Source organism: Sorangiineae bacterium MSr11367 (genome assembly GCA_037157805.1).
GTDB classification, from domain to species: Bacteria; Myxococcota_A; Polyangia; order Polyangiales; family Polyangiaceae; genus Pendulispora; species Pendulispora rubella.
This window is the reverse complement of record CP089983.1, coordinates 2017583-2248268: the sequence shown is the minus strand read 5'-3', so window position 1 is coordinate 2248268 and position 230686 is coordinate 2017583. Positions and strand designations below refer to the sequence as shown.

The 230686-nt window shown below is 65.6% G+C and carries 184 protein-coding genes, 1 tRNA gene and 1 pseudogene (2 of these 186 cut by a window edge); 92 read left to right on the top strand and 94 right to left on the bottom strand.

Going from position 1 to position 230686, the window contains the following annotated elements:
• Positions 1 to 1167: the 5' portion of a 2,3-epoxybenzoyl-CoA dihydrolase gene (gene boxC, locus LVJ94_08830; GenBank protein ID WXB07338.1), read on the bottom strand. 495 nt of this gene lie to the left of the window's left edge; 1167 of the gene's 1662 nt are visible here — the first part of the coding sequence; it begins with the start codon at positions 1165 to 1167; the stop codon falls past the left edge of the window.
• Positions 1168 to 1238: 71 nt separating this feature from the next.
• On the opposite strand from boxC, the gene LVJ94_08825 reads away from it, so the two are divergent.
• From LVJ94_08825 to LVJ94_08785, 9 genes are all read left to right on the top strand, one after another.
• Positions 1239 to 2801 (top strand): 3,4-dehydroadipyl-CoA semialdehyde dehydrogenase, encoded by a 1563-nt coding sequence (locus tag LVJ94_08825; protein WXB07337.1) that lies wholly within the window; start codon positions 1239 to 1241, stop codon positions 2799 to 2801.
• Between the two features lie 75 nt (positions 2802 to 2876).
• A complete protein-coding gene (locus tag LVJ94_08820) occupies positions 2877 to 3326 on the top strand; it encodes a response regulator (GenBank protein WXB07336.1) in 450 nt (149 codons plus the stop codon).
• A gap of 130 nt (positions 3327 to 3456) precedes the next feature.
• A complete protein-coding gene (locus LVJ94_08815; GenBank protein WXB07335.1) occupies positions 3457 to 4011 on the top strand; it encodes a hypothetical protein in 555 nt (184 codons plus the stop codon).
• Positions 4012 to 4110: 99 nt separating this feature from the next.
• A tRNA-Ala gene (locus LVJ94_08810) sits at positions 4111 to 4183 on the top strand.
• A 418-nt stretch (positions 4184 to 4601) separates the two neighbouring features.
• Positions 4602 to 15455: an SDR family NAD(P)-dependent oxidoreductase gene (locus LVJ94_08805; protein ID WXB07334.1), complete on the top strand. Its 10854-nt coding sequence runs from the start codon at positions 4602 to 4604 to the stop codon at positions 15453 to 15455.
• Positions 15452 to 18484, top strand: coding sequence for an acyltransferase domain-containing protein (locus LVJ94_08800; GenBank protein ID WXB07333.1), 3033 nt, complete (start codon positions 15452 to 15454; stop codon positions 18482 to 18484). Before LVJ94_08805 ends, LVJ94_08800 begins: the two co-directional genes overlap by 4 nt.
• A complete protein-coding gene (locus LVJ94_08795) occupies positions 18484 to 19152 on the top strand; it encodes a glutathione S-transferase N-terminal domain-containing protein (protein WXB10694.1) in 669 nt (222 codons plus the stop codon). The genes LVJ94_08800 and LVJ94_08795 overlap by 1 nt, the downstream gene beginning before the upstream one ends.
• Positions 19152 to 20351 carry a cytochrome P450 gene (locus LVJ94_08790; protein ID WXB07332.1) on the top strand — a complete coding sequence of 400 codons (1200 nt, stop codon included), beginning with the start codon at positions 19152 to 19154 and terminating at the stop codon, positions 20349 to 20351. The genes LVJ94_08795 and LVJ94_08790 overlap by 1 nt, the downstream gene beginning before the upstream one ends.
• 20 nt (positions 20352 to 20371) lie before the next feature.
• Positions 20372 to 21001, top strand: a complete 630-nt coding sequence (locus tag LVJ94_08785; GenBank protein WXB07331.1) for a hypothetical protein — start codon at positions 20372 to 20374, stop codon at positions 20999 to 21001.
• A gap of 18 nt (positions 21002 to 21019) precedes the next feature.
• Here LVJ94_08785 and LVJ94_08780 read toward each other — a convergent pair whose 3' ends face one another.
• Positions 21020 to 22240, bottom strand: coding sequence for a sigma 54-interacting transcriptional regulator (locus tag LVJ94_08780; GenBank protein WXB07330.1), 1221 nt, complete (start codon positions 22238 to 22240; stop codon positions 21020 to 21022).
• 377 nt (positions 22241 to 22617) lie between these two features.
• On the opposite strand from LVJ94_08780, the gene LVJ94_08775 reads away from it, so the two are divergent.
• Both LVJ94_08775 and LVJ94_08770 read left to right on the top strand, forming a co-directional pair.
• The gene (locus LVJ94_08775; protein ID WXB07329.1) at positions 22618 to 23013 is read left to right on the top strand and encodes a hypothetical protein; all 396 of its coding nucleotides are present in this window, start codon (positions 22618 to 22620) and stop codon (positions 23011 to 23013) included.
• The gene (locus LVJ94_08770) at positions 23010 to 23516 is read left to right on the top strand and encodes a hypothetical protein (GenBank protein WXB07328.1); all 507 of its coding nucleotides are present in this window, start codon (positions 23010 to 23012) and stop codon (positions 23514 to 23516) included. Before LVJ94_08775 ends, LVJ94_08770 begins: the two co-directional genes overlap by 4 nt.
• A 1-nt stretch (position 23517) precedes the next feature.
• On the opposite strand, the gene LVJ94_08765 is transcribed toward LVJ94_08770, so the two are convergent.
• The 5 genes from LVJ94_08765 to LVJ94_08745 all read right to left on the bottom strand — a co-directional run bounded on the left by LVJ94_08765 (position 23518) and on the right by LVJ94_08745 (position 32074).
• Positions 23518 to 24450: a hypothetical protein gene (locus tag LVJ94_08765; GenBank protein ID WXB07327.1), complete on the bottom strand. Its 933-nt coding sequence runs from the start codon at positions 24448 to 24450 to the stop codon at positions 23518 to 23520.
• Positions 24451 to 24551: 101 nt separating this feature from the next.
• A complete protein-coding gene (locus LVJ94_08760) occupies positions 24552 to 26981 on the bottom strand; it encodes a condensation domain-containing protein (protein ID WXB07326.1) in 2430 nt (809 codons plus the stop codon).
• A 662-nt stretch (positions 26982 to 27643) separates the two neighbouring features.
• Positions 27644 to 28276 carry a hypothetical protein gene (locus LVJ94_08755; GenBank protein WXB07325.1) on the bottom strand — a complete coding sequence of 211 codons (633 nt, stop codon included), beginning with the start codon at positions 28274 to 28276 and terminating at the stop codon, positions 27644 to 27646.
• A 409-nt stretch (positions 28277 to 28685) separates the two neighbouring features.
• Entirely contained in the window at positions 28686 to 29375 is a 690-nt protein-coding gene (locus LVJ94_08750; protein ID WXB10693.1) for a response regulator, read from the bottom strand.
• 8 nt (positions 29376 to 29383) lie between these two features.
• Positions 29384 to 32074 carry a sensor histidine kinase KdpD gene (locus tag LVJ94_08745; protein WXB07324.1) on the bottom strand — a complete coding sequence of 897 codons (2691 nt, stop codon included), beginning with the start codon at positions 32072 to 32074 and terminating at the stop codon, positions 29384 to 29386.
• Positions 32075 to 32145: 71 nt separating this feature from the next.
• Here LVJ94_08745 and LVJ94_08740 point away from each other — a divergent pair, with 71 nt between their 5' ends.
• Both LVJ94_08740 and LVJ94_08735 read left to right on the top strand, forming a co-directional pair.
• Positions 32146 to 34113: an APC family permease gene (locus LVJ94_08740; GenBank protein WXB07323.1), complete on the top strand. Its 1968-nt coding sequence runs from the start codon at positions 32146 to 32148 to the stop codon at positions 34111 to 34113.
• A gap of 10 nt (positions 34114 to 34123) precedes the next feature.
• Positions 34124 to 34630 (top strand): HAMP domain-containing histidine kinase, encoded by a 507-nt coding sequence (locus LVJ94_08735; protein ID WXB07322.1) that lies wholly within the window; start codon positions 34124 to 34126, stop codon positions 34628 to 34630.
• Here LVJ94_08735 and LVJ94_08730 read toward each other — a convergent pair.
• On the bottom strand, positions 34627 to 35979 hold the full coding sequence (locus LVJ94_08730; protein ID WXB07321.1) for an HINT domain-containing protein: 1353 nt from the start codon (positions 35977 to 35979) through the stop codon (positions 34627 to 34629). The genes LVJ94_08735 and LVJ94_08730 overlap by 4 nt on opposite strands.
• Before the next feature lie 413 nt (positions 35980 to 36392).
• On the opposite strand from LVJ94_08730, the gene kdpF reads away from it, so the two are divergent.
• Genes kdpF through kdpC form a run of 4 tightly spaced genes read left to right on the top strand, consistent with a single transcriptional unit; the run spans position 36393 to position 41057 of the window.
• Positions 36393 to 36482 (top strand): K(+)-transporting ATPase subunit F, encoded by a 90-nt coding sequence (gene kdpF / locus LVJ94_08725; GenBank protein WXB07320.1) that lies wholly within the window; start codon positions 36393 to 36395, stop codon positions 36480 to 36482.
• Positions 36482 to 38227 (top strand): potassium-transporting ATPase subunit KdpA, encoded by a 1746-nt coding sequence (kdpA, locus tag LVJ94_08720; protein WXB07319.1) that lies wholly within the window; start codon positions 36482 to 36484, stop codon positions 38225 to 38227. Before kdpF ends, kdpA begins: the two co-directional genes overlap by 1 nt.
• A gap of 2 nt (positions 38228 to 38229) precedes the next feature.
• Entirely contained in the window at positions 38230 to 40425 is a 2196-nt protein-coding gene (gene kdpB, locus LVJ94_08715) for a potassium-transporting ATPase subunit KdpB (GenBank protein WXB07318.1), read from the top strand.
• A gap of 8 nt (positions 40426 to 40433) precedes the next feature.
• Positions 40434 to 41057, top strand: a complete 624-nt coding sequence (gene kdpC, locus LVJ94_08710) for a potassium-transporting ATPase subunit KdpC (GenBank protein ID WXB07317.1) — start codon at positions 40434 to 40436, stop codon at positions 41055 to 41057.
• Here kdpC and LVJ94_08705 read toward each other — a convergent pair.
• From LVJ94_08705 to LVJ94_08680, 6 genes are all read right to left on the bottom strand, one after another.
• Positions 41017 to 44163 (bottom strand): CusA/CzcA family heavy metal efflux RND transporter, encoded by a 3147-nt coding sequence (locus LVJ94_08705; protein ID WXB07316.1) that lies wholly within the window; start codon positions 44161 to 44163, stop codon positions 41017 to 41019. The genes kdpC and LVJ94_08705 overlap by 41 nt on opposite strands.
• A complete protein-coding gene (locus LVJ94_08700; protein WXB07315.1) occupies positions 44160 to 45383 on the bottom strand; it encodes an efflux RND transporter periplasmic adaptor subunit in 1224 nt (407 codons plus the stop codon). Before LVJ94_08700 ends, LVJ94_08705 begins: the two co-directional genes overlap by 4 nt.
• Positions 45380 to 46645, bottom strand: a complete 1266-nt coding sequence (locus tag LVJ94_08695; GenBank protein WXB07314.1) for a TolC family protein — start codon at positions 46643 to 46645, stop codon at positions 45380 to 45382. The genes LVJ94_08700 and LVJ94_08695 overlap by 4 nt, the downstream gene beginning before the upstream one ends.
• Before the next feature lie 81 nt (positions 46646 to 46726).
• Positions 46727 to 47155 carry a hypothetical protein gene (locus LVJ94_08690; GenBank protein WXB07313.1) on the bottom strand — a complete coding sequence of 143 codons (429 nt, stop codon included), beginning with the start codon at positions 47153 to 47155 and terminating at the stop codon, positions 46727 to 46729.
• Between the two features lie 104 nt (positions 47156 to 47259).
• Complete coding sequence (locus LVJ94_08685; GenBank protein ID WXB07312.1) at positions 47260 to 50250, bottom strand: ATP-binding protein; 2991 nt, start codon at positions 50248 to 50250, stop codon at positions 47260 to 47262.
• 315 nt (positions 50251 to 50565) lie between these two features.
• The gene (locus LVJ94_08680) at positions 50566 to 51417 is read right to left on the bottom strand and encodes a nucleotidyltransferase family protein (GenBank protein WXB07311.1); all 852 of its coding nucleotides are present in this window, start codon (positions 51415 to 51417) and stop codon (positions 50566 to 50568) included.
• A gap of 144 nt (positions 51418 to 51561) precedes the next feature.
• Between LVJ94_08680 and LVJ94_08675 the strand changes: the two genes are divergently transcribed.
• Complete coding sequence (locus tag LVJ94_08675; protein ID WXB07310.1) at positions 51562 to 52299, top strand: metallophosphoesterase; 738 nt, start codon at positions 51562 to 51564, stop codon at positions 52297 to 52299.
• A 53-nt stretch (positions 52300 to 52352) separates the two neighbouring features.
• On the opposite strand, the gene LVJ94_08670 is transcribed toward LVJ94_08675, so the two are convergent.
• The gene (locus LVJ94_08670; protein ID WXB07309.1) at positions 52353 to 53042 is read right to left on the bottom strand and encodes a hypothetical protein; all 690 of its coding nucleotides are present in this window, start codon (positions 53040 to 53042) and stop codon (positions 52353 to 52355) included.
• Positions 53043 to 53562: 520 nt separating this feature from the next.
• Between LVJ94_08670 and LVJ94_08665 the strand changes: the two genes are divergently transcribed.
• Positions 53563 to 54366: a formylglycine-generating enzyme family protein gene (locus tag LVJ94_08665; GenBank protein WXB07308.1), complete on the top strand. Its 804-nt coding sequence runs from the start codon at positions 53563 to 53565 to the stop codon at positions 54364 to 54366.
• 1 nt (position 54367) lies between these two features.
• Here the strand turns inward: LVJ94_08665 and LVJ94_08660 are convergent, their stop codons facing one another.
• The gene (locus LVJ94_08660) at positions 54368 to 56119 is read right to left on the bottom strand and encodes an LTA synthase family protein (GenBank protein ID WXB07307.1); all 1752 of its coding nucleotides are present in this window, start codon (positions 56117 to 56119) and stop codon (positions 54368 to 54370) included.
• Positions 56120 to 56200: 81 nt separating this feature from the next.
• Between LVJ94_08660 and LVJ94_08655 the strand changes: the two genes are divergently transcribed.
• Positions 56201 to 56914: a DUF882 domain-containing protein gene (locus LVJ94_08655; protein WXB07306.1), complete on the top strand. Its 714-nt coding sequence runs from the start codon at positions 56201 to 56203 to the stop codon at positions 56912 to 56914.
• Between the two features lie 113 nt (positions 56915 to 57027).
• On the opposite strand, the gene LVJ94_08650 is transcribed toward LVJ94_08655, so the two are convergent.
• Both LVJ94_08650 and LVJ94_08645 read right to left on the bottom strand, forming a co-directional pair.
• A complete protein-coding gene (locus tag LVJ94_08650; protein WXB07305.1) occupies positions 57028 to 58116 on the bottom strand; it encodes a serine/threonine protein kinase in 1089 nt (362 codons plus the stop codon).
• Positions 58117 to 58166: 50 nt separating this feature from the next.
• Entirely contained in the window at positions 58167 to 58799 is a 633-nt protein-coding gene (locus tag LVJ94_08645; GenBank protein WXB07304.1) for a hypothetical protein, read from the bottom strand.
• A gap of 84 nt (positions 58800 to 58883) precedes the next feature.
• Here LVJ94_08645 and LVJ94_08640 point away from each other — a divergent pair, with 84 nt between their 5' ends.
• Positions 58884 to 60362 carry a trehalose-6-phosphate synthase gene (locus LVJ94_08640; GenBank protein ID WXB07303.1) on the top strand — a complete coding sequence of 493 codons (1479 nt, stop codon included), beginning with the start codon at positions 58884 to 58886 and terminating at the stop codon, positions 60360 to 60362.
• A 184-nt stretch (positions 60363 to 60546) separates the two neighbouring features.
• Here the strand turns inward: LVJ94_08640 and LVJ94_08635 are convergent, their stop codons facing one another.
• Entirely contained in the window at positions 60547 to 61185 is a 639-nt protein-coding gene (locus LVJ94_08635) for a YceI family protein (protein WXB07302.1), read from the bottom strand.
• 28 nt (positions 61186 to 61213) lie between these two features.
• Positions 61214 to 61978: a dioxygenase gene (locus LVJ94_08630; GenBank protein ID WXB07301.1), complete on the bottom strand. Its 765-nt coding sequence runs from the start codon at positions 61976 to 61978 to the stop codon at positions 61214 to 61216.
• 80 nt (positions 61979 to 62058) lie between these two features.
• Here LVJ94_08630 and LVJ94_08625 point away from each other — a divergent pair, with 80 nt between their 5' ends.
• Together LVJ94_08625 and htpG are read left to right on the top strand one after the other, a co-directional pair.
• The gene (locus LVJ94_08625; GenBank protein ID WXB07300.1) at positions 62059 to 63000 is read left to right on the top strand and encodes a LysR family transcriptional regulator; all 942 of its coding nucleotides are present in this window, start codon (positions 62059 to 62061) and stop codon (positions 62998 to 63000) included.
• 90 nt (positions 63001 to 63090) lie between these two features.
• Positions 63091 to 65043 carry a molecular chaperone HtpG gene (gene htpG / locus LVJ94_08620; protein ID WXB07299.1) on the top strand — a complete coding sequence of 651 codons (1953 nt, stop codon included), beginning with the start codon at positions 63091 to 63093 and terminating at the stop codon, positions 65041 to 65043.
• Here htpG and LVJ94_08615 read toward each other — a convergent pair.
• On the bottom strand, positions 65009 to 65647 hold the full coding sequence (locus LVJ94_08615) for a TetR/AcrR family transcriptional regulator (protein WXB07298.1): 639 nt from the start codon (positions 65645 to 65647) through the stop codon (positions 65009 to 65011). The genes htpG and LVJ94_08615 overlap by 35 nt on opposite strands.
• A gap of 17 nt (positions 65648 to 65664) precedes the next feature.
• Here LVJ94_08615 and LVJ94_08610 point away from each other — a divergent pair, with 17 nt between their 5' ends.
• Positions 65665 to 66090, top strand: coding sequence for a VOC family protein (locus LVJ94_08610; protein ID WXB07297.1), 426 nt, complete (start codon positions 65665 to 65667; stop codon positions 66088 to 66090).
• A 20-nt stretch (positions 66091 to 66110) separates the two neighbouring features.
• Positions 66111 to 66629 carry a GFA family protein gene (locus LVJ94_08605; protein WXB07296.1) on the top strand — a complete coding sequence of 173 codons (519 nt, stop codon included), beginning with the start codon at positions 66111 to 66113 and terminating at the stop codon, positions 66627 to 66629.
• 49 nt (positions 66630 to 66678) lie between these two features.
• Here the strand turns inward: LVJ94_08605 and LVJ94_08600 are convergent, their stop codons facing one another.
• Positions 66679 to 68286, bottom strand: coding sequence for a metallophosphoesterase (locus LVJ94_08600; protein WXB07295.1), 1608 nt, complete (start codon positions 68284 to 68286; stop codon positions 66679 to 66681).
• A gap of 308 nt (positions 68287 to 68594) precedes the next feature.
• Here LVJ94_08600 and LVJ94_08595 point away from each other — a divergent pair, with 308 nt between their 5' ends.
• Positions 68595 to 69800, top strand: coding sequence for a hypothetical protein (locus LVJ94_08595; GenBank protein ID WXB07294.1), 1206 nt, complete (start codon positions 68595 to 68597; stop codon positions 69798 to 69800).
• Positions 69801 to 69886: 86 nt separating this feature from the next.
• Positions 69887 to 70306 (top strand): hypothetical protein, encoded by a 420-nt coding sequence (locus LVJ94_08590; protein WXB07293.1) that lies wholly within the window; start codon positions 69887 to 69889, stop codon positions 70304 to 70306.
• A 502-nt stretch (positions 70307 to 70808) separates the two neighbouring features.
• On the opposite strand, the gene LVJ94_08585 is transcribed toward LVJ94_08590, so the two are convergent.
• A complete protein-coding gene (locus tag LVJ94_08585; protein ID WXB07292.1) occupies positions 70809 to 71528 on the bottom strand; it encodes a hypothetical protein in 720 nt (239 codons plus the stop codon).
• 277 nt (positions 71529 to 71805) lie between these two features.
• Complete coding sequence (locus LVJ94_08580; protein WXB07291.1) at positions 71806 to 72099, bottom strand: hypothetical protein; 294 nt, start codon at positions 72097 to 72099, stop codon at positions 71806 to 71808.
• 86 nt (positions 72100 to 72185) lie between these two features.
• On the opposite strand from LVJ94_08580, the gene LVJ94_08575 reads away from it, so the two are divergent.
• Positions 72186 to 72515 (top strand): hypothetical protein, encoded by a 330-nt coding sequence (locus LVJ94_08575; protein WXB07290.1) that lies wholly within the window; start codon positions 72186 to 72188, stop codon positions 72513 to 72515.
• A 42-nt stretch (positions 72516 to 72557) separates the two neighbouring features.
• On the top strand, positions 72558 to 73766 hold the full coding sequence (locus LVJ94_08570; GenBank protein ID WXB07289.1) for a hypothetical protein: 1209 nt from the start codon (positions 72558 to 72560) through the stop codon (positions 73764 to 73766).
• Here LVJ94_08570 and LVJ94_08565 read toward each other — a convergent pair.
• The 4 genes from LVJ94_08565 to LVJ94_08550 all read right to left on the bottom strand — a co-directional run bounded on the left by LVJ94_08565 (position 73709) and on the right by LVJ94_08550 (position 76936).
• Positions 73709 to 74638, bottom strand: a complete 930-nt coding sequence (locus tag LVJ94_08565; GenBank protein WXB07288.1) for a hypothetical protein — start codon at positions 74636 to 74638, stop codon at positions 73709 to 73711. The two genes, LVJ94_08570 and LVJ94_08565, sit on opposite strands and share 58 nt — an antisense overlap.
• A 281-nt stretch (positions 74639 to 74919) precedes the next feature.
• Positions 74920 to 75534: a glutathione S-transferase family protein gene (locus LVJ94_08560; GenBank protein WXB07287.1), complete on the bottom strand. Its 615-nt coding sequence runs from the start codon at positions 75532 to 75534 to the stop codon at positions 74920 to 74922.
• Between the two features lie 71 nt (positions 75535 to 75605).
• Positions 75606 to 76358: a hypothetical protein gene (locus tag LVJ94_08555; GenBank protein ID WXB07286.1), complete on the bottom strand. Its 753-nt coding sequence runs from the start codon at positions 76356 to 76358 to the stop codon at positions 75606 to 75608.
• 119 nt (positions 76359 to 76477) lie between these two features.
• Complete coding sequence (locus LVJ94_08550; GenBank protein ID WXB07285.1) at positions 76478 to 76936, bottom strand: YXWGXW repeat-containing protein; 459 nt, start codon at positions 76934 to 76936, stop codon at positions 76478 to 76480.
• Between the two features lie 65 nt (positions 76937 to 77001).
• Between LVJ94_08550 and LVJ94_08545 the strand changes: the two genes are divergently transcribed.
• The 4 genes from LVJ94_08545 (at position 77002) to LVJ94_08530 (ending at position 84877) form a co-directional block, all read left to right on the top strand.
• Positions 77002 to 79113: a BamA/TamA family outer membrane protein gene (locus tag LVJ94_08545; protein ID WXB07284.1), complete on the top strand. Its 2112-nt coding sequence runs from the start codon at positions 77002 to 77004 to the stop codon at positions 79111 to 79113.
• Positions 79113 to 83747 (top strand): translocation/assembly module TamB, encoded by a 4635-nt coding sequence (locus LVJ94_08540; protein WXB07283.1) that lies wholly within the window; start codon positions 79113 to 79115, stop codon positions 83745 to 83747. The genes LVJ94_08545 and LVJ94_08540 overlap by 1 nt, the downstream gene beginning before the upstream one ends.
• A 287-nt stretch (positions 83748 to 84034) precedes the next feature.
• Positions 84035 to 84295, top strand: coding sequence for a hypothetical protein (locus LVJ94_08535; protein WXB07282.1), 261 nt, complete (start codon positions 84035 to 84037; stop codon positions 84293 to 84295).
• 24 nt (positions 84296 to 84319) lie between these two features.
• Positions 84320 to 84877, top strand: coding sequence for a YaeQ family protein (locus tag LVJ94_08530; protein WXB07281.1), 558 nt, complete (start codon positions 84320 to 84322; stop codon positions 84875 to 84877).
• Here LVJ94_08530 and LVJ94_08525 read toward each other — a convergent pair.
• The gene (locus LVJ94_08525) at positions 84874 to 85560 is read right to left on the bottom strand and encodes an oxidoreductase (GenBank protein WXB07280.1); all 687 of its coding nucleotides are present in this window, start codon (positions 85558 to 85560) and stop codon (positions 84874 to 84876) included. The two genes, LVJ94_08530 and LVJ94_08525, sit on opposite strands and share 4 nt — an antisense overlap.
• Before the next feature lie 152 nt (positions 85561 to 85712).
• Between LVJ94_08525 and LVJ94_08520 the strand changes: the two genes are divergently transcribed.
• Positions 85713 to 86102 (top strand): hypothetical protein, encoded by a 390-nt coding sequence (locus LVJ94_08520; protein WXB07279.1) that lies wholly within the window; start codon positions 85713 to 85715, stop codon positions 86100 to 86102.
• Between the two features lie 7 nt (positions 86103 to 86109).
• Here LVJ94_08520 and LVJ94_08515 read toward each other — a convergent pair whose 3' ends face one another.
• The 6 genes from LVJ94_08515 to LVJ94_08490 are packed head-to-tail and all read right to left on the bottom strand — an operon-like array spanning position 86110 to position 94606.
• Positions 86110 to 87462, bottom strand: coding sequence for a hypothetical protein (locus tag LVJ94_08515; protein WXB07278.1), 1353 nt, complete (start codon positions 87460 to 87462; stop codon positions 86110 to 86112).
• A complete protein-coding gene (locus LVJ94_08510; protein ID WXB07277.1) occupies positions 87459 to 87917 on the bottom strand; it encodes a hypothetical protein in 459 nt (152 codons plus the stop codon). Before LVJ94_08510 ends, LVJ94_08515 begins: the two co-directional genes overlap by 4 nt.
• Positions 87914 to 89215 carry a radical SAM protein gene (locus LVJ94_08505; protein WXB07276.1) on the bottom strand — a complete coding sequence of 434 codons (1302 nt, stop codon included), beginning with the start codon at positions 89213 to 89215 and terminating at the stop codon, positions 87914 to 87916. Before LVJ94_08505 ends, LVJ94_08510 begins: the two co-directional genes overlap by 4 nt.
• Entirely contained in the window at positions 89212 to 92916 is a 3705-nt protein-coding gene (locus tag LVJ94_08500; protein WXB07275.1) for a glycosyltransferase, read from the bottom strand. Before LVJ94_08500 ends, LVJ94_08505 begins: the two co-directional genes overlap by 4 nt.
• On the bottom strand, positions 92913 to 93986 hold the full coding sequence (locus tag LVJ94_08495; protein WXB07274.1) for a hypothetical protein: 1074 nt from the start codon (positions 93984 to 93986) through the stop codon (positions 92913 to 92915). Before LVJ94_08495 ends, LVJ94_08500 begins: the two co-directional genes overlap by 4 nt.
• Complete coding sequence (locus LVJ94_08490; GenBank protein WXB07273.1) at positions 93983 to 94606, bottom strand: hypothetical protein; 624 nt, start codon at positions 94604 to 94606, stop codon at positions 93983 to 93985. Before LVJ94_08490 ends, LVJ94_08495 begins: the two co-directional genes overlap by 4 nt.
• Positions 94607 to 94753: 147 nt before the next feature.
• Here LVJ94_08490 and LVJ94_08485 point away from each other — a divergent pair, with 147 nt between their 5' ends.
• Positions 94754 to 95179 (top strand): hypothetical protein, encoded by a 426-nt coding sequence (locus LVJ94_08485; GenBank protein ID WXB07272.1) that lies wholly within the window; start codon positions 94754 to 94756, stop codon positions 95177 to 95179.
• A gap of 16 nt (positions 95180 to 95195) precedes the next feature.
• Here LVJ94_08485 and LVJ94_08480 read toward each other — a convergent pair whose 3' ends face one another.
• From LVJ94_08480 to LVJ94_08470, 3 genes are all read right to left on the bottom strand, one after another.
• The gene (locus tag LVJ94_08480) at positions 95196 to 96425 is read right to left on the bottom strand and encodes a pyridoxal phosphate-dependent aminotransferase (protein WXB07271.1); all 1230 of its coding nucleotides are present in this window, start codon (positions 96423 to 96425) and stop codon (positions 95196 to 95198) included.
• A 98-nt stretch (positions 96426 to 96523) separates the two neighbouring features.
• Complete coding sequence (locus tag LVJ94_08475; GenBank protein ID WXB07270.1) at positions 96524 to 96700, bottom strand: twin-arginine translocase TatA/TatE family subunit; 177 nt, start codon at positions 96698 to 96700, stop codon at positions 96524 to 96526.
• Between the two features lie 98 nt (positions 96701 to 96798).
• Positions 96799 to 97776 (bottom strand): hypothetical protein, encoded by a 978-nt coding sequence (locus LVJ94_08470; protein WXB07269.1) that lies wholly within the window; start codon positions 97774 to 97776, stop codon positions 96799 to 96801.
• A gap of 319 nt (positions 97777 to 98095) precedes the next feature.
• Here LVJ94_08470 and LVJ94_08465 point away from each other — a divergent pair, with 319 nt between their 5' ends.
• Positions 98096 to 98812: a hypothetical protein gene (locus LVJ94_08465; GenBank protein WXB07268.1), complete on the top strand. Its 717-nt coding sequence runs from the start codon at positions 98096 to 98098 to the stop codon at positions 98810 to 98812.
• 225 nt (positions 98813 to 99037) lie between these two features.
• On the top strand, positions 99038 to 100714 hold the full coding sequence (locus LVJ94_08460; GenBank protein WXB07267.1) for a protein kinase: 1677 nt from the start codon (positions 99038 to 99040) through the stop codon (positions 100712 to 100714).
• A 166-nt stretch (positions 100715 to 100880) separates the two neighbouring features.
• On the opposite strand, the gene LVJ94_08455 is transcribed toward LVJ94_08460, so the two are convergent.
• The 6 genes from LVJ94_08455 to rpmI all read right to left on the bottom strand — a co-directional run bounded on the left by LVJ94_08455 (position 100881) and on the right by rpmI (position 107138).
• Complete coding sequence (locus LVJ94_08455; protein WXB07266.1) at positions 100881 to 101417, bottom strand: DUF1232 domain-containing protein; 537 nt, start codon at positions 101415 to 101417, stop codon at positions 100881 to 100883.
• Between the two features lie 22 nt (positions 101418 to 101439).
• The gene (locus tag LVJ94_08450) at positions 101440 to 102777 is read right to left on the bottom strand and encodes a serine/threonine protein kinase (GenBank protein ID WXB07265.1); all 1338 of its coding nucleotides are present in this window, start codon (positions 102775 to 102777) and stop codon (positions 101440 to 101442) included.
• A 105-nt stretch (positions 102778 to 102882) separates the two neighbouring features.
• The gene (gene pheT / locus LVJ94_08445; protein WXB07264.1) at positions 102883 to 105324 is read right to left on the bottom strand and encodes a phenylalanine--tRNA ligase subunit beta; all 2442 of its coding nucleotides are present in this window, start codon (positions 105322 to 105324) and stop codon (positions 102883 to 102885) included.
• A gap of 19 nt (positions 105325 to 105343) precedes the next feature.
• Complete coding sequence (gene pheS / locus LVJ94_08440; GenBank protein WXB07263.1) at positions 105344 to 106414, bottom strand: phenylalanine--tRNA ligase subunit alpha; 1071 nt, start codon at positions 106412 to 106414, stop codon at positions 105344 to 105346.
• 103 nt (positions 106415 to 106517) lie between these two features.
• On the bottom strand, positions 106518 to 106883 hold the full coding sequence (gene rplT / locus LVJ94_08435) for a 50S ribosomal protein L20 (protein WXB07262.1): 366 nt from the start codon (positions 106881 to 106883) through the stop codon (positions 106518 to 106520).
• Positions 106884 to 106940: 57 nt separating this feature from the next.
• Complete coding sequence (rpmI, locus tag LVJ94_08430; GenBank protein ID WXB07261.1) at positions 106941 to 107138, bottom strand: 50S ribosomal protein L35; 198 nt, start codon at positions 107136 to 107138, stop codon at positions 106941 to 106943.
• Between the two features lie 176 nt (positions 107139 to 107314).
• On the opposite strand from rpmI, the gene LVJ94_08425 reads away from it, so the two are divergent.
• A complete protein-coding gene (locus LVJ94_08425) occupies positions 107315 to 109093 on the top strand; it encodes a long-chain fatty acid--CoA ligase (protein ID WXB07260.1) in 1779 nt (592 codons plus the stop codon).
• A 45-nt stretch (positions 109094 to 109138) separates the two neighbouring features.
• Positions 109139 to 109759 (top strand): Uma2 family endonuclease, encoded by a 621-nt coding sequence (locus LVJ94_08420; GenBank protein WXB07259.1) that lies wholly within the window; start codon positions 109139 to 109141, stop codon positions 109757 to 109759.
• On the opposite strand, the gene LVJ94_08415 is transcribed toward LVJ94_08420, so the two are convergent.
• Positions 109737 to 111515 (bottom strand): phospho-sugar mutase, encoded by a 1779-nt coding sequence (locus LVJ94_08415; GenBank protein WXB07258.1) that lies wholly within the window; start codon positions 111513 to 111515, stop codon positions 109737 to 109739. The genes LVJ94_08420 and LVJ94_08415 overlap by 23 nt on opposite strands.
• 54 nt (positions 111516 to 111569) lie before the next feature.
• Here LVJ94_08415 and LVJ94_08410 point away from each other — a divergent pair, with 54 nt between their 5' ends.
• From LVJ94_08410 to LVJ94_08385, 6 genes are all read left to right on the top strand, one after another.
• Complete coding sequence (locus LVJ94_08410; protein WXB07257.1) at positions 111570 to 113126, top strand: ABC transporter permease; 1557 nt, start codon at positions 111570 to 111572, stop codon at positions 113124 to 113126.
• Positions 113123 to 114172, top strand: a complete 1050-nt coding sequence (locus LVJ94_08405) for an ABC transporter permease (protein ID WXB07256.1) — start codon at positions 113123 to 113125, stop codon at positions 114170 to 114172. The genes LVJ94_08410 and LVJ94_08405 overlap by 4 nt, the downstream gene beginning before the upstream one ends.
• Before the next feature lie 41 nt (positions 114173 to 114213).
• The gene (locus tag LVJ94_08400; GenBank protein WXB07255.1) at positions 114214 to 114963 is read left to right on the top strand and encodes a thioredoxin domain-containing protein; all 750 of its coding nucleotides are present in this window, start codon (positions 114214 to 114216) and stop codon (positions 114961 to 114963) included.
• A 99-nt stretch (positions 114964 to 115062) separates the two neighbouring features.
• A complete protein-coding gene (locus LVJ94_08395; GenBank protein ID WXB07254.1) occupies positions 115063 to 115557 on the top strand; it encodes a transcriptional repressor in 495 nt (164 codons plus the stop codon).
• Positions 115530 to 117122: a hypothetical protein gene (locus LVJ94_08390; GenBank protein ID WXB07253.1), complete on the top strand. Its 1593-nt coding sequence runs from the start codon at positions 115530 to 115532 to the stop codon at positions 117120 to 117122. The genes LVJ94_08395 and LVJ94_08390 overlap by 28 nt, the downstream gene beginning before the upstream one ends.
• A 9-nt stretch (positions 117123 to 117131) precedes the next feature.
• On the top strand, positions 117132 to 118310 hold the full coding sequence (locus LVJ94_08385) for a nuclear transport factor 2 family protein (GenBank protein ID WXB07252.1): 1179 nt from the start codon (positions 117132 to 117134) through the stop codon (positions 118308 to 118310).
• Positions 118311 to 118322: 12 nt separating this feature from the next.
• Here the strand turns inward: LVJ94_08385 and rny are convergent, their stop codons facing one another.
• Together rny and LVJ94_08375 are read right to left on the bottom strand one after the other, a co-directional pair.
• Positions 118323 to 120011, bottom strand: a complete 1689-nt coding sequence (gene rny, locus LVJ94_08380; GenBank protein WXB07251.1) for a ribonuclease Y — start codon at positions 120009 to 120011, stop codon at positions 118323 to 118325.
• Positions 120012 to 120650: a 5-formyltetrahydrofolate cyclo-ligase gene (locus LVJ94_08375; protein WXB07250.1), complete on the bottom strand. Its 639-nt coding sequence runs from the start codon at positions 120648 to 120650 to the stop codon at positions 120012 to 120014.
• A gap of 109 nt (positions 120651 to 120759) precedes the next feature.
• Here LVJ94_08375 and LVJ94_08370 point away from each other — a divergent pair, with 109 nt between their 5' ends.
• Complete coding sequence (locus LVJ94_08370; protein ID WXB07249.1) at positions 120760 to 121557, top strand: Dam family site-specific DNA-(adenine-N6)-methyltransferase; 798 nt, start codon at positions 120760 to 120762, stop codon at positions 121555 to 121557.
• Here LVJ94_08370 and LVJ94_08365 read toward each other — a convergent pair whose 3' ends face one another.
• From LVJ94_08365 to LVJ94_08350, 4 genes are read right to left on the bottom strand one after another with little or no spacing between them, the layout of a single operon-like run.
• Positions 121558 to 123687, bottom strand: a complete 2130-nt coding sequence (locus tag LVJ94_08365; protein ID WXB07248.1) for a DUF4340 domain-containing protein — start codon at positions 123685 to 123687, stop codon at positions 121558 to 121560.
• The gene (locus tag LVJ94_08360) at positions 123684 to 125243 is read right to left on the bottom strand and encodes a GldG family protein (protein WXB07247.1); all 1560 of its coding nucleotides are present in this window, start codon (positions 125241 to 125243) and stop codon (positions 123684 to 123686) included. The genes LVJ94_08365 and LVJ94_08360 overlap by 4 nt, the downstream gene beginning before the upstream one ends.
• The gene (locus tag LVJ94_08355; protein ID WXB07246.1) at positions 125240 to 125989 is read right to left on the bottom strand and encodes an ABC transporter permease; all 750 of its coding nucleotides are present in this window, start codon (positions 125987 to 125989) and stop codon (positions 125240 to 125242) included. Before LVJ94_08355 ends, LVJ94_08360 begins: the two co-directional genes overlap by 4 nt.
• Positions 125986 to 126954: an ABC transporter ATP-binding protein gene (locus LVJ94_08350; GenBank protein WXB07245.1), complete on the bottom strand. Its 969-nt coding sequence runs from the start codon at positions 126952 to 126954 to the stop codon at positions 125986 to 125988. Before LVJ94_08350 ends, LVJ94_08355 begins: the two co-directional genes overlap by 4 nt.
• 53 nt (positions 126955 to 127007) lie before the next feature.
• On the opposite strand from LVJ94_08350, the gene LVJ94_08345 reads away from it, so the two are divergent.
• Entirely contained in the window at positions 127008 to 127886 is an 879-nt protein-coding gene (locus tag LVJ94_08345) for a formylglycine-generating enzyme family protein (protein WXB07244.1), read from the top strand.
• Positions 127887 to 128526: 640 nt separating this feature from the next.
• Here the strand turns inward: LVJ94_08345 and LVJ94_08340 are convergent.
• From LVJ94_08340 to xseA, 5 genes are read right to left on the bottom strand one after another with little or no spacing between them, the layout of a single operon-like run.
• Positions 128527 to 128994: a DUF3293 domain-containing protein gene (locus LVJ94_08340; GenBank protein ID WXB07243.1), complete on the bottom strand. Its 468-nt coding sequence runs from the start codon at positions 128992 to 128994 to the stop codon at positions 128527 to 128529.
• Between the two features lie 37 nt (positions 128995 to 129031).
• The gene (locus tag LVJ94_08335) at positions 129032 to 129736 is read right to left on the bottom strand and encodes a response regulator transcription factor (protein ID WXB07242.1); all 705 of its coding nucleotides are present in this window, start codon (positions 129734 to 129736) and stop codon (positions 129032 to 129034) included.
• Positions 129736 to 130704 (bottom strand): ATP-binding protein, encoded by a 969-nt coding sequence (locus LVJ94_08330; protein ID WXB07241.1) that lies wholly within the window; start codon positions 130702 to 130704, stop codon positions 129736 to 129738. Before LVJ94_08330 ends, LVJ94_08335 begins: the two co-directional genes overlap by 1 nt.
• Before the next feature lie 24 nt (positions 130705 to 130728).
• Positions 130729 to 131586 carry a shikimate dehydrogenase gene (aroE, locus tag LVJ94_08325; GenBank protein WXB07240.1) on the bottom strand — a complete coding sequence of 286 codons (858 nt, stop codon included), beginning with the start codon at positions 131584 to 131586 and terminating at the stop codon, positions 130729 to 130731.
• Positions 131583 to 133031: an exodeoxyribonuclease VII large subunit gene (xseA, locus tag LVJ94_08320; GenBank protein WXB07239.1), complete on the bottom strand. Its 1449-nt coding sequence runs from the start codon at positions 133029 to 133031 to the stop codon at positions 131583 to 131585. Before xseA ends, aroE begins: the two co-directional genes overlap by 4 nt.
• 100 nt (positions 133032 to 133131) lie before the next feature.
• On the opposite strand from xseA, the gene LVJ94_08315 reads away from it, so the two are divergent.
• From LVJ94_08315 to metG, 4 genes are all read left to right on the top strand, one after another.
• Entirely contained in the window at positions 133132 to 134019 is an 888-nt protein-coding gene (locus LVJ94_08315; protein WXB07238.1) for a hypothetical protein, read from the top strand.
• Positions 134020 to 134069: 50 nt separating this feature from the next.
• The gene (locus LVJ94_08310; GenBank protein ID WXB07237.1) at positions 134070 to 135587 is read left to right on the top strand and encodes an acetyl-CoA carboxylase biotin carboxylase subunit; all 1518 of its coding nucleotides are present in this window, start codon (positions 134070 to 134072) and stop codon (positions 135585 to 135587) included.
• Between the two features lie 487 nt (positions 135588 to 136074).
• Positions 136075 to 137100 carry a hypothetical protein gene (locus tag LVJ94_08305; protein ID WXB07236.1) on the top strand — a complete coding sequence of 342 codons (1026 nt, stop codon included), beginning with the start codon at positions 136075 to 136077 and terminating at the stop codon, positions 137098 to 137100.
• A gap of 44 nt (positions 137101 to 137144) precedes the next feature.
• Complete coding sequence (gene metG / locus LVJ94_08300) at positions 137145 to 139130, top strand: methionine--tRNA ligase (protein WXB07235.1); 1986 nt, start codon at positions 137145 to 137147, stop codon at positions 139128 to 139130.
• Here the strand turns inward: metG and LVJ94_08295 are convergent.
• Complete coding sequence (locus tag LVJ94_08295; GenBank protein ID WXB07234.1) at positions 139123 to 140433, bottom strand: thymidine phosphorylase; 1311 nt, start codon at positions 140431 to 140433, stop codon at positions 139123 to 139125. The genes metG and LVJ94_08295 overlap by 8 nt on opposite strands.
• On the opposite strand from LVJ94_08295, the gene LVJ94_08290 reads away from it, so the two are divergent.
• The 16 genes from LVJ94_08290 (at position 140432) to LVJ94_08215 (ending at position 156515) form a co-directional block, all read left to right on the top strand.
• Positions 140432 to 140830: a hypothetical protein gene (locus LVJ94_08290; protein ID WXB07233.1), complete on the top strand. Its 399-nt coding sequence runs from the start codon at positions 140432 to 140434 to the stop codon at positions 140828 to 140830. The genes LVJ94_08295 and LVJ94_08290 overlap by 2 nt on opposite strands.
• 147 nt (positions 140831 to 140977) lie before the next feature.
• Positions 140978 to 142021 carry a WYL domain-containing protein gene (locus LVJ94_08285; protein WXB07232.1) on the top strand — a complete coding sequence of 348 codons (1044 nt, stop codon included), beginning with the start codon at positions 140978 to 140980 and terminating at the stop codon, positions 142019 to 142021.
• Between the two features lie 62 nt (positions 142022 to 142083).
• Entirely contained in the window at positions 142084 to 143472 is a 1389-nt protein-coding gene (locus LVJ94_08280; protein ID WXB07231.1) for a KamA family radical SAM protein, read from the top strand.
• Positions 143473 to 143559: 87 nt separating this feature from the next.
• On the top strand, positions 143560 to 144240 hold the full coding sequence (locus tag LVJ94_08275; GenBank protein WXB07230.1) for a hypothetical protein: 681 nt from the start codon (positions 143560 to 143562) through the stop codon (positions 144238 to 144240).
• Between the two features lie 117 nt (positions 144241 to 144357).
• Positions 144358 to 145044: a hypothetical protein gene (locus tag LVJ94_08270; GenBank protein ID WXB07229.1), complete on the top strand. Its 687-nt coding sequence runs from the start codon at positions 144358 to 144360 to the stop codon at positions 145042 to 145044.
• A 489-nt stretch (positions 145045 to 145533) separates the two neighbouring features.
• A complete protein-coding gene (locus LVJ94_08265) occupies positions 145534 to 145695 on the top strand; it encodes a Flp family type IVb pilin (protein ID WXB07228.1) in 162 nt (53 codons plus the stop codon).
• 98 nt (positions 145696 to 145793) lie between these two features.
• Positions 145794 to 146333, top strand: coding sequence for an A24 family peptidase (locus LVJ94_08260; protein ID WXB07227.1), 540 nt, complete (start codon positions 145794 to 145796; stop codon positions 146331 to 146333).
• A 223-nt stretch (positions 146334 to 146556) separates the two neighbouring features.
• Positions 146557 to 147375: a Flp pilus assembly protein CpaB gene (cpaB, locus tag LVJ94_08255; protein WXB07226.1), complete on the top strand. Its 819-nt coding sequence runs from the start codon at positions 146557 to 146559 to the stop codon at positions 147373 to 147375.
• The gene (locus LVJ94_08250; GenBank protein WXB07225.1) at positions 147372 to 148715 is read left to right on the top strand and encodes a type II and III secretion system protein; all 1344 of its coding nucleotides are present in this window, start codon (positions 147372 to 147374) and stop codon (positions 148713 to 148715) included. The genes cpaB and LVJ94_08250 overlap by 4 nt, the downstream gene beginning before the upstream one ends.
• Positions 148716 to 148737: 22 nt before the next feature.
• A complete protein-coding gene (gene tadA / locus LVJ94_08245; protein WXB07224.1) occupies positions 148738 to 150594 on the top strand; it encodes a Flp pilus assembly complex ATPase component TadA in 1857 nt (618 codons plus the stop codon).
• Positions 150591 to 151478, top strand: coding sequence for a type II secretion system F family protein (locus tag LVJ94_08240; protein ID WXB07223.1), 888 nt, complete (start codon positions 150591 to 150593; stop codon positions 151476 to 151478). Before tadA ends, LVJ94_08240 begins: the two co-directional genes overlap by 4 nt.
• 11 nt (positions 151479 to 151489) lie before the next feature.
• Positions 151490 to 152425: a type II secretion system F family protein gene (locus LVJ94_08235; GenBank protein WXB07222.1), complete on the top strand. Its 936-nt coding sequence runs from the start codon at positions 151490 to 151492 to the stop codon at positions 152423 to 152425.
• A 16-nt stretch (positions 152426 to 152441) separates the two neighbouring features.
• Positions 152442 to 153326 (top strand): hypothetical protein, encoded by an 885-nt coding sequence (locus tag LVJ94_08230; protein ID WXB07221.1) that lies wholly within the window; start codon positions 152442 to 152444, stop codon positions 153324 to 153326.
• A 9-nt stretch (positions 153327 to 153335) separates the two neighbouring features.
• Positions 153336 to 153923, top strand: coding sequence for a tetratricopeptide repeat protein (locus tag LVJ94_08225; protein ID WXB07220.1), 588 nt, complete (start codon positions 153336 to 153338; stop codon positions 153921 to 153923).
• Positions 153920 to 155068, top strand: coding sequence for a CpaF family protein (locus LVJ94_08220; protein ID WXB07219.1), 1149 nt, complete (start codon positions 153920 to 153922; stop codon positions 155066 to 155068). The genes LVJ94_08225 and LVJ94_08220 overlap by 4 nt, the downstream gene beginning before the upstream one ends.
• Positions 155061 to 156515 (top strand): hypothetical protein, encoded by a 1455-nt coding sequence (locus tag LVJ94_08215; protein WXB07218.1) that lies wholly within the window; start codon positions 155061 to 155063, stop codon positions 156513 to 156515. The genes LVJ94_08220 and LVJ94_08215 overlap by 8 nt, the downstream gene beginning before the upstream one ends.
• Before the next feature lie 18 nt (positions 156516 to 156533).
• Here LVJ94_08215 and LVJ94_08210 read toward each other — a convergent pair whose 3' ends face one another.
• The 4 genes from LVJ94_08210 to LVJ94_08195 are packed head-to-tail and all read right to left on the bottom strand — an operon-like array spanning position 156534 to position 161353.
• Complete coding sequence (locus tag LVJ94_08210) at positions 156534 to 157937, bottom strand: sigma 54-interacting transcriptional regulator (GenBank protein WXB07217.1); 1404 nt, start codon at positions 157935 to 157937, stop codon at positions 156534 to 156536.
• Positions 157938 to 157984: 47 nt separating this feature from the next.
• Positions 157985 to 158584, bottom strand: a complete 600-nt coding sequence (locus tag LVJ94_08205) for a hypothetical protein (GenBank protein WXB07216.1) — start codon at positions 158582 to 158584, stop codon at positions 157985 to 157987.
• Positions 158585 to 158591: 7 nt separating this feature from the next.
• Positions 158592 to 159140 (bottom strand): hypothetical protein, encoded by a 549-nt coding sequence (locus LVJ94_08200; GenBank protein WXB07215.1) that lies wholly within the window; start codon positions 159138 to 159140, stop codon positions 158592 to 158594.
• Complete coding sequence (locus LVJ94_08195) at positions 159137 to 161353, bottom strand: DUF3570 domain-containing protein (GenBank protein ID WXB07214.1); 2217 nt, start codon at positions 161351 to 161353, stop codon at positions 159137 to 159139. The genes LVJ94_08200 and LVJ94_08195 overlap by 4 nt, the downstream gene beginning before the upstream one ends.
• 453 nt (positions 161354 to 161806) lie before the next feature.
• On the opposite strand from LVJ94_08195, the gene LVJ94_08190 reads away from it, so the two are divergent.
• On the top strand, positions 161807 to 162391 hold the full coding sequence (locus tag LVJ94_08190) for a hypothetical protein (GenBank protein WXB07213.1): 585 nt from the start codon (positions 161807 to 161809) through the stop codon (positions 162389 to 162391).
• A gap of 74 nt (positions 162392 to 162465) precedes the next feature.
• Positions 162466 to 163257 (top strand): rhomboid family intramembrane serine protease, encoded by a 792-nt coding sequence (locus LVJ94_08185; GenBank protein ID WXB07212.1) that lies wholly within the window; start codon positions 162466 to 162468, stop codon positions 163255 to 163257.
• Positions 163258 to 163408: 151 nt separating this feature from the next.
• On the opposite strand, the gene LVJ94_08180 is transcribed toward LVJ94_08185, so the two are convergent.
• Genes LVJ94_08180 through LVJ94_08170 form a run of 3 tightly spaced genes read right to left on the bottom strand, consistent with a single transcriptional unit; the run spans position 163409 to position 166160 of the window.
• Positions 163409 to 164389 (bottom strand): NAD(P)H-quinone oxidoreductase, encoded by a 981-nt coding sequence (locus LVJ94_08180; protein WXB07211.1) that lies wholly within the window; start codon positions 164387 to 164389, stop codon positions 163409 to 163411.
• Between the two features lie 33 nt (positions 164390 to 164422).
• A complete protein-coding gene (locus LVJ94_08175) occupies positions 164423 to 165337 on the bottom strand; it encodes a hypothetical protein (protein ID WXB07210.1) in 915 nt (304 codons plus the stop codon).
• A 13-nt stretch (positions 165338 to 165350) separates the two neighbouring features.
• Entirely contained in the window at positions 165351 to 166160 is an 810-nt protein-coding gene (locus LVJ94_08170) for a UDP-3-O-acyl-N-acetylglucosamine deacetylase (protein ID WXB07209.1), read from the bottom strand.
• Between the two features lie 86 nt (positions 166161 to 166246).
• On the opposite strand from LVJ94_08170, the gene LVJ94_08165 reads away from it, so the two are divergent.
• Together LVJ94_08165 and LVJ94_08160 are read left to right on the top strand one after the other, a co-directional pair.
• Complete coding sequence (locus LVJ94_08165; protein ID WXB07208.1) at positions 166247 to 166525, top strand: acylphosphatase; 279 nt, start codon at positions 166247 to 166249, stop codon at positions 166523 to 166525.
• Between the two features lie 110 nt (positions 166526 to 166635).
• Positions 166636 to 167577, top strand: coding sequence for a hypothetical protein (locus LVJ94_08160; protein WXB07207.1), 942 nt, complete (start codon positions 166636 to 166638; stop codon positions 167575 to 167577).
• 188 nt (positions 167578 to 167765) lie between these two features.
• On the opposite strand, the pseudogene metK reads toward LVJ94_08160, so the two are convergent.
• The 7 genes and pseudogenes from metK to LVJ94_08125 form a co-directional block, all read right to left on the bottom strand.
• Positions 167766 to 168893 (bottom strand): annotated as a pseudogene (gene metK / locus LVJ94_08155) (methionine adenosyltransferase).
• A 135-nt stretch (positions 168894 to 169028) separates the two neighbouring features.
• Entirely contained in the window at positions 169029 to 170159 is a 1131-nt protein-coding gene (locus tag LVJ94_08150; protein ID WXB07206.1) for a hypothetical protein, read from the bottom strand.
• On the bottom strand, positions 170156 to 170698 hold the full coding sequence (locus LVJ94_08145; GenBank protein ID WXB07205.1) for an RNA polymerase sigma factor: 543 nt from the start codon (positions 170696 to 170698) through the stop codon (positions 170156 to 170158). Before LVJ94_08145 ends, LVJ94_08150 begins: the two co-directional genes overlap by 4 nt.
• On the bottom strand, positions 170695 to 171687 hold the full coding sequence (locus tag LVJ94_08140; protein ID WXB07204.1) for a hypothetical protein: 993 nt from the start codon (positions 171685 to 171687) through the stop codon (positions 170695 to 170697). The genes LVJ94_08145 and LVJ94_08140 overlap by 4 nt, the downstream gene beginning before the upstream one ends.
• Entirely contained in the window at positions 171674 to 172150 is a 477-nt protein-coding gene (locus LVJ94_08135; GenBank protein ID WXB07203.1) for a hypothetical protein, read from the bottom strand. The genes LVJ94_08140 and LVJ94_08135 overlap by 14 nt, the downstream gene beginning before the upstream one ends.
• Positions 172151 to 172192: 42 nt before the next feature.
• Positions 172193 to 172783, bottom strand: a complete 591-nt coding sequence (locus LVJ94_08130) for a hypothetical protein (protein WXB07202.1) — start codon at positions 172781 to 172783, stop codon at positions 172193 to 172195.
• A 114-nt stretch (positions 172784 to 172897) separates the two neighbouring features.
• Positions 172898 to 173758, bottom strand: a complete 861-nt coding sequence (locus LVJ94_08125; GenBank protein ID WXB07201.1) for a methyltransferase domain-containing protein — start codon at positions 173756 to 173758, stop codon at positions 172898 to 172900.
• Between the two features lie 56 nt (positions 173759 to 173814).
• Here LVJ94_08125 and gcvT point away from each other — a divergent pair, with 56 nt between their 5' ends.
• Both gcvT and gcvH read left to right on the top strand, forming a co-directional pair.
• Positions 173815 to 174975, top strand: a complete 1161-nt coding sequence (gcvT, locus tag LVJ94_08120; protein ID WXB07200.1) for a glycine cleavage system aminomethyltransferase GcvT — start codon at positions 173815 to 173817, stop codon at positions 174973 to 174975.
• Complete coding sequence (gene gcvH, locus LVJ94_08115; GenBank protein WXB07199.1) at positions 174972 to 175361, top strand: glycine cleavage system protein GcvH; 390 nt, start codon at positions 174972 to 174974, stop codon at positions 175359 to 175361. The genes gcvT and gcvH overlap by 4 nt, the downstream gene beginning before the upstream one ends.
• 27 nt (positions 175362 to 175388) lie before the next feature.
• Here gcvH and LVJ94_08110 read toward each other — a convergent pair whose 3' ends face one another.
• Complete coding sequence (locus tag LVJ94_08110) at positions 175389 to 176807, bottom strand: pyridoxal-dependent decarboxylase (GenBank protein WXB07198.1); 1419 nt, start codon at positions 176805 to 176807, stop codon at positions 175389 to 175391.
• Between the two features lie 471 nt (positions 176808 to 177278).
• Between LVJ94_08110 and LVJ94_08105 the strand changes: the two genes are divergently transcribed.
• The 5 genes from LVJ94_08105 to LVJ94_08085 are packed head-to-tail and all read left to right on the top strand — an operon-like array spanning position 177279 to position 180991.
• Positions 177279 to 178226 carry a 2-isopropylmalate synthase gene (locus LVJ94_08105; GenBank protein ID WXB07197.1) on the top strand — a complete coding sequence of 316 codons (948 nt, stop codon included), beginning with the start codon at positions 177279 to 177281 and terminating at the stop codon, positions 178224 to 178226.
• Between the two features lie 30 nt (positions 178227 to 178256).
• A complete protein-coding gene (locus LVJ94_08100) occupies positions 178257 to 178991 on the top strand; it encodes a class I SAM-dependent methyltransferase (GenBank protein WXB07196.1) in 735 nt (244 codons plus the stop codon).
• A 57-nt stretch (positions 178992 to 179048) separates the two neighbouring features.
• Positions 179049 to 179360 carry a type II toxin-antitoxin system Phd/YefM family antitoxin gene (locus LVJ94_08095; GenBank protein ID WXB07195.1) on the top strand — a complete coding sequence of 104 codons (312 nt, stop codon included), beginning with the start codon at positions 179049 to 179051 and terminating at the stop codon, positions 179358 to 179360.
• A complete protein-coding gene (locus tag LVJ94_08090; protein ID WXB07194.1) occupies positions 179357 to 179761 on the top strand; it encodes a PIN domain-containing protein in 405 nt (134 codons plus the stop codon). The genes LVJ94_08095 and LVJ94_08090 overlap by 4 nt, the downstream gene beginning before the upstream one ends.
• Positions 179762 to 179809: 48 nt before the next feature.
• Positions 179810 to 180991: a hypothetical protein gene (locus LVJ94_08085; GenBank protein WXB07193.1), complete on the top strand. Its 1182-nt coding sequence runs from the start codon at positions 179810 to 179812 to the stop codon at positions 180989 to 180991.
• Between the two features lie 28 nt (positions 180992 to 181019).
• Here the strand turns inward: LVJ94_08085 and gcvP are convergent, their stop codons facing one another.
• On the bottom strand, positions 181020 to 183887 hold the full coding sequence (gcvP, locus tag LVJ94_08080; GenBank protein ID WXB07192.1) for an aminomethyl-transferring glycine dehydrogenase: 2868 nt from the start codon (positions 183885 to 183887) through the stop codon (positions 181020 to 181022).
• Positions 183888 to 183926: 39 nt separating this feature from the next.
• Between gcvP and LVJ94_08075 the strand changes: the two genes are divergently transcribed.
• Both LVJ94_08075 and LVJ94_08070 read left to right on the top strand, forming a co-directional pair.
• Positions 183927 to 185429 (top strand): serine/threonine-protein kinase, encoded by a 1503-nt coding sequence (locus LVJ94_08075; protein WXB07191.1) that lies wholly within the window; start codon positions 183927 to 183929, stop codon positions 185427 to 185429.
• A 34-nt stretch (positions 185430 to 185463) separates the two neighbouring features.
• Positions 185464 to 186021, top strand: coding sequence for a DNA-3-methyladenine glycosylase I (locus LVJ94_08070; GenBank protein WXB10692.1), 558 nt, complete (start codon positions 185464 to 185466; stop codon positions 186019 to 186021).
• A 146-nt stretch (positions 186022 to 186167) separates the two neighbouring features.
• On the opposite strand, the gene LVJ94_08065 is transcribed toward LVJ94_08070, so the two are convergent.
• The 5 genes from LVJ94_08065 to LVJ94_08045 form a co-directional block, all read right to left on the bottom strand.
• Positions 186168 to 187988 (bottom strand): phospholipase C, phosphocholine-specific, encoded by a 1821-nt coding sequence (locus LVJ94_08065; protein ID WXB07190.1) that lies wholly within the window; start codon positions 187986 to 187988, stop codon positions 186168 to 186170.
• 63 nt (positions 187989 to 188051) lie between these two features.
• The gene (gene mutS, locus LVJ94_08060) at positions 188052 to 190706 is read right to left on the bottom strand and encodes a DNA mismatch repair protein MutS (GenBank protein ID WXB07189.1); all 2655 of its coding nucleotides are present in this window, start codon (positions 190704 to 190706) and stop codon (positions 188052 to 188054) included.
• Positions 190707 to 190748: 42 nt separating this feature from the next.
• Positions 190749 to 194009 (bottom strand): hypothetical protein, encoded by a 3261-nt coding sequence (locus tag LVJ94_08055; GenBank protein WXB07188.1) that lies wholly within the window; start codon positions 194007 to 194009, stop codon positions 190749 to 190751.
• A 32-nt stretch (positions 194010 to 194041) separates the two neighbouring features.
• A complete protein-coding gene (locus LVJ94_08050) occupies positions 194042 to 195856 on the bottom strand; it encodes a hypothetical protein (GenBank protein WXB07187.1) in 1815 nt (604 codons plus the stop codon).
• A gap of 140 nt (positions 195857 to 195996) precedes the next feature.
• A complete protein-coding gene (locus LVJ94_08045) occupies positions 195997 to 196164 on the bottom strand; it encodes a hypothetical protein (protein ID WXB07186.1) in 168 nt (55 codons plus the stop codon).
• Between the two features lie 114 nt (positions 196165 to 196278).
• On the opposite strand from LVJ94_08045, the gene LVJ94_08040 reads away from it, so the two are divergent.
• The 6 genes from LVJ94_08040 (at position 196279) to LVJ94_08015 (ending at position 204013) form a co-directional block, all read left to right on the top strand.
• A complete protein-coding gene (locus tag LVJ94_08040; protein ID WXB07185.1) occupies positions 196279 to 197718 on the top strand; it encodes a DUF4350 domain-containing protein in 1440 nt (479 codons plus the stop codon).
• Positions 197715 to 198695 (top strand): MoxR family ATPase, encoded by a 981-nt coding sequence (locus tag LVJ94_08035; protein WXB07184.1) that lies wholly within the window; start codon positions 197715 to 197717, stop codon positions 198693 to 198695. The genes LVJ94_08040 and LVJ94_08035 overlap by 4 nt, the downstream gene beginning before the upstream one ends.
• A gap of 200 nt (positions 198696 to 198895) precedes the next feature.
• Positions 198896 to 200092: a M28 family peptidase gene (locus tag LVJ94_08030; protein ID WXB07183.1), complete on the top strand. Its 1197-nt coding sequence runs from the start codon at positions 198896 to 198898 to the stop codon at positions 200090 to 200092.
• A gap of 103 nt (positions 200093 to 200195) precedes the next feature.
• Entirely contained in the window at positions 200196 to 201302 is a 1107-nt protein-coding gene (locus LVJ94_08025) for a hypothetical protein (protein WXB07182.1), read from the top strand.
• Between the two features lie 59 nt (positions 201303 to 201361).
• Positions 201362 to 203404 carry an alpha-galactosidase gene (locus LVJ94_08020; GenBank protein ID WXB07181.1) on the top strand — a complete coding sequence of 681 codons (2043 nt, stop codon included), beginning with the start codon at positions 201362 to 201364 and terminating at the stop codon, positions 203402 to 203404.
• 27 nt (positions 203405 to 203431) lie between these two features.
• Positions 203432 to 204013, top strand: a complete 582-nt coding sequence (locus LVJ94_08015; GenBank protein WXB07180.1) for a Uma2 family endonuclease — start codon at positions 203432 to 203434, stop codon at positions 204011 to 204013.
• Here LVJ94_08015 and LVJ94_08010 read toward each other — a convergent pair whose 3' ends face one another.
• Positions 204014 to 205918, bottom strand: a complete 1905-nt coding sequence (locus tag LVJ94_08010) for a Xaa-Pro dipeptidyl-peptidase (protein ID WXB07179.1) — start codon at positions 205916 to 205918, stop codon at positions 204014 to 204016. It lies immediately after the preceding gene.
• A gap of 389 nt (positions 205919 to 206307) precedes the next feature.
• Between LVJ94_08010 and LVJ94_08005 the strand changes: the two genes are divergently transcribed.
• The gene (locus LVJ94_08005; GenBank protein ID WXB07178.1) at positions 206308 to 206862 is read left to right on the top strand and encodes a GNAT family N-acetyltransferase; all 555 of its coding nucleotides are present in this window, start codon (positions 206308 to 206310) and stop codon (positions 206860 to 206862) included.
• Positions 206863 to 206898: 36 nt separating this feature from the next.
• On the opposite strand, the gene LVJ94_08000 is transcribed toward LVJ94_08005, so the two are convergent.
• Positions 206899 to 208191 (bottom strand): PQQ-dependent sugar dehydrogenase, encoded by a 1293-nt coding sequence (locus LVJ94_08000; protein WXB07177.1) that lies wholly within the window; start codon positions 208189 to 208191, stop codon positions 206899 to 206901.
• A gap of 173 nt (positions 208192 to 208364) precedes the next feature.
• Positions 208365 to 208772 carry a nuclear transport factor 2 family protein gene (locus LVJ94_07995; protein WXB07176.1) on the bottom strand — a complete coding sequence of 136 codons (408 nt, stop codon included), beginning with the start codon at positions 208770 to 208772 and terminating at the stop codon, positions 208365 to 208367.
• Between the two features lie 80 nt (positions 208773 to 208852).
• Here LVJ94_07995 and LVJ94_07990 point away from each other — a divergent pair, with 80 nt between their 5' ends.
• Complete coding sequence (locus tag LVJ94_07990; protein WXB07175.1) at positions 208853 to 209443, top strand: TetR/AcrR family transcriptional regulator; 591 nt, start codon at positions 208853 to 208855, stop codon at positions 209441 to 209443.
• Here LVJ94_07990 and LVJ94_07985 read toward each other — a convergent pair.
• From LVJ94_07985 to LVJ94_07970, 4 genes are all read right to left on the bottom strand, one after another.
• Positions 209440 to 210354: a hypothetical protein gene (locus LVJ94_07985; GenBank protein WXB07174.1), complete on the bottom strand. Its 915-nt coding sequence runs from the start codon at positions 210352 to 210354 to the stop codon at positions 209440 to 209442. The genes LVJ94_07990 and LVJ94_07985 overlap by 4 nt on opposite strands.
• Before the next feature lie 14 nt (positions 210355 to 210368).
• Positions 210369 to 211814 (bottom strand): serine/threonine protein kinase, encoded by a 1446-nt coding sequence (locus LVJ94_07980; protein ID WXB07173.1) that lies wholly within the window; start codon positions 211812 to 211814, stop codon positions 210369 to 210371.
• Between the two features lie 183 nt (positions 211815 to 211997).
• The gene (locus LVJ94_07975; protein ID WXB07172.1) at positions 211998 to 212540 is read right to left on the bottom strand and encodes a hypothetical protein; all 543 of its coding nucleotides are present in this window, start codon (positions 212538 to 212540) and stop codon (positions 211998 to 212000) included.
• 711 nt (positions 212541 to 213251) lie between these two features.
• On the bottom strand, positions 213252 to 214199 hold the full coding sequence (locus LVJ94_07970; protein WXB07171.1) for an aminoglycoside phosphotransferase family protein: 948 nt from the start codon (positions 214197 to 214199) through the stop codon (positions 213252 to 213254).
• An 81-nt stretch (positions 214200 to 214280) separates the two neighbouring features.
• Here LVJ94_07970 and LVJ94_07965 point away from each other — a divergent pair, with 81 nt between their 5' ends.
• Positions 214281 to 214916, top strand: coding sequence for a LysE family translocator (locus LVJ94_07965; GenBank protein WXB07170.1), 636 nt, complete (start codon positions 214281 to 214283; stop codon positions 214914 to 214916).
• 5 nt (positions 214917 to 214921) lie between these two features.
• Here LVJ94_07965 and LVJ94_07960 read toward each other — a convergent pair whose 3' ends face one another.
• The 8 genes from LVJ94_07960 to LVJ94_07925 form a co-directional block, all read right to left on the bottom strand.
• Positions 214922 to 216286 carry a hypothetical protein gene (locus LVJ94_07960; protein ID WXB07169.1) on the bottom strand — a complete coding sequence of 455 codons (1365 nt, stop codon included), beginning with the start codon at positions 216284 to 216286 and terminating at the stop codon, positions 214922 to 214924.
• Between the two features lie 185 nt (positions 216287 to 216471).
• Complete coding sequence (locus LVJ94_07955) at positions 216472 to 218631, bottom strand: acylase (GenBank protein WXB07168.1); 2160 nt, start codon at positions 218629 to 218631, stop codon at positions 216472 to 216474.
• A gap of 253 nt (positions 218632 to 218884) precedes the next feature.
• Positions 218885 to 219064 carry a hypothetical protein gene (locus LVJ94_07950; protein WXB07167.1) on the bottom strand — a complete coding sequence of 60 codons (180 nt, stop codon included), beginning with the start codon at positions 219062 to 219064 and terminating at the stop codon, positions 218885 to 218887.
• A gap of 63 nt (positions 219065 to 219127) precedes the next feature.
• Positions 219128 to 219295, bottom strand: a complete 168-nt coding sequence (locus tag LVJ94_07945) for a hypothetical protein (protein WXB07166.1) — start codon at positions 219293 to 219295, stop codon at positions 219128 to 219130.
• 2105 nt (positions 219296 to 221400) lie between these two features.
• Positions 221401 to 223005: a hypothetical protein gene (locus tag LVJ94_07940; GenBank protein WXB07165.1), complete on the bottom strand. Its 1605-nt coding sequence runs from the start codon at positions 223003 to 223005 to the stop codon at positions 221401 to 221403.
• Positions 223006 to 223132: 127 nt separating this feature from the next.
• Positions 223133 to 223855 (bottom strand): translation initiation factor IF-3, encoded by a 723-nt coding sequence (gene infC, locus LVJ94_07935; GenBank protein ID WXB07164.1) that lies wholly within the window; start codon positions 223853 to 223855, stop codon positions 223133 to 223135.
• 237 nt (positions 223856 to 224092) lie between these two features.
• Complete coding sequence (gene thrS, locus LVJ94_07930) at positions 224093 to 226042, bottom strand: threonine--tRNA ligase (protein ID WXB07163.1); 1950 nt, start codon at positions 226040 to 226042, stop codon at positions 224093 to 224095.
• 32 nt (positions 226043 to 226074) lie between these two features.
• Positions 226075 to 226629 carry a Uma2 family endonuclease gene (locus LVJ94_07925; protein WXB07162.1) on the bottom strand — a complete coding sequence of 185 codons (555 nt, stop codon included), beginning with the start codon at positions 226627 to 226629 and terminating at the stop codon, positions 226075 to 226077.
• 45 nt (positions 226630 to 226674) lie between these two features.
• Between LVJ94_07925 and LVJ94_07920 the strand changes: the two genes are divergently transcribed.
• The gene (locus tag LVJ94_07920; GenBank protein WXB07161.1) at positions 226675 to 227328 is read left to right on the top strand and encodes a 2-hydroxychromene-2-carboxylate isomerase; all 654 of its coding nucleotides are present in this window, start codon (positions 226675 to 226677) and stop codon (positions 227326 to 227328) included.
• Positions 227329 to 227463: 135 nt separating this feature from the next.
• On the opposite strand, the gene LVJ94_07915 is transcribed toward LVJ94_07920, so the two are convergent.
• Positions 227464 to 229104, bottom strand: coding sequence for an isovaleryl-CoA dehydrogenase (locus LVJ94_07915; GenBank protein ID WXB07160.1), 1641 nt, complete (start codon positions 229102 to 229104; stop codon positions 227464 to 227466).
• A gap of 78 nt (positions 229105 to 229182) precedes the next feature.
• Here LVJ94_07915 and LVJ94_07910 point away from each other — a divergent pair, with 78 nt between their 5' ends.
• Positions 229183 to 230307, top strand: coding sequence for an efflux RND transporter periplasmic adaptor subunit (locus LVJ94_07910; GenBank protein ID WXB07159.1), 1125 nt, complete (start codon positions 229183 to 229185; stop codon positions 230305 to 230307).
• A protein-coding gene (locus tag LVJ94_07905; GenBank protein ID WXB07158.1) for a CusA/CzcA family heavy metal efflux RND transporter crosses the window boundary here: on the top strand, positions 230304 to 230686 show its start. 2689 nt of this gene lie beyond the right edge of the window; 383 of the gene's 3072 nt are visible here — the first part of the coding sequence; it begins with the start codon at positions 230304 to 230306; the stop codon falls past the right edge of the window. The genes LVJ94_07910 and LVJ94_07905 overlap by 4 nt, the downstream gene beginning before the upstream one ends.

Genomic DNA, 230686 nt, shown 5'->3' with positions numbered 1-230686 from the left:
CGACCCGGGTTCCACCAAGGCGAAGAACGTCTTCGCCGACAGATCGAGCCGCTTGAGAACGCGGCGCACGAGCAAGGTGACCTCGCGCACCAAGGGATCTTCCCGGTGCGCGTGCAAGAACGCATCGACGGCGAGCACCGCGGCGGGATCGCCCTCGGTCTTCAGGGCAATGACGCCAATGTCGGGCTGGTTGAAGCGCAGGTCGAGCAACGCATCGTCAAGCTCGCGGAAGGCGCGAAGGATCCACGCGTCGGCGCCGGCCTTGGCGAGTTCGTCCGGCGTGCCCGGTTGCACACCGGCCGGCCCGCGCACGATCAACGTCGCCGTGCGCGCGGCGCGATCGAGGGCGAGCGAGACATACTTGTAGTCTACACCGTTGTCGGTGCGGTTCGCCTCGAGCGGCGTGAGCGCGATGGGCGGGTGCGCCTTGCGCTTCGAGGCCGCGATGAAGGCATCCGTACGCGTCTTCACCGCCGCATCGAACTGCGAACGCGAGGGCGATTCATCGACGAGGTTCCACGCGACGGCGCGCTTGCCGCGAATGCCCTCGGCCAACGTGGAGAAGACGTCCGCCAGATCGCGCCGGACCTTGCGCTTGTCGACGAGGCGCGTCAGCCCGCCCGTGCCCGGAAGCACCGCGAGCAACGGCGCCTCGGGCAGGCTCACGGCCGACGAGCCGTCGTCCTGTAGGACGATGGAGTCACACGCCAGCGCCAGCTCGTAACCTCCCCCGGAGGCGGTGCCATTGACCGCGGCGACGCTGGAGACGCCGGTCTCGGCGCTCATCTCCTCGAGGTAGAGCCTCGTCTCGTTGGTGAACTTGCAGAAGTTCACTTTGAAGGCGTGGGTGGAGCTTCCCAACATGTAAATGTTCGCGCCGGACGAGAAAATACGGTCCTTCGTGCTGGTGATGACCAGCGCTTTGACGGCCGGATGTTCGAAGCGAATGCGCTGCAGGGCATCGGCCAGCTCAATGTCGACCCCCAGGTCGTACGAGTTGAGCTTCAAGACGTAGTCGCCGCCGCCGTCCTCTTTGACATTCATGGCGAGCCGCGCGACGGCACCGCCGTGCTCCGCCGGAAAGCTGAGTTGCCAATGACGGTAGCGATCGGGATGGGTTTCGAATCGGACCGGACTCGTGACGGCTGCGTGAAGGGCGTCGGCCATAGCCCCCAAACCGTACCCGATGCCGCGATGAGAGTCTTGCTCTGAAGCGAAAGACGGCGGACAGTCCGCTTATGATCGAGCTCGAAAGCTATCTGCAAGGCGCCTGGGTACGAGGAAGCGGACGTGCGACCACGCTCGTCAATCCGTCGACGGAAGCCCCCATCGCGACGTCCAATACCGAGGGTCTCGATTTTGGAGCCGCCCTCGCGCACGCACGCGATGTGGGCGGGCCCGCGTTGCGAGCCATGAGCTTTGCGGCGCGGGGTGAGATGCTGCGCGCTTTGTCGCGGTGCATCCACGCCCACCGGGACGAGCTCATCGGACTGGCCATCGAGAACGGCGGCAACACGCGCGGGGATGCGAAGTTCGACATCGACGGGGCGTCGCTCACCTTGGCGGCCTACGCCGACGTGGCCGCGGAGCTTGCGAAGGAGGCACCGAACGGCACCGTGCTGCTCGACGGGGTCGCCCTTCCACTCGGCCGAAGCCCGCGCTTGGTCGGTGCGCACATCTCCGTGCCGCGCGAGGGCGTGGCCGTGCACATCAATGCCTTCAACTTCCCCGCGTGGGGCCTCGCCGAAAAAGCCGCCGTGGCGCTCTGTGCGGGGGTGCCGGTCGTGAGCAAGCCCGCCTCGAGCACTGCGCTGGTGTCGCACCGCATCGTGCGGCTCTGGGTCGAGGAAAAGCTGCTACCCGCGGGGGCGCTTTCCTTCATTGCCGGCAGCCCGGGCGATCTCTTGAAGCACCTGCGTGGGCAAGACGTCCTCGCCTTCACGGGCGCGGGAACGACCGGTTCGCACCTGCGGGCCGAGCACGCGGTGCGCGAGCACTCCGTGCGGATCAACGTGGAGGCCGACAGCCTCAATGCCGCGGTGCTCGGCCCCGACGTGGGCGACGACTCGGAGGTGATGAACCTCTTCGTCGGCGACGTCGTGCGCGACATGACCCAAAAGACGGGGCAAAAATGCACGGCCATCCGGCGCGTGTACGTGCCCGCGGACAAGGTGGCCACGGTGCTCGAGCGGCTGCGTGAACGGCTCGCGGACATCAAGGTGGGCGACCCTTCCCGCGAGGACGTGGGCATGGGCCCCCTTGCGACGGCGCAACAATTGGCGGACGTCCGCGCCGGCGTCGCCAAGCTCGCGGGCCATGGTAAAGCCGTGTTCGGAAGCGCGGATCCTTTGCATGAGAAGGGCTACTTCATCAGCCCCGTGTTGCTTCACGCCGAGCGGCCCGATCCGGGTGATGCAGTGCACAACCACGAGGTCTTCGGGCCCGTCGCCACGGTGATGCCGTATTCGGACGCGGCCGATGCCGTGAAGTGGGTGGCGGCCGGTGGGGGTGGTCTGGTGTCGAGCGTCTATTCGGACGACAAGGCCTTCGTGCGTTCCGCGGTGCTCGGCATTGCGCCGTACCATGGCCGTGTCACCGTCGGTTCGTCGAAAATCGCGGCGCAGGCCGTGCCGCCGGGCACCGTACTGGCTCCGCTCGTTCACGGTGGACCGGGGCGCGCGGGCAGCGGTGAAGAGCTTGGCGGTCGTCGCGGATTGGCCTTCTACATGCAACGCGTCGCCTTGCAGGGTGACCGAGCGTTGCTCGAGATGATCTCAGGACAGCGTGAAGAGAAAGCGTAAAGCTCGCGCGGAGGAGCTTGCGATCGAGCTTCGAGGGTTCAAGGTTCTCCCCTGGGGCCTGTAGGAGATCCCTATATGAACGATGCGACGCCCATTCCACGCCGTCCGGAGCCTCGGACGCAACGCCGGCCTCTCATCCTTTGCGTCGAGGACAACGAGGACAGCCGCGCGCTGTACGCCGCGTTCCTGACACGTGCGGGCTTTCGCGTGACCGAGGCCAGCAACGGCGCCGAGGGGCTCGAGCGCGCGCTGGCGCTCCGACCGGATCTCATCGTGCTCGATATTTCACTGCCGGTGATGGATGGGCGGGAGATGTTGCGACGTCTCCGCGATGCCGACCCAAGCCAAACCGTTCCGGTCATCGTGGTCACCGGCCAAGCTTATCCGGAGCACTGGCGTGACGCGATCGACCGTGGCTGCGACGCCTATCTGACGAAACCGTGTCCATTGGGCGATCTGCTGGCCGCCGTGCTGAAGGTGATTAGCCTCAAGCGCGCCAAAGACGCAGAAGACAAGTCGAGTTAGTACTTTTATAAGGACAGCGGATTCGAGCAAATTCCGAGACAGAATTTCGCTTTATTTGAATTACGCAAAATTGTGTTTCAGAATTTGCTCTATGCGGCAGACATATTTGTGGATCACGCTGTGTCTTGGGGTGGGCACCGCAGCGTGCGGGGGATCGTCGAAACCGGCGACGGATCCTTCCTCGGGTTCGAGTGCCTCGACGTCGTCGGCCTCGTCGGAGCCCGCCCCCAAATGGGATGATTCGTCGGAATCCGCGGACAGCGCGCGGCATCCGCAGTTCTCGTCGTCGGCACCGCCCCCCGTGGCCGCGGCCGATGGCACGAAGCCCGCGGCCGCTCCTGCGGCGCCCGCAGCGGGTCCTTCGCAGCGGCGGACGGACTCGTACGACAAGGAGGCGACGGAGGTCGTCTTGCGGCGTGCGGCCCGCCAGGTGAAAGACAACTGCGGTTCGGCAAAGGACGAAAACGGCAAGGCCGCGGGACCGTGGGGCAAGACCTCGGTGACCGTGAACCTCGGCCACAACGGCCGCTCCAAGGGGGCCACCATCGGCGCCCCGTTCGAGGGAAAGCCAACCGGGCGCTGCGCTACGCAGGCGTTCGCCAACTTAATCTACCCGCCGTGGGCCGGCGGCGACGCCACCGTGACCTGGGAGGTCGACATCGCGGCCCCGAAGGACGCGAAGTAAACTGCGGGAAAAATGGGGGGTCAGCGGCCTTTTTGTGAGCTTCCTTCAGGAGGGAGTAGACAAGAAGCCCGCATCGCAGTAGATGACGCCTCCACCTAAGGGGCCGTAGCTCAGCTGGGAGAGCGCATCCATGGCATGGATGAGGTCAGGGGTTCGATCCCCCTCGGCTCCACAACCGTAACCGCGTCGCGCAACGCGATGCTGTGGGATCGTTGAAACACGTGCACCCGTTCGAGCAACGCAGCTCGATGCGTGGAACGTGAGCCGTAGCTCGGAGAGGTCCGCGCGAACCCGTGCGATTCCTCACTGGGGTTGCGCAGGAGCAGAGCCGCACTGGGAACTGCGAATTCCCAGGACGCCGTGCGTGGCGCGTCGAAATGGAAAATTGCCGCGGCACGCGCCAATTTGGCTCCATAAGTCGCCTCTCGATTGCCAAATCACCCTCCGAGCGACTACTCGGCGCGTGTTCTCGGAACTAAGCATTGCCGATGTCGCTCCCACACGGCACGCCGTTTCGAGGGCAGCGGCCACCGGTCGACGGTGTGATCTCCCGCTTCCATCCACGCAAACCGAAACAAGAAGTCCCTCACATGCGGCTCTGGACACCCCGCGAGATCCAGGACTGGCTCGTCGCACGCCTCGCAGCGCTCTGCCATCTTTCCCTCGATTCGATCGGCAGCCACGACCCATTCACACGTTACGGCATCGATTCACGCGGGCTGACCGCGTTGGCCGACGAGTTGGCCCAGCTACTGGGAAGACCCATTTCTCCTACGCTGATATGGAAATACCCGACGGCGCGCGCGCTGGCCGAGCATCTCGGTGGAGCGCCCGCTCCCCACACCGCGGATCCCGTGCACGCCGGCGAGCGCACGGGGCGCGAACCCATCGCGATCATCGGCCTCGCGTGCCGCTTTCCGGGAGCCGATGGCCCCGAGGCGTTCTGGCGGCTGCTCCGAGATGGACGGGATGCCATCACCGACGTGCCCGCCGATCGATGGGACCGTGACGCCGTCTACGATCCGGATCCCGCCGCGCCCGGACGCGCGAGCGCGTGCAAGGGCGGGTTTCTCGATCGGATCGATGGATTCGATGCGGAGTTTTTCGATATTTCACCGCGCGAGGCCGCGCATGTCGATCCGCAGCAGCGACTGATGTTGGAGCTTGCATGGGAGGCGCTGGAGGACGCAGGGATCCCTCCGCGCGGACTTCGCGGCAGCCGCACCGGCGTGTTCGTGGGGGCGATGTGGAGCGAGTACGGCGCTGGAGTTCGCGGCGCGCCGGAGCAGATTGCCCAGCACACCCTCGCCGGTGGCGATCCGGGAATCATCCCTGCGCGCGTGTCCTATGCGCTCGGTTTGCGCGGGCCGAGCCTGCACGTGAACACGGCCTGCTCGTCGTCGCTCGTCGCGGTGCATCTGGCGACCCAGAGCCTGCGAGACGGCGAATGTGAATTGGCCATCGTCGGCGGCGTGAGTCTGATGCTCGCGCCCGACACGATGATCGCCTTGTCGAAACTGGGCGCGCTCGCGCCGGATGGGCACTCGAAACCGTTCGATGCACGCGCCGATGGCTATGGCCGTGGCGAGGGCGGCGGAGTCGTCGTGCTGAAGCCCTTGCGGCTCGCCCTGGCCGACGGCGATTCGATTCTAGGCATCCTCCGCGGCAGCGCGGTGAACAACGATGGCGCGAGCAACGGTCTCACCGCCCCCAACCCGCAAGCACAAGAAGACGTGCTGCGCAGCGCGTATGCCCGTGCGGACGTGCTCCCGGGCCGCGTTCAATACGTCGAGGCACATGGCACGGGCACGCGGCTCGGCGATCCGATTGAAGCGGGCGCACTGAGCGCGGTGTTGGGTGCCGGACGACCCGCCGAGCAACCGCTGCGATTGGGCTCGGTCAAGGCCAACATCGGGCATCTCGAGGCGGCGGCGGGGATCGCGGGGTTGATCAAGGTCGTGCTGGCCATGCGGCATCGCGCACTCCCGCCGAGTCCGTGGTTCGAGCAGCCCAATCCGTACATCCCCTTCGCCGACTGGGGCCTTCAGGTCCAACGCGCGCTGGAGGATTGGCCGGGCGATGCCGAGGGCCGACGGCTTGCGGGGGTGAGTGCGTTCGGCTTCGGGGGGACGAACTGCCACGTCGTGCTCGAAGGAGGCGAAGAGCCGCTTTCCGTTCGCGACCGCGAGGAGCTGGCTCGCACGGTGCCAAGGGTGGACCGCGCGAGTGGGCGGGGCGCGCGGCCACGGATCGCGTTCGTGTTCGGCGGGCAAGGCTCGCAATGGCCGGCCATGGCCGCCGATCTGCTGCGCGAAGAGCCGGTGTTCCGGGCGGCGCTCGTGCGTTGCGATGCCATCATGGCGCCGCACCTCGGGCGCTCGTTGGTGAAGCTGCTCGCCGGGCCGGACGAGGCATGGCTGGAGTCCACCGAGGTGGCCCAACCGGCCATCTTTGCGATGCAGGTGGCACTGACCGAACTGTGGCGATCCTGGGGAATCGAGCCGGATGCGGTGGCCGGGACGAGCATGGGCGAGGTCACCGCGGCCCATGTCGCCGGCGCGCTGGATCTCGAGAGCGCTGCCACCCTCATGTGCGTGCGCAGCCGCATCGCGAGCCGGCTCGCGGGCAAGGGCGCGATGGCCGTGCTCGACGTGTCGGCGGAGGATGCGCGCGGGATGCTGCGCGATTTCGCGGACCGAGTCTGGATCGCCGGCATCGCCGGTCCACGCTCGACGGTGCTCTCGGGCGACCGAACCGCGCTGCAGCACATGATGGACCGGGCCGCGGAGCGGCGCGTCCGATGCGGGCTCATTCGCGTCAACTATGCCTCGCACAGCCCTTACACCAACGACGTGCTGGCCGATTTGCGGGAGGCGCTCACCGGCTTGCACCCGCGAGCAGGGCGAATCCCATTCTATTCCTCGGTCACCGGGGGACGAAGAAACGGCGCGGAGCTGGACGCGGAGCATTGGCTTCGAACCGAGCGCGCGCCATGGGATTTGTCGGCCGCGGTGGAGACGCTGCTCGCCGACGGATACCAGCTTTTCCTCGATGTGAACCCGCACCCGGTCCTCACGGAGGCCATGCAGCAGAGCCTCGTGCGCGCCGGTGCGATCGATGCCACGACGCTGGCATCACTCCGGCGCGGCGAACGCGGACGCGCCGCGCTGCTCGACTCGTTGGGATCGCTGTATGCCCGCGGCGTACCGGTATCGCCGGAGAGGGACTCCGCGCCGGTCTTGCTGGTGCTCTCCGCGCGGTCCGAGTCGGCGGCCATGGAGGCGGCGCGCTCGCTGGCCGATTGGTTGCCCGAGCAACATGGTATCCCCCTTCGCGATATCGCTCATATGGCCGGAGCTCGGCGCAGCCACCACGAGCATCGCATCGCGGTGACCGGAAGCTCCCACGACGCCATGGCCGACGCGCTCCGCGCCCTGGCCAACGGCGATCGCCGGGCCAACGTCACCGTGGGGTTTGCCCCACCGGCGGCCGATACGAAGGTGCTCTTCGTTTTCTCGGGTCAGGGATCCCAATGGGCCGGCATGGGGCGCGCTCTGTTGGATTCGGAGCCGGTTTTCCGCGCGGCCGTGCAGGCGTGCGACGATCTGTTCGAACCGCTGGCGGGGTGGTCGCTGTTGGCCGAGCTGACGACGACGCGGGAAGGCTCGCGCCTGGCCGATACGGCGGTGGCGCAGCCCACGCTGTTCGCGATCCAGATCGGGCTCGCCGCGTTGTGGCGCTCGTGGGGCATCGCGCCATCTTCCGTGATCGGGCATAGCGTCGGCGAGGTTGCGGCCGCGCACGTCGCCGGAGCCCTGAGCCTCGCGGAGGCCATCCGCATCGTGCACCTCCGCGGTGCGTGCATGCACCGTGCGGCTGGCCGCGGCGGCATGGCGGCCGTCGAGCTTCCCGAAGAGGCCATGAGGGCACGGCTCGACGTCGATGGAGACCGACTGGCCATTGCAGCGATCAACGATCGCGAATCCGTGGTGCTCTCCGGCGAGCGAGAGGCATTGGCCGAGCTGCTGGAAAAGCTACGCGGCGACGGCATCCACTGCCGCGAGCTGCGGGTCGACTATGCCTTCCATAGCGACCAGATGGCGCCGTATCAGGACGAGCTGGCGCGCGCGCTGGGCGTGGTTGCGAGCCGCGCGTCGGACGTGCCGATCTACAGCACGGTCACGGGCGCCGAGATCGCGGGCGAGCGGCTCGACACCGGGTATTGGGCGGCGAACATCCGCCGTGCGGTGCGCTTCGCCGACGCGACCGACGCGGCCATTTCGGCGGGACACCGGCTTTTCCTGGAGATCGGCCCGCACCCCGTGCTGTCCGAGAACGTGGAGCAGTGCCTCGCAGGGCGTGGAGAAACCGGACGCGCGGTGCCGTCGCTGCGGCGCGGTCAGGACGATCGCGCGTCGCTGTTGCAGTCGCTGGGTACCTTGTACACGCAAGGACTCGAGGTGCGGTTCGGCGGCGTGTTCCGCGAGGCCGGACGGCGCGTGGCCTTGCCAAGGTATCCGTGGCAACGCGAACGGCACTGGCTCGAGGCGCCGGGACGGCCGCCGCAGGTGCCCGAGCCGGATCCACTCGCGGGCTGGCTGTACACGCTCGACTGGCGCCGGCAGGAGCATCTTCCGCCCGCCGCCCCTTCCCGCTCGCGCTCGTGGCTGCTGTTCCTCGATCGAGGCGGGACGGGCGAAGCGCTGGCCGCCGAGTTGCGAGCGCAGGGCGACCGGTGCGTGCTGGTGCATGCCGGCGAGACGCAAGCGCCGATGGACGCGGTGCTGCGCGAGTCCTTCGGTTCCGGACCGCCTCCGGCCGGCGTCGTGCATCTTTGGGGCTTGGACGCGACCGGCGTCGAGCAAACCGTAGGGACGGCGCAGGACCTGGCGCAGGCCTTGTCGCGGCAGGGGTGGCGGGATGCACCGCGCCTCTGGCTGATCACCCGAGGCGCGCAGGCCGTGGGGACGAGCATTCTCCCGCCGGTGTCGCCGGTGCAAGCCTCGCTCTGGGGCGCCGGTCGCACGATCGCGCTCGAGCATCCTCGATTGGGCTGCACCCGAATCGATCTTCCCGCCGCCTCCACCGAGGAGGAAACCGCGATTCGGCTCCTTCGCGAGCTGACCGGCGCGGATCGGGAGACCGACATCGCCCTGCGCGCGGACGGCCGATACGTCGCCCGCATGGTGCAGACTCCGCCGAACCGCGTGCTGCGCGCCCAACGTGCGATTCCATTTCGGGACGACGGCACGTACGTCATCGCCGGCGATGACACCGCCACGACCGCGTCGCTGAGCGCGTGGATGCGGGATCGCGGCGCGCGGCACATCGTCGCCATGAACGCCCCGTCCCGCGAAACCGAGGTGGCGCAGATGTTCGCCGACATCGCCCGGAGCATGCCCGCAGTGCGGGGCGTGGTGCACGCCTCGAGCTCGGACCCTTGGGTGGATCGATGCACGGGCGCATGGCAGCTGCATGCCCACACGCGAAGCATGGAGCTGGACTTCTTCGTCGTCTACTCGAGCGGCGCCGCGCTGCTGGGCGATCCACGGCACGCCGACGATGCCGCGGCGGGGGCATTCCTGGACGCCCTCGCTCACCACCGGCACGCGCTGGGTCTGCCCGCGCTCAGCATCGGTTGGGGCTCGGTCCCCGAAACCGAGCCTGTGTTGGAGCGGCTTCTTTCCACACCCGTGGCCCACGTGGCGGTGCTCGCGCTCCATGCGAGGCACTGGTTCGAGTCCCACCCCAGCGCGGCTGGAATACCGATGCTGTCCGAGCTGGCCTCCACGGCTCCGCACGATGGCCGTGCGCGTGACGCGATCCGTGCCGCACGGCCCGAGGAACGGGGCGCCTTGCTGGAGGAGCATCTGCGGCGGCAGCTTTCGCTCACGCTCCAGCAAGATTCCGCCCGGCTGCACCGCGCAACGCCCTTTCGAAACATGGGGCTCGAGTCGCTGATGGCCGTCGAGCTGCGCAACCGGCTGGAGTCGAGCCTCGGGGTCCGACTCTCCGTGGCGCTGCTCTTCACGTATTCGACGATCGCCGAGCTTGCGCAATACCTGCTCGCTCGATTGGGGCTGGAGAGCGGCCCGGTGCATGCCGAAAACCGCCCCGCATCCGAACCGGCGCGCCCGGCGAATGCGCCGGCCGAGCCGATCGCCATCGTGGGCATGGGTTGCCGACTTCCCGGTGGCGTCACCGATCCGGAGGCGTTCTGGCAGCTCTTGGAGGACCGCGTGGATGCGGTCACCGAAGTGCCCGCCGAGCGATGGGCCGCCCCCGCGCACGACGCGGCCCGATGGGGCGCCTTTCTATCCGGCGTCGACGGGTTCGACGCCGAGTTCTTCGGGATCTCGCCGCGCGAAGCCAAGGCCATGGACCCGCAGCAGCGCTTGTTGCTCGAGGTTACCTGGGAAGCGCTCGAACGGGCGGGGCAGCCGCCGGACGGGCTCACCGGCTCACGCACGGGCGTGTTCGTCGGCGTCGTCGTCACCGATTACGACAAGGTTTCCCGGGCCGACCGCGATATCTACACGGTCACCGGCAACGGACACGCCTTTCCCGCCGGCCGGCTCTCGTACCAACTCGGACTGCAAGGGCCGAGCATGACCGTGGACACCGCCTGCTCGTCCTCGCTCGTGGCCATCCACCTCGCCTGCCAGAGCCTGCGAAACGGCGAGAGCACGCTGGCCGTGGCGGGCGGGGTGAACCTCATGCTCTCGCCCGACATGAGCAACATGCTGGCCGGATCCCGGGCGCTTTCGCCCGACGGGCGATGCCGAACCTTCGACGCCATGGCCAATGGCTACGTGCGCGGCGAGGGATGCGGGGTGCTCGTGCTCGAGCGCCTCTCCGATGCACTCGCGAAGGGCGATCCGGTGCTGGCGATCCTCCGAGGTTCGGCGGTCAACTCGGATGGACGGTCCGCGGGATTGACCGCCCCCAATGCGAGCGCGCAAAAATCGTTGCTCCGGCAAGCATTGAGCGCTGCCCAGGTCGAAGCACGAGACATCGCGTACGTGGAAACCCATGGCACGGGCACACCGCTCGGCGATCCGATCGAGGTCGAAGCGCTGACCGAGGTACTCGGCGAGCCTCGGGCCGACGGTTCGCACTGCGTGCTCGGTGCGGTGAAGACGAACATCGGGCACTTGGAAGCCGCCGCGGGCGTGGCCGGCGTGATCAAGGCGGTGCTGGCGATGCAGAAGGAATGCATCCCGGCGAACCTGCATTTGCAAACGCTGAATCCGAGGATCGCGCTCGCGCGGACGGCGTTCCTGGTCCCCGCCGCTCCTATTCCATGGCCGAAACGGGACGGCCGGCCGCGGGTCGCCGGGGTGAGCTCCTTCGGCATCAGCGGCACCAACGCGCACGTGATCGTGGCCGAGGCACCGGAGCGGGTTGCCGCGCACGATGAGCCCAACGAGGGGCCCGTCGTGGTGCCCATCTCGGCGCGCACGGACACCGCACTGCGGGAACTCGCGGGCGTCTATCCATCATGGCTGGCCCGGCATCCGTCGGGGCTCGTGGACATCGCTGCCACGGCGACCCTCCGCCGCACGCACCACGAGCATCGGGTGGCGTTCGTGGTGAACTCGCGCGACGAGCTCCGCGAGCGAACCGAGGCGCTGTCGCGCGGTGAGGTGCCCGCCGGGGTGGTCACCGGCCATGCGACCGAAACGCGGCCGCGGGTGGTGTTCGTCTTCCCCGGTCAGGGCTCGCAATGGATCGGCATGGGCCGTGAGCTGTACGCGCACGAGCCGGCGTTCCGCGCCGCGCTTCGAGAGGGCGATGCGGCGCTCCGGATCGAGACGGGATGGTCGGTGATCGACGAGCTGCACGCGGAACCAGGCCGCTCGCGGCTCGACCATGTCGAGGTGGTGCAGCCCGTGTTGTTCGCGGTGGAGATCGCCCTCGCGGCGCTATGGCGATCCGCGGGGGTCGAACCGGACGCGGTGATCGGGCACAGCATGGGCGAGGTGGCCGCCGCACACGTGGCGGGAACCCTCTCGTTGGAGGACGCGGCACGCGTCATCGCGCGCCGGAGTCGGTTGCTCGGCCGAATCAGCGGACGCGGCGCCATGGCCCTCGTGGAGCTGCCGCTCGCCGAAACCGAGCGTGTGCTGTCAGGCGTCGCGGATCGGGTTTCCGTCGCGGCCAGCAACAGCCCGCGCTCCACCGTGATCTCCGGGGAGGCGGGCGCGCTGGACGAGGTGCTGGCCAAGCTGACGGAGGCGGGCGTGTTCGGCCGACGTATCAAGGTGTCGGTCGCATCGCACAGCCCGCAGGTCGATCCGCTGACCGACGATTTGTTCGATGCGCTGTCCGAGATCGTGCCGGTCGCCGCCACGATCCCGATGCACTCCACGGTAACGGGGCAGCCCTGCGGAGGTGCCGAGCTCGATGCCGGCTACTGGGTGCGCAACCTGCGCGCGCCGGTGCTCTTCGCTCGAGCGGTGCAGCAGCAACTCGAGGGCGGCCCCACCGCGTTCATCGAACTGAGTCCGCATCCGATTCTGCTGCCGGCCATCCACGAGGTGATGGCCGAGCCCAACGTCGTGGGGACGACCTACCCTTCCCTTCGCCGCGACCACGGCGAGCGGCAGGTCTTCCTGGAGTCGCTCGCCGGGCTGCACGTCCGCGGCGTACCGATCGACTGGCGCGCGCGCCATCCCCAAGGAGGCCCATGCGCAACCTTGCCGACTTATCCTTGGCAGCGGCAACGGCACTGGGTCGAGACGGCCCCTCCGCCCGCCCGCCGTGGACACGCGCTGCTCGGCGAGTCCTTCGCGGTGGCCAGTCAGCCGGGTCTGCGAATCTGGGAGGGCGAGGTCGACGAACGGTCGCCGTCCTACTTGGCCGATCACCGCGTGAACGGCGCGCCCGTGCTACCCGCCACCGCGTGCGTGGAGATGGTGCTGCATGCGGCGCTGAAAGCCCTCGGATCGGGCCCACACGTGCTGGAGGAGATCGATTTCGAGCGAATGGTGGCATTGACCACCACGCAGGCCGTTCAACTCGAGCTGGAGCCACCCCGCCAAGGGCAGATCCCGTTCCAGCTGTTTCACCGCGCCGGCGCGGAGTCCGACTGGGTACGCTACGCGACGGGCTCTCTGCGCGCCCAGGACCGTGTGGGTGCGCCCCCTTCGTTCGAGCCCAGCGAACAGGTGCGGGCCCGATGCCCGATCGAGGTGCCGGCGGCCGAGCACTACGACCGCCATCGCGCGCGCTCGATCGACTACGGCCCTGCGTTCCAAGGCATGCAGCAAATGTGGGTCGGCGACGACGAGGCCATCGGTCGCGTGGTGCTCTCGGTGGAGCCGGGCTCGCACGCGTTTCACCCGGCGCTGCTCGATGCGTGTTTCCAAGTCTTCGGTGGGTTGGTGCTGCAATGCCGCCCCGATCCGAGTGCCTCGGCGCGGGTACCGGTGGCCATTGGCCGCCTCCAGGTGCACCGCCGCCCGGGCGACCGTCTCTGGGTCCACGCCAAACTGCGCCCTGGATCCGACGACATGGGCGATCTCATGGTGCTCGACGAAGAAGGCCGCGCGATCGCCGAAGTCGAGGGGCTAAGGGTGCGAAAGCTCGCCGAGCGCGACCCCACCGAAGACTGGTTCTACGAACTCGTATGGCGCGCGGCCGACCCGCCACGGCCGACGGTGAACGATGCGGGCACATGGCTCGTGCTGACCGACCGCGGCGGCACGGGCGAAGCATTGGCCGCACGCCTGATCGCGCGCGGCGGCGCGGTCGTGTCCATCGCCGAGCCCGCGGACGACGACGGATGGAACCGTGTGCTGGACTCCTTTGTCAACGGGCGCGCCTGCGCGGGAATCGTGCATCTGTGGAGCCTCGACCGCGCATCGCTCGAGGAGACCACGGCGGAGACACTGGCCATCGACGCGCGACGGGTCGCGCTGGGGACCTTGGGGCTCGTGCGCGCCATCACGCGTCGCGGCTGGCGAGACACGCCCCGACTCTGGCTGGTCACGCAAGGAGCCCACGATCCCGCGCGGCCATCGGTGGCCCAGGCCCCGTTGTGGGGGTTTGCTCGAACGTTGGCCATGGAGCATCCCGAATTCGGCTGCGCGCGCGTGGATCTCGCCGCCGCATGGAGCGAGTCGGAGGCGGCGGATCGGCTGCTGCCGGAGTTGCTCGGGCCGGACGGCGCCGATGAAATCGCCCTGCGCCCGGACGGACGTCACGTCGCGCGATGGGTGAGGCCCGCTCCCTTGCGAGAAGCCAACGCGATCGAGCTGCGCGCCGACGCGACCTACCTGATCACGGGCGGACTCGGTGGACTTGGCCTGGGGTTGGCCGCGTGGATGGCGGAGCGCGGCGCGCGGCACATCGTGCTCCTCGGCCGCCGGGACGCTTCGCCCGAAGCATCCGCCGCCATCGAAGCGATCCGCCACGCGGGTGTCGAGGTGCGCGTGGAGCGCGCGGACGTGACACGCCATGAGGACGTGGCCAGGGTCCTCGATGCGATCGCCGCGCGCATGCCGCCGCTGCGGGGCGTGGTGCACGCGGCCATGGTGCTCGACGATCGCACGGTGCTGGAGCTCGACCCGAATCGGTTCGATCGCGTGCTTGCCCCCAAGGTGCAGGGCGCGTGGAATCTGCACGCGCAAACACTCGGCAAGGGCTTGGACTTCTTCGTTTTGTACTCGTCGGCGGCCGCCGTGCTGGGCTCCCCCGGCCAAGCGAACTACGCCGCCGCCAATGCGTTCCTCGGCGCCCTCGCCCGCTACCGAAAGAGCATCGGCGAGCGCGCGCTGTGCATCGACTGGGGCCTCTTCGCCGAGGCGGGCATCATGGCCGATCGCGAGGCCGAGGGAAGCCGACTCGCCTCACGAGGGATCGGAACGATCGCGCCCGCGCAGGGGAGCGCCATCCTCGGCCGACTTCTGCGCACCGAGGCGACGCACGTGGCGGTGCTGAACCTGAATCTTCGTCAATGGCTCGAGTTCTACCCCGCGGCCGCGGCAACCCCGCTGTTCGAGGAACTGAAGCGCGCCGACCACGTCGTGGCCGAACCCGAACGCGCGCAGCATCAGGCCTTCGCGGAACGGCTCGCGGCCGCCGATCCCGGAGCGCATTCGGCGTTGGTCGAGTCGCTCGTCACCGAGCACCTCGGCCGAATTCTGCAGCTCGATGCCGCCCGAATCGATCGATCCATGGCGTTCACCCGCATGGGCGTGGACTCGCTGATGGCCCTGGAGCTGCGCAACCGGCTCGAAGCCTCGCTGGGCATTCGGCTCTCGGTCACGCTGCTGTTCGCCTCCCCCACGGTCTCCGCCCTCACCGGACAGCTGCTGGAGAAACTCGGACGGCATCCACCGCCGACGCCGAGCGAGGACGTTGGCCACGTGGACATGGACGAGCTGCTGGCGCGGCTCGACAGCTCACTCGACCGCATCGAAGGAGGAACCGAAGAGTGAACACGCTCGAGGACATCGAGGCCAAGTACCGTTCCCGGCTGGTCCGGGCGGCCGCCGCACTGCAGGAGCTGGAAGCGCGCCTGGAACGAATGCGCAAAGAGCGAACGGAGCCCATCGCGGTGATCGGCATGGGGTGCCGGTTCCCCGGCGACGCCCGCGATCCCGAAGCGTTCTGGCGGCTGATTCGCGACGGCGTCGACGCCGTGTCGGAAGTGCCCGCCCACCGGCGCCATGCGGGAAGCGCCGTGTCGGCGGCCGGAAGGTGGGGCGCGTTTCTGTCCGACGTCGAAGGGTTCGACGCCGCGTTCTTCGGGATCTCGCCGCGCGAGGCCTGCCAGCTCGATCCGCAGCACCGGCTGCTGCTCGAGGTGGCATGGGAGGCGTTGGAGCACGCCGGCCTCATTCCGCAGCGATTGGCCGGCACCACCACGGGCGTGTTCCTGGGCATGAGCACGAACGACTACCTGCTCCTCGGCGCGTCAGCGGGTGCCAAAGCGCGCGACGCGCACGCGGGAACGGGCACTGCGCATGCCTTCGGGCCCGGACGGCTGTCGTATTTCCTCGGCCTGCGAGGGCCGAGCATGACGGTGGATACCGCCTGCTCGTCGTCGTTGGTCGCCGTGCACCTGGCCATGCAAAGCCTGCGCAACGGCGAGAGCTCGCTGGCCCTTGCCGGCGGGGTCAACCTGATCCTGGACCCATCGACGACCGAGATGGTCGCCGATCTCCAGGCATTGTCGCCAGACGGCCGATGCCGCAGCTTCGAGGCGCGGGCCAATGGATTCGTGCGCGGTGAAGGCTGTGGCCTGGTGGTGCTCAAGCGGCTGTCCGACGCGCAGGCCAACGGCGATCGGGTGCTCGCGCTCTTGCGCGGCTCGGCGGTGAACGCCGACGGCCACTCGGCAGGACTCACCGCGCCGAGCGTCATCGCCCAGCAGGAGATGCTGCGGCAAGCCCTCACCAACGCGCGCGTGGCCGCGACCGACATCGACTACGTGGAAACCCACGGCACGGGCACCGCCCTCGGCGATCCCATCGAGGCCGAGGCCCTCATCGAGGTGCTCGGCGCCCCGCGTCCCGGCGATGCCCCGTGCGTGTTGGGCGCGCTGAAGACGAACATCGGCCACCTGGAGGCCGCCGCCGGAATCGCCGGCCTCCTCAAAGTGGTGCAGGCGCTGCGCCACGAGAGCATCCCCGGCAATCTGCACTTCACCACGCTCAACCCGCGGATCTCCTTGCAAGGCACCCCCTTCGTCCTTCCGACCAAGCCCGTGCCATGGCCCGTGCGAAGCGACGCGCGTCCGCGGCTCGCCGGGGTGAGCTCGTTCGGGATGAGCGGCACGAACGCCCACGTCATCGTCGAAGAGGCTCCGCGCGAGGACGCGACACCCGAGGAACCTGCGGTGGTCCTCGTGCCGATTTCGGCGCGAACCGCCCCTGGGCTGCGTGAATTGGCCGGCGCGTACCCGGCCTTTCTCGAGCCGAAGGGGCCCGGGCTTCGAGCGATGGCATACACCGCCGCGATTCGCCGCCAGCACCACGAACACCGGGCCGCGTTCGTGGTGAGCTCGTGCGAACAATTCGCGCGATGGGCCGACGCGTTCGCGCGCGGGGAGACGCCACCCGGTGTGGTGGCGGGGCAGGCCACGGACGCCGGCGCGCTGACCTTCGTGTTCTCCGGACAGGGTGCGCAGTGGATCGGTATGGGGCGTGAACTCCTCGCAAGCCAGCCGGTGTTTGCCGCGGCCTTGGCGGAATGCGATGCGCATGCGCCCTTTTCATTGACGCGCGAGCTGCAAGAACCAACGAACGAACGCGACGCTCGAACCGAGATCGTGCAACCCGTCCTGTTTGGCGTCCAGATCGCGTTGGTCGCGCTGCTGTCATCGTGGGGAATCGAACCCGGTGCGGTCATCGGCCACAGCGCCGGCGAAGTCGCCGCGGCCTGCGTGGCCGGTGCATTGAGCCTTCCGGACGCCATGCGGCTCGCCGTCGTGCGCGGTCGAATCATGCAGCGCGCCGCCGGATCGGGGCGGATGGTCTCCATCGCCACGAGCCCCGAACAGGCGATGCGGGCGCTCGGCGATCTTCCCGAAAAGGTCTCCATCGCCGCGATCAACGACGGCGGTTCGATCGTGCTATCCGGCCCCGAGCGGGAACTGGACGCCATCGTGGAGCGGCTCGGCGCACGCGCGAAAAAGCTGGATGGGCACTACGCCTTCCATTCGCCGATCATGGATCCGCTGGCCGACGAGCTCGGGCGCGAGCTCGCCGGTCTCGTGCCAAAGGCCCCGACGCGAGCGATGTACAGCACGGTGACCGGCGCGCGCCTGACCGGCACGGAGCTCACGGCCGCGTATTGGGCCGACAACGTGCGGCGGCCCGTGCGCTTCGCCCACGCGGTCCACGCGGCCATCGACGCGGGCGCGCGCGATTTCCTCGAGCTGGGGCCCCATCCCGTGCTGTCGGGCAACCTCCGGCAATGCCTGGCCGACAAATCGGCCCAAGGGCACGTCGTCCCCACCCTGCGCCGCAACGAACCGGAGCTCCCGCAGATGCTCCGCGCGCTGGCCGCGCTGTACACGCGCGGCCACGCGGTGGATTTCCGCAAGCTGCACCCGACGCCGCAGCCCGTGGTGACGCTCCCGACCTACCCCTGGCAGCGCAAACCTTATTGGTTCGACCGCGCACCGGACGTCGACCCCATGCGCGCGAACGACGGGCGCTGGGTGGACCGACTCCGGGCGCTGCCCGCGCACGAGCGCGAGGCCGAAATCGAGAGGGCCGTGCGCATCGACATCGCCACCGTGCTGCAACTCGCCTCCCCGGACGAGATTCCCACGGATCGGCCGCTGATGGACTTGGGCGTCGACTCGCTGATGGCCGTGCAGGTTCGGCACGAACTCTCCGCACGCACCGGCGAGGCGCTCCCTGCGACGGTGGCCTTCGACCACCCCACGCCCAAGGCACTTGCACGGTATCTGCTCGAGCGGCTCACGCCGGAGGAAGAAAGGACAACGATGCGATGATGAAGGTCTACGGAACGGACACGAGCGCTTGCTCGCACAAAGTGCTGACGGTGCTGGCGGAGAAAGGCCACGAGGCGGAGCTGGTCGTGGTGAGCGTCATCCGAGGCGAGGACAAATCGCCCGAGCACCTGAAACGGCAGCCGTTCGGCGAGGTGCCGGTTCTCGAGGACGACGGCTTCTTGATCTACGAATCGCGCGCCATCATGCGCTATCTGGATCGGCGTCTTCCGGGGCCTTCCCTCACGCCGTCGGACATCCGCGCCTACGGCCTCATGGAGCAATGGATCAGCGTGGAGCAATCCTACGTGAGCGGCCCGGTATGGACGTTGGTTCGCGGCGGACCGGTCTACGAGATCATCCGGCGCAGTCCGGCCGTGGACATCTTGCCGCCCCCACCGAACGAAGCCGAGGCCGCCCAAGCCCGCGGTGAGCTGGCCCGGGCGTTCGACATCGTCGAGCGCACGCTCGCCACACAAGAGTACCTGGCCGGCAACGCCTTCAGCCTGGCCGAGGTGAGTTGGCTGCCGTACCTGCAGTACCTCTTCGCATCGAACGGCGGCGATCTGGTCACCGAGCGCCCGCACATGGCCGCCTGGTGGCAGCGGATCAGCACGCGCCCTTCCTGGGCCAAGGTCGGCAAGGTTCTCGACAGCGTGGAGAACAGCTGATGAATCGCTTCGATCTGTGGGGCGAACGAGCGCACGACGATCCGTTGCCGATTCTCGCGCAGATGCGCGCGGAAGCCCCGATCGTGCGCCTGTTCGACCCGCATCAGCAGGCCCCGGAGTGGGTCGTGACCCGCTACGCCGACGTCGTGGAATTGCTACGAGATCCGCGATTCAGCAAGGACAAGCGCAAATTGTCCGCGCGCTCGCGCGAGATGTACTTCCGCGTATCCGAGCTGGACGCGCTGGACAAACACATGCTCTTCGCCGACCCGCCCGAGCATACGCGTTTGCGCTCGTTGGTGGCCAAAGCGTTCACGCCGCGCCGGATGCGGGACATGCAGCCGCGCATCGCCGAGAGCGCCCGTCGGCTGCTCGCCGAGGCCGACGAAGCGCGCGGCTCGGGGAGCGTGAACCTGCTCGAGGTGCTCGCCTTCGCCCTGCCCATCACGGTACTGGCGGAGTTGATCGGCGTTCCCCTGGAGGACCAAGCCCAGTTCAAAGCGTGGACGAACATCCTTGCCGCACCACCCGACTTCGCGTCCTTGCGACGGATGGCCGTGGAGTTCCAGGAATACCTGGCCGAGTTCATTCAACGCCGCCGCGCCGAGCCCTGCGAGGATCTCACGAGTGCGCTCATCGCAGCCGAGGAGCAGGGCGATCGCCTGTCCGCGGTCGAGCTCATGAGCATGCTCTTTCTGCTGATTGCCGCGGGGTACGAGACCACGGGCAACCTCATTGGAAACAGCGTTTGGGCGCTGTTGAAGCACCCTGCTGAACTCGCACGGCTCCGCGCCGAGCCGGCGCTGCTCGACTCGGCCATCGAGGAGGTCCTGCGGTATTGCCCGCCGGTGAAGAACACCATCGGCGCGTACCCGCTCGTGGATACCGAATTGCGCGGGCATGTCATCCCCGAGGGGGAAAAGGTCGTCGCGTCGTTGCTCTCGGCGAACCACGATCCCGAGCAGTTCGACGCGCCGGAGCGCTTCGATATCGCCCGCTCGCCGAACAAGCATCTGGCCTTCGGGCTCGGAGCCCACTTCTGCCTCGGGGCACCGCTGGCGCGGCTGGAAGCCTCGGTGGCCGTGGACGTGCTCGTGCGGGAGTACCCCGGGCTGGCATTCGCGGAGGATCCCTCGACCTTGCGATGGCGCGAAGCCGTCTTCATTCACGGTTTGAACCGGTTGCCGGTGACCTGGTGACCTACGAAAGAGCAGCGGCCATGGTGCGAGCACGACAAGCCACGGAGACGGATATCGACGAGATCATGCTCGTCGAACGAGACTGGGAGGCGTCGCAACGGGCCAGCCGTGAGCGCATGCTGACGCGCTTGCGAAAATTCCCCGCAGGCTTTCTCATTTTCGAACGGGACGGCGCCGTGATCGGCACGCTGATGAGTTTTCCCATGCACTACGATCCGGCGCACGTCACCGCGATGCGCAGCTGGGGCGAAGTGACCAACCATGGCGATTACCCGGACGTCCTCGATGGTTGCACGGCAAACGCCCTCTACCTCGCGGCGGGCTCCCTGAAAAAAACGGCGCGAGGAGGCACAGTCTACGAAGCCATGATGGAGACGTCGGCCGATCTCGCTCGGAACTTGGGCCTCTCGTACGTGGTCGCCGGGGCGAAGATCCCCGGCTACGACGCATACTGCCGCCGATTCGGCGATATCGATGCACGGAAGTACGCTTTCACCTGGTTGAACGGCTGTCTGGTGGACCCATTCCTGGAGATGTATCGGGCCCACCATTTCGTGGTGCCGGACGAAGATCACGTCATCGAGAACTACTATCCCGATGCGCCAAGCCGCGACTACGCGGCCATCGTCGTACGCCGCATTACGGCGTGAAGGATCTTGGGGAGCGATTCAGCTCGCCGCGAGTCGCTTCATCTTGCGCCAAAGCGTGGTGCGGTGAATACCGAGTTCGTCCGCGAGCTTTTGCCGCTTTACGCCACCACGGGCCACACGCGCGTGAATCACTTCTTGCTCCTGCATCGCGAGTGCTTGCCGCGTGGTCATTTTATCGAGGGTGTCATCGGAGCTGCCAGCATGGAGCTCCGGTGCCAGATCCAAAAGGATGGCCTCGGTGAGCTCGCCGCGGGGGGCGAGCGCCAATACGCGCTCCATCACGTTGCGGAGCTCGCGCACGTTGCCGGGCCATGGGTAGCTGGCCAGCCGCAATCGTGCGCCCGCGGAGATGCGTACCTGGGCTGCGCGATCGTGCTGCCGGTGAAAGCAGTCGACCAACGCTTCGAAATCGCCCGGCCTTTCACGCAGGGCAGGCACCTCGACGACGAAGGTCGCCAGACGGAAATACAAGTCGGCCCGGAAGCGGCCGGCCGCAACCTCGCCCCGCAAGTCGCGGTTCGTCGCCGCGACGATGCGCACGTCCACCGCGGTCGCCTTCGAGGCGCCGACGGCACGAATCGAGCCCTCTTCCAGGGCGCGAAGCAGTTTCGCCTGCACGGCGAGTTCGAGCTCCCCGATTTCGTCGAGGAACAACGTCCCTCGGTGGGCTTCGACGAAGGCACCGGGCACGTTCGACACGGCCCCCGTGAAGGCCCCGCGCACATGGCCGAAGAGCGTACTCTCCGCGAGGCTCTCGTTGAATGCGGCACAATTCACTGGGACGAAGGCGCCCGCACGCCCCGAGCGCATGTGAAGGTGCGTGGCGAGAAGCTCCTTTCCGACCCCCGTCGGTCCCGTGACGAGAACACCCTGTTTGCGTTTGGCCACCTGCTCCAGCACACACAGCGCCGTCTGGAGCGGCGGGTCGACGGCCACGAGCCCGCCGACGGTGCGAGGCGACCTCTTCGCCGCTTTCAACGCGGCCTTGCGCAACGCCGCCTCCGTGAATGGCTTTTCGATATCGCGTCCGACGACCAACATCGGAACGCCGTAGCTCGCGTGGAGCCTTTCCCGCTGGCTCTCGGTCATCGCCTCGTCGACGACGATGAGATCCGTCGGCGGTGCGTAAGCAAGCTCACCTGGCCTAAGGCGCTGAACGCAAAAGGGCGGAACCGCTCCCTCCAGCGTCGTCGCCACGTGGTGGCCCAGAGGACCGTCGACGACGACAAGAGCCTTCATTCGTCCACTCCACTCGTTGTTGGTATTGAGAATCCCTTGTTGGCGTTCACGTTGTCAGCCCTCGCAGGTTAAGGAGCCGCACACTCGCCCAGCTGATGCGGTGTGCCCGGGAGGAGGCCTGTTCCCTAGAGCCTCCGTCTCATCCATCGGCCGTCGGCAGAAAATTGTGTCGAACTTGCAGGTAGACAGCACATCGTCCATGGATCTTCCCGCGCATCACGGCTGAGGTTCGATGAAGCGAACACCCCGGGTGCCGCTGTCGTCGAATTGCCACTGTGAGGACCGCGGATCACGCCGGCCGCGGGAGGGAAGATCGATTTCACGCCGTTTCGCCATGGTCGATATCGGGCGCAGGCATTGCAGTCGGGTGCGCTTCGATGAAGAAACGGGGCTTGGCTTTTCGCGGTGGCTACGTGGCAGCCGCCGTGATCGTGGTGCTCTTTGCCTGCGACAACCGACATGACCACGACAACTTTCGCGGCGACGTCGTCTCGTGCGAGGAGGCGCTGGCCCACCTCGCCGATTGCTGTCCACGGTTCGACCCCGAGCGGGTGCGCTGCCAATACAACTACGACGAGGGTTGCTCGGGCGACGCCACGCAAGTGGAGCACCCGACGCTCGATTCCAACGAGAGCCAGTGCATTCGCAATTTGGAGTGCTCCGATTTGATCGAGCGGGACGTGTGCACGCGTACCCAGAACGATCTTCCTTATACGGGTGAAAAGCCGTCGTCGCCCGACGCCGGCACGAGCCGGGGTCCGGTGTGTCCATGAAACGAGCTGGCATCGCGATGGTGGCGTTCGGCGCCTTCCTTTGGACTTCGGCAGCCGCCGCCGACGGTGGCCCGGGTGCCAAGTTGGCCGTCAATGGCGGCTATGGTCATATCTTTTCCGTCCCGTTCTACGGCGTGGGCTTCGGCGCCGAAGTGGGCGGCGATATCGGCAAATCCTTGGGCATCTACGGCGGCATCCATTACGAGCGGGCCCGCACGGAATACGGACTGCCGATCCATTTCGGGCAGCTCGGCGTCACAGTGGAGGGGATTCTCGACCGCTTCCGCGTGGGCGGGGGCATCCACTTTCCGTACTTTTCCCTGGAGCGAAAGAGCACGAGCGACAATCTGGACAAGTTCGGAATCGGGCTGCACGTCTCCGCGACCTTCGACCTGGTGCATACCCGTGAGTTCAATTTATTCCTCGGCGTTCGTCCGCAAATCGACCTTCTGGGCAAAGACCGCACGCTCAACGCACACGCCGACTTCGGGGTGCGATTCTAGATCAGTTGGTCGGAGGCTTTCGCTCGGCAACCCAGATGTCCACGATGCCCGGGGTTGTCTGGGTCTCGGAAGACTGGAAATAGAGGCGGCAGTTGTCCGGGGAAAGCCAATTGGGTGCTCGGCCGACGGCAAGGAGTCCCTCCGCGGCCTCCACGTCGTGGAATTGACGCTCTCCGGGGTTGCGCCATGCTCTGAAGATCTTCCCACTTCGTCCGAAAAAGATCTCGAGACCATCCGAGCTCACCACTGGGGTATATTCGTTTTCTAGCCTGGTGTTGATCTCCGTGAGCGCTTCCGCGTCACTGAACGCGTCCGTCGATCCGAGATTCGGGTTTCGGATGGAAACGCGAAAGAGATCTCGGCTTCCTTGATCGGTGCTGTCGGAGTCGCAATTGTCGACCGAGCCGTTGGTGCATTGGGCGAAATACAGCTCCCCCGTCCCATTCGTCCGCATGCGCAAGAAAGGATTGAGCTCGAATTGTCCTCCATCGAGGTTCAACGCGAGCGGTTTCGGTGCACCTGAATTGGACGAGAAAAACAGATGCGGGTAGCCGCCGTTCTCCGTGATGCCTGCGAATACGACCGTTTTCCCGTCGTCGCTGAATCGCGGAAAATCTTGGCCGGCCAACCGATTGACGTCCCACTCCTCGGAGTTCACGAAAAGCTCACTGCGCCTCGGGCGGATCGCCGTGTGAATGCGCGAGGGATAAAGGATCCCACTCGAGGTCGTGGAATTTCCGAAATAGATCGTCAGCTCGTCGTGCGAAAGCGATGCGCCGCGGCGATCGACCCCCAGGGGCATGCTGAAAACACGATGCGGCGCCTCGAATGCCGAGGGGAATGCCACCCCGGTCGCGCACAGGCCGGCATCCGCGTCCGATGGCCCATCGACAACGGCGGGTTGATCGGGCAAGCACGCGAACCATCCCGTCATGGCGACAGCCGTTACGATGAGCGATGCAAAGAGAGCGCGGAGCATGACGGAGGCGAAAGGCCGCGATTGTCGTACGGCCTCACGCCTTCGTCAATGACGAGCTACCCGCGCGGCGGGCGGTCGAGGCCATGGGATAGGAACACCAAAACGCGTTCCAGATCGCGCAGCATCTTCTCGGCGACGGTGTCGCTGAAATGAGCGCGGTGGTGCTGAAGGATGAGCAGCAGCCGTGGGCCGGGCCATGCTTCCACCCGCAAGGGAAAGTCGAGTTGAACCAACGAGAACGGTGTCGCGGGATCCAAGGACTCGGCCGTGTTCTCGTCGATGGGTCGATTTTCGACGACGACGTAGCTCTCGAAGAGGCGCGCATGCTCGGGCAGCTCGCTCCAGCGTTTCACGTCGGCGAGCGAGGCGTGACCATGACGCGGCAGCTTCGCCAAGCCGTCCCGCAACGCCGCGAGCCATGTCCGCAGCGAAAGGAAGCGCGAAGGCGACGGTGGCCGCACCGGCAACACGTCGTCCAGGGCCCCCACCATGCCCTCGCACGCCAGGCGGTTCGGCTCGTACGCGGCACGCGAAATCATGGTGCCAAAAAGAACGTCTTGCCGTTCCGTGTACTCCGTCAAGAGCAGCGCCCACGCTCCGTGCACCAGCGTATTGAGGGTGAGTCCCTCGGCACGCGAAAGTGAGGCGAGCCGCTCACTTACCTCTTTATCCAAATAGGTATGCCGTTTGGCATAGGAGCGCTCGCCTCGCGGCTCGTCTCCCGTCGCACGATGCCGCCGCATATTTTCGGTGAGGGTCATCGGATCGCGGAAACCTTGCAGTTCCTTTCGCCAGAACGCCTCCGTCGAGGCAACGTCGGAGGGCGGCCGCACGAGGGGAGCGCTCCCCACCAGCGACACATTCCCTCCTTTGGAATGAGCCTTGTAGAGCTCGAGCCATTGCTCTCGCAGAAGCATCGTGCTCGCGCCATCGAGGGCGAGATGGTTGAAGCCGAGAAAGACCCAGCTCCGTGCTCGTGTTCGAAAGAGGGCCAGCCGCACCGGCGGATACTCGTCGAGCTCGAACGGGCGCGCACGGAACGCGTCGATGTACGCCTCGAGCTCGCGGTCGACCTCGAGGGGTGGAAGGTGACGCCAATCGCGTTCGTCGAGCGCCGCCTTCCCGTGCGCGTGCACCACTTGGCGGTAGCGCCCGGAAAGCGTTTTCACGAAGGAGGTGCGAAGTGCCGCGTGCCGGTCGACCAGCGCCTGCCACGCGCGCTCGAGGGCCGCCGAGTCCACCGACGCCGGCATGGGCACCACGTCGAACGACGTGTAAAGCCCTGGCTCCGGCCTGGCCTCGATGCGCTCGAGCATGTACGACTGCATGGCCGACACCGCTTGCACTTCGCGGTGCGGCTTCGTCGCGTAGTGCTGAATCGGCCGTTCGACCGTGGCGGGCGGCGGGGCAAAGCTCGCGCGCTCCGAGAGAGTTGGCGCTTCGGCGGGCGCAGGCGCCGAGCGGCGGAGAAATCGCACATCGAAGTAGCCCGGAGCATCTCCACTCGCGAGAACGTCGACGTCGTACCCGAACTCGTTCCCGATGAGAAAGAGGTCGTCCGGCTCGAGTGCCGAGGTCGACGGTTGGTCCTTTTCGGTAAGCGCTTTCCTCAAATCGCCGACGGTGCAGTTCTCTTCCGCTTCGTTCGAGAGCTCGAAGGCGCGAAGCTCGGAGGCGAGGCGCGCATCCCGTGCGTGGGTGAGCGTCATCATCGGCCACCGTTGCTCGTCGAGCTGCTGGCGAACGCCGTGGAGGATCTCGGCCGCTGGCACCGGCGGCGCACGCCACTCGAAGGCAGCATCATCCATGGCCGGCGGCAAGGCCTCGATGGCACGGTGCCGCAAGACGACGTCGTAGCGGAACCGGCTCGCCTCGTCGCGCGAGCGGGTGCGCTGGCAGAGGACGCGCTCGCACACGAGCGACGCGAGGCGCGGGAGCAACCGTCCCAGCTCCCAGAAGAAGGCGGGATCGACGACCAGCTCGTTCTCGGCGGCCACGGCATGGCGAACGCGCCGTTTGAGCTGCGCGACGGTGCGCGAGGCAGGTGCCTTGGCGAGTTCCGCGGAGGTGTGAAAGAGCTCGAGAAGCGGCAAGCTGCGCACATTGCCCACGAACAGCGAGCCACCGGGGCGGAGCGCGCGCGAAGCCTTCTCGAGAACGTCGACCAGGTAGTCGATGCTGGGGAAGTACTGCACGACGGAGTTGAGGACGATGACGTCGTACGCGCTCATACCCAGCTTCTTGAAGTCGTTCGCTTCGCGTTGTGCGAGCGTGACGTGCGAGAAACCCATGGTGTTGCATTCGCGCGAGAGCGTCTCGACGGCAGCACTCGACATATCGGTCGCGTGGTACGTCTCGGCGTGGGCGGCAAGCCGAAACAAGAGTGGACCAGAGCTGCAACCGAGCTCCAACATGCGCGGACGCCGGCCCGGCACTTTCCACAACGAGCGAATACGGGCTGTCGTCGTGTCGACCCAGTCGCGCATGGTATCGTCGAAGATTCCACGGCCGAAACACGCACGAAGCCTTTGTGGGACGGAGGAAAGCTTACGATCACTCATCGTTGTTGATTTCTCCGGCGAGCACCGGCGCCTGCGTGGCCGGTGGCGCTCGTATCCAATGCGAACCGCTCGGGCGTGACTGCAATTCACGGCCCAGAAGCTTGGCTACCTGGGGTACCTCGCCATCTCGCACTCCGAGCGCCGAAACATCCGACGCTGAACGTGCAAACCAGCGGGCATGTGAGATTAATAGCACGATAATGTCCACACTCACAAGCGTCAACGTCGGACCAATTTACATCTGGGATGGTTTCGCTCCTATTCGCCCGAATTGTCGCAAAGCGAATAGGAATCTCGCCCAATGCGCGCCCTCGTCCGCAGATCTAAACTTTGGGTAAGTCCTATTTCCCGACGAATCCACATGATGACGCATGTCATCATACGGTCGAGCACGCATTGAACGTTGCAACCGTAGATATCCAATTAGCAGCCTAATGATTTTATCGTTTCACGTCCGTTATCTTGGATTTGCATCGTTTCAATGCCACGCCAATCGGACGGGAGTGCCGTGCAAACATCGAGCATTTGCGCGCGCAAATGCTCGGGGGCACGACGAGCGGACGCTTGCAGAAGCGACGAAACGACTTCTACTGCGAAACGGCGGTTTTCCGCTCACTCCAAATTACGTCGTATGTGCATCGGTTGTCGCCCGCCACGACGGGCCGTAACCACACATCGCCGCGAACTTCACAGAACTCCAAAGCGGCCGCGAAGGCCCCCGACATCGTAATGAGATGACCGTGGGCCTCGATCATGGCGCGCGGAATATTGTTCAGAACGATGGTCACCGCGCCTTCTGCGCGGGGAACGCAGACGAGCTCGCCGCTATGGCTGTAGACCGCGTCCCAGAAGCGTGGCGCGAATCGATATAGCCCTTTTGGGGTTAATCCGAAGAGGCGCACTGCGGTGTCGCGCAGGTGACGAATCCATGGCTTTTCTGTGACACGCAACATGGTGGCGCGTCCCCATAGAAAGGTGTCCTTCTCACCGAGGACTTCGTGGTAGGCGACCGCCATCTCCACGCCGTACTCGATGGGAATCCACGTGAGGCGCGTCGCCTGCTCGATTTCCTGGAGGTACTTGGCGTTGTACTTCGCGCGAATGGCACGCGCGACGGGCGGCGGCAGCTCGTCGATGAGAGCGAGCGCTTCGTGCAATTGCCCTGCGCGCATCCGGGGAACCTCCTCGGTGGGGCGGGCTGGAAACTTCGCAATGCTCATCGATGGCCCCCAAAGCTTCGTCGAGTCGAAAGGAACTCGACGAGTTTAGCGGCTCTTCAGCGTCATGTCCGAATATCCGGCAACGCGGCCCTCATCCCGCTCGCGGGCCGTGCTGCTCAGGAGCGTTGCCGTGACGAGCGGAATCGGGCGATCAGGGACGGTACGAGAACGCGGGACATGAGGAGGAGCATCACCAGCGCGAGCGTAGATTCGGCACCGAAGGGCTCGTGGTACACAAATGTACCTACGACGCGCACCGCACTCGCGGCCCAGACGAGAAGCGCCACCCCGAGTACGGCTGCGCTTTGCGCGATAGGCTCGACAGGCGGGACGCCTGGTTCGATGTCAGCGGCGGCGGGCTCCATGAGGTTCGACTATGACCGGGGCCCGATCAAGATGGGATCAAGATTCAATCTTCCGTCTTGAGTCGATACCCCACGCCGGGCTCGGTGACGAGGTAGCGGGGGCGAGCGGGCTCCTTCTCGAGCTTGTGCCGCAGTTGAACCATGTACACGCGGAGGTACTGCGTTTGGCTCGCGTAGGCGGGGCCCCAAACGTCTTTGAGAAGCTGCCGGTGGGTGAGGACCTTGCCGGCGTTTTTCATCAGCACGGTCAGCAATTTGTATTCGATGGGCGTGAGGTGGACTTCGTCGGTGTCCACGAAGACCTGGCGGCGGTCGAGATCCATCTTGAGGCCGCCGACGGTGAGCACGGGTTCGGGCTTCTCCAGCCCGGCGCGCATTGCATGGCGCAGGGCCACGCGGATTCGGGCCATGAGTTCGCCCGTGTTGAACGGCTTGGTCAGATAGTCGTCGGCACCTTCATCGAGCGCGCGAATCTTGTCTTCCTCCTGACCGCGGGCGCTGATGACGATGATCGGCGTGGTCGTCCAGGCGCGCAGGCCCTTGGTGACCTCGAGGCCATCCATGTCCGGAAGGCCGAGGTCCAAGAGCACGAGATCGGGATTGTGTGCCTGCGCTTGCACGAGGCCATCGCTGCCGGTGGAGGATTCGACGACGCGGTAGCCGTGGCTCGTGAGGGATGCTCGCAGGAATTTTTGCATCTGGGGCTCGTCCTCGACGACCAGGATGCGGGGGATGACTTCGGTCATGGTTGAAGCTCCAGATTCGGCGGCTCGCCCTCGATCGGCAATGTGAAATGGAACATGGCGCCCGTGCCGCCGTCGCCGGAACGGTTTTCGGCCCAAATGCGGCCGCCGTGTGCGGAGACGATGCCGCGGCAGATGGTGAGCCCGAGGCCCGCGCCGCCGCGTCCTTCCTGTGCGCGGTAGAACTTCTCGAAGATGCGATCTTCTTCCCCCGGTGCGATGCCCGGGCCGCGATCGGCGACGGTCACTTGCACGTGGTTCTCTGCCTTCTCGTGCGCACGGGCTGCGATGGATATCGATGCATGGGCTGGGGTGTACTTTGCAGCATTTTCGAGAAGATTCACCAGCACTTGCTCGATGAGCACGGAGTCGAGCGGGACCAGCGGCAGATCGTGCGGCAAATCGGTGATGATTTCCCTGCCCTGCAAGGTGGCGTCGAGCCGGTGGAGCGCGGCACCGACGACCTCTTCCAGCGGCTGCCATTCCTTTTTGACGCGCAGTGCGCCAGCCTCGACCCGGGTGACGTCGAGCAGGTTGCGCACCAGTCGATTGAGCCGATCGGACTCGTGCAAGATCGTCTCGGTCAGCTCGCGCCGCGTCCCGTCGGCGAGGTTTCCTTCGAGCAAGGTGCTCGCCGCGCCGGTCACCACCGCGAGCGGCGTGCGGAGGTCGTGCGAAACGGAGCTGAGGAGCGCATTGCGAAGTTGCTCCGACTCGACTTGCAGGCGCGCATGCTGAGCCTCCTCGGCGAGCTGGGCGCGCTCCATGGCTCCCGCGAGCTGGCTGGCGAAGGCCTCCAGGTGCTGGCGCCGCTGCGGATCGGTCAGCGACTCGGGCGTGGCGGCGTGTGCGCCGAGCACCCCCAGCTTTCCGCGTGAGGCGCGCAAAGGCAAATAGAACCCGCGGGCGGACGGAAGGGTGTCGGTGCCCGCACCGGCCATTTGCCCATTTTGCCATACCCAACTTGCAACGCCTTTTTCCTTGTCGTCCAGTTCCAGCGAGGCGCCTTCGCGCACGATGGGCGCAAGCGAGCCGGCTCGAAGGACGACGACGCGCGCACCGAAGACGTCGCCGATGTGCCTTTGGCCAATGGATACGACGTGCTCCAGCGTCTTCGCGGTGGCAAGCTCGCGGCTCATGGCATAAAGGCTCGCGGTGCGCCGTTCGCGCTCGCCCGCGCCCTGCGCCTGTTCGCGCACGCGCGTGGTCAATCGGCTGATGATGCCCGCGACGAGGAACATGACCGCGAAGGTCACCAGGTGGCTCAAGTCGCCGACGGCGAAGGTCAGATACGGAGGAATGAAGAAAAAGTCGAAACAGACGACGCTGGCCACCGCCCCGAGGAGCGAGGGCCCGTAGCCGTATCGCATCGATACGAGCACGATGCCGAGCAAATAGACCATCACCGTATCGGGCAATTGGTCCCTTCGGAAAAAGGCCCACGAGATGAGCGTGGCGGCGATGGCCACCCCGGTCCCCATCACGTAGCCGGCGGGATCGCGCGGGGCACCGACCGGCTCCGACGCCTCTTCCCGCGCACGGCGCGCGCTTTCGTCGCCCGACATGACGTAGACGTCGACATCGCCGCTGTGGCGCACGATTTCGTCGAGGAAGGAGGCCTTGAGGCGATCGCGCCAGCGCGCATGCGTCGGCTTGCCGATGACCACGCGGGTGACGTTGCGCTGATGGGCATAGTGCATCGCCGCCTCGGCCGCGTTGGAGCCGCTGATGGTGACGGCTTCGGCGCCGAGTTGCTGCGCGAGCTGGAGGTTTGCCGCCACGCGGCGGTTGTCTTCGGTGCTCTGGCGCAGCGACGCGGGCGTTTCGACGTACACGGCAATCCAATCCGCGTGGAGCGAGCTCGCGAGGCGGCGCGCCCCGCGCACGAGGCGCGCGGAGGTGGGGCTCGGGCTCACGCACACGAGCACGCGCTCGCCCACGGGCCACACGCGCTCGATGCCGTGCTCGCGCTTGTAGTGCTGCATCTGCGCATCGACGCGCTCGGCCGTGCGGCGCAGCGCGAGCTCGCGCAGCGCGATGAGGTTTCCCTTGCGGAAAAAGTTGGACACCGCGCGGCGTGCCTGGTCGGGCACGTACACCTTGCCCTCGCGCATGCGCTCGAGCAGCTCGTCCGCCGGCAGATCGATGACCCGGATGTCGTCGGCGCGGTCCAGGATGGAGTCGGGCACCGTTTCCTTCACGAGAACGTGGGTGATCTGCGCCACCACGTCCTTGAGGCTCTCGACGTGCTGCACGTTGAGCGTGGTGTAGACGTCGATGCCGGCGTCCAAGAGCTCGACCACGTCCTGCCACCGCTTCATGTGGCGGCTACCCTCCGCGTTGGTGTGCGCGAGCTCGTCGACGAGAAGCAGGCCTGGACGGCGCGATAGGGCGAGGTCGAGATCGAACTCGTCGAGGGTCACCGAGCGGTGGGTGATCTTCCGGCGCGGTAGGATCTCGAGCCCCAGCAAGAGTGCGGCAGTGTCGTAGCGACCGTGCGTCTCGACGATGCCAAGCACGACGTCGCGCCCCTGGCCGTGCTCGGCCCGGGCCGCCTCGAGCATGGCGTAGGTCTTCCCCACGCCGGGTGCAGCGCCGAAAAAAATGGTGAGCTTCCCGCTGCGAGCGCGAACTTCCTCGTCGCGCACGCGCTGGAGAAGCACATCGGGATCGGGCCGGCCATCGCTCATTGGGCGCGCACCCTGGGATTCTTAATCATCTCTTTATCAGCTCCATGTCCACAATAACGGCTGATTTCGAAATGCGTTCCTCAGCCCACGCCGTCATCTCCCGCGAGAGTAGTCCCAAGATCGTTACGATCGCCGAAAAGGTTCCTCCAGGACCAAGTAAGAGCACCCTGGCCGATGTCATCTTCGGCCGGCGGCTCGCCACGGCGGAAGAAGACGAACAGAAGATAGGCCCCGTCGCCGGTGTGCCGGTGCTCGGGCTGGATGCGCTGTCGTCGGCGGCGTACGGCCCCGAGGCCGCGCTGACGTTGCTGTTGCCGCTCGGCGCGCTCGGGCTTTCGTACATCGTGCCCTTGAGCGGCATCATCGTGGCCGTCCTCCTGGTGGTCTATTTTTCGTATCGGCAGACCATTGCCGCCTATCCGAATGGTGGCGGCTCGTACACGGTGGCCAAGGAAAACCTCGGGCAAGGTGCGGCGCTGGTGGCGGGGGCGGCGCTGGCGCTCGACTACGTGCTCAACGTCGCCGTGGGCATTTCGGCCGGCGTGGGCGCACTCGTTTCCGCGGTGCCGGCGCTGCTGCCGCATACGCTGCTTTTGTGCCTCGCCATCTTGGTGCTGCTCACCCTGGTGAACCTGCGGGGCACACGGGAATCGGGGCTGACCTTTTTGTTGCCCACGTACCTTTTCGTGGCCTCGCTCGCCGGCATCCTCGTCTATGGCGGCCTTCGAGTCTTCGCGGCAGGAGGCCATCCGGTCCCCGTCGAGGCGTCGCCGGTGCTCCCCGTTTCGACGGAAACCGTGAGCCTCTGGCTGGTCGTGCGCGCGTTCGCCAGTGGCTGCACGGCGATGACCGGTGTCGAAGCGGTGAGCAACGGCGTGCCCCTCTTCCGCCGTCCCACCATCCCGAATGCGCAGCGCACGCTGACCGTCATCATCGCCATTCTCGTGGGTCTGCTCGGAGGCATTGCGCTCTTGGCGCGGGCGTACGGCATCGGCGCCACACCGCCGGGCGAACACGGATACCAGAGCGTCCTCTCGCAGCTCGCGTGCGCCGTCATCGGTCGCGGCCCGCTGTATTACATCACCATGGGCTCCGTGGTGGCGGTGCTCGCGCTGTCGGCGAATACCAGCTTTGCGGACTTTCCGCGCCTTTGCCGGGTGCTCGCCCTCGATCGGTTCCTGCCCGACACCTTTGCCACGCGCGGACGCCGCCTGGTCTTCTCCTATGGCGTGGTGGTGCTCGCCGTGGTGTCGGGCTTCCTGCTCGTGGCCTTCGGAGGCGTGACCGATCGGCTCATTCCGCTGTTTGCCATCGGCGCGTTCCTGGCGTTCACCATCTCGCAGGCGGGCATGGTTGCCCACTGGCGCCGCGCCGGCGGCACGGGCGCGCGCCGCTCACTCTGGATCAATGCGCTCGGCGCCACGGCCACCGGCATCACGCTCGTCGTGGTGATCGTCTCCAAGTTCGCCGACGGCGCGTGGATCGCCGTGGTCGTCGTTCCGCTTGCGGTCTTCGCCTTTGCGCGCATCCACCGGCACTACCGCTACGTGGGAAACGAAGTGAAGGAGAGCCGTCCGCTCGATCTTTCCCGTGCGGCCTCGCCGCTGGTGGTCGTGCCCGTTCAGGCATGGAACAAGCTCACCAGCCGGGGTTTGCGCTTCGCCATCGAGCTCTCGCCCGACGTGCGTGCCCTCCACATCGTCACCCAGGAGACCGAGGACGGCGCGCCGTGCGAGCTCGCACGAACGTGGGAGACGCTGGTCGTCGATCCCGCGCGTGCAGCAGGGCTCAAGGCGCCTCGCCTGGTGGTGCGCAAATCGACCTTCCGGCAATTCTTTGCGCCGCTCATCGAATACATCGAACAGTTGCGCGACGAGCACCCGGACCGGGACGTGGTGGTCATCGTGCCGGACCTGGTGGTGCGGCGCTGGTACCATGCCCTGCTTCACAACAACCGCGGAATCATCCTCAAGGGTCTGCTTCGGCTTCGCGGCGGGCCCCGGGTGGTCGTCGTCAATACGCCCTTTTATCTGACATGATATAGGCACCGTGGAAGCCATCCCCCTACGCCGCGCACCGACCGATCTGCACGAGCTCCTCACCTCGAGCCTCGAAGTCTTGCAGCGCCAGGCGTCGAACCTCGATGTGGCCTTCACCATCGAGGCATCGAGCGCTCTTCCCAAGGACACGTGCATCGATCCCGAGAAGATCGCTTGGGCGGTGGCCACGTTGGTGGGCAATGCGCTGCGCTACGTGCGACCGGGAACGAGGCTCATGCCGGGCGGCTCGGTGAGCGTGCAACTGAGCTACGTGCCGGAAAAGGACCATGTCGTCGTTCGCGTTCAAGACGACGGACCGGGCATCCCCGCCGACAAGCTGCCATGGCTCTTTCAACGCGCGCACGGCAAGACGCACGCTGCGGGCCTCGGACTCATGCTGATCCACGACGTCGTCACCGCCCACGGCGGAAGCATCGACGTGAAGAGCCGCACCTCGGGATTCGAGCACGGGACGTCCATCACGCTGCAAATCCCCGCGCACGGATTGCGAAGCTAATACAGCGTGGTTCCCACGGGGATCGTCGTGTGCTGGTAACCCCCGTTGTTTGGCAGCGCGTTCACTTTGAGCAACCACCACTGACGGTGGCCCGTGTCGTCTTTGACGCCATAGAGGAACGCTTGCGCGTTGTGCGGCTGGTTCAGCCCCGGCCCGTAGTCGCCACCGCCAATGACCCAGCCGTAATCGTCGGCCTTCACGACCAACGGCGGGGGAATGCCGTGCGAGGGATTGCCGTCGTTATCCATGCCCTGCGAGTACATATAAGGCACGAGGGTCGCGTTGTACGTTGTGGGATCCGCGCCCAGGAGCGGCGCCTCGATGTGTAGCAATTGCGGTTGAGCGGTCTGCGAAACGATGACCGCACATCCGGTGAGGTTGTCCGTAAAGATCACCTGCGCGTTGGTATCGAGGTTGTGAGGCACACTCCCATCTGGCTTCGTCAGCAAACCAACGTATTGACCCGTAAACGTCGGTGGGCCGAACCACGAAGGCTGCTGCAGGGTGATTGCACCGTTCGAGGGATTGACCGCGAAAGTCCCCGTCCCGTCCGGGGGCAGCGCACCCGACGCGATGTAGTTCATGAATGTCTGCGGCGAAAGATGTACGGAGCCCCCGCCCGTGAGCCCGTCGAACACCGGCTTGACGGGATCGCATGCATTATGCACCCATGTTGCGGTGTGCCCGACGAAGTACGTGTGCGTCTCTTCGACTTCGAAGTTGTAGACCACGGCCTCTTCGTCGAGCGGCACCACCGAAACCACACGGACGACGTCGCCTGCGAGATCCACGAGCGGCTCGCCCGTCGCAAGGAAAGCTGCCTCGACCCACCCGCGATCTCCCGTCCAGAAGCGATGCTCGGCGGTGACGCGCAATGTGTCGCGCTTTTGCGCGCTCGCCATCGTCACGGCCACCAGGCCCAGCGTGCGTCGCGTGAACGTCCGCAGTACGCGGCGTGGTTTGATCGCGGCCGACGCTTCGTCGCGCGAAAACACGATATCGCCTTCGACGAGGCTCTCGATGGGACGCTCGCCGCTCGGGGTCCATACGGGCGTGCCCGCCACGAAGCAATTGCCCCCGGGGGCGCCGCACGAACGGCCGTCACAAACGACCCCGCCGGGTCCTCCACCGACATTTCCGGTTCCACCGCCTCCCGACGCACCGGGCCCCGTGCCTGCGATGTACCCCGTTCCGCCTTTCAACTCGTCGGTCGATGCATTCGTCGGTTTGACATTTTTCCTACCGAGCGCGTGATAGCCCCCGGCGAAGACAAGGAGAAGAGCGGCGAGCAGGAGTGCGTACTCCACCGCAGACACTCCGCGTCGGTCATCCAAGAGACGTCGGATCATGGCGCCGCGCTTAGCACTTCGCGTACCTCCAAATCCACTGGTCCGGAGCGCTTCCGGTTATCGGGCATTTTCGCACTGCTTACAGCGACGCCGACTGAACGAAATACCGTTCATTGAACCGGCGGAAGAGTGAGGAATCGATGGCAGATGAGGCCTACGAAGGCCGCCGAGGCCTGAGTGAACAGGTCGGGCGCTCGTTAATGAAATCTTAATGCGGTGTAGGCCCCTCTTTATGAGTCCTTGATTTCGGCCGACCTAAGTTGCGCACGCTGTTGTCCCGGCCACCACGCGCCGGAGAAAGAGGAGCTCGGTCCCCCATGGACATCATTTTCATAGGCCTAACGGTGGTGCTCTTCGGCACCACACTCGCGCTCATGCACCTCTGCGAACGGGTCTGAGAGAAGGAGCTCGCCATGACTGCTTTCCAACTCGTGGGGGCCGTGTTGTCGGCCGGCCTCCTCGTTTACCTCGCGTTCGCGATGCTTAAGCCGGAGAAGTTCTGATGACCACCAATGGCATCTTTCAGCTCCTTTTGTATTTGGTTTTGCTTGCGGTCCTCTCGAAGCCGCTCGGCGACTACATGGCCCGCGTGTACACGGGCGAGGCCACGGTGGCGCAGAAGGTCCTCGGGCCCGTGGAGAGGCTCATTTACCGCGTACTCGGGATCGATCCCACGAAGGAGATGACCTGGAAGACCTACGCGGTCGCGTCGATGCTCTTCAACCTCGTCGGCATCTTCGTCGTCTACCTGCTCCAGCGCATCCAGGGAGTGCTGCCCGCCAACCCGCAGGGCTTCGGCGCCGTGACCCCCGACTCGTCGTTCAACACCGCCATTAGCTTCGGCACCAATACGAATTGGCAGGGCTACGGCGGCGAAAGCACGATGAGCTACCTCACGCAGATGCTCGGCCTCAACGTGCAGAACTTCGTTTCGGCCGCCGTGGGTATGGCCGTGCTGGTCGCGCTCATCCGCGGCTTCACGCGCAAGTCGGCCTCGACCATCGGCAATTTCTGGACGGATCTCACGCGCAGCACGCTGTACGTATTGCTACCGCTTTCCCTCCTTCTCGCGGTGCTCCTCGTTTCGCAGGGCGTGGTGCAGACCTTCAGCAGCTACGCGTCCGCAACCCTGGCCGAAGCCACCAAGGATGCCGACGGCAAGAGCGTCGTCGATCAAGTCATCGCATTGGGGCCGGCCGCTTCGCAAATTGCGATCAAGCAACTCGGGACCAATGGCGGCGGCTTCTTCAATGCCAACTCCGCCCACCCGTTCGAGAATCCCACCGGGCTGTCGAACTTTCTCGAGGTCTTCTCCATTCTGATTCTCTCCGCCGCGCTCTGCCACACCTTCGGCAAGATGGTGAAGGATCCGCGGCAGGGTTGGGCGCTGCTCGCGGCGATGTACGTCATCTTCGTTCCGCTGCTCTTCTTCTGCATCTATCAAGAGCAGAGCGGAAACCCGGCGCTGGCGCACCTGCCCATCGATCAGGCCGCGAGCGCGCTGTCCTCCGGCGGAAACATGGAGGGCAAAGAGATTCGCTTCGGCATCACCAACTCCGGACTCTGGGCAGCGGCCACCACTGCGGCCTCGAACGGATCGGTCAATGCGGCGCACGATTCGCTGACGCCACTGGGCGGTCTCGTCCCGATGTGGCTCATGCAGCTCGGCGAAATCATCTTCGGCGGCGTCGGCTGCGGGCTTTACGGCATGGTCATGTTCGCCATCGTGGCGGTCTTCGTCGCGGGGCTCATGGTGGGCCGCACCCCCGAGTACTTGGGCAAGAAGATCGAGGCTTACGAGATGAAGATGGCCTCCATTGCCATCCTCGTTCCCTGCGCGCTCGTCCTCGTCGGGACCGCCATCGCATGCACCACCGAGGCAGGCCAGAAAGGGCCACTCAATCCATCCGCGCACGGCTTCAGTGAAATACTTTATGCGCTGTCGTCGGCGTCCAACAACAACGGCAGCGCATTCGGCGGCCTTTCCGCCAATACCCCGTTTTACAACACGCTGCTCGGGATATGCATGTTCCTCTCGCGCTTCTGGCTGATGATTCCCGTATTGGCCGCCGCGGGCGCCCTCGCGAAAAAGAAAATCGTCCCCCAGACCAGCGGGACGTTGCCCACGCACACGCCCCTCTTCGTCGCCATGCTCGTGGGTACGATCGTCATCGTTGGCGCGCTCACCTTCATTCCGGCGTTGGCCCTCGGGCCGATCGTCGAGCATCTCCTCGCATTGGGATCTTGACCATGAGCACCAATTCACCTTCGTTGCCATCCATTCCGGAGCCGGCACCGTCCGGCCGCATCTCGCAGATTGCCGCGCAGGGTAAAAAAGAAGCCCACCAAGCGGCCCGCGCGGGGATCTCCCCCGCCCGCGGTGGTTCGGCCCCGCGCAAGCTGTTCGAGGTGGACATCGTCAAGCGCGCCATCGTCGAATCGTTCGTGAAGCTCGACCCGCGGCACCAGGTCAAGAACCCGGTGATGTTCGTGGTCGAGGTCGGGAGCGCGCTCACCACCTTGCTCTTCGTCCAGGCCCTGGTGGGCCACGGCGAAGCCCCCGCGGGCTTCATCGCCGCGGTCTCGGCGTGGCTTTGGTTCACCGTGCTCTTTGCCAACTTCGCCGAAGCGATGGCCGAGGGGCGCGGCAAAGCCCAAGCCGATGCTCTTCGCAATGCCCGCAAAGACACCCAGGCCAAAAAGCTGGCCGATGCGCGCCGCGAAGCCAAATACAGCATCGTTTCGTCGGCCACCTTGCGCAAAGGCGATGTGGTCCTCATCGAGGCGGGCGATGACATCCCCTGCGACGGCGACATCATCGAGGGTGTGGCCTCGGTCAACGAGGCCGCCATCACCGGCGAGAGCGCACCGGTCATCCGCGAGAGCGGTGGTGATCGCAGTGCGGTCGTCGCCGGCACGCAGGTGCTCTCGGACTGGATCGTCGTGCGCGTGGCGGCCAACCCGGGCGAGACCTTCCTCGACCGCATGATCTCGATGGTCGAAGGCGCCAAACGCCAGAAGACCCCCAACGAGATCGCGCTGAACATTCTGCTGGCCAAATTGACGATCATCTTTTTGCTCGCCACCGTGACGTTGCTGCCGTTCTCGGCATACAGCGTAAAAGCGGCGGGCGCGGGCCAGGTCGTCAGTGTGACGGTGCTCGTCGCGCTGCTCGTGTGCCTCATTCCGACGACCATCGGCGGATTGCTCTCGGCGATTGGCATCGCCGGCATGGATCGGATGATTCAGGCCAACGTCATCGCCACCTCGGGTCGCGCGGTGGAGGCCGCCGGCGACGTGGACGTGCTCTTGCTCGACAAGACCGGCACCATCACGCTCGGCAACCGCCAGGCGACGAAGTTCCACCCGGCCCCCGGCGTGTCGGAGGCGGAACTCGCCGATGCCGCGCAGCTCTCGTCGCTTGCCGACGAGACGCCCGAGGGGCGCAGCATCGTCGTTCTCGCCAAGGAGAAATACGGCCTTCGCGAGCGCAACCTGCACGATCTCGGCGCGACGTTCGTGCCCTTTACGGCGCAGACCCGCATGAGCGGCGTCGACGCCGACGGACGGCAGCTTCGCAAGGGTGCCTCGGAGGCCATCGAGGCCTACGTCAAGGCCAAGGGCACCATCTTCCCCGAGGCCGTGCAGACCACGGTGAAGGACATCGCGAAGAAAGGCGGCACCCCGCTGGTCGTCGCGGATGGTGCGAAGGTCGTCGGTGTCATCGAGTTGAAGGACATCGTCAAAGGCGGCATCAAGGAGCGCTTCGCCGAGTTGCGCCGCATGGGCATCAAGACGGTGATGATCACCGGCGACAACCCGCTCACCGCGGCCGCCATTGCCGCCGAATCGGGGGTCGATGACTTCCTGGCGGAAGCCACCCCCGAGGCCAAGCTCAAATTGATCCGAGAGCACCAAGCGGGCGGGCGCCTGGTCGCGATGACCGGCGACGGAACCAACGACGCGCCCGCGCTGGCCCAGGCCGACGTGGCCGTGGCGATGAACTCCGGAACGCAGGCCGCGAAAGAGGCCGGCAACATGGTCGACCTCGACTCGAACCCGACGAAGCTCATCGAGATCGTCGAAATTGGCAAACAGATGCTCATGACGCGCGGTGCGCTCACCACGTTCAGCATCGCAAACGACATTGCGAAGTACTTCGCCATCATCCCGGCGGCCTTCGCGGTGACGTATCCGCAGTTGGACAAGCTCAATGTCATGCATCTGGCCACGCCGGCGAGCGCCATCATGAGCGCGGTCATCTTCAACGCGCTGGTCATCATCTTCCTCATCCCGCTGGCACTGCGCGGGATCCCCTACAAGCCGATGGGGGCGGGTGCGCTTTTGCAGCGCAACCTCCTCATCTACGGGCTCGGTGGCATCGTCATTCCGTTCATCGGAATCAAGGCCATCGATTTGATCCTCGTCGTTCTCCACCTCACGTGAGTGCTGCCATGACTGCCTCTGCGAATACCGCTCTCGAAGACAAACCGGACGCACAACCGTCCTTCGCGCGCCAACTCGTGCAGGCGACGGGCATGCTCGTCATCCTGACCGTGATCACCGGCGTCATCTATCCGCTGTTCGTGACGGGGATCGCGCAAACGTTCTTCAAGGACAAGGCCGAGGGAAGCCTCATCGTGAAGGACGGCAAGGTCGTGGGGTCCCATCTGATCGGCCAGTCGTTCGAGGATCCGAAGCACTTCTGGGGTCGGATTTCGGCCACGTCCCCCGCGGCGTACAACGCGGGGGCATCGTCCCCGGCGAACCTCGGCCCCACGAACGAGGCCGAGACCAAGGCCGCGCAGGCCCGCATCGATGCGCTGCGCGAGGCCGATCCCGGGAACGACGCGCCCGTCCCGGTCGATCTCGTCACCGGCTCGGGCAGCGGGCTCGATCCGCACATCAGCCCCGCGGCGGCCGAATACCAGGTACGCCGCGTGGCCCGTGCACGCGGCATTCCGGAGGCCAGGGTGCGCGAGTTGGTGGCCGCGCACACGCAGGGTCGCGATCTGGGCATTCTAGGCGAGCCCGCCGTCAATGTGCTGGAGTTGAACTTGGCATTGGATTCTCTTTAGCGATCAAGCCTCTCCGTTTCCAAATCGCAAAAATAGCGGGGTATACGGTGAGCTCGAGCAAGAACGAGGTCACCAGCCCGCCGACCATCGGTGCCGCAATGCGCTTCATGACGTCGGCCCCCGTGCCGGTGCTCCAGAGCACGGGCACGAGGCCGATGATCATGGTCGCCACCGTCATGAGCTTCGGCCGCAAGCGCTTGGCCGCGCCCTCGACGATGGCCTCGGTGAGATCCTCGTGCGTGCGCAGACGTCCCTCGCGCTCGGAGCGATCGTGCGCGAGGGTCAGATAGAGCAGCATGACCACCCCCGTTTCCGCATCGAGGCCGGCCAGCGCGATGATGCCAACCCATACGGCCACGCTGACGTTGTAGTGGAGGAAGTACAATAGCCAAATAGCGCCGATCAACGAGAACGGGACGGCGAGCATGACGATGAACGTCTCGGTGACGGACTTCGTATTGAAATAGAGAAGCATGCACACGATTCCGAGCGTGAGCGGGATGACCCATTGGAGGCGCTCCTTGGCCCGCTCGAAATATTTGAATTGCCCCACCCATGAAAGGCGCGTCCCCGGAGGAAGTTGGGCATCGCGTGCGACGACCTGTTTGGCCTCGGCCACGTAATCGGCAATCGGTCGATCGGTGTCCACGAAGACGAAGCCGACGAGTTTTCCTCCCTCGCTTCGAATCATCGGGGGCCCGAGGCGGCTGTGGATCTTGGCCACCTGCGACAGCGGGATCTGCGCGCCGTCGGGGGTCCCGATGAGGGTGCGGCCGAGGATCTCGGGATCGTCGCGGAACTCGCGCGCGTAGCGGACGTTGATGGGAAAGCGCTGGCGGCCTTCGACGGTCTCGGAGACGTTCTCGCCGCCGATGGACTGGGCGACGACCATGTTGACGTCCTGTACGGAGAGACCGTGCCGGCCGGCTTCTTCGCGGTCCACTTCGAAGTCGATGTAGAAGCCGCCCGTCGAGCGCTCGGCGAAGGCGCTGCGCGTGCCGGGCACCTTGGCCACCGCGCGCTCGACGGAGATGGCGGCTTTCTCGATGGCGTCGAGATCGTCGCCGAACACCTCGATGCCGAGGGGGCTTCGCACGCCGGTGGCGAGCATCTCGGTGCGCGTTTGGATGGGCATCCACCAGACATTGGGCATGCCGGGCAAGCGCAGCTTTTCGTCCATTTCTTTCAAGAGGCCATCCCAGGTGAGGCCCTTTCGCCATTGCGCGCGAGGTTTCAGCACGACGGTGACCTCCGCCATCCCGAGCGGCGCGGGATCGGTGGGGCTTTCGGCGCGCCCTTCCTTGCCGAAGACGCTCACCACCTCGGGAAACTTCTTCAGCTCGCGGTCCATGGCCTGCAGCAGCACACTGGCCTCGTTCTCGGACATGCCGGGCGGCGCGGTGGGCATGTAGAGGAGCACTCCTTCGTTGAGCGGCGGCATGAACTCGTTGCTCAGGCGAAACAGCGCGGGGACCGTACCAAGCATCGCGAGAATCGCCAGGGTGATGACCTTCCAGCGATGCGCGACCACGAAGCGCACCACCGGCGCATACGCTGCCGTGAGCCAGCGGTTCAGAGGATTCTTCATTTCGTCGTGGATCTTGCCTCGAATGAAGAGCACGGCGAGCGCCGGGGTCAGCGTGACCGCCAGCACCGCTGCAAAGCCAATGGAATACGTTTTGGTGAACGCGAGCGGTTTGAATAGCCGCCCCTCCGTGGCCTCCAAGGTAAAGACGGGCAAGAACGATATGGTGATGACCAGGAGCGAAAAGAAGATCGACGGCCCCACCTCCTGCATCGCGCGGATGATGGCGTCGGTGCGCGTGCCATAGCGACCGCCCTCGTCCCACTCGTGAACCTTCTTGTGAATGTTCTCGATGATGATGATCGATGCGTCCACCATGGCGCCGATGGCCACGGCGATGCCGCCCAAGGACATGATGTTTGCCGTCAGGTGCTGTTCGCGCATGGGAATGAATGCGAGCAGCACGCCCAGTGGCAAGGTCAAAATGGGAATGAGCGCGCTGCGCACGTGCAGCAGAAAGACGAAAATCACGATACTGACGACAATCATTTCCTCGACGAGCGTGCGGCGGAGCGTTTTCACCGATTCTTCGATGAGCTCCGAGCGGTCGTAGGTGACCACGACCTTGACCCCCTCGGGCAGGCCTTTTTCGATTTCGCGCAATCGTTCTTTGACGCCCTCGATGACGGAAAGTGCATTTTCGCCGTAGCGCATGATGACGACGCCGCCGGGGGCTTCGCCTTCGCCATTGAGCTCGGTCAGGCCGCGCCGGATGTCTGGACCGATGCTGACGCGGGCCACGTCTTTCACGCGGATGGGCGTTCCCTCGACGACTTTGATCGGGCTCTGGCCGATGTCGTCGGGCTTCTTCACGTACCCGCGCCCGCGGACGATCTGCTCGTGACCCGCGATTTCGAGCACGCGACCGCCCACCTCCTGGTTCGAGGCGCGGACGGCGCGAACGACTTCGTCCATGGAAATGCCGTAGCCGAGCAGCTTGTTGGGGTCGACGTTCACCTGATACTGCTTCACGTGCCCGCCCACGCTCGCCACCTCGGCGACGCCAGGTACGCTGGCGAGGGAATAGCGCAGATTCCAATCTTGCAGCGCGCGCAGTTCCTGCAAATCGTGTTTGCCGCTTTTGTCGACGAGCGCATATTCGAAGACCCAGCCCACCCCGGTGGCGTCGGGGCCGAGGGTCGGGTTCACGCCCTGTGGCAGTTTCGCGCGCGCGGAGCTCATGTACTCGAGCACGCGGCTTCGCGCCCAATAGATGTCCGTTCCGTCCTCGAAGATGACATTGACGAACGACATGCCAAACATCGACGTTCCACGCACCGCTTGCACTTTGGGCGCCGAAAGGAGCGCCGCCGTGATGGGATAGGTCACTTGGTCTTCGACCAAATCGGGACTTTGGCCCATCCACTCCGTGAAGACGATGACTTGGACATCGGAAAGATCGGGAATCGCGTCGAGCGGAGCTTGGCGCAGCGCCGCCACGCCCCATGCGGAGAAGGCGACGACGAGGAGAATGGTCAGGAAAGGGCGGCGCGCGCAGGCAGCAATGAGGCGCGCGATCATGGCGTGTTCTCCCAGTACTTGGCGGCCGTGCGGATGCGGGCTTCGGCGGCAATGAGAAAGACGCCCGAGGTGGCCACGACGTCGCCGGGCTTCAACCCATCGAGCACTTCGTACATGCCGTCGGCTTCGGTGCCGACGTGGATCTCCTGCGGGCGAAACCGCCCCTGGCCCTCGTCGACGAACACGAGGCGCCGCGGGCCGGTGTACACGACGGCGGCCGAGGGAATTTGCACCTTCGACCCGACGTCGGCGGCGAGGGAGACGCTCGCGTACATGCCCGGCCGGAGCTCGAGGCCTCGGTTGGTGAGCACCACACGAACGCGCCCGGTGCGCGACTTCGACTCGAGGTACGGGTAGACGTAGCCGACCTTGGCGTCGTACGAGCGGCCTGGAAGGTAATCGAGGGTGACCTTGGCCGATTGTCCGACGCGCACGTGCGGCAGATCGGCCTCGTAGACGTCGGCCTCGATCCATACTTTGTCGAGCGCCGCGATGCGAAACAGGCGCATCCCGGGATCGACCGAGGCGCCTTCGACGACGTTCTTTTCGATGACGAAGCCGCCCGCGGGGGAAGGCACGGTCACGCTTTCCATCGGTGTGCCCTTCTTGGCGACCGTGTCGATCTGCGCGTCCGTCATGCCGAGGAGCCGCAGGCGCTGGCGCGCCGCCACACGCAGCGATTCGGCCTGCGAGGCCTGCACGGCGAGAAGGAAGTCCTGCTGCGCGTTGTACAGCTCCGGGCTGTACATGGTGAAGAGTGTCTGCCCCGCGGCCACACGCTGCCCGGTTTGATTGACCTGGAGCTGCGTGATCCAGCCGCGCACCTTGAGGTTGACATCGGCGAGCGACGCTTCGTCGTAGGTGACCCGGCCGACGGCGCGAAACGCATCGCGCATCGGGCCCGAGACGACGGGCTCCGTGCGCACGCCAATGAGTTGGCGGCGCGCGTCGTCGATGGTCACGAGTCCCTGCTGCGGCTCGCCCTTCAGGACGGGAATGAGATCCATGCCGCAGATCGGGCACTTGCCGGGCCCGTGCTGGTGCACCGACGGATGCATGGAGCACGTGTAGTGATCGATGTCCGCGGCGGAGGCCTCGGGCTCGGCGGCGTGTTCCGGACCTGCGCCAGAAAACCACGCCACGAGAGGCCGGTGAAAGACCGCGCCGAGAAACGCGAGGACCGCGACGAAGACGATGGATGCGATGCGACGACGGCTCATGGCGTCACCTCCTTGCCCAGCGCGCGATCCAGCTCCGCGCGGCGGCGATCGCAGTTGGCGCGGGCCATTTGGTACTCGAGCTCCACGCTGCGGAGGTTCTTCTCGGCGGCGATGACCGCCACGAACTCGTTGCGCGATGCAATGAACCCCGCGCGTGCGGCGTCAATCTGGTCGCGAGCTACCGGAAGCAGGCGCTCCTCGAAGAGGTGCAGCACGTGGTAGGACTCCTCGAGGCGCTTTCGCGCGACGGCCACCTCGGTGCGGGCCTTGTCCGAAAGGGACGCGGCATCGTTTTCGAAGCGTGCGCGCGCGGCGTTGGCCTCCTCCACGGCACCGGCGCGCTTGCCGAACTGCAGCGGCAGATTGAAGCCGAGCCCCACCATCCAGCGGTGCTCGGGCATGTCCCACATCGAATTGTACGAGGTCGACACGGTCACATCGGGGTACGACTCGCGCCGGGCACGTGCGGCGCGGGCTTCCTCGGCGTGCGCGCGCTGAAGCGCGGCTCGGATTTCCGGCCGCTGCGCGACAGCTTGCTCGCCGAGTCGCTTCGCATCGCCGCCGGCCGTGTCGCGCGCATTCGGCAAGGCGAGATCCCGCACCGGCGGGGGCAACGGGCTCTCGGGCGCGCGGTGGAGGAGCTCGTTCATCTGCGCTACGACGACATCGCGCTCGGAGGCGAGAATGACCGCGTCGTGCTCCAGGTGGGTGAGCTCCGCCTCGGCTTGCAAAGGATCCTGCGCCGAGCCGCGCCCGCTGGCCAGTTGCGCCAGCGCGCCCGCCTTCAGGGTGCGCATCAGGGCAATGTGCTGCTCGTTCACCTCGAGCGAGCGCACGCTGACGAAGTACTGGTCGTACAGGACGGCTGCCGAAAACGCGACTTCACGGCGCACGGCTTGGACATCATTTCGCGCGGCCTCGGCCTCGGCTTTGGCCACTGCCTCTTCGAAACCGAGTTTCCCCGGCCATGGCAGGCGCTGGCTGATGGCCGCTTCGTACCCGAAGGGCGCATGCGAGGCGCCAATCGACAGCGGTGCCATGCGAAGGTCCACCATCGGGTCGTCGAACACGCCCGATTGGCGCACGCGCGCCGATGCCGCACGCCAACCTTGCTGCGCCGACGCAATCGATGGATTGTGCTCCAACACCGCGCGCACGTAGGCGGCGCGTTCCAAAACCGGACTACCCTCTTGCGCGAAGGCGGTATTCGCCAACGCGCACACATATCCCGCGATCAACGTCGCGGCCAAACCCGTTTGCATGGCTTCCTCACCGTGAAAAATTCACAGAGACACACGAGATGACGCACGCACGCGAAGCCCTCGAGGGCCCCGCGGGTCATCTCATGTCAGGAAGACCATCAACTGCGCACGGCGCTCGTTCGGTGGCCTTGGTGGCACGTGCACGCGCCAACGCGCGCGCACCGAGGCATCGATGTTGGGCGCGGAAACCTCGACTCCATGCGGCGCCACCGGCACGACGGCCACGATGCTGGCCGCGGGGATTTCCGGCACCTCGCCCCGAGCGCCGTCGGGCACCTGGGGCAAGGTCATCGTCTCGCAGCAATCCATGTGCTGCACGGTTACGCGCTCGGCCTCGGAGTCCGGTACCGCCTGCACGCGGCACGGATTCGAGGTCATCAGCCCCATCGCCGCGCAAAAGAAATAGCGCTGCCCCGCTTGCACGGTGCCCGAAAGGACCGTCAGCACGAGCAGCGCGCAGGCCAGTGCGCCTGCGATTTCTCGCCATCGACGCTTCGTTCTGGCTCGCATCCGCTGCACGCTTACCTCGTTAGGACTTAGGCCTATTTCGCGAGGAAGACCAGTCCATTGGGCTTTTGCCCCGGGGCGGAAAGCGAACCGAACCGGCTCGAATCTCAGGTCGTGCCGGTCTCTTTCAATGGCTCCTCCGCCGCGGGAGGCGTCGCCCAGCGCGCAATGGCTTCGACCAAGGCCGACGGTTCGACCGGCTTGGGCACATGCACCTGGTAGCCCGCTTCCAAGGCCATGCGGCGATCGGCTTCGCGCGCGTAGGCCGTGAGCGCCATGGCCGGGATCGGCGGCGACTGGCGCTCGGCCTCGATGGCACGGAGCCGCCGAATCAACGTGTACCCATCGTCGACCGGCATCCCAATGTCCGACAGGATCACGTCCGGACGGAACTCGTCCACCAGCGCGAGCGCCTCCGCCACACTGCGCGCACCGCGCGACTCGGCGCCGTTTTCCTTGAGAACCTCCATCAGAAGGTCCCGCGCGTCCTCTTCGTCGTCGACCACCAAGATGCGCTTTCCGTCGAGGCGGCGCGCGACCGCGGCCGTCGGGTGCGTGCCCGAATCCCGCTCCGCGAAGCGCGCGGTCGACATCAAGGTGCGCACCGGCAGGTTCACGGCGAAGCTGGCGCCCTTGCCGGAGCCCTCGCTGTCCGCCTCCACGGTGCCGCCGTGGAGTTCCACGATGTGCCGCACGATGGCCAGCCCCAAACCGAGACCACCTTGCGAGCGCGTGGTCGTGCCGTCGGCCTGGCGGAATCGCTCGAACACGTGCGGCAGGAAGGCCGGGTTGATGCCCTCGCCGGTGTCCGTCACCCGCACCTCGACCCGGCCTCGGTTGACCGTGGCGATGATGCCAACCTTGCCGCCCGCCGGCGTGAACTTCACCGCGTTCGACAAGAGGTTCCACACCACCTGCTGCAGCCGGTCCGCGTCGCCCACGACGCCGCCGAGCGCCGGCCCCAGGGTCGCGACGATCTCGATTTGCTTCTTCTGCGCGGCGGGCCGCACGGTGTCGATGGCCCCGTTCACCACGGAGACCATGTCGACAGGCTTCAGATCCAGCCGAATCTTGCCGGCTATGATGCGCGACACGTCGAGGATGTCCTCGATCAACTGCGCCTGCGCCCGCGCGTTGCGCTCGATGACGTCGATGGCCTTGGCCACGCGTTCGGGCTTCACCTGGCCATCGCTCAGGAGCTTCACCCAACCGAGGATGGCCTGCAGCGGCGTGCGCAGCTCGTGCGAGACCGTGGCCAAGAACTCGTCCTTCATCCGATTGAGCCGCTCGGCGTGCGTGCGCGCCGTCTCTTGCTCCATCTCGGATTGCCGCCGCACGTTGGAAAGCTCCAGGTGCGTGCGCACCCGCGCCACCAACTCCCGCGCGGAGAACGGCTTGAGCACGTAGTCGTCGGCGCCGGCGGCAAAGCCCTCGACGGTGGACTCCTGCCCGGCCCGCGCCGTGAGCAGGATGACCGGCGTGGTCTTCAACCGCGAATCCTCACGGATGGCGCGGATCAACCCGAAGCCATCGAGGCGCGGCATCATGACGTCGCTCAGGATCAAATCGGGACGGTTCGCGCGGGCGGCTTCCAGAGCGGCTTGGCCATCGGCCACCGCGGTCACGTCCCAGTGCTTGCCGAGCAGACGCGACATGTACGAGCGAATGTCGGCATTGTCATCGGCCAACAAGATCCGTGCGCGGGCTGGAGCAGCAGCGGCGGCGACCGCCCCCGCGACGGAGACGGGCGGCAGGGTGGACGGCGTTTTCTCGTCCGAAGCCGGAAGCCATCGCAGCGCCTCCTCCACGTAGGTGGCCACGCCCGCCGATGCGCGCGCCGACGTCTGCTGGCGGTTCACACGGCTTTGGGGAAGGTGCAACGAGCCCGTGGGGATCGTCACCGTGAACGTGGTGCCCACGCCCAATTGGCTGGCGACGCCGATGTCGCCGCCGTGGATCTTCACCAGGTCTTTGACCAGCGCGAGGCCGATGCCCGTTCCCTCTTGCGTGCGACCGCGCACGCCGCTCACCTGATGGAAGCGCTCGAACACGCGGCCGATCTCCGCCTCGGGGATGCCGTTGCCGGTGTCCTTCACGCACAACTCGATGTGGCCACTGCGCTCACGCAAGGAGAGGCAGATCTCGCCCTCGAAGGTGAACTTGAGCGCGTTCGACAGCAAATTGAGGACGATCTTCTCCCACATGTCGTGGTCGACGAACGTGGCCTCGCGCATGGGCGACAGGTCCACGGCGAGGCGCAGCCCCGCCTTCTCGATGGCCGAGCGAAAGGCGCTCGCCAGATCCGCGGTGAGCGCGGGCAGATCGACCTCGTGAAAGACGGCGTCCACGCGCCCCGTCTCCACACGGGAGAAGTCCAGCAGCGTGTCGGCCAGCTTGGCCAAGCGCTGCGCGTTGCGCCGCACCAGCCCGAGGCGCGCGCGGTGCTCTTTGGGCAAGGTCTCGTCGTCGATGGCGTCGTCGATGGGGCCGAGCACCAAGGTGAGCGGCGTGCGAAACTCGTGGCTCACGGTGCCGACGAAGTCGGTCTTCGCGCGGTCGCGCGTGGCGAAGGCTAGCGAGCGCGCGCGCTGTTGCTCTTCGGCGTACAGGCGCCCGATGCGGCTGCCCAGCTGCGTCCCCACCAAGTCGAGGTACGCGTGCATGTCGCCCTCGAGCGACGAGGCGGGGTCGGTGAGGCCCACCACGACGATCGCACGCGGAGTGTCCCCGCGCGGCTCCTTCGCCGGCACGCTCAGACCAATGCGGGGCACCTCGTTGAGTGCGGTGCGCTCGCGCACCACGAAGTACCGATCCAGATCGCCAATGACTTCCAGCGCACCACGCATTGCCGTATGGCGCAGCACGATCGTGGCATCGTGCACCCATGCGGGGCCGGAGCGCGCCACCAGGCGGCTGCGGTCTCCCTCTCGCTCCACCAGATAGGCGAACGCGCATGTCACGTCGCGTCCGCCAGCGACGAGGGCTTCTACCGTCAGGGCGCAGGCGTCTTCGGGGCTCTCGGCCGATTCGAGGCTCTCCATCAATTCGCGCACGTCGGTCAGAAAGCGAAGCTGGCGTCGGCCGTGAACGCCGGACACGCCAGCGCTGCCGCGATCTTCGAAGTCAGTCGTCCGCTCTGCCGCGCTTCCAATGCGCGATGCGCTGAGGTCTTGTCCCCCGATGGTCGCCACTCCTCGAAATTGGCCCGTAGGCACCTTGTTCATCATCTCCCCCGACGGGAGAACGAAGTTCGCGAGCTTCCACCCACGAGTCCACGTTCCCCCTTCCCTTTGACGCAAGTACAAGGGTAAGCGGCTTCAGCGCCGCCGGGAAGTGGCAGAAGCACTGTCCAGCCGGATATTTGCGACTTTGCGGGTAATACGGGGGGTGAAGCCTCGAGAAAGAAATCAAACTCAACGATTCTTTCTTATGGCCTCCGTCCAGATGGCGATGGTGTGTGCACTCATAGTTCCATAGGGAGGCAGGCGCGCATCGAGGAATCCGCGCCCCAGATCGGGCAAATATTGCTCGCGCGACAACAAGGTGCCACGGCACATCCGCCTCTGCGTGCGCACGGCATGGCGGAGCGCCACATCTTCCCGTGCACGACGGAAAAGCTCCTCCATGACCCACTCGGGGACGGTGGGTTCGTCTGGATAAATGAAGCCATAGAAAATCAGGTGTCCCAATAGCACCGGCCAGCGCGATGCAAATCGCCTCAGGAGTCTCTCCCAATCCAGCCGGTGCCCCTGCGCCACGATCAAGTGCGCGATATCGGCGCCGTCGAAGCGCTCGCGCTCCATCACGAAGGACTTGGACCAAATCGTCTCTTCCATGGGGCAAAGCAGTACGTCCACGCCGAACAGGGTCGTGCTGGTGGCGTGCTCGAACCAATCGTCGTCGACCGCGGTGAGGCCATTGCCCGAGTTGAAGATGATGTCGACGAACTGCCCATCCTGATGGGCCTTGGCCAGCCAATGCGGAAAGGGCACCTCCGTCCAACAGCCGGAGCCCCGAAGCACGCCCAGAACGGCCTCCAAGTCGCGACGGCGCACGAACAGATCGAGATCCTTCGTTTTGCGAAAGAGGTGGCAATACTGCATCAGCGCGTACGAGCCGCCGGCCAGGAAGGGCACGTTGGCGTGGGTGAGGTCACCGAGGACGCGCGCATAAAAGGCTTCGCTCACCAGAACATGCGAGGCATGCGGTGGCGCACTGCAAGCACGCTCGGCGTAGCGCGGGATGTGTAGCGGCGAGGAGCTCATGAGGGGGAGGCTTGCGGCGTCCGTGCCGCGCGGCAGGTTCCAGCAAGGCACGAGCCAGCGGGGCTCCGACGACGGTACCGCTTCGGCGAGGATCTTGCTCCGTCCTGCCCCACTGCAGTGCCTCCAACCCCGGGAAATTTGGCCATGAGCGACATCAAAACCGGCCCGCGCGTGCGCATCGCCGCGGTGGGCGATCTGCACTGCCGAAAGACGTCGACGCACACGATTTCGCCGTTGCTCGAGGCCGTCAACGAGCGCGCCGACGTCCTCGTTCTCTGCGGTGATTTAACCGATCACGGTACCGCCGAGGAGGCGCACATCCTGGCCAAGGAGCTGGGCGTGGTGCGCATTCCCAAGGTGGGCGTGCTTGGAAATCACGATTTCGAGTCGGGCCATCCCGAGGAGGTTTCCAGCATTTTGGAGCAAGCCGGTGTGGAGATGCTCGACGGCGAGGCCGTGGAGATCTGCGGCGTCGGCTTTGCTGGGACTAAGGGATTCATCGGCGGCTTCGGCCGTGGCACATTGGGAGGCTGGGGCGAAGCTGCCATCAAGCGCATCGTGCAAGAGGCGATCGACGAGGCGCTCAAGCTCGAGTCCGCCCTAAGCCGTTTGCGCACGGAACGGCGCATTGCCGTTTTGCACTACGCCCCCATTCGCGAAACGGTCGAGGGCGAGCCTCTGGAGATTTTCCCGTACCTCGGCTGCGGGCGTTTGGCCGAACCGCTGAATCGGTATCCCGTCGATGCGCTCTTTCACGGCCACGCGCACCATGGCAGCCCCGAGGGCCGCACGAACGCGGGCATTCCAATTTACAACGTGGCCATGCCGTTGCTCCGGACGGTCACGCCCGAGAGCCCGAACTTCCGTGTGCTCGAGCTGTGAGGGCTGCGCAATCGCCCCACGTGTGGCGGGTCCGCCCGTGCCCGCCAATGAAATTACGGGGTACCGCCAAAGCCGCGCGGGGGTAGTGCCCGCAGGTAGGTGACGAGGCCTGCGAGCTGGTCGGCGTTCGGGGTCCAGCGATGGCCCTGCTCCACATCCTTGATGGGGAAGCCGTCGAGGATACCCGTGGTGATGATGAGGCGGACCTGGTTGTCGGGAATCGGGGCCAGCTTGTAGGGCGAATGGTCTGGCCCATCCTGCTTGGCATGGCAATCGGCGCAGGCGGGCTGGCTGCCGTCGGCGGTGGTGTAGCGCGCCTTGCCCGCTTGGAAGCGGCTTTGGTCGTAGCCGACGATGGTGACGCTCACCTCTTTGATCTTCCCGCCCGAGGTCACCGTCACCTTGGTGGTGCCGACCTTCTTGGCGGTCAGCATGTACCACCTGCCGGTGTCCGAAGAGTCACCCTGAAAGGTGGTCGGCTCCAAGCTCACGACGCTGGTGTCGGCCACGGTGGCCTTGAGATCGGCCCCCGCGCCATAGGCGGCAAAGGGGATATGAAACGTGTTCGTCCCGTCGAATCCCGAGTACACGTCCGTCGGCTGGACTTGAAAATCTGGCGTAGAACCGGACGTATCCGGCTCGGTCCCGGCATCACGCTGTTCTCCGCCGGCGTCGCTCGCGGAACATGCACACGCAAGCATCGCCGCCCCAACCAAGAGCACCGCCGACGTCACCGCTTTCATGCCCCGCGCCGCTGCAACGCATGTGCCTCGCCTAAACCATTGAAATTCCTCGCATCATCGCATCAAGAGGATCACGCGCCCCCCGCCCAACATGGACGAACGACGTCCCACCCTTGGGCCTAGGAGAGAGATTGACAGGAAGACGGGAAGACGGGAAGACGATCCGGCTTGAGGCGGCACGGAACGCTTCTTTTTGGTTTGCAATTGCCTCTCGGGGCAGATTGAAAACCTCAAAACCTTCCCGTCTTCCCGTCTTCCTGTGAATTTCTCCTGAGCTTATTGGGGATATCGGCTCATCCTGGCCATTGGTATTCTCATGCGGCGTCGATCACGATACGACACGCGAAATTGCTCAGGCGGCACGCAGCATCGCACATGTACGACGATGAGAGTCATGTGCCGGCTGTTAGGAATGTGCGCATTCGGTGTGCTGTTTTTATCGACACCCGCGCGCGCTCAAATTGACGAAGCCGCGCGGGAAATACCGCCTGTGCGGCATTGTCCTTCGGATATGGCCCTGGTGGGTGAAACCTGCGTGGACAAATACGAAGCATCGTTGGTCGAGGTACTCGACGACGGAAGCGAAATTCCATTTAGCCCTTACGAGATTCCAAAGAAGCATCAGGTGCGCGCCGTATCCCGACCGGGCGTCGTGCCACAAGCCTATACATCGATGTTGGAGGCGCGGCGTGCGTGCCACGCTTCGGGCAAAAGACTCTGCCGATCGCACGAATGGAAGGCGGCCTGCCGCGGGCCTGACAATACGCGTTATCCGTATGGCCCCAACCGCGTGCCGGGCGCATGCGTCGACACGAAACGGGTCTCCCCCGTGATGAAAATCTTCCACGGAGGCCACACGGCGGAGCATATGAACGATCCGCGCCTCAACCAACTCGAGGGTACCGTGGCCCCCACCGGAACGGCCACCGCCTGCACCAATAGCTACGGTGTGCACGATATGGTCGGCAATCTCCACGAATGGACCGACGACGGCATTTTCCGCGGCGGCTATTACCTCGATACCGAAATCAATGGCGAGGGCTGCGAATACGTCACCGCCGCGCACGCAACCTATTACCACGACTACTCCACGGGATTCCGCTGCTGCGCCGACGCGGACTCGTTGCCCTTGGACGACGACGAGGACACCAACACCAGCGATGGCTCGTCCGAAGGGATGGGCGCCGAGAATGCCAAGCACAATGGTGTCCCCGTCGCCGATACGGAATGGGATGACGACACCACGGTGCCGGTATGGGATCTCGCCAAGAGCACCACCCGCGCCCTGGCGCCCAAACCCCGTCGGGGTCGCCGGCGCCGATGATTCATCGATTCGGCGCGTGATTCGGTAGCTCCGGGAAGTACGCCTTCGACGCCCAGACCAAGGCAGTGCAAGCCTCGTCGCCCGCGTTCTCCACCGCGGAACCATCGCGCACGTGCATGCAGTGAAATGCATTGTCCCACGGTTGCGCGACCAGGAGCCGTTGGTCGCTCAACATGCCCCACGTGTTGACGGGACAGGGAAACATCTCCGTGCAATTGGTGATGGGAATCGGTGCGCGCGGCCCGTCGTCCCGGCGGAGCAGGCTGCGGCCGCCGAATTTCACGCGGTACGGCGCCACCGGCGTGGCCTCCAGCACGCCGTACATGTCGAGGAGCGTGGGCAGGAGATCGAGGTGCGTCACCACGTCGTTTGCGTGGCCGCGCAGGGCGCGTTCTTCGTCGACATCGAGCGCGCCGTTGCCAAAGGCAATCCACCCCGGCACCTTGGTCTGCTCGTCGTACAAATTTTGGCCGTGGTGAATGGCCCCGCGTTCACCGAAGGACTCCCCGTGGTCGCTGGTAAGCACGATGATCCACGGGGAATCGCCCTGGGCCTCGAGAAAGCCCGCAAGGCATGCGGCCACGCTCTTGTCCTGCTCGAAGATGGCATTCCGATACGCATTGTGCAAAAGCGGCATTTTGGACCACGTCACCGTGCGCTCCCATGGCGCGAAGGGCGCGTCGTCTTTGTCGACGAAATAGGGTGCATGCGTGCCGCCGAAGTGCAGTGTGATGAAATAGGGCGCATGCAGCGCGGGCAGATTGGCCACCGTGTGCGCGGCGAGCAGGCGGTCCACCCCGCGGTCGATCATTTCATCCTCGTCCTCGACGTCGTGCCCCAGCAGGGTCTCCATCGTTACGAAGGAGTCCATCACCGTGCGCAGCTCCGTGCGCTCGAACAGATGCTCCGATTGCGCGGACCAATAGATGACGCGCGGCCGCTCGCCCTTCCCATCGCGCACGGATTTCATCCAATCGAACCAGGTTGGCGCCGCCAGAATGTCCGCACGGTGCCCGAGTTGCGACAACCCCGTGGTGAGCGCCGACACGGAGACGGCCGTGTAACTCGCCACGGAGCGCATGCCTCGAAGGGTCACGCGCGACGGCACGAGGGCTTCGACCCTCGGCCCGGCATAATCCTCGGCGCGCACGCTCTCGGTGAGCACGAAAAGCACGTTGGGCAGGCGTTTTCGGCGCGAAGAAAGCGCGGGAACCCGCACCTGCGTGCCCGCCGCCGCCGCATCGCGCGAAGGCCCCCACGCAAGCGACGCAGCATGCGCGAGGCGCACGTCGAGCGTGCCATCGCGCAGCTTGCCCCCGGCGAGCAGCAGCATCGCCCCCGACACCGTCACGAGCGCACGCGTTCGGCGTTGCTGGAAGCACGACGCGCGCGCACCGAGGGTGAGCAATGCATACTCGAACGCGCCGACCACGCTCACGATGAGCGCCGTACCGGGTAGCATGGCCACCACCACCGGCTTCACATCGGACCAAGCGAACATGGCGGTCTCGAGGACCTGCTCGTCCAGCGGTACGCCGTAGTGCCGATAGACGAATACGTCGATCACCACCAGCGATGCCACGAGCAGCGAAATCAGTGCACGGGAAAGACGTCGCCAGAAAATATTCCCGAGAATGAAACTGAGAAGAACACTTGCCGCAACGGTGAATAGCAGGCGCGGCTCACGGCGATATGGCTCGATACCGCGCAACGCGAGATCGAGCAGTGCCCACTGAGTGGCAAATGCCGTCAATGCAATAAGAGGAGAGACCCTCCTACCTGTGCGCGCAACTCGAGTGTAGATGCCAATCATTTTATGCTATGCGTGGATGTCATGTTGCATCGTGCGCGATTCCCGCGGCTCGTCATCGCGCCCATTGCGCTTCTCCTGACCACCTGCGGGCACGCTCCCGCGGAAAAATTCCAGAGTCAAGCCTCCGCAGCACCCGCCTCTCCGCCCGTGGATGTGGCAGCTTCGAATCCGCCGCCCGCGCCCAAGCGCGTGGCCGAGTGGACGGAGCGGCTCGATGCCATTCGCGTGTATTATGCAAACACCGAAGAAGAGGTGCCGATTCGTCTCTACGCCTCCGATGGAAGCGTCGATCCCGACGAATTGCAGGCCTTTCGTCGCATCGTCGCGGCCAAAGACGCGGGGCCTGCGCCCATGGATTCGCGCTTGGTCCAGCTCGTGATGAAGGTGGCGTATCACTTCAAATCGCATTCGGTGGTGGTGGTTTCCGCGTACCGCCCCTCGAAGAAGCGCTCGGCCGGCAAGCACGCCACCGGAGAGGCCATCGATTTCAAGCTGCGCGGGGTCGATTCCAAGAAGCTCGCTTCGTACGTACGCACGTTACCGAAGGTGGGAGTGGGTATTTACACGCATCCCGACACTCAATACATGCACCTCGACGTGCGCGAGGAGAGCTACCACTGGCTCGACGCGTCGCCGCCGGGCAAGTCGTGGCACGAGAAAAAGCTGAACGATCCCGGGCGTGAAGAGCGCGATGCCGCCTACACCCTGGAGAGCGATCTGCCCGAAAAGCCCTGAGGTTTGAACCGCCAAGACGCCAAGGACGCCAAGATTGATTGTGCGGGAGCGTCGCGGAACGCCTTGTTTCACCACCAAAAACCCTTGGCGCTCTTGGCGTCTTGGCGGTTCGACTAAGTCTGTTTGCGCTTCGAGCGCTTCTCGGCGACCGGGGGAGGCGGTGGGGTCATGCGGCGCCGCAGCCAGCCCAGTTGGCGGGCGCGATCGCCGGGGAAAAGCCGGTCGAGCATCGCCGGCGTGAGGTTCGACATATTGGTGCCCTTGGCGGTGCGGCGCACGAAGGCGTCCAGATCGCGACCGAACTCCACCGCGGTGGCGTAGCGCTGATCGCGCTCGCGCTCCACGGCGCGCATCACGATGTCCGCGAGGGCGTCGGGGTAGCCTTTGACGAGGGTGCGCGGGTCGGGAATGGGCGCGTTGCGCACGGCCTTCACCGTGGCGATGTCGTTGTCGCGACGGAACAGCCGGCGCATCGTGGTCATCTCCCAGAGCGTCGTGCCCAGGGTGAAGATGTCGCTGCGCCGATCGATGGGCACCTGCAAGATTTGCTCGGGCGAAAGATAGGGCAGCTTGCCCTTCACGATGCCCGCCTGGCTCTTCGACGCGCGCCCTACCGACTTGGCCAGGCCGAAGTCGAACAGCTTGATCTCGCCGTCGTACGTCAGAAAAATATTACTGGGGTTCACATCGCGGTGGATGATCCCGAGCTCCGCGCCCTCGGGATCTTGCAGCCCGTGCGCGTACTCGAGTCCGTCGGCCACCCGCGCCGCGATCCATGCGCTCACGTCGAGGCGCATCGCAACCTTGAGGCCCGCGCAGGTGTCCCACACATCCATGAGCGTGCGGCCCACGAGGAGCTCCATCGCGATGAAGTGGTACTCGCCCGAGGTGCCGTACCCAACGGTGCGAATCAGGTTGGGATGCGACAGACGAGACAAGATCTTTGCCTCGTCCATGAACATCTTGATGCCCTGCTCGTCTTGCGCCAACTCGTGCAGCGGCACCTTGATGGCCACCACATGATCGGCGCCGTCGGCGCCGTCCGAGTTCTTCGCCCCGGACTTGGCTTGGGGCTCCTTTGCTCGGGCGTCCTGGGCCGCTCCTGCGAATCGCCCCAAGTAAACATTGGCCATACCGCCCGAAGCAATTTTCGCGATGACATCGTAATCGCCAAGCTTCGTCGGCCTGGAAGGGGGCGGCACCTTCGGGACCTTATCATTGTCCCGCGACGAATTCTTGGACAGTCCGTCGCTCAAGCTGCCTCTTCCTCGCGATCCTCGAGCACTTCAAGCAGGTGGTCGAGCGTCGTTGACACTTCGGATGCTAGCTTGCGGGGGACGGTGCGCGTCTCGGCCAGAAGTTGTCGAAGGCGCGTGGCGACATTGCGCAAGCCAGCCACCTCGCGTTGGTGGAGCGTGTCCTCGTCGACGGGAAAAACCTGATCGCGGAACTCGCGGTTGAGCGCAGGCAGCGGGGCGCCTTCGTCGAGCACCCGCCGGCGCAAGGACTCGAGCGTGTCCGACGGCACGTTTTCCTCCTCGGCGCGGCGCAAGAAGTCGACCGCCTGATAGTTCGGGATCGGCGTGGATACACCATCGCGCGCCAGCACCTCCGGCCGGGATTTCGCCAAAAACGCAAAGGAGCCGGTCAACTTGTCCACGGTCTCCGGCTTCAGATGCAGCTCGCGGCGCGCGTAGTTCTCGAAACTGTCATACCCCCACGCCTTCCACTGGCCCGTGCGCCGGGCGCGGGTCAGCGACTCCGCAAGCTCGACCCAACTCGACTTGAAACGCCGGGCGCGCCGCAGAAGTTCCACGCGTTCTGGATCATCGGCATGGTTTGCCTCTGCGGCAGCAAGTTGAGCCACGACCTTCGTCTCGCGCATGGCACTTCGATAGATGGGCCCCGCCGAGAGCGCAAGCCCTCGTTTTTACGGCATCTTAACGCGAGCCTCGCCAGCTTGAACGGCGTGAAAACCACGCAAACGAGGCAAACCAGAGAACCGAAGCAGGACAAGATCGTCGTTCTGTCGAACCGCGGCCCGAACGACTTCGTGTGGCGCGGCGGGAGCTGGGTCGTCGAACGCGCGGCGGGAGGCTTGGTGAGCATGCTCGCGCCGCTGGCGCAGCGGCCGGACACCACGTGGTTCTGTTGCGTGTCCGAGCCGCCGGATGCCCAAGGAGAACGCGACGGCTTGTTCACCACGGCGGCCGATCAATGCGCGGAGTTCGACGTGGTACCGCTGCCGTTGCCGCCCGAGGTGTACCAAGCGTACTACGGGCGCATCTCGAACGAGGTGCTCTGGATGTTGCAGCATCACATGCTGGGACCGGGCGGTTACGAGCTCGTCGACCATGCGCGCTACCGCGCCTGGTCCAGCGGATACTTCGAGGCGAACCGTCGCCTGGCGGCCGCGGTGAAGGAGACGTGCGTCGCGCCGCGGGCGTTCCTCGTGCAGGACTACCATCTGTATCCGCTGCCCGCTCTCCTGCGGCGGTATTTTCCGCATGTGCGGAGCCTGCACTTCACGCACATCCCGTTTCCGGAGCCGACGGTGCTGCGTCTTCTGCCGAAGCCGTGGCGGGAGGCGATCTTGCACGGGATGCTCGGCGCCGATCGGGTCGGCTTCCAGACGGAGGAAGACCGCGAGGCGTTCCTTGCATGCTGCAAGTATCAGGCGGAGCGCGAGGTGGACTTCGAGACGAAGACGGTGCGCGCCGTCGATGGGCGCCAGGTCTACGTGGGCGTCTACCCCGCGAGCGTGGATCCGGAGGCGCTCCTCGCCTTGCGCGAGAGTCCGCGCGTGGCGGAGGCGCGTGCGCGCTTCGCGGACACGCGGTCCGAGTTCTCCATCGTGCGCGTAGACCGGCTCGATCCGAGCAAGAACCAGCTGGTGGGCTTCAAGGCATTCGCGCAACTCTTGGAGACGCGGCCCGATCTGCACGGGCGGGTGATCTTTCGCGCCTTCCTGGTGCCATCCCGCACGGACCACACGGTGTACCGCGACTACAAGACCGCGATTTACCGCGAAATCGACCGCATCAACGAGGCGTACGGCCCGAGCTGCGGGCGGCCACCCATCGAGGTGTACTACACGAACGACCGCGAGCAGGCGCTGGCCGCGCTCGAACGGTGCGACGTTCTTCTCGTCAACTCGAAGGAGGACGGGATGAACCTCGTCGCAAAAGAATGGGCCATCGTGGCCGACACGGAGCACCCCGGCGTGCTCGTGGTGTCCGAGACCGCGGGCGTCGCCGAAGAAGCCGCGGGCAGCGCCCTCACGGTATCCCCGCTCGACGTGGAGGAGACGACGCAAGCCATGGTCCGCGCCTTGGAGATGCCGCGCACCGAACGCGAAGGCCGCCTCCAACGCTTCCGCGCGCGCGTCCGCAGTTGGACCGCAAGCCACTGGCTCACCGCCCAACTGACGGATCTCGGCGTGGAGTAACCTCCCCCACCCCAACCCTCCCCCTCCGGGGGAGGGAGCCGTAACGGCACTCGAGGCTGCGGCCCTCGGCGTTACGGCCCCTCCCCCTCCGGGGGAGGGAGCCGTAACGGCACTCGAGGCTGCGGCCCTCGGCGTTACGGCCCCTCCCCCTCCGGGGGAGGCTGGGAGGGGGAGCTCAAACGAACTACGACGCCTTCTTGGCGCGGATCGCGAGCTTGATAAGGACTTCGTCCTTGATCAAGTCGTCCGGCTTGCCGGGGTAGACGATGCCGAAGTCTTTGCGGTTGATCGCGAACTCGGCATCGGTGTCGAGCTGATCGCCGTTGACCTTGATGGTCGCGGGGAACGTGATCGACTTGGTCACGCCGTGGAGCTCCAGGTTGCCCGTGATGGTGTGCGATGCGCCCTTCTCGCCGCCGGCGCGGATGGAGGTCGACGTGAACTTCGCCGTGGGAAACTTCGCCACGTCGAAGAAGTCCGGCGTCTTCAGGTGGCCGGTGAGCTTCTCTTCGTCGGTGGAGAGGGATCCCACGTCGACCTCGGCGGTCACCTTGCTCTTCTCGGGGTTGCTGTCGACCAAGTCGACGGTCCCCGAGAATTTGCCGAAGCCGCCATCGTGCTTGCGCGTCACCTTGGCCCCGACGAACGAGAACTTCGACCCATCGGCGCTGGAGAACGCGAGCTTCGTCGCGCCGGTGACCACCGGTTGCGCCGCCGCCGGCGCGGATACCTGCGCCTTCGCCTTGTCCTTGCCCGGATCGTTGTCGCACCCGGCCGCAAACGCGACCGCGACGAAAGCTACAGCGGCATATCGAAGCATCATCTTTCTTCCTCTCCTTCACGAACGGGGACTACCCGAATTCCACCGAACGGCGGCTCAGACTACCGAACTCGAATCCTACGATTGGGAAACGAACCTTTGTAACATCGTCCCCGGCCGCACCCGCAGCGACCAGGAGCGGCCGGTAATGATCCGGTGTCGGGTGCGCCAGAGCCCAACCGGGTGCTCGTTTGGGATCGACCAGAGCGTCCAGGTCACCGGACGAGAGGGCTTGCGCCGTCCATGCGTCGAATTCCGCAGCCCATGCCACAGGCGCACCCGCACCATGGCGATCAAGACGCCGGAGGTTGTGCGTAATATTCCCGCTCCCCAGAATCCACACGTCCTCGTCACGCAACGGCGAAAGAGCGCGGCCTAGGGCCAAGAGCTGCGGCAAACTCGCCGAGTGGGGCATCGAGAGCTGCAACGTCGGCAGCTCCGCCCCCCGATCCAGATGCGTCAGCACGGTCCACGCGCCATGGTCGAGCCCGCGATCGCTCGTTCGTGGCTCCCAGGCCGCGAGGCGCTTCGTCACCTCGCTGGCGAGCTCGGGCGCCGCCGGCGCATCGTGCCGCACTTGGTACAGTGCCTCGGGGAACCCGTAAAAATCGTACACGAGCGGCGTTCCGTTCCGCGTCGACGACAAGGTCACCGGGGCGTCCTCCCAGTGGGCCGACACCACGAGCACCGCACGAGGGCGACGCGGCAACTGCATGGCCCACGCGGAAAGCTCCGCGCCCTTCTCGGCGTCGAGTGCGAGCGACGGCGCACCGTGACCCACGAATGCGACTGGCATGCGATGGCTTCGTTCCATTTGACCCTGGGCCAATCTGGGTGATTGCACCTGCAGGAACAAGGCGGTAGCACTGCATCTCTATGTTGCATGGGGCGCAACAATTCTTTCCGCAGATCGAAGAGCTCGAGGCCTTCGTGCGCATCGCCGAATTGGGCAGCCTCACCGCGGCTGCGCAGCGCCTTCGCGTGCCCAAGTCCACCCTGAGCCGGCGTCTCAGTCGCCTCGAAGATGGACTCGGCGCGCAGCTGCTCACGCGCACCACGCGCAAGCTGCATCTCACCGAAGTGGGCGCGGCGTACCTGGAACGAATTGCGCCGGCCCTGGCGCACATCGACGAGGCCAATCGCGAGGCGCAGGGCGATCGTGACACGCCCCGCGGTCATTTGCGCATCACGGCGCCGAATGATTTGGCCACCACCTGGCTGCCGCCGCTGATCGCCAACTTCTGCGCACGCCATCCGGCGGTGAGCATCGAGGTGCTCGTCGAAGCGCGCTTCATGGACCTCGTGGGCGAGGGCGTCGACCTCGCCGTGCGCCCCGCCGCGGAGCTGGCCGATTCGGGCCTCGTGGCGCGCCGCATTTCCACGACGGATCTCGCGCTATGGGCGAGCGCGCGTTACCTACGCCGCCGCGGCACGCCGCGCGTACCTGCGGATCTCGAGCGGCAGATCATGGGCATCCTCGGCCCGCCCATCGCACGCCTCACGCTGCGCGGACCGGAGGGCGTGCGCCACACCGATGTGAAAACGGCCATCGCGAGCAACGACCCCATCTTCCTGCGCGAGCTGGCGCTGAAGGACGGCGGCATCGTCATCCTGCCGTCGATGTTCGCGCGGGCCGACCTCGGGCTGGTGCGCGTGCTCCCGGATTGGGCCATGCGGCAGGTGGGCCTGTACCTCGTTCACCCGGCGGCCCGGGTGGTACCCGCCAAGGTGCGGGTGTTCCGGGACTACCTCACGAAGCACGCCCCCGACTCGACCGCCTACCGCGCGCTTCTGCGTCGTTGGCAAATGCAGCGGTAGCCCCTTTTCAGGCGGTTTCCCGGTGATTATTGCCAGAGCGTCGCGTAGAAAGACGCTGCGCAAATTGCGACAGACCTGACAGGTGCCGCCATGACCGATACGAACCCGACCCCCCAATCCACCGCCTCCACCGCGAGTGAGGGCAAGAAGAGTCTCCCGTTCCAAGCGGAGGTGGCTCAGGTCCTCAAGCTCGTCATCCACTCGCTGTACAGCCACAAAGAGATCTTCTTGCGTGAGCTCGTTTCGAACGCGTCCGACGCGCTCGACAAGCTCCGTTTCCGCAATTTGACCGAGCCCGAATTGATGGGCAACGACCCCCGGCTCGAGATCACCATCGCGCCGGACAAAGAAAAGGGCGTGCTCGTCATCCGCGACACCGGCATCGGCATGTCCGAGTCGGAGCTCATCGAGAACCTGGGCACCGTCGCCCACTCGGGCTCGCGGGCCTTCATCGAGCAGCTTTCCAAAGCGGGCACCGCGAAAGACGTCAATCTCATCGGCCAGTTCGGTGTCGGCTTCTACAGCGCGTACCTGGTGGCGGACCGTGTCGAGGTCATCACCCGCGCCGCCGGGCCCGGCCAGCGCGCCCTCCTCTGGTCGTCGGATGCGCAGAGCACCTTCACCATCGAGCCGACCACCCGCGCCGAGCGCGGCACGGAAATCATCCTTCACCTGCGCCCCGAGCACAAAGACTTCCTCGACGAGTGGCGCATTCGTGACTTGGTGGGCCGCTATTCCGATTACGTCGCCTACCCCATCAAGCTGGAAAAGAAGGCCGAGAAGGACGAAAAGCCAGAAGAGCCCGAGCAGATCAACCGCGCCAACGCACTGTGGCAGCGCCCCAAGTCCGAAATCACAGATGCGCAGTACGACGAGCTCTACAAGCATCTGACGCACGACTTCGAGACGCCCATCGCGCGCACGCACTTCAAGGTGGAGGGCACGCAGGAGTTCGCGGGCCTCTTGTTCATCCCGCGCCGCCCGCCGTTCGATATGTACGACGGCCGCAAACCCCGCGGCGTGCGCCTCTTCGTGAAGCGCGTCTTCATCATGGACGACGTGGAGGAGGTGCTTCCGCCGTGGCTCCGCTTCATGCGCGGCGTCATCGATTCGGACGACCTGCCCCTCAACGTCTCGCGCGAGCTGCTGCAAGACTCGACCATCCTTCACGCGATCAAAAAGCAGATCACCAAGAAGACGCTCGATCTGCTCGAGGAAATGGCCAAAGAAAAGAAAGACGATTACGAGACCGTCTGGAAGAACTTCGGCCAAGTTCTCAAAGAGGGACTGGCGCTGGACAGCGAATACAAAGAGCGCATCGCGCCGCTTCTGCGCTACGGGAGCTCCAACGGCGACGGCCTGGTGTCGCTCGCCGACTACGTGGGCCGCATGAAGGAGGGCCAGGAGGGCATTTATTACCTCTTTGGAGAGTCCACGGCGTCGCTGCAGAATTCGCCGTACTTGGAGACGTTGACCTCGCGCGGGTACGAGGTGCTCTTGATGAGCGATCCCGTCGACGAGTGGGCGGCCGAGGGGCTTCGCGAGTTCCAGGGCAAGCCGCTGGTGTCGGCGATGCGGACGGATTTGAAGCTGCCGCTGGACGAAGAGCAGAAGAAGACCAAGGAAGAGGCCTCGGAGCGACTGCAGCCACTCATCTTGCGCATGGTCAAGGTGCTGCACGACCGGGTGCGCGAGGTGAAGGTGTCGGACCGCCTCACGAACACGCCGTCGTGCCTGGTCCTGCCCGACGGGGGCACCCCCGCCTTCATGGAGCGCCTGCTCAAGGAGCGCGGACGGGGGATCCAGCACGCGAAGCGCATTTTCGAGATCAATGCGACGCACCCCATCATCGAGTCGCTCGCCTCGCTGGTGCAGAAAGACGCCGAGTCGCCGAAGATCGACGAGTGGATCGACATCCTCTACGACCAGGCGCTGCTCACCGAGGGCGCCACCATCGACGATCCGAACCGGCTGGCGCGGCGCATCGCATCGCTGCTCACCGAGCTTGCTACCGGAGGGGGGCTCGCGACGAAGCAGGGCTGACGCGGATGCTGCGAAGTACGTGATCGACCAGGGCCTGGGCCACCTTTTTGGTGGCCGGGCCGTGCTGGAAGAGCACGCGGTAGTAAAGGGGCGCGGCAAGTAGGTCGAGCACGAGTTCGATGTCGACGTGGGGGTCGATGTCGCCGCGCTGGATGCCGCGCTCCAGCGCTTTCACCATGGAGGCGCGGCGCACGTCGAAGACGCGGCGGCGGAAGAGCGCGAGGAGCTCGCGATCGCGTGCCAGATCGGCGACGAGTGCGCCCAGGGCGCGACCGAATGGGCCCGAGAAGGCGTGGCTCAAGGTGGAGACGCCTTCGACGAGATCGCGGCGGGTGTCGCCGGTGTCCGGTGCGGGGGCGAGGCCGAGGCCGCGCGCGAAGGTGTCGATGATCAGGTGCTGCTTGGTGGGCCAGCGGCGGTAGATGGCCGGACGGTGCACGCCGGCGCGGGCGGCCACGGCGTCGAGGGTGACGCGGCTGTATTCGGTCTCATCGAGCAGGGCGAGAGCGGCATCGAGGATGTGCTCGTCGATTTGCTCGTCGCGCGGACGTCCGCGGGGGCGTGCGGGCACGTCGGGCGCGGCACCTTGTTTTCGGTACACCATGTACCATAATTCATAGCATGCACGACATCGGCTGGACACACGTGGCGCTCACCACGCGCGATCTGCGCAAGAGCGTGGCATTCTACGAGCAATACGCAGACATGCACGCGGTGCACGAGCGCAAGGACGACGGGGAGAAGGGCACACGGGTCGCATGGCTCACGGACGCGCGGCGCGCCTTCGTGCTCGTTCTCATCGAGGAGCCGGCCGATCCAGGCCGGCTGAGCGGTCTTACGCACCTGGGCATCGGGTGCGCGAGCCGCGAGCTCGTCGACCAGCGCCTGGCACGCGCGAGGGAGGAAGGCCTGCACACCGAGGGCCCGCACGACAGCGGCTACCCCGTCGGCTACTGGGCCTTCATCCGCGATCCCGACGGGCACAACCTGGAGCTTTCCTATGGCCAGGAGATCGGCCTGACCCTCGCGCGCGCCGGCGGCGAATGATCCGTGCCAAACTGCACGGCATGAAACTCGAAGGCTCGTGCCAGTGTGGCAAGGTCACCTACCGCATCGATTCGGATACGCCGTATCCGTTCATGTATTGCTTCTGTTCCATCTGCCGCAAGACCTCGGGCGCGCTCACCTGCAACATCATGGGCAAGCGCGACACGCTGAAGATCCGCGGCGAGCGCCATTTGAAGAAGTACCGCGCGGTGATGCGCGAAAAAGGCCAAAAGCCGCACCGCAGTGAGGGCGAACGCTGGTTCTGCGGCAAATGCGGCACGCACCTCTGGGTCGCCGACAAGCGCTGGCCCGAAGGCATCTGGCCCAACGCGGCCGCCGTCGACACCGAGCTCCCCGAGCCCCCCGAGAACGTGCGCATGATGCTCGCCTTCAAGCCGAAGTGGGTCCCCGCCCCCGGCGAGGGCCCCACGTTCAAACGCTACCCCAAGGTATCCATCGCCGATTGGCACGCGCAGCACGGCCTCTCGGGCGAACCGAGCAAACCACGCAAACCACGCAAGTCCCCAAAAGCCCCCTAGGGCCCCTCCCCCCCGGGGGAGGCCGGGAGGGGGAGCTCTTTACGAAGAGTCAAAAAGTCGGCTTCTTGATCCAAAGGATCACATTTCGATCCTTCGCGGACCCCTGCCCGGCCCCGACGCCGTGGGTCGTATAATCGAGAATCCCCAACGTGCGGCCCATTTCGGCCACGGGATCGTTCTCGGTCGAATAATCCACCGCGACGGAGCGAATCGACAAATAGCCATTGTCCTCGTCCCATATTTCGATGGTCCGGAATTGGTGCGGATAGTCGGCAATCGCCGACGTCCGCACTTCCCAATAGCCATTGGTCGCCGGAGCTGCCGCCGCCACGTGCCGCACCTTGTGAATGTGCGAATGCCCCGCAATGTGCCCGATGACGTGCGGATTCGCCGTCAGCAGTGCCTCCCACTCCGGCGCCAAAACCGCGTCCGGCTGCTGCGTCCCGCCGAGACTGCCCCCGTCCGTGAGACTCCCCGCCGCATGGTGCGAGGCAAAGAGCACCCATTTCTTGTCCTTCTTCGCCCGCTCGAGCGCCGGCTTCACGAACGCCTCGATATCGCCCTTGCGCAGCAACCCTTCGGCGCCTCCGGTCTCCGCCGCCGAATCGATGGTGATGAGCCGTATTCCCGACTGCCCGAGATCTTGCTCGTAATACGCTTTTTTCGAGGTCTTCGCGTATTCCCCGAGCCCATGGGCCAGTGGCCCCGACTTCCCCTGGTGTGCCAGCACCCGCTCGATCAAGTCCGCCCGGGGCATGGCCGCGCGTTTCGGATCGGCGGGCAGCTCACCGTCGGTGACGATCGGACTGCCCGGCAATCGGTAATCGCGTGTGCCGTACACCCCCGGCTTGGAGCCCTTCGACTGCGCGATCGAAGCATCATTGACCACCAAGGTCCCCTGAATCAATACATCGTGGTTGCCCGACACCCAGTACCAGGGCATATCGAGCCCCTCGGGCGCAAACGGATCTTTGCCATCGTTGTTCGACCCGGCCACCGGATCGTTGGCGTCGCCCGAGTCACAGGCCAGCTTGTCCGATCCACCTAGCAGTGCAAGTACCCAATCGACTTCGTTTTGCTGAGCGCTATCCGCATTGTCGCCACCGAGCACCACGAAGTCGAACGGCGCATCCTTGTGAATCCGGTTTACCGTTCGGACCACGGCGTTGACCACGCGGCACTCGTGACCTTCCTGCGGACGCCAGGCGGCGCTGAGATCCGGTGTGAGACCATCGACGTTGGCCACACGCGTCGGCGACTCGTCGTCCGCAAGTTGAAAATCCGCCAAGTGGGCAAACCGGGTGAGCTTTCGCGGATTCCCCCCGGGCACCGGCGCCGCCGCCCCATCCGGAGTTTCCACCTGAATCGCTTCCCCCGGCCCTGTCGTAAATGCGCCAAAGCCGTCGGCAAGCTGCTGTTGCAACACCGCCGGATCGATCGATGTGGGCTTGCTCTGCTGCGCCTCCACCGCGTGCTTGGGCACGAGGGTTTGCGCATCGGTGAGCTTCACCGGCCCCGAAAGCGGCGCGAATTTGGCGACCTCGCGTTCGGTCGGCTTATTGTCATCCGGCGGCGGCTTCGACGGACCACTGTCGTCACTGCTGGAACATGCGGCGGCAATGAGGGACAAGACGAAAAGGGGCGCGTAAGACTTCATTTGAAGTCAAGAGTAACTGAAGTGGGTCTCAAAGGAAGAGTGTGAGTGCCCACTGGCACATCCAGTGACCATGACGCGACGGGCATGGGTCAGAGTTGGGTCGAACGCGGTCGGCGAGCTGCCGCTTGAGGAGGAGTCACCGCGAAACCGCATGTTCGCCTCGACGCGTAAATTCCCGCTCGAGAGCCCTGCCTTGATGTAATGTCGCGACACATTCGCGTTCCGACCTCCTGAACTGGGCAGCCGCAGAACCCTCTTCGTGAGGGTCAGGAATGGTTGGGTCCCCACGCATTCAAGGAGATCTTCCAATGAAGAATCGCTTCATGCCCGGAGTCATCGTCGCAGTCCTCGGCCTTCCCCTCTTCGCCAACGGTTGCAGCGACGACGCGAACAACCCGCTTTGCTGCAACGAATTCGAGGTGGGTGCAACGGTCGACGTCAACGTCTCGGGTACGGCGCAAGGGCGCGTGGCTGCCCAAGCGGTCGCCGACGTCGCCGGTATCGCCGCAGCGGCCGTGGACGATTTGACAACGGCTTGCCGAGGCATTGCGCAAGATCTCGACGCCCCGGCGGCCAAGCAGGATGAGGCCGACGCGAAGACGGACAAGAACGAGCAGATGAAGGCGTGGTGCAAACTTGCCGTCGAACAAATTACCTCGTTCAAGTCCGGCGCGACGTTGACGGTGCAAGCCACCCCGCCCGTCTGCGAAGCGTCCATCAGCGCCAAGGCGGATTGCCAAGCAAAATGCTCGGTCGACGGGAAGTGTGACATCAAGGTGAACCCGCCGAAATGTACCGGCGGGAAGTTGGAAGTCGCGTGCAAGGGCGAGTGCACCGCCAAAGCAGGAGCGACGCTATCGTGCGAGGGTCAGTGCACGGGCAGCTGCTCCGGGTCATGCACGGCGAGCGGCGGCGTCGAGTGCACGGGCAAATGCGACGGTACGTGCACGGCAAGTGCGGGCGGCAATGGTCCGCAAGCAGATGGAACATGCAAGGGCAAGTGCTCCGGCACCTGCTCCGTGACGGCGCCCAACGTCCAATGCAACGGCAGCTGCAGCGGCTCGTGCTCGGCGAGCTGCAAAGGCACCGCCGACGTCTCGGTCAAGTGCGATGGCGAGTGCAAGGCCGACTACGAGCCCATCTCGTGCAAGGGCGGCAAGCTCGAAGGCGGCTGCCAGGTGGACGCCAAGTGCGATGCCAACTGCAGCGCCAGCGTGCAGGCCAAGGCCGCGTGCACGCCGCCGTCGATCGATATCAAGTTCAACGTGGACTCCGACAAGATCGGCAAGCTCGTGGCCACGCTGAAGGCGAACCTCCCGATCATCTTCTCCTTGAAGACGCGTCTGGAGGCCATGGTCGACATCACGGGGCAAGTCTCGGCCAACATCAACGCCGTCGCCGACGTGAAGCCGGCGTGCATCCCGGCCCTGGTGAGCGCCGCGGCCCAGGCGCTGGGCAACGTCAAGGATTCCGCTACCGCGTCCGCAAGCATCACGGCCAGCATCGGCAAGTGATCGGCATCGTTTGATCCATGGCACGGCGGCACGCTCGTCCAGGGCGCGCCGCCGGTGTCCGGTTCTCGCACTCGATGAGCACGAGCATGAATACGACTTACCTTCGCGCCTTCTTAGCTTGCATCACGGTTTTTCTCGCGGCCTGCAGCTCCTCCTCGGAGGACACTGGCTCGACGACGAATGGCGTCAACGACGTCTCCAAGGCCTGCGCCACCCGCGCAACGTGGACCCGCGCGGCCTCGCCCAAGTGCATCGAATGCATCGCATTCGCCAAAGTACCCCGCTGCGAATGCCAGGACGAGGAGTACGCCGGCACGTGCAGCGCGCAGCAGTCCGCCAAAAATAGCGACCCCGCCTGCGAAGGCGTCGACAGCTGCGTCAATCGATGCGCCGCCTCCGACTGCTCCTGCGTCGACGCGTGCTACGCCGGCAAAGACACTTGCCGCACACTCGGCGCCGCCACCGACGGCTGCTTGACGGCAACGTGCGACGCTTATTGTCGCTAAGGAACAAAGCGTCGCTCCCCCCTACGCCGGATGACCATCGAGGACCCTTTTATTTACGTATCGAATGACCTGCGGACTCAGGCGGAATCCGCGCATTCGGAGCGGCTTGTTGCCCACGTGCCACCAGGAATCGTTGACGTCCAAGTGCTATTCAATGCCTTGGTCGAGCAAGTAGGGTTTCCGGGTTACTTCGGCTTCAACTGGAACGCTCTTTCGGACTGCCTGCGGGATCTACACTGGCTTCGGGAACGAGAGCTCGTTCTCATTCATAGGGATGTCCCCGGACTACCTCCGTCGGAAATACATCAGTATGTTACCGTACTCGCCGAATGCGTTCTGGATTGGAGACCTGGAGAGCCTCACGAACTGAAGGTCATTTTCCCTGATTCCGGGAAAGAAGTAATCGGACAAATATTGCGTCGAATTTGACCTATCGCGTCCGCACGACCGTCACCGACGAAGATTCGCTCGACGTCCCGACGTCCCGTAGTGCATGGATGCGCTACTGCGCGCTCTGAGACACGCGAGTCGCCAGGTACGCTTCGAAGAGCTGCGGGATGTATTCGAAGAATAGTGCCGGCATGCCGGTGAGGCCGGCGATGGGGTGGAGTTCGGCGAGTTCGTAGGCGATGGTTGCGCCGATGTAGGTGGGCTTCCATTCGCGGACGTCGGTGAACCAGTCGTAGAAGGGGACGCGGAGGCGCGCGAGGTCCGGGTGGATCAGGGGGCCGTAAATGGCCAGGAGATCGAGCACCATGGGGCGGTTGCGGAGGGCCCAGCGGTAGACTTCGGAGAAGGCGAAGAAGCGTTGCTCGACCGTGGAAGCATATTGACCATGGTTCTCCGCGACGTCGACGCCATGGTCGGTCGAGGCTTGCTCGGCCTCGCCCCATGCCCGGTCGTGCGGGCCGCGAATCTCCAATTCGCCCCGGGAGAGACGGGTCACGTAGGTCGCCCAGCGTTGGGAACCTGGGTTGCCGAATGGGTCGGTCGCGCGTCCGAGGGCAATGGCTAGACCGCGTTCAACGCCTTCCAGGATGCCGGCATCCACGTAGGATACCCAAGTGCCGGAAGCGCCCCATTGGCGGTCGCGGAAGAACATGACGATGCCTTCGATGTTGTGCCATCGATCCGAGGCTCCGAACTCGGCGGCCGGTCCGCTCTCCATCGCTTGAAGGAACTGCAGGCGCTCGGGCATCGACATCGCATCGATGTCCGACATCGTGCAATCCAACGCGGCCGCACACTCGGCCGGGGTCCTCTTGTCGGCCGCCGCGGCGTCGCTCGAGGCGAAAAATGAGAAAGATCCGCAGAAGGCATAGGCCAGGATCATAAGTGGCATTCTATTTTTTCGAGAGCCAAGCAACATTTCGTGAGCGTATTCGCGAAGGCGGTACGACGAGAAGCGCGTTCTCGTTGATGAGGTACGGAGTTGGCGCGTCACGCCAGGATCGAAAAGGCAAAAAGTCCCCACACCGCGGCCGTGCGCTTCGTGCTCCCTACACGTCATGGGCAATATGAGGAATGATCCCGTGATGCCTTACCTTCTCGACAACAATGCCTCGCGCGAGTTGGAACGGCTCGAAGCGCTGCAGGAGATAGCCGACCCCTTCACCATTCGGCGGCTCGAAGCCATCGGCGTGCGTCCGGGATGGCGCTGCCTCGAGGTCGGTGGCGGAGGGGGCTCCATCGCACAATGGCTCGGCAAGCGAGTCGGCCCAACGGGACACGTCGTGGCGACCGACATCGACACGAGGTTTCTCGATGCGGCCCATCTCGAGGTGCGGCGGCATGACATCACCGTGGACGCGCTCGAGGAAAGGCATTCGACCTCGTTCATGAACGCTCGCTGCTCGAACATCTCCGCGAGCCGGAGCCGGTGCTGCGCAAAATGGTGGCCGCGCTCAGGCCTGGTGGGTGGGTGCTCGTCGAGGATTCGGATTATGGAACCTTCTCCCAACTGCGCGGCGGCGACGAAGCGCTCTTCAACAAAGTGAGGGAGGCCTTTTTGAGCCTTCTTGCATCGGGAGGGCACGATCGCCTGCGCGGGAGAAAACTCGGCTGCTTGCTGCGCGAGCAAGGACTCGAGGACGTTCGGTTCGAGTGCCAGGCGGTGGAATGGGATGGGTTTCTCGCGTTGATACGGAGCCCCGGATTCGTCGGGCTCACGTCGTGCGGGTGCGCGGCATGGGGAAGAGAACCGGCCTGACACACTGTTGCCCCTCCCGCTTTGGACCTACGTCGCTGCGCGATGCCTCCGTCGATTCGCTGGATCCCATTGGCCCTCGTTCTCGGCTGCACGCCCGCCGCCGCCCCCACGCCGACCCAGCCTCGCCCAGCCCCCGCCCCACCGCTTACCCACATCGACGAAGCGCAGGCCGAGGCCTATTTCGCCGAGGCAGCCCAATTGTTCGCGCGCGATGGCGGGCAGCTCTGGGGCGTCCGCCTCGACGGTCCCATCTTGATTCTCGACCCCGAAACGCGGCAGGTGGCCGCCAATCAAAAAGATGCCCAGGGAAAGCTGGCCGCGCGAGACCATATCTTCACCGGCCATGTCGGTGATGAGGTGTCGCCGGCCAACTCGGCACTGGACTGGGCGGGCGTCCGCTGGACCGAGGTGATGTGGCCCCTGCCGGAAGACGCCCCCGCACGAAAGCGGCTGTTGGCCCACGAGGCATTTCATCGGCAGCAGCCTGCCCTGCACCTTCCCATGGAGGGCAACGACGGCAATGCGCATCTCGATGCACTCGAGGGGCGCATCCTTCTGCAGCTCGAATGGCGCGCGCTCAAAAAGGCCGTGCTCGAGCAGGGCGCGCGGCGGCAAGAAGCCATCGAGGACGCGCTGGTCTTTCGCGCGCGTCGTCGGGAGATCTTTCCACTGGCGGCGCAAGAAGAGCGCGCCCTCGAGATGAACGAGGGGCTCGCGGAGTACACGGGCAACACGCTCGCATCGGACTCGCCGGCCGAGCGCCGTGTCGTGGCGACGCAGCTGCTGGACAACGGTACCGCGAAGCCCTCGTTCGTGCGCTCGTTCGCCTACGCATCGGGCCCGGCCTATGGGCTCTTGCTCGATGAAGCCGGCGCCCGCTGGCGACGCTCGCTAGCCCCCGGGAGCGACCTTGGCGCGTTGCTCGCGCAGGCCACGGGCGCGCGGCTGCCGCCCAAGCTCGAGGCGGGGCACCGTGTACCGCCAGCTGCGCGTGACCGACGAATGGGGCGTATTGACCGCGTCGACGGGTGCCCTTCTCTCCGAAGACTGGACGACCGTCACGGTATCCGCCCCCGCCGATCCAGCCGCCCACCCTTTGCAAGGCGACGGCTGGACACTGCAGCTCGGTCCCGGATGGACACTCGAGCCGGGCGCGCGCAAAGGCGATTTCACCCTCGCCGGCCCGCGCTAACCTATTTGCAGGCGTCGTCGTCGCCCGTGTTCCACTGGCAACCGTTGGCGCAAACCTGAATGACGCTGATCGATACGCCATCGGAGCCACACCGGTAGAGCGTATTGGCGTCGCCGTCGACCACATCGCCGCCGCAGTAGGCGCTGCCGGCCACGCAGCGGCAACGGTCGTCCTGCCCCGCGGGCGCGACGTAGCAGCCGTGCGAGCACGCGCGAATCTGCGTGGCAGATTTGCCGTCCGAATTGCAGCGGTAAAGCGTATTGGCGTCGCCCACCACCCTGTCCCCGCCACAATAAGCGCCTCCCGCGACACAGTCGGTCGTGCCACCACCGCCATTTTGTACATTTCTCACCGCGGTAATTTCCGCATCGGTGATGGGACAGATGGTGTCGATCGCGTTGTTCGCGAGCCCATTTCGCTTTTGATAGAAGGAACTAATCTGATTCTTCAGCGACTGCTTCAAGACCGGCGTGCCCGCGTAAACCGCGTGAATGTGCGCTGAAAACGTCGGCGGAACGCGCGACCACGCGGCGAAGCCCTCCATGCGGAGCCGGTGCACACGGGTGCATGGCGCCGAGGTCGACGTCACGTCCGTGGCGGCCGAATAGCTCGTCCCCGGCTCGGGGCAGTGCGTTCCCACGGAGGCTTCGGCGTCGCCATAGGTCTGCGTCAGCTGAGAATCGGTCACGCCGGCTCGTTTGATCGCCGCGTAGGCGGCCGGATACATATAAGACGGCGACGTCGAATGCCCGCACGTATAGGGCGCTGCGCAATAACACGTGGCAAGGGCGCTTTCGCCCGTAGCCACGGCCCCCTCTTCTCCTATCTCTTCCTCGCCGGGAACATTCGCCTCCTCGCGGGCGGAAGAACAGCCGGCAGCAATCGGAAAAACGAACAGCAAGGCAGCAGCAACGGTCGTGATCGTCCTCATGGCGCGTACCCCTTTCCGTCTGCGGATTTCCGAATTTCGCTGGGGCGCATGCCGCGACGACCCAAGCCAAGAAATCCTTCTGCCACCAGTGGTAGCAACGGAGGGGATTGAAGACAATGCCCGTTACGGGGGGTGATTAACTCGATCATCCCCGTGAATACAGCGTTCTCGAATGGATCAGCCATTCATCGAATGAGGCGATACCATCGCTCAATACGCACGCGCTGGGCGCATCGAGATACCGCCGAATGCGCCCTATCCTCGTGACTCAGTGGGTCAATTCACCCTGCGCTTCGCTTCCACGCATCGAGCGCTTGCACGCGCGCGAACCATGCTTCGATGTTCGGAAACTCCGCCACCGGCACCTCGGCCCGAGCCGCGACCATCAGCGGACAGGCAATCGCGATATCCGAAAGGGACAAGGCATTCCCACTTATCCATTCTCGGTTGGCGAGATGCGCATCGAGCACCTTGGCGAAGTCGCGAAACAGCATTTCGCCACGGGCAATCTGCGCGGGATCCGGGTCGCCTGCCGCAATGAGCTTTTTGACCACCTTTTCCCAATTGATCATCGATATCGCCACGCCCCAATGATTCGAACTCCAGAACAACCACCGATTCACGTCCGCGCGAGCGCGGAGGTCCGTCGGATAGAGTGTTTGGCCCGGCGTCCTGTCGGCCAGATAGGCCATGATGGCGTGCGACTCGTTCAAGACGAAATCGTCCTCGACCAACACCGGCACCTTGCCATTCGGGTTCAGCCCGAGCAGCTCGGGTTGGCGCTGCTCCAATTTCATGAGATCCACGTGGCGGACCTCGGGCGAGAGTCCGAGCTGCAACGCGGTCATGAGGGCCTTCCGGGCGTTGTACGAGTACGGAGAAAAATAGAGTTTCACGCTTCGCCTCCTGTTCGAGACGAGAATCTGGCACCGCCCGTTGACAGGGTAGTGTCAGTTATTCGCGCGTGTCAGTTCGCAGCCAGCTCCGTGTACGTGCCCGGGCAGGTACCGCCGACGGCGAGCAAAATCGACTGCAGGAACGCAGGGGACTTGGGCTCGTCGAAGTGCGACACGTCGGGCAGCTCGACGAAGCATGCTCCGCCGTCGAGCCGCGTGATACCCGGCGTGTCCTTGGTGCTTCGGTACGCGAAATAGGCCACGTCCCCCGGCGTGTCGTCGCCGGCGTTGAGGTCCGTCAGGAAGGCGCTCGACGGGCACATTTGGCCCCCGTTGGCTTCGGCCAGAATGCACGCGACCGAAAAGCCATACTGAGGCGTACCGAAGGCCACGTACGAGCGCACGCTCGCTGCCCCGCCCAAGCGCTTGATGTAGTAACGCATCGACAGCCCGGCCATGCTGTGACCGACCAGATGGACCTTTTCGGCCTTGGTCTCCCGTTTGGCAACGTCGACGATGTCGGCAATGGCCCGCGCGTTGGCGATGTTGTCCTCACCCCCGAACGCACCCACGTAGGTGGGATATCCCGCCTGCGCGAAACCACCCCGCATCGTGGCCATATCTTTCCGCGACGCCGCCCAACCGTGCAAAAGGATGATGGGCTCGCGCGCGCTTTTTTCCCCTGCTTTTATCGGGCCTGCGCGCTCGATGGTTTCCGCATCGTGTCGTCGGCGTGCGTTGGCCGTCGACACCAGTGTGCTGACACCGAGGGTCACGAAGGTGACCGTCGCCAAACCGAATGCGAGTTTGCGAACGATGGACATGAGGCCTCGTGCTCCAGGGTTGGGAGCCGCACCGACGCGGATCATTCACCACGACGCGACGAGTTTCAATCATCGATGCAGTGAGGCTGGCTCTTTCCTGCGTGCGATGTGCACGCGCCCTATTCGAGGTCTTGACCCGTCGCCGTCGGATCGCCCTCCGGATCGACCACGTCGCCGGGGCTCGCCTTTCCAACGGCCAGCTCCGAGGGCGCCGCGACCTCGCGTCCCGTGCGCACGTCGCGCCATCGTCCCTCGGCGGCGAACAATGTCCCCGCATCGTTTCGAACCAAGGCGCGTGGCGAGAATGCCGTGCCCGATGCAGGAATGACCCATCGACCGCGTTTCCATGCCCAACGCCGGCCGTGCCACGTCCATTCGCCATCGACCCAGACCGCTTCATCGCGCGGCTTCGCGGGTACGAACTCGACGCGCGCGGGCGGTGGAGGATACGGAACCTCGACCAACTCCGTTGAGGTTTGCCGAATGTACGTGGGATGCGGAAGCCGCGCGTAGCCGCAGCCGGCGACACACGTGCACCATGCAAGCACGACGAATACGAAGCCGCGACGCCGCATCATCGTGACGCGTGAGCACGTGGCATGCCCGGCCCCGACGCGAACGGCCTTGCTGTTGCTTTGTACCCATGGTCGCGGCCTTCCGCTTGAGATACGGAGCCCTTCTCGGACTTCTCGGATTTTTCGTGCTGCTGGTGAGTCTGACCGGCTGCGCGTCGGTGCCAAAAGGTCGCGCGGCCGTCGATGCGGTGAACATCCGCGGCGCGCGCGGCGTCGACGAGTCCGACATCGCCGAAAAGCTCGCGACCAGCCCCAGCCCGAAATTTTTATCGCTCTTTCGTGGCGTCGTCTTCGATTACGAACTTCTCGATCGCTTCGTTTTGCAGCGCGATCTCGCGCGCGTGGAGCGCTTTTATCGCGCACGAGGCTACTACGAGGCCCGCGCCACGGCGGGTCAGATCATCGAGACCGGCAGAGGTCACATTCGTGTCGAGGTCATCGTCGACGAGGGCCTGCCCGTGCGCATCGAGCACGTCACCGTGGAGGGCATCGAGGCGCTCCCGCCACCGGTGCGCGATGCCGCGTTGAAGGCTGCCGCCAAGCGTTTGCCGCACGACCAGCCGTTTGCCGAAGACGATCTCACGACCGCCGAAGGCGATGTTCGTCGCGCGCTCAGCGATCGCGGATATGCTTACGCCAAGGTGACCCGCGCGGCGGCGGTGGACATGGTTCGCCATGCCGCCAAAATCGTCCTCAGCGCGACCCCGGAGAAGCCCGCACGTTTCGGCCGAATGACCATCGAGGGCCTGGGCGAGCTGCCCGAAGCCCCGGTGCGCCGCGCGATGGATATCCAGGAAGGAGAACCGTATTCCGAGGCCGATCTCGACAGCGCGCAGCAGGCTATTTTGGAATTGGGCGTTTTTGCCTCGGTGGAAATGAAACCGGATTTGCGCACGCCACCGCCGGCCGACCACGTGGTGCCGGTGACGGTCCGTGTCGAACCGGCCCGACTTCGCACCGTGCGGCTGGGCGGCGGCGTCGAATTCGACCAATTGCGGGCCGATGTCCACGGGCTCGTGGGCTGGGAGAGCAAGAACTTCCTCGGCGGGTTTCGAAGCTTCCAAGTGAGCTTGAAACCCGGCTTGGTCTTCTATCCGACCCGCATCAACAACCTGGTGGCCCCCGAGCGCTTCTTCCCCGAGGAAAAGCTGCGCGCCGAGCTGCGCCAACCCGGATTCCTCGAGGCGCGCACCACGGGGTTCGTTCGCCCCGAGTTCAATGTCTTTCCGGTGCTTCTGAATCCCGATGCCAAAACGCCCGATCCGGTATTGGGCTATGCCGAATTCCGCGGTGCGGTTGGCGTCGATCGCACGCTCTGGAAGCTTTATGCCGCGCTATCTCACAATGTGCAAATCGATGTACCGTTCATGTACCAAGGCTCGAAAGACCCGACCCTTTCCAACGTGGTGGTCAGCTACCCCGAGCTTTTGACCCAACTCGACTTTCGCGACGATGCCGTGCACCCGCGAAAAGGCATTTTCCTCGGAAACGATTTGCAGGTGGCCGGCCTCGGCGGCAACGTTCGCGATATCCGCGTGCAGCCCGAGATCCGCACGTACATTCCTGTGGCCTCGAAAGGCTCGTTCGTGACCCGACTCTCCGTAGGGTTCCTTTTCCCATCGAACTACGGAGACGCCGTGCGCGATCCTGCTCGCGCCCAATTGCCACAGGATGCCGATCGCACGCGCGATCTCCAGGTGATGTTCTTTCGAGGATTCTTCTCCGGCGGTTCCACCTCGAACCGCGGTTACCCGTTCCGTGGGGTGAGCCCGCATGCGTTCGTGCCCTTTTTGAACCCGGAGACCGCGGCGGCCCAAGTGCAGAGCGCATGCGTACCGGGATCCACAGACCCGAATTGCACCATTCCCATCGGTGGCTTCACGCTCTGGGAATTTCAGAACGAGCTGCGTTTCGTCATCCATGGCCCGCTGGCTGGGGCCGTCTTCTGTGACATGAGTGACGTCTCTCCTCAAACTGTGGACATTCGCCTCACGCACTTGCACCTCTCGTGCGGACTGGGCGCGCGTTACGACACACCGGTCGGCCCCATTCGATTGGACGTCGGCTATCGGATCCCCGGGCTTCAGGTGCTCGGCGGGCGAACGCGCGACGAAAAGACACCGCAGGACCTCTTCGGCATTCCAATTGCCATTGCTTTCGGCCTTGGAGAGGCGTTCTGATGCGATTGCGACGCGTTTTGGGCATCATCGGTGCGGTCGTGGGCACCACGGTCACGTTCGTCACGGCGACGGTGGGCGGTGTGCTGCTGCACCTGGATCTGCCGGCGACGCGGCGTGTCGCGGCGAATCAGATTCATGCGCTGTTGGCGCAATCGCTGAAGGGGCGCATTTCCATCGAGAGCGTGGCGCACCTCGGGCTCGATGGCGTGCGCGGGGTGCGTGCCGAGGTGGCCGATCCCCGCGGACAACGCGTGCTGCTCGCGGATGGCGTGGACGCCCGGCTGTCTGCCATGGCTGTGCTGAAATCCGCGCTGCTTGGAAAAGGGGATATCGAGGTCACCGTTGGACGAATCGATATCGCGTACCTGGAAGCGAACCTCGACGACGATCAGAGCCCCGAGCACGTGATGCGCCTGCTTCGTGCGTTCGAGCCCATCGAGACGGCCCCCGCACCACCACCGGATCCCACCGCGCGCGGGCTGCGATTGTCCTTTCCGCGCGCGACGCTCGCGCACGGCTGGGTGCACGGAACCATGGCCGGTGCCCCGCCGTTGGACGTCGATGCCGATGGGCTCTCGCTGCGCGTGCTCGTGGCCCCGAAGGAGACGCGCGTCGATCTGGATCGCGCACGACTCGCCGCGCGGGGAATGCCCCATCGGGCCAATCCGCAGGGGGCGGCCGAGTTCCACTTGGCCATGCCCTCGGCCAGCGGTGAATCGATGGAGCTCACCGGGCGCTTCGACGGTGATGCCGGCGGCGTTCCGGCGCGGGCGCATGCGCGCATGAACGGCGATCGCCTGGACGCGGTGCTCGATGTGCCGCGGGCCGACCCGGAGCGGCTTCGCGGCATGTTCGACCCGCCGCCCGTGCGCGATCCGTTCGAGGCGCATGCGGAGGTGCACGGCGAAATGTCACGCCTCGCGGCCAAGGCGCACCTCAGCGCGGGCACGGGCGTGGTCGACGTCACGGGCACTGTCGGGCTCGGGGCCGAGCGCACCCACGTGCTCGCACGCGTCGTGGCGCGCGATGTCGACGTTCGCTCCTTCTCGGAGACGGCGCCGGCCTCGAAGCTCGCGGCCACCAGCGAAATCGAGCTGGCCATTGGGCCGCAGGGCGCGCTGTCCGGGGTTTACAACTTCGACGTGCTCCCCGGCTCGGTGGGGCCGAACGCCGTGCCACCGGCGCATGTGCGCGGACGCTTCACCGAGGACAGCGCCCGCGCCGAGGGCACCATCGACGAACGAGGCGCCCCCGTTGCCTTCGAGGCCAACTTGCGGCCCGCCGGCGAGCACCATCGGGTCGACTTCGCCGTCTCCAGCCGCGTGCCCGCGGTGGAGCGCATCCCGCGACTCGAGCGCCTCACGCAAGGCCTCGCCGGTGCGCTCGATCTGAAGGCCACGGGGAGCGTCGACGTCGAGGGTCAAACGCTGGATGCGCGGCTCGAGGCCCAGGTGCGCGACTTCGCGTACGCCGATGCTGCGCAAATCGCCCACGCGACCGTCGACGCGCGCGCCAGAGGCACCTTCTCTGCACCGCGCATCGATGCAAGCGTCTACGCAAGCGACGTCGTCGCGGGCGGCTACGACGTTCGCACCCTCGGCGTGCGCGCCTCCGTCGATCCCGTGCACCAAGTCGTTCGCAACGCGCGCGTGACGCTCGATCGCAACGGCGAGAGCGTGGCGCTGAACGTCGACCGCATCGCGGTGGCCAATTCCTTGAGGGTCGACGGTCTCGTCCTCTCGGGCCTGGGCGCACCCGCGCACGCGTCGCTGGCCAAGAGCACGCACGGGCTGACGGTGCACGCCAAGGCCGATGGGCTCGATCTCGAGCGCATGGCCCGCCTGCTCGACGTTCAGGACAACGTGTCCGGCGGGACCTTGGCCTTCGCCATCGACGCGAGCCTCGCGGAGCGCACCTCGAAGGGCCGCGTGGACGTGTCCGTGGAGGATGCCACGGTCTCCGAGTTGGAACATGGCAACGTGGAGCTTGCGGCGGTTCTGAACGACGACGATCTCGACATCGGCCTGAAAGCCGACTTCGCGAAGGCCGGCCATGTCTCGCTCCGCAGCACCCGGGCGAAGTTGTACGGCGCGAAGGGCCCGCTCGATGCCGCGGCGTGGAAAGGCGCCATCGGCCGTGCCGCCTTGGAGGGCGAGCTCGATCTGGAGCGCATCGCGGCGCTCGTGCCACCAGGGTCGCTTCCCTTCGGCGAGATGAAGGGCAAGATCGACGTCACGGGAACCTTGCGCCGCGACTCGCCCAAGGTGGCGCCCGAGATCAGCCTCACCACGCAAACGCGCGGGTTGGTGCTCGCGGGCACGCAGCCCGAGGATCCACCGCCCGTGGGCCGAACGCGGGTCGTCGCGCCGCCGGCCTGGCGAAGCAGCGACATCGATGCAGCCCTCAACGTGCGCGTGGACGCCACCAGCGGGCATGCGGAGGTGTCGGCGCGCCTGGTCGATGCGCACGGGCCGTTGATGAACTTCGATGCCAAGGCGGACCTGCCGTACAACGACCTTTGGCGCGATCCCGATCCGGCCCACGCGATGGAGGAGCTCGAAAAGGTTCCCTTCGAGGCGCGCTTTCAGGTGCCCCGCCGCAAGGTCGCCGATCTACCGCCACTGTTTCGCACCAAAGGGATGCCGGGGCACGTCGAGGTGGATCTCGCGGCATCGGGCAGCGCGCAGGAGCCACGCCTCGCCGTCAACGCGCGCCTTTCCGACTTCAAGGTCGAGCCCGCGACCCGCACGCCGGCCACGGACACGCGCGTGAACGCGACCTACGATGGGAAACGCTTCGAGACCACCGTGCGCGTGAACACGCTTCCGGGCGCGGAGGTTCTCACGGCCAAGGCGCAGGCCAACGTGAACGTCGAGGATCTGATCCATCCCGTGGCCGGGCGCGAGCTGCCATGGGACGCGGATCTGCAGGCCAAGCTGGCCAACTTTCCGCTGCAGAGCGTTTCGCAGTTCTCCGACATGCAGCTGCGCGGAACGATGCACGGCGACCTGACCGTCCAAGGCATTCACAAGGATGCGCGGGCACACGCGCGCCTCGACCTCGAGAAGCTGGCGGTGGGCGAAGCGCGCTACAAAGGCGGCTTCATCGAGGCCCACGCCGGCGGCCCGGAGCCGGCGGAGGCCGTGGTTCGGTTCGACCAGGACGACGGCTTCTTCGAAGCGCGGGCCCGCGCCGCCATGAGATGGGGCGCGGCCGTGGCGCCCGCGCTCGACGAGAGCAAACCGCTCGAGGGCTCCGTTGCCGCGAAGCACTTCCGCGTCGCCGCGCTGGAGCCGTTTCTCGCCGGCGCCGTGAGCGATCTGGACGGATACCTCGATGCCAAGGCGCAGGGTCGGTTGGATCCGCGCACCAAGGACGCGAAAATGAGCGGCGAGCTCGCCTTCCGCGAAGGCGTGGTCAATCTGCCCGCCCTCGGCGACGAGCTGCACGGCGTGCGCGCTACCGTGAAGCTCACCGAGGACGGCCGTGTGCGCGTGGACGACGTGGTGGCGCACGGCACCGAGGGCAAGCTCTCCGCGAGTGCCGAGGCCAAGTTGAGCGGCACCAAGCTGGAGCACGCATCCGGCAAGGTGCACATCCGCGAACGCGAAGCGCTGCCGCTCGCCCTGCAAGGCGAACCGATCGGCGCCATCTACGGCGATGTGCGCCTCGACGTTCGCAACAGCCCCGATGGCCGCACGACCACGATGAACGTGAACATCCCCAGCTTCCACACGAAGCTCCCGCCCACCGGCGGCAACAGCGTGCAAGATCTCCAGCCGCGCGATGACATCCAGGTGGGCGTCGAGCGCAAACGCGACGAGCTGACCAAGCTGCCGCTCGATCAAGAGGACTACGAAGGCGGCGATCCGAAGATCGACGACGCCCCGCCGACGGCCACCATCGTCAACGTTCACCTGGGCGACGATGTCGAGATTCGTCGCTCCACCGACGTGAAGGTCGGTGTGACCGGCGATCCTCGAATCCAAATCAACGGCGAAAAGACGACCATGTCCGGACGGCTCCGCCTCACCGGTGGCTTCATCGAGCTGCAAGGCAAGAAGCTCGAAATCGAGCGAGGCACCGTATCGTTCACGGGCGAACCGAACAATCCGGAGATTGTGGTGACCGCTCGCTGGAATGCCCCTGATGGGACGCTGGTGTATGCGGATTTCGTTGGCCCGCTGAAAACGGGCAAAGTCCATTTGCGGTCCGAACCGCCGCGGCCGAACAACGAGATCGTGGCGCTGCTGATGTTCGGCACCGCGGAAGGCTCGCAATCGACACCGTACCCACAGCGGCAGCCCGATGGCACCGTTCGCGCGGTGGGGATGGGCGGCGCTTATGCAGCACAAGGGCTCAACAAAGGCATCGAGGATCTGGCGGGCACCGATCGCATCACGGCCCACATCGACACGACCCAATCCGCCAATCCGCGCCCGGAGCTGGAGTTCCAATTGTCGCGCAGCCTCGCGGTCAAGTTGGGCCACGCGTTGGGCGTCCCCCCGCTCGACCGACCCGATCGCAATTTCTTGATCGTCAGCTGGCGCGTGAAACGCAATTGGACGCTGGAAACCACGTTCGGCGATCGCGGCACCTCCATTGTCGACGGAGTCTGGCAACGACGCTATTGACGCTGCGCGCTATTGGGTATTGTATTGGAGACGACGAAAGCCGAAACGAAGCGGAGCGCTGGAGCATCGAAACGCTGCTTCGACAAATCTGCCCCGCTGTGCTGGTTAGGAGTTGGCGGGGTGTTGGAGCCGCGCACCTTTCTAATTTTTCTCTGGAAATCGGTCCGCGCGAACGCCGGCTATGCAATGATGCGATGTCCGTCATCTTGCATCGAGGATTGCGATCCCGGCAGTGCGCGGATTACGACGAATCGCCGACGGGGTTCTCGTCGGGGGAGGAGCCCGTCATGCACCAGACCAAGATGTCCGAGCTCGAAGAGAACCTCTCGCGCATGCACTCGCTTCGGCATGAAGTGCGCGTGCGCATCCACCGCGCGGGCCGTGAAGAGCTCGTCGAATGGCAAACGCTGGAGCCCGAGACCATCGAGATCGATCGCGGGCATCGGCGTCCCGCGGAGCTCCGCGTGAGCCTCGAGCGCATCCTCGAACGGCTGTCGAAACTGCGCTCGTCTTTGTCCGAGCGAAACTCGCACGCCGAGAGCGCCTAGACAATCGGCTAAGATGGGCCAGCCATGGCCCTTACTGCGACGGTTCATCGTGTCGAGGTCGCGCTTTCGGATGTCGACCGCAGCGTTTACGAATCTTTGGATCTGCGCATGGCGCGGCATCCGTCGGAAAGCATGCGCTACATGCTGACGCGGCTCTTTGCGTACGCGCTCTCGTACGAGGAAGGCATTGCATTCAGCAAAGGCGGCCTCTCGTCCACCGACGAGCCGCCCGTGGCGGTGCACGATCCCACGGGGATTCTCTTGGCCTGGATCGATGTCGGTGCGCCGTCGGCGGAGCGATTGCACAAGGCTTCGAAGGCGGCCAAGCGGGTGGCGCTCTATACGCACACCGAGCTGAACCTGCTCCGGCGTGACGTGGCGAAGAAGGAAATCCACCGCGCCGCGGACATCGAAGTATGGCGGCTCGAGCCGTCGTTTCTCGACGGCCTCGAGGCGAGCATCGAGCGGCACACCCAATGGGAGCTGGTGCGAAACGAGGGGCAGCTCTACGTGACGGCGGGCAAGCGGACGGCGGAGGGGACGATCACGCGCCACCCGCTGGTGCCGCCGGCCGAGCGCTAGACGCTGGCATCGCGAGGGACGAGGGACTGGATGCCGTCGAACGTGTGAACGTGATGGCCGGGCTCTCCCTGCCCGGGCTGCACGAGGGAGCGCACCATCGCCGCGGCCACCGTGGAGGCCTCGATGGGGCGGTATTTGCGCAAGGGGCCGACGAGTGCACCGGCCACGCCGCGGGAGACGACGCCGGCCACCGCTTCGCCGGGGCGGCGCACATGGCGCTCCCCGACGAGGAAGCTGGGACGGAAGATCTGCAGGACCTGGAAGCCGAGCGCCTCGACGTCCCGCTCGGTCTCACCCTTCACGCGCAGGTAGAAGTTGCGCGAGCGCACGTCGGCCCCCACGCTCGAAACGAGGGCGAAACGTCGTGCGCCGCCGGCCTTGGCCAGGCGCGCAACGTCGACGACGTAGTCGTGATCGACCTTGCGGAATGCTTCATTGGAGCCGGCAACCTTTCGCGTGGTACCGAGGCAACAATAGACGTCGTCGCAGCGAAAGGTGTCGGGGTGTTCGTCGAGGCGGTCGAAGTCGACGAGTTCTTCGCCCAACTTGCCGTCGGCAACACCGAGCGTTCGCCGTGTGAGCACCACCACGCGACGATAGTGCGTTTCGGAACGCAGGAGCTCCAGGCAGTGACTGCCCACCAGCCCGGTGGCACCTACGATGAGCGCAGTGCGTGAGGTCATCCGGCCCAGGGTTATGCTCCGCCGCCCGGCAAAACGCACCCCTAAAACGAACGAGCGCCACTTCGGCTCAAGCGTGGCCAATTTGGAATGATTCCAGAGCCTCCAATTCGCGAGTAGCATTCGCGATCACGATGACCCGATTTGGACTTCCCATGTTGTTCTTTGTCTTGGCTTTCTGCATGGCATGCAGCCGCCCGCGCGGCGAAGACCAAGAGGGCAAGCAAGAGAAGCGCGAAACTCAAACGACCGGTGCGACGGCCAGCTGGGTACCGCCCGATGGGAAATACGAGCGGGTCCAAATCAATGGAATCACCGTTCCGATGATCGAAGTGATGGAGAAGGGCACGGTCGTGCTCGTCGACACCGACGGCGTGAAACCCCGCACCTGGGAAGAGCAGTTCAAGCGAAAGGGCAATATCGCGCCGGGCACGTTCGACCTTCACAAGTCGAACACGAACAAGAACGACACGTTCAGCGACGATGAGGTCGACCGCCAGGGGCTCTGGGTGATCGATTCCAAAGGAAACATCACGCAGAAGTAGCCGCGCTTCAATAAGCGAAGCGTTTGGCGAAAGCGACCGCCATGGCGGTGGCGTCGCGCGGATCGGTGACTTGCGCGCGCTCCTCGGTGATGCGGCGGGCGAGGCTTCGCACGAGGGAGACGACTTCCTCCGGCGTTCCGGGGCATACGACGCACTCGAGCGCATAGTCCACCGCCATGGCGGGCTGGTTGCCGGCGTCGTGGGCCAGCAGCTGCCGCACCTGGAAGAAGCGCTCGACGAAACCGGGGAGCACGTCCTCCGCTTGAACCATCGACGCCAGCGCCACGGCCACCTTGGCCTGGTCGGGAACGAGGTTGCCGCGCGGGAGCAGGAGCTGGACGGCGATGGAAACGCGCCGCACGATCTCGGGAACGGTGCCCGTGGAAGGCATCAGCCGGGCGGCATATTTGTAGACGAGGAACGCGCTGTTCGGGAACAGCTGCCCCACGCCACGCACGAGCTCGAGAAAGCGCCCCACGCCGGATTCGGGCGGCTCGTAGGCGAGCAGCGCCTTGGCCGCCGAGGCGAGCTCCTGGCTGTCGCGCAGGCCAGCCTGCACGAGCGCGCGGTGCACGCGCTGAAGCGCGCCCATGGTGTTGGCCATGTTGCCGAACTTCCCGGCGTTGCGCGCGCACAGAACCGCGACGTCGGGCGGCTGATTGTGGCGCAGCACCTCGCGGTAGGTGCCCGTCGCCTGCTGCGCCGGCAATCCGGACTTGATCAGGCCGACGAGGATCTGCGCGCGGTGTTTGCGCACCGGCGGGACGTCCTGGGAGACCGCGGCGAGGTTCTTCACGAACGCGTCCATCTTGGCGTACGTCTTGTCGAACACCTTGAGGAAGACGGAGAACGCCACCGGCTCGAAACGGGCCAGGCGGATCTCGAGCTCGTGCCGCATGCTGCGACCGCGATGCGTGATGGCGTACAGTTCGCAACCGAGCGCTGGGCAAGGCACGTACATCGCGCCATCCGGGATCAGCGCGCGCTGCTGGTTCAGCGCGAGCAGCTTCTCCCCCTCGACCCGATCGGAGAGCCGGCCGAGGGCATAGCGGATCGCGACGCGGGCTTGCTCCTGGGCGCGAAGCTCCTCTTTGCCCGTTCGGATGCGGTACCACTCGTCTTTGAGCTTCGCCTCGATGTCCTTGAGCGCCATGCCGAGCGAAAACGTCGACGTCGGATCGTCCAGCTCCGGCACCATGGATTTCAGCTGATGAATGCGCGTAAGCACGTGGAAATGCTCGGGATCGGCCTCGATGACAGCGCCGGCCTTGATCAATTCGTCGATCTCCTTGGCCTGCACCGTGAGACTGTTGTTCTCGAGGCCGCGCAAGATCGCGATGGCCCGCCCGCATGTCATCATGGCGAGGTCCCTTTCATCGAAATCGAGAGAAGCAGCGCCTGCGCCGGAACGGCACGCGCCGAGAGCATCACGGGGGCCTCGCGCAAGGTCGCGCGGGCCATTTCGAGGACGCGAAAGATGCGCGACGCCACCCGCTCCGGCGCGGGATCGCGTCCATTCCATACGAGCTGAACGCCGGCCACCCCGGCCCGCCGCACCTCGGTGACCCAGGCTTCGAGGTGGCGTGCATTGGCCGAGGTCACACGAACCACGGCCAGGGCACCGGCCAGCGCCTCCGGCGCCGTGAGCAGCCGGGCGAGCTTTTTTCGCGTGCGAAAGCGGACGACGGGAGGGGCCGGCGCCGGCAGCTCGGACGGCAGGGCCGCACGGATCGCATCGGCGATGGCCTGGGTCATCGCACGGGCAAGCTCGGGATCGGCGACGTTCACGCGCACGCGCTCGACCAGCGGAATCACGAGGCGGCCTCCTTGCGAAAGAAGCAATTGTTCATGCACGTGAGCGGACAGCTCTCGACCAGGGCGCGCGTTCGCGCGTACGCTTCGCTGTTCCAAAGTGGACGCAGGCGCTGAAAGCGCGCATCCCCGTAGGACCATGGCAGGCGGTAACATGGTTTGATCTGGCCGCGGTGATCGACGGCGAGGAACGACTCGCCCACGCGGCAGGTCACACCGAGCGCGTCGCGGGAGGGGTCGTCGAAGTAGCGGCGGAGCAGCGCGAGCCGCTCCAGGGAGGCATGCAGGAACCGGCCGCATTCGGGCTTCAGGGTCGAGAGCTCTTCGAAAACGCGATCGAGCTCGGCGCGGTCCACGGGCCAGAGGCGCGACATCGCACCGATGTCGTCGCGGCGGACGATGGCCCCGGCCTTGAGAAAGCCGTGCTGCAGGTTGACCGGCTGAAGGTTGATGCCATTGCACCCCTCTTCGCGGGCGCGCCGAACCAGTGCAGGGATTTCGCCGAGGTTGTCGCGCTGGATGACGCTGGAGACGTTCACACGGAGCTTCGAGTCCGGCCGGCCATCGCGCGCACGCACGAGGCGCCGCACCGCGCGCCACGCATGCTCGGCGGCCGTGGGCACGCCCACGATGGCGTCGTGCGTGGCCTCCGTCGCGCCGTGGATGGACATGGAGATGGAGACATTGCGCTGGGCGAGGTCGGCGGCCATCTTCTCGGAGATGGGGAAGCCGTTCGAGGTGATGGTCACCAGGTGCCCGCGCGCGTTGGCGTAGGCCACGTGCTCCAGCATCGCGGGATCGCGAAAGGGCTCACCCGCACCCGTAAGGGCCACGCGGCGGATGCCCCACGCCGCAGCTTCGTCGACGAGCGCGCGCACGTCGTCGACCGAGATGGTGTGCGGATCGCGGCGCGAGGCACGGTTGCCGCACATGATGCATTTCAAGCCGCAAAGGTCGTTGGTCGAGATGTCCAGCGCCGGCGGCGGCAATACGTAAGGCCGCCCGTTCGTCATGGTGAAGGCGAGCCCTTCCGGCCGCTGCTCGCGAAGGCGCCGCAAGGTGGGAACGAGCATACCCTCGTCGGCCACCACGGTGCGATCCGGCGCTTCGTCGTGCGCGGGGAGCACCACCTCGAGCGCGGTCGTCGCATCGAGCTCGCGCACCGCGCGGGACAAGAGGCCGATGTTCGCCGCGTCGACGCACCACCGAAGGGCGGCATTCGGTTCGCCAAGCGCGCGCTCGTAGAGGGCCCGCGCCGCCCCCGGTTCGTTCGGCGTGCCGCCTTCGAAGAGCGCCATCATGACGCGCTGACCTCCTCGACGGCGGCGACCAAGTCGTGCGTGCCGCCGCGGCAGGTGCCGCACACCGGCATGGCGGCGCGCCCGTCGAGCATGGCCGCGCGGAAGGCCCGGTACTTCTCGCCGCGCCAGATCTCGGCAAAGGACGTCTCGAAGACGTTGCCCATGACGAACTCGGCCCCCATATCGGGCCGGAGGTAGCAACACGGCGTCACGGAGCCGTCCACGTTCACCACGGTGTGGTCCCACGCCATCGTGCAGAACGGATGCAGCCGATTGTGCGAGCGGCCGTCGGCGCGGTAGCGCGAAAGGAGCAGCTCCTTGGGAACGAGGTGCCGGCTTTCATCGTCCTCGGCGTTCACCGTCTTGATGCGCAGCCGATCGACGCCCAACTCGTGCGCGAGGCGTCGCATCTCGGGCAGCTCGTGCTCGTTGTGCCGCATGGCGATGAACTGCAGCTCGATGCGTGGCTTGGCCAGATTGCGCCGTTTCTTCTCGGCGCAGAGCCAGGCGACGTTCGCCTTCACCTTGGCAAAATCGCCGCCCTTTCGAAAGGTGGCATAGGTTTCCTGGCTCGCGCCGTCCACGCTCAGAATGAGCACGTCGAGCCCGGAGCCGAGGAGCGCCTGCCCGCGCGTTTCGTTCAAGAAGTGCACGTTGGACGAGACTTTCACCACGCGCACGCCGGCGCTTTTGGCGCGCGCGATCATCGCGGGGAGTTCGCGGTGCAAGAGCGGCTCGCCGTAGTTCCACAGGGCGACGTTCTTCATGCGCGGGGCGAGCGCGCCGATGACGTCGTCGAATTGGCGCAAGGTCATCGGCGGACGCGGCGCGATTTTGCCCTTGCCCGTGGGGCACGTGGGGCACTCGAGGTTGCAGAGATTCGTCGGCTCGATCATGCCGGTCTCGGGGCCACCCGCGGGCACCTCGGACATGTAGCGCATCAACTCGGGCGGCGGCACGACCAGGACACCGCGCTCGCGCAGCGCCTTGCGCATGGCGTGCGCCTCGGTGACCGCCGAGAGCGCGAGTTCGCTGCGCTCGCGCGCCTCGGTGGTCAAGAAGATGCGCACCGAGCGCACCTTGGCCAGCGCCGCATCGGGCAGCCGGCGCACCTTTTCCAAAAGCGCCGGCCCGAGCGCGTGCGGCACACCGTGCACGAGCTCCACCGATTCGAGGCTCGGAAGCGCGTAGGCCGCGAAATCCGCATCGAGAAACCGCCGCAGCTTCATTTCGACACGCGGCGCGTGGCCCAAGGTTGCGCAATCCGCGAGCGCATCGGGCAAGAGCCTCGCCCCGGTGCCCATCGCCCGCAGCCGCACGATCTTCCCGCGGGCGATGTGCCCCTTCATGACGTCGAGGCGCCGGGTCCGCTCCCGTCGCCTCTTGCCCGCCTGCTCCCGGGCCGCGTGCACGAGGCTCGGGCCGGGACGCGTCGGCCTCGCCCCCTGCAACCGTGCTTCCCACACCCCCACCACGCGCTCGACGGCCTGCACTTGCGAAAAGCGCGACGTCACCCGCGCACGCGCACGCGCGCCGACGGCCTTGGCGAGCTCGCGATCCTCGAGAAACCGAAGGGCCGCCCGCGCCAACGCGGCATCGTCGCCCTTGGGCACGAGCACGCCGCTCACGCCGTCCTCCAGCGCCTCGGGGACGCCGCCCACCGAGGTGGCAATGGCCGGAATGCCACTGGCGGCCGCCTCGAGCAATGCGACCCCAAAGCCCTCGACGTCCGTGCGCTCGTCACCGTCCGGCACCAAGATGAACACGTCCGCGAGGCGGAAGAGCGCCGGAAGCTCCTCCTCCGCCACGAACCCCGCCGCCACCACGCGCGCACCGAGGCCCAACGACGCGGCGTACGCGAGCAGCTCCGCGCGCCGCTCGTCGCTCTCGCCGGTGAAGACGTATTTCAAGCGCGGACGCTGCGACGCCACCGCCGCGAGGGCTCGCAACACGGTGCGATGCCCCTTTCGAGGGGCGAGGCGCGACACGGTGAGCCACACCTCGTCGTCCGCTTGCACGCCGAGCCGGCGCGCCAGTGCCTCGTCCCGCGGGCCCGGCGCGAACCGGTCGGCGTCGACGTGGTTTTCCACCACCTGGAGGCGCTCCGGCGATACGCCAACGTCACGCGCCGCCTGCGCAGAGAAGTGGGACACGCAGAGCACCGCATCGGCCCCGGAGAGCCCCTCGATCAGCGCGGCGCGGTACGCGTCGGGCTCGCGGCCATGGTGCACCCACGGTGCGAGCAGATCGTTGCCGTGCACGTGGGCGGTGACCACGCTGGGAAACACCGCACGGAGCTCCGGTACCCATGGGCCCAGGCCCGCGTGGCACAGGTGAATGACATCGGGCGCGTCCTCCAGGGCGGCATCGATGGTCGTCAGCAGGTCCGCCTCCAAGTCGATACCGCGGCCGCCCGCAGGCGGTGCATACAGCGGGCGCACGACGCCCGCCGGGAGGCCGCTCGCCGTCGCCGCACCGAGCCGATTCATGGTGTAAACCCGCACCTCGACCCCACGCGCGAGCAACCCTTCGGCGAGCGCGCGCGCCACCGTCTCCATGCCGCCAACCCGCGGTGCAAAATCGTGTGCGACCAGCACGGCACGACGGAGTGGCCCCGCCCCGCGCCACACGGGTCGAAGCACCGCCTCCGCCGCGTCGCGGTTGCGCGGCACCAGGGGATACGCTTCATGGGCGCGCCGCATGGCCTCGAGCGCGCCCGGTGTCGACAGCAGGGCCTCGATCCGATCCGCGATGGACCGTGCCTCCGGCCGCGCCATGACCGCGGCACCGGTCCGCACGAGGCGTCTCGCCCGCGCGCGCTGATCTTCGGCCTTGCGAAATCCCGGGATCACGATGGCCGGCCGGGCGAGCGCGCGGATCTCCGCGATGGCGTTGTACCCCGCCTGCGAAATCACGAGCTGGGCCCGCGCCAGGAGCCCCGGCAAATCGGCCACGGCGCGTCGAATGGAGAGGCCCGGGACATCTTCGACGTGCGCGGGGATCTCCCCGTACGGACCGAGCACGAGCACCGTTTCCAGCGCCGGGACACGCGCCCGCGCGAGGAGGTGCGCATCGGCCACGGCGCGCGTGTACCGCGCGGCATCGAGCGGCTGCCCTCCACCGCCGGCCATGGCCACGACGAGCGTGCCCGGCCCCGGCGCCCCAGCGTGCACGTTGAGCGCGACCAGCGCGTTCGCGCTCACCACGTGCCCCACGATGGAGACGGGCACACCTTCGAGCGGCATGTCCACGTCCTCCGGATCGTGCGGCACCACGATGCGATCGAACCATGCCGGCGCCCCGCTCGCGACGAACGCGCGCAGCGCCTCGGGGCGCAATTCGCGAAGCACGAGGACCGTGCGCGGGCCGCGGAGCTGCCGAACCACGGACATCGGCGCGTGCGTGTCGAAGACCACCAGGTCCGGCGCGAACGTCTCGAACACGGCCAAAAGGGCCGCCTCCTCCAGCGCGGGCGGCAGCGCCGAATCGACCCGCCCCGGGTCGGCGTGCGGCTCGTGCAGCCGCGGAGGAAACGCCACGAAGTCGATGCGCGCGCGGGTGAGTGCCGACGTGTCACGCGCATTGGTCACCACCAGAAGCTTTACCCCGGGCACGAGGCCGCGCACTTCGTTGGCCAGGGCCAAGACGCGCACGAGGTGCCCGAGTCCTACGCCGTTGATCGCATGAAATGCGATCTTCACGTCGCCCCCACCAGCTCCAGCAAAGCTCGCGCCGCCTCATCGGCACCGCCCGACGGCAGCCCCACCCGGGGTGCGCCATCGATCCAGGCCATCGCCTCGCGCAGAGACTCCTCGTCGAACCGCTCCAACGGGAACGCCAACGACGCCCGCGCAAAGCGCTGAACGCGCGCCGCTTGGTCGTCGAACGGCCGCGGCATCGCGAAGAGCGCGGAGGGAATGCCGGCCTTCACCAACTCGTGCGAGGTGTTGTAGCCCGCCGCCGAGAATGCCCCGTCGAACGCGGCCAGCCACGGGGCCATCGGCGCAACGCGGACGCCGCCTGGCCCCGATGCGAGCGGGCCCGTCACGGAAATGGGAAACACGTCCGTGCCCGCCTTCTTGACGAGCTTGACGATGCGCGCCGCGTACTGCTCCGCCTCCTGATCGGCCCCGCCTCCCGCCGCCACCAACACCGCGCGCATGCCACGGGGCACCTCGAACCGCGCCCGAGCAAGGTCCCGGCTCTCCGCGTCGGCCGGCTCCGTCAGCGTGATCGGCGGCACGTGCACCGTGCGCAACGGCAAGCGCAACGTCTCATCGCGGTACGGATCGTCCGCCACGATGGCCAGATCGTACCGATCCAAGCCGCGCGCCACGGTGGGATGATCCGCAACCTCCAGCGGCAAGCTTCGCCGCACGATCGCGCGCTTGGCGCGGGAGGGCATGCGCCCCGTCGACAGGAGCCCGGCCAGCTCGCCGTGCGGTCCCGATGGAAAGGTATCGACCACGAGAAGATCCGGCCCGAAGGCATCGGCCACACTTTCGAGGGCCGCACCGGTGATGCGTCGCCGCTCGACATCGGTCAATCCGGCGCGGCGGCCCGCAACCGGGGCAGGCAAGCGGACCACGGCCACCTGCTCGCTTCCAAGCTGGTGCGCTTCCGACGTGGTCGCGAGAAGCAGAGCCGGTGTGAACCCGCGCTGCTCCGCCTGCCGCGAAAGCCCGCGTGCGACCGCCAACACGCGCATCACATGCCCTGCGCTCGCGCCGTCATTGGCCACGAGCAATATGCGCAATGTTCGAGTGCTCAAGATATGTCGTAATCGCCGTGATCTGGCGCGTGGTGGCCGATGTGATCGGCTTCGTTGTCGAGATCGACCAATGCCACCGGCATCGGGTCGTCCCCCTCGTACAACGGATCGTCCTCGAGGTCGTCCCTATCTTCGTCGACGGAATGCCCGAGGTACTGCGGCCTCGCCATCAGCCGTTGATGGCGGGTACGCCGCGGCGGCCGCTGATCTTCCCAGACATACGTGTAATACGACGCCCCGAGCTCGGTGAACGTGCTCCAGTGCGTCCACGGATCGTGCAGCAGTGGCCACAAAAACGGGTCGAGCCCGCGCGAGGCGATGTACGCCCGCCGATCGGCCGGGTTCAAGCCGCGCTGGCGAAGCTCGTTGTAGAAATCGCCCGCGCCGTTGGGGCGATAGACCGCCTCGATCGCTGCAATGCCGCGCTCCGTGAGGCGGTAGCGATCATGAAGGGGCCAGACGCGGTCCCACCGCGCAATGAATCCTTGCTCCTCCAGATCTTCGAAAACGGGACGCTGCGGATGATCGTCGGGGATGGGCCATTCGATGATGTCGCCATCGTAGAGATGACGAAGAATCAGGTACCCTACCGCGCGCGACGCGGGATCCGTTAGCGCCATGCTCGCCTCCAGCAAGTGCTTCGACCGTCGCTTGCCTCGGGTTTCCCGTCAACGCGATCTTTTGGCTGCGTCAGAGCGCAACCGTAGAGATTTCTCCGACGCGCCGCACTCGCTTGCGCGCGACGCACGTGGGGTCAAGCTTTGCTCATGGCCCCTTTTCGCAACGAGCTCGAAGCGTCGCACGCCCGCATCGCGCAACTCGAAGCGGAAAAAGCGGAACTCGAACGGCGCAACGCGCGTCTCGAGACCCAACTCGAGCAAAAGCTGATCGCCATTCCGCGCCCGCCCCTCGCGTGGGTTGGCCTCATTCCCATGGCCACTGCGGTGCTCATCGCCGCCATGGCGGTCCTCATCAGTGTGCGCCAGCGAGCCTGCCCGCACTACAACCGACTCTCCCCCGCCATCACGGTCCCATCCCACCGCGATCTCGCACAGCCCCTACCCGGCGCCCACGAACAGCTGACCCCCTACCATCGCTACCAAAACGAAAGGACCGCCCCATGCAACTGCATCACGGGCGATCCTTCCTGTACCTGCTTCCACTTACCCGCCGACCAAATGCCGGGCTACTGAAGCGCGATGCGCGCGGCTAACCCGCCGAGGCGGATTGGCCTTCTTGGCGCGCGGCTTCGACGGCCGCGCGCATCGAGGCAATGCCCTTGGCGATACGGTCTTCGCTCGTGGCGTAGCTGAAACGGAGGTAGCCCGGGGCGCCGAAGGCTCCGCCGGGGACGGCGGCGACGTGGGCCTTCTCGAGGAGGAAGAACGCGAGGTCTTCGTCGTTCGAGATGGGCTTGCCCTTGTAGTGGATGCCGTACAGACCGCGGCAGTCGGGGAAGGCGTAGAAGGCGCCCTCGGGGGTGCGGCAGCGCACGCCCGGAATGGCATTGAGCGCCGAGACGATGAGATCGCGACGCTTCTGGAACACGCCGCGCATCGCTTCCACTTCTTCCTGCGGGCCGGTGAGCGCGGCCACGGCGGCATGCTGCGCAACCGCGGTGGGGTTCGTCGTGCTCTGGCCTTGCACCACGTCGCACGCCTTCGCGAGCGGCTTCGGGGCGATGGACCAGCCGATGCGCCAGCCCGTCATCGCGTACGACTTCGACACGCCGTCGATGATGATGAGGCGCGAAAGCAAGTCGGGCGCGATCTTCGCGGCGGAGACGTGACGGAAGCCGTCGTACACCAAGTCGCCGTAAATCTCGTCCACCACGATGTAGCAGTCGTGCTTGCGCAGCACCTCGAGCAGCGCGCTGAGTTGCTCTTCGGTGTACGCGGAGCCCGTGGGGTTCGACGGCGTGCACAGAATGACCGCCTTCGTGCGCGGGGTGAGCGCGCGCGCGAGATCGTCCGGCGTGAGACGCCAGCCGTTTTCTTGGCTGGTGGGCACGAGCACCGGCTCGGCGCCGAACATGCGCACCTGCTCGGGGTAGCTCACCCAGCAGGGCGTCGGGATGAGGATCTCGTCGCCTTCTTCGTAACAGGCGAGGGCCACGTTGAAGAGCGAGTGCTTCGCGCCCACGCTCACCGTGATCTGATCGGGCGTCGGCAAGAAGCCGCGCTTCTTCTCCGTCGCCGCGCAAATGGCCTGCTTGAGTGCTGCGATGCCGGTCACCGCCGTGTACTTCGACGTCTGCCCCGCGTCGATGGCCTTCTTGGCCGCATCGAGAATGAAGGCGGGGGGCTCGAAGTCGGGCTCACCCACTCCGAAGTTCACGACGTCGATCCCACGCGAGCGCAGATCATTCGCCCTCGCGCTCACTTGCAGCGTGATGCTCGGAACAATCACGCTGAGGCGTTTCGCTAGACCTTGAGGCACGGCACGCACTCCTTTCCATCGAGCCGCCCCACGCGACCTCCTTAAATGAAGGTCACGGCGGCTCGCGAAATGCGTTTAGCACCGGCTGGCGCGGCGCGTCAGGCTTCTTTCTTCTCGGGCAACTTTTTCGGCGCGACTTCCTCGTCGTCTTTGCCGACCTCTTCAGCTTCTTTGAGGCCCTTCTTGAAGTGCTTGATGCCCTGACCGAGACCTTTGCCAATATCGGCAAGACGGCCGGCACCGAACAGCACGACGGCGATCAACGCGATGATCAAGAGCTCCGGCCAACCCATTGACCCCATGGTAGTCCTCGTTTGCTTCTGGTTCCGAAATCGAATCACACTCCCACGGCAAAGTGCCGGGAGAATCTGTGTCATGTGCTAGCAGTGACGCCGTTTCTCGGCAAGCACGCGGCGAGCCATGTGCTGCATAGCACCGCGACCACGGCCGCGAGCGGCAAAAGGAAAAAAGGCAGGAAGCCCGCACCACTCTGACGCTCGAGCGCGCGAAGCATGCCCAGCGCGGCCAGCGGCCCCGACGCTGCGACCGCCAACCCGGCGGCACGCCCGCGCAGCCGCTCGGACAGCAGCAAAAAGACGACGAGCGCCGACGCTGCAAAGGCACTCGCGACCATGAGCAGCGCGCGCCCCAAGGGCGGAAGCTTCGACGATTGCGCCCATGGCGGCAGCCCGCGGATTTCCATCGCGCCGGCGCGCACGTGGGCCATGCTCTTGTCGGAGCCCAATGTGAAGCGCGCGTCCTCGAGCTCGATGCGGCGCAGATCTTCGGCAATCCGCGCATCGGCGGCGTTCACCACGAGGTTGCCCAGCGGCGAGGGTGCAAGCAGCCGCGGTTCACGATCCGGTGCACAGAGCCAGCTCGCACGAAGGAACGGAATGGTGATCGCGCGCGGTGGTGCCGCAGGATCGGCCACGCACGACGCGCGCCCTTCGGCCACGAGCTCCCCGAGCACGCGCCCCGGTGCGCGGGCATCGCGCCCGCCCATGAAGGAGAGCAACGCCAGCACACAGGCGAAGGCCGCACCGCTGGGCAGAAGACGAACCATCGTGCGCACCGGCGTCTCGCCGAGCAGCGCAAAGACGCGCGCCTCGCCCGCCGCCACGAAACGGTGCGTGGCCAGCGCCCATCCGAGCGGCCACCCGAGAAGCACCGCCGCCTCTAGCGCGAGCATCGCCACGCTTCGTGCAAAAGGTAGTGCCACGGCCCAGGGCACGGTTGAGTCGAGCGCCCAAGGCAGGACACGCACCGCCCCCGCACCGAGGGCAAGCACCGCAATGCCCAGGCAAAACGCGACGGCATCCCGCGCTGCAGGCCGAATCAAAGGGACCACGTGCCTACCCTAACGTAAAAGGCGAAAGGTCGTGGCAGACTCGCCAATTCTTTGCAGCCGAGCAGCGGCAGCGAAACTTCCCCGGCGAGGCCGGCGCCTTAGCCCGTCCCCAGCACGACGATCGCCAGAACTCGACGCGATCCTGACTTTCTGAACCACACATCGCGCCGGTCCCGCCGGTTTCTTCTCGCTGCCGCCGTCCGAACACCACGTCGTTGCCGACCTTACGGGGCCGGGCCAACTGTCACCTCGGCAACAAAGCCTGAAAACCCATGAACGTCGTGGTAGGTTCGCGAAACTCATGACCGGAGGATCTGGGATGACGACTTTGGGTGAGCTGTTTTCCGTAGCATCCGCGCGTCGAGTTTTGGCGGCCGTCACGGCCACGGCACTCGCAACGGCAACGCTCACGGTGAGCCCCGGCGTGGCACGCGCCGATGAAGTTTCGCCCGACGGCAAAGGCATTGCAGGCGGCGCGCTGCTCGGCGCAGAGGTCGTGACCATTCCAATGTCGCTCTTCAAGGTGAAGAGCCCCTGGGCCTACGTCATCGGCGGCGGCCTCGGCGCAGTCGGCGGTGGCTTCGCCGGCTACGCGATCGAGCAGGCTTCCTTCTCCGACGACGGACGCGTGCCCACGTACATGCTCGCGGGCGGCCTTGCGCTGGTCATCCCGGCGGTCGTTCTCGTCCTCAACGCCACGCGCTACCAGCCGAGCGACGCCGCCAGCGAAGATCGCGCACCGACGAATGCACCGCCGGCCGATCCGGGTCGCCCGGGTGGGGGCGTGGTGCTCGAAGGGGGAGGATCGGCCACCACGCCGCCGCCCTCGCCTCCGCCGTCCACACCGCCCGCGACGAGCCCGGCGAAGCCGCCCGCGGTGCCGATGTCGTTGCTCGACCTGCACCGCGATGCAGGGTTCCGCATGGGCATCCCGCTCCCGCAAGTGCGCGAAAGCTATTCGCTTCAGGAGCGGAAGCAGCTCGGCGTGCAGCAAGTGACGGAGCTTCGGCTGCCCATCTTCAAGGCGACGTTCTAAGAGAGCGCCGGCCCGGCTTTTTCACTCACGTATCGACCGCCCCCGGGCCTTTGGATGGGCCTGCGGTTACGCCGGCGGCCGACCGATCGGCGAGACGTCCACGAAGGTATCGGCACGCTTGGTTTGTGCGGGTCAGGACTGCTAGGCTCGACCGGAGTGAATCAGCCGCAGCCTCATCGTACGCCCTCCTCCGCAAAACCCGCCGACCCGATGCTGGGGCGCGTCGTGGCTGGACGCTATCGACTGGAAGCGCGCGCCGGCGAAGGGGGAATGGGCGTCGTTTACCGAGCGCGCCATGTACTGATCGATCGGCTCGTCGCGCTGAAGCTCATCAGGCCTGATCTGCGGGGTGAGACGCACCTGCGCGCGTGGATGCTGCGCGAAGCGCGCGCCGCAAACCGTGTCGATCACGCGCACATCATCGACATTCACGATATTGGCGAAACCGAGGAGGGCGAGCTCTATCTCGTCATGGAGTACCTCGTCGGCACGGCGCTCTCGACGGAGCTGGCACGCGGGCCAATGGCCTTGGCGCGAAGCTTGGACATCCTCGAGCAGATGACCGCCGCCTTGGCACGCGCCCACGATTTGGGCGTCGTCCACCGCGACCTGAAGAGCGACAACATTCTGCTGTCGACGCGCGGAGGTCGGAAAGACTTCGTGAAGATCCTCGACTTCGGGCTCGCGCACCTCGCGATGGATCCGCGCCTCGCGCCCAAGGGCGCGGTGTTCGGAACGCCCGAGTACATGTCGCCGGAGCAGGCCCGCGGCGAAGAAGCCGTGCCGCAGAGCGACCTTTACGCGCTGGGCATTCTCTTTTTCGAGATGCTCACCGGCCAGCTGCCCTTCCGCTCGAGCGATCGCGAGACGTTGCTCGAGATGCAGCGCGCGCAGGCGGCGCCGAAGCCGCGCGCCATCAAGCCGGACGTGCTGCCCGCGGCGGAAGTCATCGTGCTGAAGCTGCTCGAGAAGGATCGGCGCAAGCGCTTCCAGGATGCGCACCATCTGCACGAGGAGCTGAAGTCGCTCCAGCGCTCCATCCCCAGCACCGCGTGGGAGGTGAACACGGTGGGCGAGCTCGCGCCGCCGCCGCCCCCTCCCCCGCCGCAGTCGCCGGGCGTGACCGAATGGGCGAACCGCGCGGCACTGTTCTCGCGCATGGTGAGCCGTGCGTACCCGTCGGCGAATGCGCCGGCGGATCTGCAGGCCGCGGTCGCGCAAGCGTGGGATCTGGCTGCGCGCGCAAGCCGTCTCGAGGGTGAGGTGGCAAGCCACACGCGCAAGCTGGAGTCGCTGGAGCGGCGCGGTCGCGCGCTGCGTGCGGAAATTGGTCGCAAGGTGGAGGAGCTCGCGCACGAGGAATCGCGCGCGCTGCGCGACGTGACGGGCGAGCAGCACGAGGCAGCGCGCATCCGCGAGCTGGTGCAAGTCGCCGAGCGCGCGTCGGCGTCGGCCAAGGCGCAAGCCGAGAGTGCGCTCACGCAGGGGCTCGGCCTGGTCCAGCTTCGCGCGACGTTCGAGCGCTCGGGCGCCGCCGCGGCGTTGGTGGAGGCGCGCAAGGAGCACCTCGCCGAACGCGAGCAGAAGGCGGGCATCAAGGATGCGCACGCGCGCGATCTGCGCCGTCAAATCGAAGAGCTTCGCGCGCAGCTATCACGCTACGCCGAGGCGCTCGAGGAAGACTTGGCCCAAGGCCGCGAAAAAGTCGCCGCCCGCACGCGCGAAGGCCTCGCCTTCGAGAAGGCCTTCAGCGAAGTATCCACGCTGCTGTTGAACCATCTCAAGGGCAAGCCCGAGGTGCGCGATCTCCTGCAAGAGCTCATGGAGAACATGCACGGCCAGCCCAACACGCCGCACATCACCTCGAAAGCGAACTACGGCCCCGAAAGCCGCAATCCCTAAGGTCGACCTACCTGAGGATTGAACAGGAAGACGGGAAGACGGGAAGGACTACCGGCACGGAACGCGCGGAACGCTTTTTTGGGTTTTCCAGTGGTCTAAGTGGGCCGATTGGAAACCCTCAAAACCTTCCCGTCTTCCCGTCTTCCTGTGAACTCTCTCTCGGGCGCTACGGTAGCTTTGCGCTCAGGAAAGCGCGGAGCTTGATGAGCGTCTTTGGATCGCGCGTGAAGCCCGGCGGCTGAAAGGCCTGCGACCAGGCATTCACCTCGGTCAAGAACGAAGCGCGGATCGTCTCGTCGTTCAGAATGTCTTCGACGGTGCGGCCGCGTGCGGCGCCCTTGCGCAGTGTCTTCACGTACGCCTCGAGGCGCTCGTAATCCTCGCCGAGGAAATCGCGCAATGCTTCCGTATCGCTGGCCAGACGGCCCAAGGTGCCGTCCTTGGCTGCCGCGTCCTCTTGAATCGCGAGGGCCGCGGCCACGCGGAGCACGAAGGCGTCGTCGCAGAACCCGAGATCGTCGATGCCATCGGGGATCAAGTCGAGCGACTTGAAGAGGTAATTCAATCCGGCGGCCGCGTATTGTTTGACCGGCTCCGAATATCCACCTTGGATGATCTCGCCGAACGCCGCGACGTCTTCGCCCAGCGAGCGAAGCCACGCGGGAAAGAGCTCGAGATAACGCGGATCGACCGAATCTGTCATGGCAGTCCTAAGCTAGCATGGGCTACATCGCCCGGGCGACGGCGAAACCCAGAATAAAACCGGCCAGCAGCGCCGCCGCCACCAACGCCGCAACGACCCAAGGCGCGACACCGCGCGAGTCACCCGATGACAGTGCACCGGAGCCGGAAGACGGTGCCACCAGTACCACCTGCGGCGGAGGCTCGTGCGCCGGATGCTGATTCCCACGGGCGCTCGCCAGCGTATCGCTCGACGAGATGGGCATGTCCAAAAGGCGACGGCGCGCATCCGAAATGCCCGCCCCCGCACTGGCAAGCGTTCCCACCCCAGGCTCCGCATGCGGGGCCACTCCTGCCTGCGCAGGCATCGGAATGGGCGACGCGGAAATGATTGCCTCGCTCGCGACGATCGAGGGCGGCTTCTCCGACAACCGCGGCGGCACACCGCCGGTGAACGGCGTCTGCGCCACGCGCGCCGTGGCCGTGAATGGCACCTCGGGAAGCTGCGAGAGCGGCTGCGCCTGCGCCCGACTGTGCGAACCCCCAGGACCCGCTTGCGGGGCCGTTCCTGAATCGTGGCCCAACACCGCCGCCAAGGCATGCATCATCGCCGCGGCCGATTGGAATCGTTGCTGGCGATCCTTGGCGATCGACTGCGCAATGAACGGCGTGAGAAACGCGAGCTTCGGATCGATACGCTCGATGGGCTCGGGCTCCGTCGTCAGGACGGCGGACAGCTTCGCAAATTCGTTGGGCGCAGGGAAAGCCGGGGCGCCCGCGAGCATCTCGTAAAAGAGCACCCCCAGCGAGAACAAATCCGAACGCGGGTCGACGTCCTTGGAGTTCTTGATCTGCTCCGGGCTCATGTACGCCGGCGTCCCGAGCAGCATGCCGGTGCTCGTCTTCTTTCCCATGCCGCCGGCTTCGTCCATCACCTTGGCGATGCCGAAGTCGAGAATCTTCACGATGAATTGCCCATTGGGCTCGCGCGCCAGGAAGACGTTCTCCGGCTTCAAATCGCGGTGGACGATGCCCTCGGCGTGGGCGGCGGCCAGGCCGAAGAGCACCGCCTGAACGATGGGCACGGCCTGCGTGAGTGGCACGCGACCGCCGTTCTTCGTGTACGCGCTGAGCGGTACGCCCTCGAGGAGCTCCATCACGAGAAACGGCAATTCGGCATGCACTTGGGAGGCGCCATCCACGCGCGCGTGGCCGGTGCCGAACACGCGCACGATGTTGGGATGCACCAGCTTTTGGCAAGTGCGCCCCTCCTCCAGGAAGCGCGAGAGCACCCCCGCATCGGAGAGGAACTCCCGGTGGAGCACTTTGATGGCCACCGACTGGCCTGTCTCGAGGGACGTGGCCGCGTACACGCTTCCCATGCCGCCGGATCCGAGCGACCGAGTCAACCGGTAGCGATCCGCAAGGACCGCCCCAATCCAGGGATCATTCGGGGAGGGATTCGCCATGACGCACGGGCGACGCGATTATGCGCGCAACGTTGCCCCAAAGCGAGCTTGTACCGATTCGATGGCCTTCGTGTGCTGCGCGTCGACCTCCGCATCGGTGAGCGTGCGGTCTGCAACGCGGTACACGATGCGAAAGGCCAGGCTCGCATGGCCCGCAGGAACGCCGCCGCCGACGTACCGGTCGAAGAGCGTCACGTACTCGCCGAGTGCACCCGCCGCCTCGCGCACCGCGCGCTCGACCTCGCCCGCGGGAACGCCGTCGGGCACGACGACCGCGAGATCGCGCACGCTGGCCGGGAAGCGCGGGATGGGCACGTACTTCGGATCGCGCGGGCCCGCGGCGAGGATCTTCGCCAAGTCGATCTCGATCGCGAGCACGCCCTGCGGCAGCTCGAACGCGTCCGCCACGTCGGGATGCACCGGACCGAAATTGCCCACGCGCTCACCCTCGAGCAGGAGGAACGCCGCACCACGCGGGTGCAGATGGTGAGGCCGCTCGTGTTCCTCGGCACGCACCGCGCTGGCCTCGCGCCCGCCCGTAATGCTCGCGAGCCAGCCGAGGGCCACGCCCTTCGCGTCCCACACGTCGTAGGCGACGGGCTTCGTGAGGTAGCTCGGGCGGTCGCCGGAGAGCACCGCCGCGAACGTCACGCGCTCCTCCGCCGGCGGCGCCTTGTCCGACGGCGGGGCCGCGAGAAACACCGGCCCGATGGCGAACATCCGCACATCGTGCTCGCCGTGCCGCGAGGCGCGGGACACCGCTTCGAAGAGCCCGGGCAGGAGCGACGTGCGCATCACGCTCTCGCGCTCCGACATGGGGTTCGCCACCGTGAGGGCCGGCGGAGGTGCGCCCACTGCCTCGAGCCATCGGCGTGCGATGAAGCGGAAGGTCAGCGCCTCGGACAACCCGAGCTGCACGGCCGCCGCCCGCGCACGGCGCACGGCCTCTTCTTGCCCGCCCACGTCGAGGCGCGGGTGCATCGGAGGGAGCACCGCCGGCAACGTCTCCAGCCCGCGGATGCGCGCGATGTCGTCGATGACGTCCACCTCACGCGTCACGTCCGGCCGGTGCGTGGGCACCTTGAGAACGAGCGTGTCGCCCTCCTGACCATCGATGACGAAGCCGAGGCGCTTGAGGATGCCGGTCACCTCGTCTTGCGCGACATGCACGCCGATGAGCTGATCGACCCGCGAGAGACGAAGCCGCACCACCGCCGCCGCGATCTCCCGCGCCGTGGTGAGTCGCACCTCGGAGAGCACCGTGCCGCCACCCAGTTCCTGCATGAGCGCGGCCGCGCGCGTGAGGACCGCGCGCGTGTCACCGGGATCGACACCGCGCTCGAAGCGATGGCTCGCCTCCGTGTGGAAACCATGCCGCCGCGACGTGCGACGAACGCTGCGTGCGTCGAAGTACGCGCACTCGATGAGCACGCGGCTCGTGGTCGGGCGAATCTCGCTGTTCGCGCCGCCCATCACACCCGCGAGGCCGGTGGGGCCCTCGGCATCGCCGATGACGAGATCGTCTTCGGTGAGCTGGTGCTCTTTGTCGTCGAGCGTGCGCATCGTCTCGCCTGGACGGGCCCGCCGCACGATGATTTCCGCGCCGCGAACCAGGTCCAAATCGAACGCGTGCAGCGGGTGTCCGAACTCGAGCATGACGACGTTCGTCACGTCGACGACGTTCGAAATCGGCCGCACCCCCAGCGCCGAAAGCCGGTAGCGAATGCCCAGCGGCGAAGGCCGAATCGTCACCCCCAGCGAAATCGCCGTGCCGTAGTGGGCGCACCGTTCGCCGTCGTCGATGCGAATTCGCACCAGAGAATCCATCTTGGTCGCATCGTCGCGCACCGGAGGCTCCGGCAAGGTCGGGTCGGGCGGCGACCACGGAAAGCCGAAGAGCGCCGCCACCTCACGCGCGATGCCGACATGGCCCAGCGCATCGGGGCGGTTCGGCGTTACGCCGATGGAGAAAATCGTGTCGCGCGCCTCCGGCACCGCGTCCGAGAAGCGGGTGCCCGGCTGCGCGAAGTCCGGCGGCAGCACGATGATGCCATCGTGATCGTCGCTGAGGCCGAGCTCCGACTCGCTCACCAGCATGCCCGCGCTCTCGATGCCGCCGATGGCCTTCTTCTCGAGGGTGAGGCCCTTCGCCGGAAGGTGCGTGCCCAGCGGCGCGAGCACCACGAGGCCGCCCGGATCGGGCACGTTGGGCGCGCCGCACACGAGCTCCTCGTGCGGTGCACCACCGCCGCGATCCACCGTCACCAGGCGCAGATTCGCGCGATTCGGGTGCGGCCGCACGGCGACGACGCGCGAGATGATGCACGATTCGCTGCCCGCGCCGTACGCGGTGAAGCCTTCCACCTCAAGGCCTGCGGATGTCAGGCGCGCCGCAACGTCTTCCGGCGGGGCCGTCAACTGCGGCACGAGCGACCTTAGCCACTGATACGAGGCAAGCATCGGTTCTTCCTCTGATGAATTAGAATTGCGCCAAGAAACGCGGATCGTTTTCGAACAGCAGGCGGATGTCCGGGATGCCGTAGCGAAGCATCGCCACGCGCTCGATGCCCATGCCGAAGGCAAAGCCGGTGTACCGCTCGGAGTCGATCCCGCACGCCTCGAACACGCGTGGATCGATCATTCCGCAGCCGAGAATCTCGATCCAGCCCGAGTGCTTGCACACGTTGCAGCCCTTGTTCGTGCCGTCGGGTTGCTTGCAGAAGACGCATTGCACGTCCACCTCGGCCCCCGGTTCCACGAACGGGAAGTAACTGGCTCGGAAGCGCACCTTGGTGCCTTCACCGTACAGACGCGCGGCAAACTCGGACAAAACGCCGCGAAGGTGCGTCAAGGTCACCTTCTCGTCGACGAGGAATCCCTCGATTTGGTGAAACATCGGCGAGTGCGTGACGTCGTCGTCGCGGCGGTAGCAGGTGCCCGGCGCGATGAACGCGAAGGGCGGCTTCTGCCCCATCATCGCGTGGACCTGCACGTTGCTCGTGTGCGTGCGCAGCACGTGGCCCGACGTCGTCCAGAAGCTGTCTTGCTCGTCGATGGCCGGGTGATCCGGCGGGAAGCCCAGCTTGGTGAAGTTGTTTTCCTCGATGTCGACGTCCGGCCCGTCGTGCACGGCGAAGCCCAGCGACCGAAAGATGGTCACCAGCTCTTCGCGCATCCGCGTGATGGGATGCCGGTGCCCGACCGCCACCACTTCCCGGGCGGGAAGCGTGAGGTCGAACGGCGGTGCGTGCAGATCCGCGTCGCGCTTGGCGCGCGCAATGGCCGCGAGCCGCGTGGCGAACGCATCCTCCACTTCCTTGCGCAGCGTATTGACGCGCTCCCCGATGGCCTTTCGCTGGTCACCGGGGACGCTGCCCATCTGCTTCAGGATCTGGGTGAGCTCGCCCTTCTTGCCGAGGATCTTCGCGTTTTCCTCGCGAAGGACCTGCTCGGTCGTGGCGGCCTCGAACCGGCGCGCAAAATCAGTGCGGAGTGCGTCGAGTGATTCGAGAAGATTCGATTGAACCGGCGATGTTGCGCCTTCGGACATAGCGGCCACTTAATACACGCCGAGGCTCGCCTTTGGCGACGCCGATCTAAGCAAAAGCTACTTTGGTCGTAGCTTTTGCTGCGGCTCCTCGACGCAGGCTTGGCTACGCCTGCTTGACGACGCTCTTGTTCGCGAGATCGACGATCTGCTGGAACGCACCCGCGTCCGTGATCGCGAGATCGCTCAGCACCTTACGGTCGAGGCCGACCTTGGCGCTCTTGAGGCCGTGCACCAAACGCGAGTAGCTCGTCCCGTTGGTCCGGGCGGCGGCGTTGATGCGGGCAATCCAGAGACGGCGGAAGTCACGCTTCTTGCGCTTGCGGTGAGCGTAGGCATAGACCCACGCCTTCATCACGACCTCTTTCGCATAGGCGAAGAGGCGCGAACGGGCGCTGTGGAAGCCCGAAGCATGCTTCAAAATACGGTTACGACGGCGACGTGCCTTGAATCCTCGTTTTGCGCGCGGCATGGGATGCTCCTAAATAAGGTCGAAAATCAGCGCTTTGGCCCAAACACCTGCTCGGTGTCAGCCGTACGGAAGAAGACTGCGGATCTTCTTCTGGAGCGTCTTGTCCACCATGTCGTTCTTGCGAAGGCGGCGCAGACGCTTGCGTGATTTTTCCTGCATCCCGTGGTTGCCACCCTGCTTCGGACGACGAACGCGTCCCGTCCCGCTGACGCGGAATCGCTTGGAGGCAGCTTTATTGGTCTTCATCTTCGGCATGGCCGGTCACCTTTGAATCGCTCCCGTAGGTACCTGCCTCGGGCTCGGCTGCTTAAGGGCCGAGGTAGAAAGCAGGTTCGACGTTTAGGACGCTACGAGGATGCGGGAGGCGGGTTTATCCTCAACAGCGAGCACTTTGTCAAGGCGGGCTTCCAAAGTTCTCGTACTCTGGACGCGTGGCAGAGACCGTCGTCGACAGACTTTTCAACCAAGCGAGAACCCAACCCGACGCACCCGCCTACTATGAAAAACAGGGGGGCGTCTACCAACCCACGAGCTGGAAAGGCTATGCCGAGCAGGTAAAAAACGCCGGTAAGTCGTTGATAGCTTTGGGACTTTCCCCAGGAGGAAGCGTCTCCATCCTGGGCTTCAACCGGCCCGAGTGGGTCATCATGAACCTGGCCACCATGGCCGCGGGGGGCGCCGCCGCCGGCGTCTACGCGACCTGCTCGGCCACCGAGATCCAGTACATCGTCGACCACGCGGAATCGCCCGTGCTCCTCATCGAGACGCGCGACCACTGGGAGAAGGTGAAGTCCCAGTGGGGCAACATGCCCAAGCTGCGGCACGTGGTGGTGATGCGCGGAGGCCCTTCGCCGGACGATGAGCGCGTGCTCTCGTGGGAAGCCTTCCTCGCCAAGGGCAAGGACGTGCCCGACACCGCATTCGACGAGCGCCTTCACGCGCTGAAGCCGGCCGGGCTGGCGCTGCTCATCTACACGTCGGGCACGACGGGGCCGCCGAAGGGCGTGATGCTCTCGCACGACAACCTGGCCTGGACGGCCGAGCAGGCGATGAAGGTCGTGCCGTGCCAGCCGGGCGACTGCACGCTGTCGTATTTGCCGCTCCCGCACATTGCGGAGCAGATGTTTTCGCTGCATTTGCCCGTCACGGCGGGCTTCAGCGTGTACTTCGCCGAGTCGATCGACAAGGTGCCGGACAACCTGAAAGAGGTGCAGCCGACCGTCTTTCTGGGCGTACCGCGCATCTGGGAAAAGATGCACGCAGGCATTTCCGCCAAGATGGCCGATGCCAAGGGGGCGAAGAAGAAGATCCTCGCCTTCGCGCGCCGCACGGCCACCGAGCATTCGGCCTACGTCTGCAAAGGCCAGAAGGTGCCGCCGCTGTTGCGGCTTCGTCGCGCCGTCGCCACGAAGCTGGTGTTCTCGAAGTTGAAGCCCGCCATCGGCCTGGGGCGAGCGCGCATCTTCGTGGTGGGTGCGGCGCCCATTGGCAAGGACGTGCTCGAGTTCTTCGCGTCGCTCGACATCGTCATCCAAGAGGTCTACGGGCAATCGGAGGACTCGGGACCGACGACGTTCAACGCGCCGGGCAACATCCGCTTCGGCACGGTGGGCAGCTCGTTCCCGGGCGTCGAATCGAAGATCGCCGCCGACGGCGAGATCCTGGTACGCGGCCGCAACGTCTTCATGGGTTACTACAAGGACGAAGAGGCCACGCGCGAGAGTCTCGTCGATGGCTGGCTGCACTCGGGCGATCTCGGTGTCTTCGACTCCGAGGGGTTCCTGAACATCACCGGCCGCAAGAAGGAGATCCTCATCACCGCGGGCGGCAAGAACATCACGCCGAAGAACATCGAGGAGAGCATCAAGACGCACCCCTTGGTGTCCGAAGCCATCGTCATCGGCGATCGCCGCAAGTACCTCACCGCGCTCATCACCTTGGATCCCGACGCCTCGAGCGCGTTCGCAAAGGAGCACGGCATCGCCGTCAACGGCAGCCTGCACGAGAGCGCCGCCATCCGCGCCGCGATCCAAAAGGCCATCGACGAAACCAACGCCCACCTGGCCAAGGTCGAGACGGTGAAGAAATTCATCATCCTCCCCCGCGCCCTCTCGATGGAGGAAGGCGAACTGACGCCGACGTTGAAGGTCAAACGCCGCATCGTCAACCAGAACTGGGCCGCGCAAATCGAGTCGATGTACCAGGAGTAGCTTCGACCGACGTAGGGAGTATCCTGTCCCAAAGGGAGTCGAAGCATGAGCCAATCGGCAGGCACACGGCAGCGCGTCACGTTTGCGGAATTCTGCGACATGACGCCGCCGGACGACCGCCGTTACGAGCTCTTCGATGGACGCATCGTGGCGATGAACCAGCCTTCAGGGAGGCATGCATTCCTGACGGGCTCCCTGATTCGAACGCTGGGAAACGCTCTAGCGAGCCGATGCCACGTGGTAGGCCCGATGGGGATTTATGTCGAAGCAACGGACGATGGATTCGCTCCCGATGTCATCGTCACGTGCGAGCCGGCTCGTTACGACCCCATTCGCGGGCGCGCACTCGTGAATCCACGCGCGCTCTTCGAGATCCTCTCGCCAAGCACGGAGCATATCGACAAGACCCTGAAAGTGAGCCGCTACACGACGCTCCCGTCGCTGCAAGAGTACGTCTTGGTCTCCCAGAACGAGAAACACGTGCAGATCTATCGCCGCGGACACGACCGATGGACCTGGCAACGCGTCGAATCCGGCACGTTCGCGATCTGCGAGGCAGAGATACCGATCGATGCGATCTACGGCGGCATCGACGATTTTCCGATCGTCGAGCCGCCGTATGAAACGCGCGTCGTCCGGATCGTCAAATCCCCAAAATCGACTTGAAGGCGTTGCCCAAGGCGGTCAGGGTGGCCTGGCCGCGTTTTTCGGCTTCGGAGAAGGCTTCGCTTTCGAGGACGGGTTCGCGCAGGTCGATGTAGACCTTGATCTTGGGCTCCGTGCCGCTGGGGCGCACGATGATGCGGCTGCGGCTCGCGAGCTCCAGGACGATGACGTTGCTCTTGGGAAGGTGGAACGGCTCCACCTTGCCATCGGCAACGTGGCGGCGCGTGCCGGCGGCGATGTCGACGACGGCGACGACGTTCAGCTCGCCCACGCGCTCCGGCGCGTTTTCACGCAGCCGGGTCATCATGTTGCGGATTTCCTCCGCGCCGGCCGCGCCCTTGTGGGTCACGTTGATCTGGCCGCTCACGAAAAGGCCGTACTTGCGCGCGAGAAGCTCGAACTCGCCGCCCAGGGTGCGGCCGCGCTCTTTCAGGACCGCGGCCATCTCGGCGAGGAGCACGCCGGCGCTGATACCGTCCTTGTCGCGCACGACGTCGCCCACCGTGTAGCCGAGGGCCTCTTCGTACCCGAAGACGAAGCGGTGGCCCTCCTTCTCGAGATCCATCGCCCGGTGCGCGATCCATTTGAAGCCGGTCAGCGTCTCCTCGTAGTGCACCCCCAACGCGAGCGCGATGCTCCCCAGCATCGGTGACGAGACCAAGGAGGCCAGCGCCAGGCGCTTCTGCGCACTCGGGTCTTGCGCCACTTTGCGCTCGGTGAGCAGGTAATGTCCGAGCAGCACGCCCACTTGGTTACCTGTAAATTGCAGGTATCCGCTGGGCGATCCCTCGTGGGGAATGGCCACCGCGAGGCGATCGGCGTCCGGGTCGTTGGCCAGCACCAGATCGGCCTTTTGCTTGCGCGCAAGCGCGAAGGAGAGGTCCATGGCGCCTTGCTCTTCCGGGTTGGGGAAGGCCACCGTGGGGAACGCGCCGTCGGGCTTCTGCTGCTCGGGCACCGTCGTCACGTTGGTGAAGCGCGCCTCGGCCAAGGCCGCGCGCATCAGATGATCGCCCACGCCGTGCAGCGGCGTGTAGACGATGCGCAAATCGCGGGCGCCACCTGGATTTACCTCCAGGCCGCGCACGGCGTCGAGGTAGGCGCGCTCGACGGTGCCATCCAACGCGCGGTAAAGACCACTCTTTTCCGCCTCGGCGCGCGGGACGCGGCGCACGTCGCGGGCTGCGGGTGCGCGCAGGATCAGATTTGCAATGTCCACGTCGATGGGCGGCACGATCTGCGCACCGTCGCCCCAGTAGAGCTTGTACCCGTTGAACTCGGGCGGGTTGTGGCTCGCCGTGACCATCACGCCTGCGGCCGCTGAAAGATGCGTCACCCCGAAGGCCGTGAGCGGTGTCGGTGCCAGGTCCTCGAACACGTGCGACGGAATGCCCTCGGCCGCCAAAACGCTGGCCACGTCGGATGCAAACTCGCGGCTCATCTTCCGTCCATCGAAGCCGATGACCACGCCGCGCTTCTTCGCGTCCACATTTTGCGTCAACAAGTACTGCGCCAGCGCCCACGTCGTGCGGATCACGACCGCGCGGTTCATGCGATTCGGCCCCGCGCCCAGCACGCCGCGAAGCCCCGCGGTTCCGAATTCGAGCGCCCCGGCGAATCGGTCCGCCAAATCGGTGCCCGACGGATCGGCCGCGGCCAAAAGCGCGCGGAGCTCGGCTTGGGTCTCGAGATCGGGGTCGGCTTCGATCCAAGCTCGGACGACGGTTTTCAGATCCTCGAAGGTTGCAGAGCTCATGATAAGAAGTGTTTTCCCAATGCGAAGACACGCGCAAGGGGCTTCGACGAAGGGATGCTAAGGTTTTCGACCCGGCGGCTTCTCTGGGCGATTCCGACGTTGTTCGGGATCAGCGTCATCGTCTTTTTGTTGACGAGCCTCATCCCGGAGCCCCCCGCCATCGCCTCCCCCGACGCGCTGGTCGCGCTGGAGCCCGCCGTGTACGATGCGCTCGACGAAGAGCGGCGTGAGCGCTTTTTGGACCTTCCCCTCTTCGTCAACGAGCACCCGGCCGATGTCCGTTCGCGCGCGGAAGACGCGGTGGCGCACATCGCGGCCGACGATCCCCACGCGCTGCTCGCCGCCCACACGTTGGCCCGCCTCGGCGGCGCGGCGCTTCCCCACGTGCTGCCCAAGTTCGATCGGCTCGCGCCCGCCGCACGCGCGAAGGTCGCCCTCGCGCTGGCGCCCATCGGCGAGCGCATGGGCGTGGGGCAGCCCTCCGAGCTGCGCGATGCGGAGCGGGCCGCGGCGTTCTGGACGCGGTTCTGGGAGGATCGCTCGCTCGACTTCACCGAGCCTTCCGTGCGACGCACCGTATCGCGCCTCTTGCGCCACACCAGCGAGCTGCGCGAGCGCGACATCATCGAGATCGACACCTTCGCGCTCGGCGAGATCATGCTCGCCCTGAAGGAGTTGCGCGACAGGAACGACAGGAGCACCATCCTGCGGCTCGCCGAGCTCGCGGCCCACGCCACCGGCCGCTCCGTCGAGGCGCCCGACGTCGCGCAAGCGGATCCACGGCAAACGGCCGACGCGTGGATGGCGTGGTGGTACGTGCACAAGAGTGACTACGTCGCCTTCACCGGGCCGGAGCGCATCACCGCCGCGGTGAGCGAGACGCGTTACGGCAAGTGGCTGGCGCGCGCGGCGCTAGGGCAATTCGGGGTCAGCCCCATCGACAACCGGCCCATTTTTCCCAAGCTGATGGCCGGCGCGCAGATCACGTTTTCGCTCACCGGGCTGGCCATGCTCGCCAGCTACCTCATTGCCCTGCCGCTCGCGCTGCTCAGCGCATGGCGCCACAACAGGGCCGTCGATCGCACGCTCGCCTTGGTGCTCTTCGTCCTGTATTCGCTGCCCACGTTCTGGGTCGCGGAGATCTTCGTCCGCGTCATGCCGCCTGGGTCGGCGGGCCGCATCGTGTGGCCGGCGCTGGCGCTCACCGTGGCGTCGCTGGCGAGCCTCTCGCGCTACCAGCGCACGGCGATGCTCGAGGTGCTCGGGCTCGACTACGTGCGCACTGCCCGGGCAAAGGGCGTCTCGGAGCTGCGCGTCCTCGTGGTGCACGCGCTGCGCAATGCGATGATGCCCACGGTCACTTTGGCGGGGCTGCAGCTCCCCGCGCTCATCGGCGGAGCCTTCATCGTCGAGGAGGTGTTCGCCGTGCCGGGGCTCGGCTACCAATCGCTGCGTGCGGTCGATGGGCACGACAACGCGTGGCTCATTGCCACCATTTTGCTCACCGCGGTGGTCTCCACCGTCGGCCTCATCGTGAGCGATCTCGCCTACGCCGTGCTCGACCCACGCGTGCGCGAGCTCTTTCTGCGACGCGAAGGATCTCACGCGTGAGAAAGGAACCTCCGGCGCCGTCAAGTGGTGGACCTCCGTCCAGCATGCTCGCACCCGGCGCCGGTATGCGCGCGGCCATGGCGCGCCTGCGGCAATCGCGTCTGGCCTACGCCGGGGCGATCGTGCTCGCGTTCTTCGCGCTTCTCGCGGTGGTCGCGGACCTCGTCGCCAGCGAGTTTCCCATGCTTTGCCGGGTCTCCGGCAAGACGTACATCTTGCCCAACGTCACGCACCCACCCGAGTTGGCCGGCTTCGTGGAGGCCCGCGCCTCCGGGCAGATGGCCGCCGAGGATTGGGCCTTCGGACCGCTCGTTCCCTTCGGGGCCGCGCAGGAGTCGAAGGGCGATGCGCTCCTTCCACCCTTCGCGCGCCGCGCCCACCCATTGGGGACCGATGGCCGGGGCCGTGACGTGCTCGCGCGCGTCATTCATGGCACGCGCACCTCGTTCGGCGTGGCGCTTTTCGCGGTGGTCGCGTTTCTCGCGGTGGGGAGCGTGCTCGGTGCCCTCGGGGGCTTTCTCGGCGGCGTCGTGGACGGGCTGGTGTCGCGCACCATCGAGATTTTGAGCTCGTTTCCCACGTTGGTTCTCGTCCTGGTGGTGCAGGCTCTCCTGCCCCACCCCACGCGCACGACCCTGTTCGTCGCCATCGCGCTCGCGCGCTGGCCGGAGATTGCGCGCCTCGTTCGCGCCGAGGTGCTCGTGGTGGTGTCGAACGATTACGTCACGGCGGCACGCGCCCTGGGGGCTTCACCGTGGCGGGTCCTGCTCCGGCACATCATCCCGAATGCGCGTGCGCCCATCGTCGTGGCCGCCATGTTCGGCATTGCCCAGGTCGTGCTCATCGAGGCCTCGCTTTCGTTCCTTCGGGTCGGCGTTCCACCCGGCACCGCCTCGTGGGGTGAAATGCTGAGCGAGCTCCGCGACTACAGCGGCGCGTGGTGGCTCCTCGTCGTACCCGGACTCGCGGTCTTCGCCGTCGTCTCCTCGCTCAATCTCGTGGGGGAGGCCCTGCGCGACACGCTGGATCCGCGACTGCGCGTTTGAAGGAGGTGAATTCTCGGGCCGCGATGATTATCGTGGGGCCCATGTCGATTCTCGGTGGGAAGAAGGCGGTCGGTGGTCCGGTTCAGCTTGGCGCGCGTGGCGCGGCCCCGGCGAAGGTGGGTGGCGGCGGAGCAAAAGGAGCGCCGGGCGACTCGGCCATCACGCAGGTGAGCGAGCGCGAGTTCGAGCGCGAGGTGCTCACCAGCGAGCTGCCGGTGCTCATCGAATTTTCCGCCGACTGGTGTGCCCCCTGCAAACAAATCGCCCCCCAGGTCGAGGCCTTCGCACGCGAGAACGCCGGCAAGGTCAAAGTGGTGAAGGTCGACATCGACCGCTCGCCCATGCTCGCGCGCGAGCTGCGGGTGCAATCCGTGCCCACCTTCATGGTGTTCGCCCAGCAGCGCATTGTCGACGTGCAGGTCGGCGCCATCGGCAAGAAGCAAATGCTCGCGATGGTCGAGCCCTACTTGCCGCGCGCAGAAGGCGCCATCAAGCCCCTCGAGCTGGCCGAGGCCATCCGCCAAGGCATGGTCACCGCGGTCGACACGCGCGACAAGTCAGCCTATGACCGCGCCCACATCCCGGGCGCCGCCCACATGCCGCTCGACGAGATCGAAACCCGCCTCGCGGAGCTCTACATGCTGGCCGACCGGCCCGTCCTCTATTGCCGCGCCGGTGACAAGTCCAAAGAGCTGGCGTCCCGCCTCGCCGAGCAAGATGTTGCCGTGGCATTTCTCGAAGGAGGATTTCTCGGTTGGGAGTCCGATGGCCTCCCGGTCGAGCGTCCCTGAAAACGCAGCAAACGAAAATCAATTGCGGGTTGGACGAGCTGGTCCATGAAGCTTGGCTTGACGCGAGCGGTAAGGACGGCGAAATGTTAGATAAAGCCCATGGCGACGAAGATGGAGCATCCGACCGATAATCGCCACGCGCAGGCGAGCCTGGAACATTTCCGGCAGTTGCTCCACGCGCACATGGCCAAGAAAGGGCTGCGCTCCACGGACCAGCGCCGTCTCATCATCGAGACGTTTTTCCAGGCGCCCAACCACGTGAGCATCGAGGAGCTTTTGGCTCAAGTGCGCACGCAGGACCCGCGCGTCGGCTACGCCACCGTGTACCGCACGTTGAAGCTCCTCACCGAGTGCGGCGTGGCCTTCGAGCGCCGCTTCGGCGACGGCCTCACCCGCTACGAGCTGGCCGACGAAGCGCACCACCACGACCATTTGATCTGCATCGAGTGCGGCGAAATCACCGAGTTCGAGGAGCCGCGCATCGAGGATCTGCAGGAAGAAGTCGCGGCGCAATACGGCTTCGAGCTGAAGAGCCACAAGCACGAGATGTACGGCGTCTGTCCAAAGTGCCGAAAGAAGCCGCGCCGCAACTGACGCGGGCGCCCCCTACTTCGGCCTGGGGCATCGCGGCGGCAGGTTTGCTCCTGCGGCTCCTGCTCGTGGTGCGCGATGCGACGGTGCTCGATCGGCTCTTCGTGCCGGACGACACGTATTACACCTTGGGCATTGCCCGAGGACTTGCGCGCGGGTGGGGCCCATCCATCGATGGGACGCAGCTGACCAATGGCTTTCAACCGCTGATCGCCTTCCTGGTCGCGCCCGCTTATTGGGTCACCGACGACCCTGTCGGGCCGCTTCGCTGGGCGTGGTTCGTGTTGGTCCTCGCCGACGCGGCGAGCGCGCTCTTGCTCGCGCGCCTCGCGTGGCGTGCGACGGGCCATCAGCTGGCGGCATGGTGTGCATGCGCGTTCTGGGCGCTCTCGCCCATGGCCATCGCCAACGCGATGGGCGGACTGGAGACATCGCTGGCCGTGGTGTGCGAGCTCGGGTGCGTGGAGGCCTGGTGCGCGGCGCGCGAACGATCGACACGCGGCGCATGGCTTCTCACCGGTGCGCTGGCAGGGCTGGCGCTGCTGGCGCGCGTCGACAGCGTCATCGTTCTCGGGGTGCTGGCGCTGACGAATCTGCGCGCGACGCCGGCGCGCGCCCCGGGCTGGATGGCGTGGATGACGCTGGGTGCGGGGCTGGTGGTGGCGCCGTGGTGGGCTTACGAGGCCGTTCGCCTCGGGAGCATCGTTCCCACCAGCGGCCAAGCGGTGCGGGAGCAGGTCGCCGAGCATCGCGCGCGCTATTTGACGACGCTCGGCCAGGTGGGATGGGCGCTCGGTGCCGCCTTGGAGCCGTGGTTCGCGCGGTTGGTCGATCTGCGCCTCTTCTTCTACCGGCAAACCTGGCTGACCGCCGTGGTGGCCCCGGTGGGTACGCTCGCGTTGGTGGCCGCGGTGTGGCGTGCGCGCATGGCGCGTCCCGTCGCGGGATTCGTCACGGGCGCGCTGGCGCTGTTTCCGTTCTACGCGCTGTACGTGCCGGCCATGTGGTTCTTTCCTCGCTACCTCGCGCCGGTTCATGCAGCGCTCGCACTGCTCGCGGCGGTGGGCATTGCGCATCTTGCGGAGGTGGGGCATCGGGCGTGGCCTTGGGCGCGCAACGCCGCGGCCCTCGTGCTCGCGGTGTCGTGCGCCGTCGACGCAGGCTACGTGTTCGCACGCCCCGCGCGAACACCCGACGAGGATCTGCACGGCGCCAAAGGCTACGGCGAGGCGGCACGGGCCATCTTGGACATGGCCCCGCCGGGGGCGGTGGTGGGTGCGCTTCAAAGCGGGGCGCTCTCGTACTTTGCCGATGGCCGGAACGTGCGCGTGCTGAACCTCGACGGCGTGGTGGACGATGCCGCCAGGGCGGCGTTTCACGGCCACCGCATGGCCGCCTTCGCGCGCGCCCGCAGCATGACCCACTTCGCCGATTGGAGGTGGAACCGCGAAGCCTTCGTTCGCCATGCCGGCGATCCGACCGTCACCGACGCGTGCTTCGTCCCCCTGGGCGAGGCCCCGCCGCAGCCACCCGATCGATTCGTGCTCTACGCCTTCGTTTGTCGATAGAGTTGCCAGGTGCGTCCAGCTCACGTCCTCGGGTTCTCGCTCTCCCTGTTGCTCACGGCCTGCGCAGAGGCGCCCCCGCCAAAGACGGCCGCCGCGCCAGTAGACGCGGACGCGGAGCGACGTGCCATCGGGGCGATGCTCGACGATTGGCATGCGGCCGCCGCGCAGGCCGACGAGACGCGCTACTTCGGGCACTTCACCAAGGATGCGATCTTTCTCGGCACCGATGCCACCGAGCGATGGGACCTCGCGGGCTTCCGCGCCTTCGCCCACCCGTACTTCGAAAAGGGGAAAGCGTGGAGCTTTCGCGCCACACGGCGGGGAATCACCGTTGCGGCGGACGGGCAGACGGCGTGGTTCGACGAGGATTTGCACACCGGAAACCTCGGCCCCTCCCGCGGAAGCGGCACGATCGTGCGCGAGGGCCAGGCGTGGAAGATTGCGCACTACGATCTGTCGATTCCCATCCCGAACGACCGCGTGAAGGACATCGTGGAGCGCATCGCCGCACCGCCACTGGTCAAGCTGCGCGACCGCTACAAGGCGATGTACCAAAAGGCGAGCACCGTGGCGCTGGAGGACGTCGCGGAGGCCGACAAGGTTCTCGCGGCCCTCGTGCCCGAGGCCAAGGCGCATCCCGACGAGGACGTCGAGTTCTGGCTTCACAACGAGCTGACCTGGCTCAAATGGGCGCAGGACGATTTGCCCGGCGCACTCGCGGAGGCCGACGCGATGCGCGTCACCTTGGATCATGGGACGTTGCCGGCCAAGCGGACCGCCGAGCTTCGGCTGCACGAGCGATGGGATCGTGCGTACATTCTGCTCGAGATGGCCTTGGCCGCCCCACGCGACAAGCGCGCGAAGGCGCTCGCCGCCGCCAACGATGCGCGAGCCTCGTACCAAGCGCTGGCCATGCAGGAGAATGACCCTGACGGCCTCGCCGCACTGGAGACCTTCTTCGCAGCACGCCAAGGCAAGACGAAGGAGGCCGTCGCCTTCGCGAAGAAGGTGGACATCGCCAAACGCGACGACGTGCAGGATCTCTACATCTTTCAGTTGGCCTACGAGGCCGGTGGCGACAAGCCGTCCATGGAGGCCACCCGCGCGAAGATCTGCGGGACGAAGAACTACTTGATGCGCCCCCTCATCCTCCGCCGCGGCGCCAAGGAAGGGTGGAAATGCCGCTAAACCCGCGGAAAACTACTTCGCGTAGTCGATGGCCCGCGTCTCGCGGATGACGGTGACCCGGATCTGCCCGGGGTAGCTCATGTCCTTCTCGATGCGCTTCGAGATCTCACGGGCCAAGAGGACGGCCTCGGCGTCGCTCACCTCGCTCGGCTCGACGATGACGCGCACCTCACGACCGGCTTGCAGCGCGTAGGCGCGTTCGACACCGACGAAGCGGGACGAGATCTGTTCCAGATCGTGCAGCCGCTTCATGTAGCCCTCCAGAACCTCGCGGCGGGCCCCGGGACGGGCGCCGCTCAGCGCATCGGCGGCCGTCACCAGGTGCGTGTACACGCTGGTGACCGGCTCGTCCTCGTGGTGCGCGGCGATGGCGTTGACCACGATGGCGTCTTCGCCGTACTTGCGCGCGAGCTGGCCGCCGATGACCGCGTGGCCGCCCTCCTGCTCGTGGCTCACTGCCTTGCCGATGTCGTGCAGAAAGCCTGCCCGGCGCGCGATCCGCTCGTCGAGCCCCAATTCGACGGCCATCATGCCCGTGAGAAAGCCCGTCTCGGACGAGTGCCGCAGCACGTTCTGCCCCAGCGAATACCGATGGTGCAGGCGCCCGAGGAGCTTCTGAATCTCCGGGTGCACCTGGAGCACGCCCAGGTCGATCATCGCGCGCTCGGCCATCTGATCGAGCATCTTCTCCACTTCCTGCTGCGCGCGCGCGACCTCTTCCTCGATGCGCGAAGGCTGGATGCGCCCGTCCTGGACCAGGCGCTCGAGGGCCACGCGGGCGACTTCGCGCCGCACGGGGTCGAAGCCGCTGATGAGGATCGTCTCGGGCGTTTCGTCGATGATGATGTCCAGCCCGCAGGCCTCCTGCAGCGCGCGGATGTTGCGCCCTTCGCGGCCGATGATGCGGCCCTTCATGTCGTCGCTGGGCAGATGCACGGTGGTGACGGCGCGCTCTTGCACGCTCTCGCCGGCGTAGCGCTGGATGGCGATGCCCAAGACGCGCTTGGCCCGGGTCTCTGCCTCGGTGCGGGCGGCCTCCTCGATGGCTTTCACCTCGCGGGCCATGTCCTCGCGCACGTCGTGCATCACCTCGGACATGAGCGTCTGGCGCGCCTGTTCGCCGCTCAACCCCGCCAGCGCCTCCAGCCGGGCGCGGCGCGCGTTCACCAGCTCCGCGGCCTGCCGCTGCATCTGGATGGCGCTCGTCTCCTTGGCCATGAGCGCCTGTTCCAGCTTCTCGAGCTCGCCTTCCTTCTTCTGCAGGTGTTCTTCTTTTTGCGCGGCGCCCTTCTCCAGGGCCTGTGCGCGCTTTTCGGCGGTTTCGGCGTGGCCCTCGGCTTCCTCCACCAGCTTGCGCGCTTCCTCCTTCACCTCTTCGATCGCGCGCAAGGCCGTTTCGCGTGCTTCGACGGCGGCCATCTGGCGCGCGGTCTCGGCGTTCTGCCGTGCCGTATCGAGTCCGCGGCGCAGCTCCTCGGCTTCGTCACGCGCGGTCTCCAGTTGCTCGCGCGTCTCACGCGCCAGCTTGTCGTAGCGCTCCCGCTCCTCGGCCCGGGCGCGGTCGATCTTCGGCTCGCGCTCGCGCACTTCTTGGAGGAAGGCCTCCTGGTACTTCGAACGGGCCAACCCGTAGGCCGCCGCCGCTGCGAGCGCGGTGCCCGAGAGGATCAGATAGAGCGGCTCGACGCTGATCGGCAGCACTTAGTCTCCACCTTGGCCCGCACGGTACGCGCGCGCGTCGGTCACGACCCAATCGACGGATACGTCGCCCTGGGTCACCGGGACTTCGGAAATGAGCTGAAAATCGTAAGCCACGGCAATCGTCACGGCGGGAGGGGCAAAACGAGGGAGGGCCTGATCATAATAGCCCTTGCCGTACCCGATACGATACCCCGCCGCGTCGACGGCCAGGGCCGGCACCACGACGACGTCGATTTCCCCCGGGGCGGGCACGTAGGCGTCGGCCGGCGGCTCGGCGAAGCCAAAACCGGCCTCCTCGAGCGCGGCCACGTCACGCACCTCCTTGAAGGTCATCACCAGCGACTCCGGGTCGATGGCCGGGTAGTAAAGACGCACATTTTTCGCGCGAAGGTCCGTGTCGAGCGCGCGAAGGTCGACCTCGTGCCGGGTCGTGATGGGCCAGAAAAGGGCGACCCCGCGGGCCGACCCGAGCTCGGGCCGCTCGCGCAGGCGCGCGACGATGCGCGAGGAGCGCTCGGCGCATGCACTCTCGGGCGTGGCGGCCCGCAGACCGCGCATACGTTTGCGGAGCTCGGCCTTCACCCGGCGCCGCAGGACGCCCTCTTGGCCATCATCGGGAAAAGAAGCGGGTTCTTTCAAAGCAACGGTTATGGTAACACGCGGTAACAACGTGCAAGCACTGACGCCGAAGCCGATCGTTAAATGGGCCGGTGGTAAATCACGCTTGCTTCCCGAATTGCAGAGCAGAGTGCGCGCGGCGCGTGGCGGCATCCGTACCTACGCCGAGCCCTTTGCCGGCGGCGCCGCGCTCTTTTTTGCCTTGGCGGGCGCGCGGCTCGAAGGGAAAAACAAGCGGCCTCCCTTCGAGCGCGCCGTTCTGTCCGACCGCAACGAAGACTTGGTCGCATGCTACCGGGCCGTGCGTGACGATGTAGACGCCGTCATCGAAGCCCTGCGGCAATACCGGTACGACGCCGAGCTTTACTACGCGACGCGGAACCTCGATCCGTCGCGCATGAGCGACGTCGAACGCGGGGCGCGCCTCATTTTTCTGAATCGCACCTGCTTCAACGGTCTCTGGCGGGTGAATGCCAGCGGAAAATTCAATGTCCCCTTCGGGCGCCACGCCAATCCGCGCATCGTCGATGTCGAGCGCCTCGAGGCCGCCTCGCGCGCGCTTCAAGGCGTGGACATCGAGGTGAACGATTTCTGCGAGACCACGCGCAATCTGGGCGAGGGCGATTTCGTCTATTTCGACCCGCCGTACGTCCCCGTTTCGGACACGGCCGACTTCACGAGCTACGCGTCGGGCGGATTCGGCTCGGACGATCAAGCGCGCCTCGTCGCCGAGTTCAGCGCGCTGCGCGAACGCGGTGCACGCGCCATGCTCTCCAACGCCGACACCGAGGAGACCCGCGCGCTCTACGCCGACTTTGCCGCGTACGTGGTCCGCGCCCCACGCCTCATCAACCGCGACGCCACGAAACGCGGCGAGACGAACGAGCTCCTGGTCCTAAACTGGGGCCGCCGCGGCTTGTACGAGTAGCTAGAACGCGTCGAGGAATGGATCGAGGCGCTCCTTGGCGACGAGGAAGGTGGCGTCGATGCCGTCGATGCGTGCAAAGTACACTTTTTGGTCGCGCAGCAGGGTGGCGCGGCCGAAGACGAAACGCGATGTGCGCGGGGCGGCGTCGGCGCCAACGGTGGCGCGCACCTCGAGGGATGGCGAGGCGAAGCCCTCGTCGGGGCGCGCGGGGCCGAGGTGGCTGACCTCTTCGGCGCGCAGCTTGGAGAAGGCTTGGAAGACGGGCTCGGTGCCCGTGAGGCTTTTGTCGCCGCGCTTCAGGGTCACCGCGGTGAGCTTGGGCGGGTCGATGAAGAACGCGTTGCGATCGACCAGGGGTCGCGCAGCCATGTCCTTGAGTGCCTTGGGGGCCACGAACACGGGGGCGCGTCCTGCGATTTGGGCATAGACGCCGTTCTCGGCGTCGCGCCCGAGAAGGAGCGACTCGGTGCGCGTGCCGGTAGCGTCTTTGACGCCCACGTCGATGCGGCAGCCCTCGGCGAGGCCGAAGGTGCCGTCGTCCGCGTCGGCGACCCAGCTCTCGGCCTTGGTGTGGGCCACGGCCTCGAACAGATCGAGCGCGCCGCCGTTGTCCGCCGGGTAGCCGGCGGGCTTGCGCATGATGAACGAGGTACCCTCGCGCACAAGCTCCTGGTCGATGCCGCGCGTGCACCGGGCGCCGACGGCCGCGACCTCTTTGCCTTCGAGCGGCGGCGTCCAGAGCTCACGCCCGCGCAGTGCGGTCGCGCGCGGTTCGAGTTTGCGCTCGAGTTCGCGGTCGATGGCGAGGAGCGCTCCGTCGGCGGCGCGCTTCACGAGGAACTCGTCGGCCAGCGACACCGCGCCCGGCACCGCGCGCGACTTCGGGGTGCGATCGAGCTGCACCTCCTCGCGCGCCTGGCTTTCGGTGCGACCGATGACGGCGCGCAGCCGCGGGGTGAACGACGTCGTCTCCTTGGCGCCGTCGACCAGCCGCCCCTCGCCGCGCACCAACTGGGTGACCAGCGTGTTGGCCATGTCGACTTCGTCCTTGGAGAGCTCGCGATCTTCCGGGGAGCGCTCGTGCCATCCGTTGCCCATGCGCGCCATCTCGAGCTTTGGGCCGCCGGGATCGAGGGACTCGAGGATCAGTTCTTCCACCTCGTCGAACCGGGCCGCGAACAGATGCTTGTCGGCCAAATCGGCCTTCGGGGTGCCCAGTCCATCGAGGACCATCTTGGGCGCGCACGCCGAAAGCCGCGTCGGCGAGCGCCGCACGACGATGACGTCCTCCGGGTGGCCCGGGCACACGCCGCCCACCGAGAGCTCGCCCGGTGGCTTGGCCGCGTCTTTTGGCGTCATCACCACGACGACGGGCGTCGTCTGCTCCTGGCCGCGTTCGGCCTCCGCGTCGGAGATGAACACCTCCGCGCGCGTCTCGGCCAGCGCCTTCCACACCCGATCGATCCCATCGCGCGAGATGCGGCCCTCTTCGGGCGGCGCCCATCGGAAGCTCACGTCGTCGACCCGCTCGATGGCCCACGTCTCCCCTGCCCGCACCTCGAGCCGCCGCAGCGCAATCGACAAATACGGCACGATGGTGCGCTCGCGGTACGTGTCCGCGACCTTCAGAAGCTGCGTGACCAAATCGCGCCCGACGACGAAGGAGCCCTCGCCATCGAGCTGCACGTACGCGGCGCCCTCCGGAACGGGAGCCTCCGCGCCCAGGGCAAACCGGTAGATGACCTTGCCCATCGCGACGGTCCCGCGCAGGCGCGGTTTGTCGAAGTTCTGCCCCTCGGCGCGCCGGATCACATTGCCCACGTCGAGCGCGCCGAGCAGGGCCTCGACCGCCGCGGGCTCGGCCGCTGCCGGCACGGGCGAGGTCATGCGCCAATCCGCTTGCTCCCCGACGCCGCGCTCGAGCACGAGGTTCTCGGACGGGCCCGTGAGCTCGACGCGCGTGATCTCGTCGCGGCGAAACGCGGGAAAAAGTGCCGCTCCACGCGCATTGCGCTCGGGATCGCTCACCTTGCCGCGGTCGACCACGTACGCGTAGATCGACACGAGAACCGCCGCGACGATGAACACGATGGACGTCAGATGCCGGCGCACGCCACCCTTCGCCTTCACGAAGCACCGTTCCCGCGCGGGCCACGCTTCTCACGCGGACGCCGCTCGCTCGCGCGCCGCGCCACCGCCACGGCCACGCCGAGGAACGCCACCGCCGCGGGAAGCAGCAACAGGACGTAATTTCGCACGTCCGAGCGCTCCGCATCGCTGATCTTGATCCCCGCCGCCACCTCGGCCTTTGCGGGCACATCGAGGATCTGCGGCTTGGCCGCGAGCCATGCAATGGCATTCTCCACGAGGATCGCCGCGCCGCGTGTGGCCCTCGGCTCGGTCCAATCTTGCTCTTGCATCACGCTGCGCGCGCCGATGACCACCACGCGCGGGCCGTGCGGGGCCGATGGCCCGACCTTGGCGCGCTCGCTGGCCATGGCCACCACGAGAGGCCCGCCGGGATCCTGCGGCCGCTTGTCCGGCGCATCGGTCCAATCCGCCGCGCCCGCAATGCTGCGCCGGCCGAAGGACTCGTCGCTGGTCACCAGCAGATCGCTCATGGTCGCATCGGCCTGCACGCGGTGAAGCGATCGCGCAATGGCCACCACCACGCGCGGCGGCTGGTGCGACGCATCGACGGGCACGAGCCCCGCCGTCACCGGGTGATCCTTCGGCAGCACCACGAACTGCGCATTCTTCGTCCGCGGGATGGCCAGGCGCGGCGCCATCTCGAACACGAAGTCCTCGTCCAGCGCCACGCCGAACGGCGCGAGCGCGTCGGCGAGACCGGGCGGGCTCATGCCGTTTTCGCCCGTGCCGTTGATGGGCCCGAGGGTCGCGAGCAAGCTTCCTCCCTCGAGCAGGTACGTGCGCAGCCGCGCCTCTTCGTCCTTGGCGAACGGCCCCTGCGGCCGCGCGATGACCGCCACGGCGCAACCTTTGAAGGGCTCGTACGCGTTTGGCTCGGTGGTGTCGATGGTCACGGGCTCGTAGTTGTTCTTCTCCAGGATGTCGCGAAACACGCGCAGCCCATCGGGCCCCATCTGTTGGAGCGACAGCTCGCCGTGCCCGGCGGTGAAGCAGATCTTCACCTTTTCGCCACCGAGCACGCTGCGGATGGCACCGGTGATGGCCTGCTCCTCGCGCGGCTTGGCCTGCGTGTCCTCGCCGGCGGCCTCGAACATGTCGCCCGGCAGAAGGAACCAATGCCGATCGCCGCGCGCGACCACCATGATGGCGTCGGTCACGATGCGGCCCTGATCCGTGCGGTCGACGTCGATGTTGAAGCGCTTGCGAATGTCCTGCAGCGCCACGAAGTCGCGATCCGGATCGATGTAGTGGATATCGAGCTTGTCCGTCTCCGACGTGTAGCTCAAAAGGAGCTGTTTCACGCTCTGCTCGAGCGGATCGCCCCCGCCGAGGAGCACCCAGATTTGCACCGGCTCCTGCAGGTTGTGCAGGGTGGAAAGCGTCGCCGGGCTCAAGGTGTAAAGCTTGCCGGCGGTCCAGTCCCAGCGGCGGAAGTGCCGCGCCGCGAGCACATTGAGCACGACGGCAAGCACCGCCGCGGCCACGATGCCGGCCAGCTGGAGGCTCTTGCCCGCGTCGAGGGCTTTCTTTTTCACCCCCACCTCCACGCATCGACCACGCGCGCGGTGACGAACAGCGGCAGCAGGATCAACGTCGCGTCGTAGACGAGCCTGCGCGAGTCGACGATGCCGCTGGCAAAATCGTTCATCTGCGCCCACACCGAAACGTGCGCGCAGATGTCGTGCAGCGTGCTTCCCGCCGGGGTCACGAACTCACCGACGCCGAGGATGAAGAGCACCAGGAGCACGAACGCGGTGCCCACCAGCGCCAGAAACTGGGTGCGCGTGATGGCGCTCATCAAGGTGCCCACGGACAGGTACCCCGCGCCGACCAGCACCACGCCGAGGTAGCTGGCCCCGACCACGTGCCAATCGACCGCGCCCGTACGCCGCAAGATCACCAGGTACGCCACGGTCGGCAGCCACATGGCCGCGTACACCGTGAGGGCGGATAGGTACTTGCCGAGGACGACCGCGGGCGTCGACACCGGGGCGCTCATCAAGGTCTCGATGGTGCCCGAGCGCCGCTCCTCGGCGAAGAGCCGCATGGTCATCGGGGGCACGAGCAGAAAGAGCACGATGTAGAGGAGCACCGTGTTGCCGAAGAAGGCCTGCAGCGGCGTCTGATCGCCCGCAAGCTCCGGCTGCGACGCGAAATGGTCGATGACCAGGTAGAAGTGCATGCCCTGCACGAGGCAGAAGACGAAGATCTGCACCCACGCGATGGGCGTGACGAAAAAGGCAAAAAGCTCGCGCTTGAAGATCGGCCAGAATCCGTTCACGACGGCTCCTCCGGCGCGGGGCCGCGCGTCAGCTCCGTGAAGACGTCCTCGAGCGAGCTGCCCACCGGGTGCACCTCGCGCACGCCGAGGCCTGCGGCCACCAGGGCCGAAACGGCGGCCTCGATCGTGCCATCGATCTCCGCATCGGGCAGCTTCTTCGCCCACGTCACCTGAAAGCTCGCCGAATCTTGCTGCTTCGCCGTCGCCTCTTTCACCTTGGCCACGCCCTCGATGCCCTTCAGCACGCGCGCCGCCGCCTGCGCATCGCCGCGCACCGTGACCTCGAGCGCCGTGGGACGGCGCATTTTGCGGATGTCCGCGGTCTTGCCCTCCGCGAGGAGTTTGCCCTTCGCGATGAGGATCACGCGGTCGCAGCTTTGCTCGACCTCGCTCAAGATGTGCGTCGACAAGAGGACGGTGTGCTCGCCGGAGAGGCCGGCGATGAGCTCGCGGACTTGGCGGATCTGGTTCGGGTCGAGCCCGGCCGTGGGTTCGTCCAAAATGAGCAGCGGCGGGTTCGCCACCAGCGCATCCGCAAGCCCGACGCGCTGGCGGTAGCCCTTGGAGAGCTTGCCAATGAGCGTCGTGGCGACGTCGAAGACGCTGGCTTTCTCCATGGCGTCGTCGACGTGGGCGCGGCGCTTGGCGCGTGCCACACCTTTGAGCTCGGCGCGGAAGGTGAGGTACTCCACGACGCGCATCTCCGGATAGAGGGGCACGGCTTCCGGCATGTAGCCGACCGAGCGGCGAGCCTCGAGCGAGGCTTCCTCGACGTCGTGCCCGCAAATCTCGACCTTGCCCGACGTCATGCCGAGAAAGCCGGACAGGATGCGCAACGTGGTGCTCTTGCCGGCGCCATTGGGGCCCAAAAAGCCGACAATCTGCCCTTTTTCCACGCGAAACGAGACGTCGTCCACCGCGACGTGGGACCCGTAGTGCTTGACGAGGTGGGAGACGGAGATCACGGACGGAACCTCGTTAGCACGGCTCCCCGCGCTCGTGGTAATCGAGGGGGACGGTGATTTCGGTTCGCGGGCCTCTCCTTGCTGCGCTTTGCGCGGCCGTCGTGGGCATCTTGACCGCCCCTGCGCCCCTTCTCGGAGCCGACGAGAAAGACGGCGAGATGCTTCCCGTCCCGGGCGGCACCTTCACCATGGGCGCCGATCGCGGAGGGCAGGACGACGAGCACCCGGCCCACGCGGTCACGTTGAAGCCTTTTCTGCTCGACCGAACCGAGGTCACGCACGCCGCCTACGCCGAGTGCGTCGCCGCGCGCGCCTGCCATCCCGCCGACGCGAACATCGCCACCCGCTCGCACGCCGCGCGCGAGTCGCTCTTTCACGGGCCGCGGCAGCCGATCAACGGCGTGACCTGGGACGACGCGCACGCGTACTGCGCCTGGCGCGGCAAACGTCTTCCACGCGAGGCCGAGTACGAGCGCGCCATCCGCGGCGACGACGGCCGCAAGTTCCCCTGGGGCAACGAGCCCGCCACCCCCGAGCTCACCGTTTTCGGTCGCGATCTCGGGCGCCAGGCCACCGACGACGTGGGCTCGCATCCCAAGGGCAAAGGCCCTTACGGCCACGACGATCTCGCCGGCAACGTGTGGGAATGGATGGAGGACGAGTACGATCCCTTCGCGTACACGCGCCCCACGGCCAGCGAGGGCAAGCCGGGAAGCTGCCCCGAGATCCTCGCTGCGCTGAACAAGCTTCGCGAGGAGGGCAAACAAGGCTTCACGGGGTCGAACCCCATCCCGCGCATCTGCGAGCGCGTTCTACGCGGCGGCGCCTACAACTACGACGGCCCGAGTCTGCGCAGCACCAACCGCGTGCACCACCCGGGCACCTACCGCCTCGTGATGACCGGCTTCCGCTGCGCGAAAGACGGGACGTAATTTCGACCAGAAGTGGGGGTAGGGTGTGGGGCGCGACTCGCGGCTCGTGTCTCGGTGCCCGGTGAGACCGGAGCCCGCGTGGCGAAGGGCAAGCCTTTCCTCGAGGGCGAGAGGGGACAAACGGGTGCGTGATCGCGCGCTCCGCGCAACCTCAGACGAGCTTCTTCTGGCGTTCTCTCTGCCAGATAAAAATGAGGGTAGAAAAGTTCCGGTAGATGCGAGCAGTTGTTGCTGCTTCCCCAACGAGGTCTTCGGCTACCGGTCCGCACCCGCAGCGCTTCCCGTCACCACTCCGCATGTTGTTCCCGCTGGCTGGACCCCCGTAGGGGTGGCTCCGCGCGTCAACGGGCATGTGGAGGGCTGTTGCGTCCCGCTCGTACCTTGTCGCAACCCATCATCTTGATCTGCGACCTTGCGGGCGCGCTGTCCGGAGCACCGCGCACGAAGGCCTGCGCCCACGCATTGCCAACGGAGTGCCAACCCGTATCCAGCTAAAAAAGCGCCGCTCCGCGCTCGCGCCCCTGTCCCGGACAACCTTCGGCCTGTCCCGGACACCCTTGCGCGCGGTCGCCCGCACCTGCCCCCCGCCCCCCTTGGCCCCAAGCCGCCGAGCGGCCGCCCCGCACGGCCACGCCCCGCACTAGGCCCGGAGGCGCCAGGTCCCGATGATGACGCGACCGATGTCGTCACACGTGGGATCGGTCACGATCAACTCGGGCCGGGAGTTGTGGCAAACGAGGATCGTGTTCTGGCGAAACACGCGCCCGAAGGCCACGGCCTCATCGCGATCCATGGCGTGCACCAGCCATGAGGGCTCGCGCCACGTTCCATCGGGCTCTTCGTCGTAGCCGACGCATTGTTCGACGCGGTAGCACCCGAGGATGAGCAGGTCGCGCATGACCATGTGGCGGCCTTCGTTCACCTTGCGCGGCAGCAGCATCGAGCGCGGGTTGTACGCCGTGAGGACGGCAAAGGGGCGCGTGAGCAGCTCGGGAAGCATGGAGGGATCCGTCGCGGAATCTCCGTCGAGCGAAACGCGAAGCGGGCCATCGGGCGTGGGCAGCTCGTAGACCGTGGAGATGTACTGACGAAGGAGAGCTTGATCCATCGTCGCCCGGGATTAGCACAGCCTCGTCGAAGGTGCTCTAGCTCGGCGAGAAGCGGTAGCCGACGCCGCGCACGGTTTGGAAGTGCCGCGGGCTCTGGGGATCGGTTTCGAGCTTGGCCCGAAGCTGCTGGACGAAATTGTCGATGGTGCGGGGCGTGCCGTGGTGGTTCGGACCCCACACCTCTTGAAAGATCGCCTCGCGCGTGAGCACGCGGCCTTTGGCGCGAAGCAGGCACACCAGCAGGTCGAACTCCGTCGCGGTGACGTCGACGGGCTGGCCGGCTTTGCGAACGCTGCGGGCGCCTTCGTCCACGATCACGTCGCCGAAAGCGTGCATCGTGGCGAGTGGCGCCATCGCCCCTCGACGCAGGGCAGCACGCACCCGCGCAAGGAGCTCGGCCAGGCTGAAAGGCTTGGCCACGTAGTCCTCGGCGCCGAGCTCCAGGCCCGTGACCTTGTCCATCTCCGCGGTGCGCGCGCTGAGCAGGATGATGGGCATGGTGCGGCCGCTGCGGCGGATGGCCTGCAGGACTTCGAGGCCGTTCATCTTGGGGAGCATGATGTCCAAGATGACCAAATCGGGCTCCTCGCCCTGCGCCAGCTCGAGCCCGCGCTCGCCGTCGTCGGCGAGAAAGACGGTGTACCCTTCGCTCTCCAGGTTGATGCGCAGTCCGAGCGCGATGCTGTGGTCGTCCTCGACCACGAGCACCTTGCGTTGTGCCTTGGGTTGGTTCTCTCGCATCAGCCGGAGACCTCCGCCGCCGGGTGGGCGCCGCTGGGTCTCTTTTTACGCGATCGGGGCGGCGTCGGCAGCACCAAGGTGAAGGTGCTTCCCTTCCCTGGCGCACTCTCGAGCACGATGCGTCCGCGGTGGGCGCGCACCACGTGCTTCACGATGGCCAGACCGAGCCCGCTTCCTTCACGCTCGCGCGAAAGGCGATCGTCGATGCGGTAAAATTTCTGAAAGATGCGCCGGTGCTCCGGCCGCGCGATGCCGGGCCCGTTGTCGGTCACCGAAATGGCCACACCGCCGGTGGCCGGCGCGTACGCGCGCAACCGCACGACGGGTGGCGTCCCGCCGTACTTGTACGCATTGGAAAGAAGGTTCACCACCGCGTCGACGAGCGCATCGCGGTCCGCGTGGATCTTCGGCAGATCCGGATCGAGCTCGCTCTCGAAGTCGATCTTGTCGGTGCGCAGCGCGGAAAAGGCGGAGACGGCGTGCTCGAACACCTCGGTCACGCTTTGCTCGCGCAGGTGGTAGAGGCGTCGCCCGGCCTCCATGCGGCCCCAATCGAGCAAGCGCTCGATGCGGCCGGTGAGGCGTTCGCACTCGCCGAGAAGCAGATCGAGGCACTGGTCGACGGTCTTCTCGTCCTCGCGCGAGCGTTCGATGGTCTCGGCGAAGAGGCGGATGGCGGTGAGCGGCGTGCGCAGCTCGTGGCTCACTTTGGAGACGAAGTCGGCCTGCAGCTCGCTCAAGTTGGCCTCGCGCCGTACGAAGACGAGAACCAAGATGACGCCGGTGACGACGACGGAGACGAACGTCACGGTCAAGATGCCGAGCAGCAGGTTGATGCTGCCTTCGCCGATGAACATCAGGACGAAGCCCAACGTCAGCAAAAGGACGGTGGGGATGATGACCAGGTAAATGAGAAGCTGGACGATCCTCCGGTACCCGAGGCGCTGAAAGTTCTGACCGGTGGACACGATCGCCATTCTACCGCCGCACGTTCACGAGACGAGGGCCGCGCGCATGACCTCCCGCGGGGCCCGCACGCCGAGCCAGAGTTCGAAGGCGAGCGCACCTTGGGCGGTCAGCATCCCGAGGCCATTTTTGACGCGGAGGTTGCGCCCGAAAGCAGCGCGCAAAAACGGAGTCTCCGGCGGCGAATACACGGCGTCGAGGGCCACGGCATCGGGCGCGAGGCGGTCCCAATCGACCGCGCCCGAGACCGCTTCTCCCGGCGCGGCGCCCTCCATACCGCAGCTCGTGGTCTGCACGATGACGTTGAACCCGCCATCGTCGTCGCTGGCCGCCAGCGGCTGCGCGCGCAGGAGCGCCGGCGCGCCCGCGCGCATGACCAGCTCGGCGAGGGTGGTCGCCCGCTCCACGGATCGCGCGCGCACCGTGATGAGGCGCACGCCCATGACCGCGAGGGCCACCACCGCCGCCCGCGCCGCACCGCCGCTGCCCAGAACGAGGGCCTGCTTTTCGGCCCACCCCTCGGCATCGCGCTCGGGGGCCAGCTCGCGCAACTCCGCCACCAGCGCGGGCACGTCGGTGTTGTGCGCCACGACGGCACCGTCTTCCTGCCGCACCAAGGTGTTCCCCGCGCCCACGGCGCGCGCGCTGGGATCGAGCTCGTCGACGAACGAGAGCACTTTCTCTTTGTGTGGGACGGTGACGTTGACGCCGTCGTATTTTCCCGCGCGCAGGTCGCGCACGAGGCCTTCGAGATCGTCGGGCCCCACGCGGACGGCTTCGTACGTGTGCGGCAGGCCGAGGGCGCGGAATGCGGCCCCGTGCATGCGCGGGCTCTTCGAGTGCGCCACCGGATCGCCGATGACCGCGAACCTGCGGGTCGTCATAGTGCCTTCTCCTCGTCCTTCTCTTGCTTTTCCTCGCGCCGCGCGATGACCTCGGCCTCGAGCCGTCCGCGTTCCAGGCGTACGGTGATGCGCTCGCCGATGGATACTTCGTCCGCCGAACGGAGCGCGTGCCCGTTGGGCAGCGTCGCGATGGCGTACCCGCGTCCCAGCACTTTGAGCGGGCTCATGGCATCGAGCCGCCCGGCGAGGCCGGCGACGACCGCCGCGCGGGCGGCCAACGCCTTGCGTGCAGAATGCACGAGTCTCTGTTCGGAGCGTTCCAGCTCGGTGCGCTCGCGCACGATGACCCGCCCGGGGTGCTGCGCGGCAAGGCGCGGTTCGATGCGTGCGAGCGCGCCTTTGTTCGCCTCGAGCACGCGGACCAGGGCGCGCTGCATGCGCCGCACGCCCTCGTCGAGGGTGCGCTTCTGGGTGGCGATGGCCAGGCGGGGATCGCCCAGCTTGCGCTCGATGCGGCCGAGAAGCACGTGGTCCTCGGTGAGGCGCGCGCGCATGGCGCGTTCGAGTCGCGCCCGTGCATGGACCAAGAGATCGCGCCGCGCGCGCGCGTCGGGCACCACCATTTCCGCAGCCTGCGACGGTGTGGCGGCGCGCGCATCGGCGACGAAGTCCGTCAAGGTGACGTCGACCTCGTGCCCCACCGCGCTCACGATGGGGACCCTGCAGGCGGCAACGGCACGCGCGACGGATTCGTCGTTGAAGGCCCGCAAATCGTCGCTCGAACCGCCGCCGCGTCCCACGATGATGACGTCGACCCCGCGCACCTGCTGGAGCATGTGCAGCGCATACCGGATCGAGCTCTCCGCGGTGGGCCCTTGCACGGTGGCCGGCGCGAGCAAGATGTTCGCGCCGCCGCGCCGGAAGGCGACCTTGCAGATGTCGTGAATCACAGCCCCCGTGGCGCTGGTCACCACGCCGATGATGCGCGGCTCGGCGGGAAGGGGCCGCTTTCGCTCGACCGCAAAGAGCCCTTCGGCCTGCAGCTTTTCTTTGAGCTTCTCCAGCGCCTCGAGCAGGGCCCCTTTGCCATCGGGCTCCACACGATCGACGACGAACTGCAACCGTCCGCGCGGCGCCCAATACGTGGGCTTTCCCCGCACGCGCACCCGCGCCCCCTCCGCGAGCAACCGGCGCGCCCGCACGGTGACGTTCGTGCGGTACATGACCGTATCGATCGCCGCCTCTTCGCGCTCGTCCTTCAGTGTAAAATACACATGCCCACTGGGCGCCATCCGCACACCGGACACCTCGCCCTGCACCCAAATGGGCGCCGCAAGCACCTCCTCCAGCGTCCGCTGCAGCACGCGCCCGAGCTCGGCCACCGACACGATCCGCCGCTCCTCCGAGGGGGGCGGAGGCGGGGGCGGCGCTGCGGGAGGCGGAGGAGGCGGAGCCTTCCGACTGAAGTCGAACGGAATGGTCACGTCCCGGCCGAGTCTAACCGCCTCGACGCGCGATGTAAGCAGCTACCGCGCACGAGCAGAAAGATGGCCCGCATCTGCGCGCCCGGTAGGATCCATCGTCATGCCGTCGCTCCCGCACGAAGGGCTCGTCCTTCTATTCCGGCACAATCCGGAGCTGGCCGCCCAGCTCGCACGGGACACGCTGCACGTGAACCTACCGCCGTTCGATCACGCCCGCATCGGAGAGGCGGATCTCACGCAGCCCGTCCCCGCCACGTTCACCGCCGACTTGATCATTCTCTTGGAGCGCGGCCCCGAGCGAAAGCCAGTCTGCGCACTCATCGTGGAGCCTCAACTCGCTCCGAAATTGGAAAAACGCCGGACCTGGCCGCACTACACGACGGGGGTCCGAGCCAAATTCGGGTGCGATGCGGTGCTCTTGGTCGTAGCCATCGATGAGCATGTGGCGCGCTGGGCAAGCGAACCGATTGAGATCGGCCATCCGGGTTTCTGCCTTACGCCGCTGGTGTTGGGTCCCAAGGACATTCCGTGCATTGTCGACCCGGCGGAAGCGCGAAGCGCCCCTGAGCTTGCCATCCTTGGGATCATGGCTCACGGAAAGCACGAGGATCCCGAGCGCGCACTCGAAATGGCAACGGCAGCGATAGCGGCCTGCCACGAGCTCGAAGACGATCGCGCGCTACCCTATTCGGAGTTGGTCTTTCTCTCGCTCGGGCAGGTTGCTAAAATAGCATTGGAGAGGCTCATGGCAGGCGCACCGTTCGAATATCAAAGTGACTTTGCTCTCAAGCACCGAGGCGAAGGGCGGGCCGAGGGCAAGGCGGAAGGCAAGGCCGCGAGCGTGCTCACCGTCTTGAGGGCGCGCGGAGTCGCCATCGCCGATGAGCAGAAAGCTCGCGTCCTTGCATGCCGCGATCTCGACCAGCTCGATCGATGGCTCGAGAGAGCCGTCTCGGTGGCGGCGGCCGAGCAACTCTTCGCCGACTGAGCGAAGACAGGTTTTCCGTCGGGGCGCGGGGCGGCTTATAGTGCGCGGCCATGCCCAAGCCGTTTCGCAAGGTCCTGGTCGCCAACCGTGGTGAAATTGCGGTGCGCGTCGTGCGCACGCTTCATGAAATGGGGATTGCGGCCGTTGCCGTCTATTCCGACGTGGACCGGGCGGCGCTCCATGTGAGGGTGGCCGACGAGGCGTATCCCATTGGCCCGGCGGCGGCCTCGGAGAGCTACCTCCGGGTCGACAAAATCATCGACACGGCCAAGCGCGCGGGGTGCGATGCCATTCACCCCGGGTACGGCTTTCTCAGTGAGAATCCGCTCCTGCCCGAGGCCTGTGAGCAGGCGGGCATCGCCTTCATCGGACCGGCGGCCAGCGCCATGCGGCAAATGGGCTCCAAGACGGCCGCGCGGAAACGCATGCAAGATGCAGGTGTTCCCATCGTCCCCGGCGCCCTGTGCGACACCAGCGAAGAGGCCACCGCGGCCGCGAAGAAAATCGGCTTCCCCGTCATGCTGAAAGCAGCATCGGGCGGCGGCGGCAAGGGCATGCGCCGCGTCGACAGCGCCGAGGAAATGGCTTCCGCATGGGAGCGCGCGCGCAGCGAGGCCAAAAAGTTCTTCGGCGACGACACGGTCTACATCGAAAAGGCGATTCTCCTTCCGCGGCACGTCGAGATCCAAGTGCTGGGCGACCGCGAAGGCAACATGGTGCACGTCTTCGAGCGGGATTGCTCGATTCAGCGGCGCAACCAAAAGGTCGTCGAGGAGACCCCCTCCCCCGCCGCCTCCCGCGAACTCGTTGCCCAGATGGGCGCCATCGCCGTGCAGGGCGCCAAGGCGGTGGGGTACCACTCCGCGGGCACCTTCGAGTTTCTCCTCGCGCAAGACGGAAGCTTCTACTTCCTCGAGATGAACACGCGCCTTCAAGTCGAGCACCCCGTCACGGAGCTCATCACCGGCCTCGACCTCGTGCGCGAAATGGTCCTCATCGCCCAGGGTGAGCCCCTCACCTTCGCCCAGCGCGATCTCGTCGCACGCGGCGCGGCCATCGAGTGCCGCGTCTACGCCGAAGATCCCGCCACCGGCTTCTTGCCGTCGCCCGGCACCATCGAGCAGCTCGTCGTCCCGGCCGGCCCGGGCGTGCGCGACGACGGCGGAGCGTACCCGGGAAGCGAAATCTCGAGCTATTACGACCCGCTGGTCTCCAAGCTCAGTGTGTGGGCCCCCACCCGAGATCGCGCCATCGCCCGAATGCGGCGTGCCTTGAGCGAATACGTCGTCACCGGCATCCGCACCAACCTGAGTTTCCACGAGAAGCTCCTCGCCCACCCGGACTTCGTCGCAGGGCGCTACGACACGGGCTTCCTCGAGCGACACAAGGACGAGCTCCTGGGCTACTCACCTCCGCCCGCCGACAAGAGCCGCGCCGTGGCCGTCGCCGTCGCCATTGCCGCAGCGCGCATGGAGCGGGAAACCGGCGCCAAAGAAGCGCGGGTCGGCGAACAAGGGTCGCGCCTTGCCCCCTGGGTGGCCCACCACCGGGCGCGCCATAACGTCTAGTCACTCCAGCTCGAGGCCATCGACGACGAGCATTGCGGACGTCAAAACCCTGACTGTCACCGCGGTTGTCGTGCAATCGTCTCCGTCGCAGCAGCGGTACGCAGTCCAGCTCCAGTCGACGGTAGCCACGTTTCTTGCAACGGCAAACGGCTAACCGCAAACGGCTTCAAGGGGGATGTGCCGCGCGTCATCACGGACCCGGCCAAGGGCGGATTCCCCTAAGCCGGCTCGCGACGTCGACGGCGACTCGTTTCCGGACGACACCGATCCGGAGCCGAACGTGCCCGCCCCAAACCCCTAAGCGGAACGCGTAGTCCGACGCATAACCAGCCCAGACCGAACACCCGACCGCGTGCGGCGGCGGCGCCCCCCAAAGCTTTTTCGTTTCATCCAACAAGCCAAGGTGGACGGCGGGTGCTAGTTACTTAATGAACGGGCTATCCCGCGCGGCGATGGTGCCGCGGGAACGTTTTGCGGCGAGGGCTTCATGAGGAGTGTCCGAGCGGATCAGCGGTGGCAATGGCCTCTCGGTGAGCCGCCGAACAGCTCGTCCCGGCGACGGGAGTTATCGGTTGCGCTCGCCTTTTTCGCCCTCGGGGCGCTCGGGTGTACGTTGCCGATGGCACCGTTCGACCGCGTCGTACTCATCGGCGTGGCGCTCGGGGGGCTCGTTCGGGTCGCGCAAACGTTGCGCGCGCGCCGGCCGCGTCGCCCGCGCGGGAGCGTCACCGCGGAGGACAGCTCCCTCATGCGGCTCGAACCCGGAGCCGAGCCAACTACATTGGCAGAGTTCCAGGTGCCCTTCGGCATCACCGTGCTCGCCAACCACATGCGAAGCGAGGCCCTTTTGGCCTTCACCACAGCGCACCAGACCCGCTACCAGCGCGTGCGCGTGAGCAGCCCGACCGACGCCCTCGCCGCGCGCGACATGTTGAGCCGCGCCATCACCGTGCCCGATGCCGACGCCGTCGGCTCGCAAGGCGTGGAGAGCGCGATGACCGCCACCCACGCCGCCGAATTGCTCCGCGTCGCCGAGTGCTACGCGCCGCAGGCACTGCAGCGCATCTACCTCACCGGCTCCCGCGGCGAAGTCCTCGTGCTCGACGGCACCAACCTGGAAATCGACGGGCGCATCTTCGACTTGTCGCTGCCGCTCGAATGGCGCGGCTTCATGTTCCACGAGGCCGTCGGGCCGATTGCCACGCTCTACCAAGCCACCTGGATCCGCCAAGGCGGGGTCGAGGTCGTCCTGGTCGCCCCCATGCCGGCGGAGATCACCACCACCCTGCCGCCGGGGGCCGCCGCCGACATGAAGGCCGCCGAGCAACGCGCCGTCCTTCGCGATCTCAAGCTGATGCAGTCCACACCGGACGCGGCCCCACCACACGAGCTGCGCATCGGTGTCGAGCGGCTGTTCATGTTGCCGCTTCGTCAGGCGCTCGACCGAGCCCCGCGCGCCTCCCGCGCCGGCTTCCCGCCCGTGCGCACGCTGAATCCCAGCGCGCGCGAGTAACGCGCGACCCCAGCGCCCGCGAATAACGTGCTATTTCCCGGTGTGTGAACCGCTTCTACGTCACGACACCGATCTACTACGTCAACGACATCCCGCACGTCGGCACGGCCTACACCACCATCGTGGTGGACGCGCTCCGTCGCTTCCACAAGCTCATTGGCGACGAGTCGCGCATGCTCACGGGCACCGACGAGCATGGGCTGAAACTGGAACGCCAAGCCCACGAGGAAGGCAAAACCCCGCAGGCCTTCGTCGATGAAATGGCCGAGCGCTTTCGGCAAGCGTGGCCGGTGCTGGACATCGAGAACGACGACTTCATTCGCACGACCGAGCCGCGCCACAAGGCGTTCGTGCAGGACCTGTGGCGCCGCATCGAAGAACGCGGAGACCTCTACGAGGGCGAGTACGAAGACTGGTACTGCGTCGGCTGCGAATCCTACAAGACCGAGAAAGAGCTTCTGCCGGGCAACCTCTGCCCGATCCACGCCAAGCCGGTCGAGCGGGTCAAAGAGAAGACGTTCTTCTTCCGCCTCTCGCGCTGGGAAAAGCCGCTGCTCGACTTCTACGAGCGCAACCCGTCGTTCGTGGAACCCGCGTCGCGCCGCAACGAGGTCATTAGCTTCGTCTCCAGCGGCCTGCGCGATCTGAGCGTGTCGCGCACGAGCTTCACGTGGGGCATCCCCGTGCCGAATCGGCCGGAGCACGTCATGTACGTGTGGTTCGACGCGCTGACGAACTACCTCACGGCGCTGGGCAAAGAAGGCGATCCGCTGCGGCGTTACTGGCCGCCGAGCGGCCGCGCGGTGCACGTGGTGGGCAAGGACATCTTGCGCTTCCATGCCATCTATTGGCCGGCGTTCTTGCTGGCGGCCGGCTTCACCGAGAAGGAGCTGCCGAGCCAAGTCTTCGCCCACGGCTTCCTCACCGTCGATGGGCAGAAGATGAGCAAGTCGCTGCGCAACGCGGTGGATCCGCTGCGGCTGGCGCGCGAGCTCGGGCCGGACACGCTGCGGTATTACCTCTTGCGCGCCATCGCGTTCGGGCAAGATGGCGACTTCTCGCACACCGCGCTGATCGAGCGGTACAACGCGGACCTCGGGAAGAACCTGGGCAACCTTCTGAGCCGCACCCTGGGGTTGTGCGTGAAGTTTTCCGACGGGAAAACGCCGCCGGCGGGCGAGGTGGGACCGCTGGAGCGCGAGCTCGCCGAGGCCGCGTCCACGGCTTCCGCGGCCGCCCGCGCGGCGTGGGACGAGCTGGCGCCGCATCGCGCGCTGGAGGCAACGTGGACGCTTTCGTCCGCCGCCAACGCCTACGTCGACAAGGCCGCGCCATGGGCCTCCGCGAAGGCGGGAGACATGGTGCGCACGCACACGATTTTGGCGAACTTGCTCGAGGCCCTGCGCCAGCTCAGTGTGATGATCTGGCCGGCCATGCCCAAGAAGAGCGATGGGCTGCGCGCCCAGCTGGGACTCGCCCCGCTCGCGCCGAAGGCCGGTGAGGACCTCTGGCCGAAAGGCTTCACGCCGCGACCGGCCGGGGAGCCGCTGGCGCTGGCCGCCGCCCTCTTTCCGACCATCGACAAAGACGCCGAGGCCGCGCTGCTCACGAAGCTTGCGCCCCACGTGCACGGGGCGCCCGCGGCCGAGGCTCCGGCCGCCGCAGCCCCCGCGGCTCCCCAGGCGGCGGGCGAAGCCCCCGCGCCGATCAACTACGACACGTTCCTCGGCGTGGATCTGCGGGTCGGCTACGTGAAGACCGCCGAGCGGGTGCCCCGCAAGGACAAGTTGCTCAAGCTCGCCGTGGACCTGGGCGAGGCGGAGCCGCGCACCATCATCGCGGGCCTCGCGCTCTCGTTCAAACCGGAAGACCTGGTCGGCCGCAAGATCATCGTCGTCGCGAACCTCGAGCCGCGCAGCTTCGGCAAGGGCCTCGTCTCGCAAGGCATGCTCATGGCCACGGGCCCGAGCGAAGCGCTCCACCTCGCCACCGTCGAAGGCGACCCGCCCCCCGGCTCACGCCTCAAATGATGCGCGAGTAAAGCAGCGGCTGCGCCGGGGGCGCTTCGTCCCCGAGCGCGAAGGCCGCGCGCACCCGTTCCACGATGGGCGCCGCGGCCTCCTTCGAGTGCGCGATCACCCGCGCCAGCTCGGTGCCCTTCGAGACGCGCGCGCCCGGCTTGGCCAGCACGGAGATCCCCACCGCGGGGTCCACCGCTTGATCCGTGCGCGTCCTGCCCGCCCCCATGGCCACCGCGGAAAGCCCGATTTCCAGCGAATCCACCGCGGTCACGAACCCTTCGCGCGGCGCCTCGATGGTCACCTCCACCGGCGCCATCTTCAAGAGCGACGGATCGCGCACCACGCGCGCATCGCCATGTTGCGCGGCCACCATCTTCTCCATCACGGCCACGGCGCTGCCATCGGCAATCGCCGCCAAAAGCTCCGCCCGCGCCTCCACGGCACCCGCCGCCTTACCGCCGAGCACCAGCATCTCCGCCCCCAAGAGCAGCGTGCACTCTCGCAGGTCCGCCGGCCCGCGCCCGTGCAAAATCTCCAGCGCCTCGCGCGTCTCGTTGGCGTTGCCCACCGCCTCGCCCAGCGGCGTGTTCATGTTCGTCAACAGCGCGCTCACCTTCTTGCCCGCACGCGTCCCCACGCGCACCAAGGCCTCGGCCAGCACGCGCGCCTCCGCCTCCGTCTTCATGAAGGCCCCGCGCCCCACCTTCACATCGAGCACCAGCGCATCGATCCCCTCGGCCAGCTTCTTCGACAGAATCGACGCCACGATGAGCGGCACCGACTCCACGGTCGCCGTCACGTCCCGCAGCGCGTAGATTCGCTTGTCGGCCGGTGCGATCTCCTTGGTCTGCCCGATCATGCAGGTGCCCACGTCTCGCACGATGCGCGAAAAATCCGATACGTCGAGATCCGTCCGAAACCCCGGGATCGCTTCCAGCTTGTCGAGCGTTCCGCCCGTATGACCCAGCCCGCGTCCGCTGACCATCGGCACGGGCACCCCACATGCCGCCACCAGCGGCGCCAGACAGATCGATACCTTGTCACCGACACCGCCGGTCGAATGTTTGTCGACCTTCACGCCACGCACATCGGAGAGGTCGAGCACCTGCCCGGACTCGAGCATCGCTTGGGTCAGCGCCACGGTCTCTTCATCGTCGAGTCCGCGAAAAAAGACCGCCATTAAGAAGGCAGCCATCTGATAATCGGCCAAGGTCCCATCGAGGAGGGAGGCAATCAGACGCTTGATTTCGTCCGTCCCCAATTTGAGGCCATCGCGTTTCGCGGAGATCAGTTCGACGAGGGTTCGTTTCATGGGATCACACAGACATTATCTCGTTGCCTTCGCCTGCGTGGCCTTCTTCGCGATCCAAGCCGCAGCAGGAACGGCCCCGCAAGCGGGACCTGGGGCCGACCCCACGCCCGAGCCCAAAGCGAAAGTCTTCCCGCTCGAAGCCTGGATGAAGGCCAACACTGCCGCGGCCATGGCCGCCAAAGATCCCTTCGCGCTCGCGAAGGCGCTCGACGAGCTGGCGACCTTCGCCCCCAAAGAGTATTCGCACTGGGCCTCCATCGCCCGCGACGGTGCCGCCGCGGCACGCGCCAACCGCATCGACGCGGTCAAGGCATCATGCCGCGGTTGCCACACGCAGTACCGCGCCCGCTACAAGCTGGAGCTGCGCGATCGCCCCATTCCACCTCCCGGAGATTGAACAGGAAGACGGGAAGACGGGAAGTTTTTTAGGATTTCCACTCGGCCCAATGGGCCAACGGAAAACAAAAAACAGCGTTCCGCGCTGTTACGCGCCGGTTCCCTTCCCGTCTTCCCGTCTTCCTGTGATTCTCTCTCCCGCTTCTGCATGGCCGTCTTTCCAAAGCTAAAAGCTCCACGCCGCGGCCGCCCCACGGGTCGCTTTACGCAATTTCGGCGGCTCGATCGCTTGCGCGAGGTCCTCGAGTCGCACCCCAGTGGCCTCGCGCTGGACCAGATTGCCGGCATGCTCCACGTGACCCAGCGCTCCGTGCGCCGCTACCTCGCGGAGCTCGATCGCGTCACGCAGCTCGAGTCGGTGCCCACGCAGCCGGGCGGCGCGCACCTCTGGCGCATCAAGCCGAGCGAACGCGGTCGCGCGCTCCTTTTGCGCCGCACCCAGGCCTATGGCCTTCTCTCCACGCGCCGCATCTTCGACATGATGCGCGGCTCCGCCTTCTACGACGAACTGCAACTCGTCACGCGCCAGCTGCTCCTGCTTGCACAGCGCCCGGTCGCCCGCGCTGGCGTGCGCGGAGAAATCCCGAGCGATCAGCGCCTCGAGGATCGCCTCTTTTACCTGCCGCCCCCCGCCCACAACTACGCACAGCGCGGCGAGGAACTCGATGGCCTTTTCCAAGCCGTCGCCGACCTGCGCGCGACGACCTTTCGCTATCGCCACACCAAAGACTCCCCCGCGGAACGGGTCACACTCCACCCCTTTGCGCTGGTGCTGCATCGCGGCGCGATTCACTCGATCGGACGAAACCCTGCCGGCGAAGTCGCGGTGTTCGTCTTCGACCGCATGCAAGACCTCACCATTTTGGACCAGCACTTCGCGCTGCCGGAGAATTTTAACGTAGAGGACTTCCTAGAGGGGGAATTCGGCATAGCCGCCGCCACCCGAAAGACACGAGTCCTCATCGAATTCGACGCAAAAGTCGCCGAAGAAATCCGCGCGCGCAAAGTGCACCCGAGCCAGCGCGTCGCCACCGCCCCCGATGGGCGCATCCGCCTCTCGATGAATGTGGCCCAAATCGAGGAAGTTCGCCGATGGATCCTGGGGTTCGGCTCCAGCGCGCGGGTCCTCGAACCCGCCGAGCTCATCGAAGACATCCGTGCGTCATTACGCGCTGCACTAGAGCGGTATTAAGTCACAACTTGTCACTCTGCACGGGGTTGCTTGGCGCAAGCACTCGTGGGACAAGGCACTTGATGTCCACCGCCGTCCTCAATCTTTTGCCCAATGTGCCCGTCCCCGCGATCAAGCCGCCCGTCGATCCCGCGAGTCTGACGTACAGAGACCTGGAACGCGGCCCTTTTTGGCAGAAGATCCCGGCGTACCGTGAAGTCGACGAAAAGCAGTTTCTCGATCACACGTGGCAAGCCAAACACACGATTACCAACATCGCCAAGCTGCTCAAGGCCCTCGAGGGACTCGTGTCTCCGGCCTTCATCGCCGACGCGGAAGAGGGATTCAAGCGCGCCCCCATGAGCGTGCGCGTCAGTCCCTACCTCCTCTCGCTCATCGACTGGAACGACCCGTACGGCGATCCGCTGCGCATCCAGTTCGTCCCTGTGGCGTCGCGCCTTCTGCCCGACCATCCCAAGCTCGACCTCGATTCGTTGCATGAGCAACAAGATGCGCCCGTCCCCGGGTTGACCCACCGTTACCGGGACAAGGCGCTCTTCCTCCCGCTGGACACGTGCCCGGTGTACTGCCGCTTCTGCACGCGCAGCTACGCCATCGGCCTGGACACGGAGGGCGTGGAGAAGGTCCACTTGCGCGCCAACGACGAGCGCTGGCGCAAGGCCTACGAGTACATCGCCTCACGGCCCGAGCTGGAGGACATCGTCATCTCCGGCGGCGATGCGTACCAACTTCGCGCGCAGCAGCTCGAAGACATCGGCATGACCTTGTTGGCGATGCCCAACGTGCGCCGCCTCCGCTTTGCCACCAAAGGCCCGGCGGTCATGCCCATGAAGATCCTCACCGACGACGCATGGACCGACGCGCTCACCAAGGTGGTGGACAAAGGACGTGCGCTCCACAAGGAAGTCGTCCTTCACACCCATTTCAACCATCCGCGCGAGATCACCGGCATCACACAAGATGCGATGAACAAGCTCATGGAGCGCGGCATCACTGTCCGAAACCAGGCCGTTCTGCAGCGCCGGGTCAACGACACCCCCGAGGTCATGAGCCAACTGGTCAAGCGGCTCGGTCACGTGAACGTACATCCGTACTACGTCTACGTGCACGATCTGGTGAAGGGAGTGGAGGATCTTCGGACCACGCTGGACACGGCGCTCTACATCGAAAAACACGTCCGTGGCACAACGGCGGGTTTCAACACCCCCATCTTCGTGGTCGACGCCCCCGGCGGCGGTGGCAAGCGCGACGCGCACTCGTACGAGTACTACGACCGCGAGAGCGGCATCAGCGTCTACTCCGCCCCCGCGGTGAAGGCAGGGCAACTCTTTCTTTATTACGATCCGCTCGATCAATTGAGCGACACCATGCGCCGCCGCTGGGCGGATCCGGCCGAGCACGAGGTGATGATCCGCCTCGCCCTCGCCAAGGCGCGCGAACACGTACGTTAGCCCCGGGCGACGCAGCAGGTGCGGCCGCAAGCGACCTGGGGCCGACGGATCGCGACAGGTGGTCCGTCGTTTGCTGTGTCGTAGGGCATGACGAGAGCTCTCCTTGCGAGCGCGCTACTTGCGCTGCTCGTTGGCGCAACGACCTCCTGCCAGGAGCCGCCGTTGCCGCAGTTCGCAGTCGTGATTCGTGTGGAGAGCGATCCCGATGTCCCGTTGCCTGGGGCCATCATCAACCGGGACAACAAGGATGTCGGCACCACCGATGCCGAAGGCCGGGCAAAGCTCACCGTGCGCGGCCACGAAGGCACGGCGTTCGACTACTTCGTTCGGTGTCCCGCGGACTACGAATCGCCGCCCAAGCCCATCACGGTGGTGCTGCGACAGGTCGTGGACAAGAACAAGCCGCCCGAATATCCGGTAGCCTGCCCGCCCAGCATCCGACGCGTGGTCGTGGCCGTGCGCGCGGAGGGCGGTCCGAACTTGCCCGTCACGTACCTGCAGCAGCGCGTGGCCACCACGGATGCATCGGGTGCGGCCACCATCCTCCTCAACATGCGTCCCGGCGACCAATTCGAGCTCGGGCTCGATACGTCGATGAAGGGCTACGAGCGGTTGCGACCGCAGAATCCCATCTTCGCTTTTTCGGTCAAACCCAAAGACGAAGTCTTGAACCTCAATGCCAAATTCGCGTTGGCAAAAGGAAAGATTTTTTACAAAGCAAAACCAATCGGTCCGGTCCTCATCGGCAAAAAGTCCGACGACGACTGACCGATAACCAGGCCGCCGAGCGCGCTCCTGGGCCCCTTCGTGGGCATTGTTCCAGTAAAGACTTCAGCCAATCCGTGTGGTAGGCTCACTCGGATGAGGACTTGGAGTCTTTGGTCCATGCGCGTATCGGCGGCGCCCGTCGTGGCAGCCGTGGCAACCGCCGCCCTGAGCACGTTCGCCGTTGGCTGCGAAGAACCCCAGGTGCCGACGTTCGACGTCGTCATCCACGTCGAAAGCGATCCCGGTGTGCCGCTGCCCGGCGCCGTGTTGAGCCGCGAGAACAAAGACGTGGGCACCACCGACGCCACGGGCCGCGCGAAGCTCACCGTGCGCGGCAACGAAGGCTCGGCGTTCGACTATTTCGTTCGCTGCCCGCAAGATTACGAGTCACCTCCCAAGCCGATCACCGTGGTGTTGCGCCGCGTGGTCGACAAGAACAAGCCGCCGGAATACCCCGTGTCGTGCCCTCCGTCGATCCGCAAGCTCGTGATTGCGGTGCGCGCCGACGGGGGCCCCAACCTGCCCATCACGTATCTGCAACAGCGTGTGGCCACGACCGACGCGTCGGGCTCCGCAACGATTCTCCTGAACATGCGCCCGGGCGATCAATTCGAGCTTGGCCTGGATACGTCGATGAAGGGATATGAGCGACTCCGACCACAGAATCCCATCTTCGCCTTTCAGGTGAAACCGAGGGACGAAGTCCTCGCATTGAATGCGAAATTCAGCCTCGAAAAGGGCAAAATTCGCACGGGCCCCGTCCGACAAGGCCCCGTCTTCATCGGCAAAAAGTCCGAAGATTGACCCTCCCAGAAGATTGAACAGGGAGGGGGGAGGCGGGGAGAGATACGGCACAAATCCCACCGCGCACCGAAGCTGGTTTGGGTTTTCACTTGGCTCACGAAGCCAACTGAAAACCTAAAAAAGCCTTGGCACTCGGTGGGATTCTCGTTGTTTCCCTCCCCGCCTCCCCCCCTCCCTGTTCAATCCTCTCTGGCGTGGATCGCCGCTGACCGGTCACTGGACCGGGCCGTATCCAGTTTCATCGCGCATTTTTCATCGACGATAGAACGAGCCTGGCCGCGGAATTTCCCAAGGAATGCGTGGGCATGTGGGACATCATCGACCGCGGGTCAGCTGGCATGAGCCGTGTACTACCTACAATGCGGGCGAGAACTCGCAGAGCACGAGCGTGGGACTTCGCAAGCGGGCTCGGACTAAGCTAGAGTGGTCGCCGTTTCACCCTAATACCCAACTAACGACACCAACGACCCCACAAAGGGAGAATCACGAATGACCCAGGACATCATGAAACTCGTCAAAGACGAGAAGGGCGCAACGGCCATCGAGTACGGTCTGCTCCTCGTCGCGATTCTCCTCATCGTCGCCGGCGCGTACAAGAAGCTCGGCAAGGCCGTCAAGGGCGCTGCGAACGACGCAAAAGGCGAGTTCTGAGACTGCGGGCCAGCCTTATTTCCCCATTGGACGAAGGGTCGCATTCGGCGAACCCCAATCCTGAGGGGGAAGGCCGGCCCGTTCTCGTTTAAGAGAGCATGTTTCCCTTCCTGATTGCCGCCGTCATCGTCGCCGCCGTCGCCGCATGGATCGATTGGCGCACCGGTTTCATTCCGAATTGGCTCACGCTCGGTGTTCTGGGGCTGGCACCCATCGTCCATATTGGGCGCGCATTTGCCATGGGCATCGAGAAAGATGCTGCCCTGCTCGAAGGCGGATATTCCGTCCTCGGAGCGGTCGTGTGCGGCCTCGTCCCCTGGATTCTCTTTCAGAAAAACGCAATTGGCGGCGGCGATGTGAAAGTCTTTGCAGCCATCGGCGCACTTTGCCAAACGATGCTCGGCTTTGAGGCCGAAATGTACGGGTTTCTCGCGGCGTGTCTCATCGCACCGGCGCGACTCGCCTACGATGGCAAACTATTGCGAACGTTGAAGAATGCGGTTGGATTGATGATCAATCCGTTCATGCCCAAGGACAAAAAGGTTCAAATCGAACAAGAGATGCTGAGCTGGATGCGTATGGGCCCTGCAATCTTGCTCGGAACGATCATCGCCGCGGTCCTTCACTTTCGCGAGTAACGGTGCACGTGATTCCGGGGCGCTCGCAGGTGACAATTCTACGTACCAGGCGATTTTTCCCTGGGCGGGATGAGTTTGCTTTAGCATGGCCAATGGACCATCGCCCAAGCGGGCAGGCCAGGCCAAGCCAGCCAGGTAAACCGGCTGCGGCCCCAAATGATCGAAGCGTTCGTAAGTATGAGACCCGGTACGTTTCAAACCCAGCTAAGCTGAGCCCCCCTCGATGAACCGTCGTGCATTTATCATCGCCCTCATCGTCACGGTCATAGGTGTCTTCCTCCTGGCCTTGTACCAGCGACGGTTCGAGACCGAGGCTTCGGGCGGTGAGAAGGTCAAACTGCTCATCGCGGTCAAACCCATCGAGCGGGGCACCGTCATCACCGACGACATGATCGCCACCCGCGAAGTGCCCATGGCCTACGTGGAAGATCGGGCCATCAAAGAGGGTGAGCGGGCCAAAATCATGGGCCTGCGCATCGGCAACCTGGTTCTGGCGCAGCAGACCCTCATGTGGACCGACTTGGCGTCCAACGAAGAGGCGCGCGATTTGAGCGGGTTGATCCAACCGGGCAGCCGTGCGGTCACCATCCGCACCTCGCGCGACGACTCCAACGCCGCGCTGATTCGTCCGGGTGACTACGTCGACGTCATCAGCGTCATGCCCGAGGGCATCGGCTCTGGGCAGAACGAGCATCTGTCGTCCGTGGTGCTCATGCAGCGCGTGCTGGTCCTCGCCTCGGGGTTGAACGTCTCCCCGCAGGAGCCGGTCGATCCTTCGTCGGGCAGCATCAAATTCAACAATGCAGACAGCACGCTCCTCACGTTGAGCGTGACGTTGCAGGAGGCGCAGGTGTTGGCGCTCGCGGCGGAGAAGGGACGGCTCGCCGTCATCCTCCGCCCGCCCAACGATCAGCGCGTGGCGGCCACGGTGAACGACGTGTCCTCGAAGCAGCTCTTCGAAGCGAAAGAGCGCGCCAACCTCAACATTCGACGTAGCAACACCAGCGGACCCCAAGTCATTGGAGGCACGGAGAACAAATGAGGCTCACGCTTACCGCGGTCGCAATCGGCCTTGCGACCACCATTGCCGGCGTTGCGGTAGTTTCAGTCAGCAGTCCGGCATTCGCACAAGGCCGAGGCAAGCCGGCCGCCGCGGATGATCATTCGAACGACGAGATTGTCCTGGCCATCGGCGAAACCAAGACGCTGCCGACGAAGGACGTCGCGAACTATTCGTTGGGTGCCGAGGGCATCATCTCCGTCTCCCTGACTGGTGACAAATCGCAGTTCGTCATCGCCGGTAAAAAAGCTGGGTCGACCACCCTGCTCCTGATCAAGAACGATCAATCGCAGATAACCATTCCCATTACCGTCACGACCCGGTCGATGGCCCAGGTCGAGAAGGAGCTGCAGCAAGCCCTCGAGGGCACGCCGGGCGTGAAGCTGCGTCGCGTTGGCAGCCGCTTCTTCATCGAGGGCGGCGTGACCACCGAGGGCGAGCTCCGGCGCATCCAGCAGATTGCCGCGGGCTACCCCGGCCAAGTCGACAACTTGGTCGTCGTGGGCCAGGGTGGCACAGACCGCAAGCTCCTCGTGCGCCTCGACTTCTTCTTCGTGCAGTACGAGAAGACCTCGAGCTACGTCGTCGGCCTCGGGTGGCCCACGACGATCGGCGGCTTGGGTCAGGACGGGCAGCCCGTCTTCCAGACCCGCATCGATCGCGACCTCCTCAACAGCACGACCACGGCGGCGCAGGCCTCCATCGTGAACCAGCCGCTTCCCAAGTTGGACATCGGCTCGCAGCACGGTTGGTTGAAGGTGCTCAAGCAGTCGACGGTCATTGCGGCCAACGGCACCGAGGCAACCTTCCAGTCCGGTGGTGAGTCGAATTTTACAGCCGCCAACGGCCTCACCGCGTCCCTGGTCAAGATTCCGTTCGGTACCAATGTGTCCGTGCTCTCGCGCTACGATGCGGCGAGCAAGGAGGTCGAGGTCAAACTCGACTCGGAGGTGTCCGACCTCACGCCGCCGTCTTCGGCCGCCGGATTGCCAGGGCGCAACACGACGAAGCTGAACACGCTCGTCAACCTGAAGCTCGGTCAGGCGCTGGTGCTCTCGGGCATTCGAACGCGCGACCAGCGTCACAACGTCTCGGGTCTCCCCGGGCTCAGCTCGATTCCGATCTTGGGGCTCCTCTTCGGCACGCACCAGGACGATCAGCACGACGTAGAAGGTGCTATTTTCATCATCCCCAGCATCATCGAAACCGTTCCCAAGTCCGCGGTGGAAGTCATCAAGAACGCGCTGACGGCGTACGAGGACTTCTCGGGCGATATCGATCGGGTCGATAGCTACAACAAGACTCCCCCATCGGCGAAATAACGCGACCAGCGAGAGGCAGCACGTGGCGGCACGACCAAGCTCCAATCAAGTTCAAGTCGTCATTCACACGGACGACGGCAGCGAACGCACGGAGATGGTCCCCATCGGGGCCCCCATCACCATTGGGCGCCACGTCAACTGCGTGTTGCGTCTCGACAGCGACCTCGTCTCTCGTCAGCACGCCGTGGTCGAGATCGGCCCCGCGTCGATGCGCGTGGAAGACGTCTCGACCAACGGCACCATCGCGGGCGAGATGCTCCTTCGCCGCCAAGCGGTGGACGTGCCCTTCGGCACGCCCGTCGTGTTGGGCAATTTCACCGTGTACTTCATGCCGCCGCCTGGCGCCGCGGCGGCGCCGGTACCGCGCGCGCCGGTCGCCGGTCAGGTGATCGGGCAGGTTCCGGGGCAGTTGCCTGGCCAAGGGCTGGGGCAGTTGCCGCAGATTCCCGGCGGGCACGGGCGCCCGCCGCTTGCCGCGGTCCCCGCACCAGGACAAGCCACCCCGCCGGTGGCCGTTCCGCAAGGCCCCGCCCCCGCCGCGGCCGACCGTCCGCAGCAGCCCCGCGTGCTCGCGCAGGGTGCCATCACCACGCCCGAGGCTCTGCAGAAGCGCGAGAAGCAGGTCGCGCTCCGCCGCGAGATCCACAAGCTGCTCTTGGAGCACCTCGACTTGGCCGCGATGGATCCGTCGAAGGTCGACGATCCGTCGATGCGTCCCAAGGTGCTCAACGCCCTCCGGCGCATCATCACCAACATCGAGTCGCGGCTTCCGCCGGACACCGACCGCGATCAACTCATCGGAGAGCTCACGGACGAGGCCCTCGGCCTGGGACCGCTGGAGCGCTTTCTGGCCGACCCGCAGATCACCGAGATCATGGTCGTCGACCCCAACACGATCTACATCGAGCGCAGCGGCAAGCTCACCTTGTCCGAAACGCGCTTCACCGACGACGAGCGCGTGCGCGCCGTCATCGAGCGCATCGTCACCCCGCTCGGACGCCGCATCGACGAATCGTCGCCGCTGGTCGACGCCCGCTTGAAGGACGGCTCCCGCGTGAACGCCGTCATCAAGCCCCTCGCACTGCGCGGCTCGTGCATCACCATTCGTAAGTTCTCCAAGACGCCGCTCACCTTGGAAAAGCTGGTCGGCTTCGGCGCGCTCACGCCGCAGATGGGCCTCTTTCTCACCCGCAGCGTCATCGCCAAGCGCAACATCGTCATCTCCGGCGGCACGGGTAGCGGCAAGACCACGTTGCTCAACGTCCTCTCGGGCGCCATCCCGTCGGAGGAACGCATCGTCACCATCGAGGACGCCGCCGAGCTCCAGCTCGCGCAGCCGCACGTCGTCTCGCTGGAAACGCGCCCGGCCAACTTGGAAGGCAAGGGCGAGTACACCATCCGCGATCTGGTGAAAAACTCGCTGCGTATGCGCCCCGACCGCATCGTGGTCGGAGAGTGCCGCGGTGGCGAAGCGCTCGACATGCTCCAGGCCATGAACACGGGCCACGACGGCTCGCTCACCACGACCCACGCGAACTCGCCGGAAGAGGCCATCTCCCGCATCGAGACGCTGGTGCTCATGGCCGGTGTCGATCTTCCCGTGCGCGCCATCCGCGATCAGATCGCGGGCGCCGTCCACGTCATCGTCCAGCAGACGCGCTTTTCCGACGGCTCGCGCCGCGTGAGTGCCATCAGCGAGGTCACGGGCGTCGGCGACGAAGGCACCATCGAGATGCGTCCCATCTTCGAATTCATCCGCACCGGCACCGGTCCCAATGGGAAGGTCATCGGCGAGTTCCGCGCGACGGGCTACCTGCCCTCGTACTTGAACGACTTCATCGTCATGGGCTTGGTCAAGCGCGGCGAGGCCTATCTATGAGCATCCCGAAGCTGGGGCTCACGCTCACCAACGGCTTGCTCAGCGGCGGCGGCTTGGCCCTCACCGCGGCAGGCCTCTTCGTCTCCGTGTGGGCGACCACGGCGGATCCGCAGAGCTTCGTCTGGCGCTACTGGGCGCGCTACACGTCGTCGCTCGAGCGAAAGCTCCGCCCTCAATTCATCTGGACCAAGGGCTCGACCATCGCGGCAGGGCAAGCCGCGGCGATGTTCTCCTTGTTCTTCATCCACGTCCTCATCCAGCTGCCGAACATCGTCCTGGTGTTCGGCTCGATCGCCATCGTCGTAGGCCCCACCATATGGGTCGAGAAGATGCGGCGCGATCGGGTCACGCTCATCGAGACCCAGCTCGACGGAACCATTCTGGCGCTGGCCAACGCGCTCAAGTCCATCCCGAGCATCGGCGCGGCGTTTCAGTCCGTCGTTCTCGTCGTTCAAGATCCCACGCGGCAGGAGATCGAGCTCGCCGTGAAAGAGATGAAGGTCGGCAGCACGCTCGACCAGGCCCTCTTGCACATGGCCGCGCGCATTGGCTCGAGGCAGGTCGACTCGGCGCTCTCCGCGGTGCTCATCGGCCGGCAGGTCGGTGGAAATCTGCCCAAGGTGCTCGAACAGACGGCGACGTCGCTGCGCGAAATGGCCCGCCTCGAAGGCGTGGTGCGCACCAAGACGGCCGAAGGCAAGGCGCAGCTCTGGGTCATGGCGATGCTCCCCGGCGGCCTGATTTACATCCTCAATCTGCAGTGGCCCGGTTACTTCGACGTGCTCACGCAGAGCCTCTCCGGCTACCTCGTCATCCTCGCCTGCGGCGGCCTCTGGGTCGGCGGGCTGCTCTTGGCCCGAAAAGTTTTGAACGTCGACATCTAACCATTCGCACCATGCTGCAGTTTCTGTTCACCACCTACCCCCTAACGCTTCAAACCACGCTGCTCCGTCACGTCGTGTTGCTCGTGCTCGGGGTCGGCCTCATGATCGGCGTGTACGTCATCGCGGCGGCGCCTACGCGCGTGGCCAGCCGCCTCGGTCTGCGCGGCCTCAAGCGGCAGCGCACCCTCGAGAAGAGCGAGGGGTGGCAGAACGTCGAACCGTTCGTGCGCTGGCTCGGCGTGCGCGTGAGCGGCGTGATCGGCGACGACACCCGCGCGAAGATCGACGAGCAGATCGCCCTCGCCGGCGACTACATGGGCATCACCGCCGACGAGTTCGTCGCGATGAGCATCTTGTCCTCCCTCGCCGGCTTCGTCGCCGGCTACGTGCTCGGGCTGGTCAGCGGCGTCGGCAGCGTGGCCGTCATTCCGATGGGGCTCGTCGGCGGCGCACTCCCGTGGATGCAGGTCACCGGTGCGGCGCAAGAACGGCTCAAGACCATCGGCCGCGGCCTTCCCTACGTCATCGACCTGATGGCCCTCGCCATGGGCGCAGGCCTCGACTTCCCGGGCGCCGTTCGCCAAGTCATCGAGAAATCGAGCAACCCCGACGACCCGCTCGTCGAGGAGTTCACGCTCATCATGCAGACGCTGACCCTCGGGCGCACCCGCAAGGACGCACTGCTCGAGTTCGCGAAGCGCGCCCCCAACGAAACCGTGAAGGAGTTCGTGGCCGCGCTGGTGCAAGCCGAGGAGCGCGGCAACCCGGTCGCCGAAGTGCTGCAGATTCAGGCCGCCACGTCGCGCAACCGCCGCTCCGTCCGCGCCGAGGAGCTCGCGGCGAAAGCCGGCGTCGCCATCGTCGGCCCCCTGATGATGGTGTTCATGTGCGTCCTCGGGCTGATCCTGGCGCCCGCCATGATGCAGATCACGAGCGGAGCGATATAAAGGTGATGGTGCAATCGTGAGCGTCCTACGTTTCCAGATCCGGCAACCGAGCGGACAGATCGACCAGATTTTCATCGAGTCCGAGCGCGTGCTCATCGGAAGCGGCGCCCACTGCGAAATCCGTCTCCCGCTCGATCAAGCGGCGGTGGAGCACTGCCTCGTGCAGGTCGGACCGGCGGGCGTGTTCGTGCAGGCCCTCGCCTTCCAGCCGCCGCCCACGGTCAACGGCATCCCCTTCACGCAAGGTCCGCTGCCCGCCGATGCCGTGCTGGGCGTCGGGAATTTCCAGATCAACGTGACCCGCGCCGAGGGCGTGACCACCGTCGGTGGCGTCCCGGGTCAGGCCACGGCGAAGAAGAAAAAGGGCACGGGCCCCATCGCCATCGTGGCCATCCTCGCGCTGCTCGGCGGCGGGTACATGTTCTTCTTCATGGACGAGGCGGCGGACACCGACAACGCGCAGCACAAGCCGCCGGAACTCTGGGGTGCGCCGCTGGTGCAGTGCACGCAACCGCAGCGTGATCGCGCGGCCGCCTTCGCGTTGGAGCGCTACGGCGTGGCCAACTCACTCCGCGAGCGCCGCCCATTCCACGTGCAGGACGGCATCGCCGCGGTGCCCATCTACGAGATCTCGGCGGCTTGCTACAAGGTGGCCGGGGACGATGCGGCCGCCGCGGAGGCCCTGCAATCCGCGAAGACGCTCCGCCAGGACATCACCGACGACTACCGCACCCACCGGGTACGACTCGAACACGCGTTGCAGGTGGAAGACCTGCAGACCGCGCGGAAGGAAGTCAAAACCCTCCTTCAATTCACCGAAGGCAAACCGGGCGAATACGTCACTTGGCTATCCAATTTGGACCGTAGTCTAAAATTGAAATTGGGCCGTCCCGCCTCGTAACGAGCTGTCATGCGTTTTCTCTCCCTCTCTGCCCTCGTGATGTCCTCCCTGGTCTGGTCGATCGCCTGCGGTCCACCGCAGGGCGCGAAGGCGGACGAATCCAGGCAGAACGTCCGCACGTTCAAGCGGGAGCAAAATCCGCAGCGCTTGTACGACTATGGCCGCGCATTCGCCGACGCCGGCGATTTGACCCGCGCCGAGCAATATTTCGCCGCGGCCATTGCCGCGGGCGGCGACGAGCGAAAGATCCTCCCGCGGCTGGTGCGCGTCTGTGTTCAGGACGGGCGCTACCAGGTGGCGACCCAGTACGTGGAGGACCATCTGAGGCAGCATCCCGCCGACCACCGGTCGCGATTTCTGCTGGCCTCGCTCTACCTGGGCGTCGGCGACGGCGTCCGCGCAAAAGAGCACTTGGAAAAGGTACTCACGGCCACACCCGACGACGCCGAGGCCCACTTTGCGCTCGCCGTGATCATGCGCGACACTCATGAAGATCCCGTGGGCGCCGATCGTCACTTCCGCGAATATCTGCGCCTCCGCCCCGGCGGGTCGCACGCCGAAGAAGCGCAATCCTCTCTCCTCAAGAGTGTCCAATGAGCGGTGGCTTCAATCAGATCCCCAAAGAAGTCTTCGAAGAGACCTTGCTCCAATTCTTCGCGCCCATTCGTCCGTTCCTCGACGACCCGGCGGTGAGCGAGGTCATGATCAATGGGCCGAGCCAGATTTATATCGAGCGCAAAGGCCAATTGACGCTCACCGAGGCCAAGTTCGAGAGCCGAGAGCACCTGGCCGCAGGATTGCGCAATCTCGCGCAGTTCGTTGGCAAGCACGCCGACGAGTTCAAGCCGATCCTCGAAGGACGTCTCCCCGACGGCTCCCGCGTCGAAGCGGTGCTTCCGCCGTGCGCGCCCGATGGTCCGGCCATCGCCATCCGCCGCTTCTTCAAGGAGACGCTCACCGTCGAGCGCCTCATTGGCTTCGGCGCCCTCACGGAGGACGCCGCGAGCGCGCTGCACGCGCTGGTGGCGAGCAAGCTCAATATCCTCGTGGCCGGCGGAACGGGCTCGGGCAAAACCTCGATGCTCAACGCCCTCTCGTCCTTCATCCCCGAGGGCGAGCGCGTGGTCGTCATCGAGGACTCGCGCGAGCTGCAGCTCCAACGCCAGCACGTCGTGCAACTCGAAGCGCGCCCCGGCGACCCCAAGGGGCGCGGCGCCGTTTCCATCCGCGACCTCTTCAAGGCCACCTTGCGCATGCGACCCGACCGAATCGTGGTCGGCGAGATCCGAAGCGGCGAGGCGCTCGACTTGATCCAGGCGATGACCTCGGGTCACGGCGGATGTCTCTCCACCCTCCACGCGACCTACCCGCGCGACACGCTGAGCCGGCTCGAGACCATGGCCATGATGAGCGACATCGACATGCCGCTCGTTGCCATGCGCATCCAGCTTGGGTCCGCGGTAAACTTGATCGTGCAGGTTTCGCGCTTGCAGGATGGTTCGCGCAAGATGACCCACATTACGGAGGTCTTGGGATTCGACCCGAAGACCGACACGTACATCACGCAGGATGTCTTCGTTCGCAAGTATCAGGGGTTGGGGCCCAATGGGCAGATTCTGAGCGAGTTCGTCCCCTCGGGGATCATGCCGCGATGCCTCGAGCAAGTGCACGAGCACGGCATGGATCTACCCGCGTGCATCTACGACGCCGCGAATGCGGCGCAAAGAAACGGTCATGGCTGAAGCTTCTGTCATCGAATTGCGCGCCGGCCAAGGCGAGCCAAGGCAAATCAGCCTGACACCGGGTTCCGTGCTGGATCCCACCAGCGTCGGGCAAACTGCGATGTGGCGCGTGGAAGGCGCCGGCGTGCTCGACGTGCACGGGTACCTCTACTTCGACGGCAAAGCGCTGTTCGTGCAGAGCGCCGACGACGATGCCCCCGTGATGGTGAACCGCCATCGCATCGCGCGCGCCTGGACGGAGGTGCGCATGCCCAGCACCATCGAGCTGGGCGAAGTGCAGCTCGTCTACCGCATCGATACCAGCGTGTTCGAGGACGCGGATCAAACCGTCGCCCAGCCGCTGGAGAACAACTTCGACGAGCCGAAGACGGTCCGCTACGATCCGAATCGGCACCGCATCAGCGCACCGCGTCCTGCGGCGGGTACGCCCGCGGAAGGTGTCTCGGCCGCGCAGCCGAAGTACGGAGCCAATGGGGGCTCGTATCCGCAGAACGCGCCCCAGGGCGAGGTCGACGAGTCGACCCGGTACAAGCCGCTCGATCTGCAGACGGATCGGCCGTCGCAACCGGCGTTGATCCCGGGCGCGCAGGCGCTGCCGGGCACCGGGCCGGGTGCGGACGTGACCCGTTCGCAGCCTCTGGTGCAGCAGGCCGCGAACCAACCCGTCGGGGCCTTCGATCCGACGGCGATGGCGCAGCAGCAGCAGGGGTACCCGCAGGGGGGGTTACCTCCGGGCATGGTGGGCATGGGCGGCACACCCCCGCAGCCTGGACAGGGCTGGGGAATGCCGGCCGGGCAGCCAGGCATGCCCGGGCAGCCGGGTATGCCGGGGCAAGCCGGTGCGCAAACGGGCAGCGCGGCCACGTCGCCGCTGGCGAAGCTGAAGAACGAGTTCATGTCGTTCAGCCCCGTGAAGCGCGCGGCCCTCGTGCTGATGGTCATCGCGCTGCCCGTGGGCGGTCTGCTTCTCTTCAGCGAGGACGAGGCGCCTGTCCCGACGAAGCCCAAGGCGACCGCGTCGGCCTCCGCCTCCGTCACCGTGGCCGCGGCCACGGCGCCGACCACTTCGGGGGCAGCTCCGATCGCCACGACGCAGGCCAGTGCGTCCGCGCAACCGTCCGCCACGGCGCAGGCCAGTGCGCCCGCGTCCGCGCCGGCGGGCTCTGCACCGCAACCGCCTCCCGGCGGAGGCAAACCGGGCGCACCCGATCCCGCAGCGTCGGCCCTGGGCAAGCTGCCGTCGGAGCTGCCGCCGTTGATGACGGCCATCCCGATGCCGGCCAAGAAATCCACCGAGCGGCAAGCCGCGGACGCGGTGGTCGAAGGCAAATTCGGCGACGCGGCGAAGCTGTACGATCAGCTCGCACAGCAAAACCCGGGCAACCCTGCCTACAAAGAAGCCGCGCGCATCATGCGCGAGGCGAGCAAAGGCTCGCCCGGGCAGTAGTCAGGGCGCGGGTGCGGCTCACTTCCGAAAGCTCTCCGCGTCGATGTCGTAGCGTTTGAGCCATCGCTGAATCTGCATGCGCGCCTTTCCCATGGTGCGTGCAACGGCCGCGACGTTTCCTTTGTGCTCGCGCATCAACCCGACGAGCTTTTCCCGTTCGGCGTTGCCCTCGGCGGGACGCCGGCCGGTGCCCGCCTCGGTGAGGGCCGCCTGGACGGCGACCGGCAAGTGCTCCAGCTCGATGCGCGTGCCCTCCCCCACGAGAACGAGCGCCGACTCGAGGCACTTCTCCAACTCGCGCACGTTGCCCGGCCACGGATAATACAGAAGGGCCCGCGCCGCGCGTGGGGCGAACTCCAGGCTCGCCGCCCGCTCCGGTGCGAGCTCCCGCAGGATCGTCCCCATGATGACCCCCAGGTCCTCACGCCGCATGGCGAGCGGCGGCAGCTCGACCCGGTAGCCTGCGAGGCGCGCGAACAAGTCCGCGCGGAAGGTCCCCTCCTCCACCATGCGCTCGAGCGGACGGTGCGTGGCCGCCACCACCCGCAAATCGACCGGAATGGGCTTCGTCGCCCCGACGGGCCTCACCTCCCGCTCTTGAAGCACGCGAAGCAACGCCGCCTGCGACGGCGCCGGCAGATCGCCAATCTCGTCCAGAAAAAGCGTCCCGCGATCGGCGCTGCGAAGAAGCCCCGGACGGTCTTCGGTGGCCCCCGAGAAGGCGCCGCGGCGATAGCCAAAGAGCTCCCCTTCCACCAAATCACGCGGAAGCGCGCCGCAGTTGATGGCCACGAAGTCGCCCTTTCTCTCCGATTGCTCGTGCAGCGCCCGCGCAATGACCTCCTTGCCGGTCCCGGTTTCGCCCTCGATGAGCACCGACACGGTGGACTTCGCCACCGAGGCAAGACGCGAAAAACCTCGCTCCAGCGACGGCAACAAGGTGGCCAGCTTGCCGATGCGCTGATCGGGCGCCGGCGCCTCGAAAATCATCGGGTCGCCCACGTCGTGGGGCAGCTCCTCCCGAAAAATGAAAAACGTGTACCCGAGCTCGATGATGTCTCCGTCCTCGAGCTGGGCCTGCGTCTGCCGGGCGCCCTGCACCGTGCACCCGTTCTTCGAGCCGGCATCTTCGAGGATCCAGCGGCGAAGCACGTACGTGAGCCGCGCGTGCATCGACGACAGCCAGGGATCGGCCACCCGCACACTGAGCTGGATCGGGTTGCCGAGCTGCTGGCGCCCTATCGCGCGGGAGCTACCCCGCCCGAAAACGACTTGGGCGACGCCCGAGAGCGAGATGCGCACCGGCGGCGCGAGGGGCTTCAGGCTTTCGAGAACGAGAAAGAGGTGGGCGCCACGCGCACTCGCGGCGGCATCGGACGAATCTTCGACGATGGAAAGCGTTCCGTCATCCAAACGGGACATGGTTCGTCATGTAAGCATACCCGTCCCGGGGCCGCTTGCGGGGCTACTTACGGCGTCAACTCGAGTTGCTTCGACGCCTTGTCGCAGGCCGTCGCCGAATCCTGGTTGAAGTCTTTGCGCCCGAGCCAGTCATACAGGCACCGGTAGCCGTCACCGCCCTGGAGAATCTGGGGGCCCCCGCGATGGCGCACGCCCTTGTCGGTACCCGGCACGTCGGGATCGTAGGCCAGCGGTTTGGAGATGAGCAGCAGAATGGAGGGATCCTCGCCCGTCACCACGCGGTTCAACTGCTCGGGCTCGAGGCCGACGACCGACCGATAATTGGCCGTGTATTCGGCGTCGGTCGTCTTGCCACTGCCCGGCACGAGGTCGCCATCGTTGGGCAACCGAAGGCCGCGCTCGCCGTAGATGCGTAGGGGCCGCTCGATCCGCCCGTGGCAATCGAGCGTGCCGCAGCGCCGCTCGAGAAACTCGCTGACCTTGCCGTTCTTGAACGCGTCGAAATCCGGCTTCTCCTTGAGCGTCGTGAGGCGCGTCTCATCGGGTGCTGCCGCGCAGGACCAGGCAGTTGCCAGCGCCAGGAAGGCCATCGGCGCACACGCCAGAAGGCCCAGCACATTTTTCCGTCTCGTTCCGGCTCGAGGCATCGCGCACTCACCTGATGTTGACACGGGGCACGGCTCCATATTTGTCGTTGGACACGTTCTTGTCGGGATCGCGGTGGCACCCGGCGCAGGACGGCTCGCGACCGACGTGGCTCACCATGACCCGGGTGCTTGCGCCCTTCACGACTTTGACGTGAAAGGGAAACTGCAAATCGGGCCAATCCTCCGCGAGTACGTAGAAGTTCCCGGCCTTGTTCGTGAAAATCGGCTTCTTTTGACCTCCTTGCCTGGGGTAATTGTTCACCGCGTCTACGAAAATCACCTCCGCCCCTGTGACGGGTTTGGAGGTGGAATCGGGCCCGTCGTAAATGGTGCCGGCGACGGCGAAGTGCGAGCTCGCGGGCCCGCCGTCGCGATGGCAGAGCACACATGGCTGCCCCGGGCGATGTTCCGGCCCCTCGCCCGGGCTGCCCGGTTCGTCGCCCAACCTCTCGATGGCATCGTCGATCACGGGGTCGGTGCACGATCCCAGGACCACGGCGCCCGCCAAGATCCCCAAGAACGCGATGTACTTCGTGGCGTAATGGGTTGCGCTCATTGGAATTCCACCTCGAAGCCAAGCGATGCGTAAAACGCTTGCCGCGATACGGTGTAGAGCGAATTGAAATAATACGTGTACATGTAATCGCCCGTGACCGTCAGCGCGTACTGCGTCGTGGCCTCCGTCTCACCCAGTGCAATGCGGGCTCCAAAGCCGACGGTGGCGGACATCAAGGGAGAGAGCTCCCGGTTGCCCGTTCGGTACGTGGGAATGACGATGGTCCCATCGTCTTTGGTCGCGGCGGCATACGCCAGGCGATAAAAATTCGCGCCCGTCTGCGCGTGGAAGCGGATATGCGGCCATACGCGCAAGTGCTTGCCGATGTCCTGCATGTAACGGAGGTCCGTCGTCGTGGCCTTGATGGACCACGTGTCGTAATAGAGCCGCTCCTCGAGGCGCAGCGTGGCGGTGGTGAAGCGGTGCACGAAGCGGAGAGCTCCCGCGTAGCGATCGCGCTCGTTGGGGAGCTGCTCCTGCGGGCGGTACGCGAGGCGGTTGGCGTTGACGAGGTTCGCCGGCAGACCCGGGGTGACCTTGCTGGCCACGCTGGGGGAGAACATGGGAACGTAGCGGTAAATCTTCGATTGGTCTCCGCGCTCGGTGTCCAGCGAGGCGCCCAGCACGAGCACCGACGTGGGCGATAGAACGAAGGTGCACCCAGCCTCGAAGGCATTGACGAACAGCTTCCGCTTGTCGCCGAGGTGATTGCCCGGCACGTTGGCGAACGGCGAGTCGTTGCGGCCGATGGTCTCGTCGGAGTGCGAATACGAGATGCGCGGCGTGATCAGCTTGTCGTTGAAGTCGCCGGTGATGGCGATGCCGCCGCTGATGCTCAGGTAGTCCGGCGAGCTCGAAATGCCGGCATTACCCTGCGCGCCGAACTTGCCCGGCTTGTAGCCGCCGCCGAGCGATCCACCGTAGCGGCGCTCCACGAAGTGTCCCGAGGCCGTCGACACGATGTCCGGGGAGGCCGCCGTCACGAAGTCTGCGAGGAAGCTGCCGCCGACATTCCATCCGGCCGTGGGCGAGATCACCGCAGCGGTGATGCCCGGACTCATCACGTGCACGTTGAGGGTGTCCGTGTAAGCGGACATCTCGAGCCCGACCTTGGCCACCAGGTTCTTCGCGTTCGACGGGAGGCACTTGAGCACCTCCTCCTGGTTCTTCGCCGACGTCATGCACGAGAGCTGGCCCTGCGTGAGGAACTCCGGCGCCTTCGACGTCAAGGTGAGCTTGACGGGGTACGTCTCGCCCTCCTTGACGTTGATCTCCTCGTCGTACACGAGCGAGTTGCCGTTGCCTTTGCCCTCCGCGTGCACCTGGTGCTTGCCCGGGTCGACCGAGAACTTCTTGGTGAGGTCACCCTTCACCTCGCGGTCGTCGAAGCGCACCTGCAGATCGCTCACCCCGCTCGGCGGCTCGAAGGTGACGTGGGGAATCTTCGGAATGAGATCCTGCACCCGCGTGCGGGCGGCGCGCATGACGCCCGCGTCCTTTTGCTCGATGCCCATTTTGAGCGCTTTTTGTGCATTCTTGAGCGCGTCGAGCAGTTTGCCGGCTTTGTTTTCACACGAGGCCAAGTGCAGGCGTGTGCGCGCCTTGTCTTCGAGCTCGAGCGACTTTTTGTCGTTCTCGATGCACTCGTCGTGGTTGCCCGCCTGGTCGGCCTTCAGGCCGGCGCTCGCGAGTTGAAAGGCTTCGTTGTTTTCCCAACCCGGAATTTTCCCTCCGGGAGCGACGGAAACGGGGGGGGCTGGGGCATCGCCGCTCCCGCCTCCACCGCCTTCCGTCGGAGGGTCCTGCGGCGCGACCTGCGTGGGGCCAGCGTTCTTCGACTTCGCGTCGGTGAACTGCGTCTTCATCGCCGGGGTCGTGCCACCGCGATCGGGCAATCTCGCGTTGGTATCCTCGGAGAGGGCATTGGCAAAATGATTCTTCGCTTCGTCGACCATGCCGATCTGGGAAGCAATCATTCCCAACGCGACGTAGATCTGCGCCTTCACCCCGCCGCTGCAGCGGTTCGGGCGCCGGCACTTCTCCAGCTGCACGAGCAGCTTCTTCTTCGCGTCTGCGTACTTCGTGGAGGAATACTCGTTCGTGAGAACGTCCTGCACGAAGGACTCGGTCGCGGCGTCATCAGGAGCCGCGTACGCTGGGCCTGCGACGAGGCAGATGACCAGCGCGAGGACGTATCGGACTCGCGGAAACACGGGCTTACAGTACCGATAAGGTGAAAGGTTCGATGCAATCCCTAGTTGCAACCGCAGCCGCCTCCCCCGCCACCGAGACCACCTTTTGCGCCTTCGCTAACGTCACGCACGTGGGCATCGATCGGGCTCCCAACATCTTCGGTCGTCATGGTCGGATGGGCGAGAGTCCCACGCTCGTAGGGCATGACCTTCGAGCAACCGGCAATGGCGGCAAGCGCCAGCACGCAAAGGACACTCTTCAGAACACGATGAAAATTTTCGCGGCGGGACATCGCATCTCATAAAAGCATGACGCGCGCCAGGAGCTACGGCGGCTGACTTACTCGTGAAATGCGTATTGGCGGACATCGCATTGGGCACTCCAGTGCCCACCATGGATCGCACACGATCCGGCCGAAAAATCGGGCACTCGATTCAGTTGCGCGCGCCATCATCGTCCGTAATAAGGAGATCATGCGACGCCAAATGTGGGTTCGAGTCGCGAGTGTGTTCGCGACCTTGGTCGCGGGCAGCTTCGCGATCATGACCGGCTGCCTCCCCGACCAAGAGCGCACTTCGTATGGGCCGGCGGAGGGCGGCAAGCGGCAGTTCCCCGCGCCCGAACCCGGGAACGGTGCTCCCGCGGGTGATGGCGGCACTCCCGATCCGGGTCAAATATGTGGGAGCTCAGGTCCGATCGACGCGGGTCCTTGCAGGGTCAGTTGGAAGACTCAAATCTTTCCGAGCCTCGCCGCAACGGGCAGTTTGGGGTGTGGCAAGACTAGCTGCCACAATGCGGGCGGCACCTCGCCCACGATCAGCGCCGAGAATGCGACGGACGCCTGGAATCAACTGGTGGCCCACTCGTTCAGCAAGGATCCGAAGAAGGATAAGAAGTACATCAACCCCTGCTCGGTCGATCCGGACGATTCGGCGATCCTTTGCGACCTCGACGGCCAGAAGACGTGTGGCAAGGGGATGCCACCGGGTTCAGGTGGCTCGCCGGACGACGTCAAAAATATCACCGACTGGGTCAAGTGCGGCTCGCCAAACAACTAGATCTCGTCTGAGTTTCGGCGAATTCCAGCGGATCGTTTCCCTCGGGGGGATGCATGCTCTAAGTTGTTCCAGGCATGGAATGGCTTCTGGCTCGCCTCGAACGTCGACTTGGCAAACTTGCCGTACCCAACCTTACCGGCTTCGTCATCGGCGGTATGGCGATCGTGTACGTGCTCAGCAGGTTTCAGCCGAACTACCTCACCAAGCTCACGCTCGATCTCGATGCAGTGGCGCGCGGTGAGGTTTGGCGACTCGTCACGTACCTCTTCATCCCGCGCGGGTCGGATTTCTTCATCCTCTTCACGCTGTACTGGCTCTGGTTCATCGGCTCGACGCTCGAGTCGGAGTGGGGCGCGTTCAAGCTGAACGCCTATTACCTCTGCGGGATGGTCGGCACGACCGTGGCCGCGTACCTCACGGGGTACGGCATGGGGAACGAGTATCTCAATTACTCGCTGATCTTCGCGGTGGCGACGCTCGTTCCCGACTACGAGATTCTGCTCTTCTTCATTCTGCCACTGCGCATGAAGTGGATTGGTCTGCTCACGGGAGGTTACGTGGTGCTGGCCTTCGTGCAGCAGGTGCACTGGGCCGGGCGCGCGGCGATCATCGCGGCGGTGGCCAACTACTTCATCTTCTTCGGCGGACACCTGCTGGGGCTCTCACGGCAGCGCAGGCTGCAGGTGCGCCAAGCCTCGCGCCTCAACGCCTTCCAGGCGGAGGCTTCCGAAGCCCCCACCGGCGGCCGAAGCTGCGCCATCTGCGGCGCGCGCGAGGACGACGACGCCGACATCCGCGTCTGCTCCTGCGAGAAGTGCGGCAGCAAACCCCGCAACCTCTGCCTCGCCCACGCCAAGAACCACTGAAACGGCCAGAGAGAATTCACATGAAGGCGGGAAGGCGGGAAGGTTTTTGGGATTTCAGTCGGCCAAGTGAGCCGATTGGAAGCCCTAAAAAAAATCGTTCCGCGCCTTCTGTGCCGTCAGTCCTTCCCGTCTTCCCGTCTTCCTGTCACTCTCAAATCTCCAAGACGACCTTGCCGAAGGATTCATTTTTGGCCATGTGGCGGAGGGCGTCGGCTGCCGCTTCGAGGGGGAAGATGCGGTCGACGATGGCGGTCAGCTTGCCCTGTGCGATCAGGGGGACGACTTGGCGCGCGAAGACTTGCGCGGCGGCGATCTTCTCCTCGAGCGGGCGTGAGCGGAGCGCGGTGCCGAAGATGGAGGCGCGGCGGTAGAGCAAGACGTTGAGCGGGAGTTCGGCGGCGGGGCCGCCCGTGAGGCCGACGACGGCGATGCGGCCACGGGGCGCGACGCAGGAGACGTCCTCGGTGATGTACGCGCCGCCGACCAGATCGAGGATGACGTCCGCGCCGCGGCCGTCGGTGAGGGAGAGGACCTTGTCGGCGAACTTTCCGTCGGCGACCAAGAGGCCGTGGTTCATGCCGAGCGCCTGCGCGCGCGGGAGCTTGTCCTCGGTGCGCGAGGTGCCGATGGACGATGCACCGATGGCGCGCGCAATCTGGACGGCAGCGGTGCCGACGCCGCTGCCCACCGCGTGAACGAGGACGACTTCGCCCGCCGCGAGGTGCGCCTGGGACACGATGGCGTCGTACGCGGTGATGAAGGCCTCGGGGATCGCGGCGGCGTCGGTGAAGGAGAGGCCTTCGGGGATCTTGGCCAGCGTGCGCGCGTGGACGACGACGGATTCCGCGTAGGTGCCGCCACCCGCCAACCCGAAAACGCGATCGCCCGCCGCGAGCTCCGTCACACCGGGGCCGAGGGCCTCGACCTCGCCGGCAAACTCGAGACCGGGGATGTCCTGCGGTGAATCGGGGGGCGCGGGGTAGCGACCTGCCACCTGAATGAGGTCCGCACGGTTGATGGCGGTCGCACGGATGCGAACGCGGACTTCGCCGCGGGAAGGCTCGGGCGTGGGGACCTGGCGGAGCTCGAGCACCTCGGGACCGCCGAAACGAGGAATGACGATGGCGCGCATGGCGGAGCAGCGTAGAAGAACGCCGGCGCGCCTTCACCAAAGAAGCGTCAGTCCAGCCCGCATGGCGGTGGTGCTATCGGTGCCCGGGTAGAACGGTGCGCCCACGCTGCGGATCATCCCGATGGAGGGCTGCACGTACTTCAGCATGAAGCGGGCCGACGGCGAGACGGCAAAGAACGCGCGGCGCTCGTCGGCCACGGGGGCATCGATGATGTAAAGCTGGTAGGCCTCGACGCCAAGGGCGACCCAGTTCACGGGCCGTATGGCCACGTAGAGCGTCGCGAGGGAGAAGGCACGCTGGCCCTGGCTTTCGCGCACGTCGAAGGTCCAATCGAGGCCTTCGCGGAATTGAATGATGAACGGCCCGACCGTGTCGTGCACGTCGACGAAGGGGCGAAGTGCGAAGGTGCCGCTCTGGAAGAAGACGTGATCCCATGGCCGAAGTGCGATGGCCGCCGAGGCGAGGGAGAAGGCATCGATGGAATTGACGTCGAAGCTCGCGGTCGGCAGCACGACGCCGAGCCCCGCCCCGAAGGCCAACCCCGTGGTGGTGGACCAAACGGCGCGACCGTGGATTTCCGTGTTGCCGCCCAGCACGAACGGCGCGCGGGGCCCTGCCGGCGAGCCCATGGCCGCCTCGTAGGTGCCGCCGATGAAGAAGGCGCGCTCGTGAAGCGGGACCTCCATGGCCAAACGAAGCACGTGAATGGGGACGTGACCGCGCAGCGTCCCGGTATCGCGCGGGTAGTAGGCCCCCGAGGTGAGCTCCACGGTCGCCTCGCGATCGGCGTGGGCCAACTCGGGAAGGGTCGGCGGCCGCGGTGCGGACGGCAAACGGCTCAGACGACTCGCGTTGTCGGCCTGCACCACGCGGGGCCAAGCCAGCGACCACGTCAGGCACGTCAGCGTGGTGAGCGCAAGGAGGAGCGGCGCGAGTCTCCGGGGCACCGTGCGGTAGATACTATCGATCGACGACGATGCCCATGGCGCGTGCGCGGGCCATGATCTCGTGGGTGGCCGCGTGCCCGGGGCGAAAGGCTTCGATGCGCCCCTCGGGGGGACCGCCATGGAGTACGAGGTCGCCCACCAGATCGAGCAACTTGTGGCGCGCCGGTTCGTCGGACGCGGCGGGGACGCCCGCGGAGTGCACGGTGTGTTCGTCGACGATGACGACGCTCTCGGGATCGACGTGCGCCATCATGCCGCCCTCGGCAAGGGCCGCGATCTCGCGCGCGAGGGCGAAGGTGCGCGCGGGGGCGACGCGGCGCACGAAGTCGTCGGGATCGCCCCGCCACTCGGCACGCAGTTCGAGATGGGCCTCGGGATAGTCGAGGGCGACGGCCACTTCGCGGAGGCTGCACGGCGCGAAGCGGTAAATGCTTGCGCCTACACGGACCTCGCCCGGCCGGGCGATGCGGCTGGGCGGCGCCGAGCGCGGTGCACCGAGCTCAACGAGGGCGGCGCACCATCCGGCGGCGGCACCATCGAGGATGGGGAGTTCGTCGCCCTCGAGCTCGATGGCCACGCCATCGTGAACCCCTAGTCCCCCGAAGGCCGCCAGGAGGTGCTCGACCGTCCCGATTTTCCGCGTTTTTCCCGCTTGCTTTGCGGCGATGGCCGTGGTCCGGGCCGATGGGACGTACGCATAGTCGGCGAGCGGAACCCCGTCGAGACGCAGGGGCCCGCCTTCGAGGCGCAAGGTGACGGTGGCCGGTCGGCCGCCAAAGAGGCCCCGACCGCGAAGCAAACTGGTCACTCGACCGACCGCCACTCCGCCGACCATAGTTTACGGTCCGTAAGGCACAAGTGGGATTGGCGCCAGGCGCACAAGCGTTGATAATCGGCCCTCGAGAAACCATGGCCAACAAGGGAGTTCATCTCGTCGTCAAAGGGCGAGTCACGGGAGTTTTTTTTCGAGCTTCGGCGCAGCGCGAGGCCCGTCGCCTTGGCATCACAGGTTGGGTGAAGAACCGCAATGATGGCGCGGTTGAGATCCGTGCCGAGGGTGAGGAAGACGCCATCAAGGAGATCATCGGTTGGGCCCAGCATGGTCCGTCGGCCGCACGCGTCGACAATGTGGATGTGCGCTGGAAGAGCTACACCGGCGAGTTTTTCGACTTCCGCATCGAGCAATAAGAGCCGCAACGAGCATCTCGCTCGTCATCCTTGCGAGCTCCGCCTTCTCGGCCAATGCGCTGGGTCAGCAGGAGTCCCCCGAGGGGGCGCGGAAGATCGTAGCAGCTGCCGTGAGCGGGGATCCGTCCGCGCGCGAGGAGGCGGGGCGGCGCTTGCAGGAGATGGGTGAGGTGGCCGTCCCCGCGTTGATCGAAGCGAAGGGCCGGTCGAACCCGCTGGAGGTGCGCAAGTGGGCCATCGCGGTGCTCGAGGCGATGAACAAGAAGGTCCCGGGCGAGGCCGTCCAAACGAAGGACGGCGCGCTGCTGGCCGAGGTGCTCCGCGCCTACGGCAAGGCGCGCGATCTCGATGCGCTGGGGGCCGTTTTCGCGTTCGCCAATTCGGATCGCACGCCGATCCGTGAAGCTTCGCGCGAGGCCATCGCGCAATTCGGCGACGCGGCCCTTCCCAAGCTGCGCGAGACGTACACCAACTTGAAGAATGCGCCGGCGCCCGAAACATGGGGCGCCGCGGAGCTCGAGCGCGAGCTCTTTCGCCTGATGGATCACGCGCGGCTTCGCGATCTGTACACGCTGTTCGACGAAGCGCTGGCCAAGGCCAAAAGCGAGCCGGAAGCCGCCGTGTCGCAGCTCGACCAGGTTTTCGCGCGGGCGCCGACCTTCGAGCGACGCGGGGAGGCCGTTCCCATTTACGTGCAATATGCACAGGCCCTCGCGCCGAGCGATCCTGCGCGCGCGCTCGATTATTACCGCAAGGCGGAGCGGCTCGCGCCGGGCGGCACGGAGCGGGATCGCATCTCCAGCGCCATTACGTGGCTGGAGGCGCATCGACTCGCGGGGCGCGGCCTCGTCGATCGGGCTGCGCTCATGCGCGCGATCGAGCTCGATCCGGAGAACGCGTACGCCAAAGCAGACTTGGCGCGCCTCGACGAGGAATCCCAATCGAGGTCGCGCCGGCTTCACTGGTTCGCCGCAAGCGCCGCGGCGGTCATCCTACTCGCCACCGCGGCCTTATTATTCTTGCGACGAAAGGTCGAACGTCACGCCTCCTGAGCGGCGACGTCCTTCTTGCCCTTCTTGCCGCCGCGGGCGGCGCCCTTGCCAGCCTTCTTCGGCGCGGCCTTGGCAGCCTTCGCGCCGTTGCCGTTGGTGTGGCCGTTCGCGCTGCCGTTGGCGCGCTTCTCGACGACCTTGCCCTTGGCCTTCGGCGTGGTGCCGAGGAGGTCCGACGCGATCTGCTCGGCGCGGTTCGTCTCTTCCCAGGAGAAGCCCTTGCGGCCGAAGTGACCGTAGGCGGCCGTCTTGCGGTAGATCGGCTTGAGGAGGTCGAGCTCTTCGATGAGCGCCTTCGGACGCATGTCGAAGTTCTCGAGGATGTACTTGGCGAGCTTCTCCTCGTCGACCTTGCCCGTGCCGAAGGTGTTCACGTGGACGCCGACCGGCTTCGCCACGCCGATGGCGTACGCCACCTGCACCTCGCAACGACGTGCGACGCCGGAGGCGACGACGTTCTTGGCAACGTAGCGCGCGTAGTAGCACGCCGAGCGATCGACCTTCGACGGGTCCTTGCCCGAGAAGGCGCCGCCGCCGTGACGGCCCATGCCGCCGTAGCTGTCCACGATGATCTTGCGACCCGTGAGACCGCAATCGCCCTGCGGTCCGCCGATGACGAAGCGGCCCGTCGGATTGACGTGGAACTTGGTGTTGCGGTCGACGAGCTTCTTCGGCAGCACCTTGTTGATCACGAGCTCGATGACCGCTTCGCGCAGCGTCTTGTACTTCACGGACTCGCTGTGCTGCGTGCTGACGACGACGGCGTCGACACGAACCGGCACGTCGTTCTCGTACTCGAGGGTGACTTGCGTCTTGCCGTCGGGGCGGAGGAAGTCGACCTTCTTGCCCTTGCGGATGGCCGCGAGCTGGAGCGCGAGTTGGTGCGCGTAGTCGATGGGGGCGGGCATGAGGTTCGGCGTCTCGTCGGTCGCGTAGCCGAACATGAGGCCTTGATCGCCGGCGCCCTGCTCCTTGTGAAGGCCTTCGCCTTCGGTGACGCCTTGCGAAATGTCGGGGCTCTGCTTCTCGAGGGCGGTGAGGACCGCGCACGTGTTGCCATCGAAGCCGAGCGACGAGTCGTTGTAGCCGATGTCGAGCACCGTCTTGCGAACCAGCGTGGGGATGTCGACCCACGCGCGCGTGGTGACTTCACCCGCGACGATGACCATGCCGGTCTTGGCGAGCGCTTCGCACGCTACACGCGAGCTGGGGTCCTCGGCCAGGAGAGCGTCGAGAATGGTGTCGGAGATGGCATCGCAGACTTTGTCGGGATGGCCTTCGGTGACGGATTCGGAAGTGAACTGGTAGCGTGCCATGCGGTAAAAGGCTCCTCTTTCTCTCCGATGCAACGAGCTGAGCTCGCCTTGAAAGCGGCTCGAGGCCGCGAAAGTGCCGTACCATAGCGCGGTACCGAGGCTCTGGCTACCGCCGCTCCGAGTCTCCGAGTTGCCCTACTTGTTGTCCGCCGCGCCGACCAATGCACGAAGCCTCTCCGCATGGGGGCTGGTCGGGTGTGCACGTAGGAAGTTCGCCGCGTGGAGTTTGGCCCGCTGCAAGCTTCCCGTTTTGACGAGCGCCTCGACGTAGAGCACTTGGCGCTCTTCCTCCAACGTGCCGCCCGCGAACGTCGCCGCTCCGCGTTCGAGCAGCGTGCGCGCGCTGGTTGCGCGTCCCTGGCGCAGTTCGCGCCGAGCGGCGCTCACGAGGGCCGCTTCGTCGGCGAGTTGATCGAGCACGTCGGGCTCGATGTCCGTGCTGGCCTCTCTTGCCGCTCCCCCGCCCGAAGCGGGAACGCGCGCTTCCTCGGGCAACGTCGAAACCGCGGGCGGCAAGGCAATCGTGTCATTCGAAGGGGGGACGACGACAGCCGGTGGCGCGATGACGGGTGGCGGTGGATGGAGCGGCGATGCGCGCCTTTCGGGGGCGGGCGCGGGGAGAGAAATGGACGGAGACGTGGCTTCAGGCTCCTGCGGGCGAAACGTTGGCTGCGGGGCGAACTCGATAGCGTCCGAGGAAGGCGCAGAAGGAACGGCAGGAATGGCAGGAGACGAAGGACGCGCCCCAGGCCCGGCTTGGGGGGCCGCTCCTGAAGGCATCACGAGGACCGATGACGACGGCGATGCACTTGCCACATCGCGCGGGGGAACCCGCGAAGGTTCACTCGGGCTCGTGGCAATGGACGCCGTGACGCCCAATACGCCGATGGCGGTGGTGACCTTGAGAAGCGCGCTGGCACCGAAGGTCGCCGTGGCAACCTTCGTCGTCGCGGCGGCACCTCCGGCGATGGCGGCACCCGTGCCCGCCGCCGCCCCCGTACCTGCCGCAGCGACCGTACCCGCCCCCACGCCGGCGCCGGCACCGGCGCTGGCCCCTGTGCCCGTGCTTGCAGCCGCCGTGGCCGTGGTCGCTGCGGTGGCACCGATCGCGCCTCCGGCGACCCCCGCGCCAACGATGGCGGCCCACACGGCATCCTTCGCCTGCGGAGGCGGATCCATCTCGCGCCCGACGTCGAGGAGCGCGCGCTCCATCTCGGTCTCCGGGCCGGATTGATCCAGCCATCGACGCGGGTCGCGCGGTTTCATGCGCCGCGTCCCCCTCCCATGGCAAAGCGTTCGCGCGCCACCCGCCGATCGAGCGATTGACGGAACCGCTCGCGCGCGATGCGCAGACGCGAGTGCACGGTCCCAACGGGGATGTCGAGCAAGGAGGCGATCTCTTCGCCGCTCATGCCGTCGAGCTCGAACAAGGTGAAGACGGCGCGCTGATCCATCGGAAGCTCGTCGAGGATCGCTTCGAGCAGCGCGAGGCGTTGCCGGCGCTCCAAGATCGTGGACGCATCCTCACGCACGTCGGGCGCCTCCTTCAAGGGGCCGTCCTCCGAGAGCACGTGACGTTTGTCCCACACGACGTTGCGGCGGCGTTGGGCGACGCGCATGGCGATTGCGAAGAGCCACGTCGTAAGCTTGGCGTGCCCTTCGAAATCGTCCAGGCGTCGATGCACGACCATGAAAACCTCCTGAACCGCATCCGCGACATCGTTCTCGAGGACTCCGAGCCGCCGCAGCGAGCGCCACACGAACGCGAAATGCTCGTCGTACACGGCGCGGAATTGCTGCTTCATGGCAATAGGAACGATGCGCCCAACGAGAGCGCGAAAAAGGTACTCGCACCATTGTAGACGATCCCAGCCCCCGCGACGTCGTAGCTTGCCCGAACGACCGGGACGTCGGCCGAGGCGCGGGCCCACAAGGCCCACCCGAACCGGCCGACGCCCAAAGCAAAGCGCTGACTCCATAAGAGACCGGGGCCCAATGTCACGAGCGGACGCAGCTCGTTGCTCTCGCGGGGGTACCCGGAGGCCTCCCCCGACACGAGGGATATGCGAACATTTGCACACACATCCAAAGCCATCGATGCATGACTGCCGAATCCGGTGAAGCAACCTTCGGTGTGCGCGCCCGTGACGGCGAGGGCGACGTTGCCGGGGTTCGGCATCCCGACGGACGCGGGCTTGCGAAAGAGGGGTTGATGAAAGACTCCGAGACCGAAGGACCAGGGTGAAGGCCGAAGCCATCGCGCAGTCAGTCCGAACACCGGCGCGATGTCTCCGAGAAGGCCGCGTGTGAGCCCCGCGCCCAGGTCGAGTGCGACGGTTGGGGGCGCGGCGGGCGGCCGCGGTGACGTGTCCTCGAGAGGCTCCTGCTTGGGTGAGGGTGGAGGTGGAGGCGGTTCTTCTTTCCGTCGCGCCGACTCGAATGGATCGAGCATCAACGAGAGCGCGACACCGACGGCGTCGATCATCGCGTCGCACGAGGTCTTGTCGTGCTTGATGACACGGGTGCCGACGGCTGCGCCCGAAAGACGAATGGTGGCTTCGTACCCGCGCCCCCGACGCACGAAGGCCACGGCGACGTCGGTGGATTCACCGGCGTCGGGAAGGACGGCGAGGAGTCGCTGCCGAATGTCGGCGGCGGCGGGGCACGCCTTGAGCGTGGAGTCGATCTGCACGGAAAGATCGCGAGGAGCAGCCGATGCCGTGCGCGCGGGCAGTAGCGCGGCAGCTGCCGCGAGCAACATGGAGGAGCAGCGATGCGCGCTACTGCTCCCCATCGATCACGCTTTCATCGAAAGAACCGAGCGCAATGCCGCTGTCGACGGCGGCGCCCGCATCGGGGGCGGCGCCGTCATCGGAAGGGGCGGCATCGACGGGCACCCCGGCATCGGAGGAGCCAGCATCGACGGGTACTCCGCCATCGGAAGGGAGAGGCGCGCCATCGGAAGGGCCGCCATCGAGGACGGCCCCGTCCGTGGGAGGGCCCGCATCGAGATCGGCGTCGGGATCGAGATCTCCATCGAACTCCGCATCGAATGGCCCCCCATCGCTGGGAAGCGGCCCCCCATCATGGGGAGGTGGCCCCCCATCGACGGGAACCGGACCATCGCTCTGCGCGTCGATGCCTGCGTCGATGCCTGCGTCGACCGGCTCCTGGAGGCCTCCCAAGGTCGTAACTCCACCGAGGCACCCTGCGGCACCGTATGCAATGAAGGCAAAAAGTGCAGCTGCCTTCCTCATTCTCGGTGAAGCTCGCTCCTCAAAGAGGCCCCGCGTCTATCATCACGGTACCCCTGCGTCCACGCCGGGATCGGGGTATCCCCCATCTTCGTCCGGCACGCCGGCATCTTGGCCCGGGAACCCTCCGTCTTCGTCCGGGATGCCCGCATCGCAGCCGCCGCCCGTACCTGAATCGACGGGGATTGGGCCGCCATCGGTGGGATAGCCGCCATCCGTCGTGGGAGGACCGCCATCCGTGGGATGCGGACCGCCATCGGTGGTGGGAGGACCGCCATCCGTGGGATGCGGGCCGCCGTCAGGACGCGGGCCGGCGTCGACGGGAAAGCCGCCATCCGTGGGATGCGGGCCGGCGTCGACGGGAAAGCCGCCATCCGTGGGATGCGTGCCCGCATCGGAAGGAACGCCGCTGTCCCAGCCAACGCCACCGTCGATCTCTCCCGCGCCACCATCTTCACCGCAGCCCGTGCTCGCGTCGGGAGCCGAGCCGCCATCGTAGTCCTCCGACTCGCCCGACTCTTGTCCGAGCTTGCCGTTGTCGCCACCGTTTTTTTCGTCGCCATTGTCCGTCGTACCAGCGCACGCGGCGAGAGCGAGCATGCCGGCGAGTAGCACGAGTCGATAGGTCTTGCGCATAACGTCTCCTTCGCCTCGTGAATGCGAGCGTCGGAGTGCCGCGATCAGAAAATCGACGAGCCCCTAATTCTTATTCTGAGCTGGCGCGCCATGCACACGATGGCGCGTCCGGCCTCATTTCAGGTTAGGCGTGGAGCCCTTGCTGATCGGTACGTGCACGCTCGAGCGGCGCGAGGCTACCTCGATCTCCGAACCCGGAAGACCTGCAATCGCCAAGGTGGCCGCAGGATCCCAGGAGAGCGGCGCATCCGGCCCGCCCACGAGGCCATAGAATCGTGCAGCGACACGGGACATGCGCGCATCGCCCAACTGATCCCAAATCTCGTTCCACGGATAGGTCTCGCGGAGCGCGTTGAAGAAGTCCTCCGCGCGCTTGAAGGCGAGCGTGTGACGGAAGACCGTGTGGCGCACCATCGTGAGCTGCGCCTCCTCGAACATCTGCGCCATGGAGTCGCGTTGCGACAGGATGCGCGGCGCCGGTGGAACGAAGTCCGGCTCGAGGTGCTGCAGGCAGAGGCTCGCCCGCTCGAACGGATCGTCCTCCTCCGTGGGGCCCCAGGTCATCACCGCGACCTTGCCCGAGCTGGAGAGCGAACGCCCCCAGGCGGTGAGCGCCCCTACCCGGTCGTCGAGTTGCCAGAGCCCGAAGGCGCAGACCACCAGATCGAACAGGCCACCGCTCGCGTCCTTGGCGTCGGCCTCCTCGCAGTAGACGTTCTCCAGCCCCGCCGCGTCCGCCAGCTCGCCGCAGATCTTCACCATCTCGGCACTCTTGTCGGTGGCGCGGACCCTACCGGTCTCACCCACGGCGCGGGCCGCCGCGAGAACCTCCGTGCCTGGGCCGCAGCACGCCACCAGCACGCGCTGCCCCGGCTCGACCTTCGCCTCCTGAATCAAATCGAGGTGATACGGCGTAAATCGCGGTACCCACTCTTCGACATAGCCGCGCGCAGCACGATCCCACGGGGTCGCCATGATCGAAGCATAAGCCGAGCGCTTGCCGCGAGAAAGGGGTGTACCCTGCTCGCGCGATGAATCCTCCCGCTTCCCCCCCTGATTCCCCCAAAGCCAGCGCCACCGAAGAGCGGCGCACCTCGATCCATGAGGAACACGTCAAGCACGGCGGCCGCATGGTCCCCTTCGCCGGCTGGTCGATGCCCATCCAGTACAGCGGAATCGTCGACGAGCATCAAGCCGTTCGCAACGCGTGCGGTTTGTTCGACGTTTCGCACATGGGTGAGCTCGAGATGCGCGGCCCGCACGCCGGACAGGTGGTCAACTACCTGGTGACCAACGACGTCGGGCAGCTCGCGGTCGGGCAAGCGCTCTACACCGCATGTTGCAACGCCAGCGGGACGATCCTCGATGACCTCATCGTCTACCGCGCCGGCGACGACCGTTACCTGACGGTGTGCAACGCCTCGAACCGTGACAAGATGGTCGAAGTTTTCCGCAGCGCCGCCGAGGATCACTGCGAGTTCGAAGACCGCAGCGACTCCACGGCGCTCATCGCGCTGCAAGGTCCCAAGGCCTTCGAGGTGCTCGCCCTCGCAGGGAGCGACGCGGCCAAGCTGTCGGAGCTCAAGAGCTTTCACTTCCGCGATGCCGTGGTGGCCAACATCGCCTGCACGGTGGCCCGCACCGGATACACCGGCGAGGACGGGGTCGAGATCTTCTGCGCGTGGAACGAAGCGCCCGCGCTTTGGCGGCACTTGGTGGAGCTGGGCACGCCGCTCGGGCTCAAGCCCGTGGGGCTCGGGGCGCGCGACACGCTCCGGCTCGAGGCGCGGCTTTCGCTTTATGGCAACGACATCGACGAGACGACCAACCCTCTCGAAGCGGGGCTCGCTTGGGTGGTCAAGCTCGGCAAGGGCGACTTCGTGGGGCGCGAGGCGCTGGAGAAGGTGAAGGCCGAGCCGCTCGCGCGCAAACTGGTCGGCTTCGAGGTCACCGGCCGCGGCGTGGCCCGGCACGGTTACCCCCTCCGCGATCTCCAAGGTAACGAGGTGGGCATCTGCACGAGCGGAAGCCCTGGGCCGACCGTTGGCAAGAACATCGGTCTCGGCTATCTGCCTGCCAACCTTACGGCCATTGGAACCCAGTTCCTGGTCGACTGCCGGGGGCGGAACATCGAAGCGACCGTCGTCAAAACACCGTTTTACAAAGCGAACAAAGGGGCTGTATCCAAATGAGCGATGTGAGCATTCCCGAGGGCCTCAAGTACACCAAAGATCACGAGTGGGCGAAGATCGAGGGCAATGAAATCGTGGTGGGAATCACGAAGTTCGCCGTCGAACAACTCGGCGACATCACCCTCGTGACCATCGACGCCAAAGAAGGAACCGAAGTGACCGCGGGCGGCGCCTTCGGGTCCATCGAAAGCGTGAAGAGCGTGAGCGATCTCTTTGCGCCGGTGGACGGCAAGATCACCAAGGTGAACGCCGAGGTCGTGGCAAAGGGTGAGCTCCTGAACGAGGATCCCTATGCGGCATGGCTCGTGCGCATCGCCGTGAAAGATCCCAAGTCCCTCGGCGAGCTGCTCGACGCGGCGGCGTACACCACCCACACGCAGTCGTAGTTTGGAATCGGCCCGGTGCGCGCGGGTTCAGCGCGCACCGGCGCAGTGTTGCATGAGGGCCCACAAGTCTCGAATGTGGGACAGCTCGGTGGCCTCGGCGCCGATGGAGATGCGGGCCACGCGGCGGCCGTCGATGAGCACGGACGTCAAATAGGCTTTTCCGCTTTCGTTCACCCGCTCGACCCAGCGCAGGTTGTGCTGGTCGATCTCCGCCGAGGTGATTTCGGCCGAGCTTAGCCCGTGGGGAATGTGACGCGCGCAAACCGTTTGAAAGAGGACGGGCGCGGCGACCTCCCAACCGTCGGCTTTGCGCACTTCGGCCTCGAGCCATTTGGCATGTTGAATGTCGCGCCGCACGCGTTCGATGAGGCCATTGGTTCCTTGTTCTCGCAGCAAGAACCAACATTTCAATGCGCGAAACCGGCGGTCGCTCGGAATGCCCCAGTGGCGGTAGCTCGTGGTCTCGTCGTCCATGCCGGCGTGGTGGCTCGTGGACATGACGCGTTGGAGCCGGTCGGTATCGCGCACGTAATAGGCCGTGCAATCCATTCCCGCGCCGAGCCATCGATGCAGGTCGACGGCGAGGGAATCGGCCCCCTCGATTCCCGTCCAATGAGGGCGGCACTCCGGCGCGACCATGGCCGCCCCCGCCGTCGCCGCATCGATGTGAAGCCAAATGCCATAACGCGATGCGAGCCGACCAACGGGAACGAGCGGGTCGACCGCCGCGGTGTCGTGCGTGCCGATCGTTCCCACGATGATGCAAGGAAGCAGGCCCGCGCGAAGGTCGTCCTCGACGCGGGTGCGAAGCAGGTCGGCGCGCATGGCATAGCGCTCGTCCGTCTCGATGAATCGAATGTGCTGGCGCCCGATGCCCGCCAACATGAAGGCCTTCTCCACGCAGCCGTGCGCCTGGTCGGAGGTGTACGCCGTGAGGGGAGATGACGCGTGAAGGCCATCTTTGAGCCGCAGGTCGTCGGTGGCACGCTCGCGCGCACACAAGGCGGCCACCAAGGCCGCCGTGGACGACGAATCGTGAATGACCCCGTGAAAGGCATCGGAAAGACCCAGCATTTGCCGGAACCAGTCCATGACCAGCTCCTCCAACTCGGTGCCCGCCGGACTCGCATGCCACGTGGTGCACGACACGCCGAGGCCCGAGGCCAGAAGCTCGCCCAGGACCGCGGCCAAACTGGTGCTGCTCGGCGCACCTGCGAAGAAGCTGGGATGATTCCAATGGGTGATTCCGGGGACGACGACCCTCTCGAAGTCGGCCAGGACGGCGTCGAACGGGTCGCCGGAGTACGGCGGAAACGATGCCAGCTTCTCCCGAATGGCCCCCGGCCTTTCGTTCGACATCACGCACCGCGATGGGAGGTTCGCGCGGTATTCGGCGATCCAATCGACCAAGCGATAGCCGATCGTGCGAAATTGTTCGGGCGTCATATAGTCCCCCTTCTGCAACGAAATCGCGGCCATCGGTGCAGTGATGGACCGATGACCGCAACCTCGAAATCGCATTTCAATTTCAGATCATTCCAAATTAGCTATTCGTCTTGGCGAATACGGCACACGATCCGTTCGGACCAACGTCGAGCCGCATTGCATCCGAGCGCTCGGCCGAATCTACGAACGACAATGGCGATAAGGATGGGGCCTGCCCCGTCTTGCCAGAGCTTCGAATGTAAATCAGGAGGCGGACTCGTTCAATGCGAGTTTCACTTTTTACACATTTTTCCAAACGGACTTGGATCGCATGACGCGGTATCTCAGCCGAAAAGAGGAATTGGCAAATTGGAATACCGAGCATCTTTCCTTGGCATCGCCGTGGCGGGGTGCGCCGGGGGTCCCGAAAGCCGCATTGCGGCATTCGCTCGACGCGCAGGCGGCTCGGTGAAAAGATGGCGCCTGACACGCATGGACGACGAACGTAAGGAATACACACACACGGCGAACTCGGAGTTCGATTGGAACCGGGCGCACGGCACGGAAGGCTTTGCATCGGGTCGCATTTTGGGCCGTGTTTCGGTGCTCGACGAGACGCTGCGCGATGGGTTGCAGAGCCCGTCGGTGACGGAACCACGGGTCGAGAGCAAGCTAAAGCTCCTGGTGGCGATGAGCGAGCTCGGCATCGATATCGCCACCATTGGGATCCCGAGCGTCTCCCCCCGCGCATTCGAAGATTGCCTGCTCCTCTGCAAGGAAGTGGCCCGCACCAAGGTGAACATCCGGCTTGCGTGCGCGGGGCGGACGCTGGTCGGGGACATCACCCCCATTCTGGAACTGTCGCAGCGCGCGGGGTTGCCGGTGGAGGTCTACGCGTTCATCGGCTCGAGCCCCATTCGGCAATATGTGGAGGGTTGGGACGTGCCGCTCATTGCCAGGCAGAGCGCCGAGGCCATCGACGTGGCCGTGAAGGCAGGGCTCGACGTGACCTACGTGACCGAGGACACGACCCGTTCGCACCCGCATGCGCTGACCACCCTTTTTCGGACGGCCATCGACCATGGCGCAAGGCGTCTTTGCTTGGCCGACACTGTGGGCCACGCCACGGCGGGCGGGGTGCGTGGTTTGCTGCGGTTCACCAAGGACGTGCTCGCCCGGTTCGGGGCCACGCACATCGGCATCGATTGGCATGGGCACAATGACCGGGGTCTGGCACTGGCCAATGCACTTTGGGCACTGGAGTGTGGCGCCGATCGTGTGCATGCCACCGCATTGGGCATCGGAGAGCGGGTGGGGAACGTGCCCATGGAGTCGCTGCTGAAAAACATGAGATTACTGGGCCTGCACGATCGGGATTTGGCACCGTTGAGCCGTTACACCGAACTTTGCTCGCAGGTCCTCGCCTGGCCCCAATCGTAATAAAGTACTCTGCCGGGCGAGGTACGGAGCATGACGACGGATTGGAAACTGCTGGACTTCGCCCAGCGCTACGACGATTACGAACCTGTACGCGAGCGCGTGTTGGCGTATCCCATCGTGTTCGAGGAGCTGGGGCTCGCGCGCCGCGATTGCCATGTCGTGCTGGATTATGGATGCGGAGCGGGCAAGGTCTCTGCGTTGATCGCGCGCAACTACGACGTGTCGGTCATCGCCGTCGACGTGTCGCCGGGCATGCTGGCCATTGCGGGGAAGAAGCGCGCGCATCCGCGGATTACGTACCAGCTCATTGCCGAAGACCAGCGGCTCGACATTCGCGAGGGAAGCGTCGATGCGGCCCTCTCGTGCTTCGTATTCGTGGTCATTCCGGAGGCCGAGCGCATTCGCCGCATCGTGCGCGAGGTGCACCGGCTGCTGCGACCGGGTGCGGTGTACGCGATTGTCGATCACAATCCCGACGCGGTGGGGTTGCCCTTCGAGTTTGCGCGCGTCGGAGAAGCGGGACGCACGTACGCGCCCGGCGACCCGCTCGAGGTTCATCTGTCCACACCGGCAGGACCACCGGTGGTCGTGCACGACTTCTACTGGCCGAAGACCATGCTGAGCGACGTTCTCGAGGAGACGGGCTTTCGCAACGTCCGCGTCGCGACCCCCACCTTGCCACCGACCTTCCGTGGGCCGGAGGCTCCGCGCATGCAGCTGGAGCGCAAGAAGGCGCCGTACGCGATCTATCTGGGGCAGAAATAGCGGGTCGGTTGACGAGGACATCACTCATGGTCATGATGGTCTCATGAGGTGACCATCATGGTGCGGTACCGCTGGAACATCGCAGAGGCCAAAGCAAGCCTCTCGGAATTGGTGCGGGAGGCAGCCGGCGCCCCGCAGCGGCTCGAAAATCGGGGGCGGGAGGTCGCCGTGGTGCTGTCGGTCGACGAGTACCAGCGCCTCGTGGAGCAGGCCGAGACGGGCAGCGCGGGGGCGCGCATGCGCAGCTTTCTGCAGGCCAGCGCCGAGGTTCGTGCCGCCGGCGGCGTGGAGCTCGAGTTGCCCCTGCGGGAACCGAGGGCGTCACCCTTCGAGGACGAGAAGCCGCGGGGGAGGCGCGAAAAGACGTGAGCTACCTCGTCGATACGAAGGTCATCTCGGAGCTGGTTCGCCCGGCGCCGAATCCACACGTTCTTCAATGGTTCGAGGGCCAGCGCGAAGTCGCGCTGAGCGCGATCTCCGTCGAGGAGTTGTCCTACGGCATCGCGCGCGCGCCGCCGGTAACGCGGCGCCGCCTGGTGACATGGTTCGAGGCCCTCCTGGCCTTACCCGCCGAAATCGTGCCCGTCGACGCGACGATTGCGCGGGCTTCGGGCGACTTGCGCGCTCACCGCGAAGGTCGCGGCTTACACGTTGCCCAGGCGGACATGCTCATCGCGGCCACGGCGCTCATCACGGGACGAACCCTGGTCACGCGGAACACGCGCGACTTCGAGGGGTGCGGCGTGGCCCTGCTGGATCCGTTTACGTAGCGCCGCATACCTAGCAACAGGGCGCGGACGAAGGTCGACCTTCGCAATATGAACTTCCTTCACGCGCTTACGCCGGGACGGTGTGCCATCACGGTCGCCACGGCGCTCTTGGTCTTTGCAGGCCTCCAGTGTGGAGCGGACGACGGAGAACATCCGTCGCTGCCGGATCTGCGCGATGCGATGCCGGACGTGCTCCCGAGCCCCGATGCGGGGACCGATGCCGATGCTGCGGAAGACGCCGATACCCCCGAGACCGATGCAGGGCCGGCCGACGATCGGATCACGCGCGAGGCGATCGACACGAAAGCCACGTTGCGAACGGTGGAGCGCGATTTCATAGGACGGCCATCGCTCGTCGTGGGCGGGAACAAAGCCCTGTTCAAACGTGGGAGCCCAGTTGTCGTCGACGCACCCAAATGGGAACCGCTTGCGGATGTTGGGGCGATGGACATCCACGTGCTGGATGCATTCGACGCGCAACTATGCGTCGCCGACGGTGCCGGCGCCCTCGCATGTTCCCTCGACGGCTCACCACTGCGCCCCGTGGGGGGCACGCCTGGCCCCATCGCATCCATCTCGAACAGTCCGGAGATCCTACCTCGGGAGCTCAGGGGAAGTCTGATGGCGGTGGACGGTCGGCAATGGTACATCGGCCCCGACTACCAGCTCGTCCTCTGGCCCCAGGGCCTGCACGTCCCCTTCGCCCCCATCCGTGGCACCGCGATCATAAGCTATCGCAGCAAATTCGAGATGTACGCCGTAGGAGCGAACGGCGCGCTCTGGGTCAATGAACTGGGGCACGAAGGCTGGGCGCCGCGCAACAGCGGCACGACGCGCGAGCTGCGATCCATCGGCGTGGTCGATGAGCAGAAGATCTGGGCCGTTGGCGACGAAGGCACCATCGTCATCTCCTACGATGGCGGCGCCACCTGGTACGACGAACCGTCACCCACCAACGAAACGCTCCGCGCCACCAAGGCACTCTACATCTGGCACGGCGAAGGGGCCAACATGAGGCTCGATTGGTACCGGCTCATCGTCGGCGATCACGGGACGGTCCTCCTCTCGGTGAACGACAATCCCTTCGAGCGCATCGCGAGCGGGACGCATGCCGCGCTCTTGGCACTCACGGTCGACGGCGACAAGTTCGTCGCCGTCGGTGAACGTGGCACCATCCTGCGCGTCGACCCCGCGCTTCACGACGGCACGGACGGCGGCACCACGCGCTAAGAAGCGTGGTGCCGGCAATCCGGAGACATCACTCGTAATCTTCGAGCGGCGGGCAGGTGCAGATCAGATTGCGATCGCCGAGCGCATTGTTCAGCCGGCCCACGGGCGGCCAGAATTTGCGCTCGCGGGTCGACGGCGCGGGGAATGCACCGAGCTCGCGGCCGTAGGCGTGCTTCCACTCGTTGGCGATGACCATGTCCGCGGTGTGCGGCGCGTTCTTCAGTGGGTTGTCCTCGCGCGAGAGGCGGCCTTCTTCGATCTGGCGGATCTCTTCGCGGATGGAGATCATCGCGTCGCAGAAGCGGTCCAACTCGGCCTTGGACTCGCTCTCCGTCGGCTCCACCATGAGGGTGCCCGCGATGGGGAACGACATGGTCGGCGCGTGGAACCCGTAGTCCATGAGGCGCTTGGCCACGTCGTCGACCTCGATGCCCGCCGTCTTCTTGAAGGGGCGAACGTCGAGGATGCACTCGTGCGCGACGCGTCCGCGCGTGCCGCGGTACACGATGGGGAAGTGCGGGCCGAGGCGCTCGGCGATGTAGTTCGCGTTCAAGATGGCGACCTTGGTCGCGTGGGTGAGGCCCTCGGCGCCCATCATCTTGATGTACGCCCAGCTGATAATCAGGATGCTCGCGCTTCCCCACGGCGCCGCGGACACGGGCCCCACACCGAATTCGCTGGAGAGGCGCTCGTTCTTCGCGACGGGCGTCGGGTAGTGCGGCAAAAACGGAGCGAGGTGCGAGGCCACCGCAATGGGGCCCATGCCGGGCCCGCCGCCGCCGTGCGGGATGCAGAACGTCTTGTGCAGGTTGACGTGGCACACGTCGGCGCCGATGTCGCCGGGGCGGCACAGGCCAAGCTGCGCATTAAGGTTGGCGCCATCCATGTAAACCTGGCCGCCGTTCTCGTGAATGACTGAGCAGATCTTCTTGATCTGCTCCTCGAATACGCCGTGGGTCGAGGGATAGGTGACCATCAGCGCCCCGAGCTTGTCGCGGTGCTTCTGGGCCTTCTCCTCGAGATCGGCCACGTTGATGTTGCCCTGCTCGTCGCACTTGACCACGACGACGTCGAGCCCCGCCATGACGGCGGAGGCCGGGTTCGTGCCGTGCGCGGACGACGGGATGATGCACACCGTGCGATGCGCATCGCCGCGGCTCTCGTGGTATTTGCGGATCGCGAGAAGGCCCGCGTACTCGCCCTGCGCGCCCGCGTTGGGCTGCAGGCTGACCGCGGAGAAGCCGGTCATCTCGGCGAGGAAGCTTTCCAGCTCGTCGAAGATCTGCTGGTAGCCGCGCGACTGCGCGAACGGAACGTACGGGTGCAATCGGTTGAAGCCGGGCAGCGTGATGGGCATCATCTCCGCCGTCGCGTTGAGCTTCATCGTGCACGAGCCGAGCGGGATCATCGAGTGCGTGAGCGACAGGTCGCGGCCCTCGAGCAGGCGCATGTAGCGCAGCATCTCCGTCTCGGAGTGGTACTTGTTGAAGATCGCGTGCGTGAGGTACGCCGAGCTTCGTTGCAGCACGCCCGTGATGGGCGAGGCCAACGTCGCGCCGGTGTTTCCGTCGCCGCCGAAGATGCCGAGCAACGACGCCACGTCCGCGGGGGTCGTGGTCTCGTCCAGGCTGATGCCGAGGTTCTCCGCGTCGATGCGGCGCAGGTTGATGCGGCGTGATTCCGCGGCGGCGAGCCACTTCTTCACGTCCGCTTCCGAGCCGCGCACGCGCAAGGTATCGAACCACGCGTCGTGCACGAGGCGCACGCCGAGGGCGCGCAGGCCGCCGGCCAGCGAGTTCGTCGCCGTGTGCACCATCTCGGCGATGGCGCGGATGCCGCGCGGGCCGTGGTAGACGGCGTACATGCCGGCGATGACCGCGAGGAGCGCCTGCGCGGTGCAGATGTTGCTCGTCGCCTTCTCGCGGCGAATGTGCTGCTCGCGCGTCTGCAGCGCCATGCGCAATGCAGGCTTGCCGCGCGAATCCTGGGCGACGCCGATGATGCGGCCCGGCAGCTTGCGCACGAACTCGTTCTTCGTGGCCAAGTAGGCCGCGTGCGGTCCGCCGTAGCCGAGCGGAACGCCGAAGCGCTGCGTGCTGCCGATCGCCACGTCCGCGCCGAACTCACCGGGCGGGGTGAGAAGCGCCAGCGACAGGATGTCCGCCGCGACGATGAACAGGCCGCCCGCCGCATGCACCTTCTCGCCGAAGGCGCGGTAGTCGTAGAGCGCGCCGTCGGTCGCCGGGTACTGCACGAGGGCGCCGAACGCCCCGAGCGACGCGAAGTCCACACTCGCGTGATCGCCGATGACCAGCTTGATGCCGATGGCCTCCGCGCGCGTGCGCAGCACATCGAGCGTCTGCGGGTGGCACGCTTCCGAGGCGAAGAACACGTTCTTCTCCTCGCCGCTCTGCAGCGCGTGGGCCATGTGCATCGACTCGGCGGCGGCGGTGGCCTCGTCGAGCAGCGACGCGTTGGCGATGGGCAGCCCCGTGAGGTCGCTCACCATCGTCTGGTAATTGAGCAGCGCCTCGAGGCGGCCCTGCGCAATCTCGGCCTGGTAGGGCGTGTACTGCGTGTACCAGCCGGGATTCTCCAGGATGTTTCGCTGGATGACTCGGGGCGTCACACAGTCCGAGTAACCCATACCCAGGTACGAGCGGAAAATCTCGTTCCGCTGACTGAGCTCGTTCGCCTGCGCGGCCAACTCGCTTTCGGCGAGGGGCGCGGGAAGATCGAGCGGGCGGGCGAGGCGAATGCTCGTAGGCACCGTCTCGTCGACGAGCTCTTCGAGCGACGAAAGCCGGAGAGCGCGAAGCATCTCGGCGATCTCGGCGGCGTCGGGGCCGACATGGCGCAAAACGAATCGATCGGGGTGTTTCCAGGGTTGAGACATGGCTACGTGGTTGCGCTCTATATCAGATAGTCTGCGCCCATGCCCGCTCCCGGCACCCGCATCCGCGATTATGAAATTTGGGGGCTCCTCGGCGAAGGCGGCATGAGCGAAGTCTGGCTCGCCAAAGACGAGGTCTTGTCCATCCCGGTGATGATCAAGACCCTCTGCAAAACCTCGTTTTCTATGGAGGAAGCGAGCCGACGGGTCCTGAACGAAGCGCGGTCGATGGCGCGCATCCCCGAACCGCGCATCGTTCGTGCCTTGAACGCCGGAATCCACGAAGGGACTCCCTACGTCGTTCAAGAATACGTCGATGGCATCGACATCGAGGAGCTCGATGCCTGGCGGCGCAAAACGCTCGGCGTCACCCTCCCTCTCTGGTTCATCTGTCATGTGCTGAAAGAGACGTGCCGAGCACTCCACTCCGCACATCAGAGCGGGGTCATCCACCGCGATGTGAAGCCATCCAACGTCTTCGGCTCACCCGAGACCGGCATCCGCCTCGGCGACTTCGGGATCGCCGCGGGCATCTCCAGCGGACAGCCCATGGAGATCTGCGGGACGCCCTCGTTCATGGCCCCCGAACAGCTACGCGGTGAGCCTATCGATCGGCGCACGGATGTCTTCGGCGCCGGTGCCACCGCGTACCTTCTGCGGTATGGCACACCGCCTTTTCCGGGATTGCACCAATTGCTCGATCCCGGCGTGACGGTGACGTTCCCCCCACCGGAGCATCCTCAGGAGGGGTACTTCCAGAATTTGCTCGCCACCATGTTGAGCAAAGATCCCGCGCACCGCCTTCCGCATGCGGCCACGGCAGGGCGGCACTTTGCCATGATCGAGCACGCCTTGCGCTCCTCCATCCAGGCGGCGCCGCTGGTGTGCCAGGGCGAGTTCACCTTTCGCCTTCTCGACTGCACCATCACCTTGGAGGTGGGCGATCTCTCCGAGGCGGAGGTCGATGGCATCGTTTCGTCGGGCAACTACCATATGCGCATGCGCACGGGCGTCGGCGACGCGCTCCGGCGGCGCGGCGGCGACGGCATCGAGGACGAAGCGATGCGCAACGGCGAGCAAGCCTTGGGTACGTGCGTGCCCACCGGCGCGGGCAACCTGCGCGCACGCCGCGTGCTGCACGCGGTGAGCGGCTGGAACGAGATCTCCTGCGTCGGCCGCGCCACCCAGCGCGCATTTCTCCTCGCCGACGAGCTCGGGCTGCGCTCCCTCGCCTTCCCTGCCCTGGGCACCGGGGCGGCGCGCATCAGCGTCGAGGCCTGCGCCAACGCCATGATGACCGCGCTGCGCCTGCACCTGTCGCTCGGCGGGACGCGCCTCGAACGCGTGCGGGTCATCTTCGACACGGAGGCCAAGCGCCAGGCCTTCCGCTCCGTGGCCGAGGAGGCCCTGCGCGCCGAGGAGGATCCGCCCGCGCTGGTCGACCTGGGCCTGCCCGCGTCCAACGTGGAGCTCCGCGGCGAATCGGCCACGCACCTGGATCTCTCACGCCTGCAGGCCTACCGCTCTACCGTCCGCGCACGGTAGGCCCTACAGATCCGTGACGATGCCGACCCCGACTTTGACCCGCTGCGGATGGGCGACGAGCGATCCTCTGTACCTCCGCTACCACGACGAAGAATGGGGCGTGCCCCAGCACGACGATCGAAAGCTCTTCGAGATGCTCATCCTGGAGGGCGCCCAAGCCGGGCTCTCGTGGATCACCATCTTGCGAAAGCGCGAGGCGTACCGAAAAGCCTTCGACGGCTTCGACCCCAAGAAAATCGTGAAGTACGACGCCAAGAAGCGCGCCGCGCTGCTGGCCAACGAAGGCATCGTGCGCAACCGCCTCAAGATCGACGCCACCATCGGCAACGCGCGCGCGTTCCTCGAGGTGCAGGCGGCCGAGGGATCCTTCGACGCGTTCATCTGGAGCTTCGTCGACGGGGAGCCCATCGTGAAGAAGCGGCGCACGCTGAAGGACGTGCCCGCGATCACCGCCGAGTCGGACGCCATGAGCAAGGAGCTCAAGAAGCGCGGTTTTCGCTTCGTGGGGTCGACCATCATGTACGCGTTCATGCAGGCGTGCGGCCTGGTGGACGACCACGTCCGCGACTGCTTCCGCGCACGAAAGGCCTAGGAGAGATTCACAGGAAGACGGGAAGACGGGAAGATCGGAGATGAGAGCTTTTGGGTCTTCATTTGGCCGACTGTGCCAATCGAAAACAAAAAACACTCTCTTTTTCTGACCTTCCCGTCTTCCTGTGAATTTTCTCTCTCTTACTCCTACGGAATGCGCCCGCGGAATTCGCGGCGGAAGCCGGCGGGGCCCACCACCACGAGATCGTAGTCGTTGCCCGTGATGGGGAAAATGCGCGTCTTGCCCACGCGCACGTCCACGTGGAGCGGCCACTCGGTGGCGGCCGCGTAGGGGTAAATGATGAAGTGGGCGCTTTCCGTGCCTCGGTTGCGAAGGTGAATCGTGAGGCGGCGGTTCTCTGCGTCGACCTCGCACCGTGCCTCGGGCTGGTAGGGCAGCGGGCGCGCGGGACGTTGCCCCGGCTCTTGCTGCGGGATTTCCGCCACCGCAGGGGGCGCGGGGTGCCAACGCGGAACCGCGGGCGGAATCGGCTCGGGCGCGCGCACCGGCGGCCGCGGGGCGCTGGTCTCGAAGTCGAAACACGAGAGAAGATCCCCGCACACGGTGCGGCGCCACTCGCTGATGTTCGGCTCGACGATGCCGGTCCACTTTTCCAAGAAGCGCAGGACCGACGTATGGTCGAAGACCTCCGAGCACACGTACCCGCCGACGCTCCACGGCGAGATGACGATGGTGGGAACGCGGAATCCCAGTCCGATGGGCAGTCGATCGTAGATCTCCGGGCCGGGCGTGGGTTGCTCCGCCGACGACTCCTCGGGCACGGGCGGCGGCACGTGATCGAAGAATCCGTCGTTCTCGTCGTAGGTGAGAAGGAACACCGTGCGCGACCACACGTCGGGGCGGGACGCCAAGATATCGAGCAGCCGATAAATGAACTGCGCACCGGCCGCGGGCGAGGACACGCTGGGGTGCTCGGAATCGGCGGCGTTCGTGACGATGTACGAGACCTTGGGCAGTCGGCCGCGGGCAACGTCGGATTCGAATCGATCGAGCAGCTTGCCCGAGGGATGCCGCCGGAGCGCACGCTCGAAGAGGCTTCGCTCCTGGCGGCCCAACGTCGCCACACCTTGCTCGAGCTGCGAGAGAAGCGTCTCCCGCGTATGCTCGTTCGGAGCCTTTTGCACGGCTTCGTAGAAGGCCGTCATGGTGCGGTAGGACACCGTCTTCGAAAGCGCCTTGCGCGCAATGGCCTTGAAGCGCGCGAAGAACTCCAGCGCGTTGTCGGTGAAGTTGTCCCACTCCTGGTAGACCTGCCAGCTCACCCCCGCGCGCTGCAGACGCTCCGGGTACGTCGTCCAGTCGTAGCCCGCGTGGTTCTCCTCGTCGTACGCGTCGTTGGAGATCGCGCGGCGCACGTTGGAGCCGGGCTCGTAGCCGACGGTGCCCGTCATCAGGTACATGCGATTCGGGTTCGTCGCACCCTGCACCGAGCAGTGGTACGCGTCACACACCGTGAACACGTCGGCGAGTTCGCTGTGAAAAGCGATGTCGCGCCGATCGTAGTAGGCCATGGTCGATTCCGTTTTGGCCGATATCCACTGGTCGAGCCATCCGCGCGACCATGCGGCGTGGCCGCCCGCCCAATCGTGGTCGAGCGTGCCCACGTACTGCACCGCCGTATCGGCCTTCCCGCTCGCACGGGCGGCCTTGCGCGACAAGAAGGGCGCGACGACCTTGCCCTCCGGCGTCCGCTGCTCGAACACCGAGCCGCCATCCGGCAAGCGAATGGCATGCGGATCGGAAAACCCGCGCACCCCGCGCAAGGTGCCAAAGTACTGGTCGAACGACCGGTTTTCCTGCATCAGCACCACAACGTGCTCGATGGCATTTAAACCACCGGGCCGCGCGGGATGGGCGAGCGCGCGATGCAAGGAAGGGGGGAGCAGCGAGGCGGAGGCGCCGGCCGCGCCACCGAGGAGGATTTGACGTCGGGACGGGCGGAACACGGTGCGCGCGATGAGACCATGGTGCCCGTCGCGTTCTCAAGGCGTCGCTTCAACGATTGTGTGTCATGACGTGATTTGCTTTTTCCACGTGGCAATGAGCTGGAGCGCCTCCAGAGGGGTCAGACGATCCGCGTCGAGAGTGCGCAAAGTTTCCATGAGCTCACGGGCCGCCTTTTCCTCGGGGGTCTCGGCGCGGGCATCGGGGCCCGGGTCGAAGAGCCCCAACTGCGAACGCGGGGTCTTGTCGCGTCGCCGCAGAGAAGCGTGGGCGCCGCTCGGAAGCGGAGCACCACGTTCCAGATCGGCCAGCAGGGTGCGGGCGCGGGCGAGGACGATCTCGGGGATGCCGGCAAGGCGCGCGCAGGCCACGCCGTAGCTGCGGGAGGCGGCGCCGCGCTGCAATTTGTGGAGGAAGATGAGCGTGCCCTCGTGTTCGCGCGCGGAGACGCTGAAGTTCTCGCTGCCCGGGCGCGTGGCGCTCAGCTCCGTGAGCTCGTGGTAGTGCGTGGCGAACATCGAACGGCAGCCGATGACGTCGTGCAGGTGCTCGGCCACGGCCCACGCGATGGAGAGGCCATCGTAGGTGCTCGTGCCGCGGCCGATCTCGTCGAGGACCACCAGCGAACGACGGGTGGCGCGGCGCAGCACGTTGGCCGTTTCCTTCATCTCCACCATGAAGGTGCTATCGCCCTTGGCCAAGTTGTCGCTCGCCCCGACGCGCGTGAGCACGCGATCAACGACGCCGATCTGCGCGCGCCGCGCGGGGACGAAGGACCCCGCCTGCGCGAGGATGACGATGAGGGCCACCTGGCGCATCAAGGTCGATTTGCCGGCCATGTTCGGGCCGGTGACCAGCCAGAGGCGCTCGCCCGCGGCATCCAGCGCGACGTCGTTGGGGACGAAGCGCCCGGCGGCGGCGAGCTTTTCGACGACCGGGTGGCGACCGTCTTCGATGATCAGGCGCAGCGAGTCGTCCATCTCGGGGCGCGCGAAGTCGTCGCGGTGGGCGACCTCCGCCAGCGAGCTCGCCACGTCCCACTCGGCGAGCTTCGCAGCCACGGCGCGAAGGCGCTCCACGTGGCCCGAGAGGAAGCGCAGAACCTTGGCGAGAAGCTCGGTCTCCCGCGCCATGCAGCGCTCCTCGGCGTGCGCGAGCTTGTCGGCCAGCTCGTCGAGTTCGTCGCAGGTGAATCGCTCGGCGTTGGCCACCGTTTGCTTGCGCCGCCACGACTTGGGGGCCTTGCTCGTGTGCGAGCGCGTCACCTCGACGTACCAGCCGAACACGCGCGTGAAACGCAGTTTGAGGCTGGGGATCTGCACATCCTCGCGCAGGCGTGTTTCGAGCTCCACGATGAGCCGCTGACCGTCTTTGGCCAGTGTGCGTACTTCGTCGAGCGCCTTGTCGTAGCCGGTGCGGATCACCCCACCGTCGCTCGCGCGCACGGGTGCATCCGGATCGATGGCGCGCGATAGCTTCGTGCAAAGGTCCTCGCACGCGTCGATCCAAGGGGCATCTTTCTCGATGCCCAACGCCTCGCGAGCGCTCAGGTCGGGGCACGACGATAGCGCGTGACCCAGGGAGGGCAGCGCCTCCAGCGAGCGGCCGAGGGCCACGAGATCCCGCGGGTTCGCGCGGCCGACGGCGAGCTTCATGGCCAGGCGCTCGATGTCCGAGACGCGCCCGAGGAGCGAGCGCACCTCGCTGCGAAGCCCGGGCTGCGTGACGAAGAGCTCCACGGCATCGTGCCGGCGGCGGATCTCCGCCACCTGCGTGCGCGGCGCGAGCAGCCGGCGGCGGAGCAGGCGGGCACCGGGCCCCGTCTTCGTCTCGTCGATCTGCGCGAGCAAGGAGCCGCGCGCGTCGCCGTCCATCGTGCGCACCAGCTCGAGGTGCGCTTGCGTGGAATCGTCGAGCAACAGCGTCTCGCTCAATTCGTACACGGCGAGGCGGGCGACCTGCGGCTTCTGCCCCGCCTCGCACTCGCGCGCCACGCCGAGGCAGCGCGCCGCCGCACGGCGCGCGGGCGCGGAAGCACCGGAGGCCTCCGCCTCGCCCTTCCCCAAGACGGCATCGAGCGTCGCCGTCGCCGTGTCATCGTCCAGCGCACTCGCTTGACGGCGAATGACCGCGCGGGGACGGAGCTGCGCGAAGGCATCCGCCACGGCCTCTGCACCGGCACCGATGAGGAGCTCCCGCGCGTCGAGCCGCACCAATTCGCCGACGGCGCCTTCGGGATCCTGCGCCTCGCATGCGGAGAGCTCGCCGGTGGAAATGTCCATCGCCGCGATACCGAAGCGCCCCGCCGACTCCTCGATGGCCACGAGGTACAGGTTGGTGCGCGCATCCAGCGCGCTGTCGTCGTAGACGATGGCCGGGGTCACCACGCGGACGACCTCGCGCGGGACGATACCTTTGACCTTCGACGGGTCGGCCATCTGCTCGCAGATGGCGACCTTGAAGCCCTTGTCGAGCAGCCGCTGGATGTAGTTGCCCGCCGCGTGGTACGGCACACCGCACATCGGGATCTCGTCCGCGGCGCCTTTGTTGCGGCTGGTCAGCGTGAGCTCGAGCGCGCCCGCAGCCACCACGGCGTCCTGCAAGAAGAGCTCGTAAAAGTCCCCGAGGCGAAAGAACAGAAGTGCGTCTTTGTGCTGCTCTTTCGCCGTCAGGTATTGCCGCATCAAAGGCGTGGCGGCCGGATCCTGCTGCTTAGCCATCGACACCGAAATACGCGTGCCGACGGCTGCCGTAAACCCCGATCAGAAGTACGGGCTGTGCGCCAAGGTCACGGTGTTCAAATCGAACAGCATGAGGCCCTGCGACGCGCCATCGACCACGGCCAACTGCTGGAACGCCTCGACGAAACGCATCGACTGCGGGCTGACCGACGTCGTCGAGCCTGCCAGATTGAGCGTGTAGTTGGTGTACCCGCCCCGGGTGGTGAAACCCCACCGCCCGTCGCGGATCGGCGGGACGTCGATCGGTCCCGTGTTGTTCGGGCCGGCCTGCGTGCCATTGTAAATGCCGAAGCTCAGGGACGGATTGCGCATCACCAGCGGACTATTCCGGTCGATGAGCGGCACGGCGTCCTGATTTTCGCGGAGCGTGGTGCACAGGCCATTTTCCTGCTGCTTGCAGGGAAACGGCAATGCGGGCACGCGCGAATTGAGAAGCTGGTCGCGCGTGGCGCACGACTGCACGCAGGCGCCGCTCGCATCTTTGACGATGTGATGCAAATATCCAACGCTGCTGCCGATGGCGACCCACTGGCCGCCGGTGCGGACGCGGAAGTGCGCTTGGTTGTGGAAGCAGCACTGCATCCTGCGCAGAGGGACCGGGTTGAAGTTCGAGCCACGTTCGATGACGCGGCGCCCGATGTCCGGGGTGCCTCCCCCCGCCGGATACGAGTACGCGCCCAGCACGAGGTGGTCGTCGTATGCCTCCAGAATGGGGAAATCGCGGAATGCGCTGGGCGTGATTTCGTCCGAGAAGTTGCGGTAGTTCGCCACGCACGCGTCGTGGCGGGCCACGGCGACCGACCGCGGGGCCCGGTCGCCCGATTGAGCGAGGTCACCGTCCCAGCACGAGTTGTTCTGCTCCCAGTACGGATCGGAGACGTCCAGAATGTCGTCCGTGACCTGCACGTAGTCGGTCATGTGCTGCTCGAGCGGCACGGCCGGCGTGAGCAACCCCGCCTGCGCGATCGCCGGCGTGAGCACCGCCGCACGCTGCGAGCTCACGCGCGCATCTTCCACGCCTTTGCGGCAGAAGAGCGCCGCCGGCTGCGACAACGTCATCGTCGTGTAGCTACTATCGGTCGGCGCCAGCGTGCCCTGGAATCCATCCATGCTGGGAAGGACGCCCTCGTAGGACACCGCCCAGTCTTGGTCGAAGTGCACCTCCGGCGACTCGAACGAGAAGCGAATGCCCGGAATGGCCACCTGGCTGTCGACCGACGACCCGCCGTCCGGATTCGGAAAGCGCTGATCGGGATAGCCGGTGCTCGTCGGCACGAGGAGCGGGTTGGCCCGCCCCTCGAGACCGAGCGTCTGCAGCGTGTTCCCGTTCACGAGAAGCTGCGGGCGCGCTTCCAAGGTCGGCACATGGCCCGAGCCCGTCGTATCGGTGGTGAAGCCGTCGGTGGTGACGTAGCGAAGTCGGTACTGCGAGCGCGCACGGTTGGGCGCGGCCATCGGGAAGAAAAGCTCGTTGCTCTGGCCCCGCACGCTGACCGGCGCTTCGTAGGGCCCTGTCCCGCCGGTCGCGGCCTGCGCGGGCGTGATGGAGCTGTTGGGGATGCCCATGTCGGAGGGGCGCCGGCACGGCGAATCCCAGTCGTCGACGTCGACCGTCACCATGCGACCGTTGGTCAACGTCACGAAGGCGAAAATGCCGCGCAACCGCGAAGGACCGAGGAGCAAACCGGGGTCCTGGTTCAGCGCATCCTCCCGGAAGAGAGTCCCGGGATCGAAGTCTCCCGCGTCCGGACTGGAGATCGCACGCGAGTTGGGGTTGCACAACGCGCCGCGCACACCGGCGGTCATCAACGTGCCGTCGGTCGGATTGCGCGGTGAAAAGTCGTGGCGCACGAACGTCAGCGCCGCCACGGGCACGCCGAAGGAAATGCGGTCCTCGATCTGGAACGGATTCACCTCGGGATGCGGGCGAGAAAGAGGAACGTGGGACGACGTCGCCGGATCGGTGACGTCGAACACCATGATGCTCCCATCTTTGCGATCGACCGCGTAGAGGTACTTCTTGAACTCGCGCGTGGGCGGGCTGATGGCAATCTGCCCCACGGTGATTTCCCGCTCCGGGTTGAGCTTGCTGGTCGCGACCAGCGGCGGCAACTCCTTGGGGCTCCCCGGCACGGAGAGATCCATCACGTGGATGATCGGCAACGCGCCATCGGCCACGTAGAGCAGCTGCCCATCGCGTGCAGCGTACGCGCCGAACGGCTCGGACTCCGAGACCGACGGAATCGGAAACTCGGGACCGGCATCGCCCGCAGGCCCTGCGTCACCCGCATCTTGAGCGCCCGCGTCGCCGCCACCACCGGGCGCAGGCGCCGCGCACCCCAACGCCGGGGGCAACGCGTTTCCTGCGTCGCCGGCCGGATTGCGGATGCCATCGTCCCACTGCGGACCGGCCTTCCACGTCGCCGGCACATCGCCGGACAACTCGATGGCGCTGGTGATGGGGCACTCCTGCAGCGCGCCCGGTTCGAGGCGCGGGCCCGGCGTCGGCTCGAGGCGGTCGTCGAGCAGGCCGCCCGCATCGCCTGGCGGCGTCGCCGGATCGGCACCGCGCAGAAACGGCTTGGGATCCAGCGTGATGAGCTTCGCCGATTTGCCGGCTTCGCCCGGCAGAACGACGGCAATCTCGTACTGCGATTCCGGCGGCCCCGCATCGGTGCCACCGTCGTTGTTCGTGTTTCGCGCGATGATGGACACGGCGCCCGGCTTCTGCGGCAACGCGCACACCGGCCAGGTGGTGAGCTTCGGAATGGGACGCGTGCCCGCGGCCGGCAGCCCCCGACCCTGCTGCGAATCACCCAAGATCTCGCGGTTGGCGATGCCGTAGATGGCCGGCTTGTTCGGCTCCGCGGCCGCCACGAAGGTCATCTTTCCATCTGGCGATACGGCGACGTCGGTGGGCTGTGCCCCAATGGGCAGGAAGTTGATGCCCGGCGTCTGCCGGTCGACGTCCACGACGACGCCCTCGGTGAGGTCGACCACCGCCAACTCACCGCGCGTGAACTGGGTCACCAGCGCGAAGAGGTGCCAGTTGATGAACGTCCCATCGACATCGCGCGGAACGGGCGGGCAGTTCCCCGGCACCGTGGGCTGCGCGGGAATCGCACGGATGGTGTTCGGGTCGTCCGTGGCCAAACGGCCGTAGACGCGCATGCACACGAAGTCGACCTGCCGCGCCAACTCGAACGTGCGCACGTTGACCTGGTTCGCGTTCTGCGAGCAGCTGGAAACGGATATGGCGAGCAGCCCCGCCACGAGAGCCATCCCCAGACCAACGAAAGCTACTTTGCGCGACATCAGTTCGAACCTTTCGGCGCCGTTGGCGTTCCCAACGTGTAGACGACGGTCTCGAAGGTCGCGTTGAGCGGTTGGCCGGTGACCGGGCTCTTGGGACGGGAATTATCGAGGTCGATCACTTGAACGAAGGAATTGGTGAAGCTTGCGACGTACGCGAAGCTGTAACGACGAAGCGGAGAAGCTGCAAAAAGAGGGTCGTTCTGACGGGCGTCGACGGGGACGGGCTTGCGAAGGGCCACGTCGTTCATGTCGAACGGGTCGAACGCCATGGCAAACGGCCCGGTGCCGACGCGGATGACGTTCTCGATCTGCTCCGTCGCGGGGTCGTAGACGAAGATGGTCGCCGAGTCGAAGCAGACGATGAACAGGCGGAGCGCGTAGTTTCCTTGGCGATCGACGATGGGCGCCAGGTACACGCGTGAGGCCCCCACGGTGAGCGGGATGTTCGCGTAAATCGAGATGTCGTCGGGGTTGTACCCGCCCTCCGTCGTCACCGAGCCCACTTGCCCAATGAGCACGGTCGCGGGCGAGCGATTCGCGACGTACGCGCGCGCCGGAAGCTGCGCGCACTTCGTTTTGTCCCCGCCGGGCTGCGCCTTGCACGCGATGCGCTGCGTGTTGTCGATGGCGATGCCGCGGGAGTCCACACCGGACGGATTCGCGAAGAGCGAAATGGTGGCCTCGCCCTGCAGGTACGGACGGTACTGCGGGGTGGACGATGTCTGGCCGTCGTCGTCGTAGTAACGAATCCGATCGAGGCGCGGGAGAAAGCGACTCGTCTGCCAGAACGCAGGACGCGGCATTTTGGTGCAATCGCCTGCGTACGCGTCCACATCGTGCGGGATGGCTGCGATGCCATTGCCGCCGATGGTGATGTTCTCCGCCACGAACTGCAGGGCCGGATTCGACGGCGCGGCGGCATCGGGCGTCTTGGGCGGCGCCGGGCGCGGGCAGCCATCGCCCTGCCCCGGCAGCGTTTGGAGCCCCGTCGAGAAGAGGCTCGTCTTCGTGTCGTTCTGGTGGGTGATGGCGATGGCCGTGCCATCTTCCGTCTGCGCGATGCCGAACGGCTCACCGGGCATCGTAATTTTCCGGTTGTTGCCGTCTTCGTTCGGGTTGTTGCCGGCGCGATGGGCCGCATCGCAGCGTGCCCCCCGACCGGGCGCCAGCGAGGGAGCCCCGATGCATCGCAACTGAAACGGCTCGAACGACGTGTCGCCGGGCGGGAGATCCGGGGCCGCAACCGCGGGATCGTCCGCGGCAACGTCGACCCACGTGAGCGAGGCATCGCTGCGCATCGGCATGAAGAGGCGCCGGCCGCCCGTCGGCTGACCATCGAGGGTCGCCTTCGAGAGCTGCAGATCCGTGGCGAACGCGCCGATCGTGACCGAGTCGTGGAAATACGCCTCGGAGTGCATGGGCGGCGCGCAGATGCGACCCACCGGGATGCGGTTGCCGTTCGCGTCGATCTCCGGGCCTCCCGGGAAGGTGCCGTCCGGCTTGCAGAAAAACGTCGGCTTGTGGTCCTCGACGTACGGCAGGTTCGGGAAGTTCCGCTGTTCCTGGCCCGGATCCCAGTTCAGCATGACGCCGATGTCGTGGCGAAGCTTGAACAAGTCGTAAGACTGAAGGGTGCCTCCGCTCCACTGGAGGTCGAAGTCCGAGTTGACGGCGTAAAGCACGTTTCCCCCGGTCGATACGGCAAGCCCTACAGGAAAGTACAGTTGGTTGGAGGGAGGAGAGCTGCCATTTCCCCCGCCGGAATAGCAGGCGCAGAGGCTGACAGCGGCCGCCCCCATAAGACGGCGCAGCATTTCGGCGGGAGCCTAGTACGGCGCGCGCTCCCTGCGCACAGGATTAATCTCTTCCGCGACCGGACCGTCGGAAGCATCCTCTTCTGCCGTGGGGCCCGCTCCCTAAGGAAGCTCGCGACGCCCGGCGCCGCGATGGCCCCTCAAATGTCGAGGATGATCACCCCGCGATTGGCCTCATCGTCCGGTACTTCGTAGCGCGGGCGTGGGCGTGGAGGCATGACCGGTAGCTCGAGCTGTGGTTGCTCGTAGCGTGCGCGTTCTTCCTCTTCTCGTTTGCGAATTTGCTCGATGATGAAAGGGGGGAGCATCGGACCTCCTCCTGTTTCAGACGAACCAGCGTTGCGAGGACTCCTCAAGTAAATTGTTAGCAACCTGGGTGCCATGGTCAAGAGAACGCCAACCTGAGATAATCTGGTCAACTCATGACGAGCCGCGCCAATGCGGGCATCATTTCGCACACCCGGAAGCTAGGACCGCGATCGCACGTCGTCCAGCGCGCAGGATTTTACGCGTTTTTCCGGCTCATTCTCGCGGTATTCGCCCTGCTCGTGGCGCGCGGCGCTCACGCGGCAGACGCGGCGGGCGCTCATCCGTTCGACATCGCCGGCACCGATTGGGAAGGCGCGGCCGAGTTCGTCCAGCTCGCACGTCACGAGCTTGGCGACGCGCGCATCATGGCGACGGAACGCATCGATCTCACGCACTTACGGCCCGAGGACAGCCTCGTTCTCCTCCACCCCGAGAGGACGCTCGATGTGGGCTCGCTCGCTCGCTTCATGCGCGCGGGCGGCCGCGTCATTTTGCTCGATGACTACGGGCGGGCCGATGCTCTTCTGCGGCATTTCGGTATGGAGCGCGTGGCAACGCCACGCCACCCCGCCGACAGCGTTCGCAATGATGCCGAGCTGCCCATCGCCGAACCAGCCGGTCCGCACCCGGTGGTGGCGGACGTGCGGCGGGTCGTGACGAATCACCCAACCGGCGTGAAACACCCCGATCTTTCGCCCATCCTCAAGGTGCGCGGGCAAGGCGAACCCGATGTGCTCGTGGCCGTCGCTGGCGCGGTGGGCCAGGGCCGGCTACTCGTGGTCGGCGATCCGTCCATCGTGATGAACTCGATGCTGCGTTACGCGGACAACCGCGGCTTCGCGCGCGCACTGGTGCGGTATGCCGGCGAGGATGACACGTGGGGGAAGCGCGGCGGGCACGTGTACATCGCCGCGGGCGACTTTGCGCAAGACGGGGCATTCGGGGCGGACGATTCTCTGTTCACCGACCTCGGCGGGCGCCTGAGGGGGCTGGAAGATGCACTTGCCACTGTCCGGCACGAAGGCTTTCCCCCCTGGGCTCTCTACGCGGTGGCGGTTCTCGTCGGGCTTGGCGTGGTCATCTGGGTCGGCGCCAACGCCGGCCGGATCCATCGCCCGTTGGTGCCGCGTTTCACGCGACCGATCCCACTCATTGCGCAAGGCGGTGTTGCGGGACGCGCAGCCATGCTCGCCGCACCGCAGACGTCGCGCGCGCTGGCGATGCTCGAGCTAAAGAGCGCGCTCGAGGAGGAGGCGTGTGGTCTTCTTCACCTCGACCAGGTCCCCGGCCACGACGTTCTGCTGGAGCAGCTCGCCGACGCGAAGCTTCTCCCGCCCGAATCCATCAAGGAACTGAGGCAGTTGCTCCACCGCATGGCCCAGGTCGAAACATTGGTACTATCCCGTAGCGCCTCGGCCATGAGTAAGATAACCGACAACGACGTAATGACGGCCGCCCAGACGATCCGCAGTCTTCTCGAACGTGCCCGCACGCGCGCCAGAACGAACATGAACGCGCCCTCCCTCGAGGCCGAAGGCTCGGTGCTCCTGTGACGGCGGCCAACGTCGTCGCCACGACCAACGAGATCGCGCCGGCCAAGGAACGGATCGACGAGCTTCGTCGGGAGGTTGCCCGCGCGTACATCGGCACGTCGCGTTCCCTCGATGCGATGCTCGTGGCGCTTCTCGCCAAGGGCCACGTGTTGCTCGAAGGCGTCCCAGGTGTCGCGAAGACCACACTGGTCAAAGCCTTCGCCACCGCGTTGGGCTGCTCCGCGCGGCGCATCCAGTTCACGCCGGACCTTTTGCCGGCGGACATCACCGGTACGTACGTGCTCTCGCCGAAGGATGGCACCTTCACGTTGCGCGCGGGGCCGGTGTTCGCCAACGTCGTGTTGGCCGACGAGATCAACCGCGCGCCGGCCAAGACGCAGTCGGCGCTGCTCGAGGCGATGCAGGAGGGGCAGGTCACCATCGAGGGCGATCGCTTCGAGCTGCCTCGGCCCTTCTTGGTGCTCGCCACGCAGAACCCCATCGATCTGGAGGGGACCTACCCGCTGCCTGAAGCGCAGATCGACCGCTTCTTGGTGCGCGTCTCCATGGGCTACCCGCAGCCGCGCGAAGAGTCGCAGATGGTTCGCACCTACGGCGTGGAAGCGCCCACCGTGCACCCCGTGCTCAATCCGGAGGACATGTCGGCCCTGCAGGCAACGTGCGCGCGCATCCACGTCGAGGACGATCTGTTCGACTATGCGGTGGGCATCACCGGCTTCACGCGCACGCATCCGCGCGTGGCCTTGGGTGCAAGCCCGCGCGCCACGCTCGGTCTCGTGCAGGCTTCCAAAGCGTACGCGTTGCTCAATGGGCGCGCGTTCGTGACGCCCGACGACGTGCGCGCGGTGGCCCCCAATGTGTTGGCGCATCGCCTCGTGCTCACGGCCGACGCCGAGCATGAGCCGAAAATGCGTCAACATGTCATCGACGAGGCTTTGTCGAAGGTGGGATACCGCCGCGGTGTGCGCGCCGTATAACGCGAAATAAAGCGGGATTCATTCGACGCGCGCGTTCGAGCCAAAGCTCGACCGAGAGCTCGGGTTGTCATCAATGTCACATCACGGTCTATTTCGATGGACCGTGCGCGAACAATCTCGATAATTGCGCGACTGTTCAATCGGCGAAGCCCACTCGTCGTCAGACAAAAAGCCAACTCTCTCCATTTCGGAGGTTCCCAATGAGACAACACGCGGTGGTTCTCACCTCGCTGATCGGTTTGGCGCTATGGGCTTGCAGCGACGCGAGCAATTTGCGAGAGGCGCCTGGCGCCGAGGAAACGAGCACGGGCGAATCCAATTCGAGCCTAGCCGGTCCCAATGAGGCAATCCTCGCCGACGACGATCCCATGGAGCATCTGAATTACCTCGCGAGTGACGCACTGCGTGGACGCAATGCCCCCTCGGCGGATTTCGACAAGGCGGCTACGTACGTTACGAATCTCGCAAAGAAGTACAATTTGGTCGGCCCGAACCCGGGCGATTCGAACGGAGCGTACGCGCAATCGTTCCAGCAGGGCTCATTGGCATCGCAATCGGCGAAGGAGCACGTTCACGGTGACGATGCGCAGGATCCGGCGTCGTACGGCGTTTCGCTCTTCGAGCACGGCTTCTACATCGATCCGAAATCGCCGTCGGCGGAAGCGCGTTCTTTGGCTGCGCAGCCCGACGTGGTGCTCGCGGGCAATACGCACAACGTGCTGGCGAAGCTCGAAGGCACCGGCGCCAAAAAGGCCGAGGTCATCGTGGCCATGGCGCACCTCGACCACCTCGGCGTGGCCTCGGGCGGCGCCGTGTACAATGGAGCCGACGACAATGGATCGGGCAGCGCCGTTCTCGCGTCGCTGGTTCCGTTGCTTGCGCAGGCAAAGGCCAATGGGCAGTTGAATCGGTCGATTCTCTTCTTCTGGACGGCGGCCGAGGAAGATGGCCTCGTCGGGTCGAAGTACTTCGTCGATCATCCCATTTCCGGCATTGGGCTGTCGCAGATTGTCGGCGTCGTGAACATGGATATGGTCGGCCGCTGGGACGATCAACGCATCAGCATCATCGACACCAAATCGAATGGATCGACGAGCTACCTGTCCGGCCTTCTCACGCAGGCAAACAATGCGCTCTCCGATCCGTTCGATCGCATCAACAAGGATATCAACTCGTACGCGCGGCGTCAGGATGGCGCCTCGTTCTACGACAAGGGCGAGGATGTGCTGTTCGTCTTCGAGGGGCTGAGCAATCCGTCGGGCGGCGGCAGCCTCAATGCCGATTACCACCGCACCACGGACGACGTATCGAAGATCGTCTCGGAAAACGGCGGCAGGAAACTAAGCCGCGTGCGCGACTTGTTGAACAATCTGCTCAAGCTGGCCGCGAACCGCTGATTCATTCGTCGAACGTACGAATCGCGACATCGTGACGTAATGGCCGGCCGCCTGCAACCGAGGCGGTCGGCCTGCGTCTCATTGCCATACGAGGTGGCATACGATGATCGAACGAACGTATTTGGGGCTTCTTTTCGTACTGTTCGCGGGGTGCGCAGACGCCGGTGGACACGTTGCAAAGCATGAATCCGCGGACAATCTGACGCGGACTGCAGCGGCCCTGCCGCGGTTGATCGTCGCGAGCAAGAGCGGTGTCCGCATCTGGGATGATGCGACGAACATCGGCTCCGACGTTCCGCCGAGCGCCACGCTGGCGGGAATCGACGGACAGCCGAATGGCGTCGCGGTCGATGGAGACACGTTGCTCGTCACGTCGAGCGGCGCGTCGTCGGCCGTGCATCGGTTCGCGGGTGCCTCCACCCTCGCCGATGGCGCGCTTCCCGAGAGCACCGTGCCGACGAGCGCCTTCGGTGGAACGCTGCATGCGGACAACACCGAGGTCGATGGGCGCGGGAGCTTGTGGATCCAGAGCGGCCTCCGCATCCAGGTTCTTCCGCGCAACGCCACGGCGCCCCGCGCGAGCTTCACGCACCCCTCGGCAAACCTCGAGGGGATGGCCTACGACGAGGCCACCGACACGCTTTTCAGCGGACAAGGTGAAGGCGAAGGACTTCTCGCCTTCGGCCAAGCCTCCTCGCGAACGGGGGAAGTGACCCGCGATTACGTGGTGGTCCCTCGGACCCTGTGGCACTTGAAAATCGCCGGCGGGCGTCTTTTTGCCAGCTCGTATTCGAGCCCGGTGCGCATCTGGAACGACATTTCGGCGGTGACCGGCCCCAAGGCGCCGGACCTGGAGATCGCGGGCCTCTGCGACGAAGGCGGCGTGCACGGCGAGATCCGCTATTTGACCGTGCAAAATGACACGCTGGTGGTGCTCCACCAGGCGTGGATCAACAACGCGTTGGTCGAAAAGGCGTGCATCTTTCGCGATGCCCACGCCCTGACGGGTCTACGCGCCCCCGATGCCGTGGCGCGCGGTCTGGACTCCACGGTCTACTACGACAAGGCGCAGCTCACGCAGGATGGGCACCTTTTCGTGCGCGACGAGACCGGCATCGTCGTGTTCAAGGACGCGACGACGGCGCCGGTGCTCGTGACGCGCCTCACCCGCGGCACGACCGACGCCGTCGATTTCGAGGTGCTGGAGTAGTCGATTCGTTTTGGGTCTTCACAAGAGAAAGGAAACAAACGAAAGTAAACGAAAGACCCATGACACGACGACTCAGGCCTGTTCTGGCAACGGTGGGGATGGCGCTCGCGGGATGTGCCATGGCGGCGACGACGTCGTCGCGCGCCACGTCGTTGGAGGTCACCGAGACCGGGAATCTGCTCACGGTAGGGCCGTCGCGCGCAGCGCCGGCCTTCGAGGTGGCCATCCAGCGCTCGCCGTTTCGCCTCGTGACGCGGCGTCATGGGAAGACGGTGCTGCAGACGACGGCGGCCGAGCCCGCGGCCATCGATTTCGATACGGCATCGGGCCTCGTCGGAACCACGAACGTGCGCGACGTGACCTGGCAGGACGGTGCCGTGTCCATCGAGGTGGATACGACGGATGCGCGGCGCGGCGTGCTCGTGCGGCTCGCGCCGCAAGACGATGGCTACCGGCTCACCGCCCACGTGGCGGGGGAAAAACCGCAGTGGCTCGCGCTGCACTACGATATGCCCGCCTCGGGCCATTGGTACGGGCACGGGGAAACGAAGACGCGAAACGGTGGACCGTACACCGAGCAGGCGTGGCCGCTGGACCGGCCGGGGGAGCTCGGCGGGCGGCCGCTGGATACGGCGTTCGCGCCGGCGTCGTACAACATGGTGGAGCCATTTTGGTTCACGCAGTCCTCGGCGGGATTCGCGATGCACACGACACAGCTGATGACCGTGTCGATGGGCGCCTACCAGGACAAGGTGGCCGGCTTCGCGGTGCACGAGACGGACAGCCTCGATACGAGCGTCTTCGTCGGGCATACCCCGCGCGACGTGTTCGGCGACTACATCGAATTGGCGGGAAAGCCCGCCGAAAGCGACGCCACGGATGTCCAATACGAGAAAACCGTGTGGAACTCGTGGGGGCAGTTCTATGCCGACGTGACGCAGAAGGATTTTCTCGATTGGGCGCAAAAGATCCACGAGGCGGACATTCCGAGCCACACCATGAGCCTCGATGACGGGTGGATGAGCCATTATGGCGACTTCACCTTCAACGAGAAATTCCCCGATCCCAAAGCGATGGCCGACCGGATCCACGGCATGGGGTACCACTTTGGACTGTGGGTCACTTTGTGGATCAACCTCGACGCGGACAATTATCAATTGGCCACGAACCGCGGTTACCTGTTGAAATCGAAGGACGACCCGAACGTGCCATGCACGGTGACGTGGTGGAACGGTAAGGCGGGTATCGTCGATCTGGCCAATCCCGAGGCACGCGATTGGTACCTCGGGGAGCTTCACACGCTGGAGCGGTCCTTGGGCGTGGACGGCTTCAAATTCGATACGCGCTTTTTCGACGAGCGGTGTGCGCCGCGTACGCCGGATTTGACCATGCGCGATTACCAGCGATTGGGCGCGGACATGGCACGCGGGTTCGACCTGCAAGGAATGGGCATTCGCACCCATTGGACCGGGGCGCAGCGCGATGGTTTCGTCATTCGGCAAATTGACAAAGGGACGGGGTGGGATTCCCTACGTTCGTCGGTGACGCAGAATCTCGCGCTGGCTACGGTGGGGTATCCCTTCTTGGAGACGGACATGATTGGCGGCTCGCTGGATCAGCCCCCACCGAGCAAGCAGGTGCTCGTGCGGTGGGCGCAGGCCGCGGCGGCGATGCCCTTGCTCTATTCGTCCACGTCGCCGCGCGGCTACGACGAGGAGACGGTGCGCCTTTACCGTGAGGCGGTGCGCCTGCACGGGCGGCTCTTGCCGTACATTCTCAAGCAGAAAGACCGCGCCATCGCGGAGGGCGAGCCCATGATGAAGCCGCTCTTTTTCGAGTTCCCGCACGACACGGCCGCCTACGAGATCACCGATGAATGGCTGCTCGGCGATTCCCTGCTCGCCGCGCCCGTGGTGGCCGACGCCCAGACGCGCAACGTGCACCTCCCCGAGGGCACCTGGTTCGACGTCGCCCAGCGCCGCGAGGTGCACGGCCCCATCGATCTGCGCGACTACCCGGCGGACATGGGCACCTTGCCGCTGTTCGTGCGCCTCGGCACAGCCGATGAAGCGACGCTGCGGAGGGCCGTGAGCGGGCTCTAGCCCAGCGTATGCTATATTGTCGAGCCTATGGCGGCTCCTGCAACGAAGCGTGCAACCTATGCGGATCTGGAGGCGGTCCCGTCACACTACGTCGCGGAAATCATCCGCGGAACCCTCCACGTGCACCCGCGCCCCTCGCCGAAGCATGCACGGGCGGGGTCCATGCTCGGCGGCGTGCTGAGCGGTCCATTCGATCGCGGAATCGACGGTCCTGGAGGTTGGTGGATCCTCGACGAGCCCGAACTTCACTTGCTCCAGGGAGAAGAAGTCCTCGTCCCCGACATCGCGGGCTGGCGTGTCGAGCGGATGCCAGAGCTCCCTGAAACAGCGTACTTCTCGATTCCACCGGATTGGGTCTGTGAGGTTCTCTCGCCCTCGACCGCGGCCATCGATCGCGTCGACAAGATGCCCATCTATGCCGAGGCCGGTGTGGATCATGCTTGGCTGGTCGACCCGATTCTCCAGACGGTCGAAGTCTTTCGACGCGAGGGGAGCCAACGGCTCCTGCTTCGCACCTTCAAAGGAGATCGCGCCATTCGAGCGGAACCCTTCGAGGCCATCGAGATCCCGTTGGGCGCCCTTTGGGGGGCGCCCGTTCGGAAAGGGTGACTACTCCAAGCCGCTGGCCACCGGCAGGATGACGCTGCTGCCCTGCAGGGTGACGTCGACCTTGCCCGCTTGGGCGTCGACGCTGACGTACTGGTAGTCGTTGGCCGTGACCACCACGCCGATGCGATGGCCTGCGGGGAAGATCCAGTCCTTGGGATGCATCTCCCACTCGACTTGGTAGCTCTCGCCCGGCGTGACGGCGCTCGCCGTGACGATGGACTCGCGGTTCTTCAAGTCGATGGCGCCTTTGGAAACGATGCGCGCGCTGGTGGTGACCATCACGTCTTGCTTGGGGGCCGCGCACCCGGTCTTGTTGGCGAGATCGGCCAGGCTGCACGGCATGGCCATGAGCTCACCGTACGAAAAATCGAGCGGCGCGGCGCTGGTGGATTCCCCGTAGTCGACCAACAGTGCGGTGACCGGGGTGCTGGCGGTGTCCGACGTGACGGCGGCGCGCACGCGGACCGTGCCCGAGATGCGCACCGGATTCGCCAATACGGGGCCGGCATACGCGAGGCGGTAGGCGCGGACTTCCTCCGGCTTGGTCACGATGGCGGTCTCGGTTTGCGACGAGCTGTTGGTCAGCGATTGCGTCGCCGTTGACGTTTCGGGCGTCGACTGCAAGGTGCCGGTCAGCCCTTCGCCGGCCGGACCGAAATAGAGCGACACGTCGTGGGTTCCCGGCTCGGGCCAACCCGCGTACGTCTCCCAGACGTTGCCGGGACGCTGGATGGTGGCCATCGGCTCCTCCATCACGCCATTTTCGATGCCGTAAAGCCAATGATCCATCCAGTGGTGCATGGCCTTTTTCCACTCGTCGGGGCGGAGGCTCACCGGATCGACGTGCGCATTGGCATGCAGCCACACCTTGCGCGGGATGTTGCGCTCTTGGATGAGCGACCAAAATTTGCCAAAATGACGCGTCTTGACGTTCCAATCTTCCAAGCCGTGGACGGCGAAGACAGCCGCCTTCACATTGTCGATATTTTTGCGGTAATCGCGCTCTTCCCAGAACGGCGTGTAATCGAAGGTGTCGTCGCTTGCATTGTCGCCCAGGCGGGCCACGGCGGCGGCGCACACCGATTCCTGCGACGAGCTGATGACGTATTTGGCCAGCCACTCGGGATATCGCTTGTCCCAGCCATTCGCGTAGCCGATTCCCTGATCGCGCGTATAGTCGTACCAGCTCGAAATGGCCGCAATGGGGACGATGGTCTTCAATCCCTCGACACCGGTCGACGCCACGGCAATGGGCAAGGTGCCATTGTACGAAACACCGAGCATCCCCACGGAGCCCGTGCTCCACGAGGCCACCGCCTCGGTGCCGTCGGCGTGGTAGCCTTTGACGCGGCCGTTGAGCCAATCGATGGAGGCTTTGATGGAGGCCGTATCCTCTTTTCCGCCGGTGGTGGGGCAGCCCTTGGAACGGGCCGTGCCCTGCATCTCCACCTCGACCACGGCGTAGCCGCGCGGGACGAAGAATTCGTCGTACCATCGGCCAAAACCGCGCGGTGCGGACGCGCCAGGCACCTGCCGGCCGTCGAGTGACCTATTGGCACGAAGTGCGCTGGGGGCGTCGCTGTAATAAGGACTCGCCTCCATGACCGTCGCCGCCTTGAGACCTTCGTCCGTCTCCTTCGGACGCATCACGTCGAGGGCGATGAGGTCCGGTTTTCCGTCAGCGTCACTATCGATGGGTGCCTCGACGTAAATGACCTCGCGAATGGCAGCTTCGTACGAATAAACGGGCTGCGTTTCATTGTTTTCCACGACGATGGCGGGGCTTTGCAATGCGCTCGTTTTCGAGAGTGGATTTTCCTCCCCCGAATTCGAACTGCATCCGACTGCGCCCACGACGCCAGCTAGACCAAAGGCGAAGCTCTTCGCCGAAGTTCGAAATGTCATGCGCGGCACCGTAACGCAACATTCAATAGCTTGTCACGGTCCTCGAAAGTCCGTCTCAGTCGAGCAGCGGCAGCGCGACAAGCCCGGCGGGGCCGGCGCCCTTGTCCGTCACTCGAGCGAGGATCGCCAGGCGTGATGGCGTTAATTTCCTTGTGAAACACACATCGCGCCGGTCCCGCCGGTTTCGTCCCGCTGCCGCCATCCTCGCACAGCGGAGACGTAAGACGGTTACGAGCTATTGAAGGTCACCTTGCCAAATTTCGTACGCGACGTTTTCCTATTTTCGGTAGCGAATCATTTTTTGGATGCGCGTGTTGCCATGTTTCCAAATTGTTGCCTTGCGTCAGGCGCGATACGCGCCAGGGACGATGTGCTATCGTCCACGTCAAATGTATCCGCTCACTCTGGAGACCCCTCGCCTCGTCCTTCGCGAATTCCAAGACGCCGACCACGTCGACGTGAATGTCTACGAACGCGATCCCGAGGTCGTTCGCTACCAAGGCTTCGACGCGACGCTCTCCGTGGACGAAACCCTGGAACGCATCCGCAAAGTGCGGGCCGACACGCTGGCCAGCACCCCGCGCACGTTGTTCGAACTGGCCGTGGTGACGCGGAGCGACCAAACCGTCATTGGCAAGGTAGGTCTGCACGTCCGCCGCCCCGAGCACCGCGAGGCCGAGATATGGTACTGCTTTCGGCGCGCCGCCTGGGGACAGGGTTATGCGCTGGAGGCCATGCGCCCGCTGGTCGATTTCGGCTTTGGCGAGCTGCAATTGCACCGGCTCTTCGCCGATGCGGATCCGCGCAACGTCCCCTCCCAGCGGCTGGCGGAAAAGCTAGGAATGAAGCATGAAGGCCACATCCGCGAGAACTGGTTTCTCAAAGGGGAGTGGTGCGACTCGTATCTGTACGGCCTCCTCGCCCGAGAATGGAAAACCGCGTAATTCCCGGGGCGAGGAGGCTGCGTTCGTTCGTCGCGCTTACTGGCGGTAGCCTACCTTGAAGACTCGGCCGCCCGAGTCGTCGGAGAAGTAAACCGCGCCATCGGGCCCTTGGCGCACGTCGACCGGGCGTGCGTCCCAGGTGCCCTGTTGCAGACCGCCCGACGCATTCTTCTGGCCCACGATGGGCTTCACGGAGACGATTTTGCCGTTCTCGAAGTGGGCTTGCGCCAGGAGCCGCCCGGTGGCCGGCGAGCGGTTCCACGATCCGTGGACGGCGATGATCAGATCATTGGCATAGGGGAGCGAGCTGCCCGTGTACTGAATGAGTCCGAGCGGCGCCCAATGTCCCTGCATGGCAAATGCCGGCGGATGCACGTTTGCCGGGTTTTGGCACCAGGCGTCGTTGCGGTTGTGGGAGAACGTTTGGTCGGCCCATTGCGTGCCGGGCCCCTTGCCGCCGGCGATCTTGTATTCCGTGTAGCAGTAGGGGTAGCCGTAGAACTTCGACCCCGAGCCGTCGAGCAGGTTGATCTTCTCGGCCGGGTTCTCGTTGTGAATGTCGCCGCCGAAATCCGGATCGTTCAGATTGTCGCGACCATTTTCGACGCCCCAGAGGCGATCTTGCGAGTCAAAGGCGAGGCCATTCTCGTTGCGCAAGCCCTTGGCCACGACCTCGCCGGCCGAATAGTCGATGCCTCCCGAAGGAATACTTGCAGGAATGGCGAAACGTCGCACCTGCGCCCGTGTATCCAAAAGCTGCTGCGACGTGTCGACGTTGGCGTTGGAGCCCACGTTCACGTAGAGGCGGCCCGTGGAGTCGAACACCAGGGTGCGTGCAGAGTGACCGCCGGTCGGAATGTTCTTCACCACGACCTGCGCCGAACCCGTGGCCGTTCGGCTGCCATTGTAGGCCCAGCGATAAATGGTCGACCCGCTCGAGGCATAGAGGAACTTGGCGTCGCGCGAGAAGGCGATGCCGTGATTGAGGCCTGAAGCGGTCGCAAACGTACCTTTCTCGTTGGAGTCACTTTGGCCGTTCTTATTGTCGTCCCACAACACGGTCACACTTCCGTTGTTGACGAACAAATCGCCATTTGGCGCGAACGCAATTTGACGCGCGCCGCCAAGACCGGTGGCATAGACGTAGACGCACAGTTTGGGATCCGCGACCCACGCGTCGTACGGGGAAGAGCCGGTACAATTTGCGAGTGCGGCTTCGTTGTCGACGAGATTCTCCGTCGCGTCATTCGAATCGGCGACGTTGGAGTCCGATGAACTGCATGCTGCGAGGGCGAGCAAAATGCTCGTGGGCACGACAAGCAATCGCATGGCTATTTCCCCTTCCCCCCCATGCTTTATGGTCAGGTGGGATCGGCCTATACTATGCCGGCTCGCCGAGCGATCGGTCCATGGCAGCAGAACAAAGACTTCAGTGGCATCCACGCGCACGTCCGCGCCGGTTACCGTCCGTATTGGAGGTGCGCGCGTTGTGGATTGGGCATCTACACTGACCAAGATGCCGTATCGGTGATTTGCTTCAGCGAGACGATGGCATTGTCGCGGATATCCAGAATATGCGCAAACACGGCCCGGATGGGTCCGCCACCGCCCTTGCGTAGGCCGCTCCCGCAATAGTGTCCCAAAACGACAATCCGCGACGCGTCCGCGCGAATGAACTCTCCCGGGATGGGCCGCACGGCGTACTCGGCGGCGATGGTCCCCCACACGCGGAGCATGTGCTGACGGTCGGGAACGGCGCCGCCCACCGCCATAGGCATTCCGTCGCTCACGTAACCGGTGAAGTCGGGATGGAGGAGCGCGAAGAGCGCGGCGCCGTCTCCGCGGCGAAAGGCCTCGTAGAGCCGGTGGGCCACGGAGAGCGGATCCAGGGTCGGGCTCGGGTCGTTCATGGGGTGCAGCCTTTCTAGAGCGTCTGCTTCATTAATTAGAGCACTTGCTCTAATACGTCAAGGCGGCTACGCTGGATGGCGTGGGACGGAGCGAAATTCACGCGGCAGACGACATTTTGGATGCCGCACGCGACATCTTGCTGGAGCGCGGGGTGAGCGCCGCCACCACCCGCGCCATTGCGGACGCGGCGGGGGCGCCCTCGGGCTCGATTTACCATCGGTTCGGGTCGCGCGACGGCGTGCTCGCACACATGTGGATCCGGGCCGTTCGTCGCTCGCAACGCGTCTTTCTCGATGCATTGAGTACGCAGGAGGATCCACGGGAGGCCGCGGTGGCGGCGGCGCTGTCCATTTTCGACTTTGCGCGCGATTGCCGGAAGGACGCGCAAATTGCGGCGCTTTTCCGGCGGGAAGATTTGATGCGCGAGGCCCCCACCGATCTGGCGGAGACATTGCGCGCGCTGAATGAGCCGGTTCTTCGCGCCGTGCGCCGGCTCGGTGCGGACATCGCGAGCGCATCCGCACCGCTCGATGCGGTACTTCTCGCGGTGATCGATCTACCGTACGGCGCCGTGCGGCGCTATCTCGTCCGGGGGCATGCTCCGCCTCCGGTTCTGCGCCCCGCCCTGGAATCCGCGGTTCGGGCAGTGCTTCAATCGGTCACGAGCTAGAACGCCGTCTCGTAGCCCGCCAGCCAACCGCCGCCGCGGGTGGGCGCGATCACCGCATGGTTCAAAAGGGGCGCGCCGCCAGAGCGCGGGCCAGCAGGCTCCTTGGGATGCGTGAAGTATAGAACGGCTGCGACACCGATGGCCGCAACGCCAAGTCCAAGGGAGATATCCGAAATCGTGAACTTCGTTTTCACCGCATCGATGTCCGACTGCGCGCAAGAGTGGGTTCGGCCACAGGTCGAGTCCAAATCGGAATAATCGGAGCGACCGCGCAGGCCGAAGAACGCGGCACTCCCCAGGGCAACGAGGCCCACGCCGCCAACGACGTACGCGGCGATCGGCGCGGAGCGTTTGGGCGACGACACGGGAGACGCGTCGGACGCGGGTGCCAGAGGAGGTTCGGTGGTGGCCGATTGGAATTTCGCCACGAGAGCGCGTCCTTTCTGGCGCTCGTAAATGACGATATTGTCCTCGACGGGCGGCATGCTGGGGACGCCCGTGTACTCGTAGCGAAGCCGGTGCGGTCCCGGATCGATGGTCACTTCCGTGCCGGAAAGGCGCTCGAGAAATGGCTGCCCGTCGACCGACACGCGCACGTCGACCAGATCGTTGCCGGCGGCGTTGATGGCGGTCACCACCACGGTGGGCATGCGTGACTCCACGTCGGCCAGCCACGTGCCGCAATCCTTGGCGATGGCCCCCGGACACGACGAGTTGGCACACGAGAGGAATCGCGCCCGGGCATCGCGCAGCTTGCCTTCGTCTCGAAGGGATTGGCCTTCGTCCGCACCGTCGATGCACGCGTCCTTGGTGGACGGCGTGGGCGCTGCGTGCAGCGTGCCCGTCGAAGCGACGCTGGCAGAGAGGAGCGCCGTGGACAGTAGCAGCGGCAGGGCTCCACGCGTGGGCATGTGCGCTCGTTTGGTCAGAAGCATTCGCGCTTGTATCGCTTTCTTCCCGCGGAATCGAAGTAGTAAGGAGGGGTGCATGCCGCCGGCGGAGGAGCGGCAGAGGACTTGGGAGCCGCACTCCGCACGATCTTCGCCGACGGGGCGTCTGCGGTCGCCGGCATCGCGGGCGAGCTCGCACTCGGTTCCGATGCCGGCAGCTCCATCACGGTATCCGAGGGGGTGCTCGCAGATGGCGGCGTAGCACGTTTCGACGCGACCGCGGGCTGCGTTGGACCACGCCACGCCGCGATGATGAGGATGACGAGCACGGGAACGGCCACCACGGCGAGCACGACGAGCCTCTTCACGCGGCCCCTCCGGGCCACCATGGTGCGCCACGGCCCGGAAGGGTCTGCCGGCTCTCCCTCGGAAAAGGGAATGGCACTCGTTGCCGCGGAGAGAGATGGCTCCTCCGCGACGATCCCACGTGCGGACGACGGCGGGATCCCATGCGACGCGCTGGAATGGGGGCTCCGTTGCTCGATGGCCTGGACCTTCCGATGGCGGTCCATCAGCTGCGGCCCCGCGACACGCTCCATCCACTGGCCTACCTGATGCGTCGTGGCGATGCGCCCGAACGCGCGTTCCAACGCGACCGCCATCTGGAGGGCCGTGGGAAAGCGATCGCGCGGCTCGCGCGATAGCCCGCGCAACACCACGTCGTCCACGGCCTTGGAGATCTCGGGCGCGTAGCGGCTCGGCGGCGATACATCGTCGAGGAGCACTTTGTTGAGTACGTCGGCCTCGCTCGTTCCCGAGAAGAGGCGATGCCCCGTGAGCGCTTCCCACAGGCAAACGGACGCCGCGTAGACGTCCGCGAGGCGCGTCGCCGGCTCGCCCATTAGTTGCTCGGGGGCCATGTACGGGAGCTTTCCCTTGATCTCGCCCTGCCGCGTGGTGTGCAGACTTCCGGCGGCTTTGGCGATGCCGAAATCGAGCACGCGGGCCGCACCGTCGACGCCCACGAGGACGTTGTGCGGCGACACATCGCGATGAACGATGGCAAGCGGCTGCCCGTGCTCGTCGCGGGCCTCGTGGGCCGCATGGAGACCTTGGAGCGCGCCGGAAAGAATGGCCGCGGCGACCTGCGGCGGAATGCGCTGCTTCTTCGCAGCTTCGCCCTTGATGAGGAGCGAAAGCGATTCACCGTGCACGTATTCCATGACGACGAACAGCTCTCCCTCGGTCGACAGCACGTCGAGCGTGGGGACCACGTTCGGATGACGAATGAGCGCGGCGAGTCGCGCCTCGTCGAGGAACATGGACACGAACTCGGGATCGCGCGCAAACTGCTTGTGGAGGCGCTTGATGGCCACGGTCCGCGAGAATCCACTGTCGCCGTGCAGTCGGCCAAAATGAATCGTCGCCATGCCTCCCGTGGCGATCTCCCCGTGCAGCGCGTAGCGCCCAAGCAGTCGCACGGACTCGTCCATCAGCCCAATCTGCCCCGCCATCACGCAGGGGAGATTATCGCATTCCTCGCCTCGTACAGAGGATTCGACAGAATACGTTGCAGGCGCATGCGTCTTTATCGCACTTTGACTTGGATATGACTCGATGTCGTGGGCAGTCGGCCTCGGCGTCCAGGCGACACCCTCGAGCCACTATTTCAAATCGACGACGATATCGTCGTAACGCACCTGCCACGCCGCAGCCGCCGGATACGTCTCGCCAATTCCGAGGTGCAATTCGGGCGGGCGAGGCGTACTCCACTCAGGCGAAGCGAGGCCTCGGTCGACGACAAGGATGGGCCCCGTTCCTGCATCGAGGGTCACCGAGAGGCGCGGAGGATTCCCCGCAATGCGAACTTCGATACGAGGCCATGCCCCCGGTCCAACCGGGGGTATGCGGTCGGACGGAAAGGGGTATTCGCCCACTTGCGTGGCTTGCTGGAACTCGACGACGAATGCCCGATCGCGGCCAAGCAACAAGGAAACGTAGTGCCAGTCCCCCACGATGGAATCGCCCGCGCCGGCGAGGAATACCGGAACGGCTTCGCCCGCGGCGAACTTCTCGACTTGAATATTGGCCGCAAATCGGATGTCCGACGGTCCCCCGCCCGCCACGACCTCATTGAATAGTTTGGACATATACGCGCGGCGCACGTCACCGCCACTGGCGGCGGGAATGCTGGCGACGAGGGCCAATGGCGGAGAGTAGGAGTCCGTCGAGTCCGACAGAACGCTTCCCTGGGATACGCGCTGCGTAAATAAGGTATCGAAGCGGGTTCCATCGTCGAAATCGCGGCAAAATGTCGCGGGCTCAAGAGACCGACAGCCGCGGGGCAAGGGGCCTCCCGAAGCTTCGGGATTCGATAAGGCATCAGCGCCGGCATCCGCCCCGTCCTGTGCGGGACTCCGCACATCGTTACGGGATGCATCGCAGTCCGTACAACCGGATGTCCCTAACTGGTCTGGATCATAAAGAAAGCCGCACGCTGTGACGGTGGCGGTGACCGCAACCATGCCGGCGAACACCATTCGACGGGCCCGACGTCTCCCCATGGGCCATAAGCATTGCTCCCTTGGGAGCTCCCTGTAAAGCCCAGAAGTCCGAAAGCCGGGGATTGTATTGTACTAGGGATACCACCATTGCCAACGAGCGATTCTGAACGAGATTTGAACGTCTCTCGAAGTCTCCGGACTCTTGGCCGCCAATACGTTGACCGACATGACCGCATAGGCTGTTGGCCAATGCGCTCCGCGGGGTTCTCATGGCCTTCGTCGAAGCATCCCGTCATACGATTCGAAGAGGGTTCGCCGTTGGGCGACGGCCATGATGGCGCAAGCCCGGCAATCGCTCGGTCGCCCCTCGGACCCGGGGTTGCACGGCTGGGGTACATGCAGAGCGTCCGTCGATCACGGCATGAGGGCGGTGGCCACCGTCGCGGCGGTGGCGTGCCCCTCGTCGTCGCCGTCCTCCAAGGCATCGAGTGAGGAGAGCACCGTCTGTGCGAGCGCCCACGCTTCCACGCGCGCGCGGTCGAGGCCCGCCTCTTCGGAGAGCTGGGCCATCCGGCGGCGGAGGATGCGCGGCAGATCCGGCCAATCGGCAATGTCCGGCATGGGATTGCCCAAAAGGGCCACGGTGTCGAAAGCGCGCTCGCCGAGAAGGCCCTTTGGATCGATGGCCATCCACGAGCCCTCGCCCGCAGCGAGAATGTTGCCATGGTGCAGATCGCCGTGGAGGAGCTCGGGCGGGCCCGCCGAGGCGAGAAGCTCGCGGTAAAGCTGCTCGGCGCGGTCGACGAGTGCGCTGGGCAATTGACCGAATCCGTGGCCGTGCCGCGCGCGCTCGAAGCCTTCGAACCATTGCGCCACGGTGGCGAATGGACTCGTGTCGGCAGGGGCCTCGCGCCACAGCGTGCGCATCACGTGCGCGGCCCACGAGGTCGCGCGCGCGTCGTCGACCTCCGCCGCGCTGGTGACGCGGGTGAGCGCCGTTCCGGGGAGCAACTGCTCGAGCAACATGGCACCGTATTCGGGTTTCCAATCGAGGAGCCGAACGATGCCGCGCCCATCGAAGGCCGCCAGCGCGGCAGCCTCGGACCCGAGTTCGCGATTCGGGTAACCGATTTTGAGAACCGCGCGCTGGCCGCCGGCGAGAATCGCGGGGGCCGCGTAATTGTAACTAAGCGGCGAGAAGCAAGGCCTCAATTGGAGATGCCATTCCTCGACGCACGACGCGATGATCGCGGGCAGCCGTTCGAGCCACGCGCGAACCTGTTCGCCGCGTCCGAGATTGAGGGGAACGAGGTCCGGCGGAACGCCGTAGGGCATGCCTTGGCGCATAGCAGACTTCGTCATGGGAAGTGCGCGATCCCGCGAAAGAACGCAGGATTTTCGCATTGCTCCGCGGCGAATCTCAGTGCAGAAAACCATGCAACGATGCTGACCCTCGCCCAATTCACCGGCTTCCTGGCCGCTGCACTCCTCATCACCCTATCACCGGGCCCAGACAACCTGATGGTCTTGAGCCTCGGAGCCTCGCAGGGCCGGCGCCACGGGATGATGTTCGGCTTCGGGTGCGCATTGGGCTGCCTTAGTCACACGCTGCTGGCCGTTCTCGGCGTGAGCGCACTCATCGCAGCATCCCCCATCGCCTTCACCGCGCTGAAAATGGCCGGCGGGCTCTACTTGGTGTGGCTCGGCGTGCACGCCATCCGCAGCCGCGGCGCAAGCCTGCCCACCGAGGGCACGGCGCCCAAGGGCGAGGCCGCCTCCTTGGGCACCGTGTTCCGCCGCGGTCTCGTGGCCAATGCGATCAACCCCAAAGTCGTATTGTTCTTTTTGAGCTTCCTGCCTCAATTCGTCGACCCGTCCCGCGGCCACGTGAGCCTGCAGACCGGCCTCCTCGGGATCGCCTTCGCCATGCAGGCGGCCATCCTTTTCGGTACGCTTGGCTATTTCGCCGGCGCCATCGGCACGCAACTCCGCCGCCGCCCCACGACGGCCATGTGGCTCGATCGTGTGGCGGGGTCCATCTTCATCGCATTGGGCATCAAGCTGGCCGTGTCGCGGTAGTCACGTCACGGTTCGACGATGAACGAGTGGTACGACATCGTATACGAGTCCCCGTACCGAAGCGGAAATCCGTGTTTGGTGCTCTCGAGCGAGAACAGGTCGTCCAATTTCTCGACGGGGTAAAACGTCTCGACGAACATCCAATGCGTGCCCGGTGAGCGATCCACACCAAGGAACTGCAGATCGCGCGACGACAGGGTCGTCTGTTGCGTATAGATGACCATACTGTCCGAGGATTCCGAGTCCACGAAGATCTGGGTCAGCGACCGTTCGCTGCCAAATGTTTGCCACGACCAATCCGCCGTGGCCGAGATGCGTGCACCTCGGGCCGGGCGGATGAAGAGCGGAGGCCTTACCACGGCAAGCTGAACGTTCGCCGTCGTCAGGGGCAAGCCACCGCGTCGCACCCTCGTGCGTTCGAAGCCCACGTCGGGGCCCCAATCCGGATTCTCGTAGTTTGCAAACGTATCGAGCGTGGCACCGACGATGTTGGGGACGCCCATCGTCACCGTGGCCGACGATTGCGCAAGCGGTACGATGCTCACCGCGGCGTCGGAACCTTGGGATAGGTCGTCGGGATACACGAGGTTTGCCCCCACCGTGCGGCTCCAGTTATCCGGAATATCCTGCAGATTCGTCGATACCGTCAGTTGCCCCGCGTTCTCGACGGGAAGCGGTTGCCAATCGCGCGAGGCCGCGTTGACTCCGTCGATGAACGACATGGGCAGTCGATCGTACCAGTAGCGGGTGTAATTGGTATTGGAGACCAGCAGCCTCGCATCGCCCTTCACCTCCGCCCACGGACCATTCCATCGGTGCAGCACGAGCGCGGGATAGGTCGAAGCTGGGGCCGCGGAGGGGACGTCGATGTCGACCGCGCCGCGGTTCGGATCGGGCGTCCTGGTACGAATGTACGTGGGGCAAACGTTCGTCCCGCATGCCGGTAGAAGCACATTGAAAGGCTGCGTCATACCGCGCTTCGGTTCCAGAGGGGGCGGCGTCTGTTTGGTGGGTTCTTCCGCGGCTCGGTAGACCGGAAGCCGGACGTTGGCCTGCCCCAATCCCATGAATGCGCTGCGCCCCACTTTGGTGATGGCCAGCACGTCATACGGCGGGCGCACGTACTTCGCCACGAACGTCCCATCGGCGCCCGTCCTTTCCGTGAAATAGCCGCCGGACGCGTCACGAAGGACGAATTCCGCGTTGGCCACGGCAACCCCGCGCTCATCGGCCGTCATCAGCGTGACAGTCATCCCGTCCGGAGGTTGCACGATGCCGCCTCCCCCACCATCGCGCCCCAGCGGCTCCCTTTGCGAGTCCGCGCTCGAGGGCCCACACGCAAAGCCAATGGCCCCGAACACGAGGCTCATCGTCAACGCAACGACTGCGCGTCCCGGCGCAGTAAGTCGATCACCACCCATGCGCAGACGGTAGTCATCGATCGACCCGTGTCCAAGCCCGAAAATATTCACACGCTTGCCGTCGAAAGAGCGAAACCGTGCCCTCACGCCGGCCGATGGCTCGCCATGCCCCCCGTCACGCCGTGAAGCCGGAGTCACTCGCCGGGATGGTATTGCCGCTCGATGTGGCCTTCGAGATCGGGCCGATAGAAATAGACGTCACGCAGCTGACCCGCGCTGTAGCGGCTCGACTGGTCGCTGAAATGCGGTGACGTGGGATGGCCGCTTTGCCCGCCGACGGTAATGGCTTTCGCCCGAACCCGGTCGCCGAACTCCACGACGGCGAGGAAACTGTTGCCGCTCGTGCCGTACAACTTTTTCGTCTCCTTGGCGGCGCGTGCGCCGAACGAGGCCAGCGAGCCCCACCGTGCCGAGGTGAATGCCACGGGCGTGCTCGGGGCTTTGTCGTCGAAGGGCTGGACGATGTCCCCGGTGAGGCGCTGCAGACGGTTGATGTCGCCCCAGGGCATTTTCCATGTCCCGAAATCAGCCGTGAGCTTGTCGACCGCGGCGGCCAAGGCGTCGAGCCGTTGCCGGGCCGATGCCTTCGTCTCGATGTACTCGTAAATGAGAACGCCGGCTTTGGCGGCCTCCTCGGTGACGCGCAGCCACAGGTCCTCGCCCCAGTAGACGGCCACCGAGGTGGGGACCGAATCGAGCGACCAACGTCGGTCCCACGTGCGCAAGCTCGCGATCGGCTCTGCCAACTTCGCCTTGAGCGGATCGGCATCGGGCAAGGCTTCGTAGGCCGCGAACAACGTGGGAAGAAGGAGCTCGAATTCCGGAAGGACGCTGTCGAAGGCCGCGGACATCAACGAATCGGGGGTAAAATCCTTTTTGTCCTTCAGCACGCGAACGGCGTGGATGCCGCGGGGATTTTCGACATTTCGGTCCACGTAACTCGGATAATTCTCTCGCACCGGGCTGTTCGATCCCGCCGAGGAATATGGCCAATTGTTGGTATTCTGGATCCAACCATTGGGCGGATTCAGCACGTTCGGCGCCTCGTCGACGTCATGAATTCCCTGCCACTCGGTGGCAGGATTGCTACCGTCGACCGGCTTGCTCCAGTCGAATGCCGGGTTACGCCGCGGAATGAAGTTGGCGTGGAAGTAAGCGATGTTGCCTTCGGCATCGGCGAACACGGTATTGTTCGACGAATTGGTGTGGAGGTTCATCGTCTCCTTGAAGGCCGCGTAGTTTTTCGCTTTGGTCCGGCTGTACGACTGCATCAGGGCCTTCATGGGTTCTTGCATCAAGCGGACACTCACCCATTTGCCATCGGCCTCGCGAACGATGGGGCCATGATGGGTCGCGTAGACGGTAAACTCCTTTTGCGCCACCCCGTTCGGGGTTTTGTAGGGCACGGCGATCTTCGTCGCGACGAGCGGGCGCTCCTCCGCACCGTAGCGATAATAGGGTTTACCGTCTTTGCTCACCACGGTTTCGAGGTATTCGTCGATGCAATCGACGCCGCTCGAGGTGTGCATCCACCCCGCGCGATCGTTGAAGCCCTGGTAGATGAAGAACTGGCCCCAGGTGAGTGCGCCATAGGCATTCAAGCCTTCCTCGCTCACGGCTTGCGCTTCCGCGCGGAAGAAGAACGACGTATGGGGGTTGATCCATAGCAATGCGTGCCCCGACGCACTGTTGGACGGCGCAATGGCAAAGCCATTGGAGCCGGTGGGCTCGGGGGCCGGGGCAACGGCGTTTGGGATGGTCGGCTTCTTCCCGTAAAAAGCTTCGAGTTGCGCAAGGGAGATGCGTTCGATGTCGCCACCGATGCTTCCTTCGCTGAACGTCAGCGCCATCCACGGTTCGAAGCGCCGGATGACCCTCGGCGTCACCTCGGGGTGCCGATGGAGGTAGTAGTTCAAGCCGGCCGCGTAGGCGTCCATCAAGGCCTTCAACCACGGCGGGCTCGCGCGGTATTGTGCTTTGATGTTCTCGGGGTCGATGAAAAGCTTCATGCGCAGGTCGCGGTATACTTCGGCCTCGCCTTCGGCCTCCGCCAGACCGCCCATGGCATTGAGGTAATTCGTCTCGATGCGATTGAAGTCGTCTTCGGCTTGGGCATACATCAAGCCAAAGACGGTATCGGCATCGCTCTTTCCATAGACGTGCGGGATGCCCCACTCGTCACGCACGATGGTGACGTTCCGCGCTTGGCGCTCCCAGGTGGTGGTCTCATCGTCCTCGCCGCTCGGGGCACACCACACACAGAGGGCACCGATGAGGAGAACGAGCCGTTTCATGGCCCGCAGCATAACGCCCGCGGACTGCGGCGCCAATCATGAAGGCGCGGCCACGTTGTGCGATCGGCATCGCCCTTTTAGCGACGGAGGCGGGCAACTTGTGCGCGGTCCGGGCCGATGGATGGGCAATGCATGAAGGATGTGCGAGGAGGGTTTCGATGCGTCGAATCGGTGTTGTCTTGGCAGTAAGCTTGTTCATCGCGTGTGGCGGTTCCAGCTCCGACCCGGAGGCGGGTGGCGGCGACAAACCTGGTCAGGTCATCGAGGGGTGCCCAAGCGCACCGCCCGCCGAAGCCGAGTCGGGCATCAGCGACAAGTGCGGCCTCTTCGTGTCCTCCAGCAAGGGGACGCCGAGCGGCGACGGCTCGAGGATAATGCCCTTCGCATCGCTGCAGAAAGCCATCGACGCCGCCAAGGTAAGTGGCAAACGCATTTACGCCTGCGCGCAGTCCTACCGTGAGCAGCTCACCCTCGCCGACAACGTCGAGCTCTTCGGCTATTTCGATTGCAGCGGCTTCGACTGGAAACCGAGCACCGCCAAAGCCGTCATCGACGGCCCCACGAGCCCCACGGTGAAAGCCACCGGGGTCCACCACGCGCGCATCGATGGCTTCGAGATTCGCTCCCCGGACGCGACGACACCGTCGGGAAGCTCGATTGCCATGGTGGCGATTTCGTCACCGGGGGTGAGGATTTACAATTCGAAGATTCACGCTGGAGCTGGAGCAAAGGGGGCTGACGGGATCGAGGGTCTACAGCTTGTGCCTGATGCGGGTCTGAATGGCAGTCCGCCGTTGTTCGAAGTGAGGTGCAGAGACGGCGAGTGCAGCGCAAATCGGATTAGCCCACGTGGAGGACATATAGGTTTCTGCAGCGGAAAACCAGAATACCCAATTCAGCCGGGCGGATGGGGAGGGATTGGAGGCATTTACACGGCAGACAGCTCTGGGCGATGGAATGAGAATGCTCCTCCGGAACCAGGGGCGCCCCAGGGACCAGTGGCGCAGTACGATGTCGCTCTTGGCGCAGGTGTGAACGGGAGTCCGCCGCCGGCGATTGCACGCCCAGGCGCGCCCGGCGCTGACGGGAGAAGCGGTGAGGGCACAGGAGGCTTCAGCGAGACAGGTGAATACGTTCCAAGCAATGGTTTAAAGGGAACAGATGGTCGGCCTGGACAGGGCGGTGGTGGTGGCGGTGCTCATGCACCGTTTCGTCAGGCGGGAGAGCAGAATGAGCAATTGGTAACATCGACGGGCGGAGGTGGCGGTGCGGGCGGTTGCCCTGGCGTTGCAGGCACCCCGGGTGCTGGTGGTGGTGCAAGCGTGGCATTGGTCGCAGTGCAGAGTCCGATACAAATATTCGCATCGAGTATCGAAACCGCGGGCGGAGGTGGCGGCGGAAAAGGAACCAATGGCAGCGTCCCTACACCTGGCGGAGAGCCCGGCGGTCTGCCGAACTACCCCTCGTTGAGTGGAGCTCACGGCGGCGCCGGTGGGCGCGCGGGAGTGAGCGGAAGCGGTGGTGGAGGTCCGTCAATCGGGATTACCTTCAAGGCCGGAGCACCAATTCTGACGAATACCGAGATTAAACCCGGTCCCGGAGGTAGCAGCGTTCCGGAACTACGGGCCGATGGGCGTGGAACCGTTCCCCCATCGGATTCCGGGCTTTCGATGGCGACAAGAGAACTTTGATCGCGAGCCGGACGCGCATAGCCACGCGTCCGGCTACACTCTTCTGAAGTTACTGCGCTGCTTTGCGCTCGCGGCAGACGTATTTCGTCTTTGCATCCGAAGGCGGCTGACCACCATTCTTCAGGGTGCAATCTTTATCGCTGGAACAGCCGACATTAACGCATTTTTTATCGATACACGAATTGAAGTCGTACGAATTCGGCTCGTCGCATTCGAGATCCGTCTGGCACGGCTTTGAACATGTTCCATCGGGATTGCACGTTGCCTCGACGTCCCGTAGATATGCAACGCACTCGCGATCGGATTTGCAACCAGAGTTGACGCATTTGCCGGATTGGCAACGGTCGAAGTTGCTGCAGTCCGAGTCGAGAGTGCATGGCGCCTTGCATTCGCCGTTTACGCACGTCCTACCATCGCTGCAGTGAGTGTCCTCGACACACGCCACACACTGCCCACCGGAACAATGATTTCTGCCCGAAATCGGACATTCCGTATCGACAGCACACACGGTCCGAACGCACTTATCGTTGACGCATTCCGACTTATCGCAAGTACAGTACTTGGCGTGGTATCCGCAAAACGGCTCACCGGCCGGTCCGCCATCACCGCAGTATCGCTGCAGCGTCTCGCATGTGTAGCCTACCTCTTGAACCAGGTCGGTGGGCTTCGGGCAGCAGTCGCTCTTTTGTGAGCATTGCGTTGTGTCGCAAAACTTTGCCGTCGGCGCGAGCTTGAACACGCTCGTAACACAAACACCCGCCGAGCCTGAAGACGAAGTTGGACGGCACGCGAGGCCGTCGGCGCAATCGTTCGAGCTCTGACAGGCTTCGTTCTTCTGAGAGAGGCGACGCGGCGCAGTTTTGTTGTCGTCGTCGCTGCTGCAGCCGGCGATGGCGGCGGCGGTGGTGAATAGGCCCAGGAAGCCAAGTGTTGCCCCCAAAGCCAGGACAGTCGTTCTTTTCATGGCCGCGCAGACTACGGCCGTGCCGAGCGCGGGTACAAGAGTCCGGCGCCAAAATTTCGCAACGTCGATGGAAGCCAATCGCGCCATTGGCGCGATTGGCTTTGTAAATCATGGTTATCGCGTTGGTTTCTCGGATTTGGCGCCAACGGCGGCGGTCTTGTCGATCTTCGTAGTCGGTTTGTCCTCGAGGGCTTGCCGCGACGTCGCGACAATTGCGGATGTCGCGCCGACTCCCGGTTTGCGGAGTGTTGACAATGCGGTGGCATTGACCGCGGTGCCGTCGCATTGGACGGATGTGACGACGCCCGAGTCGCCGCGGGAGAAATCCCATTTGCGGCCGGACAATGTGAAACCCGTCACTCCGAGTCCGCTCGGGCCGAGGCGTACGGCGGTGGCGAAGGTCGTTTCCGTCGTGCCCGTCGCCATATCGTATTTGCCGACGGGAATCGATGCCCCCACCGACGAGGGCGCGTTGGGGGAGGCGGCGACCAAGACGGCGACGGCGTCGGCCAGGATGGCGGAGCTGTCGGGGGCTCCCGACAAGAATCGCGAGGAGACGGAATCGACGGTGCGCTGGGCGTCGATCAACAGGAGTTGCGCGGCGGACGTCAGGGCCAATTCGGGTGAAGGCTCGGTGACGTGCCCAATGAGCTTATTGGCGTCGCCGCGAAGCTGGCGGACGTCGCGTTCCGTTTGCGTGCGCAACTCGGCGCGGTTCGACAATGCGCGGCGTACGGCCACGTTGGCCAGTTCCCATGCGAAATCGGCGATGGCGCCATCGACGGGGCCTGCTTCCACGTCGGCTCCGAAGAGCTCGACCTTCTTCGCTTCGAGGGGCGTCTTCACCGCCAACACCGAGCCGCGTGCGCGAAGGCCAGGGTTCGCGTCGCCGAAGTAAATCGCGTTGGCGTCGGTGCGAGCGCCGGGCAGGCGGCTCCAGAGACGGCGGACCGACTCGATGTGGCCGTCGCTGGACTTGCCCGCGTCGAGCACCAGTACGCCCGACTCCGTGAAGAAGGAGCGGCGTGCGCCGGTCAATGCGAGGCGATCGGCGACGTCGATGCGGTACGTGGGGCCGTCGTTGACGAAATCGGCGAGGGCAAGCTGCACTTGTGCGCGCACCTTGGAGACGGTCGCCGAGACGGGGACGCCGATGCGAAGCAGCTTGGGATGCTTGTCGATGTGGCCCGCGATGGCGCGGACGCAGTCATCGTAGGTGGTGAGCGCGATGCCCGAGAGCGGGTCGGCGCCGAGACCACGCCGCTGGCCGGGGGTTGCCAGATCGGACGAGAGAAACGCGTAGATCCCTTGGAGCTCCGCGGCTGCACGCGGGTGCTTGTCGAGATCCTCCGCGGAAAGCGTGTAGAGTGCATCTGCACGCGCGAGCACCGCGCGGGTGGCGGCCAAGGCGAGGACCGAGCGCGAGGCGCGTGAGGCTCCGCCAAAGACGAGCTCGTGAAGGAAGGACGCGCGCGTGTCGTTGAAGACTTGCGCTGTGAGTGCATCGGAAAGGGCGGCAGCCGACTCATCGAGGCTGAGATCGGGGCGCGCGACCAGCGCACGCAACCGCGGAGCGTTCGCCAACTGGGCGGACGTGACGAACTGACGAACTTGCGACGTCTCACCGAGGGTGAGTGACGCTTGGACGTCGCTCGCCGAAGCGAGCAACGTCCCCACCATCGCGAACGTGAAGAAGCTACGTCGGAGGGATTTTTTCATGATGACACGAGCTTAGCTCGGCCATGGCCGACACGTCCGTATGTTCGTGTCAAAAAATCAACAACGACGTTGTAGTCGAGCCTCTTCCGAAGTCACCACTCGTCATCCGGTCGATGACGATGTGACCTCAGTTCGCCGCCGCCTCGTCATCATCGTCATCGTCGTCGTCATCATCATCGTCATCGATGTCGTCGACGTTGAGGATCGAGGGATCCGACGGAAGAGCGCGGCCTTCTTTCTCAGCCTGTTGGCGAGCTTTTTCGGCGGCGATCTTCGCCTGCGCGACCTTCTGCATCACGGCGGGCTTCGGTGCGAGGAGCACCGTCATGGTGCGTGCTTCCATCATCGCGCGCGTTTCGACGTTGGCCACGTCGTCGGTCGCTTGGATGACGATGGTGAGCTGCTCTTGCGCCTTCTCCGGGTGCGTGATCTCGCGGCCGCGGAAGCGCACGGTCACCTTCACTTTGTGACCGGCCTCGATGAAGCGACGCGCAGCCTTCACCTTGAAGGCGATGTCGTGATCGTCGGTCTTCGGACGAAGCTTGATCTCTTTGATTTCGACCACGGTCTGCTTGCGCTTGGCCTCGGCCGTCTTCTTCTTCTCCTCGTATTTGTATTTACCAAAATCGAGGATCTTGCAGACCGGCGGCTCGGCCTTGGGGTTGACCTCGACGAGATCGAGCCCCTGCTCTTGCGCCATTCTCAACGCTTCGTGGGTTTGCAGCACACCGAGCATCCCGCCGTCGGCGCCGATGACTCGGACTTCCGGGACTCGAATGCGGTGATTGACGCGAATCTGAAAACCGCGCTGCTGCTGGCGCGGATCAAAGCGAGGGCGACCCATCGGCATTGGCTGACCGTAACCTCCTAGTTGCTTTCTTTTCGTGAGCGGGGCCGTTCATCGCGGCCGGAAAAACAATCGAGACAAATCCCATACGGGAAAACCACATCGGGCGAAAGTGGGGCGGATGATAGCTGTGGGCGCGCAGGTGCCGTCAACAGGCAACCGCAGGGCCTGCCTTTGACGCACGCCTCCGTCGGAGGCGTGCGGACCGCGACCTTCGCCCCGAACCGTGCGGGGCGGAGGCTAAGGCCGGCTCTCACGCAGGACCATTTCAGCAAATTCGTCGAAAGAAATGGCACCGAGCTCGCCGCGGTCGCGGGAGCGAACGCCCAAAGTGCCGGTTTCTGCCTCTTTCTGACCCACCACACACAGGTAGGGGTAGCGGGCGAGGCGGGCGTTGCGGATCTTGGCGCCGAGCTTGTCTGCGCTGTGGTCGATGTCGGCGCGAATGCCGCGTGCGACCAGCTTTTCTCGGCTTTCCAGGGCGTAGGAATCCACTTTGTCCGTGACGGTAAGCACGATGGCTTGCTTCGGCGAGAGCCAGGTCGGGAAATTTCCGGCGCAGTGCTCCAGGTAGATGGCGAAAAAGCGCTCGAGCGAGCCAAAAATCGCGCGATGGAGCATGACCGGGCGGTGCTCTTTGCCGTCCGCGCCGATGTAACTCAGGTCGAAACGCTCGGGCAGGTTGGGATCGTACTGGAAGGTGCCGAGCTGCCAGCTGCGCTTGAGGGCATCCTGCACGTGGAACTCGAGCTTCGGCCCGTAGAAGGCCCCCTCCCCTTCGGAGATTTCGTACGCGATGCCCGCGGACTTGAGGCCTTCGGCCAGGGCGGCCTCGGCGCGATCCCAGAGTTCGTCCGAGCCCATACGGCTTTCGGGGCGGGTGGCGAGCTTGACGTCGATCTTCTCGAAGCCGAAGGTGCGGTACACCTGGTAGAAAAAGTCGAGAAACGCCTTGGTTTCGGCGCCGACTTGCTCCTCGGTGCAGAAGATGTGGGCGTCGTCTTGGCAGAAGCTGCGGACGCGCGACAAGCCGTGAAGGACGCCACCGCGTTCGTAACGGTGAAGGCGGCCGAAGTCGGCAACGCGCCAGGGCAGCTCGCGGTAAGAGCGCCTGCGTGCGCCGAAGATGGCGCAGTGGCTCGGGCAGTTCATCGGCTTGAGGCCGAAGGACTGGGAGCGCAGTTTCTCGGCGACGGCGTCGAAGCCCTTGGCCTTCTCTTCCTCGGTCATCTCGTCGAGAAGGTCCTCGGTCCACACGCGGTACATGTTCTCGTTGTAGTGACCGAGGTGACCGCTGGTGCGAAACAGCTTCGGGTCGAAGAGCTGCGGGGTGATGACCTCTTCGTAGCCTTGCTTGACGTAAAGGTCGCGCATGTACTCGAAGAGCTTGTTGTAGACGTAGGCGCCCTTCGGCAGGAAAAACGGCATGGCCGGCGCCGCCGCGTCGAACAAGAAGAGATCGAGCTCCTTGCCGACCTTGCGGTGGTCGCGGGCCTTGGCCTCTTCGATGGCGGTCAGGTGCGCTTTGAGGGCGTCCTGCGAGGGGAACGCGGTGCCGTAGATGCGCTGGAGCATCGGGTTGCGTTCGTCGCCGCGCCAGTAAGCGCCGGCCACGCTGGTGAGCTTCACGGCCTTGAGCAAGCCGGTGCGCGGGACGTGCGGGCCGCTGCAGAAGTCGACCCATTCGGCGCCCGGTTTGCCGTGGCGGTAGAGCGTGAGCTCCTCGTCGACGGGGCGGCGCTCGATGATGTCGACCTTGTAGGTCTCGCCCATTTCGTTGAAGAGGCGGATGGCCGCCTCGCGCGCGATGACCTCACGCCGAAACTCGGTGTCCTCTTTGACGATGCCGCGCATCGTCTCTTCGATCTTCGCGAGGTCTTCCTCGGTGAAGGGGCCGTTGGGCTTGTCGAAGTCGTAGTAGAAGCCATCCTCGATGGACGGGCCGATGGTGACCTTGGTGCCGGGGAAAAGGCGCTGCACGGCGTCCGCCATGACGTGGGCGCTGGAGTGCCGAATGACCTCGAGACCGAGCGGCTCCGTGGAGCGAACGGGGGTGAGCGCCGTCGGATCCGTGGTCTCGATGGGCGTGTGAAGGTCGAACAACTTGCCGCCGAACGTGACGGCAACGATGTCTTTGTCGAGCTTGCCCTGGGAGAGAAGAAGTTGTTTCGGTGTTTGCTTGGCGCTCATCGGGAGGGCGCAGCTTACACCTTGCGCACCCGCTAGAGAATGTCGCTGACGGCGATTTCGACGTCCGGGAAAGCCGCAGGGCGGACGATGCTGCCGGGGCGGTACGGTTGGACGCGAGTATAGGCGCCGGCCACGATTTCCGTGTGCACCTCGACGATGCCGTCGCGGACATTGACGACCCAGTACTCGGGGACGCCGCACTCCGCATAAAGTTGCGCCTTGGTGGTGCGGTCCGTGAGGAGGGAGCTGTCGGCGACTTCGATCAGGAAGAAGGCCTTGTCAGGATGAGCGGTGCGATGGTCATTGCGCGGAACGACGGCGATGTCGGGTTCTGGTTCGGAGCCATCCGAGGCCGCGAAGCCACTTTGCACGCGGACGCTTGCTTCGTGGCGGATGCGCAGGATGAGTCGTTCGGTCAGGATCGCGATCGCAGTCTCGTGCGCGGGCCCTTTCGGGCTCATGCATACGATGGTCCCGTAGAGCAGCTCGACCCGTTCATGGGAGAAGAAGCCAGCTTCGACGAGGAGCTCGTATTCGACGCGGCGGATGCGACGAACGGCGTCGTGCAGGACCGGTGCGCGGGCCACGTCCGAAAGCGTAGCACGATGCCCTTGGGCGCGTAGACTTGCGCGATGATCGAGTTCTGCTTCGACTTTGTCTCGCCGTATGCGTACTTGGCTTGGACGCAGGTGTTGGCGCTCGGAAAGCGCGTGGGACACGAGGTCCGGCCGAAACCGGTGCTTTTTGCCGCGCTCTTGAATGCACACGGGACGAAGGGGCCCGCGGAGGTCCCCGCGAAACGAGAGTACATCCTCAAAGACGTACTGCGGATGGCGAGTCGCGCCGGGCTCACGGTGACCGTGCCGCCCGCGCATCCGTTCAATCCGCTGATTGCGCTGCGGGTGGCGGGGCTTCCGATTCTCTCGGACGAGGAGCGCGTGCGCGTCGTGGATGCGCTGTTCACGGCGCCGTGGGGGCACGGGGAGGCCATCGATACGGCGGATGCCGTCGCCGCCGTGCTAGGCAGGGCGGGCATCGACGCCGCGCCGCTGTTGGTGCAGGCGGCGACCGCGGAGGGCAAGGATCGACTGCGGCGAGACACGGAGGAGGTGCTGGCGCGCGGTGCGTTCGGGGTGCCGACGATGTTCGTGGGGAACGAGATGTTCTTCGGGTTCGACTCGTTCCGTGAACTGGAAGCCTACGCGCGCGGCGAAGACGTGCTCGCAGCGCACCAGGACGTGCTGCGGCAATGGCTAGAGCTCCCCGCTGCGGCAGTTCGCAAGTAACCCCCTCGATCGTCGAACAGAACAGGGAAACCGCCAAGGACGCCAAGATAGTTTGGTGGGCTGAGGAGCCGAGGATCCCCTCGATTCACCAACCCTGTTCTCTTGGCGTTCTTGGCGTCTTGGCGGTTCTCTCTCTCAAATTTTCGGGCGGGCGCGGTCGAGGATGGCCTGGCGGTCGATGCCGGTGGGCAAGGTGCCGAAGGCCATGCCGTGGTCGCCTTGGATGCGGGAGCGGAGGAAGGCGGCGAGGACGGCGGGGTGGCCGTCGCGGATGAGGAGGGAGCCCTGGAGGGCCAGAGCGAGGCGCTCGACGAGGATGCGGCCGCGGGCTTCGACGTCGGTGAGGTCGGTGAGTTCGCGGTCGAGGCGCTCCAAATAGGCGTCGAAATGGCGGTCGCCGCCGCGGGCGAGGGAGAGCTCGTTGCGCAGGGCGATAACGCCCTCGGGCTCTTTGGCCATGGCGCGCAGCACGTCGAGGCACATGACGTTGCCCGAGCCTTCCCAGATCGAGTTGAGCGGCGATTGGCGAAAGAGGCGCGGGAGGATGGACTCTTCCACGAAGCCGGCGCCCCCGTGGCACTCGAGCGCCTCGGCGATGAGCGGAGGGGTGCGCTTGCAGACCCAGTACTTGGCGATGGCGGTGGCGATGCGCGCAAACGCGCGCTGCTCGGCATGGGCCGGTGCGTCGTCGTAGGCGCGGGCGAGGCGCAAAAGCAGCATGGTGGCGGCTTCTTGCTCGACGGCGAGATCGGCCAGGACGCTCTGCATCAGCGGCTGGTCGATCAGGCGCTTGCCAAAGGCGCTGCGGTGGGCGGCGTGATGTGTTGCCTGGGCAACGGCTTGCCGCATGATGGCCGCGGAGCCCATGACGCAGTCGAGGCGCGTGTGGCTCACCATCTCGATGATGGTCTTCACGCCGCGCCCCTCCTCACCGACCATGCGGGCCCAGGCGCCGTGGAACTCCACCTCGCTGGAGGCGTTGGAACGGTCGCCCAGTTTGTCCTTGAGGCGCTGAATGTGGAACGCGTTGCGCGTGCCGTCGGGCCGCCAGCGCGGCAAAAGGAAACAGGAGAGACCGCGCTCGGTGTGCGCGAGCACCAGGAAGGCGTCGCACATGGGCGCGCTGCAAAACCACTTGTGGCCGACGATCTCGTATTCGGCGCCGGGCCCCGAAGCATTCCCCATCGCGCGCGCTCGGGTGGTGTTCGCGCGGACGTCCGAGCCGCCTTGCTTCTCGGTCATGGCCATACCGCAGAGGGCGCCCTTCTTCTGCGACGCCGGGATGCAGCGCGGATCGTACTCGGACGACGTCAGGCGCGGGACCCATTCCTCTGCGAGCTCGGGCTGGGCACGGAGCGCGGGGACGGCGGCGAAGGTCATCGTGATGGGGCACTGATGCCCCTGCTCGGCCTGCGCCATGAGGTAGACCGTCGCCGCCCGGGCGACGTGGGCGCCGGGGCGGGGCTCCTGCCAAGGGAGCGCGTGCAGACCATGCGCGACGGAGGCTTGCATGAGGCGGTGCCACGCGGGGTGGAACTCCACCTCGTCAATGCGGTGACCGTAGCGATCGTGCGTGCGCAGCTCCGGCGAATGGCGGTTCGCCTGCGCCCCCCAGATCATGGCCTCCCCCACGGAGAGCACACCCACGTCACGAATGCGTGACAAGGCCCAATCGGCTTCGTGTCGCGCGATGCCCTCGACGAGTGCGCGGTCTTGCTCGAGCGGATCGTAGCCCTCGAGCGGGGGCGGCTGGTTGAAAACCTCGTGCGTGCTCATCGCGGGGTGGCTCCTTTAATAAGCTGTAATGTACCGGATAAAGTGACCATGCTAGAGGGCCGTCGTACCATGCGGCACGTGCGGTCATCGCCCCTCAAAGTGGCACTGCTCCTATGTGGCGCAAGCGGCGTTCTCTTTTCCGCCTGCAAGCGAAACGAGGCAGCCATCCCCGAGGGCACGGCGCCGGTTCCCACGGTCGAGCATCGCAGTGGCAAGGTCTTCGTGCCGGAAGGCTCCCCGTTGCGGCAACGCATCGAGGTGAAGCCGGCCGAGATGAAGTCGATCGAACGGCATATCGTCGCGCCGTCGGCGGTGGAGGCCGAGCCCACGCGGCTGGCGAAGATTGCGCCCCCACTGGCCGGTCGCATCGTGAAGCTGTTCGTGCGCTTCGGCGATTCGGTGAAGGCGGGCGCTCCGCTTTTCACCATCGACTCGCCCGATTTGGTGGCCGCACAGAGCGACTACCTGAAGGCCAAATCGGCCTCCGCACAAGCCGAACGCGACGTGGCCCGGCAGAAGGACCTGGTCGATCACGGCATCGGTGCGCAAAAGGAGCTCGAGCAGGCGCAGACCGATCGCGAGACCGCGAAGAGCGAACTCGAACGCACCACGATGCGATTGCAACTCTTGGGTGTGGGCCCGGGCAACGTCGGCGGGCCCATGACGGTGCGCTCGCCGATTGCGGGGCGGGTGATCGATCTTTCGACGGCGCCGGGCCAGTTCCAGAACGATCCGGCGAGCATCCTGATGATCGTGGCCGACCTCTCCAATGTGTGGGTCACCGCGAACATCCAGGAGAAGGACATCCGCCGCGTGCACCAAGGCGACGATGCCGTGGCAACGTTTACCGCGTACCCGGGTGAGTCGTTTCCGGGCAAGGTGGCCTTCGTGGGCGATCTCTTGGACGCGGAGACGCGCACCATCAAGGTGCGGATTGCGTTCGACAACCCCGAATCGCGGCTCAAACCGGCGATGTTTGCCACGGTGAGCTTTCACGGCAAGGCGGTGCCGGAGCTGATGGTGCCGGTGGCGAGCGTGGTCATCGCCTCGGACAAGAGCCACGTCTTCTTCGAGACGGGTCCCTGGGAGTTCGAGCGGCGGCCCGTGACGGTGGGTGACCAGGTGGGCGACCAATTCATCGTGGTGAAGGGCCTCGAGGCGGGGCAGCGCATCGTGACCGCGAACGCCGTGCTCCTGCCATGATTCACCGACTCGTCGCGATTTGCCTGCAGAAGCGCTGGCTGATGTTGGCCGTCTTCGGGATGGTGGCCATCTTCGGGTATTACTCGTTCACCACCTTGGCCATCGAGGCCTATCCCGATATTGCGGATACGACGGCGCAGGTCATCACGCAATATCCAGGGCACGCCGCCGAGGAGGTGGAAGAGCAAATCACCGTGCCCATCGAGCGCGAGCTCAATGGTATTCCGGGGCTGCACGTGATGCGCTCGCGGAGCACGTTCGGGCTCTCGCTGATCACATTGGTGTTTCGCGATGGGGTGGAAGACTATTGGGCGCGCACCCGCATTCGGGAGCGTGTATTGGGGGTGGAGCTCCCCGAGGGCGCGTCGCCGACGCTCGA

Excerpts from the sequence above, each read along its gene's own strand:
- LVJ94_08825 (WXB07337.1), top strand. The coding sequence starts at position 1,239 with ATGATCGAGCTCGAAAGCTATCTGCAAGGCGCCTGGGTACGAGGAAGC.
- LVJ94_08820 (WXB07336.1), top strand. The coding sequence starts at position 2,877 with ATGAACGATGCGACGCCCATTCCACGCCGTCCGGAGCCTCGGACGCAA.
- LVJ94_08805 (WXB07334.1), top strand. The coding sequence starts at position 4,602 with ATGCGGCTCTGGACACCCCGCGAGATCCAGGACTGGCTCGTCGCACGC.
- LVJ94_08795 (WXB10694.1), top strand. The coding sequence starts at position 18,484 with ATGAAGGTCTACGGAACGGACACGAGCGCTTGCTCGCACAAAGTGCTG.
- LVJ94_08790 (WXB07332.1), top strand. The coding sequence starts at position 19,152 with ATGAATCGCTTCGATCTGTGGGGCGAACGAGCGCACGACGATCCGTTG.
- LVJ94_08785 (WXB07331.1), top strand. The coding sequence starts at position 20,372 with ATGGTGCGAGCACGACAAGCCACGGAGACGGATATCGACGAGATCATG.
- LVJ94_08780 (WXB07330.1), bottom strand. The coding sequence starts at position 22,240 with ATGAAGGCTCTTGTCGTCGTCGACGGTCCTCTGGGCCACCACGTGGCG.
- LVJ94_08775 (WXB07329.1), top strand. The coding sequence starts at position 22,618 with ATGAAGAAACGGGGCTTGGCTTTTCGCGGTGGCTACGTGGCAGCCGCC.
- LVJ94_08770 (WXB07328.1), top strand. The coding sequence starts at position 23,010 with ATGAAACGAGCTGGCATCGCGATGGTGGCGTTCGGCGCCTTCCTTTGG.
- LVJ94_08765 (WXB07327.1), bottom strand. The coding sequence starts at position 24,450 with ATGACGGGATGGTTCGCGTGCTTGCCCGATCAACCCGCCGTTGTCGAT.
- LVJ94_08760 (WXB07326.1), bottom strand. The coding sequence starts at position 26,981 with ATGCGCGACTGGGTCGACACGACGACAGCCCGTATTCGCTCGTTGTGG.
- LVJ94_08755 (WXB07325.1), bottom strand. The coding sequence starts at position 28,276 with ATGAGCATTGCGAAGTTTCCAGCCCGCCCCACCGAGGAGGTTCCCCGG.
- LVJ94_08745 (WXB07324.1), bottom strand. The coding sequence starts at position 32,074 with ATGAGCGATGGCCGGCCCGATCCCGATGTGCTTCTCCAGCGCGTGCGC.
- LVJ94_08740 (WXB07323.1), top strand. The coding sequence starts at position 32,146 with ATGCGTTCCTCAGCCCACGCCGTCATCTCCCGCGAGAGTAGTCCCAAG.
- LVJ94_08730 (WXB07321.1), bottom strand. The coding sequence starts at position 35,979 with ATGATCCGACGTCTCTTGGATGACCGACGCGGAGTGTCTGCGGTGGAG.
- kdpF (WXB07320.1), top strand. The coding sequence starts at position 36,393 with ATGACTGCTTTCCAACTCGTGGGGGCCGTGTTGTCGGCCGGCCTCCTC.
- kdpA (WXB07319.1), top strand. The coding sequence starts at position 36,482 with ATGACCACCAATGGCATCTTTCAGCTCCTTTTGTATTTGGTTTTGCTT.
- kdpB (WXB07318.1), top strand. The coding sequence starts at position 38,230 with ATGAGCACCAATTCACCTTCGTTGCCATCCATTCCGGAGCCGGCACCG.
- kdpC (WXB07317.1), top strand. The coding sequence starts at position 40,434 with ATGACTGCCTCTGCGAATACCGCTCTCGAAGACAAACCGGACGCACAA.
- LVJ94_08705 (WXB07316.1), bottom strand. The coding sequence starts at position 44,163 with ATGATCGCGCGCCTCATTGCTGCCTGCGCGCGCCGCCCTTTCCTGACC.
- LVJ94_08700 (WXB07315.1), bottom strand. The coding sequence starts at position 45,383 with ATGAGCCGTCGTCGCATCGCATCCATCGTCTTCGTCGCGGTCCTCGCG.
- LVJ94_08695 (WXB07314.1), bottom strand. The coding sequence starts at position 46,645 with ATGCAAACGGGTTTGGCCGCGACGTTGATCGCGGGATATGTGTGCGCG.
- LVJ94_08690 (WXB07313.1), bottom strand. The coding sequence starts at position 47,155 with ATGCGAGCCAGAACGAAGCGTCGATGGCGAGAAATCGCAGGCGCACTG.
- LVJ94_08680 (WXB07311.1), bottom strand. The coding sequence starts at position 51,417 with ATGAGCTCCTCGCCGCTACACATCCCGCGCTACGCCGAGCGTGCTTGC.
- LVJ94_08675 (WXB07310.1), top strand. The coding sequence starts at position 51,562 with ATGAGCGACATCAAAACCGGCCCGCGCGTGCGCATCGCCGCGGTGGGC.
- LVJ94_08670 (WXB07309.1), bottom strand. The coding sequence starts at position 53,042 with ATGAAAGCGGTGACGTCGGCGGTGCTCTTGGTTGGGGCGGCGATGCTT.
- LVJ94_08655 (WXB07306.1), top strand. The coding sequence starts at position 56,201 with ATGTTGCATCGTGCGCGATTCCCGCGGCTCGTCATCGCGCCCATTGCG.
- LVJ94_08645 (WXB07304.1), bottom strand. The coding sequence starts at position 58,799 with ATGCGCGAGACGAAGGTCGTGGCTCAACTTGCTGCCGCAGAGGCAAAC.
- LVJ94_08635 (WXB07302.1), bottom strand. The coding sequence starts at position 61,185 with ATGATGCTTCGATATGCCGCTGTAGCTTTCGTCGCGGTCGCGTTTGCG.
- LVJ94_08630 (WXB07301.1), bottom strand. The coding sequence starts at position 61,978 with ATGCCAGTCGCATTCGTGGGTCACGGTGCGCCGTCGCTCGCACTCGAC.
- LVJ94_08625 (WXB07300.1), top strand. The coding sequence starts at position 62,059 with ATGTTGCATGGGGCGCAACAATTCTTTCCGCAGATCGAAGAGCTCGAG.
- htpG (WXB07299.1), top strand. The coding sequence starts at position 63,091 with ATGACCGATACGAACCCGACCCCCCAATCCACCGCCTCCACCGCGAGT.
- LVJ94_08615 (WXB07298.1), bottom strand. The coding sequence starts at position 65,647 with ATGGTGTACCGAAAACAAGGTGCCGCGCCCGACGTGCCCGCACGCCCC.
- LVJ94_08610 (WXB07297.1), top strand. The coding sequence starts at position 65,665 with ATGCACGACATCGGCTGGACACACGTGGCGCTCACCACGCGCGATCTG.
- LVJ94_08605 (WXB07296.1), top strand. The coding sequence starts at position 66,111 with ATGAAACTCGAAGGCTCGTGCCAGTGTGGCAAGGTCACCTACCGCATC.
- LVJ94_08600 (WXB07295.1), bottom strand. The coding sequence starts at position 68,286 with ATGAAGTCTTACGCGCCCCTTTTCGTCTTGTCCCTCATTGCCGCCGCA.
- LVJ94_08595 (WXB07294.1), top strand. The coding sequence starts at position 68,595 with ATGAAGAATCGCTTCATGCCCGGAGTCATCGTCGCAGTCCTCGGCCTT.
- LVJ94_08590 (WXB07293.1), top strand. The coding sequence starts at position 69,887 with ATGAATACGACTTACCTTCGCGCCTTCTTAGCTTGCATCACGGTTTTT.
- LVJ94_08585 (WXB07292.1), bottom strand. The coding sequence starts at position 71,528 with ATGTCGGACATCGATGCGATGTCGATGCCCGAGCGCCTGCAGTTCCTT.
- LVJ94_08580 (WXB07291.1), bottom strand. The coding sequence starts at position 72,099 with ATGCCGCCGCACCTCGAGATGGGCCGCATCGAGAAACCTCGTGTCGAT.
- LVJ94_08570 (WXB07289.1), top strand. The coding sequence starts at position 72,558 with ATGCCTCCGTCGATTCGCTGGATCCCATTGGCCCTCGTTCTCGGCTGC.
- LVJ94_08565 (WXB07288.1), bottom strand. The coding sequence starts at position 74,638 with ATGAGGACGATCACGACCGTTGCTGCTGCCTTGCTGTTCGTTTTTCCG.
- LVJ94_08555 (WXB07286.1), bottom strand. The coding sequence starts at position 76,358 with ATGTCCATCGTTCGCAAACTCGCATTCGGTTTGGCGACGGTCACCTTC.
- LVJ94_08550 (WXB07285.1), bottom strand. The coding sequence starts at position 76,936 with ATGATGCGGCGTCGCGGCTTCGTATTCGTCGTGCTTGCATGGTGCACG.
- LVJ94_08545 (WXB07284.1), top strand. The coding sequence starts at position 77,002 with ATGGTCGCGGCCTTCCGCTTGAGATACGGAGCCCTTCTCGGACTTCTC.
- LVJ94_08540 (WXB07283.1), top strand. The coding sequence starts at position 79,113 with ATGCGATTGCGACGCGTTTTGGGCATCATCGGTGCGGTCGTGGGCACC.
- LVJ94_08535 (WXB07282.1), top strand. The coding sequence starts at position 84,035 with ATGCACCAGACCAAGATGTCCGAGCTCGAAGAGAACCTCTCGCGCATG.
- LVJ94_08530 (WXB07281.1), top strand. The coding sequence starts at position 84,320 with ATGGCCCTTACTGCGACGGTTCATCGTGTCGAGGTCGCGCTTTCGGAT.
- LVJ94_08525 (WXB07280.1), bottom strand. The coding sequence starts at position 85,560 with ATGACCTCACGCACTGCGCTCATCGTAGGTGCCACCGGGCTGGTGGGC.
- LVJ94_08520 (WXB07279.1), top strand. The coding sequence starts at position 85,713 with ATGTTGTTCTTTGTCTTGGCTTTCTGCATGGCATGCAGCCGCCCGCGC.
- LVJ94_08515 (WXB07278.1), bottom strand. The coding sequence starts at position 87,462 with ATGATGACATGCGGGCGGGCCATCGCGATCTTGCGCGGCCTCGAGAAC.
- LVJ94_08505 (WXB07276.1), bottom strand. The coding sequence starts at position 89,215 with ATGATGGCGCTCTTCGAAGGCGGCACGCCGAACGAACCGGGGGCGGCG.
- LVJ94_08490 (WXB07273.1), bottom strand. The coding sequence starts at position 94,606 with ATGGCGCTAACGGATCCCGCGTCGCGCGCGGTAGGGTACCTGATTCTT.
- LVJ94_08485 (WXB07272.1), top strand. The coding sequence starts at position 94,754 with ATGGCCCCTTTTCGCAACGAGCTCGAAGCGTCGCACGCCCGCATCGCG.
- LVJ94_08465 (WXB07268.1), top strand. The coding sequence starts at position 98,096 with ATGACGACTTTGGGTGAGCTGTTTTCCGTAGCATCCGCGCGTCGAGTT.
- LVJ94_08455 (WXB07266.1), bottom strand. The coding sequence starts at position 101,417 with ATGACAGATTCGGTCGATCCGCGTTATCTCGAGCTCTTTCCCGCGTGG.
- LVJ94_08450 (WXB07265.1), bottom strand. The coding sequence starts at position 102,777 with ATGGGAAGCGTGTACGCGGCCACGTCCCTCGAGACAGGCCAGTCGGTG.
- pheT (WXB07264.1), bottom strand. The coding sequence starts at position 105,324 with ATGCTTGCCTCGTATCAGTGGCTAAGGTCGCTCGTGCCGCAGTTGACG.
- pheS (WXB07263.1), bottom strand. The coding sequence starts at position 106,414 with ATGTCCGAAGGCGCAACATCGCCGGTTCAATCGAATCTTCTCGAATCA.
- rplT (WXB07262.1), bottom strand. The coding sequence starts at position 106,883 with ATGCCGCGCGCAAAACGAGGATTCAAGGCACGTCGCCGTCGTAACCGT.
- rpmI (WXB07261.1), bottom strand. The coding sequence starts at position 107,138 with ATGCCGAAGATGAAGACCAATAAAGCTGCCTCCAAGCGATTCCGCGTC.
- LVJ94_08420 (WXB07259.1), top strand. The coding sequence starts at position 109,139 with ATGAGCCAATCGGCAGGCACACGGCAGCGCGTCACGTTTGCGGAATTC.
- LVJ94_08415 (WXB07258.1), bottom strand. The coding sequence starts at position 111,515 with ATGAGCTCTGCAACCTTCGAGGATCTGAAAACCGTCGTCCGAGCTTGG.
- LVJ94_08410 (WXB07257.1), top strand. The coding sequence starts at position 111,570 with ATGCTAAGGTTTTCGACCCGGCGGCTTCTCTGGGCGATTCCGACGTTG.
- LVJ94_08400 (WXB07255.1), top strand. The coding sequence starts at position 114,214 with ATGTCGATTCTCGGTGGGAAGAAGGCGGTCGGTGGTCCGGTTCAGCTT.
- LVJ94_08395 (WXB07254.1), top strand. The coding sequence starts at position 115,063 with ATGGCGACGAAGATGGAGCATCCGACCGATAATCGCCACGCGCAGGCG.
- LVJ94_08340 (WXB07243.1), bottom strand. The coding sequence starts at position 128,994 with ATGGATCAAGCTCTCCTTCGTCAGTACATCTCCACGGTCTACGAGCTG.
- LVJ94_08335 (WXB07242.1), bottom strand. The coding sequence starts at position 129,736 with ATGCGAGAGAACCAACCCAAGGCACAACGCAAGGTGCTCGTGGTCGAG.
- aroE (WXB07240.1), bottom strand. The coding sequence starts at position 131,586 with ATGACGACCCGCAGGTTCGCGGTCATCGGCGATCCGGTGGCGCACTCG.
- LVJ94_08315 (WXB07238.1), top strand. The coding sequence starts at position 133,132 with ATGCCGTCGCTCCCGCACGAAGGGCTCGTCCTTCTATTCCGGCACAAT.
- LVJ94_08310 (WXB07237.1), top strand. The coding sequence starts at position 134,070 with ATGCCCAAGCCGTTTCGCAAGGTCCTGGTCGCCAACCGTGGTGAAATT.
- LVJ94_08305 (WXB07236.1), top strand. The coding sequence starts at position 136,075 with ATGAGGAGTGTCCGAGCGGATCAGCGGTGGCAATGGCCTCTCGGTGAG.
- LVJ94_08290 (WXB07233.1), top strand. The coding sequence starts at position 140,432 with ATGGGATCACACAGACATTATCTCGTTGCCTTCGCCTGCGTGGCCTTC.
- LVJ94_08295 (WXB07234.1), bottom strand. The coding sequence starts at position 140,433 with ATGAAACGAACCCTCGTCGAACTGATCTCCGCGAAACGCGATGGCCTC.
- LVJ94_08285 (WXB07232.1), top strand. The coding sequence starts at position 140,978 with ATGGCCGTCTTTCCAAAGCTAAAAGCTCCACGCCGCGGCCGCCCCACG.
- LVJ94_08280 (WXB07231.1), top strand. The coding sequence starts at position 142,084 with ATGTCCACCGCCGTCCTCAATCTTTTGCCCAATGTGCCCGTCCCCGCG.
- LVJ94_08275 (WXB07230.1), top strand. The coding sequence starts at position 143,560 with ATGACGAGAGCTCTCCTTGCGAGCGCGCTACTTGCGCTGCTCGTTGGC.
- LVJ94_08270 (WXB07229.1), top strand. The coding sequence starts at position 144,358 with ATGCGCGTATCGGCGGCGCCCGTCGTGGCAGCCGTGGCAACCGCCGCC.
- LVJ94_08265 (WXB07228.1), top strand. The coding sequence starts at position 145,534 with ATGACCCAGGACATCATGAAACTCGTCAAAGACGAGAAGGGCGCAACG.
- LVJ94_08260 (WXB07227.1), top strand. The coding sequence starts at position 145,794 with ATGTTTCCCTTCCTGATTGCCGCCGTCATCGTCGCCGCCGTCGCCGCA.
- cpaB (WXB07226.1), top strand. The coding sequence starts at position 146,557 with ATGAACCGTCGTGCATTTATCATCGCCCTCATCGTCACGGTCATAGGT.
- LVJ94_08250 (WXB07225.1), top strand. The coding sequence starts at position 147,372 with ATGAGGCTCACGCTTACCGCGGTCGCAATCGGCCTTGCGACCACCATT.
- LVJ94_08240 (WXB07223.1), top strand. The coding sequence starts at position 150,591 with ATGAGCATCCCGAAGCTGGGGCTCACGCTCACCAACGGCTTGCTCAGC.
- LVJ94_08235 (WXB07222.1), top strand. The coding sequence starts at position 151,490 with ATGCTGCAGTTTCTGTTCACCACCTACCCCCTAACGCTTCAAACCACG.
- LVJ94_08225 (WXB07220.1), top strand. The coding sequence starts at position 153,336 with ATGCGTTTTCTCTCCCTCTCTGCCCTCGTGATGTCCTCCCTGGTCTGG.
- LVJ94_08220 (WXB07219.1), top strand. The coding sequence starts at position 153,920 with ATGAGCGGTGGCTTCAATCAGATCCCCAAAGAAGTCTTCGAAGAGACC.
- LVJ94_08215 (WXB07218.1), top strand. The coding sequence starts at position 155,061 with ATGGCTGAAGCTTCTGTCATCGAATTGCGCGCCGGCCAAGGCGAGCCA.
- LVJ94_08210 (WXB07217.1), bottom strand. The coding sequence starts at position 157,937 with ATGTCCCGTTTGGATGACGGAACGCTTTCCATCGTCGAAGATTCGTCC.
- LVJ94_08205 (WXB07216.1), bottom strand. The coding sequence starts at position 158,584 with ATGCCTCGAGCCGGAACGAGACGGAAAAATGTGCTGGGCCTTCTGGCG.
- LVJ94_08200 (WXB07215.1), bottom strand. The coding sequence starts at position 159,140 with ATGAGCGCAACCCATTACGCCACGAAGTACATCGCGTTCTTGGGGATC.
- LVJ94_08190 (WXB07213.1), top strand. The coding sequence starts at position 161,807 with ATGCGACGCCAAATGTGGGTTCGAGTCGCGAGTGTGTTCGCGACCTTG.
- LVJ94_08185 (WXB07212.1), top strand. The coding sequence starts at position 162,466 with ATGGAATGGCTTCTGGCTCGCCTCGAACGTCGACTTGGCAAACTTGCC.
- LVJ94_08180 (WXB07211.1), bottom strand. The coding sequence starts at position 164,389 with ATGCGCGCCATCGTCATTCCTCGTTTCGGCGGTCCCGAGGTGCTCGAG.
- LVJ94_08165 (WXB07208.1), top strand. The coding sequence starts at position 166,247 with ATGGCCAACAAGGGAGTTCATCTCGTCGTCAAAGGGCGAGTCACGGGA.
- LVJ94_08150 (WXB07206.1), bottom strand. The coding sequence starts at position 170,159 with ATGAAACCGCGCGACCCGCGTCGATGGCTGGATCAATCCGGCCCGGAG.
- LVJ94_08145 (WXB07205.1), bottom strand. The coding sequence starts at position 170,698 with ATGAAGCAGCAATTCCGCGCCGTGTACGACGAGCATTTCGCGTTCGTG.
- LVJ94_08140 (WXB07204.1), bottom strand. The coding sequence starts at position 171,687 with ATGGGGAGCAGTAGCGCGCATCGCTGCTCCTCCATGTTGCTCGCGGCA.
- LVJ94_08135 (WXB07203.1), bottom strand. The coding sequence starts at position 172,150 with ATGAGGAAGGCAGCTGCACTTTTTGCCTTCATTGCATACGGTGCCGCA.
- LVJ94_08130 (WXB07202.1), bottom strand. The coding sequence starts at position 172,783 with ATGCGCAAGACCTATCGACTCGTGCTACTCGCCGGCATGCTCGCTCTC.
- LVJ94_08125 (WXB07201.1), bottom strand. The coding sequence starts at position 173,758 with ATGGCGACCCCGTGGGATCGTGCTGCGCGCGGCTATGTCGAAGAGTGG.
- gcvT (WXB07200.1), top strand. The coding sequence starts at position 173,815 with ATGAATCCTCCCGCTTCCCCCCCTGATTCCCCCAAAGCCAGCGCCACC.
- gcvH (WXB07199.1), top strand. The coding sequence starts at position 174,972 with ATGAGCGATGTGAGCATTCCCGAGGGCCTCAAGTACACCAAAGATCAC.
- LVJ94_08110 (WXB07198.1), bottom strand. The coding sequence starts at position 176,807 with ATGACGCCCGAACAATTTCGCACGATCGGCTATCGCTTGGTCGATTGG.
- LVJ94_08105 (WXB07197.1), top strand. The coding sequence starts at position 177,279 with ATGGACGACGAACGTAAGGAATACACACACACGGCGAACTCGGAGTTC.
- LVJ94_08100 (WXB07196.1), top strand. The coding sequence starts at position 178,257 with ATGACGACGGATTGGAAACTGCTGGACTTCGCCCAGCGCTACGACGAT.
- LVJ94_08095 (WXB07195.1), top strand. The coding sequence starts at position 179,049 with ATGGTGCGGTACCGCTGGAACATCGCAGAGGCCAAAGCAAGCCTCTCG.
- LVJ94_08085 (WXB07193.1), top strand. The coding sequence starts at position 179,810 with ATGAACTTCCTTCACGCGCTTACGCCGGGACGGTGTGCCATCACGGTC.
- gcvP (WXB07192.1), bottom strand. The coding sequence starts at position 183,887 with ATGTCTCAACCCTGGAAACACCCCGATCGATTCGTTTTGCGCCATGTC.
- LVJ94_08075 (WXB07191.1), top strand. The coding sequence starts at position 183,927 with ATGCCCGCTCCCGGCACCCGCATCCGCGATTATGAAATTTGGGGGCTC.
- mutS (WXB07189.1), bottom strand. The coding sequence starts at position 190,706 with ATGGCTAAGCAGCAGGATCCGGCCGCCACGCCTTTGATGCGGCAATAC.
- LVJ94_08055 (WXB07188.1), bottom strand. The coding sequence starts at position 194,009 with ATGGCTCTCGTGGCGGGGCTGCTCGCCATATCCGTTTCCAGCTGCTCG.
- LVJ94_08050 (WXB07187.1), bottom strand. The coding sequence starts at position 195,856 with ATGCTGCGCCGTCTTATGGGGGCGGCCGCTGTCAGCCTCTGCGCCTGC.
- LVJ94_08045 (WXB07186.1), bottom strand. The coding sequence starts at position 196,164 with ATGCTCCCCCCTTTCATCATCGAGCAAATTCGCAAACGAGAAGAGGAA.
- LVJ94_08040 (WXB07185.1), top strand. The coding sequence starts at position 196,279 with ATGACGAGCCGCGCCAATGCGGGCATCATTTCGCACACCCGGAAGCTA.
- LVJ94_08030 (WXB07183.1), top strand. The coding sequence starts at position 198,896 with ATGAGACAACACGCGGTGGTTCTCACCTCGCTGATCGGTTTGGCGCTA.
- LVJ94_08025 (WXB07182.1), top strand. The coding sequence starts at position 200,196 with ATGATCGAACGAACGTATTTGGGGCTTCTTTTCGTACTGTTCGCGGGG.
- LVJ94_08020 (WXB07181.1), top strand. The coding sequence starts at position 201,362 with ATGACACGACGACTCAGGCCTGTTCTGGCAACGGTGGGGATGGCGCTC.
- LVJ94_08015 (WXB07180.1), top strand. The coding sequence starts at position 203,432 with ATGGCGGCTCCTGCAACGAAGCGTGCAACCTATGCGGATCTGGAGGCG.
- LVJ94_08010 (WXB07179.1), bottom strand. The coding sequence starts at position 205,918 with ATGACATTTCGAACTTCGGCGAAGAGCTTCGCCTTTGGTCTAGCTGGC.
- LVJ94_08005 (WXB07178.1), top strand. The coding sequence starts at position 206,308 with ATGTATCCGCTCACTCTGGAGACCCCTCGCCTCGTCCTTCGCGAATTC.
- LVJ94_08000 (WXB07177.1), bottom strand. The coding sequence starts at position 208,191 with ATGCGATTGCTTGTCGTGCCCACGAGCATTTTGCTCGCCCTCGCAGCA.
- LVJ94_07995 (WXB07176.1), bottom strand. The coding sequence starts at position 208,772 with ATGAACGACCCGAGCCCGACCCTGGATCCGCTCTCCGTGGCCCACCGG.
- LVJ94_07985 (WXB07174.1), bottom strand. The coding sequence starts at position 210,354 with ATGCCCACGCGTGGAGCCCTGCCGCTGCTACTGTCCACGGCGCTCCTC.
- LVJ94_07970 (WXB07171.1), bottom strand. The coding sequence starts at position 214,199 with ATGACGAAGTCTGCTATGCGCCAAGGCATGCCCTACGGCGTTCCGCCG.
- LVJ94_07965 (WXB07170.1), top strand. The coding sequence starts at position 214,281 with ATGCTGACCCTCGCCCAATTCACCGGCTTCCTGGCCGCTGCACTCCTC.
- LVJ94_07960 (WXB07169.1), bottom strand. The coding sequence starts at position 216,286 with ATGAGCCTCGTGTTCGGGGCCATTGGCTTTGCGTGTGGGCCCTCGAGC.
- LVJ94_07955 (WXB07168.1), bottom strand. The coding sequence starts at position 218,631 with ATGAAACGGCTCGTTCTCCTCATCGGTGCCCTCTGTGTGTGGTGTGCC.
- LVJ94_07950 (WXB07167.1), bottom strand. The coding sequence starts at position 219,064 with ATGCGTTTGCCACTTACCTTGGCGGCGTCGATGGCTTTCTGCAGCGAT.
- LVJ94_07945 (WXB07166.1), bottom strand. The coding sequence starts at position 219,295 with ATGGCAATCGAGCTTCCCGACGGTGTCGTCGCGTCCGGGGAGCGAATC.
- LVJ94_07940 (WXB07165.1), bottom strand. The coding sequence starts at position 223,005 with ATGAAAAAATCCCTCCGACGTAGCTTCTTCACGTTCGCGATGGTGGGG.
- infC (WXB07164.1), bottom strand. The coding sequence starts at position 223,855 with ATGCCGATGGGTCGCCCTCGCTTTGATCCGCGCCAGCAGCAGCGCGGT.
- thrS (WXB07163.1), bottom strand. The coding sequence starts at position 226,042 with ATGAGCGCCAAGCAAACACCGAAACAACTTCTTCTCTCCCAGGGCAAG.
- LVJ94_07920 (WXB07161.1), top strand. The coding sequence starts at position 226,675 with ATGATCGAGTTCTGCTTCGACTTTGTCTCGCCGTATGCGTACTTGGCT.
- LVJ94_07915 (WXB07160.1), bottom strand. The coding sequence starts at position 229,104 with ATGAGCACGCACGAGGTTTTCAACCAGCCGCCCCCGCTCGAGGGCTAC.